General features: G+C 47.1%; 198 protein-coding genes, 4 tRNA genes, 1 other RNA gene, 1 pseudogene, 1 riboswitch and 1 other annotated feature (2 of these 206 only partly in view). Of the genes and pseudogenes, 83 read left to right on the plus strand and 121 right to left on the minus strand.

The genetic code is table 11. The features are described 5' to 3' along the window. The 4 genes in view from leuA to leuD are tightly spaced (at most 11 nt apart) and all read left to right on the plus strand, a layout consistent with a single transcriptional unit that may run on beyond the window. Positions 1-768: the final stretch of a 2-isopropylmalate synthase gene (gene leuA / locus QJR74_RS11820; protein WP_304372035.1), read on the plus strand. Its footprint begins 798 nt before the window's first position; the window shows 768 of its 1,566 coding nt (coding positions 799-1,566); its start codon lies off the left edge, out of view; the stop codon is at positions 766-768. A 2-nt stretch (positions 769-770) separates the two neighbouring features. Further along, a complete protein-coding gene (leuB, locus tag QJR74_RS11825) occupies positions 771-1,862 on the plus strand; it encodes a 3-isopropylmalate dehydrogenase (protein ID WP_304372036.1) in 1,092 nt (363 codons plus the stop codon). A 4-nt stretch (positions 1,863-1,866) separates the two neighbouring features. Continuing rightward, entirely contained in the window at positions 1,867-3,267 is a 1,401-nt protein-coding gene (gene leuC / locus QJR74_RS11830; RefSeq protein ID WP_304372037.1) for a 3-isopropylmalate dehydratase large subunit, read from the plus strand. 11 nt (positions 3,268-3,278) lie between these two features. Then, a complete protein-coding gene (leuD, locus tag QJR74_RS11835) occupies positions 3,279-3,884 on the plus strand; it encodes a 3-isopropylmalate dehydratase small subunit (protein WP_304372038.1) in 606 nt (201 codons plus the stop codon). Positions 3,885-3,947: 63 nt separating this feature from the next. On the opposite strand, the gene secF is transcribed toward leuD, so the two are convergent. From secF to tgt, 4 genes are read right to left on the minus strand one after another with little or no spacing between them, the layout of a single operon-like run. Beyond that, complete coding sequence (gene secF, locus QJR74_RS11840) at positions 3,948-4,913, minus strand: protein translocase subunit SecF (RefSeq protein WP_304372039.1); 966 nt, start codon at positions 4,911-4,913, stop codon at positions 3,948-3,950. A 10-nt stretch (positions 4,914-4,923) separates the two neighbouring features. Further along, positions 4,924-6,771 (minus strand): protein translocase subunit SecD, encoded by a 1,848-nt coding sequence (gene secD / locus QJR74_RS11845; protein ID WP_304372040.1) that lies wholly within the window; start codon positions 6,769-6,771, stop codon positions 4,924-4,926. 25 nt (positions 6,772-6,796) lie between these two features. After that, entirely contained in the window at positions 6,797-7,129 is a 333-nt protein-coding gene (gene yajC / locus QJR74_RS11850) for a preprotein translocase subunit YajC (protein WP_062811989.1), read from the minus strand. Positions 7,130-7,152: 23 nt separating this feature from the next. Further along, positions 7,153-8,277 carry a tRNA guanosine(34) transglycosylase Tgt gene (tgt, locus tag QJR74_RS11855; protein WP_214218964.1) on the minus strand — a complete coding sequence of 375 codons (1,125 nt, stop codon included), beginning with the start codon at positions 8,275-8,277 and terminating at the stop codon, positions 7,153-7,155. A 591-nt stretch (positions 8,278-8,868) separates the two neighbouring features. On the opposite strand from tgt, the gene fhuE reads away from it, so the two are divergent. Beyond that, positions 8,869-11,094, plus strand: coding sequence for a ferric-rhodotorulic acid/ferric-coprogen receptor FhuE (gene fhuE, locus QJR74_RS11860; protein ID WP_304372041.1), 2,226 nt, complete (start codon positions 8,869-8,871; stop codon positions 11,092-11,094). 71 nt (positions 11,095-11,165) lie between these two features. Then, positions 11,166-12,224 (plus strand): YncE family protein, encoded by a 1,059-nt coding sequence (locus QJR74_RS11865; RefSeq protein WP_304372042.1) that lies wholly within the window; start codon positions 11,166-11,168, stop codon positions 12,222-12,224. Between the two features lie 94 nt (positions 12,225-12,318). On the opposite strand, the gene queA is transcribed toward QJR74_RS11865, so the two are convergent. Continuing rightward, positions 12,319-13,389, minus strand: coding sequence for a tRNA preQ1(34) S-adenosylmethionine ribosyltransferase-isomerase QueA (gene queA, locus QJR74_RS11870; protein WP_304372043.1), 1,071 nt, complete (start codon positions 13,387-13,389; stop codon positions 12,319-12,321). A gap of 99 nt (positions 13,390-13,488) precedes the next feature. Here queA and QJR74_RS11875 point away from each other — a divergent pair, with 99 nt between their 5' ends. From QJR74_RS11875 to QJR74_RS11895, 5 genes are all read left to right on the plus strand, one after another. Continuing rightward, positions 13,489-14,070, plus strand: coding sequence for an ACP phosphodiesterase (locus QJR74_RS11875; RefSeq protein WP_304372044.1), 582 nt, complete (start codon positions 13,489-13,491; stop codon positions 14,068-14,070). Positions 14,071-14,185: 115 nt separating this feature from the next. Further along, complete coding sequence (locus QJR74_RS11880) at positions 14,186-14,788, plus strand: peroxiredoxin C (protein WP_304372045.1); 603 nt, start codon at positions 14,186-14,188, stop codon at positions 14,786-14,788. Positions 14,789-15,547: 759 nt separating this feature from the next. After that, entirely contained in the window at positions 15,548-16,195 is a 648-nt protein-coding gene (locus tag QJR74_RS11885) for a hypothetical protein (RefSeq protein WP_304372046.1), read from the plus strand. Continuing rightward, positions 16,182-16,532, plus strand: a complete 351-nt coding sequence (locus tag QJR74_RS11890; RefSeq protein ID WP_304372047.1) for a hypothetical protein — start codon at positions 16,182-16,184, stop codon at positions 16,530-16,532. Before QJR74_RS11885 ends, QJR74_RS11890 begins: the two co-directional genes overlap by 14 nt. A gap of 601 nt (positions 16,533-17,133) precedes the next feature. Further along, positions 17,134-18,402 (plus strand): mechanosensitive ion channel family protein, encoded by a 1,269-nt coding sequence (locus tag QJR74_RS11895; protein WP_304372048.1) that lies wholly within the window; start codon positions 17,134-17,136, stop codon positions 18,400-18,402. Between the two features lie 28 nt (positions 18,403-18,430). Here the strand turns inward: QJR74_RS11895 and QJR74_RS11900 are convergent, their stop codons facing one another. The 4 genes from QJR74_RS11900 to QJR74_RS11915 all read right to left on the minus strand — a co-directional run bounded on the left by QJR74_RS11900 (position 18,431) and on the right by QJR74_RS11915 (position 20,937). After that, positions 18,431-19,615 carry an MFS transporter gene (locus QJR74_RS11900; protein WP_304372049.1) on the minus strand — a complete coding sequence of 395 codons (1,185 nt, stop codon included), beginning with the start codon at positions 19,613-19,615 and terminating at the stop codon, positions 18,431-18,433. A gap of 484 nt (positions 19,616-20,099) precedes the next feature. Then, a complete protein-coding gene (locus QJR74_RS11905; RefSeq protein WP_304372050.1) occupies positions 20,100-20,423 on the minus strand; it encodes a type II toxin-antitoxin system RelE/ParE family toxin in 324 nt (107 codons plus the stop codon). Next, complete coding sequence (locus QJR74_RS11910) at positions 20,398-20,628, minus strand: ParD-like family protein (protein ID WP_241647023.1); 231 nt, start codon at positions 20,626-20,628, stop codon at positions 20,398-20,400. The genes QJR74_RS11905 and QJR74_RS11910 overlap by 26 nt, the downstream gene beginning before the upstream one ends. Before the next feature lie 141 nt (positions 20,629-20,769). Next, entirely contained in the window at positions 20,770-20,937 is a 168-nt protein-coding gene (locus QJR74_RS11915) for a hypothetical protein (RefSeq protein WP_304372051.1), read from the minus strand. A 95-nt stretch (positions 20,938-21,032) separates the two neighbouring features. Here QJR74_RS11915 and QJR74_RS11920 point away from each other — a divergent pair, with 95 nt between their 5' ends. Then, positions 21,033-21,368: a hypothetical protein gene (locus QJR74_RS11920; RefSeq protein ID WP_304372052.1), complete on the plus strand. Its 336-nt coding sequence runs from the start codon at positions 21,033-21,035 to the stop codon at positions 21,366-21,368. Positions 21,369-21,418: 50 nt separating this feature from the next. Here QJR74_RS11920 and qhpR read toward each other — a convergent pair whose 3' ends face one another. Together qhpR and QJR74_RS11930 are read right to left on the minus strand one after the other, a co-directional pair. Then, positions 21,419-22,486: an AraC-like transcriptional regulator QhpR gene (gene qhpR / locus QJR74_RS11925; RefSeq protein WP_304372053.1), complete on the minus strand. Its 1,068-nt coding sequence runs from the start codon at positions 22,484-22,486 to the stop codon at positions 21,419-21,421. A 124-nt stretch (positions 22,487-22,610) separates the two neighbouring features. Then, the gene (locus QJR74_RS11930) at positions 22,611-23,627 is read right to left on the minus strand and encodes a phosphotransferase enzyme family protein (RefSeq protein WP_304372054.1); all 1,017 of its coding nucleotides are present in this window, start codon (positions 23,625-23,627) and stop codon (positions 22,611-22,613) included. A gap of 251 nt (positions 23,628-23,878) precedes the next feature. Between QJR74_RS11930 and eat the strand changes: the two genes are divergently transcribed. From eat to thiQ, 5 genes are all read left to right on the plus strand, one after another. Then, positions 23,879-25,246 (plus strand): ethanolamine permease, encoded by a 1,368-nt coding sequence (eat, locus tag QJR74_RS11935; protein WP_304372055.1) that lies wholly within the window; start codon positions 23,879-23,881, stop codon positions 25,244-25,246. 70 nt (positions 25,247-25,316) lie between these two features. Continuing rightward, a complete protein-coding gene (locus QJR74_RS11940) occupies positions 25,317-26,657 on the plus strand; it encodes an aspartate aminotransferase family protein (protein WP_304372056.1) in 1,341 nt (446 codons plus the stop codon). A gap of 84 nt (positions 26,658-26,741) precedes the next feature. Then, a riboswitch (TPP riboswitch) is annotated at positions 26,742-26,836 on the plus strand. A 42-nt stretch (positions 26,837-26,878) separates the two neighbouring features. Beyond that, a complete protein-coding gene (gene thiB, locus QJR74_RS11945) occupies positions 26,879-27,877 on the plus strand; it encodes a thiamine ABC transporter substrate binding subunit (RefSeq protein WP_304372057.1) in 999 nt (332 codons plus the stop codon). Next, positions 27,853-29,475: a thiamine/thiamine pyrophosphate ABC transporter permease gene (gene thiP, locus QJR74_RS11950; protein WP_304372058.1), complete on the plus strand. Its 1,623-nt coding sequence runs from the start codon at positions 27,853-27,855 to the stop codon at positions 29,473-29,475. Before thiB ends, thiP begins: the two co-directional genes overlap by 25 nt. Next, entirely contained in the window at positions 29,447-30,157 is a 711-nt protein-coding gene (gene thiQ, locus QJR74_RS11955) for a thiamine ABC transporter ATP-binding protein ThiQ (RefSeq protein ID WP_304372059.1), read from the plus strand. The genes thiP and thiQ overlap by 29 nt, the downstream gene beginning before the upstream one ends. On the opposite strand, the gene QJR74_RS11960 is transcribed toward thiQ, so the two are convergent. Both QJR74_RS11960 and QJR74_RS11965 read right to left on the minus strand, forming a co-directional pair. Then, complete coding sequence (locus tag QJR74_RS11960; protein WP_304372060.1) at positions 30,144-30,908, minus strand: DedA family protein; 765 nt, start codon at positions 30,906-30,908, stop codon at positions 30,144-30,146. The genes thiQ and QJR74_RS11960 overlap by 14 nt on opposite strands. A 132-nt stretch (positions 30,909-31,040) precedes the next feature. Then, on the minus strand, positions 31,041-31,619 hold the full coding sequence (locus QJR74_RS11965; RefSeq protein WP_304372061.1) for a histidine phosphatase family protein: 579 nt from the start codon (positions 31,617-31,619) through the stop codon (positions 31,041-31,043). Positions 31,620-31,835: 216 nt separating this feature from the next. Here QJR74_RS11965 and QJR74_RS11970 point away from each other — a divergent pair, with 216 nt between their 5' ends. The 3 genes from QJR74_RS11970 to rluA all read left to right on the plus strand — a co-directional run bounded on the left by QJR74_RS11970 (position 31,836) and on the right by rluA (position 37,919). Then, the gene (locus tag QJR74_RS11970) at positions 31,836-34,181 is read left to right on the plus strand and encodes a DNA polymerase II (RefSeq protein ID WP_304372062.1); all 2,346 of its coding nucleotides are present in this window, start codon (positions 31,836-31,838) and stop codon (positions 34,179-34,181) included. 144 nt (positions 34,182-34,325) lie between these two features. After that, positions 34,326-37,232: an RNA polymerase-associated protein RapA gene (rapA, locus tag QJR74_RS11975; protein WP_304372063.1), complete on the plus strand. Its 2,907-nt coding sequence runs from the start codon at positions 34,326-34,328 to the stop codon at positions 37,230-37,232. Positions 37,233-37,268: 36 nt separating this feature from the next. Beyond that, positions 37,269-37,919, plus strand: coding sequence for a bifunctional tRNA pseudouridine(32) synthase/23S rRNA pseudouridine(746) synthase RluA (gene rluA, locus QJR74_RS11980; protein WP_304372064.1), 651 nt, complete (start codon positions 37,269-37,271; stop codon positions 37,917-37,919). Between the two features lie 27 nt (positions 37,920-37,946). Here rluA and djlA read toward each other — a convergent pair whose 3' ends face one another. After that, a complete protein-coding gene (djlA, locus tag QJR74_RS11985) occupies positions 37,947-38,759 on the minus strand; it encodes a co-chaperone DjlA (RefSeq protein ID WP_304372065.1) in 813 nt (270 codons plus the stop codon). A gap of 181 nt (positions 38,760-38,940) precedes the next feature. Between djlA and lptD the strand changes: the two genes are divergently transcribed. From lptD to apaH, 6 genes are read left to right on the plus strand one after another with little or no spacing between them, the layout of a single operon-like run. Then, entirely contained in the window at positions 38,941-41,298 is a 2,358-nt protein-coding gene (lptD, locus tag QJR74_RS11990; protein ID WP_304372066.1) for an LPS assembly protein LptD, read from the plus strand. 54 nt (positions 41,299-41,352) lie between these two features. Next, entirely contained in the window at positions 41,353-42,648 is a 1,296-nt protein-coding gene (gene surA / locus QJR74_RS11995; RefSeq protein WP_304372067.1) for a peptidylprolyl isomerase SurA, read from the plus strand. Next, positions 42,641-43,633, plus strand: a complete 993-nt coding sequence (pdxA, locus tag QJR74_RS12000) for a 4-hydroxythreonine-4-phosphate dehydrogenase PdxA (protein WP_304372068.1) — start codon at positions 42,641-42,643, stop codon at positions 43,631-43,633. The genes surA and pdxA overlap by 8 nt, the downstream gene beginning before the upstream one ends. Further along, entirely contained in the window at positions 43,626-44,453 is an 828-nt protein-coding gene (rsmA, locus tag QJR74_RS12005; RefSeq protein ID WP_304372069.1) for a 16S rRNA (adenine(1518)-N(6)/adenine(1519)-N(6))-dimethyltransferase RsmA, read from the plus strand. Before pdxA ends, rsmA begins: the two co-directional genes overlap by 8 nt. Further along, positions 44,453-44,830: a Co2+/Mg2+ efflux protein ApaG gene (gene apaG / locus QJR74_RS12010; protein ID WP_304372070.1), complete on the plus strand. Its 378-nt coding sequence runs from the start codon at positions 44,453-44,455 to the stop codon at positions 44,828-44,830. Before rsmA ends, apaG begins: the two co-directional genes overlap by 1 nt. A gap of 25 nt (positions 44,831-44,855) precedes the next feature. Beyond that, positions 44,856-45,683, plus strand: a complete 828-nt coding sequence (gene apaH, locus QJR74_RS12015; protein WP_304372071.1) for a bis(5'-nucleosyl)-tetraphosphatase (symmetrical) ApaH — start codon at positions 44,856-44,858, stop codon at positions 45,681-45,683. Between the two features lie 12 nt (positions 45,684-45,695). On the opposite strand, the gene folA is transcribed toward apaH, so the two are convergent. The 9 genes from folA to ribF form a co-directional block, all read right to left on the minus strand. After that, positions 45,696-46,181 carry a type 3 dihydrofolate reductase gene (gene folA, locus QJR74_RS12020; RefSeq protein ID WP_304372072.1) on the minus strand — a complete coding sequence of 162 codons (486 nt, stop codon included), beginning with the start codon at positions 46,179-46,181 and terminating at the stop codon, positions 45,696-45,698. A 121-nt stretch (positions 46,182-46,302) separates the two neighbouring features. Next, complete coding sequence (carB, locus tag QJR74_RS12025; RefSeq protein ID WP_304372073.1) at positions 46,303-49,527, minus strand: carbamoyl-phosphate synthase large subunit; 3,225 nt, start codon at positions 49,525-49,527, stop codon at positions 46,303-46,305. A 14-nt stretch (positions 49,528-49,541) separates the two neighbouring features. Continuing rightward, on the minus strand, positions 49,542-50,690 hold the full coding sequence (gene carA, locus QJR74_RS12030) for a glutamine-hydrolyzing carbamoyl-phosphate synthase small subunit (RefSeq protein ID WP_304372074.1): 1,149 nt from the start codon (positions 50,688-50,690) through the stop codon (positions 49,542-49,544). Positions 50,691-51,144: 454 nt separating this feature from the next. Beyond that, positions 51,145-51,951: a 4-hydroxy-tetrahydrodipicolinate reductase gene (dapB, locus tag QJR74_RS12035; RefSeq protein ID WP_304372075.1), complete on the minus strand. Its 807-nt coding sequence runs from the start codon at positions 51,949-51,951 to the stop codon at positions 51,145-51,147. A 145-nt stretch (positions 51,952-52,096) separates the two neighbouring features. After that, the gene (gene ispH, locus QJR74_RS12040) at positions 52,097-53,050 is read right to left on the minus strand and encodes a 4-hydroxy-3-methylbut-2-enyl diphosphate reductase (RefSeq protein WP_304372076.1); all 954 of its coding nucleotides are present in this window, start codon (positions 53,048-53,050) and stop codon (positions 52,097-52,099) included. Beyond that, on the minus strand, positions 53,031-53,504 hold the full coding sequence (fkpB, locus tag QJR74_RS12045) for an FKBP-type peptidyl-prolyl cis-trans isomerase (protein WP_304372077.1): 474 nt from the start codon (positions 53,502-53,504) through the stop codon (positions 53,031-53,033). The genes ispH and fkpB overlap by 20 nt, the downstream gene beginning before the upstream one ends. Then, on the minus strand, positions 53,501-54,010 hold the full coding sequence (lspA, locus tag QJR74_RS12050; protein WP_304372078.1) for a signal peptidase II: 510 nt from the start codon (positions 54,008-54,010) through the stop codon (positions 53,501-53,503). Before lspA ends, fkpB begins: the two co-directional genes overlap by 4 nt. Then, positions 54,010-56,826 carry an isoleucine--tRNA ligase gene (ileS, locus tag QJR74_RS12055; RefSeq protein WP_304372079.1) on the minus strand — a complete coding sequence of 939 codons (2,817 nt, stop codon included), beginning with the start codon at positions 56,824-56,826 and terminating at the stop codon, positions 54,010-54,012. The genes lspA and ileS overlap by 1 nt, the downstream gene beginning before the upstream one ends. A 25-nt stretch (positions 56,827-56,851) precedes the next feature. Continuing rightward, complete coding sequence (gene ribF / locus QJR74_RS12060; RefSeq protein WP_304374038.1) at positions 56,852-57,790, minus strand: bifunctional riboflavin kinase/FAD synthetase; 939 nt, start codon at positions 57,788-57,790, stop codon at positions 56,852-56,854. Between the two features lie 318 nt (positions 57,791-58,108). Between ribF and rpsT the strand changes: the two genes are divergently transcribed. Beyond that, positions 58,109-58,372 carry a 30S ribosomal protein S20 gene (rpsT, locus tag QJR74_RS12065; protein ID WP_048911476.1) on the plus strand — a complete coding sequence of 88 codons (264 nt, stop codon included), beginning with the start codon at positions 58,109-58,111 and terminating at the stop codon, positions 58,370-58,372. Between the two features lie 214 nt (positions 58,373-58,586). Here rpsT and dnaJ read toward each other — a convergent pair whose 3' ends face one another. The 5 genes from dnaJ to tal form a co-directional block, all read right to left on the minus strand. Beyond that, positions 58,587-59,729, minus strand: a complete 1,143-nt coding sequence (dnaJ, locus tag QJR74_RS12070) for a molecular chaperone DnaJ (protein ID WP_304372080.1) — start codon at positions 59,727-59,729, stop codon at positions 58,587-58,589. A 99-nt stretch (positions 59,730-59,828) separates the two neighbouring features. Beyond that, a complete protein-coding gene (gene dnaK / locus QJR74_RS12075; protein WP_304372081.1) occupies positions 59,829-61,736 on the minus strand; it encodes a molecular chaperone DnaK in 1,908 nt (635 codons plus the stop codon). A 166-nt stretch (positions 61,737-61,902) separates the two neighbouring features. Continuing rightward, entirely contained in the window at positions 61,903-63,195 is a 1,293-nt protein-coding gene (locus QJR74_RS12080) for an MFS transporter (RefSeq protein ID WP_304372082.1), read from the minus strand. 86 nt (positions 63,196-63,281) lie between these two features. Beyond that, complete coding sequence (gene mog, locus QJR74_RS12085) at positions 63,282-63,869, minus strand: molybdopterin adenylyltransferase (RefSeq protein WP_304372083.1); 588 nt, start codon at positions 63,867-63,869, stop codon at positions 63,282-63,284. A 54-nt stretch (positions 63,870-63,923) separates the two neighbouring features. Then, entirely contained in the window at positions 63,924-64,877 is a 954-nt protein-coding gene (tal, locus tag QJR74_RS12090) for a transaldolase (protein ID WP_304372084.1), read from the minus strand. A gap of 263 nt (positions 64,878-65,140) precedes the next feature. Here tal and yaaA point away from each other — a divergent pair, with 263 nt between their 5' ends. Beyond that, complete coding sequence (gene yaaA / locus QJR74_RS12095) at positions 65,141-65,914, plus strand: peroxide stress protein YaaA (protein WP_304372085.1); 774 nt, start codon at positions 65,141-65,143, stop codon at positions 65,912-65,914. A gap of 32 nt (positions 65,915-65,946) precedes the next feature. Here the strand turns inward: yaaA and thrC are convergent, their stop codons facing one another. From thrC to QJR74_RS12115, 4 genes are all read right to left on the minus strand, one after another. Further along, on the minus strand, positions 65,947-67,245 hold the full coding sequence (thrC, locus tag QJR74_RS12100; protein WP_304374039.1) for a threonine synthase: 1,299 nt from the start codon (positions 67,243-67,245) through the stop codon (positions 65,947-65,949). A 3-nt stretch (positions 67,246-67,248) separates the two neighbouring features. Further along, entirely contained in the window at positions 67,249-68,178 is a 930-nt protein-coding gene (gene thrB, locus QJR74_RS12105; protein ID WP_304374040.1) for a homoserine kinase, read from the minus strand. Between the two features lie 2 nt (positions 68,179-68,180). Then, entirely contained in the window at positions 68,181-70,643 is a 2,463-nt protein-coding gene (gene thrA / locus QJR74_RS12110) for a bifunctional aspartate kinase/homoserine dehydrogenase I (RefSeq protein WP_304372086.1), read from the minus strand. Positions 70,644-70,669: 26 nt separating this feature from the next. Continuing rightward, positions 70,670-70,791: a sequence feature (Thr leader region), on the minus strand. A gap of 209 nt (positions 70,792-71,000) precedes the next feature. After that, the gene (locus QJR74_RS12115) at positions 71,001-71,687 is read right to left on the minus strand and encodes a tRNA/rRNA methyltransferase (protein ID WP_304372087.1); all 687 of its coding nucleotides are present in this window, start codon (positions 71,685-71,687) and stop codon (positions 71,001-71,003) included. 555 nt (positions 71,688-72,242) lie between these two features. On the opposite strand from QJR74_RS12115, the gene arcA reads away from it, so the two are divergent. Then, on the plus strand, positions 72,243-72,959 hold the full coding sequence (gene arcA, locus QJR74_RS12120; protein ID WP_304372088.1) for a two-component system response regulator ArcA: 717 nt from the start codon (positions 72,243-72,245) through the stop codon (positions 72,957-72,959). Positions 72,960-73,002: 43 nt separating this feature from the next. Here arcA and creA read toward each other — a convergent pair whose 3' ends face one another. Further along, the gene (creA, locus tag QJR74_RS12125; protein ID WP_304372089.1) at positions 73,003-73,500 is read right to left on the minus strand and encodes a protein CreA; all 498 of its coding nucleotides are present in this window, start codon (positions 73,498-73,500) and stop codon (positions 73,003-73,005) included. Positions 73,501-73,706: 206 nt separating this feature from the next. Here creA and robA point away from each other — a divergent pair, with 206 nt between their 5' ends. Then, entirely contained in the window at positions 73,707-74,573 is an 867-nt protein-coding gene (gene robA / locus QJR74_RS12130) for an MDR efflux pump AcrAB transcriptional activator RobA (protein WP_304372090.1), read from the plus strand. A 36-nt stretch (positions 74,574-74,609) separates the two neighbouring features. Here the strand turns inward: robA and gpmB are convergent, their stop codons facing one another. Next, positions 74,610-75,257: a 2,3-diphosphoglycerate-dependent phosphoglycerate mutase GpmB gene (gene gpmB / locus QJR74_RS12135; RefSeq protein ID WP_304372091.1), complete on the minus strand. Its 648-nt coding sequence runs from the start codon at positions 75,255-75,257 to the stop codon at positions 74,610-74,612. 53 nt (positions 75,258-75,310) lie between these two features. On the opposite strand from gpmB, the gene yjjX reads away from it, so the two are divergent. After that, positions 75,311-75,838 (plus strand): inosine/xanthosine triphosphatase, encoded by a 528-nt coding sequence (gene yjjX, locus QJR74_RS12140; RefSeq protein WP_304372092.1) that lies wholly within the window; start codon positions 75,311-75,313, stop codon positions 75,836-75,838. Here yjjX and trpR read toward each other — a convergent pair. Next, complete coding sequence (gene trpR, locus QJR74_RS12145) at positions 75,804-76,121, minus strand: trp operon repressor (RefSeq protein WP_304372093.1); 318 nt, start codon at positions 76,119-76,121, stop codon at positions 75,804-75,806. The genes yjjX and trpR overlap by 35 nt on opposite strands. Before the next feature lie 46 nt (positions 76,122-76,167). Continuing rightward, positions 76,168-78,087, minus strand: coding sequence for a murein transglycosylase (gene sltY, locus QJR74_RS12150; RefSeq protein ID WP_304372094.1), 1,920 nt, complete (start codon positions 78,085-78,087; stop codon positions 76,168-76,170). Between the two features lie 189 nt (positions 78,088-78,276). On the opposite strand from sltY, the gene ettA reads away from it, so the two are divergent. Next, complete coding sequence (gene ettA / locus QJR74_RS12155) at positions 78,277-79,944, plus strand: energy-dependent translational throttle protein EttA (RefSeq protein WP_099823582.1); 1,668 nt, start codon at positions 78,277-78,279, stop codon at positions 79,942-79,944. Between the two features lie 40 nt (positions 79,945-79,984). Here ettA and QJR74_RS12160 read toward each other — a convergent pair whose 3' ends face one another. The 4 genes from QJR74_RS12160 to serB all read right to left on the minus strand — a co-directional run bounded on the left by QJR74_RS12160 (position 79,985) and on the right by serB (position 84,043). Next, the gene (locus QJR74_RS12160; protein WP_250332409.1) at positions 79,985-80,269 is read right to left on the minus strand and encodes a hypothetical protein; all 285 of its coding nucleotides are present in this window, start codon (positions 80,267-80,269) and stop codon (positions 79,985-79,987) included. A 112-nt stretch (positions 80,270-80,381) separates the two neighbouring features. Then, positions 80,382-81,623, minus strand: coding sequence for a multifunctional transcriptional regulator/nicotinamide-nucleotide adenylyltransferase/ribosylnicotinamide kinase NadR (gene nadR / locus QJR74_RS12165; RefSeq protein ID WP_304372095.1), 1,242 nt, complete (start codon positions 81,621-81,623; stop codon positions 80,382-80,384). Positions 81,624-81,666: 43 nt separating this feature from the next. Beyond that, positions 81,667-83,052 carry a DNA repair protein RadA gene (radA, locus tag QJR74_RS12170; protein WP_304372096.1) on the minus strand — a complete coding sequence of 462 codons (1,386 nt, stop codon included), beginning with the start codon at positions 83,050-83,052 and terminating at the stop codon, positions 81,667-81,669. A gap of 13 nt (positions 83,053-83,065) precedes the next feature. Next, positions 83,066-84,043, minus strand: a complete 978-nt coding sequence (gene serB, locus QJR74_RS12175) for a phosphoserine phosphatase (RefSeq protein ID WP_304372097.1) — start codon at positions 84,041-84,043, stop codon at positions 83,066-83,068. A gap of 118 nt (positions 84,044-84,161) precedes the next feature. Here serB and QJR74_RS12180 point away from each other — a divergent pair, with 118 nt between their 5' ends. Further along, positions 84,162-84,809 (plus strand): YtjB family periplasmic protein, encoded by a 648-nt coding sequence (locus QJR74_RS12180; protein WP_304372098.1) that lies wholly within the window; start codon positions 84,162-84,164, stop codon positions 84,807-84,809. A 7-nt stretch (positions 84,810-84,816) separates the two neighbouring features. On the opposite strand, the gene yjjG is transcribed toward QJR74_RS12180, so the two are convergent. The 3 genes from yjjG to QJR74_RS12195 are packed head-to-tail and all read right to left on the minus strand — an operon-like array spanning position 84,817 to position 86,338. Then, positions 84,817-85,497, minus strand: coding sequence for a pyrimidine 5'-nucleotidase (gene yjjG / locus QJR74_RS12185; RefSeq protein WP_304372099.1), 681 nt, complete (start codon positions 85,495-85,497; stop codon positions 84,817-84,819). Between the two features lie 18 nt (positions 85,498-85,515). Then, complete coding sequence (rimI, locus tag QJR74_RS12190) at positions 85,516-85,956, minus strand: ribosomal protein S18-alanine N-acetyltransferase (RefSeq protein WP_304372100.1); 441 nt, start codon at positions 85,954-85,956, stop codon at positions 85,516-85,518. Next, positions 85,940-86,338: a DNA polymerase III subunit psi gene (locus QJR74_RS12195; RefSeq protein WP_304372101.1), complete on the minus strand. Its 399-nt coding sequence runs from the start codon at positions 86,336-86,338 to the stop codon at positions 85,940-85,942. The genes rimI and QJR74_RS12195 overlap by 17 nt, the downstream gene beginning before the upstream one ends. 102 nt (positions 86,339-86,440) lie before the next feature. Here QJR74_RS12195 and rsmC point away from each other — a divergent pair, with 102 nt between their 5' ends. Both rsmC and QJR74_RS12205 read left to right on the plus strand, forming a co-directional pair. After that, entirely contained in the window at positions 86,441-87,466 is a 1,026-nt protein-coding gene (gene rsmC, locus QJR74_RS12200) for a 16S rRNA (guanine(1207)-N(2))-methyltransferase RsmC (protein ID WP_304372102.1), read from the plus strand. A 185-nt stretch (positions 87,467-87,651) separates the two neighbouring features. After that, complete coding sequence (locus QJR74_RS12205; protein WP_304372103.1) at positions 87,652-88,110, plus strand: YbaK/EbsC family protein; 459 nt, start codon at positions 87,652-87,654, stop codon at positions 88,108-88,110. Between the two features lie 2 nt (positions 88,111-88,112). On the opposite strand, the gene QJR74_RS12210 is transcribed toward QJR74_RS12205, so the two are convergent. From QJR74_RS12210 to gabT, 4 genes and pseudogenes are all read right to left on the minus strand, one after another. Beyond that, on the minus strand, positions 88,113-89,333 hold the full coding sequence (locus QJR74_RS12210) for an MFS transporter (protein WP_304372104.1): 1,221 nt from the start codon (positions 89,331-89,333) through the stop codon (positions 88,113-88,115). A 364-nt stretch (positions 89,334-89,697) separates the two neighbouring features. Continuing rightward, positions 89,698-89,919, minus strand: a pseudogene (locus QJR74_RS12215) (RcnB family protein); the annotation flags it as partial. Between the two features lie 434 nt (positions 89,920-90,353). Next, the gene (gene gabP, locus QJR74_RS12220; protein ID WP_304372105.1) at positions 90,354-91,754 is read right to left on the minus strand and encodes a GABA permease; all 1,401 of its coding nucleotides are present in this window, start codon (positions 91,752-91,754) and stop codon (positions 90,354-90,356) included. An 86-nt stretch (positions 91,755-91,840) separates the two neighbouring features. Then, complete coding sequence (gene gabT / locus QJR74_RS12225; RefSeq protein ID WP_304372106.1) at positions 91,841-93,097, minus strand: 4-aminobutyrate--2-oxoglutarate transaminase; 1,257 nt, start codon at positions 93,095-93,097, stop codon at positions 91,841-91,843. 98 nt (positions 93,098-93,195) lie between these two features. Between gabT and pdxR the strand changes: the two genes are divergently transcribed. Further along, positions 93,196-94,683: a MocR-like pyridoxine biosynthesis transcription factor PdxR gene (gene pdxR / locus QJR74_RS12230; protein WP_304372107.1), complete on the plus strand. Its 1,488-nt coding sequence runs from the start codon at positions 93,196-93,198 to the stop codon at positions 94,681-94,683. A 45-nt stretch (positions 94,684-94,728) separates the two neighbouring features. On the opposite strand, the gene QJR74_RS12235 is transcribed toward pdxR, so the two are convergent. From QJR74_RS12235 to QJR74_RS12245, 3 genes are all read right to left on the minus strand, one after another. After that, a complete protein-coding gene (locus QJR74_RS12235) occupies positions 94,729-96,102 on the minus strand; it encodes an aldehyde dehydrogenase family protein (protein WP_304372108.1) in 1,374 nt (457 codons plus the stop codon). Positions 96,103-96,222: 120 nt separating this feature from the next. Beyond that, a complete protein-coding gene (locus QJR74_RS12240; RefSeq protein ID WP_304372109.1) occupies positions 96,223-97,533 on the minus strand; it encodes an MFS transporter in 1,311 nt (436 codons plus the stop codon). A gap of 86 nt (positions 97,534-97,619) precedes the next feature. Further along, positions 97,620-99,650 (minus strand): choline transporter, encoded by a 2,031-nt coding sequence (locus tag QJR74_RS12245; RefSeq protein ID WP_250332418.1) that lies wholly within the window; start codon positions 99,648-99,650, stop codon positions 97,620-97,622. Positions 99,651-99,850: 200 nt separating this feature from the next. Between QJR74_RS12245 and betI the strand changes: the two genes are divergently transcribed. The 6 genes from betI (at position 99,851) to ddlA (ending at position 108,124) form a co-directional block, all read left to right on the plus strand. Continuing rightward, the gene (betI, locus tag QJR74_RS12250; protein ID WP_304374041.1) at positions 99,851-100,444 is read left to right on the plus strand and encodes a transcriptional regulator BetI; all 594 of its coding nucleotides are present in this window, start codon (positions 99,851-99,853) and stop codon (positions 100,442-100,444) included. Between the two features lie 15 nt (positions 100,445-100,459). Then, positions 100,460-101,932 carry a betaine-aldehyde dehydrogenase gene (betB, locus tag QJR74_RS12255; RefSeq protein WP_304372110.1) on the plus strand — a complete coding sequence of 491 codons (1,473 nt, stop codon included), beginning with the start codon at positions 100,460-100,462 and terminating at the stop codon, positions 101,930-101,932. Between the two features lie 23 nt (positions 101,933-101,955). Then, positions 101,956-103,641, plus strand: coding sequence for a choline dehydrogenase (gene betA, locus QJR74_RS12260; protein ID WP_304372111.1), 1,686 nt, complete (start codon positions 101,956-101,958; stop codon positions 103,639-103,641). A 264-nt stretch (positions 103,642-103,905) separates the two neighbouring features. Further along, a complete protein-coding gene (locus QJR74_RS12265) occupies positions 103,906-106,197 on the plus strand; it encodes a catecholate siderophore receptor Fiu (RefSeq protein ID WP_304372112.1) in 2,292 nt (763 codons plus the stop codon). Between the two features lie 58 nt (positions 106,198-106,255). Beyond that, on the plus strand, positions 106,256-106,930 hold the full coding sequence (locus tag QJR74_RS12270; RefSeq protein ID WP_304372113.1) for a Fe2+-dependent dioxygenase: 675 nt from the start codon (positions 106,256-106,258) through the stop codon (positions 106,928-106,930). A 102-nt stretch (positions 106,931-107,032) separates the two neighbouring features. Continuing rightward, entirely contained in the window at positions 107,033-108,124 is a 1,092-nt protein-coding gene (gene ddlA / locus QJR74_RS12275) for a D-alanine--D-alanine ligase (RefSeq protein ID WP_304372114.1), read from the plus strand. On the opposite strand, the gene QJR74_RS12280 is transcribed toward ddlA, so the two are convergent. The 4 genes from QJR74_RS12280 to QJR74_RS12295 form a co-directional block, all read right to left on the minus strand. Beyond that, on the minus strand, positions 108,102-109,553 hold the full coding sequence (locus QJR74_RS12280; protein ID WP_304372115.1) for a GGDEF domain-containing protein: 1,452 nt from the start codon (positions 109,551-109,553) through the stop codon (positions 108,102-108,104). The two genes, ddlA and QJR74_RS12280, sit on opposite strands and share 23 nt — an antisense overlap. A 113-nt stretch (positions 109,554-109,666) precedes the next feature. After that, on the minus strand, positions 109,667-110,455 hold the full coding sequence (locus QJR74_RS12285; protein WP_304374042.1) for a 5'-nucleotidase, lipoprotein e(P4) family: 789 nt from the start codon (positions 110,453-110,455) through the stop codon (positions 109,667-109,669). 49 nt (positions 110,456-110,504) lie between these two features. Beyond that, positions 110,505-111,620 (minus strand): 23S rRNA (guanine(1835)-N(2))-methyltransferase RlmG, encoded by a 1,116-nt coding sequence (rlmG, locus tag QJR74_RS12290; protein WP_304372116.1) that lies wholly within the window; start codon positions 111,618-111,620, stop codon positions 110,505-110,507. A 90-nt stretch (positions 111,621-111,710) separates the two neighbouring features. Next, on the minus strand, positions 111,711-113,399 hold the full coding sequence (locus tag QJR74_RS12295) for a chloride channel protein (RefSeq protein ID WP_304372117.1): 1,689 nt from the start codon (positions 113,397-113,399) through the stop codon (positions 111,711-111,713). Between the two features lie 331 nt (positions 113,400-113,730). On the opposite strand from QJR74_RS12295, the gene QJR74_RS12300 reads away from it, so the two are divergent. The 7 genes from QJR74_RS12300 to QJR74_RS12330 all read left to right on the plus strand — a co-directional run bounded on the left by QJR74_RS12300 (position 113,731) and on the right by QJR74_RS12330 (position 118,591). Next, a complete protein-coding gene (locus tag QJR74_RS12300) occupies positions 113,731-114,684 on the plus strand; it encodes a TerC family protein (RefSeq protein ID WP_304372118.1) in 954 nt (317 codons plus the stop codon). A 241-nt stretch (positions 114,685-114,925) separates the two neighbouring features. Further along, positions 114,926-116,155, plus strand: a complete 1,230-nt coding sequence (sstT, locus tag QJR74_RS12305) for a serine/threonine transporter SstT (protein WP_304374043.1) — start codon at positions 114,926-114,928, stop codon at positions 116,153-116,155. Positions 116,156-116,468: 313 nt separating this feature from the next. Next, entirely contained in the window at positions 116,469-117,140 is a 672-nt protein-coding gene (locus tag QJR74_RS12310) for a DedA family protein (RefSeq protein ID WP_304372119.1), read from the plus strand. Beyond that, entirely contained in the window at positions 117,140-117,463 is a 324-nt protein-coding gene (gene mzrA / locus QJR74_RS12315) for an EnvZ/OmpR regulon moderator MzrA (protein ID WP_304372120.1), read from the plus strand. Before QJR74_RS12310 ends, mzrA begins: the two co-directional genes overlap by 1 nt. A gap of 144 nt (positions 117,464-117,607) precedes the next feature. Next, positions 117,608-117,913: a DUF883 family protein gene (locus tag QJR74_RS12320; protein ID WP_304372121.1), complete on the plus strand. Its 306-nt coding sequence runs from the start codon at positions 117,608-117,610 to the stop codon at positions 117,911-117,913. Position 117,914: 1 nt separating this feature from the next. Beyond that, the gene (locus tag QJR74_RS12325) at positions 117,915-118,313 is read left to right on the plus strand and encodes a phage holin family protein (protein WP_304372122.1); all 399 of its coding nucleotides are present in this window, start codon (positions 117,915-117,917) and stop codon (positions 118,311-118,313) included. Then, entirely contained in the window at positions 118,310-118,591 is a 282-nt protein-coding gene (locus QJR74_RS12330) for a YqjK-like family protein (RefSeq protein ID WP_214218885.1), read from the plus strand. The genes QJR74_RS12325 and QJR74_RS12330 overlap by 4 nt, the downstream gene beginning before the upstream one ends. A gap of 20 nt (positions 118,592-118,611) precedes the next feature. Here QJR74_RS12330 and QJR74_RS12335 read toward each other — a convergent pair whose 3' ends face one another. From QJR74_RS12335 to QJR74_RS12355, 5 genes are read right to left on the minus strand one after another with little or no spacing between them, the layout of a single operon-like run. After that, on the minus strand, positions 118,612-119,520 hold the full coding sequence (locus QJR74_RS12335; protein ID WP_304372123.1) for a LysR family transcriptional regulator: 909 nt from the start codon (positions 119,518-119,520) through the stop codon (positions 118,612-118,614). A 4-nt stretch (positions 119,521-119,524) separates the two neighbouring features. Continuing rightward, positions 119,525-120,097, minus strand: a complete 573-nt coding sequence (gene dolP / locus QJR74_RS12340; RefSeq protein WP_304372124.1) for a division/outer membrane stress-associated lipid-binding lipoprotein — start codon at positions 120,095-120,097, stop codon at positions 119,525-119,527. An 11-nt stretch (positions 120,098-120,108) separates the two neighbouring features. Further along, positions 120,109-120,699: a DnaA initiator-associating protein DiaA gene (diaA, locus tag QJR74_RS12345; RefSeq protein ID WP_241623567.1), complete on the minus strand. Its 591-nt coding sequence runs from the start codon at positions 120,697-120,699 to the stop codon at positions 120,109-120,111. A 23-nt stretch (positions 120,700-120,722) separates the two neighbouring features. Further along, a complete protein-coding gene (locus QJR74_RS12350; protein WP_241623566.1) occupies positions 120,723-121,109 on the minus strand; it encodes a YraN family protein in 387 nt (128 codons plus the stop codon). After that, on the minus strand, positions 121,067-123,094 hold the full coding sequence (locus QJR74_RS12355) for a penicillin-binding protein activator (protein WP_304372125.1): 2,028 nt from the start codon (positions 123,092-123,094) through the stop codon (positions 121,067-121,069). The genes QJR74_RS12350 and QJR74_RS12355 overlap by 43 nt, the downstream gene beginning before the upstream one ends. A 61-nt stretch (positions 123,095-123,155) precedes the next feature. Between QJR74_RS12355 and rsmI the strand changes: the two genes are divergently transcribed. Continuing rightward, entirely contained in the window at positions 123,156-124,022 is an 867-nt protein-coding gene (gene rsmI, locus QJR74_RS12360; protein WP_304372126.1) for a 16S rRNA (cytidine(1402)-2'-O)-methyltransferase, read from the plus strand. Positions 124,023-124,072: 50 nt separating this feature from the next. Next, positions 124,073-124,445, plus strand: an RNA gene (rnpB, locus tag QJR74_RS12365) — RNase P RNA component class A. 39 nt (positions 124,446-124,484) lie between these two features. Here the strand turns inward: rnpB and QJR74_RS12370 are convergent. Then, entirely contained in the window at positions 124,485-125,663 is a 1,179-nt protein-coding gene (locus QJR74_RS12370) for an MFS transporter (protein ID WP_304372127.1), read from the minus strand. Positions 125,664-125,759: 96 nt separating this feature from the next. Between QJR74_RS12370 and QJR74_RS12375 the strand changes: the two genes are divergently transcribed. Further along, positions 125,760-126,545 carry an AraC family transcriptional regulator gene (locus tag QJR74_RS12375; RefSeq protein ID WP_304372128.1) on the plus strand — a complete coding sequence of 262 codons (786 nt, stop codon included), beginning with the start codon at positions 125,760-125,762 and terminating at the stop codon, positions 126,543-126,545. Between the two features lie 12 nt (positions 126,546-126,557). Here the strand turns inward: QJR74_RS12375 and QJR74_RS12380 are convergent, their stop codons facing one another. Together QJR74_RS12380 and pmbA are read right to left on the minus strand one after the other, a co-directional pair. Then, on the minus strand, positions 126,558-126,950 hold the full coding sequence (locus QJR74_RS12380; protein ID WP_304372129.1) for a cytochrome b562: 393 nt from the start codon (positions 126,948-126,950) through the stop codon (positions 126,558-126,560). Between the two features lie 12 nt (positions 126,951-126,962). Next, complete coding sequence (gene pmbA / locus QJR74_RS12385) at positions 126,963-128,303, minus strand: metalloprotease PmbA (protein ID WP_304372130.1); 1,341 nt, start codon at positions 128,301-128,303, stop codon at positions 126,963-126,965. Positions 128,304-128,417: 114 nt separating this feature from the next. On the opposite strand from pmbA, the gene yjgA reads away from it, so the two are divergent. Next, on the plus strand, positions 128,418-128,960 hold the full coding sequence (yjgA, locus tag QJR74_RS12390; protein ID WP_304372131.1) for a ribosome biogenesis factor YjgA: 543 nt from the start codon (positions 128,418-128,420) through the stop codon (positions 128,958-128,960). A gap of 43 nt (positions 128,961-129,003) precedes the next feature. On the opposite strand, the gene mpl is transcribed toward yjgA, so the two are convergent. After that, a complete protein-coding gene (mpl, locus tag QJR74_RS12395; protein ID WP_304372132.1) occupies positions 129,004-130,371 on the minus strand; it encodes a UDP-N-acetylmuramate:L-alanyl-gamma-D-glutamyl-meso-diaminopimelate ligase in 1,368 nt (455 codons plus the stop codon). Positions 130,372-130,514: 143 nt separating this feature from the next. On the opposite strand from mpl, the gene fbp reads away from it, so the two are divergent. Next, positions 130,515-131,507 carry a class 1 fructose-bisphosphatase gene (gene fbp / locus QJR74_RS12400; protein ID WP_304372133.1) on the plus strand — a complete coding sequence of 331 codons (993 nt, stop codon included), beginning with the start codon at positions 130,515-130,517 and terminating at the stop codon, positions 131,505-131,507. An 82-nt stretch (positions 131,508-131,589) separates the two neighbouring features. Continuing rightward, on the plus strand, positions 131,590-132,120 hold the full coding sequence (gene ppa / locus QJR74_RS12405; RefSeq protein ID WP_241623559.1) for an inorganic diphosphatase: 531 nt from the start codon (positions 131,590-131,592) through the stop codon (positions 132,118-132,120). A 34-nt stretch (positions 132,121-132,154) separates the two neighbouring features. Here the strand turns inward: ppa and QJR74_RS12410 are convergent, their stop codons facing one another. Genes QJR74_RS12410 through tamA form a run of 3 tightly spaced genes read right to left on the minus strand, consistent with a single transcriptional unit; the run spans position 132,155 to position 138,044 of the window. Next, a complete protein-coding gene (locus QJR74_RS12410; RefSeq protein ID WP_304372134.1) occupies positions 132,155-132,502 on the minus strand; it encodes a gamma-glutamylcyclotransferase family protein in 348 nt (115 codons plus the stop codon). A gap of 2 nt (positions 132,503-132,504) precedes the next feature. Then, positions 132,505-136,332, minus strand: a complete 3,828-nt coding sequence (tamB, locus tag QJR74_RS12415) for an autotransporter assembly complex protein TamB (protein ID WP_304372135.1) — start codon at positions 136,330-136,332, stop codon at positions 132,505-132,507. Next, the gene (tamA, locus tag QJR74_RS12420; protein WP_304374044.1) at positions 136,329-138,044 is read right to left on the minus strand and encodes an autotransporter assembly complex protein TamA; all 1,716 of its coding nucleotides are present in this window, start codon (positions 138,042-138,044) and stop codon (positions 136,329-136,331) included. Before tamA ends, tamB begins: the two co-directional genes overlap by 4 nt. Before the next feature lie 444 nt (positions 138,045-138,488). On the opposite strand from tamA, the gene QJR74_RS12425 reads away from it, so the two are divergent. Beyond that, on the plus strand, positions 138,489-139,835 hold the full coding sequence (locus tag QJR74_RS12425) for a hemolysin family protein (protein ID WP_099823506.1): 1,347 nt from the start codon (positions 138,489-138,491) through the stop codon (positions 139,833-139,835). A gap of 40 nt (positions 139,836-139,875) precedes the next feature. Here QJR74_RS12425 and QJR74_RS12430 read toward each other — a convergent pair whose 3' ends face one another. The 3 genes from QJR74_RS12430 to fklB form a co-directional block, all read right to left on the minus strand. Then, positions 139,876-140,079, minus strand: a complete 204-nt coding sequence (locus QJR74_RS12430; protein WP_304372136.1) for a DUF1107 domain-containing protein — start codon at positions 140,077-140,079, stop codon at positions 139,876-139,878. A gap of 270 nt (positions 140,080-140,349) precedes the next feature. Beyond that, complete coding sequence (gene cysQ / locus QJR74_RS12435; protein ID WP_304372137.1) at positions 140,350-141,099, minus strand: 3'(2'),5'-bisphosphate nucleotidase CysQ; 750 nt, start codon at positions 141,097-141,099, stop codon at positions 140,350-140,352. Positions 141,100-141,241: 142 nt separating this feature from the next. Then, positions 141,242-141,862 carry an FKBP-type peptidyl-prolyl cis-trans isomerase gene (fklB, locus tag QJR74_RS12440; protein ID WP_304372138.1) on the minus strand — a complete coding sequence of 207 codons (621 nt, stop codon included), beginning with the start codon at positions 141,860-141,862 and terminating at the stop codon, positions 141,242-141,244. Between the two features lie 158 nt (positions 141,863-142,020). Here fklB and QJR74_RS12445 point away from each other — a divergent pair, with 158 nt between their 5' ends. Continuing rightward, a complete protein-coding gene (locus QJR74_RS12445; protein ID WP_304372139.1) occupies positions 142,021-142,518 on the plus strand; it encodes a LysM-like peptidoglycan-binding domain-containing protein in 498 nt (165 codons plus the stop codon). Positions 142,519-142,567: 49 nt separating this feature from the next. Here the strand turns inward: QJR74_RS12445 and rplI are convergent, their stop codons facing one another. From rplI to rpsF, 4 genes are read right to left on the minus strand one after another with little or no spacing between them, the layout of a single operon-like run. After that, on the minus strand, positions 142,568-143,017 hold the full coding sequence (gene rplI, locus QJR74_RS12450) for a 50S ribosomal protein L9 (RefSeq protein WP_048912781.1): 450 nt from the start codon (positions 143,015-143,017) through the stop codon (positions 142,568-142,570). A gap of 39 nt (positions 143,018-143,056) precedes the next feature. Next, on the minus strand, positions 143,057-143,284 hold the full coding sequence (rpsR, locus tag QJR74_RS12455) for a 30S ribosomal protein S18 (RefSeq protein WP_000135199.1): 228 nt from the start codon (positions 143,282-143,284) through the stop codon (positions 143,057-143,059). Positions 143,285-143,288: 4 nt separating this feature from the next. After that, positions 143,289-143,603 carry a primosomal replication protein N gene (gene priB, locus QJR74_RS12460; protein WP_304374045.1) on the minus strand — a complete coding sequence of 105 codons (315 nt, stop codon included), beginning with the start codon at positions 143,601-143,603 and terminating at the stop codon, positions 143,289-143,291. Between the two features lie 9 nt (positions 143,604-143,612). Further along, positions 143,613-144,008 carry a 30S ribosomal protein S6 gene (gene rpsF, locus QJR74_RS12465; protein WP_048912783.1) on the minus strand — a complete coding sequence of 132 codons (396 nt, stop codon included), beginning with the start codon at positions 144,006-144,008 and terminating at the stop codon, positions 143,613-143,615. A gap of 220 nt (positions 144,009-144,228) precedes the next feature. Here rpsF and QJR74_RS12470 point away from each other — a divergent pair, with 220 nt between their 5' ends. Both QJR74_RS12470 and QJR74_RS12475 read left to right on the plus strand, forming a co-directional pair. After that, positions 144,229-144,675, plus strand: coding sequence for an Ivy family c-type lysozyme inhibitor (locus QJR74_RS12470; RefSeq protein ID WP_304372140.1), 447 nt, complete (start codon positions 144,229-144,231; stop codon positions 144,673-144,675). A gap of 232 nt (positions 144,676-144,907) precedes the next feature. After that, on the plus strand, positions 144,908-146,233 hold the full coding sequence (locus tag QJR74_RS12475) for an APC family permease (protein WP_304372141.1): 1,326 nt from the start codon (positions 144,908-144,910) through the stop codon (positions 146,231-146,233). 36 nt (positions 146,234-146,269) lie between these two features. Here QJR74_RS12475 and ygjG read toward each other — a convergent pair whose 3' ends face one another. Beyond that, positions 146,270-147,682, minus strand: coding sequence for a putrescine aminotransferase (gene ygjG, locus QJR74_RS12480; protein WP_304372142.1), 1,413 nt, complete (start codon positions 147,680-147,682; stop codon positions 146,270-146,272). 250 nt (positions 147,683-147,932) lie between these two features. On the opposite strand from ygjG, the gene QJR74_RS12485 reads away from it, so the two are divergent. After that, positions 147,933-148,418, plus strand: a complete 486-nt coding sequence (locus QJR74_RS12485) for a hypothetical protein (RefSeq protein ID WP_304372143.1) — start codon at positions 147,933-147,935, stop codon at positions 148,416-148,418. A 44-nt stretch (positions 148,419-148,462) separates the two neighbouring features. On the opposite strand, the gene rlmB is transcribed toward QJR74_RS12485, so the two are convergent. The 18 genes from rlmB to orn all read right to left on the minus strand — a co-directional run bounded on the left by rlmB (position 148,463) and on the right by orn (position 165,620). Further along, positions 148,463-149,194 carry a 23S rRNA (guanosine(2251)-2'-O)-methyltransferase RlmB gene (gene rlmB / locus QJR74_RS12490; protein ID WP_304372144.1) on the minus strand — a complete coding sequence of 244 codons (732 nt, stop codon included), beginning with the start codon at positions 149,192-149,194 and terminating at the stop codon, positions 148,463-148,465. Between the two features lie 64 nt (positions 149,195-149,258). Beyond that, positions 149,259-151,703 carry a ribonuclease R gene (gene rnr / locus QJR74_RS12495; protein ID WP_304372145.1) on the minus strand — a complete coding sequence of 815 codons (2,445 nt, stop codon included), beginning with the start codon at positions 151,701-151,703 and terminating at the stop codon, positions 149,259-149,261. A gap of 20 nt (positions 151,704-151,723) precedes the next feature. Further along, positions 151,724-152,158 (minus strand): nitric oxide-sensing transcriptional repressor NsrR, encoded by a 435-nt coding sequence (nsrR, locus tag QJR74_RS12500; RefSeq protein WP_304372146.1) that lies wholly within the window; start codon positions 152,156-152,158, stop codon positions 151,724-151,726. A 177-nt stretch (positions 152,159-152,335) separates the two neighbouring features. Continuing rightward, positions 152,336-153,634: an adenylosuccinate synthase gene (locus QJR74_RS12505; RefSeq protein ID WP_304372147.1), complete on the minus strand. Its 1,299-nt coding sequence runs from the start codon at positions 153,632-153,634 to the stop codon at positions 152,336-152,338. 145 nt (positions 153,635-153,779) lie between these two features. Continuing rightward, positions 153,780-153,968 carry a DUF2065 domain-containing protein gene (locus QJR74_RS12510; protein WP_304372148.1) on the minus strand — a complete coding sequence of 63 codons (189 nt, stop codon included), beginning with the start codon at positions 153,966-153,968 and terminating at the stop codon, positions 153,780-153,782. Between the two features lie 78 nt (positions 153,969-154,046). Further along, the gene (hflC, locus tag QJR74_RS12515) at positions 154,047-155,000 is read right to left on the minus strand and encodes a protease modulator HflC (protein WP_304372149.1); all 954 of its coding nucleotides are present in this window, start codon (positions 154,998-155,000) and stop codon (positions 154,047-154,049) included. Then, entirely contained in the window at positions 154,993-156,153 is a 1,161-nt protein-coding gene (hflK, locus tag QJR74_RS12520) for an FtsH protease activity modulator HflK (protein ID WP_304372150.1), read from the minus strand. The genes hflC and hflK overlap by 8 nt, the downstream gene beginning before the upstream one ends. Before the next feature lie 52 nt (positions 156,154-156,205). Beyond that, complete coding sequence (hflX, locus tag QJR74_RS12525; RefSeq protein WP_304372151.1) at positions 156,206-157,489, minus strand: ribosome rescue GTPase HflX; 1,284 nt, start codon at positions 157,487-157,489, stop codon at positions 156,206-156,208. A gap of 60 nt (positions 157,490-157,549) precedes the next feature. Next, on the minus strand, positions 157,550-157,846 hold the full coding sequence (gene hfq / locus QJR74_RS12530; RefSeq protein ID WP_304372152.1) for an RNA chaperone Hfq: 297 nt from the start codon (positions 157,844-157,846) through the stop codon (positions 157,550-157,552). 86 nt (positions 157,847-157,932) lie between these two features. Continuing rightward, positions 157,933-158,880: a tRNA (adenosine(37)-N6)-dimethylallyltransferase MiaA gene (gene miaA, locus QJR74_RS12535; RefSeq protein WP_304372153.1), complete on the minus strand. Its 948-nt coding sequence runs from the start codon at positions 158,878-158,880 to the stop codon at positions 157,933-157,935. Continuing rightward, positions 158,873-160,681 carry a DNA mismatch repair endonuclease MutL gene (gene mutL / locus QJR74_RS12540; protein ID WP_304372154.1) on the minus strand — a complete coding sequence of 603 codons (1,809 nt, stop codon included), beginning with the start codon at positions 160,679-160,681 and terminating at the stop codon, positions 158,873-158,875. Before mutL ends, miaA begins: the two co-directional genes overlap by 8 nt. A 29-nt stretch (positions 160,682-160,710) precedes the next feature. Then, positions 160,711-162,297 carry an N-acetylmuramoyl-L-alanine amidase AmiB gene (gene amiB / locus QJR74_RS12545; protein ID WP_304372155.1) on the minus strand — a complete coding sequence of 529 codons (1,587 nt, stop codon included), beginning with the start codon at positions 162,295-162,297 and terminating at the stop codon, positions 160,711-160,713. Continuing rightward, the gene (tsaE, locus tag QJR74_RS12550; protein WP_304372156.1) at positions 162,294-162,770 is read right to left on the minus strand and encodes a tRNA (adenosine(37)-N6)-threonylcarbamoyltransferase complex ATPase subunit type 1 TsaE; all 477 of its coding nucleotides are present in this window, start codon (positions 162,768-162,770) and stop codon (positions 162,294-162,296) included. The genes amiB and tsaE overlap by 4 nt, the downstream gene beginning before the upstream one ends. Before the next feature lies 1 nt (position 162,771). Further along, positions 162,772-164,292, minus strand: coding sequence for an NAD(P)H-hydrate dehydratase (locus tag QJR74_RS12555; protein WP_304372157.1), 1,521 nt, complete (start codon positions 164,290-164,292; stop codon positions 162,772-162,774). Between the two features lie 335 nt (positions 164,293-164,627). Further along, positions 164,628-164,703, minus strand: a tRNA-Gly gene (locus QJR74_RS12560). Between the two features lie 29 nt (positions 164,704-164,732). Continuing rightward, positions 164,733-164,808: transfer RNA gene (locus tag QJR74_RS12565), tRNA-Gly, on the minus strand. Between the two features lie 42 nt (positions 164,809-164,850). Continuing rightward, positions 164,851-164,926 (minus strand) — tRNA-Gly (locus tag QJR74_RS12570). A gap of 148 nt (positions 164,927-165,074) precedes the next feature. Beyond that, complete coding sequence (gene orn, locus QJR74_RS12575) at positions 165,075-165,620, minus strand: oligoribonuclease (RefSeq protein WP_304372158.1); 546 nt, start codon at positions 165,618-165,620, stop codon at positions 165,075-165,077. Between the two features lie 103 nt (positions 165,621-165,723). Between orn and rsgA the strand changes: the two genes are divergently transcribed. The 3 genes from rsgA to mscM all read left to right on the plus strand — a co-directional run bounded on the left by rsgA (position 165,724) and on the right by mscM (position 171,139). Next, on the plus strand, positions 165,724-166,773 hold the full coding sequence (gene rsgA / locus QJR74_RS12580; RefSeq protein ID WP_304372159.1) for a small ribosomal subunit biogenesis GTPase RsgA: 1,050 nt from the start codon (positions 165,724-165,726) through the stop codon (positions 166,771-166,773). 96 nt (positions 166,774-166,869) lie between these two features. Further along, positions 166,870-167,799, plus strand: a complete 930-nt coding sequence (gene asd / locus QJR74_RS12585) for an archaetidylserine decarboxylase (RefSeq protein WP_304372160.1) — start codon at positions 166,870-166,872, stop codon at positions 167,797-167,799. 16 nt (positions 167,800-167,815) lie between these two features. Continuing rightward, a complete protein-coding gene (gene mscM / locus QJR74_RS12590; protein WP_304372161.1) occupies positions 167,816-171,139 on the plus strand; it encodes a miniconductance mechanosensitive channel MscM in 3,324 nt (1,107 codons plus the stop codon). A gap of 35 nt (positions 171,140-171,174) precedes the next feature. Here the strand turns inward: mscM and epmA are convergent, their stop codons facing one another. The 3 genes from epmA to efp all read right to left on the minus strand — a co-directional run bounded on the left by epmA (position 171,175) and on the right by efp (position 172,990). After that, complete coding sequence (gene epmA / locus QJR74_RS12595) at positions 171,175-172,155, minus strand: elongation factor P--(R)-beta-lysine ligase (RefSeq protein WP_304372162.1); 981 nt, start codon at positions 172,153-172,155, stop codon at positions 171,175-171,177. 91 nt (positions 172,156-172,246) lie between these two features. Further along, positions 172,247-172,378 (minus strand): entericidin A/B family lipoprotein, encoded by a 132-nt coding sequence (locus QJR74_RS12600; RefSeq protein ID WP_304372163.1) that lies wholly within the window; start codon positions 172,376-172,378, stop codon positions 172,247-172,249. Positions 172,379-172,423: 45 nt separating this feature from the next. Beyond that, a complete protein-coding gene (efp, locus tag QJR74_RS12605; RefSeq protein ID WP_062811972.1) occupies positions 172,424-172,990 on the minus strand; it encodes an elongation factor P in 567 nt (188 codons plus the stop codon). Positions 172,991-173,029: 39 nt separating this feature from the next. Between efp and epmB the strand changes: the two genes are divergently transcribed. After that, entirely contained in the window at positions 173,030-174,058 is a 1,029-nt protein-coding gene (gene epmB, locus QJR74_RS12610; RefSeq protein ID WP_304372164.1) for an EF-P beta-lysylation protein EpmB, read from the plus strand. Between the two features lie 51 nt (positions 174,059-174,109). Then, positions 174,110-174,538: a DUF1090 family protein gene (locus QJR74_RS12615; protein ID WP_304372165.1), complete on the plus strand. Its 429-nt coding sequence runs from the start codon at positions 174,110-174,112 to the stop codon at positions 174,536-174,538. A gap of 51 nt (positions 174,539-174,589) precedes the next feature. Here the strand turns inward: QJR74_RS12615 and QJR74_RS12620 are convergent, their stop codons facing one another. The 4 genes from QJR74_RS12620 to QJR74_RS12635 all read right to left on the minus strand — a co-directional run bounded on the left by QJR74_RS12620 (position 174,590) and on the right by QJR74_RS12635 (position 177,957). Further along, positions 174,590-174,943, minus strand: a complete 354-nt coding sequence (locus QJR74_RS12620) for a DUF4156 domain-containing protein (protein ID WP_304372166.1) — start codon at positions 174,941-174,943, stop codon at positions 174,590-174,592. Between the two features lie 333 nt (positions 174,944-175,276). Next, positions 175,277-176,923, minus strand: coding sequence for a chaperonin GroEL (gene groL, locus QJR74_RS12625; protein WP_048911343.1), 1,647 nt, complete (start codon positions 176,921-176,923; stop codon positions 175,277-175,279). A gap of 42 nt (positions 176,924-176,965) precedes the next feature. Beyond that, complete coding sequence (locus tag QJR74_RS12630; RefSeq protein WP_048911342.1) at positions 176,966-177,259, minus strand: co-chaperone GroES; 294 nt, start codon at positions 177,257-177,259, stop codon at positions 176,966-176,968. A 221-nt stretch (positions 177,260-177,480) separates the two neighbouring features. Then, positions 177,481-177,957 (minus strand): FxsA family protein, encoded by a 477-nt coding sequence (locus QJR74_RS12635; protein ID WP_304372167.1) that lies wholly within the window; start codon positions 177,955-177,957, stop codon positions 177,481-177,483. Between the two features lie 419 nt (positions 177,958-178,376). Between QJR74_RS12635 and aspA the strand changes: the two genes are divergently transcribed. From aspA to QJR74_RS12655, 4 genes are all read left to right on the plus strand, one after another. Next, positions 178,377-179,807 carry an aspartate ammonia-lyase gene (gene aspA / locus QJR74_RS12640; protein WP_304372168.1) on the plus strand — a complete coding sequence of 477 codons (1,431 nt, stop codon included), beginning with the start codon at positions 178,377-178,379 and terminating at the stop codon, positions 179,805-179,807. Between the two features lie 109 nt (positions 179,808-179,916). Beyond that, entirely contained in the window at positions 179,917-181,614 is a 1,698-nt protein-coding gene (locus tag QJR74_RS12645) for a protein-disulfide reductase DsbD (RefSeq protein WP_304372169.1), read from the plus strand. A 252-nt stretch (positions 181,615-181,866) separates the two neighbouring features. After that, positions 181,867-183,186: a CitMHS family transporter gene (locus QJR74_RS12650; protein ID WP_304372170.1), complete on the plus strand. Its 1,320-nt coding sequence runs from the start codon at positions 181,867-181,869 to the stop codon at positions 183,184-183,186. A gap of 152 nt (positions 183,187-183,338) precedes the next feature. Further along, positions 183,339-183,414: transfer RNA gene (locus tag QJR74_RS12655), tRNA-Phe, on the plus strand. A 238-nt stretch (positions 183,415-183,652) separates the two neighbouring features. Here the strand turns inward: QJR74_RS12655 and QJR74_RS12660 are convergent. Continuing rightward, positions 183,653-184,294 (minus strand): TetR/AcrR family transcriptional regulator, encoded by a 642-nt coding sequence (locus tag QJR74_RS12660; protein WP_304372171.1) that lies wholly within the window; start codon positions 184,292-184,294, stop codon positions 183,653-183,655. 118 nt (positions 184,295-184,412) lie between these two features. Between QJR74_RS12660 and QJR74_RS12665 the strand changes: the two genes are divergently transcribed. Beyond that, the gene (locus QJR74_RS12665; RefSeq protein ID WP_304372172.1) at positions 184,413-185,066 is read left to right on the plus strand and encodes an O-methyltransferase; all 654 of its coding nucleotides are present in this window, start codon (positions 184,413-184,415) and stop codon (positions 185,064-185,066) included. Positions 185,067-185,772: 706 nt separating this feature from the next. Then, positions 185,773-186,342: a hypothetical protein gene (locus tag QJR74_RS12670; RefSeq protein ID WP_304372173.1), complete on the plus strand. Its 570-nt coding sequence runs from the start codon at positions 185,773-185,775 to the stop codon at positions 186,340-186,342. Between the two features lie 524 nt (positions 186,343-186,866). Here QJR74_RS12670 and QJR74_RS12675 read toward each other — a convergent pair. Next, positions 186,867-187,700 (minus strand): LysR family transcriptional regulator, encoded by an 834-nt coding sequence (locus QJR74_RS12675; RefSeq protein ID WP_304372174.1) that lies wholly within the window; start codon positions 187,698-187,700, stop codon positions 186,867-186,869. Between the two features lie 304 nt (positions 187,701-188,004). On the opposite strand from QJR74_RS12675, the gene QJR74_RS12680 reads away from it, so the two are divergent. After that, positions 188,005-189,144: a glycerate kinase family protein gene (locus tag QJR74_RS12680; protein WP_304372175.1), complete on the plus strand. Its 1,140-nt coding sequence runs from the start codon at positions 188,005-188,007 to the stop codon at positions 189,142-189,144. A gap of 139 nt (positions 189,145-189,283) precedes the next feature. Here the strand turns inward: QJR74_RS12680 and pcp are convergent, their stop codons facing one another. Genes pcp through pxpA form a run of 4 tightly spaced genes read right to left on the minus strand, consistent with a single transcriptional unit; the run spans position 189,284 to position 192,423 of the window. Further along, positions 189,284-189,928, minus strand: a complete 645-nt coding sequence (pcp, locus tag QJR74_RS12685) for a pyroglutamyl-peptidase I (protein WP_304372176.1) — start codon at positions 189,926-189,928, stop codon at positions 189,284-189,286. A 10-nt stretch (positions 189,929-189,938) separates the two neighbouring features. Continuing rightward, a complete protein-coding gene (locus QJR74_RS12690) occupies positions 189,939-190,934 on the minus strand; it encodes a DUF979 domain-containing protein (protein ID WP_304372177.1) in 996 nt (331 codons plus the stop codon). Further along, complete coding sequence (locus tag QJR74_RS12695; protein ID WP_304372178.1) at positions 190,931-191,653, minus strand: DUF969 domain-containing protein; 723 nt, start codon at positions 191,651-191,653, stop codon at positions 190,931-190,933. The genes QJR74_RS12690 and QJR74_RS12695 overlap by 4 nt, the downstream gene beginning before the upstream one ends. Before the next feature lie 32 nt (positions 191,654-191,685). After that, the gene (pxpA, locus tag QJR74_RS12700; RefSeq protein ID WP_304372179.1) at positions 191,686-192,423 is read right to left on the minus strand and encodes a 5-oxoprolinase subunit PxpA; all 738 of its coding nucleotides are present in this window, start codon (positions 192,421-192,423) and stop codon (positions 191,686-191,688) included. A gap of 252 nt (positions 192,424-192,675) precedes the next feature. Here pxpA and QJR74_RS12705 point away from each other — a divergent pair, with 252 nt between their 5' ends. After that, the gene (locus QJR74_RS12705; RefSeq protein ID WP_304372180.1) at positions 192,676-193,971 is read left to right on the plus strand and encodes an MFS transporter; all 1,296 of its coding nucleotides are present in this window, start codon (positions 192,676-192,678) and stop codon (positions 193,969-193,971) included. A gap of 49 nt (positions 193,972-194,020) precedes the next feature. Here the strand turns inward: QJR74_RS12705 and QJR74_RS12710 are convergent, their stop codons facing one another. Continuing rightward, entirely contained in the window at positions 194,021-197,680 is a 3,660-nt protein-coding gene (locus QJR74_RS12710) for a S6 family peptidase (protein ID WP_304372181.1), read from the minus strand. Between the two features lie 506 nt (positions 197,681-198,186). Here QJR74_RS12710 and QJR74_RS12715 point away from each other — a divergent pair. The 4 genes from QJR74_RS12715 (at position 198,187) to QJR74_RS12730 (ending at position 202,230) form a co-directional block, all read left to right on the plus strand. Next, complete coding sequence (locus QJR74_RS12715; protein ID WP_304372182.1) at positions 198,187-199,272, plus strand: glycosyltransferase family 4 protein; 1,086 nt, start codon at positions 198,187-198,189, stop codon at positions 199,270-199,272. Positions 199,273-199,279: 7 nt separating this feature from the next. Continuing rightward, the gene (locus QJR74_RS12720) at positions 199,280-200,185 is read left to right on the plus strand and encodes a glucosamine inositolphosphorylceramide transferase family protein (RefSeq protein WP_304372183.1); all 906 of its coding nucleotides are present in this window, start codon (positions 199,280-199,282) and stop codon (positions 200,183-200,185) included. 158 nt (positions 200,186-200,343) lie between these two features. Next, on the plus strand, positions 200,344-200,901 hold the full coding sequence (gene ssuE / locus QJR74_RS12725) for an NADPH-dependent FMN reductase (RefSeq protein ID WP_304372184.1): 558 nt from the start codon (positions 200,344-200,346) through the stop codon (positions 200,899-200,901). Positions 200,902-201,045: 144 nt separating this feature from the next. Further along, the gene (locus QJR74_RS12730; protein ID WP_304372185.1) at positions 201,046-202,230 is read left to right on the plus strand and encodes a multidrug effflux MFS transporter; all 1,185 of its coding nucleotides are present in this window, start codon (positions 201,046-201,048) and stop codon (positions 202,228-202,230) included. Positions 202,231-202,268: 38 nt separating this feature from the next. Here the strand turns inward: QJR74_RS12730 and QJR74_RS12735 are convergent, their stop codons facing one another. From QJR74_RS12735 to QJR74_RS12745, 3 genes are read right to left on the minus strand one after another with little or no spacing between them, the layout of a single operon-like run. Beyond that, complete coding sequence (locus tag QJR74_RS12735; RefSeq protein WP_304372186.1) at positions 202,269-205,397, minus strand: efflux RND transporter permease subunit; 3,129 nt, start codon at positions 205,395-205,397, stop codon at positions 202,269-202,271. Further along, positions 205,397-206,560 (minus strand): efflux RND transporter periplasmic adaptor subunit, encoded by a 1,164-nt coding sequence (locus tag QJR74_RS12740; protein ID WP_304372187.1) that lies wholly within the window; start codon positions 206,558-206,560, stop codon positions 205,397-205,399. Before QJR74_RS12740 ends, QJR74_RS12735 begins: the two co-directional genes overlap by 1 nt. A gap of 48 nt (positions 206,561-206,608) precedes the next feature. After that, the gene (locus QJR74_RS12745; protein WP_304372188.1) at positions 206,609-206,950 is read right to left on the minus strand and encodes a helix-turn-helix domain-containing protein; all 342 of its coding nucleotides are present in this window, start codon (positions 206,948-206,950) and stop codon (positions 206,609-206,611) included. A 197-nt stretch (positions 206,951-207,147) separates the two neighbouring features. Between QJR74_RS12745 and QJR74_RS12750 the strand changes: the two genes are divergently transcribed. Further along, entirely contained in the window at positions 207,148-208,044 is an 897-nt protein-coding gene (locus QJR74_RS12750) for a LysR family transcriptional regulator (protein ID WP_304372189.1), read from the plus strand. 10 nt (positions 208,045-208,054) lie between these two features. On the opposite strand, the gene xylB is transcribed toward QJR74_RS12750, so the two are convergent. From xylB to QJR74_RS12765, 3 genes are read right to left on the minus strand one after another with little or no spacing between them, the layout of a single operon-like run. After that, positions 208,055-209,509, minus strand: a complete 1,455-nt coding sequence (gene xylB / locus QJR74_RS12755; RefSeq protein ID WP_304372190.1) for a xylulokinase — start codon at positions 209,507-209,509, stop codon at positions 208,055-208,057. A 55-nt stretch (positions 209,510-209,564) separates the two neighbouring features. Beyond that, positions 209,565-210,494 (minus strand): FAD:protein FMN transferase, encoded by a 930-nt coding sequence (locus QJR74_RS12760; protein ID WP_304372191.1) that lies wholly within the window; start codon positions 210,492-210,494, stop codon positions 209,565-209,567. 21 nt (positions 210,495-210,515) lie between these two features. Beyond that, positions 210,516-213,302: a flavocytochrome c gene (locus QJR74_RS12765; RefSeq protein ID WP_304372192.1), complete on the minus strand. Its 2,787-nt coding sequence runs from the start codon at positions 213,300-213,302 to the stop codon at positions 210,516-210,518. A gap of 372 nt (positions 213,303-213,674) precedes the next feature. On the opposite strand from QJR74_RS12765, the gene QJR74_RS12770 reads away from it, so the two are divergent. Beyond that, positions 213,675-215,183 carry an anion permease gene (locus QJR74_RS12770; protein ID WP_304372193.1) on the plus strand — a complete coding sequence of 503 codons (1,509 nt, stop codon included), beginning with the start codon at positions 213,675-213,677 and terminating at the stop codon, positions 215,181-215,183. A 61-nt stretch (positions 215,184-215,244) separates the two neighbouring features. Here the strand turns inward: QJR74_RS12770 and QJR74_RS12775 are convergent, their stop codons facing one another. The 5 genes from QJR74_RS12775 to QJR74_RS12795 all read right to left on the minus strand — a co-directional run bounded on the left by QJR74_RS12775 (position 215,245) and on the right by QJR74_RS12795 (position 221,017). Further along, on the minus strand, positions 215,245-216,639 hold the full coding sequence (locus QJR74_RS12775) for a glycoside hydrolase family 1 protein (RefSeq protein WP_304372194.1): 1,395 nt from the start codon (positions 216,637-216,639) through the stop codon (positions 215,245-215,247). A 15-nt stretch (positions 216,640-216,654) separates the two neighbouring features. After that, a complete protein-coding gene (bglF, locus tag QJR74_RS12780; protein WP_304372195.1) occupies positions 216,655-218,583 on the minus strand; it encodes a PTS beta-glucoside transporter subunit IIABC in 1,929 nt (642 codons plus the stop codon). A gap of 120 nt (positions 218,584-218,703) precedes the next feature. Continuing rightward, positions 218,704-219,546 carry a BglG family transcription antiterminator LicT gene (licT, locus tag QJR74_RS12785; protein ID WP_304372196.1) on the minus strand — a complete coding sequence of 281 codons (843 nt, stop codon included), beginning with the start codon at positions 219,544-219,546 and terminating at the stop codon, positions 218,704-218,706. A gap of 118 nt (positions 219,547-219,664) precedes the next feature. Next, positions 219,665-220,207, minus strand: coding sequence for a GNAT family N-acetyltransferase (locus QJR74_RS12790; protein ID WP_304372197.1), 543 nt, complete (start codon positions 220,205-220,207; stop codon positions 219,665-219,667). Between the two features lie 96 nt (positions 220,208-220,303). Next, positions 220,304-221,017, minus strand: a complete 714-nt coding sequence (locus QJR74_RS12795; RefSeq protein ID WP_304372198.1) for a hypothetical protein — start codon at positions 221,015-221,017, stop codon at positions 220,304-220,306. Positions 221,018-221,397: 380 nt separating this feature from the next. Here QJR74_RS12795 and QJR74_RS12800 point away from each other — a divergent pair, with 380 nt between their 5' ends. Next, the gene (locus QJR74_RS12800; RefSeq protein WP_304372199.1) at positions 221,398-222,252 is read left to right on the plus strand and encodes a nucleoside-specific channel-forming protein Tsx; all 855 of its coding nucleotides are present in this window, start codon (positions 221,398-221,400) and stop codon (positions 222,250-222,252) included. Positions 222,253-222,423: 171 nt separating this feature from the next. Then, the gene (locus tag QJR74_RS12805) at positions 222,424-223,803 is read left to right on the plus strand and encodes an MFS transporter (RefSeq protein ID WP_304372200.1); all 1,380 of its coding nucleotides are present in this window, start codon (positions 222,424-222,426) and stop codon (positions 223,801-223,803) included. Positions 223,804-223,855: 52 nt separating this feature from the next. On the opposite strand, the gene QJR74_RS12810 is transcribed toward QJR74_RS12805, so the two are convergent. The 3 genes from QJR74_RS12810 to QJR74_RS12820 are packed head-to-tail and all read right to left on the minus strand — an operon-like array spanning position 223,856 to position 227,704. Continuing rightward, complete coding sequence (locus tag QJR74_RS12810) at positions 223,856-225,172, minus strand: c-type cytochrome (RefSeq protein WP_304372201.1); 1,317 nt, start codon at positions 225,170-225,172, stop codon at positions 223,856-223,858. Positions 225,173-225,182: 10 nt separating this feature from the next. Next, positions 225,183-226,967, minus strand: coding sequence for a GMC family oxidoreductase (locus QJR74_RS12815; protein ID WP_304372202.1), 1,785 nt, complete (start codon positions 226,965-226,967; stop codon positions 225,183-225,185). Positions 226,968-226,969: 2 nt separating this feature from the next. Beyond that, positions 226,970-227,704, minus strand: a complete 735-nt coding sequence (locus tag QJR74_RS12820; RefSeq protein ID WP_304372203.1) for a gluconate 2-dehydrogenase subunit 3 family protein — start codon at positions 227,702-227,704, stop codon at positions 226,970-226,972. Between the two features lie 275 nt (positions 227,705-227,979). On the opposite strand from QJR74_RS12820, the gene sbmA reads away from it, so the two are divergent. Next, positions 227,980-229,218 carry a peptide antibiotic transporter SbmA gene (gene sbmA, locus QJR74_RS12825; protein WP_304372204.1) on the plus strand — a complete coding sequence of 413 codons (1,239 nt, stop codon included), beginning with the start codon at positions 227,980-227,982 and terminating at the stop codon, positions 229,216-229,218. Positions 229,219-229,276: 58 nt separating this feature from the next. Beyond that, the gene (locus QJR74_RS12830) at positions 229,277-230,176 is read left to right on the plus strand and encodes a ParB/Srx family N-terminal domain-containing protein (protein WP_304372205.1); all 900 of its coding nucleotides are present in this window, start codon (positions 229,277-229,279) and stop codon (positions 230,174-230,176) included. Positions 230,177-230,212: 36 nt separating this feature from the next. Here QJR74_RS12830 and yncE read toward each other — a convergent pair whose 3' ends face one another. Further along, positions 230,213-230,686, minus strand: partial view of a 7-bladed beta-propeller protein YncE gene (gene yncE, locus QJR74_RS12835; RefSeq protein ID WP_441007613.1) — the 3' end only. 570 nt of this gene lie beyond the right edge of the window; the window shows 474 of its 1,044 coding nt (coding positions 571-1,044); its start codon lies beyond the right edge, outside the window; the stop codon is at positions 230,213-230,215.

Here is a 230,686-nt window from a genome sequence, read left to right on the forward strand (position 1 = left end):
TATCGTACAAGCCAAATTGTTAGCCAAATCTGTAATATGCCAATCCCTGCGAATAAAGCCGTGGTCGGTAGCAATGCTTTCGCTCACTCCTCAGGAATCCACCAAGATGGCGTGTTGAAAAATCGTGAAAACTACGAAATCTTAACCCCTGAATCGATCGGCTTACATCAAGTACAATTGAACCTGACCTCTCGTTCTGGACGCGCAGCGGTAAAACACCGGATGGCGGAAATGGGCTATCAAGAACAAGACTATAATTTAGATACCTTGTATGAGGCATTCTTAAAATTAGCCGACAAGAAAGGCCAAGTATTTGATTATGATCTAGAAGCTTTAGCCTTCATTAATAACCAAGCCGATGAGAGTGATCACTTTGTCCTGCATGACTTCACCGTTCAGTCAGGGGCGAGTATCACAGCAACCGCATCCGTAAAATTAGCCGTAGGGTCGGAGATTAAAGAAGAAGCCGCCACCGGTAATGGTCCAGTTGATGCCGTATATCAAGCAATCAATCGTATTTCAGGATCGGAGATCGAATTAGTTAATTATAAATTAACCGCCAAAGGCCAAGGAGAGAATGCTCTGGGCCAAGTGGACATCGTCGTGAAATATAACGATCGTAAATTCCATGGCGTTGGTCTAGCCACCGATATCGTGGAGTCTTCCGCGAAGGCGATGGTGAATGCATTAAATACGATTTGGCGCGCACGTCAGGTCGAACAAGAATTAAAGCGTAAGTCTCAGACTGAAATTAAGGAAACAGTGTAATTATGTCGACTCACTATAATGTTGCCGTTTTACCCGGTGATGGAATCGGTCCTGAAGTGATGGCCCAAGCAGAAAAAGTTCTGGCTGCGGTCAGCCAACGTTTTGGCTTTCAGATCAACACTCAGCATTTTGATGTCGGCGGCATTGCCATCGATAACCACGGCACACCGCTTCCTGCTGCGACGGTAGCAGGCTGTGAGCAAGCAGATGCCATTCTGTTTGGTTCGGTTGGTGGTCCTAAATGGGAACACTTACCGCCGAGCGACCAACCTGAGCGTGGCGCTCTGCTTCCTCTACGTAAGCACTTTAAACTGTTCAGTAACCTACGCCCAGCGGCTTTGTATAAAGGCTTAGAGGCTTATTGCCCGCTGCGTAGCGACATTGCAGCACGCGGATTCGACATTTTATGTGTGCGTGAATTAACCGGTGGTATCTACTTCGGTCAACCTAAAGGCCGTGAAGGTAGTAGCGACCAATTACGTGCTTTCGATACTGAAGTTTATCACCGTTATGAAATCGAACGTATCGCTCGCTTAGCATTCGAGTCAGCGCGTAAACGCCGTCACAAAGTAACCTCTGTCGATAAAGCAAACGTATTACAGTCATCTATTTTATGGCGTGAAACGGTCACAGAGATTGCGAAAGAGTATCCAGACGTCGAGTTATCACATATCTATATTGATAACGCTACGATGCAGCTGATTAAGGATCCTTCTCAATTCGACGTCCTATTATGTTCCAATTTATTTGGCGATATCTTGTCTGATGAATGTGCGATGATTACGGGTTCTATGGGGATGCTGCCTTCCGCGAGTCTGAATGAAGAAGGCTTCGGACTCTACGAACCCGCTGGTGGATCGGCTCCCGATATCGCCGGAAAAAATATTGCTAACCCGATTGCACAAATTTTATCACTCGCCTTATTACTGCGTTATAGCTTACAACAAGGTGACGCGGCAGAAGCGATCGAAAACGCTATCAGCAAGGCGTTAGCTGCGGGACACCGTACTCATGACTTAGCCGGTGACGGTAAAGCAGTCAATACCGATGAGATGGGTAATATCATTGCCCGGTATATTACCGAGGAAAAATAATAAAATGAGCAAAACCTTATACCAGAAGTTATTTGATGCACATGTCGTTTACGAGGCGCCACAAGAGACGCCTATCCTGTACATTGACCGTCACTTGGTTCATGAAGTGACCTCACCACAAGCCTTTGATGGTCTTCGCGCCCATGGCCGTCAATTGCGCCAGCCATCAAAAACCTTCGCGACGATGGATCATAATGTCTCGACAGAGACACGGGATATTAACGCCTCCGGTGAAATGGCTCGTATCCAGATGCAAGAACTGATCAAGAACTGCGCTGAATTTGGGGTAAGTCTGTATGACTTAAACCACCCATTCCAAGGTATCGTTCATGTAATTGGCCCAGAGCAAGGCATTACCTTACCAGGGATGACCATTGTCTGTGGTGACTCGCATACCGCTACCCACGGCGCCTTTGGTGCCTTAGCATTTGGTATCGGTACTTCCGAAGTTGAGCACGTGATGGCAACCCAAACCTTAAAACAAGGTCGGGCAAAAACGATGAAAATTGAGGTCACTGGCTCTGCCATTGGCGGCATCTCAGCAAAAGACATCGTGTTAGCCATCATCGGTAAAACCGGCAGTGCCGGCGGCACCGGATATGTCGTGGAATTTTGTGGTGCGGCAATCGAAGCGTTAAGCATGGAAGGTCGTATGACCCTGTGTAATATGGCCATTGAGTTAGGGGCTAAAGCGGGCTTGGTCGCACCGGATGACACAACCTTTGAATACTTAAAAGGCCGCCAATTTGCACCAAAAGGTGAACAGTGGGATGAGGCCGTTGCCTACTGGAAGACCTTAAAATCTGATGAGAATGCTGAGTTCGATTGTATCGTTACCTTAGATGCTGCCGAGATCGCTCCACAAGTCACTTGGGGAACGAACCCAGGGCAAGTCATCGCAGTGGACCAACCAATTCCACGCCCAGAAGAGTTCAGTGACCCGGTCGAACGCGCTTCGGCAGAGAAAGCACTGGCCTATATGGGATTAGAAGGTGGTATCCGTTTAACAGATGTTGCGATTGATAAAGTCTTTATCGGTTCTTGTACTAACTCACGGATTGAAGATTTACGTGCGGCGGCAGCAATTGCCAAAGGGCGTAAAGTGGCACCGGGAATTGTTGCCATGGTGGTGCCAGGCTCTGGCCCAGTAAAAGCACAGGCCGAAGAAGAAGGCTTAGATAAAATCTTCTTAGAAGCAGGTTTCGAATGGCGTTTACCGGGCTGTTCAATGTGTTTAGCGATGAACAACGATCGGCTAAACGCTGGCGAGCGTTGTGCATCTACCAGTAACCGTAACTTTGAAGGCCGTCAAGGACGTGGTGGACGGACTCACTTAGTTAGCCCTGCTATGGCAGCCGCAGCCGCCGTTACCGGACGCTTTACTGACATCCGTACCTTGAACTGAGGATCTGCATCATGGCAATTAAATTTACTCAACATACCGGACTGGTTGCGCCTTTGGATGCGGCCAATGTCGATACGGATGCGATCATCCCAAAACAGTTTCTACAGAAAGTCACCCGTACAGGCTTTGGTCAGCATCTATTTAACGATTGGCGCTTTATCGATGATGCGGGCAAAATCCCTAATCCAGATTTCGTCCTGAATAAGCCTCTGTATAAGGGGACCAGTATTTTACTGACCCGTGAAAACTTCGGCTGTGGCTCGTCGCGTGAGCATGCGCCGTGGGCCTTAACCGACTTCGGTTTTCGTGTGGTGATCGCGCCGTCTTTCGCTGATATTTTCTACAGTAATAGCTTTAATAACCAACTGCTCTTGGTCAAATTAAGCGAAGCACAGATTGACGAGCTGTTTCAACTGGTTGAGCAACATCCTGGTATTAATTTTACCGTTGATTTAGAAGCGATGACGATTCAGGCGGGGGAGAAAACTTATACCTTCGAACTGGATAGCTTCCGCCGTCACTGCATGTTAAATGGCTTAGACAGCATAGGTCTTACGCTGCAGCATGAAGCATCGATTGGCGCTTACGAAACGAAACAGCCCGCTTTTCTTCAGTAACCTTCTCAGTATTTAGCATAAAAAAAGGGACATTTTCATGTCCCTTTTTTATTGCCACTATTTCTACTGGATGCGTGGCTGGTCAGCCCCTTCCTTCTCGACTTTCTGCACTAACATATGTTCGCGCTTCATCCCGAGTTTCAACGCCAACGCTGACGCGACGTAGATTGAAGAGATAGTACCAATGGCGACACCGATTAACATCGTCAGTGAGAAGCCACGTAATAGCTCACCACCAAAGATAAACAGCATCAAGACCACTACTAAGGTGGTTGCCGAGGTCATCAATGTCCGGCTCAGTGTCTGAGTCAGAGAGATATTGACGATATCATAAGGCGTGCCACGACGAATCTTACGGAAGTTTTCACGGATCCGGTCAGAAACAACGATGCTGTCGTTTAACGAGTAACCGATCACCGACATCAGTGAAGCGATGATAGTTAAATCAACTTCGATGTGGAACAGTGATAACACACCCATTGTAATGACAACGTCGTGCGCCAAGGCTAATACCGCACCCAGTGCAAGACGCCATTCAAAACGAAAGCCGACGTAGATTAAGATACAGATCAAGGCTGCTAATAGCGCTAATGCACCTGCCTGCGCCAGATCGCTACCGACACTAGGTCCCACGAACTCGATACGTTTAACTACTGCCGTCTGCTGGGTCGCTTGGTTAATCTCGCTGACCACTTTGGTCCCGAGTTCTTGCCCTGCATTACCATCATGCGGAGATAAGCGCACCATAACTTCACGGCTACTACCGAAGTTCTGCACTTGAGGGTCACTAAAGCCGGCATGTTGTAATGCTGTACGCATCACATCCAATTCACCGGGTTTCTCTAATGTAATCTCAATGACCGTTCCACCGGTGAAATCCAGTCCCCAGTTAAAGCCACGCACACCCATAATGAGGGCAGAAGCAATCAACAATAATGCTGACAGGGTAAAGGCTAACTTGTCCCAGCGCATGAAATCATGCACCTTACGGCCATAGTTAAGTTGTTCAATACTATATTCTTGTGCCACAACAGGCTCCTTAAATCGACAGCTTGTTGATACGCTTACCGCCGTAAAGCAGGTTCACAATCGCTCGCGTTCCTACAATGGCCGTAAACATGGAGGTTGCCACCCCAATCGCTGTCGTAATCGCAAACCCTTTAATAGAGCCAGTACCCACAGCATAGAGAATGATAGCCGTTATAAGCGTTGTCACGTTAGCGTCGACAATACTGGAGAACGCGCCACGATAACCTTCGTGAATCGCCTGTTGTACCGTCCGCCCGTTACGTAGCTCTTCCTTAATCCGTTCATTAATCAATACGTTGGCATCAACCGCGACCGCCAGAGTTAAGACAATCCCGGCAATACCTGGCATAGTCAAAGTCGCACCTGGCAACAGAGACATGATCCCGATGATTAAGATTAAGTTTGCAATCAGCGCTGTGGTCGCAATCACACCGAATTTCTTATAGAACACCAACATAAACAGAATTGATACCGCGACACCCCACAAGCATGCATGCAAGCCTTGTTGGATATTCTGTTGTCCCATAGTTGGACCAATGGTGCGTTCTTCAACAATCTGAATCGGTGCGATCAAAGCACCCGCGCGTAATAGCAAGGAGAGCTGATGCGCTTCATTTGGATTGTTGATACCGGTAATACGGAAGCTATTAGCAAGACGAGATTGAATATTCGCCACGTTAATCACTTCTTCTTGTTTCGCTAAAATCGCACGACCGTTAGCATCTTTTTTACCGCTATCTTTATATTCAACAAACAGTGTTGCCATCGGTTTGCCGATATTATTTCGAGTGAAATCAGACATCGTATTGCCACCTGCGCTGTCTAGCGAGATGTTAACTTGAGGCTGATTGTACTCGTCCATCGTAGAGGTTGAGTCGGTAATATGATCACCGGTTAGGACCACACGCTTGTAGAGAACAACAGGTTGTCCGTCACGCATGTTCTTCACTTCAGAATCCCCAGGTACGCGTCCTGCTGCAATAGCGGCTGGATCGACCGTGGTATTCACTAAACGGAATTCCAGTGTCGCAGTGGCGCCTAAGATCTCTTTAGCCCGTGCAGTGTCTTGAATTCCCGGCAATTCGACGACAATTCGGTCTGAACCTTGACGCTGAACCAGTGGCTCAGAAACCCCTAATTGGTTGACACGGTTGCGAAGAATAGTGATGTTTTGCTGGACCGCGTATTCACGAGCTTCGCTTAAGCGCGCGTCGGTCATTGCTGCGGTAAGTTGGTTACTGCCACGACTTCTAATCACCAGATCGCGATGACGTGGGCTTAAATAGCTGACGGCTGCATCACGCGCTTGGGCATTAGGGAACTGGATCTGAATACCGTAATTATCGATTTTACCAACAGTGGTATAACCGAGTTTCGCGGTACGCAGGTCGCCCCGAAGCGTTTCAGCATTTTGCTCTTGTAACTTGCCTAAAGCAGTGTCCATGTCCACTTCCATCAAGAAGTGTACACCACCACGTAGATCTAGACCCAGTTTCATCGGTTCTGCCGAGAGTGCAGCTAACCAACGCGGAGTCGCAGGAGCAAGGTTCAACGCAACTACGTAATTGTTACCTAACGCGTTAACCAGTGCTTCACGTGCGCGCAACTGGATATCGGTATTAGCAAAACGCGCCATGATTGCGCCGTTCTCTAATGCGATAGAGCGGGTGTCGATATGTTGTTGTTTAAGTACTGTCTGGATCTGATCCAATGTCTGCTCACTGGCAGCGGCGCCCCGCTCACCAGTGATTTGAACAGCCGGATCCTCACCATAGAGGTTTGGAAGTGCATACAACAGGCCGACCAGTAATACGACGATCAGCATGATGTACTTCCATAAAGGATAACGATTTAGCACGGCAGTTCCCTAAGGAAGAGTTCAATTATAATGCTTTCATTGTGCCTTTAGGCAGAACGGCAGCGACGAAATCACGCTTAACAACGACTTCATTAGTTTCATTTAGCGCGATAGCAACATAACCGGTTTCTGAGATTTTAGTTACACGACCGACGAAACCTGAAGTGGTCATCACTTCATCCCCTTTAGCGATAGATTCCATCAATTTTTTATGCTCTTTCGCACGTTTTTGCTGTGGACGTAAAATCATAAAGAAAAAGATCAGACCGAACACGACCAACATGATAACCATCGAGAAACTACTATTTTGTGCTGGTGCGCCAGCCGCTGCCGCGGCATCAGAAATGAAAAAGCTCATAAACTATCCCTCATTAATTAAAATCAAAATGGTAAAGCTGGCACTTCTTTGCCAATCTTCGTATAAAAGTCAGCAACGAATTCTTCTAACCGATCGTCTTCAATCGCTTGGCGTAATCCTGCCATTAAACGCTGGTAATAGCGTAAGTTATGGATGGTATTGAGCCGTGCGCCTAAGATCTCATTACAACGGTCTAAATGATACAGGTAGGCACGAGTGTAATGCTTACAGGTGTAACAATCACATTCGGCGTCCAACGGTGAGGTATCACTCTTATGCTTAGCGTTACGGATTTTTACTACACCGTCGGTCACAAATAAATGTCCGTTACGCGCATTTCGTGTTGGCATTACGCAGTCGAACATATCGATACCGCGACGTACGCCTTCCACTAAATCTTCGGGTTTCCCCACCCCCATTAAATAACGAGGTTTCTCTTCAGGTAACTGCGGGCAGACATGCTCAAGAATACGATGCATATCGGCTTTAGGTTCCCCAACTGCCAGGCCGCCGACAGCGTACCCATCAAAACCAATATCTACTAGTCCTTTGACCGAGATATCGCGTAAATCTTCGTAAACGCCGCCCTGTACAATCCCGAATAGCGCATTTTTATTGCCGAGTTCATCGAAACGATCACGGCTACGTTGCGCCCAGCGTAAGGACATCTCCATCGAACGTTTCGCATAATCCCAGTCAGCTGGGTAAGGCGTACATTCGTCAAAAATCATCACGATATCTGACCCTAAATCGTGCTGAATCTCCATCGATTTCTCAGGATCAAGGAAGATAGGATCACCGTTGATGGGATTACGGAAATGAACACCTTTTTCGGTAATTTTACGAATGTCTCCCAAGCTAAAGACTTGGAATCCACCAGAGTCGGTTAAGATAGGGCCTTGCCACTGCATAAAATCATGCAAATCGCCATGCAATTTCATGATTTCTTGCCCTGGGCGTAACCAGAGGTGGAAAGTGTTACCGAGCAAGATTTGTGCGCCGGTCTCTTTCACTTCTTCGGGGGTCATTCCTTTCACGGTGCCATAAGTGCCGACTGGCATGAAGGCAGGTGTCTCAACGACTCCGCGATCAAACACTAAGCGACCGCGGCGCGCGCGACCATCGCGCTTAATATATTCAAATTTCACAAAACTTCTCCATCAGAGAAACAGTCTGATTAGATGCAACGAGTTACACACCAGAAATCGACGGGACGTTAGTCCCTTCATCCGTGTTAATCTTTGCAATGTTGTACCGGATTAGCGCTAATTTAAGACTACATTCCGACACAGTTAATTTCCGCGCTAGGATGCTACCATAAAGTTGATGATTTCCCTATCCCACGGCCCACTGCCGATCTCTCCTCTGCTTTTTATGTGTTCTAACCGGGTAAAGCAGTACAGAATCAAAAGTGGAAAAAATTTTACAGTACGACTCGAGTTTTTACTGCTACCGCCGACGATAAAATATTAATAAAATTTCTTATAACCATTACAAATCGATATTTTATTCAGCAAAAAATCTGCCATTAACACCATATATCAATGATAATCAACGGGTTAAATATCAGCGAGCCGTCTGTTACAAATTAACTAAAATAATCATTTAATCAAGTAAGACTAATGATTATGATTAGCCTTCTCATTAACACTTAATTGCCATGCATTGTTGTCTTCTCAGTCAACATATAACAATAAAGGCACACAGCATTTAAATCTTTCTGATTTATAGGGATAACTATGTCTGCTCCTTGCAGAAGAACGGCCCATTTCGTTTCACATACACCGCAAAAACATAAACTCTTCACGCTCTCACTACTGGCACTTGCTGTTAATTCGCTTCTTGAGCTGCCTTCTGCTCGGGCTGCTGACTCAACCAGTTTGCCTACCAGCACAGCGCAACAAGATGTCGTGGTCTATGGCGCACCTACTGATAACAGCGACGACCAGAGTAAACAGGACTACCAAGTCAAAACCACTCGAGCCGGCACCAAATTGCTGCTAACTCCGCGGGATGTCCCCCAGTCGTTGAGTGTGATCACCCAGCAGCGCATGCAGGATCAACAACTCCAAACGATCAACGATGTGTTAACCAATACAACCGGGATCACTAGCGAACAGGTCGATAGTGAAAGGGCCTATTACTATTCCCGCGGTTTTAAGATCAATAACTTCACCTTTGACGATATTCCGACCTCCATGGGGGATTCATGGAACTACGGAGATACCGCCTCAGATACCGCAATTTACGATCGGATCGAAGTCGTCCGCGGGGCAACGGGGCTGATGACCGGCGCGGGCAATCCCGCAGCCTCGGTGAATATGGTGCGCAAGCATGCCGACAGTAAGACGGCGACGGGGAGCCTACAAGCCAGTTATGGCAGTTGGAACAAGCAACGCTATGTCGCTGATCTTTCCACTCCTCTCAATCAATCCGGATCACTGCGCGGTCGGGTGATTGCCGGTTATCAGAATCAAGATAGCTGGCTAGATCGTTACACCAAAAATACAAAATTCCTCTATACCGCAATTGATGCTGACTTAAGCGAGCGCACGACACTTTCTCTGGCCTTTGACTACCAAGATGCCGACACCAGCAATCCAACTTGGGGGGGAAGCCCGGTCTTCTACAGTAATGGAACCCTGACGCACTATCGACGAGGCCTCAATTCAGCCGCCGACTGGACCTATTACCACACCACCGTTCGTAAACTTTATGCTGACTTAGTCCATCATTTCGATAACGGGTGGTCGACCCATATTACCGGGACCCACGCTGAAAATACTTTTAGTGATAAGCTGCTTTATCTCGGCTATCTCAGTATGCCTGATAGAGATTCTGGAGAGGGTGCGGATGGCTTTGGCAGTAAAGATCGTGGTAAACGTGAACTCACTTCGGTAGATGGTTATGCAAGTGGTCCTTTTGAATTATTAGGTCGACAACACCAACTTATGCTTGGGGTAAATTACAGTCGCCAGCATAATGCTACCGATAGCAGTAATGGAACAACCAGTGAAGATGGCAGCGAGATTACCAGCGGTGATATTGGTATCTTTGATAATCATTGGAACGGCAATATTGCCCAACCCACGTGGGGAGATTGGTATCAAAACGCTGATGATATCATTCGTCAAAAGTCTGCCTATACTGCAGCCCGTTTTTCACTTGCCGATCCTTTAGCCTTAATAGTCGGGGCGCGTTATACCCAATATCGTAGCGATGGTTCGAGCGGCGATATGGAAAAAAATAATCTGACGCCCTATGCCGGTATTATTTATGACCTCAATGATACCTGGTCAGCCTATGCCAGCTATACCTCTATCTTCCAACCACAAACCTATCGCGATAGTACCGGCCACTATTTGTCACCCATTACCGGTAAAAGCTATGAAACGGGATTGAAATCAGCCTGGGACGATGGAAGGCTCACCGCAACCTTCGCTATTTTCCGTATCGAACAAAACAATGTAGGTCAGGAACTCGATGGCGTTTATGTCAATAAAAGCAGCGAGCAAGCCTATGTTGCGACAAAAGGCGCTCGCAGTAAGGGGGCAGAGTTTGAGTTAAACGGTGCCATCACTGATAACCTACAAATGACCTTCGGTGCAACCCGCTACGTCGCAACGGACTCTACCGGGCGCTACAATAGTAATCAGCCGCAAACCGTCTTTAAACTCTTTAGCCGCTATCAGCTCCCTACCCTACCAGAGTTGACCGTGGGCGGGGGAATAACTTGGCAAAACCGAGTCTTCTGGGACGTTTCCGCACCTGATGGCAGCACTCAGCGGATTTATCAAAGCAGCTATCCTCTAGCGAGTCTATTTACGCGCTATCAGATCAACAAGCAGGTAGCGGTACAGGCAAATATCAATAATTTGTTCGATCGCACCTATTACACATATCGAAACGGGGATGTCTACGGCGAGCCTCGTAACGTCTCAGTTAATTTATCCTATCAGTTCTAGTCTCTCGCGCTAACGTCCTGCAAAGCCAGGACGTTTATTGTTTATTATTAGTAGCCAATAAAGGAGTTTTTATGAGAGGACGTTTCCCCTCTATCAAAGCATTATATTCGGCGTTCTTAATGGCTGCTCTGGCGGCTCCTACGGTTTTTGCCCAACAACCAGCATCCGCAGCCTCCTCACCTGTAGAGCGGCAGTTGGGGGATGGCTTATATGAATTGGCCCTGATTCCCGGCCAAAATAAGCTCTATGTTGCCAGCGCACAAAGTTTTAAAGACGTAAATGGTGGCGTGATCTATCGTCTTGATCCCACCACGCTCGCCATCACCGGCGAAACACATACCGACCTTAAAAACTTTGGTATGGCTATTGATGACAAGGGCCAGTTCTTCTACACCACCAACTCGCTTGATGGAGGGGTTTCTAAAGTCGACGCCCAAACCGGAAAGGTTATCGAACGCCTCTTTTTTAAAGGTAAAGATAAAGATGGCGACCCAATCGGTGCTCGGGAAATCCTCTTCCACAATAATCAACTCTATATTGGCCGTGTCACCGTCCCCGGATATATTTCGATTGTCGATGCCAGAACTATGACCTTAAAAGGGCAAATAGACAATGTCGGTAAATGGGTAACAGGAATAATCTATTCCCCATCAACTCAACGTATTTATGCGGCGAGTGGTAGTGGCGACATAGCGGTTATCAATCCTGCAAATAATAAAATTGAACATCGCTGGAAACCTGATGATGGACAGAAGTACTTGTTCCTCAACATGGCGGAAGATCCTACTACCGGACGTTTATTCGTCACCGATAACTCTGAAGGCAAGACGACTTTGGTCTTTGATGAACGTTCTGGAAAAGTGATTAAACGACTCCCGGGTGACGCCTTAGGGATAAAGTTTAATGCAAAACGCCACGAGGTTTATATTAGCCAGCGTGAATCGAAAAAGGTTATTCAACTGGATGCCACCAGCTTAACACCAAAGCATGTTTGGTCATTTAGCGGTCATCCTAACAGTCTGCTGGTTTCACCTGATGGTAACTCGCTGTATGTCACCATCAAACAGGACTTTAACGAGGATAACACCACCAAAGGTCCAGATAGTGTGGCGAAAATTTCGCTGAATTAACCAGGGCATTAAGGCTCTTTCCTATCCTGCCTTAAAACCTACCACCTAAAAAAGGGGCTTAAATTAGCCCCTTTTAAAATATAGCTGTACTCCCTTAGTCGTCCATTACCTCATTCACCGCTTGCGGGTTTTGGGTAATAAACATGGCATCACCATAACTAAAGAAACGATATTGTTGTTCAACCGCTTGCTGATAGGCATGCATAGTATTTTTATAACCCGCGAAGGCAGAGACCAGCATAATCAGCGTTGATTCAGGGAGATGGAAATTGGTGATTAACGCATCGATAACTTGATACTGATAGCCAGGATAGATAAAAATCTGCGTATCATCAAAGAAAGGGGCAATAAGGGCACTCTCCGCCGCCTTGGCCGCACTTTCTAAAGAACGTACTGAGGTCGTCCCCACTGCAATGACTTTATTTCCCCGTGCTTTGCAGGCTAAGACGGCATCCACCACCTCTTGTGGCACTTCAGCGTATTCAGCATGCATAATATGGTCTTCGATGCTCTCAACCCGGACCGGCTGAAAAGTTCCCGCCCCCACATGTAAGGTAACAAAAGCGGTTTCGATCCCTTTTTGACGCAATGCATCCAATAACGGCTGGTCGAAGTGCAGTCCCGCAGTGGGAGCGGCGACGGCACCTGGTTTCGCACTATAAACCGTTTGGTAAAGCTCGCGGTCAGCCTCTTCGTCGGGACGATCAATATAGGGCGGTAACGGCATATGACCGATATGGTTGAGGATATCTAACACCTCGCGATCATCATGAAACTCAATTTCAAACAGCGTATCGTGACGAGCGACCATGGTGGCCCGTACATCTAAAGCGTCACCGAGTAACAGTTCCGCACCCGGTTTTGGCGCCTTTGAGGCACGAACGTGGGCTAAGACCCGCTTATCATCTAGCATCCGCTCTACTAGCATCTCAAGCTTACCGCCACTGGCTTTTTGCCCATACACTCGGGCTGGGATCACCCGAGTATTATTAAAGACCAGTAAATCACCGGGTTGTAATTTATCCAACACATCAGTAAAGATGCCATGCTGTAACTCTCCCGAGGGCCCGTCTAACGAAAGCAGTCGGCAAGCACTCCGCTCAGGTTGTGGGTAATGGGCAATTAACGACTCAGGTAAAGCAAAGTTAAAATCAGCAACGCGCATGGTGACTTATTCCGATAAAAATTTAGGCGCACAGTGTAACGGAAAAGGGGACATTACAGAACCTTTGGCTTTTAGAGCAACTCAGGTAATAATGGCGCTATGAATTTTCTTGCTCATCTTCACCTTGCACAGCTTGCCAGCAGCTCCTTAACCGGTAACTTACTGGCGGATTTTGTCCGCGGCGATCCGAAAGGTCGCTGGTCGGAAACTATTGTGGCAGGGATCCAAATGCATCGTCGGCTGGACAGTCTTTCTGACCATCTGCCTGAGGTCCGTGAAGCGAAACAGCTGTTCATACCGGAAACCCGCCGCGTCGCCCCCATTGCATTGGATGTTATTTGGGATCATTTTTTAGCCCGCGACTGGTCAGCCTTCTATCCTCAGCTAAGGTTGGCCGAATTTTGTGCCGTGGCTGAACAGACCATTGCTCGTGATTTAGCTCAGACGCCTGATAATTTCCAACATCTCAATCGTCTGATCTGGCAGCAACGTTGGCTAGAACGCTATGCCGAGCCGGAAAATCTGGAGAATGTCTTTCGGCAAATGGCGCAGCGCCGACCACGCCTCATTATGCTGGCTGACTGCTATCAAGATTTCATTACCCACTATCGCGAATTAGAAGCCTTGTTTTACCGTTTTTATCCCCGATTAATGGCACAGGCGACAGAAAAACAGCTGTAAAGTCCCCCGCCACTGCGTGGGTTCTGATACACTGCCTTCGCGCCACAGACGCAGGATCGGCTCATCTTGAGCCTGTGTCCTAAAACGATTTTATTCATTAACACTTGGAGTATGTATGGTACTTGTGACTCGTTCAGCCCCTGATTTTACCGCTGCAGCAGTTTTAGGTAGCGGTGAGATTGTTGAGAATTTTAACTTCCATAAGCACATTGCTGGTAAACCTGCCGTACTCTTTTTCTGGCCGATGGACTTCACCTTCGTTTGCCCTTCAGAGCTGATTGCATTCGATAAGCGTTACGCTGAATTCAAGCAACGCGGTGTGGAAGTCGTTGGCGTTTCTTTCGACTCAGAGTTCGTGCACAACGCATGGCGTAACACGCCAATCGAAAACGGCGGTATCGGTAAAGTGCAATACGCAATGGTTGCCGATATCAAACGTGAGATCCAACAAGCTTACGGTATCGAACACCCAGAAGCTGGTGTTGCCCTACGTGGTTCGTTCTTAATCGACAAAGACGGCGTAGTTCGTCATCAAGTCGTGAACGATCTGCCACTTGGCCGTAACGTCGATGAAATGCTGCGCATGGTTGACGCGCTCCAATTCCACGAAGAGCACGGTGAAGTCTGCCCTGCACAGTGGGAAAAAGGAAAAGAAGGCATGGGCGCATCACCAGAAGGTGTTGCAAAGTACCTGTCTCAAAACGCGGCGAAATTATAATCGCCTTGCCCCCTAAGACGTTAGGGGGCATTCACTTCTGTAAGGAATCATCGCGTCGTAAATAACCTCTTTCATCGTTATTGTTAGGATGGTTATTCGACTTTCACTGTCCGTGCAAATAGCTATCCACAAACGCCGTAAACCAAATCAATACAAAACTAAACCCTAAACCATACCCTGCGAACGACTGAAACTCTCTGTGTAAATCCCGTTAGCATTGGGATCCCCTTCCCACTCATCAATGTCGATGATTTAGCGAGTAAAGCAAATGTGAAAGAAATAACTCGCCACAACGACGATAGGATATTTCTGGTCATTAAAATCACGGGTAAAAAACGGTGGCGTTTTCGTACTCTGCGATCCGCTACAAAGCGCAGGTCAGTACTAAATGATTAGCTAGGGAACCAATTATCGAGTTTCTACTGTATTCACTTTATGCGGATATAAGTAGTCCATGTGTAGTGTGATGCAAAGAGAGGGACGTCTTCTGGTTGGTTATTATCTTTCGTAATGATGTCTGTATTTTTCATCGTACTCCTCACACTAAAGATTCAGAGGCCGTCTATATTATACTTCATCGCTATATTAATCGAACTCACTCACCTTTAGGAATTTTTTATAAGGTAGAAGATTATGCCTAGAAAAAGCTCTCGAGAAGTCTCTTTTTTAAAAAAATTTCATCCCTCCGCTTTAACGTCAAGGAAATACAAAATAAAGGTCGTAATATGTTTGACTACGTATAGATAAAGGATGATCTAAATGCTAGAGCCAAAAAAAGGAAAACTGACATTTCGAGCCGAAGGGAATAATGTAAAATCAAGCAGAGATTATTCAAAAAAAATACATTGGCCTGGGAACTCTCTATCTTGCCAGAAGGATAATTCTGGTGTGACAATTGGTAGAGGATTTGACCTTGGTGATAGAAATGAAAGTAGCGCATTCATTGCTTTAAAAAAAGCGGGGGTAGAAGATAGAAAAGCTGAACTAATTTCAAAGGGAGCCAAAAAGAAAGGGTGTTCAGCCTATATTTTCGTCCTTAAAAACCGGGATTCGATTGAGGAAATCACAGATACTCAGCAATTAAGATTATTTGAAATGACTTACATTGAATTAGAGAAAGATGTTGAAAGAATATGTAAACTTCCTAAAAATATTCACGATTATCATCCCACTTCAAATACCCCACCCGATTTAGCCTGGGAAAATATTCCTGACAAAATAAAAGAGATACTTGTCGACTTAAGATACCGAGGTGACTATACACCACAAGCCAGAGGATATATTCAAAGAATGGCTTACGCTGGAGATGTAGAGGGTTTCGGGAATGTAATATCGAACAAATATTATTGGATAAAAGTACCTAATGATAGGTTCAATCGGAGAGTTGATTACTATGAAAAAAATTAAACTTCTTTTTTTAATTTTGATCTGTTCATTTAATGCTGGTGCAGCCTTCACAGAGCCAGAAATGAGCCAACTGAAAGAAATAAACCAAAAGTACATGGCGAAAGAGATTGAATCTAGAAAAAATCTACATGCAGCTATAAAAGAATCAATAGCTAACCTACCTACTGAAAAATCGAATATATTGAAATTACATGAACTATGGAGTCAAGCGACAAAAATAAAATGTAGGCTTGCTATACTCGATTCACTCAATACTGATGCGGAAATAGCAAGCAAATATGAATGTCTTGCTAATGAATACACTACTGAAGCTAATTTCTTAAATAGCACATATTAAACTTACTTAGGACGGAAGTATAAAATAGGCTAATGTATTTATATCTGGGAAGGCGTTAAGGCACTAATTGGGCTAAGTAGAGTCGGTTAACGCCTATCCTCGGGCCACTTGAATGACGAGCCGTACGACCTATTGATTGGCTTTTATGCATCAGCGATTCCGTTTACTCCTCACAAAGCCGTTCTGGCTTGTTAATCCTTTCAACATTGCTCCCGCGGTAAATGTTCGCGAATCATCGGTAAGCGAGACGTGAGAGCCTATTCTTTATTTCACTGCTTGCAGGTGGTTTTTTACCTTTATGACCATCATAATGGTTCATCACACACCAAGACTAAGATAGCATCGTTTAGATACGCTCCATTATCCAAATTTCATGACACATTTTGATGTTTAGCATCGTGAAAAATACAAGAAAAAATGTGAAGACGAGCGTTATGTGTCGGTTATTTCATAAACAAACTATTCTTAAATCTATTTTTAGATGCTTCTTCTCATGAATTGAACATATCAAGTTTGGTATAAACAGATTGATATAGGTTAGCTACACTATGAAATTTGAATTGAAGAAAAATATGATATGTAAAAAGGACTTACGAAAATAATGCAACTCCCACTACAACATTGGCTTCAGACCTTAGGTCTTACTCATTATACCGATATTATCGCAACGCTACTCATGCTTACCGCGATGATTTTCATCTCACTGATTATTCACCTCTTACTTCATAAACTGCTGTTACCGATACTGAAAAAACAGTCAGAAAAAAGCCAACACCTTTGGCCAAAATCATTATTTAAACATCGCTTATTTAATCGTGCGACCTGGCTGTTACAAGGCGTACTGTTCCAAACATTACTGCATATCCTATTCGATCCACAGAGTATGCTGTTCGTTGGGCTAACCACTCTCTGCCAACTCTGGGTGATGCTCTTTAGCTTATTGATCGGTTTCTCGTTACTCGATGTTATCCAAGCGATAACGGCCAAAAGTGAATTCGCCAAACAGATCCCGCTGCGTGGTATCTTCCAAAGCATTAAGTTAATCATGGCGATTTTAATCGTCATCTTGATGATTTCGTTATTGTTAGGCAAATCCCCCGGTACCTTGCTGACCGGTTTAGGCGCAATGACCGCCGTACTGATGCTGGTGTTTCGCGATCCCATTCTTGGCCTGGTCGCCGGAATCCAACTTTCCGCCAACGATATGCTAAAAATTGGCGATTGGCTAGATATGCCTAAATACGGTGCTGATGGTGCAGTCATCGATATCAATTTAACCACAGTCAAAGTGCATAACTGGGACAAAACAATCGTCACCATTCCTGCTTATGCCTTAATTTCTGACTCCTTTAAAAACTGGCGCGGGATGTCAGAATCGGGGGGCAGACGTATTAAGCGTAGCGTTAATATCGATACCACTAGTATCCACTTCTTGTCAGAAGCCGAAATCAATCAGCTTGGACAGGCCCATCTGCTCAGCCCTTACCTGGTAAACAAACAGCAGGAGATTACCCAATGGAACACCCAGCGAGATAATCAAAATACGTCGTTACTCAATCATCGTGCATTGACCAATATCGGCACCTTTCGTATTTGGCTGGAAAACTGGTTGAAGACGCACCCACAGATTCGTCAAGATATGACACTGATGGTGCGGCAGCTAGCGCCTACCGAGAACGGTCAACCTATTGAGATTTATGCTTTCACTAACACAGTTGTCTGGGCAGAGTATGAAGCAATCCAAAGTGATATTTTCGACTATATCTATGCGGCACTGCCTGCCTTTGGATTACGCGTCCATCAAACTCCAACCGGCACAGATATTCGGGCATTAATGCCAAGCCAGACTGCTCAGCAGAATAATCCTTAAAGCGAGGGGGCCAATTGGCCCCCTGTCGTTATGCCTGCTCTTTAACACGCATTAGCAGCAGTAGCGAGATAATCATAAGCACGGTAGCTAGAACATAAATCGCCTGATGACCCAGCAAATCACTCAATAGCCCTTGGCAGAGCCCGGCGAAAATCATCCCCGTCGAAACAGAATTAGTAAATAAGGTCGTCGCGGCGCCCGCTTTCCCTGGCATCAAATCTTGGAACCACAGCATCACCAATCCCGCCACAATCCCAATAAAGACGGCATTCAGCAATTGGATGACTAATAATCCTGTTTGTTGGTCAAATATCAGCATAGCGGGATAGAACATTAGGCCGCACACCGCCGCAACGATCACTAAGGGCCTTTTACCCATCCGTTTAGCCAAATAGCCAGCCAGTAGCATCACCGGGATCTCTAACCCTGCAGCGGTCCCCATCAACACCCCAGCAAAACTTTCAGGCATCCCTAAGCTCTTGCTGATATAGAGTGGCATATCGATGATATACATCAGATTACAGATCCACATCAACACCGAGGCAGCAAACAGAAATCGGACATCCGTGCGTTTCCAGCCACTGGCTGCACTTTTCGCTAAATCTTCTGCCGGATAGAGCCGGGGCACACTAGGAAGGGTCGTTTTGATCAAAATCAGTGACAACAGAAACAACGCCGCGGCGACAAGATAGAGGGTAATAAAGCCGTAGTTTAGAGCCAGCGCGAAGGAAATCGGCGGACCAATCACCCAAGCTAAGGACATTTGCGCCCGCATCACCGAGCTAAACATGACCACTTCGCGACCAGTACGATCGGCATATTCCCGTGCTAAAGCAAAGAGTTGCGGCATAACGACACTGGTTAAGGCGGAGAGGATCAAACCTAAAGTGATCAGTACCACATACTGGCGCACGAAAGCGAACATCAGCGCATTAGCGATGGCCATCGCACAGCAAAACATCAATAAGCGTCGACGATCCCCTTTGCGGTCTGAGCGCTTGGCTAATATAAAGCTGATGATAATACCCGTCACGGCATTGATGGTGAAAAATAACCCCACCATAAAGGGTTTGGCCGCTAACTCCTGACTCAGATAAAGGCTAAGTGTTGGGGCCTGTAATGCTCCGGCGATGCTGACGAAAAATGTCACCAGCATAAACATCATAAAAACAGGATTTCCCCCTTTCGGGGCGGGTGGGGTAAAAGATTGCATAAGTGGCCTATATATTACATAGTTATATCCGAGGATAGGATATTGTTTATATTAGTAACTTGGAAACAATTAAAGGAAAAAAAGTCCTTACTGCAGTTTCACTACTTACTTGCTCAGCCATGGCTAATGTTCAAGCCTTTACTATGCGTCTTAACTGCAATAGTTATGGAACTGTCGCAATCAGTATGATGATGGATAAGCCTACTATTCAAATCGGTAAGGCTTTCTATGTTCCAAACTGCAAGACTCGAGCGGTATAAAGAATCGGCGAAGATACAACAGTGCTGATGGCATCCGAGGATGAAAGCCAGGATAGAGGCGAAGATAGGGTTATGATTGCTTAGACAAAGAAATCACTGGAAGCGACCCCCATCCACTTCGTCATTCCTCATGTTGGCGTTGGCATATACTCAATAAAAAGCTTTAGAAATAGGGATGTGTAATCAGACAAATGGATGAAAAAAGCGCTATGTGCGCCCTTTTGCTATTCAACTAACTTTACATCCAGTTTTCTATGCTTCTTCTGATCATTATAGAAATTTTCGTGCGGCCCAAAATTTAATAAATAAAGCTCAAGCTTTCCTTCATTAAAGCTATATCCAAGTAAGCACTGACGCCCTTTCAAGTCGAACTTATAGACTCTAAGGTAAGATAAATCGCCCTTCTTTTTCTCACCTACAGTTGGATTGTCTATAACAAAATCAATGGCATCTTCTACAACAGCGCACTCGTTATCAGGTAGTTTCGATAAAGCTTTTTCAAATCGACGGCTTTGAAATACCTCAAGTGCGTTTTGTTCTCCTGACATACCGCGTTCCTAAAGAATGTTCTAACTCTTGCTTAGCAAGTAAAGTTTCCATAACAAATTCATAGGTAAGATCGGGATTTTCCTCAAGGATTTTCCCGATGCTAGCCCAGTGTTCAATCTGCTTGGGAACGCTACGCTTAGCAACGCCAGCATGGATTTTGATTGATTCTACAAAGTCATCGTCTAAACGAATACTAGTAGCCATAGAGGACCTCTCGTGTTTCGAATACTGTACTAAATAAATTGAAATTATAATAACCACTGGTGATGCTAGGACATGAGGGTAGGGACAAAATATCGCCATAAGCGACAATTTGCAACAAATTAAGCACAACGTAGCAGATCTCTAACTTCCTATGATGCCTAAGTACTTAAAAATCGCTAACATTCTCGATACCTTAACGGTCGATAAAGGACGATTAGCGACTACATCCCCTAATATTTCGCCGAGCAGCTCAAGAATCGTTACGATAAACTCTCCTAAATCACTAAAGATTGAGGCACCGCCCTTCATTCGTCTGCCTTTGCTTCACCCGACTTGCAACCGTCTGAAGATGGCTCAAACATGCATAACATTGCTCTGCCACCTTTAGATCAGCAGACCCTGTTATGCCTCCTTCATTTAGCGCTTACTCTATCGCTACTGAAAGCGTGGTAGATAAACTAGAAGTGGCTTATAAGGCCTGTATTATGCATATCCGAACCGTCATGAATCACCTAGGCCAAGAAGCCGAGGCAGATGTACTGACATTATTTTATAAGTATCCAAGCGCTATCAGTAATGGCCACCAGCCAGAAAGCAGAGCGCTTTTAGCGTGGTGCCAGGGAATGATGGATAACGCCAAGAATGGTAACGAGGCTATAAACTACTTCAACCTCAAACTGCATTGGGTTGGCATCTTCGTAAAAGTAAAAAAATTACGTCGTAGGCAGGAAAAAGACTAACGCCCTACCTGCAGTAGAGCATGGTCAACATGAGGCGTTTCTCATAGCAGTTACAGAATGATCGAGGTATCGGCAAAACGCCTTTCGGTTTGCGACTGACGCCATTGGCGAGGACTGGTGCCGAACCAACGCTTAAAGGCTCTCGAAAAGGCACTTACCTCAGAATATCCCAGTAACAATGCCATATCCGTGACTGAAATATGCGGCTGTTGCAGAAAACTCATCGCCATCTCCCCCCGTACTTTGTCCACCAACCCTGTAAAACTAATGCCCTCCTGACGTAATCGGCGCTGCAACGACCAAGGCGTCATTGCAACCTGTTCGGCAACCTGTTCAAGATCCGGCTCACCTTGCCCTATCGCAAGCTGAACTTGAACTCGAATTTGATCGATTAAGGGTTGAGTAGAGACTTGGCCGTTAAGCTGGCGAATAGCATCTTGAGTTACCGTTAACAACATCGGATCGCTATCTGGCATGCTACGAAGGCCATCGCTTTTGGGGATCACCATGCAGTTAGTCGGTTGGTCAAACCAGATCGGGGCATCGAAGACTTTACAGTGTTCATGCCACGCCGCAGGGCGCGGGTGCTCGAAATGGATTTCTCTCGGCGCCCAGTGACTGCCTAGCGCATGACGGATCAAATTTAAAAACATACATAGCGTCAATTCAGCATCTTGGCGACGCTGAAGGATCGCACCATGACGGACTTGATAGTGCAATTGCCAGCAATCTCCCTTATCGACTAATTGAATTAAGGTATCGTGTTGATGATAGGGAAAAGCGCGAACGACGTTACGTAATGCCTCTTCTAAGGTAGCAGAGCAAATCCCGATATAACCTATTAAGCCCAAGGATTGTGGTTTAAATTGTTTACCATAATAGAGGCCAAAGTTATCGACGCCTGAATGTTTGGCCGCGACCTCCATGACCCGACAATAATTGACCAAGCTCAGGCTCATCGTTGGGTTTCCTAATAACTCAGGATCAATCCCACTCATGCCAAACACTCGATCAATATCCGCACCCTGATGCGTGATAAATTGGCTCAGTCCACTGGCGGCGGCCGCTAACACGCCATGGTGAGCCGCTTGTTGAGAGGTGGTGAATAAGGATTGCATGGTGATGACCTCATGGATAATCGCAACGATACAATTAACATTGCAAACTTCATACCAATAGGAAGAATTGCGATATTACAAAGCGTTATCATCACCATGAACAGAAAATTACTTTTTCTGCGACCTAATAGTGCATCGCCTGACCGATCGGCAGCTGCTTCCCCTCCAAATAGGTGCGACATAATCCTAGCGTCTGTGCCGACCAACCTTGTGCCACACTTTTCGCCATCTCGGTCTCGCAATGCGAGCCTAACCATGCGGTTAATTGAATACGCCGTTGAATTAATAGGGCAGGTAATATCGCGAAGTCATCGTCGCTAAAATGATGGATACGCTGGTACCCCTCGATCCAGCGATCGACCCACAACGGTGCAGAAGGATGATGCTCGACGAAACTGATCGCCGCCGCCAGATCATGTAAATACCAGCCAAACCCACAATCATCGAAATCGATTACCCGCGTTTCGCCACGGTCTAATAATAAATTGGTGAGGCGTAAATCGGCGTGGATTAACCCAAACCGATCGCTATATTGGCCATAGCGTGTCAATTTCGTATCCACATCGGCAATCACTGTTTCAATAAGATTATGATCGCGAGTTGATAGATCACTAATATCACGCCAATCTCCCCAATGGCTGCTGCTCCCTACCATTGAATCATGGTCCCAACGCAGACGCTGGAAATCATCTGGGCGCTGCCACTGGCGGCTGTGTTGATGTAATCGCGCCGTGATCTCCCCCAACTGTTTGAACGCATCGGGAGACACTTCACTCGTCGGCATCTCGCCCTCAATCCAGTGAAAGAGCACTGCATGCCTCTGTTCATCGGGCGATAAGACATAAGTTTGAATACGTTCACCCTGACCATCTCGTAGTGCTTCGGGAACTTGTATCCCTTCCGTACGCAGGGCATCTAACCATAATAGCTCGCTTTCAATAGCCGCTTTCTGATGATAATTCCCCCGATGCAAACGGAGTGCATAACGTTTTCCTTGAGCCATCACCGAAAATGTTGCGTTTTCTGAACGGCATAACAATTTGATTTCCGCCTTCTGTAGCTGCGGATAGGCTTGCACCACATGGTTTGCAATATGCAGTAATACCGCTTGGTCGAGGGCATCGTATTGTTTCACACTCATCATCTTCTCCTACACAGCGTTAATACCTAATGTGAGAAGTAGCATCTACCAGAGTGACCTCAGTGAGCTTGACGATAAAACAGGGAAAGTTGACTGGAGAACACAGGCATGACTTTTTACGCAATGAGTTAACTTAAGATGACAACAAACTGTCTTTTCCGGTCAAGTTTCTCACCGTTAAGCACTGCATTATCTTTCGAAACGCAGTATCAACCTGTAAGAACGTCTCAATAATGCTAACGGGGTTAACTATGACAACATCATTAAAACCAACACTGGGGGCACTCCATTTATGGGGAATCGCTGTGGGTCTGGTGATCTCAGGTGAGTATTTCGGCTGGAGCTATGGTTGGGGAGTGGCAGGAACACTCGGCTTCCTCGTCACAACGCTGATTATCGCCGTAATGTATACCTGCTTCATCTTTAGTTTTACTGAACTCACTACCGCAATTCCACAAGCGGGTGGACCCTTTGCCTATAGCCGTGCTGCGTATGGTGACACGGGCGGGTTGATTGCTGGCCTCGCGACGCTAATCGAATTCGTTTTCGCACCACCGGCTATCGCCATGGCGATTGGTGCTTATCTCAATGTGCAATATCCTACACTCAACCCTAAATATGCCGCTTTAGGCGCTTATATCGTTTTTATGGGGCTCAATATTCTTGGGGTGAAATTAGCCGCGATGTTTGAACTGATCGTTACGCTACTGGCCGTGTTTGAGTTACTGGTTTTTATGGGCGTAGTTTCCCCAGGGTTTAGCATGAGTCATTTCGTGGCCCATGGCTGGTCAGGACAGGATCATTTCTCGATGGCTGCCCTGCCCGGCATCTTTGCGGCGATCCCTTTCGCGATCTGGTTTTTCTTGGCAATTGAGGGCGCTGCGATGGCCGCCGAAGAGGCCAAAAATCCTAAGAAGACCATCCCTATTGCCTACGTGACCGGTATTTTAACCCTAGTATTCTTAGCCATCAGTGTCATGTTGTTTGCAGGTGGCGCAGGCGACTGGCGTGCCCTATCCGGGATTAATGATCCGCTTCCTCAGGCAATGAAAATGATCGTCGGCGAACATTCTCAATGGATGCATATGCTGGTTTGGATTGGACTATTCGGCCTAATCGCCAGCTTTCACGGCATTATTCTTGGCTACTCCCGACAATTCTTTGCCCTATCTCGTGGTGGCTATTTGCCTGCCTCACTGTGTAAGCTCAGCCGTTTTCAGACCCCACATCGCGCCATCATTGCGGGAGGAATCATCGGCATGATAGTGGTTTGTAATGATGGCATGATGCTACAAGGTATGAGTTTAACGGCTGCGATGATCACTATGGCCGTATTCGGTGCCAACGTTATGTACATCATGAGTATGTTAAGTCTGTTCCGCTTACGTAAAACAGCGCCAACACTCGAACGTAGCTACCGTGCCCCTGGGTATCCCGTAATCCCCGGTATTGCATTAGTCCTCTCGATGATCTGCTTTGTCACCATGCTCTGGTTTAACCCCGTCATTGGTGGTCTATTTATCGGATTAATGATCCTCGGTTACCTCTATTTCCTCACCACTAAAGTGAGACGCCAATCGAGTCAGCAAATCAATCTTACCGTCGTAGAAAACAAATAATTCCTGATGAGATAGGGCAATGGCCCTATCCAAAACCTCTTACTGACGATAGCAGTACAAGGAGTAGATGATGACCACACGTTCCACGATTATGGATACCAACAGCTTTCGCGCTGAACATGCCGATGCATTAAGCCCTGAAATCCGTCAACTCACCGATAAACGCGATCGTATCCTTGGCGAATCTTACCGCCTGTTTTATCGTAATCCGGTTCATCTAGTAAAAGGTGAAGGACAATATTTATGGGATGCAGAAGGCCGAAAATATCTCGATGTCTATAATAATGTCGCCAGCATTGGGCACTGCCACCCCGCGGTGATCGAGGCGGTGAGTAAGCAAATGCAGCAGCTCAATACCCATACCCGTTACCTTCATGAGAATATCTTAAATTATACAGAATCGATCTTAGCAACCACCCCAACGGAAATCGATCGTGCGATGTATATGTGTACCGGATCAGAGGCGAATGATCTGGCTATTCGTGTCGCGAAATCCTTCAGTGGTGGAACAGGGATCATTGTAACTCAAGAGGCCTATCACGGTACCAGTGAGTTAACCTCAGGCGCCTCCCCCGCATTAGGAAGTGGCCAAGCGTTGGCAGCAACGACGCGCGTCGTCCCTGCCCCGGATTTTTATCGTTTAACACCCAGCGATCCAGGCCATTGGTTTGCCAATGAGATCCAAAAACAGATTGATGATATGAAACAAAACGGTATCAAGTTTGCAGGCTTTCTTGCCGATTCGATCTTCTCGTCAGATGGCGTGTTACCCAATCCTCCGGGCTTTCTTAAAGCGGCGATCGATGTCGTTCATAAGAACGGCGGTATTTTTATTGCGGACGAAGTCCAACCCGGATTTGCTCGCACAGGAGATACCTTCTGGGGCTTTGCGCGCCACGGCGTAGTGCCCGACATTATTACCACGGGTAAACCGATGGGGAATGGGATCCCGGTCTCGGCACTCTTTGCGAAAAGTGATGTGCTCGCCTCGTTCAGTGACCATATTCCTTACTTCAATACCTTTGGCGGTAACCCTGTTTCAATGGCGGCCGCACAAGCTGTATTAAAAGTCATTCAAGAAGAGAACTTGCAAGAGCATAGCCGCATGATGGGCGCTCGATTACTCGAAGAGCTTAGCCGCTTGCAACAAAAATATCGCTGTGTCGGCGATGTTCGAGGTGCAGGACTCTTTATTGGCTTTGAATTGGTGACTGATCCGGAGACTAAACAACCGAATAAGGCGTTAGCCCTAGACTTAATCGAGCGCCTGCGTGATCAAGGGATCCTCACGTCAGTCGCGGGTCCTTATGGCAACGTATTAAAACTGCGCCCGCCTCTGGCTTTCCAAGCCGCGGATATCGACTGGTTAGTGGGCGGTCTTGATCGCGCACTGGAACAACTCTGTCCTTAATCGCTCTCGTTCGCGCAGTCAGCCCTGGCTGCGCGTCCTTTCATGATCTTTGCTTTCCTCTTACTCAATAATTGCCTAGAATGCTCAGACTCAACGGGGTGCAGTCACGCACTGCTGAGAAACACCCGTAGAACCTGATCCGGTTAATACCGGCGGAGGGATTTGAGCGCACCTTTCTCAGATCCTTTGCGCCAACGAGCAACATTTTCTAGGAGCGCAAAGTGTTTCCAACTAAAAAGTTTGTTACAGGGTTATTATTGGCCCTCACCGCACTGCCCGCCTTGGCGGCTAAGCCAGTATTAACGGTCTATACCTACGACTCTTTCGCGTCAAAATGGGGACCAGGCCCGGCAATTAAAACCGCTTTCGAAAAACAATGCGGCTGTACATTACACTATGTCACCTTAGAAGATGGTATTTCACTGCTTAATCGCCTGCGAATGGAAGGCGCGCGCAGTAAAGCGGATGTCGTGCTGGGACTGGATAATAATCTATTAGAAAGCGCCACAAAAACCGGCCTCTTTGCCCCTGCTAATATTGATACGCAAAAGCTTAAGGTGCCCAATGGCTGGAGCGATAAGACTTTTATTCCTTATGATTACGGCTACTTTGCTTTCGTTTATAATAAAAAACGTTTAGCTCACCCGCCGAAAAGTCTACATGAGTTAGTCGAAAGCCCTGAAAAATGGCGTGTCATCTATGAAGATCCCCGTACCAGCACTCCAGGACTGGGGCTTTTATTGTGGATGAACCATGTATTTGGCGATAAAACCGCCCAAGCATGGCAGCAGTTGGCGAAAAAGACCGTCACCATCCCTCGCGGATGGAGTGAAGCTTATGGACTATTTTTAAAAGGTGAAGCTGACCTGGTGCTAAGCTACACCACTTCACCGGCTTATCATATTATGGAAGAGCATAATAATGACTATGCCGCTGCGAACTTCTCAGAAGGTCATTATTTACAAGTTGAAGTGGCCGGGCAGCTCGCAAAAAGCCCACAGCCGGCGCTCGCTCATCAATTTATGCAGTTTATACTGTCTGATGATTTCCAAAAAACCTTGACGACGGGCAACTGGATGTATCCGGCTACGCATCAACCGCTCCCCACCGCCATCGAGCAACTTCCGGTGCCTCAGAAAGCCTTACAATACAGTGCGTCACAAGTAGCGGCTTCTCGAGCATCCTGGGTCGAAGCATGGCAGATGGCTGTTTCGCGTTAATGAATCGTTGGCGTCTTCCCGGCAGCTTTGCGGCCTTTCTTATCCTTTTCTGTCTTATCGCAGCGCTTAGCGCGCTGCTGTTCGCCGCCCCCTTGCCTTCATTAGGGGGACTACTGGACGATGCCTACCTTCTTCATTTGATCGCGTTTTCGTTCAAACAAGCCTCACTCTCGGCCCTTATCGCCGTCGGTTTGGCGATCCCTATTGCTCGGGCCTTACAGCGTCGGCACTTTCCCGGTAAAATTTTATTGCTACGCCTTGCCAGTATGACTTTAATACTGCCAGTACTGGTGGCGGTATTCGGCTTAATGACCATTTACGGTCGTGAAGGCTGGCTGGCCATGCTGTGCCATCGGCTCGGTATCGATTATACCTTTAGCCCCTATGGGCTAAGCGGGATTCTACTGGCCCACGTCTTTTTTAATTTACCACTCGCCACGCGCCTATTGTTACAAGCCTTACAACAGATACCTACTGAGCAGCGACAACTGGCCGATCAATTAGCGATTCAGGGATGGAATCTGTTTAAATTTCTAGAATGGCCTTGGTTAAAACGGCAACTATTCCCCGCCTTCGTACTGATTTTTATGCTCTGTTTTACTAGCTTTGCCATCGTCTTAACTTTAGGCGGTGGTCCCCAAGCCACCACCTTGGAGCTCGCAATCTACCAAGCTCTAAATTTTGATTACGACCCGGGTCGCGCCGCGCTACTCGCCATCATCCAACTGTGTTGCTGCGGTGGCCTATTAGTTTGTAGCCATTGGTTAACCCCGATCCGCACTCATGAGGTGAGTTTACGCCAGACTTGGCAACCTAAAGTAGAGGGTGTAGGCGCCCTGATTATCGATGCGCTAGCGTTAGGGGCACTTATCCTATTACTGATCCCGCCACTTATCGCGGTCATCACTGCCGGTATCGGTCCGCAGACGCTTGCAGCCTTAACTGATCCAGCACTCTGGCAAGCAGTCGAGCTTTCACTCAACATTGCTGTCGTCGCGGGTGTATTCAGTGTCAGTATCATCCTAATGATATTATGGACGTCTCGGGAATACCGTCGACGACAGCAGTATGGCTGGGCCAGTTGCCTTGAAGGCAGTGCAATGCTGATTTTAGGTGTTCCTAGTATTGTTCTGGCTACAGGAGCTTTTCTAATCCTGAATCAAACCGTTGGACTCAATTATTCACCAGCCTATTTGGTCATTATCGTCAATACCTTGATGGCGTTACCTTATGCCAGTAAGTTACTCGAAAGCCCCATGCGAGATTTAGCAAATCAATATAGTCGTCTCTGCCTCTCACTCAACTTAGGTGGCTGGCAGCGGTTACGTTTTATTGAATTACCTCTATTAAGACAGCCGATGTTACAGGCCTTTGCGTTTGCATCATTGATGTCGATGGGAGACTTCGGTGTGATAGCTCTGTTCGGTAGCCAAGATTTTCAAACGCTACCTTATTACCTCTATCAGCAGATGGGCGCTTACCGGACGCAACAAGCGGCAGTGACTGCTCTACTATTACTGCTCTTGTGCTTCCTGATTTTTATTCTTATTGAAACCTTGGCGGACCGCAATGCTCACCGTAAATCAACTAAGTTGTGATTACCCACAACAGCCCCTGAGTTTTACCTTATCCGTTTCGGCAGGGGAACGGGTGGTGATATTAGGCCCTAGCGGCGCGGGCAAAAGTACACTGCTTAATTTAATCGCCGGTTTCATTCCCGCCAGCCAAGGAGAGGTATGGATAGCCAATCAGAATGCGACGACATTAGCCCCCGCCAAACGACCGCTATCGATGTTATTTCAGGAAAATAACCTTTTTACCCACCTGACCGTTAGGCAAAATCTCGCCCTCGGCTTATCCCCCACCATGCGTCTTTCTGCCGCTCAGCAGCAGAAACTCTTAGCATTAGCTGACCGTACCGGCCTGTTACCGCTGATGGATCGTTTGCCTACGCAGCTTTCCGGTGGCCAGCGACAACGCGTTGCGCTGACCCGCTGTTTACTCCGTGAGCAGCCTTTACTGTTACTGGATGAACCTTTTTCAGCCTTAGACCCAGCCCTTCGCCAGGAGATGTTGGTCCTCACACAGGCGCTATGCGAGGAGAATAAACTAACGCTTGTGATGGTCTCACACCAACTCGCGGACGCACGCTTTCTTGCCGATCGCTGCATTGTCATCGATCAAGGAGAGGTGGCATGGAGTGGGACATGGCAACAGCTGGAAAAAGGCGACATTAAAGCCGCCAGAATGTTAGGGCTAACGCCAGTTAGTGACCAATAAACACTTTCCACAACAAATGACCAAACATTGGCATCATTGGATGTTGGAGTAATAGACAGAAAGCGATAACGGTAATAACCCCGGTAATCGGCGCAAGATAGCGAAGGCGAACGGGAGTTAACCATCCCTTACCGCTCTCTTCTTTAGCCGGACGTAACCAGCGCCACGCAAGCCAAACGCTTATCCAGATCAGCACTGCCATCCCTGCTAAATACCATTTGAATAAACTATCTTGCGCACCAGCAGGTACATCGATCGCTACGCCAGCAAGGATACCGGGCAGTAAGTAAATGGGCGGCCATAAGATGCACCCCACTAAATTGGGAGGTAAGAACTTTTTCGCGGGAAGCTCTAGCATACCGGCAATTAAGGGAATAAGCGGTCGGGTTGGCCCCACGAAGCGGCCTATTAATATGGTCGCCACACTATGATTATGTAATGCGTGTTCAGTCTTATTGAGCAAGGCTTGATGCTTCTGCAAGTACTTCCAGCGATGTAGGGGCCCTTGAAATTTCCAACCGATATAGAACGATAACCAGTCCCCAGCCAAGCATCCAATAAAGCCTGCCGCCCATGCAGGATAGAGACTGACATGCCCACTGCCGATGAGTGCGCCCAGAGAGGCCATCATCACGGTTCCAGGTAGTATTAAACCCACCAAGGCTAAGGATTCTAAAAAAGTGACAATCGCAACAATGCCTATCGCCCAACCGACCGATTGCTCTAATAAATGTTGGATCCAGGCTTCCATTAACTTTCCTCGTAATTCTCGAGCTCGGATTGTTGCGGTCTGTACCGATTACGTCAAGTAAAGTTACCGATAATCAAACACTCCGAAACAAAATCGCTGACGGCTTAGCAAGCCATTATCTACTTTTACACTTTACCGCGACTCAATAGCATTAATACACTCAGTCGATAGATGGTTTAGCCCCTCTTTTTCCAGCGTAAACGATTTGAATCGATTTTGCTTATCGAGCTTAACCAGATAAATGGAATCATAATCAAAAGGCGAAATAGACGGGATCTGCGCACTTTCTCCGCCTGTGCTTGCCACCAATTCCTTTACTGCATCAACTAAGTGATCGTGTTCCCAAGCAATGTAAACGACTTGATGATTATCGCTTGCCAATAAACGACTAACCAAGGCATGCGTGTCGCGAGCATGAAATTGTAAGCCGATACTCTTTGCTAACTGAATGGCGAGAGGCATCAGTGTCGCGACGGCACGAAGTGAACTACCCTCTCTCTCTTCGATAGGGGCCGAGGCGTACAGTTCGTCCGGTTTACCATAACGAGGGACTAATACTCCGGGTAAACGCAGTGCACGGTTCAATCCTTGGCACGAGAGTTGCCCACTAAAATTCATCTGTTTTTCTGCATGACGGAAGAAAACAAAGGTCCGCTCTGCTTGGCAGTTTGCGGCCACCCCTAATAGTAAAAGAAAAAAGACGCTACGCAAGATTCAATCCTCCAGCCAGAAATGATGTTGAATGACTATAACCGATTGCTATGTCATGACAGCCACCGCTTACCGAGATGTTTAGTGTTGATTGAGGAAGTGACATCAATATCGACTCTGTTTTACGAGGGGATAGAGTCCCCCCACGAAAAGCCCTGTTGTCCTTTTCCAGCTAGCTTATACTGTCTAATAAATGCTTAAACATGAGGAAATGATATGGAGACCGTATCGGCCGGTTTTATCTTAACCCGCCATTGGCGCGATACCCCCCGCGGTGTTGAAGTCTCCTTTTGGCTGGCTACTGATCAAGGACCGCGCTTTGTCTCTGTTCCCTTGCAGCGAGCGACCGCTTTTTTCCCAACGGAATATCGTCATCAAGGTGAAGCCTTACTGACAGCTCACCAAGGCGTTACCCTGCATGACTCAGCGTTAAAAGATTTCTCACACAGAGCACAAACAACGCTTTACCTCACCCAACAGCGGTCGCTCAAAGCCATTAGCCAACAATTTCTTGAAGCTAACATTCCGCTCTACGAAGCTGATATTCGCCCCACGGACCGCTATATGATGGAGCGTTTTATTACCGCGCCCGTCTGGATAAGTCATAGTGAAACAACCGAGCCGACCCGGTTAAAACCTCATCCTGATTACCGTCCAACGTTAAAATGGGTCTCACTGGATATCGAGACGAATGAGCGCGGAGAGCTTTATTGTATTGGCTTGGAAGGCTGCGGGCAGCGGCAGGTTTATATGCTTGGCCCCCCTACTCCGAGCGAAGAGCAGCCCGATTTTACACTGAGCTACGTCTCGCATCCGCGGGAGTTAATCCATGCCCTTAATCAGTGGATGGCCCTGCATGATCCAGATGTGTTAATTGGCTGGAATGTTATTCAATTCGATCTGCGCATCTTGCATCGTGAGGCCGAACGTTTTGGGCTACCCCTAAAGTTAGGTCGTGGTGGAGGTCTTTTGGGTTGGCAAGAGCATGGTTTTAAACCTGGAGTATTCAGCGCACAGGCCGCCGGACGTTGGATAATCGATGGTATTGATGCTTTAAAATCCGCATTTTGGGATTTTCCCTCTTTTAGTCTTGAGAACGTTTCTCAGCACTTACTGGGGGAAGGTAAAGATAGCGCGACACCACACGACAGGATGGCTGAGATTAATCAGCGCTTTCGCCAAGATAAAGTGGCACTGGCCCGCTATAACCTGAAAGATTGTGAGTTAGTGACGCGTATTTTTAAAAAAACAGAACTCATGGCTTTCCTACTGGAACGCGCCAGTATCAACGGGCTGCCTGCCGATCGCCATGGCGGCTCGATCGCCGCATTCACCCATCTTTACCTTCCACGTATGCACCGCTTAGGATTTGTGGCCCCTAACCTTGGGGATATTGCACCGCAACAGAGCCCAGGCGGATTTGTGATGGATTCACAGCCCGGTCTCTACCGTTCAGTGATCGTGCTGGATTATAAAAGTCTGTATCCCTCGATCATCCGAACTTTTCTAATCGACCCAGTAGGCTTAATCGTTGGCTTGGCCGATCCTAACCATGCCGTGCCGGGTTACCTCTCCGCGCAATTTTCACGAACCGTGCATTGCTTACCGACAATCGTCGAACAGATCTGGCAGGGGCGTGAAAAAGCAAAGCGCGAGAAAAATGCTCCACTTTCCCAGGCATTGAAGATCATTATGAACGCCTTTTACGGTGTACTAGGAACGCCCTCTTGTCGATTTTTTGATCCGCGTCTTGCTTCGTCAATTACTTTGCGGGGCCACAATATCATGCAACAAACTCGACAACTGATTGAACAACAAGGCTACACCGTTATTTACGGGGATACAGATTCCACCTTTATCTCACTCGGTGAACAATGCGACTCTCAGCAAGCGGACGCGATTGGTCAGCGGCTTGTCACCCTAATCAATCAATGGTGGCAACAAAGGCTGCAGCAACAACTCGGGTTAGAGAGTGCCTTAGAAATCGAGTACGAACGCCATTTCAGTCGTTTCTTGATGCCTACCATCCGCGGTGCTGAACAAGGGAGCAAGAAACGCTATGCCGGTTTAGTGGCCGAACACGGCGAAGAACGATTGGTTTTTAAAGGCTTAGAGACCGTACGAACCGATTGGACGCCACTTGCACAACAATTTCAACAAACACTTTATGGCCTTATTTTTCGTGATCAACCTTGGGAGGAGTACGTGCAACACACTGTACAACAATTGTTGGCGGGTGAGTTAGACGATCAGCTGGTCTATAAAAAGCGCTTACGTCGCCCACTTGCCGATTACGAAAAAAATATTCCCCCTCACGTGCGCGCCGCCCGCCTTGCTGAACAAGCCGCCCTCGCACAAGGACAAAAATCGACCTTCCGACGGGGGAGCTCTATTCGCTATGTTATCACCCTCGCAGGCCCTGAGCCCCTCACTGCCATGACTGCGCCGCTCGACTATACTCATTATTTAACTAAGCAATTACAGCCTGTCGCTGAAGGGATTCTCGGTTTTGTCGGCGGCAATTTTGAAAATGTCATGACCGGTCAACTTGGGCTATTTTGATAGGTGACGAATCCCTCGCCTTCCAGTACCATAGCGCCCTTCAAAATAACCCGGCCTTTTACCACCACCAGGGTGGAAAACAGGGTTCGGCCGGTTATCCGTGATTGAATACATCCCTATAATTAAGAGAATCGAGCAAAATTTATGCCTTTTACACTTGGTCAGCGCTGGATTAGTGATACAGAAAGTGAACTTGGATTAGGAACCGTCGTGGCAATCGATGCGCGTATGGTGACCGTACTCTTCCCAGCCACCGGCGAAAACCGACTATATGCCCGTAATGATTCTCCCATCACTCGCGTAATATTCAACCCAGGCGATACGATCACCAGTCACGAGGGTTGGCAGTTGGTGGTTGACGAAGTACGCGATGAAAATGGCCTGATGGCCTACATTGGCACGCGCAGCGACACACAGGAAACCGATGTGGTGTTACGTGAAGTCATGTTAGACAGTAAATTGAGCTTCAGTAAGCCTCAAGACCGCTTGTTTGCCGGACAATTGGACCGAATGGATCGCTTCGCGCTGCGCTACCGTGCAAGAAAGTATCAAAGTGAGCAATACCGTTTAGCGACAAGTGGAATGCGTGGGATGCGCACTAACTTAATTCCCCACCAGCTTCATATTGCTCAAGACGTAGGCCGCCGTCATGCCCCGCGTGTATTGCTCGCTGACGAAGTCGGATTAGGTAAAACGATTGAAGCGGGTATGATCATCCAGCAGCAATTACTGGCTGGTCGTGCTGAACGTGTATTGATTATCGTGCCCGAGACTTTGCAACATCAGTGGCTGGTCGAGATGCTGCGCCGTTTTACGTTGCACTTTGCGTTATTCGACGATGAGCGTTATAACGAAGCGCGCTTTGACAACGCTAACCCTTTTTTCACCGAACAATTGGTGATCTGCTCACTGGATTTTGTGTGCAAAAATAAACAGCGTTTAGAGGATATGCTGGAAGCCGACTGGGACTTAATGGTCGTTGATGAAGCTCACCATTTGGCTTGGAGCGAGGGTAAGCCGGGTCGTGAATACCAAGTCATCGAAAAACTGGCTGACGTAGTGCCTGGTGTCTTGTTATTAACTGCTACCCCAGAACAGCTCGGCATGCAAAGTCACTTTGCTCGTCTACGCCTACTCGATGGCGATCGCTTCCATGATTTCGATGCCTTCGTCGAGGAACAGCGTCATTTCCAACCCGTTGCTGAAGCAGTTGCTAGCCTGTTAGCAGAAGAGCCATTAGCTGAACAACAAATCGCTGTCATTAATGAGTTGATTAAAGAGCAAGATATTCGACCACTGATCCTCCAAGCGAACAGTGACAGCGAAGAACGTCTTACCGCTCGCCAGCAGTTGGTTGAAATGTTAACTGACCGTCATGGCACCAGCCGAGTGCTTTTCCGTAATACCCGTCAAGGTGTTCAAGGCTTTCCTAAGCGTGCGTTACATGCCGTTCGTCTACCGCTACCCAGCCAATATCAAACCGCTATAAAAGTGTCTGGTATTATGTCGGCACGTAAGAGTAAAGATGAACGAGCGCGTGACTTACTCTACCCTGAGCAAATTTACCAAGAATTTGAAGGGGATAACGGAACTTGGTGGGCGTTTGATCCACGCGTTGAGTGGTTAATTAACTATTTACTGGAGCATCGTAAAGAGAAAGTACTCGTCATCTGCGCTAAAGCCGCGACCGCACTTCAGTTAGAGCAAGTACTTCGCGAGCGCGAGGGGATTCGTGCGGCCGTCTTCCATGAAGGGCTATCGATTATCGAGCGTGATAAAGCCGCAGCATTCTTTGCTTCGCAAGAAGAAGGTGCCCAAGTGCTCCTCTGCTCAGAGATTGGTTCAGAAGGTCGTAACTTCCAGTTCGCTAGCCGCATGGTGATGTTTGATCTGCCGTTCAACCCTGACCTCTTAGAACAGCGTATTGGTCGTCTGGATCGTATTGGACAACTTCATGATATCGAAATCATGGTGCCATGGCTGGAAAATACCGCACAAGCGGTACTACTACGCTGGTTCCACGAAGGGTTAGATGCGTTCGAAAGTACTTGTCCAACCGGTCGCACCATATACGATACTGTGCATCCACAATTACTCGAGTTCTTAGTCGCACCGGAAAAAGACGAAGGTTTAGAAGCATTTATTCAGCAGTGCCGCGCACAACATGACGACCTTAAATCACAGTTGGAGTCCGGTCGTGACCGCTTATTAGAACTGCATTCTCATGGCGGCGAGAAAGCGGAACGTCTTGCAGATGATATTGCCGCACAAGATAACGATACCGCGTTGGTTAACTTTGCCTTAAATCTGTTCGATATTGTTGGCATTAACCAAGAAGACCGTAGCGATAACTTAATCGTGCTAACCCCTTCTGACCATATGTTAGTCCCTGATTTCCCTGGGTTACCGGAAGATGGATGCACTATTACCTTCAACCGTAACCAAGCGTTATCCCGTGAAGACACTCAGTTCATCACTTGGGAACATCCGCTTATTCGTAACGGTCTGGATCTCATCCTATCGGGTGATACCGGGAGCTGCGCGCTCTCCTTATTGAAAAATAAAGCCTTACCGGTCGGTACCCTATTACTGGAATTGATCTACGTGGTGGAAGCACAAGCGCCGAAACAGCTCCAGTTAACTCGCTTCCTGCCGCCTACGCCATTACGCCTTTTGGTCGATACCAAAGGCAACAACTTAGCGGATAAGGTCGAGTTCGAAAGCTTTAACCGCCAATTGAATGCGGTTAATCGTCACACTGGCAGCAAGCTGGTCAATGCGGTGCAGCAAGAAGTGCACCAAATTCTGACCACCGGTGAGCAATTGGTCAGTGCTAATGCTCAGGCAGTTATTGCCGAGGCTCAGCAATCGGCAGAAAAGCAGCTCACGGCAGAGTTGGAACGTTTAGAAGCATTGAAAAAGGTTAATCCGAATATTCGTGAAGATGAAATTGATGCGCTACGCGATAATCGTCAAGAAGTTCTCGAAAGCTTATCGCAAGCAAACTGGCGTCTCGACGCATTGCGCTTGATCGTCGTAACGCATCAGTAACCGTTTTGAGGGGGGAAACCCCCTCTAGGATAGAAAATGGAAGCTTATCACCCCCCTCTCGAGCCTTGGCTGCATATCCTTTATCAGGATGAGCACATTATTGTGGTCAATAAACCCAGCGGATTATTGTCTGTCCCTGGACGTTTGCCTGAACATAGCGACAGCATCATGACACGTATCCAGCGTGATTTTCCTGGAGCAGAATCTGTCCATCGGCTCGACATGGCCACTAGCGGTGTAATGGTAGTTGCCTTGACCAAAGCCGCTGAGCGCGAATTAAAACGTCAATTTCGAGAGAGAGAGCCGTCAAAAACCTATATCGCTCAGGTTTGGGGACAATTGTTGCCGGATGAAGGATTGGTCGATTTACCGCTAATTTGCGACTGGCCTAACCGGCCTAAACAGAAAGTCTGTTTCGAAACCGGTAAAGCGGCGCAAACAGTGTGGGAAGTCCTAGAACGAGACGCGGTAAGCTGCCGTGTACAACTCAAGCCGATTACGGGCCGGTCACATCAGCTACGCGTACACATGTTAGCGATGGGGCACCCTATTTTGGGCGATAACTTTTATGCTTCACCGGAAGCAAAAGCGTTAGCACCGCGCTTGCTACTCCATGCAGAACGCCTAACCATTACCCATCCAGTGTTTGGTAACAGCATGACCTTTAAACAACCAGCAGAGTTCTAGCCTCTGCCGGTTAGTAATACTCCGCAATTAGAAACCTTTTTGGGTACGGATCAGTTCATACGCCGATTGAATTTTCTGGGCTTTCTCTTTAGCAAGCGTCATCATCTCAGGGGGCAACCCCTTTGCGACTAACTTATCTGGATGATGCTCACTCATCAATTTGCGATAAGCGCGCTTAATGGTTAACGCATCATCGTCTGGAGAGACCCCCAATACCGAGCAAGCATCCTGTAGGGTTGGACCTTGAGGCGCTTGACGAAAGCCCCCTTGATGTTGTGAGTAGCCTTGCTGTCCAAAATGGCTCCCTCCGGTCATCATACGAATAAAGAGTTCAAACTGCTGGCGAGAAATTCCTAACTCTTCCGCAATAATATATAAAACTTGCTGCTCATTCGGATGAAGTTCGCCATCAGCCAGTGCAGCTTGGATTTGAATTTCCAGAAAAATCTTAATTAAATCAACTCGCCCGATACAAGCTTGTCTAAATTCACGTAATTTCTGACGTAATGGAAATTCTGTCTCTTTACCTTCCCGAAACGCTTGCTGCGCGAGTTGACGTGATGTGCCCTGTAGCTGCATACGATCCATTATGGTCGAAGCCAGCTGAATATCTGCCTCAGTCACGCGCCCTTTGGATTTGGTCAAATGCCCCATTACTTGGAAAGTAGTGATAAAAAACAAGTTCTGCCGTGAGTGAGCTGAACCTTTAAAATTACCCACGAAGTTGGACATAAGCGTATCGACGAGATGCCCGAGGAGTACGCCGCCGACGATGCCCCAAAACCCTACCCCTGAAAAGAGTCCCAATAAAAAACCAATAACTTTGCCTCGGTAGCGCATAAACTCCTCAATTCGTCATGCTAATGTTTTCATTTTCGATTATCATACCCGTCATTCACTAAACCGCCTATCGCTAAACCAGCTTAATCACGATTATCGCTGGCGCTGATACTTTCGGTACGTTACTCTTTATCGGACTGCTGGCCCCTTGCCAGAACTAACGGAATCTTAGATACCGCGTATGAATAAAAGACTACCTACATTGCTGGCCACTATGATTGGATCAGCCCTATACAGCCAGTATTCACTTGCTGACGATCTGATGTCGCAATGTATGCTGGGCGTGCCTTCTTATAATCGTCCGCTGGTGAAAAGTGACCCAAATACGCAGCCCGTCACTATCCATTCAGATAGTGTAAAAGGTAATTATCCTGACGATGCAATTTTTGACGGCAACGTAGATATTAATCAAGGGAATGGCAGACTTCGTGCTGACCAAGTGCAACTTCATCAACGTCAACAAGCTGGACAAAATACCCCCACACGTACGGTTGATGCATTAGGCAATGTTCATTACGACGATAACCAAGTTATTTTGAAAGGCCCTAAAGCTTGGTCCAATCTGAATACTAAAGATACTAATGTTTGGAACGGCAACTACCAGATGGTTGATCGTCAAGGACGTGGTACCGCTGAGCAAATGAAGCAACGCGATAATAATCGCTATACCATTTTGGAAAATGGTAGCTTTACGACTTGTTTACCGAACTCCAATAGCTGGAGTGTGGTGGGTTCAGAAATTATTGAAGACCGCCAAGAAGAAGTAGCAGAGATTTGGAACGCGAGATTTAAAATTGGCTCAGTACCAGTATTTTATAGCCCTTATTTGCAGATGCCAATTGGTGATCGCCGCCGCTCAGGTTTCCTAATCCCTAATGCGAAATATGGTAGTAAAGATGGCTTCGAATTTATGCTGCCATACTACTGGAATATTGCCCCACAAATGGATGCAACTATTACTCCGCATTATATTAGTAAACGTGGTATGCAGTTACAGAACGAATTCCGTTATCTCTCGGTATTAGGTGCCGGGTTGATGGAATTCGACTACTTAGGTTCGGATAATCAGTACGATAGGCAGAAAGATGCTCGCGGTATCGCTGACAGTGATAACTCTAAGCGTTGGTTATTTTACTGGAATCATAGCGGTGTCTATGATCAACACTGGCGCTTAAATGCTAACTACACCAAAGTCAGTGACCGCTACTATTTTAACGATCTGGACTCGAAATATTACAGCTCTACTGATGGCTATGCCGATCAGAAATTTAGTTTCGGCTACGCGGATAAAAATTGGGATGCCACCCTGTCAACACGGGATTTCCAAACTTTCAATAAACTGAATACCAGCATTTACCGCACAGTACCGCAATTAGATGTTAATCTTTATCAAAATGATATCGGACCTTTCGACACTCACGTTTATGGTCAGTTTGCGCGCTTTACTAATACCAATTCGCGCTTACCCCGTGCTACGCGACTACACATTGAACCCACCATTGATTTACCGCTATCAAATGGCTGGGCAAGTTTAAATACCGAAGCAAAATTATTAGCGACCCATTACCAACAAGATCACTTGCAAAATGCAAGCGAACTTCCTAATGGTGGTGATTATAATCTCAAAAGCTCGGTAAACCGGACATTGCCGCAATTTAAGGTTGACGGTAAGTTAGTCTTTGACCGGGACATGGATTGGGCGCAGGGTTATACCCAAACCTTGGAACCTCGTGTTCAATACCTCTACACGCCCTATCGTAACCAAAATAATATCTATCCTTATGATTCAACCTTGTTACAAACCGATTATACCGGTTTGTTCCGAGACCAATCATATAGCGGACTTGATCGTATCGCTTCAACTAACCAAGTCGCTACTGGGGTAACTACCCGTATCTACGATGAAAATTTAGTTGAACGTTTTAATGCTTCCGTAGGTCAGATTTATGCGTTTACGCGATCACGTACGGGTGACCCGTCGGATGATAATGATACGGGAAGTATTATTTGGGCTGGTGACACCTACTGGCGCATGACTGACCAATGGGGTTTAAGAGGTGGATTGCAGTATGACACTCACTTAAATAACGTGGCGCAAGGTAATGCCGGTCTTGAGTACCGACAAGATAATGACCGTGTGATACAACTGAACTATCGCTATAGTAGCCCTGAATACATTGCTCGTGCGATGAATAACTCAATTTATACCACTAGCCCAATCTATAAGAATGGGATTTCGCAGGTTGGAGCAACCGCTAGCTGGCCAATTGCCGATGCATGGTCTGTTGTGGGAGCCTACTATTATGATACTCGTAATAGTAAGCCTGCTGAGCAATTGCTTGGCGTACAATACAGCTCTTGCTGCTATGCAATACGCTTGGGTTATGAGCGCAAGATCAATGGTTGGCAAAACAATACCAGTGAATACGATAATCAGGTTTCATTTAATATCGAGTTCAGAGGATTGGGGGCTAACTATGGCTTAGGTACCGCAGAGATGCGGACTCAGGGAATTATCCCTTATCAGCCAACGTTTTAATCTTTAGTCGATAACCGGTAATTTCCGCATAGCGGTCTTAACGATGGAAAATGTATGAAGAATTGGAAACTCCTGATGCTCGGCGCTTTAATGGCGAATGCAAGTCATGCTATTGCCGCGCCTCAAGTCATCGATAAAGTTGCAGCCGTTGTCAACAATGGTGTAGTACTAGAAAGCGATGTTGATAACATGATGTCTTCGGTGAAGAGCCAAGCTCGTCAAGCAGGCCAACAACTGCCAGACGATGCTACGCTACGCCACCAGATTTTAGAGCGTCAGATCATGGATAGCATTATCATGCAACAAGGTCAGCGCGCAGGCGTAACGATTAGCGATCAAGAAGTTGATGAAGCGATTCAGAACATCGCTGCGCAGAACCATATGACGCTCGACCAACTGCGTAGTCGACTGGCCTACGATGGGATGAACTACGCTACTTATCGCACGCAAATCCGCCATGAAATGACGATCGCTGCGGTCAGAAATAATGAAGTACGTAGTCGTATCACTATTCTGCCGCAAGAAGTCGATACGTTAGCGAAGCAAGTCGCCGCACAAAACGTGCCAGGCACCGAAATGAATCTGAGCATGATCTTGCTTCCTCTTCCTGAGAATCCAACCCAGCAGCAAGTTGATGATGAAGAAGATCTGGCTAAAAAATTGATTGGTGAGCTACGCGGTGGTGCTGACTTCGGTAAAATGGCCGTCACCTATTCTGCTTCGCCTGAAGCACTAAAAGGCGGGAATATGGGTTGGGGGAAAATTGAAGAGCTTCCTTCCTTGTTCAGCCAAGCCTTAAGTACTGCACAAAAAGGGGATATCGTCGGTCCAATCCGTTCAGGTGTCGGCTTCCATATCATCAGAGTGAATGATATGCGGGGCGAGAGCAAAAATGTATCGGTCACCGAAGTGCATGCTCGCCATATCTTAGTAAAAACGTCACCTATCATGAACGACGACCAAGCACGGGCTAAGATTGAACAGATTGCTGCTGATATCCGCAGTGGAAAGACTACCTTTGCGAATGCGGCGCGTCAAAACTCTGATGACCCAGGTTCAGCGAACCAAGGTGGTGATTTAGGTTGGGCGTCTCCAACGATTTATGATCCTGCTTTCCGTGACGCGTTGATGCACTTATCACCCAATAAGCTAAGCCAACCCGTACGTTCATCTTTCGGCTGGCACCTCATCGAACTGCTGGGGACTCGCCAAGTGGATAAGACTGATGAGGCAGAGAAAGATAGAGCTTATCGTATTCTCTTCAATCGTAAGTTTGCGGAAGAAGCCCAAAGCTGGATGCAAGAAGAACGCGCCTCCGCTTATGTTAAAATCTTAGACTCTAATGGCTAATACCCCGCGTATTGCTATCACTCCCGGCGAACCCGCCGGGATTGGCCCTGACCTGATTGTGCAAATGGCACAACAGTCTTGGCCTGTCGAACTCGTTGTCTGTGCTGACCACGCGTTACTCATGCAACGTGCTGAAATACTCGGCTTACCCCTCACTTTGCAACCTTATCAACCTCATGAGCCCGCACGGCCTCAAGCGGCTGGTAGCTTAACGCTTTGCGCGATTCCCTTACCTGCTGCGACACAGCCTGGGCAACTCAATGCGGTTAATAGTGAGTATGTTTTGAACTCACTCGCGCGTGCTTGTGACGGGAATCTACAGGGCGAATTCGATGCGTTGGTAACAGGGCCGGTACATAAAGGCGTAATCAACGATGCGGGGATACCTTTTACCGGTCACACTGAATTTTTCGCTGAACGGTCACTGACGCCACGAGTCGTGATGATGCTAGCAACAGAAGAACTGCGCGTTGCCCTCGCTACGACACACCTCCCATTGAAAGATGTCGCTGCTGCGATTACTCAGCAAAGCTTACGCGAGGTCATCACTATCTTGCACGCTGACTTGTGCCGTAAATTTGGCCTAGCTACTCCCCATATTCTAGTCAGTGGGCTAAACCCTCATGCCGGCGAAAATGGTCATATGGGACGAGAAGAGATTGAAGTGATTGAACCGGTATTAGCGGAATTACGTCAACAAGGCATGAAATTAAGCGGCCCCCTTCCAGCCGATACACTATTTCAACCGAAATATTTGCAACAGGCGGATGCGGTATTGGCTATGTATCATGATCAAGGCCTACCAGTCCTAAAGTATCAAGGATTTGGCCGCGCCGTGAATATCACTCTCGGTTTACCTTTTATCCGGACTTCAGTCGATCATGGCACCGCCCTCGACTTAGCCGGGACACATCAGGCGGATACTGGCAGCTTTATCACTGCACTTCGCCTTGCTATCACTATGATTAAGAGTAGTAATGAATAATCGCGTACATCAGGGGCACTTTGCCCGTAAACGTTTTGGACAAAACTTCCTCAATGACAGCTATGTTATTGAGAGTATTGTTGCCGCTATCCATCCGACTAAACAAGACGCCATGGTCGAGATTGGCCCTGGCTTAGGCGCCCTAACCGAGCCTGTCGGCGAGCGCCTTGATGCGCTCACTGTTGTTGAGCTAGACCGTGATCTTGCCGCCCGTCTACAAACACACCCTTTTTTAGGGCCAAAGCTAACCATCTTTCAACAAGATGCGATGACCTTTAACTTCGGTGAACTCGCCGAGCAAAAGGGACAACCTTTACGAGTATTCGGTAACTTACCCTATAACATCTCAACGCCTTTGATGTTCCATCTTTTCAGCTTTACTAAAGCAATTAAAGATATGCATTTTATGCTGCAAAAAGAGGTGGTTAACCGTTTAGTCGCTGGCCCTGATAGCAAAGCCTATGGCCGCTTAACCGTTATGGCACAATACTATTGCCAAGTCATTCCGGTACTTGAAGTGCCTCCTCATGCCTTTACGCCGCCCCCAAAAGTGGATTCTGCTGTCGTACGCTTAGTTCCTCATCAACAATCACCTTATCCTGAGGTTGATGTGCGTGTATTAGGACGTATTACCTTAGAAGCATTTGGAAAACGCCGTAAAACATTGCGCAATAGCCTAGGCCATCTATTCTCCACCGAGGTCCTCGATGAACTTGGTATTAGCGGCACACTTCGTGCAGAAAATGTCACCGTTGCACAATATTGTCAGCTAGCACAATGGTTAACTGCGCACCCTCCCCAGCAAACTCGCGAGGAATAATGTCGGAAACTACCGCCCTATCGATTAGCGTAACCACTCATTATCTTCCGGCGCACTCGGCGCCGGATGCCAATCAGTACCAATTCGCCTACACTATTACTATAGAGAACCACAGCGATCAGCCGATGCAGCTGCTTGAACGTTATTGGCTAATTACTGACGGTAATAATAAAACCACTGAGGTGGAAGGCGAAGGCGTCATAGGTAAGCAGCCAAGGTTACAGGTAGGCGAGCGATTCCAATATACTAGCGGCGCAATGCTTGAAACCCCAGTGGGTACGATGCAAGGCCATTACCTGATGCGTAATGAGGATGGTAGTGAGTTCAACGCCCCCATCCCATTATTTCTCTTAGCCGTCGAGGGCGTCCTGCACTAAGCATCATATTTCTCAAAGGGTGATTATGAGTACCTATTTAATCGGTGATATACACGGCTGCTACCAAGAATTCTGCCAATTATTGGAGCAAGTTGCTTTTGATCCGGCTCAGGATGAACTCTGGCTGACGGGTGACTTAGTTGCTCGTGGCCCAGATTCGTTGAAGGTTCTACGAAAGGTTAAATCTCTCGGTGATTCAGTACGGCTGGTACTGGGTAATCACGACCTTCATCTACTGGCAGTCTATGCTGGTGTGAGCAAAAATAAGTCTAAAGATCGCCTACAACCCCTCCTTGAAGCTAAGGATTGCGACGAGTTAATTAACTGGTTGCGCCGCCAGCCATTACTGCAAATCGATCACAAAAAGCAGCTGATCATGGCACATGCGGGAATTACGCCGCAGTGGGATTTAGACACCGCTCAGCGTTGTGCAGCGGATATTGAGGCAGTGTTAGCGAGTGATAGTTACCCACTCTTACTGGATGCCATGTATGGAGACATGCCGAATAATTGGTCTGAAAACCTCAGCGGCTTGGCACGTTTGCGTTTTAGTACTAACGCCTTAACGCGGATGCGCTACTGTTTTCCTGGCGGTCAGTTGGATATGATCTGTAAAGAGAAACCTGAAGAGGCGACCCCCCCATTAAGACCTTGGTTCGATATTCCGCGGCAATTATCCGAGGACTTTACCATTGTATTTGGGCATTGGGCGTCACTTGAAGGGAAAGGCACTCCGAGTAATGTTATTGGTCTCGATACCGGCTGTTGCTGGGGAGGCGCATTAACGATGCTACGCTGGGAGGATGGCCGCTATTTTCATCAGCCTTCTGCACAGCAGAAAGCCGATGAATAAACCTGTCAGCGGTTAAGCACGACGTTCTAAAATTTCAAAACAGAGGCCATAGTGATTGGCCTCGTCTGCATCCCGAAATTCGCTGAAAACCGACTCCCACTGGTCAGGATCATACTCAGGGAATTGAGTATCCCCTTCAATCTCAGCGTCCACATGGGTCAAGTACAGTTTTTGTGCCTGAGGCAATAGCTGCTGATAGAGATTCCCCCCACCAATAACCATAATTTCTTCTGCCTCCGCGGCACTCGCAATTGCCTCTTCGATAGAGGTTACCCAAAAAATATTTTCTTGGGCAGGTTGCGCCTGACGACTGATTACAATGTTTTTTCGGCCCGGAAGCGGCCGACCAATCGACTCAAACGTTTTGCGCCCCATAATAATAGGCTTACCCAGAGTTTGCTGTTTAAACCAAGCGAAGTCGGCGGGAAGATGCCAAGGCATTTGATTTTCATTACCGATAATACGGTCAGTTGCCATCGCGGCAATAAGGCTTAACATAGTCGCACTCTCTGCATAAAAGACGCGCAATAATACGAGAAGGCGTGAAGATAGTCGAGAGGAAGTAATAGGAAAAATCAGGTAAAAAAACGGCCTCATTACGAGGCCGTTATCATAGGGCTTAAGCTTTTAGCTCAGCATGCATTTCTTGCACTGAGATAACACGCTCCGTAGGATCAGCATTCAGTGCCATCGCCGTAGCGAATCCACCATTCATCGTGGTGTCGTAGTGCACTTTGTACTGTAATGCGCTGCGGCGAATTAAGCGTGAATCTTCGATAGCCTGACGTCCGGCGGTAGTGTTAACGATATAAGCGTACTCACCATTTTTCAGACGGTCTTGGATATGCGGACGACCTTCATGTACCTTATTCACAAGGCGAGGGTTAATACCCGCTTCACCCAAGACAACTGCGGTACCGTGTGTCGCATCCAACTCAAAGCCGAATTTCACTAATTTTGCCGCTAAATCGACAACACGTTTTTTATCCCCTTCACGTACCGAAAGTAAGGCACGACCTTGCTTTTTCATGGTGGCTTGCGCACCCAGCATGGCTTTTGAGAAGGCTTCAGCAAAGGTACGTCCAACACCCATCACTTCCCCGGTAGAGCGCATTTCTGGCCCTAGAATTGGGTCAACGCCTTGGAATTTATTGAAGGGAAGTACCACTTCTTTTACCGAGTAATAAGGAGGAATAACCTCTTCAGTCACGCCTTGTTCTGCCAGGGTTTTCCCAGCCATCACACGCGCTGCAACTTTCGCTAGCGGTACGCCTGTCGCTTTCGAGACAAAAGGAACAGTACGTGCGGCGCGCGGGTTAACCTCAATGAGATAAACTTCGTTATTTTTAACCGCGAATTGAACATTCATCAAACCTCGAACATTAAGTTCGAAGGCCAGTTGTTCAACTTGCTTACGCATAACGTCTTGGATCTCTTTGCTAAGCGTATAAGCTGGCAAAGAACATGCTGAGTCACCGGAGTGAACCCCAGCTTGCTCGATGTGCTCCATAATACCGCCAATTAGCACGCGTTCGCCGTCACAAATCGCATCAACGTCGACTTCAACCGCATCATCCAAGAAGCGGTCAAGTAAAACAGGCGCATCGTTCGACACCGATACTGCCGTTTGGAAGTAGCGCTTGAGGTCTTGCTCGTCGTAAACAATTTCCATCGCACGACCACCGAGGACGTAAGAAGGACGAACCACTAGTGGATAGCCAAGACTCGCCGCGCGCTCAACAGCTTGCTCGAGTGCAGTCACTGTCGCATTTGCTGGTTGCTTTAACGCTAGACGGTCAACCGCTTGTTGGAAACGCTCACGGTCTTCCGCTCGGTCAATGGCGTCAGGACTAGTACCAATCACCGGCACACCAGCCGCTTCTAAAGCTCGTGCCAATTTGAGTGGCGTTTGCCCACCATACTGTACGATAACCCCTTTCGGTTTTTCGATGCGGACGATTTCTAATACGTCTTCGAAAGTTACCGGTTCAAAGTAGAGACGGTCAGACGTGTCGTAATCTGTGGACACCGTTTCAGGGTTACAGTTGACCATAATCGTTTGGTAGCCGTCTTCACGTAATGCTAGCGCCGCGTGTACACAGCAGTAGTCAAACTCGATCCCTTGACCGATACGGTTCGGGCCACCACCTAAAATCATGATCTTTTCACGATCGCTGTCTGGCTGTGCTTCACACTCTTCTTCATAAGTGGAATACATATACGCCGTATCTGTCGCAAACTCAGCCGCACAGGTATCGACACGCTTATAAACAGGATAGAGATTGTATTGTTGACGTAACTTACGAATTTCCGCTTCGGCGACACCGGTTAAGGTCGCTAAGCGTGCATCAGCAAATCCTTTACGCTTAAGTTGACGTAAGAAGTCAGCGGTAAGAATTTGAACGCCGCCACGAGTAACCTGTGCTTCAAGGCGTACCAGCTCTTCAATTTGTACCAAGAACCAACGGTCAATGTTGGTTAGGTTAAACACGCCTTCAACCGACATACCGTGACGGAACGCATCGGCAACGTACCAGATACGGTCTGCACCGGCATCTTTCAGTTCGCGGCGGATTTTGGTTAAGGCTTCAACGTCATCAGCATCCACTTTCGGGTCAAAGCCAGTCGCTCCAACTTCAAGTCCACGTAATGCCTTTTGCATGGATTCTTGTAGGGTACGGCCTATCGCCATCACTTCGCCAACAGATTTCATTTGCGTTGTCAGACGGTCATTCGTTCCTGCAAATTTCTCGAAGTTGAAGCGAGGAATTTTGGTAACAACGTAGTCGATAGAGGGTTCGAAAGATGCCGGAGTTTGTCCACCGGTAATATCATTCATTAACTCATCTAAGGTGTAGCCGACCGCCAGTTTGGCCGCAATTTTTGCAATCGGGAAGCCGGTTGCTTTAGAGGCCAACGCAGAGGAGCGCGACACGCGTGGGTTCATTTCAATGATGATCAAGCGACCATTTTCAGGATTAACTGAGAATTGAACGTTGGAGCCACCCGTTTCCACACCAATCTCACGTAATACCGCCATCGAGGCGTTACGCATGATTTGATACTCTTTGTCGGTTAGCGTCTGGGCTGGCGCAACAGTGATCGAGTCACCAGTATGGATCCCCATAGCGTCGAAGTTTTCAATCGAACAGACAATGATGCAGTTATCGTTTTTATCACGTACCACTTCCATTTCATATTCTTTCCAACCAATTAGCGATTCATCAATCAGTAATTCATTGGTCGGTGAAAGATCTAAGCCACGCTCACAGATCTCTTCAAACTCTTCACGGTTATAGGCAATCCCGCCTCCCGTACCGCCCATAGTGAATGAAGGACGGATGATACAAGGAAAGCCAACCTCTTCAGCGACCGCTAAGGCCTCTTCCATGGTGTGTGCGATTCCGGAACGTGCGGTGTCTAAACCGATTTTTTTCATCGCCTTATCAAAACGCTGGCGGTCCTCGGCTTTATCGATCGCGTCTGCCGTCGCCCCAATCATGGTGACGCCAAACTCTTCAAGGACACCTTGACGTTCAAGCTCTAATGCACAGTTCAGTGCCGTCTGACCGCCCATAGTCGGTAATACGGCATCCGGACGCTCTTTTTCAATAATTTTTCTCACGACTTGCCAGTTGATCGGCTCAATGTAAGTCGCATCGGCCATCTCTGGGTCAGTCATGATGGTCGCCGGGTTGGAGTTAACCAAAATAACCCGATAACCTTCTTCACGTAACGCTTTACAAGCTTGCGCACCCGAGTAGTCGAATTCACAGGCTTGACCGATAACAATCGGGCCAGCACCTAAGATCAGGATAGATTTGAGGTCAGTACGTTTTGGCATTGCTTCTCTCCTGATTACGCTTTAGCGCCGCGGTAAGCATTGATAAGTTCAATAAAGTGGTCGAATAACGGTGCTGCATCATGCGGGCCTGGGCTCGCTTCTGGGTGACCTTGGAAGCTGAAAGCTGGCTTATCAGTACGATGAATACCTTGCACGGTATGGTCGAACAGTGAACGGTGGGTCACTCGTAAGCACTCTGGCAGTTGCTGATCGTCCACCGCAAATCCGTGGTTTTGTGCAGTTATCATAACAACGTTATTGTCGAAGTCTTTTACTGGGTGGTTACCACCGTGGTGGCCCAACTTCATTTTTACCGTTTTCGCACCACTCGCTAATGCCAGCAGTTGATGCCCTAAGCAGATACCAAACACGGGAACGTCTGTATTAAGAAACGCTTGGATGGCGCTGATCGCATAGTCACAAGGCTCTGGATCCCCTGGGCCGTTAGACAGGAAAATCCCATCGGGATTTAGGGCCAGGACTTCTTCTGCTGAGGTCTGTGCCGGTACGACGGTCAGCTTACAGCCACGGTCCACTAGCATACGTAAGATATTATGTTTCGCTCCGAAATCGTAAGCGACAACATGCCAAGGCAGCTCGGACTCATCACGCGCATCTGGGAGCTCATTTTCCAGTGTCCAACTTCCCTGCTTCCACGAGTAGCGTTCAGAAGTGGTGACCTCTTTTGCTAAATCCATCCCCTTTAGACCTGGGAACGCTTTCGCTTTTTCTAGCGCCAGGGCAACATCTGGGTTATCCCCTGCAACGATGCAGCCATTTTGTGCACCTTTTTCGCGAAGAAGACGGGTCAGCTTACGGGTATCGATATCCGCAATCGCTACAATATTGTGTTGTGTTAAGTAGGACGATAAATCGCTGGTGCTGCGATAGTTACTGGCAATCAGAGGTAGGTCACGAATAACCAAACCTTGCGCATGAACGGAAGAAGCTTCTGCATCGGCTGGGTTAGTACCGACATTACCAATATGAGGATAAGTGAGAGTGACGATTTGGCGGGAGTAGGAAGGATCAGTAAGGATTTCTTGATAACCGGTCATTGATGTATTGAAAACGACCTCTCCGACTGCCGATCCCAATGCGCCGATCGCCCGGCCGTGAAACTCGGTTCCGTCTTCCAGAACCAAAATTGCTGACTTAGTCAAAACTTCCTCCAGGGAATAAATAGTCACTGTTCATGCATATTAATTCAATCAGTACGAGTAAATCAATGCAAAAATGCCTGCCTATCTGGATTTTGGCAAATTGGCGGCATTCTAATGATCCCTAGGGCTGATGTCTATACTGAAGAGTAATTAATTTATTTTTTTTACGCCTTTCATCGCAATTCACCGCCCTTCACGATAAAAAGAGATCTTATCTAGTCTAAAAAAACGTTTGCTGAGAAAGAATTAGACGAAAAAATACGGCAATCACCTTGAAAGGTTACAAAACAACCAGAAAGGTAGAAAAAGTGGACCATTTGGTAAAATAAAAAACAGGAAAAACAGATAAATAACCGACAAAATAAAATAAATTACGATCATTTTTTAAAATCGGCATTCTTTAAAAAAAACACCGATATATCAGAGAGATGAAATTAATTATTTTTAATTTATATTAGAATCCTAACACATCTTTCATTGAGTAAAGACGTGGTTTCTTACCACTTAACCATAATGAAGCTTTTACTGCCCCTTTTGCAAAGGTCATTCGACTGGAAGCCTTGTGGGTTATCTCTATTCGCTCACCGATATCCGCAAAAATAGCCGTGTGCTCGCCAACGATATCTCCTGCTCTAATCGTTGAAAAACCAATAGTACCTGCCTTTCTTTCGCCGGTAATTCCCTCTCTCGCATAAACGGCATGCTCATCCAGCGACCAATCCATCGCCGTCGCAATCGCTTCACCCATTGCCAACGCCGTACCGGAAGGAGCGTCGACTTTGTGGCGGTGATGTGCTTCGACGATTTCAATATCGGTGTAGTCTCCCATCACCTTAGCAGCCTGATCCAATAGGTTCAGCATAAGGTTGACGCCGACGCTGAAGTTAGCAGCGAAGACGACAGGGATTGCTTGACCCGCTTCAGCGATCTGTTGCTTACCTGCCTCATCAAATCCTGTGGTGCCAATAACGATTGATTTCTGATGCTGACGGCAAAGTTTTAAGAGATCGAGGGTCAGTTCCGGGCGAGTAAAATCGATCAAAACGTCAAAATCGTCGATGACCTGATGAATATCATCAGCGACTGCGATACCCAATGAGCCGACACCGACTAACTCGCCGGCATCACATCCTTTCAGTGATGAGCCTTGGCGCACAATTACTGCACCCAGTTGAACAGAATCATCGGCGTGAACCGCTTCGATTAATTGTTTCCCCATGCGGCCAGATGCGCCGATGATAGCAATACGTGTTGCAGCCATAACAAAAACCCTATCTCTATTATTTTCTCTCCTCAGCATAACGGGCCTACTAGGCTAACTCCAGCGTAAATTAGCCATGAAAGAGATATTTAGGCCAAAAAAAACCAGCTCTGAGGGAGCTGGTTTCGATCGCGAAGGACGCGCATTAAGTCACTTCTTTTACTGGAACTCGAAGCTCTTTAGGGACTTCAAAGAATATATTCTCTTCTCTTCCCGAAAGCTCGATTGCCGGTTCACCACCATGCTCCATCAGGCGTGTAATGACCTGTTGGACCAGAATATCAGGAGCAGATGCCCCCGCCGTGACGCCCACACAGCTAATGTTCTCTAACCACTGCGGATCAATATCATCGGCGCTATCGATAAGTCGAGCGAGTCTACCTGCGCGTTGTGCTAACTCAGCCAACCGGTTAGAGTTTGAAGAATTTTTAGAACCGACAACTAATACCACGTCAGCCTCATCTGCCAACTGCCGAACGGCCTCTTGGCGATTGGTCGTGGCATAACAGATATCATCTTTGCGTGGCCCAATAATCAGAGGGAAACGTTGACGTAGGGCGTCAATCACATCCGAGGTATCATCCACCGATAAGGTCGTTTGAGTCATAAAGCAGAGGTTAGCTTCATTTTTAACCGTCAGTTTCCAAACATCGTCAGGTGACTCTACCAAATACATTCCCCCTTCCGAGTTACTGTATTGTCCCATGGTGCCTTCCACCTCAGGATGCCCAGCGTGACCAATTAAAATCGCTTCGGTCCCTTTGCGGCTAGCTCTAGCCACTTCCATATGTACCTTAGTTACCAACGGACAGGTTGCGTCAAATAGCATAGTCAGTTGGCGGGCTTTCGCTTCAGCCCGTACCGCTTGCGAAACGCCGTGCGCAGAGAAAATGAGAATGGCACCATCTGGTACCTCGCTGATCTCCTCAATAAAGATCGCACCGCGTTCACGCAACCCTTCTACGACATAACGGTTATGAACGACTTCGTGACGCACATAGATCGGAGCACCATACATTTCTAAGGCGCGTTCAACAATACTGATCGCCCTATCAACGCCAGCACAGAATCCACGTGGATTAGCCAGTAAGATTTTCATTCTGTTCCTCCATCACGGGATTGATATCAATAATCTCAATATCAAAGGTGATGTCTTGACCTGCTAACGGATGATTAAAGTCGACGGTAACCGAATCACCGGAAATCTCACGCACGATACCTGGCATCTCGCTACCATCGATCGCGCTAAAGAGCATAATGGTCCCGACTTCTGGTTCACCCGCTTCCATAAAGGATTGTCGTGAAAAGTATTGCACCAGATCAGGATTACTCTCGCCAAACGCATCTTCTGCCGCTAAGTTAAATTTATGTTGGCACCCCACTGATAACCCAAGTAATTCAGCCTCTAACTTTGGAGAAAGAGACTGATCACCTAAGGTGAGTAGAGCCGGTTTTTTGTTCGCTTTGGTCGATTCCGCTACTGACCCATCAGATAGGGTAAGCACGAGTTCCACCACTACGCGACTGTCCGCCGTAACGATACGCTCACTCATGATTTATCCTCAGCTGAATCGGCCTGCGGCTTAGGCAGGAAACCTTCTAGCACGATCAGTGCGGCCCCCACACAGATACCGCAGTCGGCGATGTTAAAGGTCGCGAAATGCCAATCGCCAATATAGAAGTCGATAAAATCGACAACAAAACCGTGCCATGCACGGTCAAAAAGGTTCCCTAGCGCTCCACCGATAATCATTGCGTAAGCAATATTAGCCAGTTTTTGTTCAGCACGGCTACGATACATCATTAGCAGTAAGGAGACAGCAATTGCGACGGCAATGGCCGCGAACATCCAACGCTGCCAACCGCCCTTATCCGCTAGAAAGCTAAATGCTGCACCATAGTTATGCGCATAAAAGAGGTTAAAGAACGGTATCAGAGCACGGGACTCATGAAGTTGCATCGAGGTCATCACCCAGTATTTACTGGATAAATCAACGACGATAACCAGTACCATCACCCATAACCAACGTAGCCCAGTCGAACATAAAGATTTTTTCATTAGGCAAACTTACGCTCTTCACCGTTTCCTGCCACATTGCTATAGCAGCGGCCACAAATTTGTGCCTGTTCAGGGTTCGCACCAATATCATTGCTGTAGTGCCAGCAGCGTGGGCATTTCTCGCCCTGCGCTTTACCAAGCAGAATACGGAGCCCTTTAACTTGTTCGCTCTGAACCGCTTCATCTGAGGCTGCTGCGAGATCAGCAACTTGTGCTTCCGAAGTTAGCAATACAAAGCGTAACTCATTACCTAAGGCGTGTAGGCGTGCAGCCAATTCAGATTCAGCAAAGAGGGTAACAGAGGCTTCTAAGGCTCCCCCCACTTTTTTATCTGAACGTGCTTGTTCGATAACCTTGTTCACTTCGCTACGGACTTTCAACAACTGATCCCAGTAGGCGTCGTTCATCGGCTCATCATTGGCTAAGCCAAATAATCCTTGGTACCACTCTTCAGTAAAGACATATTTTTCACGCTCACCTGCTAAGTGTCCCCAGATTTCGTCAGCCGTAAAGGAGAGTATAGGTGCCATCCAACGAACCAGCGCTTCAACGATATGCCATAGCGCGGTTTGGCAGCTACGACGAGCGAGACCATCAGCCTTAGCGGTATATTGACGATCTTTAATAATATCGAGATAGAACGATCCCATTTCTACTGAGCAGAAATGCATTAACCGTTGTACCACTTCATGGAAATCATATTTCTCATAAGAAGCAATGATATCTTGTTGTGCCGCTAACGCACGGCCGACTGCCCAACGATCCACGACCACCATCTCTTCCGGGGCAACCTTGTCCGTTTCTGGGTTAAAACCGGTTAAGTTAGCCAATAAGAAGCGCGCCGTATTACGAATACGACGATACGCATCCGCCGAGCGTTTTAGGATTTCGTCAGAAACCGCCATCTCACCAGAATAGTCAGTAGAGGCGACCCATAAACGCAGGATATCCGCGCCGAGTTTATCCATAACATCTTGTGGACTTACCGTGTTACCAATTGATTTAGACATCTTTCTGCCTTGCCCATCGACGGTGAAACCATGGGTCAAGACCTGACGGTAAGGCGCTTTCGATTTAATTGCGGTGGAGATCATCAGCGATGACATAAACCAGCCACGGTGCTGATCTGAACCTTCTAAATAAATGTCAGCGCTGTGCCCGTTGAATTCAGGGCGCACATCGACAACGCTACAGCTGGTCGATCCTGAATCGAACCAAACATCCAGAGTATCAGGCACTTTCTCGTAGTCGTCCGCATCGCTACCGAGTAGGTCGGCACTATCTAGATCCCACCATGCTTGAATACCGTCTTGTTCAACACGTAAGGCCACTTTTTCCATTAACGCTAAGGTGTCTGGATGGATTGCCCCCGTCTGCTTATGGATAAACAGTGACATCGGCACGCCCCACGTTCTTTGACGTGAAATACACCAGTCAGGGCGATTCTCTACCATAGATTCTATACGCGCTTGGCCCCAATCTGGGATCCACTGTACCCCTTTGATCTCTTTTAAGGATTGCGCGCGCAGTCCTTTCTGATCCATGCTGATAAACCATTGTGGCGTTGCACGGAAAATAACCGGTGTTTTATGGCGCCAGCAGTGTGGATAGCTGTGGTGAAGATTTTCCAGATGCAGTAACGCACCCTTTTCACGCAGAATATCGATCACTAATGGGTTAGCTTTAAACACATTGATGCCGTCCAGACCTGGGTAGGTACCCGGTAGATAGCAGCCGTCACCGCCAACAGGGTTAACCGTCTCAATCCCATATTTTTGACCGATCACGTAGTCTTCTGGACCGTGTCCGGGTGCGGTATGTACAGCACCGGTACCGGCATCTAGCGTAACGTGGTCACCTAATAACACTGGGACATCCAAGGTAAGGAATGGGTGTTGGAAACGCTGGTTCTCTAATACCTCACCTTGGCATTCGCCTAATACTTGCCAGCTTTCTGCCCCAATTTTAGCCATCACCGTATCAACTAAATCTTTCGCTAAAATGATACGTTGGCCATTAACCTCAAGTAGCTGATAAGTAAATTCAGCATTTAATGAGATGGCACGGTTAGAAGGTAAAGTCCAAGGTGTCGTGGTCCAGATAACGAGTGAAATCGCTTGGCCATCGGCTACTGTACCAAATTTTGCTGCAACCGCGTCCGCATCTACCGCGTTAAACATCACATCGATAGAGGGTGAAGTTTTATCGTAATACTCAACTTCGGCTTCTGCTAACGCTGAACGGCAATCTAAACACCATTGAACAGGTTTAGCCCCTTTATGAAGGTGGCCATTACCAATGATTTTCGCTAACGCGCGAATGATATTGGCTTCTGTTTTGAAATCCATCGTCAGGTAAGGGCGATCCCAGTCACCGAGAACACCTAAGCGAATAAAGTCTTTCTTTTGTCCCTCGACTTGCTCAGCAGCATAATCACGACATGCTTGACGAAATTCCGCTGCAGTCACTTTTTCGCCTGGTTTACCGATCATTTGTTCAACTTTGTGCTCGATCGGTAGACCATGACAATCCCAGCCTGGAACGTAAGGCGCATCGAAGCCCGCCATACCGCGAGATTTCACGATAATATCTTTAAGGATTTTATTAACTGAGTGACCAATATGGATATTACCATTTGCATACGGAGGGCCGTCGTGCAGAATAAATGTCTTTTTCCCTTTCTTCGCTGCGCGAATGGTCGCGTAAAGATCATCTGCGTACCAACGCTTAAGCATGTCTGGTTCTCTTTTTGCTAAATCGCCACGCATTGGAAAACCTGTTTCAGGAAGATTCAGGGTTGATTTATAGTCACTCATTAGATTTTAGTTCCAGGTTTCGGGATTACACCGTTGTTCGTTGAACGAAATAATTTCTGGCCGTTTCCACATCCTGCGCAATTTGTTGCGTCAACGCGTCTAAGGATGCAAATCGTTGCTCATCACGTATTTTATGTTTAATCACTACTTGGATTCGTTTTCCATAAAGGTCTTGCTTTGTATCAAGCAGATGGACCTCAAGTTGTTGACGAATACCTTGAATTGTAGGTCGAGTCCCGATATTAGCGACCCCAGCAATAGGTTGTTCACCGACCCCGTAAACTTCTACTGCAAAAACGCCTTTTACCGGGTTAACCCGACGTTTTAACGGTATATTCGCGGTTGGGAACCCTAAAGTTCTGCCTAATGCATCGCCATGTACCACACGCCCTGTGATGGACCAAGGACGACCGAGTAAAATTTCTGCCTGAGAAAAATCGCTGTCAGCTAACGCCTGACGCACGGCGGTACTACTAATACGTTTACCTTGCTCAATATAGGTTTCGGTACTGACGACATCGAAACCATATTGCTTTGCTGCCTGTTGTAATAACAGGAAATCACCGCGCCGACCAGCGCCAAATCTGAAATCGTCGCCAATTGCGAGTAGTTTCACATTCAGCCTCTTCACCAAGAGTTCACTGATAAAGTTCTCTGCGGTAAGTTTCGCAAAATCTTGATCGAAGTTGATGCAGACCACTTCGTCAACACCAAACTTCTCTAAATTCTCTAATTTCTCACGCAGGCGCGTTAACCTTGCAGGGGCCACTTCAGGTTGAAAGAGCTCAAGAGGTTGAGGCTCAAAAACCATTACCACAACCGGTAGGTGTCGGTGTGAACCCGCTTGCCGTAAATGGCGCAGCAAAGCTTGGTGCCCCCGATGTACGCCATCAAAGTTTCCAATCGTCAGAACGCAACCTTGTTGATGCTGAGTGAGATTATGTAGCCCACGGATAAACTTCATGGCAAACTCGATTTGCTGAAAATGCCCGATTATACCTTGTTCAGCGTTCAAAATTAACCCGTTGATGTCTGCTTTACGCACTAGTTTTAGTGTTTTTATCCTGTTAATCCTCCTTGGGTGTAAATTCCGCACAATTTTGTTGCGAAAGACTGTATTCAAGGGAGGGAAACTGTTAGAATCCTGCGCCATCAATTACGTAACCGAGCGCCGCGATGTAAGCGACGCTTATTTGCACAAATCCATTGACAAACGAAGGGACAAAAGGCATAGTCCTCGACCTTTGATTTGTCCATAAAGAACTAATTTGGGAGTTGGACCTTGGCTAATATCAAATCAGCTAAGAAGCGCGCGGTAACATCTGAAAAGCGTCGCAAACACAATGCTAGCCGTCGCTCTATGATGCGTACTTTCCTTAAGAAAGTTTACGCTGCAATCGCGACTGGCGACAAGCAAGCTGCACAAAACGCATTTAACGAAATGCAACCAATCGTGGACCGTCAAGCTGCTAAAGGCCTGATCCACAAGAACAAAGCTGCACGTCATAAAGCTAACTTGACTGCACAAATCAACAAAATGGCTTAATCGCCACTCGTTGATGTTCTTTAAAAAGCCGACCTCTGGTCGGTTTTTTTGTTTCTACTCTCCCCTTCTTTGCTTCATCAATCGCTCAACACTTCCCGGTTTTATTACGCCGATCTCATCTGACTTCATAACGCCATCTTGCTTATCCGTAAAAAACCCCATAGATCGGAAACCAACCTATGGGGTAGATAAGACGTGTGAGTCAGTAAGACGACTAACGAGTTAGATCATCAAAAAACTTTTTCACACCATCAAAGAAGCTCTTAGAGCGTGGGCTGTTGGCATCGCCTGCAGGTCCACCTAATGATTCACCTAGCTCTTGCAGTAGCTGCTTCTGCTTCTCATTAAGCTTCACAGGGGTTTCTACCACAACACGACAGAGAAGATCACCGACTGCGCCACCACGAACCGATTTAACCCCTTTACCGCGCATACGGAACAGCTTCCCAGTTTGGGTTTCTGCAGGGATTTTTAGTTTGACACGGCCATCCAGTGTTGGGACTTCAATTTCCCCACCTAGAGCTGCCATGGCAAAATTGACCGGGACTTCGCAGAAAAGGTTACTTTCCTCGCGTTCGAAGATAGCATGTTTTTTAACAGACACCTGAACGTACAGATCCCCAGCCGGAGCACCCTGCTCACCCGCTTCGCCTTCGCCACTCAAGCGAATACGGTCACCGGTGTCAACACCTGCAGGAATCTTCACGGATAGTGTTTTAGATTTCTCTACACGGCCGTGTCCATGGCAAGCATTACAAGGATCTTTAATGATCGTGCCACGTCCTTGACAGGTTGGACAAGGTTGCTGCACCGCGAAGAAGCCTTGGCGCATTTGTACTTGGCCCGCACCTTGACAGGTCGAACAGGTTTGGGGCTTAGAGCCTGCCTTCGCACCGCTACCATCACATTTTTCACACTCTTGTAACGTAGGGATACGGATCTCTTTGGTGACGCCACGGACAGCCTCTTCTAGCGTTAGCTCCATGTTGTAGCGTAAATCGGAGCCACGCGCTGCGCGCTGACGACGACCGCCACCGAAAATGTCACCGAAAACATCACCGAAGATATCACCGAAATCTGCACCGCCGCCGCCGAAGCCGCCGCCAAAGCCACCACCGCCCATTCCGCCTTGCTCAAAAGCAGCATGGCCATATTGGTCATAGGCAGCACGCTTCTGATCATCGGTGAGGATTTCATAAGCTTCTTTGACTTCTTTAAACTTCTCTTCAGCTTCTGCACTTCCCGGGTTTCTATCCGGGTGAAACTTCATTGCCAAGCGTTTGTATGCTTTTTTGATCTCACGCTCATCCGCTGATTTGGATACGCCTAAAATCTCGTAATAATCACTCTTTGCCATCGATCTTGCCCTTAACATGAGAGCACGGGCGTGGAGAAACTCCTACGCCCGTGCTGGTTAGCAATACAGTTTTACCGTATTGAGCCCGGTCATGGGCAATTATTTTTTATCTTTGACTTCTTCGAACTCAGCATCAACGGCATCGTTGTCTTGCTGAGCAGCACCTTCGGCTTGACCTGATTGAGCTTGCTGTTGTTGCTGAGCCAGTTCCATCAGTTTGCCAGAGACTTCGCCTAAGGCTTGGATCTTCGCTTCGATCTCAGCTTTATCTTCACCGCGCAGTGCTGTTTCCAGCTCAGTCAGTGCAGTCTCGATAGGCGCTTTGTCGTCTGCAGACAGCTTATCGCCTGCTTCTTCCAATTGCTTACGAGTGCTGTGAACAATCTGATCACCTTGGTTGCGAGTCTGTACCAGTTCCTCGAACTTACGGTCAGATTCAGCATTCGCTTCTGCATCACGTACCATTTTTTCGACTTCTTCATCGTTCAGACCAGAAGAGGCTTTAATGGTAATTTTTTGCTCTTTTCCACTATTCTTATCTTTAGCAGAAACGTGCAGGATACCATCCGCATCGATGTCAAAGGTTACTTCGATTTGTGGCATACCACGTGGTGCGGCTTGGATACCGTCTAGGTTGAACTGGCCAAGTGACTTGTTATCACCTGAACGCTTACGCTCACCTTGCAGCACATGAATGGTTACCGCAGATTGGTTGTCTTCTGCCGTAGAGAACACTTGGCTGTGCTTAGTTGGGATCGTGGTATTTTTGCTGATCAGTGAGGTCATCACGCCGCCCATTGTCTCGATACCTAGAGATAATGGCGTAACATCCAGCAATAATACGTCTTTAACGTCACCCGCTAAGACACCACCTTGTACTGCTGCACCGACGGCAACGGCTTCGTCTGGGTTCACGTCTTTACGTGGCTCTTTACCAAAGAAATCTTTAACTTTGCTTTGAACCAGTGGCATACGTGTTTGACCACCGACCAAGATGACGTCGTTAATATCTGAAACAGACAGGCCAGCATCTTGTAATGCAATTTTCAATGGCTCGATAGAGCGAGCAACTAAATCTTCAACTAAAGATTCTAATTTCGCACGCGTTACTTTTAGGTTTAAGTGCTTAGGACCTGTCGCATCAGCGGTGATGTATGGCAGGTTAACGTCAGTTTGTTGTGCAGAAGAAAGCTCGATTTTTGCTTTCTCAGCCGCTTCTTTCAGACGTTGCATCGCTAAAGGATCGTTATGCAGATCGATACCTTGCTCTTTCTTAAACTCGGCAACTAAGTAGTTAATCATACGGCTATCGAAATCTTCACCACCTAAGTGAGTATCACCATTGGTTGCTAATACTTCGAAAGTTTTTTCGCCGTCAACTTCGTCGATCTCGATGATTGAGATATCAAAAGTACCACCACCTAAGTCGTAAACCGCGATAGTACGGTTACCTTCACCTTTGTCTAAGCCATAGGCTAGCGCTGCTGCAGTAGGTTCGTTGATGATACGCTTAACTTCTAACCCTGCGATACGGCCAGCATCTTTAGTCGCTTGACGTTGCGCATCGTTAAAATATGCCGGTACGGTAATAACGGCTTCAGTCACTGGCTCACCTAGGTAGTCTTCCGCTGTTTTCTTCATCTTTTTCAGAACTTCAGCAGAGATTTGTGGTGGTGCCATTTTTTGGCCTTTCACGTCTAGCCATGCGTCGCCGTTATCGGCAGACACGATTTGGTAAGGCATGATTTTCAGGTCACGTTGCACTTCTTCGTCTTGGAAACGACGACCGATTAAGCGCTTAATTGCAAATAAGGTATTTTGCGGGTTGGTTACTGCTTGGCGCTTAGCAGGTTGGCCCACTAAGGTTTCACCGTCTTGCGCATAAGCAATAATTGATGGAGTGGTACGATCACCCTCTGCGTTCTCTAAAACGCGCGCTTTTGCGCCGTCCATGATGGCAACACATGAGTTGGTTGTACCAAGGTCAATACCAATAATCTTACCCATTATAAACATCTCCCACGTAAATTCTGTTTTGTTCGGTTATAAACTATAGATGCGGCCTGTTAAGTCATTTTCAAGACGTCGATCTCAGTTTTTTTTCGTTGATAACTTTCGATAGTTACCAGATGGGGGCGGTTTACCGAGCATCAAGGGATAAACTAAAAAAATTTTACTTTTTTTCAGAAAAACGCTGCCGTCCACGTTTGAAAATAAGGCAACTAACGATAACAGTCCCACAAAGGGTCAATAAATAAAGCGCCGGGAGTTGCCTGTTGTAAGGCATAAGTAGAGTAATAAACAACGGAGTCAGTCCGCCAAACAAGGCATAACCCAGGTTATAGGCTGTGGCTAATCCGGTAAATCTCACCTGTGGTGGGAAAACCACTACCATTATCGCCGGTATGATTCCCAATACCCCAAGCATCAACCCAACTATTCCATAAGCGATAAAGAATAGAGAGGGGGCAAAATTTAGGCAGTAAAAAAGTCCTAGTATTGCCATGACAAGCAGTAGACAGCCGACAATTAAGCTTTTGGTCATTCCCCACTTATCCGCCGCAATACCCCCGCCTACACAACCCAGCATTAACATACAGGTCGCGAACGTATTCGCCTGTAGGCTTTGTGCAACAGAGATAGCAAACCATTTTTGGAACAATACGGGGGCCATCAGGATCAACACAATAATGGCAGCTGCTAATAGCCACGTTAGAATGGTCGAAAAAAACAGTGCTGGGCGATAAGAGAGGAAAAGCGTTTTGATGGGTAATTGAGTCTGACGGCGCTGTTGCTGCATGGCCAAAAAAACCGGCGTCTCGTGTAACCAACGTCGCAGAAACATTCCCATTAAGCCAAATCCACCACCAATTAGAAAAGCAATACGCCATCCGATATCGGCTAAAAGCCCAGATGGCAATAGATAGGTTAGACATTGTGTAATCAGTGAACCGAGAATAATACCGAGAGTAAGGCCACTCGTAAGCAAACCACAGGCGACGCCGACCTTAGAACTTGGAACGTGCTCAGACACGAATACCCACGCTCCGGGGACCTCTCCACCAATTGCCGCACCTTGTAATACCCGTAACAACAACATCGTAATAGGGGCGACAATCCCTATTGATGCGTAATCGGGTAGCAACCCCATCACTGTCGTGGGCAATGCCATCATTAAAATACTAAGAGTGAAGGTTTTCTTACGGCCTAATTTATCGCCGTAATGAGCGAGGATAACACCGCCTAATGGCCGGGCAAGGTAGCCTGCCGCGAAGAGGGCGAAGGTTTGAAGCTGGCGTAACCAGTCAGGAAGATCTGCTGGAAAAAAGCGCTCGCCGATTACTAACGCGAAAAAGGCGAATATAACAAAATCGTAGAATTCTAGCGCCCCGCCCACGGCGGCTAACGCTAAGGTTTTGATATCATGTCGCGTTAAGGAGCGCGAGGGAATTACGGTTTGCTGCATAGACGAAGCCTCTCCATGACTAAGGGTTGCTTCGACTATATCTGGATAAACTCATTAATAGAATTAAGGATCTCGAAAGTAGTCTCTTAACCCTCAGGGGAACGTCGGGCACTTTTCGGGCGAAACGAATCAACCACTGCTTTATCCGTATCTAACCACGGACTATTCAGCAGCTGTAAACAGTAAGCCACACTGGCAAATATCCCCGTAACAAGAATTTTCCCTTGCTCATCCCTTACTCCCTCAAGCGTTTCCTTGATTGATTTTGGTTGACCGGGAAGATTGAGGATCAAAGCTTGTCCACGGATCACGCCGACTTGTCGAGAAAGTATTGCCGTTGGAACATAATGTAAGCTGATTTGACGCATCTGCTCACCGAACCCTGGCATTACTCGGTCAGCAACCGCGAGAGTCGCTTCTGGTGTCACATCGCGTAAGGCTGGCCCGGTTCCTCCCGTGGTCAACACTAAATGACATTCTTGATGATCGACCAGTTCGCATAACGTCTGTTCAATTAGCGCTTGTTCGTCAGCAATAAGACGCTGTTCAAGATGATAAGGGGTAGTGATCGCCTGTTCTAACCATTCTGCCAAGGCAGGTAAACCCTTATCGGGATAAATACCTTGCGAGGCGCGATCGGAGATGGAAACTATTCCAATACGTAGTGAGGTCATAACACTTCTTAGAGAGGAAAAAAAACCGCGGCCTATTCGCCGCGGAGAGGAAGATTACAGCAGTTCTTCGATCATTTTTTCTAATTTGCCTTGGTCAACCGCAAAGTTACGGATTCCTTCAGCAAGTTTTGCGACAGCCATTGGGTCTTGGTTGTGCTCCCAATAGAACTCAGATTCTGTCATTTTCTCTGGACGCGCTTTAGTTTCGCCGCTGTAGCTTAGTTTACGCTCTAACTCACCTTCAGACTCATGCAGCTCTTTGAGCAGCGCAGGTGAAATGGTCAGGCGATCACAGCCAGCGAGTTCGATAATTTCGCCTACGTTACGGAAGCTAGCTCCCATTACAACGGTTTCATAACCGTGTTGTTTGTAATAGTTGTAGATCTCAGTAACAGAAACGACACCTGGATCTTCATGCGCCGCGTACTCTTTCTTATCCGTATTCGCTTTGTACCAGTCTAGGATACGACCTACGAATGGAGAGATCAGATAGGCACCCGCTTCAGCACAGGCACGTGCTTGGGCAAAGGAGAACAACAGGGTCAGGTTACAGTTGATACCTTCTTTTTCTAACTGCTCAGCAGCACGAATACCCTGCCAGGTTGACGCCAGTTTGATCAGTACACGATCGTTACTGATACCTGCATCGTTATATAACTTAATCAGGCTACGGGCTTTCGCCAAGCTTGCTTCGGTATCGTAAGAAAGACGTGCATCCACTTCAGTTGAGATACGGCCTGGAACTAACTTCAGGATTTCAAGACCGATATTTACATTCAAACGGTCTGAAGTCAGAGCAATCTGCTCTTCGCGGTCGTTACTTTGTTTACGAGCCCATTCGATTGCCTCATCAATCAGGCGGCGGTACTCAGGAATTTTCGCTGCGTTCAGAATCAGTGAAGGGTTGGTCGTTGCATCTTGTGGCTTGTAAAGCTTCATTGCTTCAATATCGCCAGTATCGGCTACAACGGTTGTCAAGTTACGCAGTGATGTGAGTTTGTCGGTCATATTTTGCTTCTCTTCTGTTTGACAGTAAGTGTTAAAAGCCTGTTTCGATAATATCACGCGCGCTCAGACACGCAAGCGCAGGGAGAAAGTAAGTCTCGTTATCCGCAGGAATAAACAAGAATGCTCGTTTTCCGAAATAAAATAGTATTACTTACCCTTACCATAGCTTGTTCGTATCAGAGCCATTTGTCGATTTGTGCAACTTATTTGTTACACTTGCAGAATATTGTCAACTGACACCGATACAGACTGAGGATCTCGTTATGCTAATGCTTATTTCTCCAGCGAAAACCCTGGACTTTGAATCGCCGGTTCCGGTCTCCGATTATACTCAGCCAGCGTTACTCGACCATTCCCAGCAATTGATCGATATTGCTAAAAAGCTTTCACCCGCTGAAATCGCCTCTCTGATGAAGATCAGCGATAAACTTTCGCACTTGAATGCTGACCGCTTTAATCAATGGTCGACGCCTTTCTCTCCCGAGAATGCTCGCCAAGCCCTATTCGCCTTCAAAGGGGATGTTTATACCGGCCTGCAAGCGGATCAACTTTCGCCAGAGGCCATCCAATTTGCTCAGCAACATTTAAGAATGCTGTCAGGACTATACGGTGTATTACGCCCACTGGATTTAATGCAACCTTACCGGTTGGAAATGGGGACTAAACTTGCCAATAAAGCCGGGAAAGACCTTTACACCTTTTGGGGAGAAACCATTACTGAGCAACTCAATCAGCATATCAAAGCACAACACGAGAAATGGGTGATTAACTTAGCCTCTGATGAGTATTTTAAAGCGGTTACCCCAGAAAAATTGAAAGCGAAACTGATTAAACCGGTTTTTCTTGATGAGAAGAATGGAAAGTTTAAGGTGATCAGTTTCTACGCTAAGAAAGCGCGTGGGATGATGTGTCGATTTATTATCGAAAATAAGATCACTCAGCCAGAGAAATTAACTGAATTTGATATGGAAGGGTATTTCTTCGACGCCCAACGCAGTACTGATGATGAAATGGTTTTTTGCCGCCACGAGGCCTAGTAAAAAGGCGGACTGTCGTCCGCCTTAGCCGATTATACTTTGCTGACGCTTTCTAATAAGATGCGACGTAGTTCAGGGAAATCAGCACCAATAGTCTTGGATAATAAAGGCAAATCTGCTCGCTCTGCGAGAGGCTGTGGCAGAGGTAGAGTTTCACCTAAAATTTCTTCGACACTCTCCTTAAATTTCGCAGGATGCGCCGTGCCGAGGAATAAGCCGTACTCCCCTTCTTGAAGCTGTTCAGTCAGCACTTGCCAAGCAATGGCTGCATGGGGTTCAGAAACATAACCTTGGCTAGCGAGTGAACGTACCGCTGCACGCGTTTGCTCATCATTCAGTGCACCATAGCCAAGAGAGTTGAGCTGCCAGTTTTTACGGCGAAACAGTTCTTCAACCCGCGGCCAGTTATTCGGCTGGCTAACATCCATCGCGTTAGACAAGGTAGCCACCGTTTTATTAGGTGTCCACTGCCCCGATGCTAGGAAGCGTGGTACGGTATCATTGGCATTAGTCGCCGCGATGAAACGTTTAATAGGTAAGCCCATCGCTTTAGCGATGAGTCCCGCCGTCAAGTCACCGAAGTTGCCACTTGGCACGGAGATGACGAGTTGATTACGTTTCTCTTGAGGTAGTTGAGCAACAGCTTCGAAGTAATAACAGACTTGCGCAAGTAGGCGGCTGATGTTAATTGAGTTGGCTGAATTAAGACCAATCGCATTTTTCAGCTCTACATCATCGAATGCTTGTTTCACTAAGCTTTGACAGGCATCGAAATCGTCTGCTATCGCCAAGGTGGTAATATTGCCACCAAGCGTACAGAAAAGTTTCTCTTGCAGAGGACTGATCTTACCTTCTGGGTAGAGGATCACGACATTGATATTTTCCATACCGTAGAAAGCATGAGCTACTGCCGCACCGGTGTCACCTGAAGTCGCCGTAAGAATTGTGATTTTCTCTTCTGGCTTTTTCGATAACGCCAAAACCTGTGCCATAAAACGGCCACCAAAGTCTTTAAACGCTAAGGTAGGACCATGGAATAGTTCTAAACTGGCAACATTTTCAGAAACGGCTTGTACGGGCGCAGGAAAAGCAAACGCTGCACCGACACGCTGCAAGAGTTCTTCTTCAGAAATTTCGTCGCCAATAAGTGCCGATAAAATTTTACTGCTGCGCGTCACGAAGTCGAGTGACAACCACTCTTCGATAACGGTGGATTCAATTTCCGGTAGTTCGTGAGGAAAAAATAGCCCCTGTTGAGATCCTAATCCCTGCTTAACTGCCTGAGTGAAACTAACCTGCTCATTGTGATCTTTTAGATTGTAGAGTTTCATCATTTATCCCAGTTTACGTGCGCCGGCAGTATCCAGTCGGCAAATATGGACAAAACCTTCATCATTTTGCAGATAATGGTTAACGAGTTGTGCTTTGACTTGCTCTGCTGCCGTTAAGGTATCACAGATAGCAAAGAGTGTTGGCCCAGAGCCTGAAATACCACAAGCCAATGCCCCAGCCGCTAATGAACGTTCGCGTGCTTGGGCGAACCCAGGAAGCAATTGCGTTCTATAAGGTTCTGCAACGATATCTTGCATCATGGCAATAGCAAGCTTTGCTTGTCGAGAATGGCAAGCATGAATGAAACCACCCAGTAGGCGGCCATGGCGAACAATGTCAGCTTTTGCATACTGAGTAGGAAGAATGGCGCGAGCCTCTGCGGTTGATACCTTAATTCCCGGATAAGCCATGACCCAATACCACTCGTCGAAGGCTGGTACAGGCTGCGAGATAATCCCCTGCTCTTCTAACATCAGTTGTAACCCGCCTAAATAGCATGGGGCAACATTGTCATAATGTACGCTACCGGAGATACGTCCTTCCAATTCACCCATTAAAAATAATAATTGGTGCTCAGAGAGTGGGTTTCCTGCGAATTCGTTCATGGCAACCAGCGCCGCAACCACCGAACAAGCACTTGAGCCTAGACCAGAGCCGACTGGCATATTTTTCTCTAAGGTCATCGCTACCGGGATCGTCTTACCAATGGTTTCGCAAAATAGCTTCCAACACTGGTAAACGATATTTTGCTCAGGCTCGCTGGGAAGCTTGTTGACAAAGCGCCCTAAGGTCGTCAAAGAATAGGTTTCTGCCGACTCAACCGTCACACAATCGCCGAGCAGCGAACCATCGATCGGCGATACTGCCGCCCCGAGTACATCAAAGCCTACACTTACGTTGCCAATTGAGGCCGGTGCATAGATTTTTACCATGCTCATACTCCCAACTTCCATGATAGTGTTCTCAATAGATCAGCAAAGACCCCAGCAGCCGTGACATCGTTACCCGCACCATAGCCACGAAGGACTAAGGGGATTGGCTGATAATAGCGAGTGTAAAACGCTAAGGCATTTTCACCATTTTTTACTTTATATAACGGATCGTTGGCATCGACTTCACTTAACGCGACACGACACTTACCTGACTCATCAATTGAACCGATAAAACGTAACACTTTTCCGTTAGCCTGCGCTTGGGTATAGAGCGCCGTGAAATGCTCATCAAGTTCAGGTAACTGCTGCATAAAACTATCAGCATCAGGCAGTTCGAGAAAACGCTGTGGTAACACGGGGGCAATCTCAATATCGGATAACTCTAGCGATAGTCCCGCTTCACGAGCGAGGATTAGTAGCTTACGTGCCACATCCATGCCTGAAAGATCATCGCGTGGATCCGGCTCGGTGTAGCCCAACTCACGGGCTAGCCCTGTCGCAGCGGAAAGACTCATCCCTTCATCAAGCTTTCCAAAAATAAAGGAGAGCGAACCAGACAGAATTCCGTTGAACTCTACAAGTTCATCACCCGCATTCAAAAGATTCTGTAAATTTTCGATTACCGGTAAACCCGCACCAACGTTAGTGTCGTAAAGGAATTTACGGCGCGATTTTTCTGCAGCGGCACGTAATTCTTGATAGTAGCCCCAGCCGGAGGTATTGGCTTTCTTATTTGGGGTGACGACATGAAAACCTTGTTTTAAGAAATCCGCATAGAGGTCAGCCATCGCTTGGCTCGACGTACAGTCAATAATGACTGGATTGAGCAAATAATACTCCTTCGCTAATTCAGTGAGATACTCTAAAGAGAACTGCTGTTCTGCTTCGGGAAGATCCGCCTGCCAAGTCGTTAAATCAATACCATTCACTTTGGTTAGCATCTTACTGGAGTTAGCAATACCACAAACTCTAAGATCGATATGCTTTTTCTTTAACCAGCTCTGTTGGCGCTCTAATTGCTCCAATAATGCCGTTCCCACGCCACCGACGCCAATCACAAACACTTCGAGTACTTGGTCTGTCGCAAACAGCATTTGATGAACAGCCCGTACACCGGTAATAGCACTGTCATTACTGACCACGGCAGAAATTGAACGCTCGGAAGATCCTTGCGCAATGGCAACGATATTAATGTTGGCCCGTGCGAGCGCTGAAAAGAATTTCGCAGAGCTTCCCCTCAAGGTACGCATACCATCCCCCACGACAGAGATGATGGCTAATTTCTCTGTGACATCGATAGGATCAAGTAGCCCTTCTTTGAGCTCGAGCACAAACTCTTCTTCCAACGCACGACGTGCATGCAACATTTCAGCTTGTGGCACGCAAAAACTAATACTGTATTCAGAGGAAGATTGCGTAATCAGTACTACGGAGATAAATTTACGCGACATCACGGCAAAAACACGTGCTGCCATGCCCACCATACCTTTCATACCGGGTCCAGATACACTGAACATCGCCATGTTATTAAGGTTAGTAATACCTTTAACCGGAGTTTTATCTTCTCCACCTTGAGCCGAAATACGGGTTCCTGGTGCTTGCGGATTGGCGGTATTCTTGATGATGCAAGGAATTTGGAATTGGGCAATGGGTGAAATGGTGCGTGGGTGAAGGACCTTCGCGCCGAAATAGCTGAGTTCCATCGCTTCTTGATAAGACATCGACTTTAATAAACGGGCGTCGGGAACTTGGCGAGGGTCACAAGTATAAACACCATCCACATCCGTCCAAATTTCACAACAATCCGCGCGCAGACAAGCTGCCAGTACAGCGGCAGAGTAGTCAGAACCATTACGTCCAAGCACGACAAGTTCACCTGCTTCGTTGCCTGCGGTAAATCCAGCCATAAGAATATAATGAGCCTGAGGGATTTCACGCGCCGCAATACGGCGAGTCGATTCAGCAATATCAACGGTAGATTCTAAATAATGTCCTTGTGCAAGCAGATTTTCAACCGGATTGATAACGCTAACCTCATGACCGCGAGCAACCAATAAAGCTTGCATGATTGCAATCGAGAGTTTCTCTCCACGACAAATAATGCCAGCATTAATACTATCCGGACACTGTTGTAAAAGACTAATCCCTAGTAAAACTTGTTCAAGTTGAGCGAATTCTTGTTGCACCACAAACTGCATAGCCGCTAAATCGAAAGAGGGTTCAGCCGCTACTAGCCCGTTTAATAAGTCATCAAAAATACGGCGTGCATCCGCTAGGTTTTCAAGGGTTTCTTGACCAACGATCGTTTTTTCGATGAGGGCGACTAAATGGTTAGTAATTTTTGCCGGGGCAGATAGGACGGTAGCAACCTGTTCCTGTTGGCCATTACTTTCGATAATCTCAGCAACACGAAGAAAACGTTCAGCATTGGCAACTGAGGTTCCACCAAATTTCAGTACACGCATGGGGCTCTAGCTCCTGAATATAGTTCAAAAAAAAAGCCCGCACCTGAATAGGGTGCGGGCTTTTCTATCTTTCCTGTTATGCGTCAGCCCGCACCATTACCTGTTGTAATGGTGGTAATTGTAATAATGGTGATATTCAGGCTGGTTGTACGCATTTTTTCTCTATTTTCTGTCTGTCTTAAAATCTGTCCCTAACAGAAGTAAAGCAAACAGCGCGCCAAGTCAACGAATTTATTCCTGAAGAGACGCAGTGGGTTTAAGCAGAGATTCTTCAAAATGACAAACGGTTTACGTGATGCAGGGTAACAGGGGATGATGACGAGATCAGTCCCTGTAATATCGCCTATATGCAGGATTTTATCTTGCCAATTTTTTTTCAATATCTTGGACTAAACGGTGTAACATTGCAGTATCTCGACCTTGCGCAAAACCTAAACGTTGCTCAATCCAGCTAACCAGTTTTTGATCACCATTTACCTCTATATTCTCCAATAATTGCGAAATTCTCTGACGCAATACCTGTAGCTGCTGTGGTGATTCTTGCTGTGCGGTAGCCCGAGGCTCCAGATTTAACGCGGAAAGTTGATAACAAAAGACCATTACCGCTTGCCCAAGATTGAGAGAAGGATAATCGACTGCCATCGGGATGCCTGTGAGTAAATCAACACATTCAAGATCAGCGTTGCTCAGCCCGCTCTCTTCACAGCCAAACACTAATGCAAAACGACTCATCCATTCACGCTTCTCACGTAATTGCTCCAATACTTCGGTCGGTGTCGCGTAGTAGCGGAATTTAGCCCGACTACGGGCGGTGGTGGCGACTGAAAAATCAATGTCGGCTAAGGCATCTTGTAACGTTGTAAACGTTTCGGCGTTATCTAAGATCTCGCTGGCCCCATGCGCCGTCCAGTGAGCGGCTGGCTCACGGTGAACCTGGCTATTCACTATTCTTAATTGTGTGAAACCCATCGTTTTCATGGCGCGAGCTGCAGCGCCTACATTTTCTGCACGCGCAGGAGCCACTAAAATAATCGGAAAAAACATGCATACACCTTAGGTTCTGAGCGAGCCGCTATCATAGACTGCCTAATTTCCCTTGGCTAGCCACAAGCTATTCCAATTAAACAACAGATAAATGTTAATTTTTTTTCACAAAGATAGGTAACGAACGCAACCTATCAGGAATCGGTACCATGAGAGCAACATCAAGATATGTCAGGTTTTTTTTAAAAAGAACTGTCAGAAGTTACTGATTCTACTGGTAAAGGAAAACAAAATAGCCATTTTTCATACAACTGTTAACGTGCTACACTTAGGTTTGATATAAGTCAACGAAGCACATTTAATTGCTTCCTGAATGTTATTCACGCTGTTAGCTGAGTGTTAAAGGCGTTAGGATAGGGTAATACCCTATTGGCTGACTAAGCATAAAACTCGACAATCGAAGTTATTGGCTGATTAATGTAATCGTTCGTGCTAAAAATCAAAATATCGAACCCAGTACGTCATCGCCCAGCATTAATTGATTTAACTTACTCTACACAACATCAGCGCTGTGGCCTTGTATCAATTTCGTTGGCAAATTTTAGGTAGCAAAACATGCAGATCCCACAAATTCTTATCGTCGAAGATGAGTTAGTAACCCGCAATACTCTTAAGAGTATCTTTGAGGCAGAGGGTTATACCGTTTACGAGGCGACCGATGGCGCAGAGATGCATCACGCATTGACTGAGCACACTGTTAACTTGGTGATTATGGATATCAATCTACCAGGTAAAAATGGTCTACTTCTCGCTCGTGAACTTCGCGAACAACAAAGCGTTGCACTAATGTTTCTGACCGGACGCGATAACGAAGTCGATAAAATTCTTGGGCTAGAGATCGGTGCAGATGATTACATCACTAAACCCTTTAACCCTCGTGAACTGACTATCCGTGCACGTAACTTGTTATCTCGTACTATGAATCTTGCGCCGAGCCAAGAAGAACAAAAGCACGTTGAAAACTATCGCTTCAACGGTTGGGTGCTAGATATCAATAGCCGTTCGCTGGTCAGCCCTCAAGGTGAACAATATAAGTTACCTCGTAGTGAATTTAGAGCCATGCTTCATTTCTGTGAAAATCCGGGGAAAATTCAGCCACGTGCGGAATTACTTAAGAAAATGACTGGCCGAGATCTTAAACCTCACGACCGTACTGTAGACGTCACCATCCGCCGGATTCGTAAGCATTTTGAATCGACACCGGGAACGCCAGAAATTATCGCGACCATTCATGGTGAAGGTTACCGTTTCTGCGGCGATATTGAAGACTGATACTCTGTACTAAAAAAGCCCAGAATTTCTGGGCTTTTTTCTGCTAGTGCCAAGGCATAATGGGTACAGCACTTAGTGCATTTTTAGGTGAGCCTTCTACCACCTTATCTGAATAAGCAAGATAGACTAACGCATTTCTTTTCTGATCGTAAAAACGATTAACCTGTAATTTCTTAAAAATTAATGAGGTTCTTTGTTTAAATACCGTCTCACCCTCAGTTTTACCAGCTTTGATATTTTCTGGAACGTCAATCGGCCCGACTTGATGACAGGAAATCGCAGCATCCGCAGTATCTTCTGCTAATCCCAAACTTCCCTTAATCCCGCCAGTTTTAGCTCGGCTTAAATAACAGGTCACATTATTAATCTCAGGATCATCAAAAGCTTCAATCACTATCTTATGGTTAGCACCAAGTATTTTAAACTTTGTGTCGACTGAACCAATTTCTTCACTCTGCGCAAACCGCGGTAATACAACGGTTAATAAGATTGCCAATGCAAAAATACGTTTGAAGAATGGGGTCAAACAATAAATTTTCATAAAGAAACGACACCTCAAGACACGGAAAATTAAGTAACCTATAGTGATAATACCGCAAGGTAATTATTTATAAGTTTAAAATTTAATATGTAAATATTGATAGTAATAGCCCTAATAATCAGTGGCAATAGATTCAGAAAATTAAAATCTAGAGTATAATAGTTCGCTAAAAAGGCTTAACCAACCAATGGATGAGGAATTTAATTATGGACCAAGCTGGAATTATCAGAGATTTATTGGTGTGGTTAGAAAGTCATTTGGACCAGCCGTTATCCCTTGATAATGTTGCCCACAAAGCTGGCTACTCTAAGTGGCATTTACAGCGGATGTTCAAAAACATTACAGGCCACGCAATTGGCGCTTATATTCGTTCACGACGTCTTTCTAAAGCGGCAGTGGCATTAAGGCTAACAGCTAGACCTATTTTGGATATTGCATTGCAATATCGCTTCGACTCGCAACAGACCTTTACGCGAGCCTTTAAGAAACAGTTTAACCAAACACCAGCAAGCTATCGTAGAGCATTAGATTGGTCTTCTTTCGGATTGCGCCCACCTATTCGTATGGGAGCTTTCTCTATGCCTCAACCGACAATGGTTACTGTGCCAGAAACTACACTGTACGGTCATACCCAGAGTTATTCTTGTACACTCGAACAAATTTCAAATTTCCGTGCGGAGATGCGTAAGCATTTCTGGCAACAATTTTTACGCAACACGAAAGAGGCTATTCCTGAAAAGGTTTACGGTCTTCATCAAGTTCGTAATAGTTCAGATAAAGAAGACGAGCAAGAGATTCTTTACACTACTGCAATCGTTGATAGCCATTTCGCAAAATCGTTGGATTCCGTTGAGGAAATAACTTTCGAAGGTGGGGATTACGTACAGTTTAGCTATGAGGGATTAAAGGAAGGACTACAGGACTTTATCCTAGTACTTTACAGTACTTGTATGCCAACCTTGAATTTGACACGACGTTCTGGCCAAGATATTGAACGTTTTTACACAGAGAATGGCTTAACCTCACCGAATGTGCGTTGTGATTATCTTATCCCTATAAGAAAAACCGCCTAGTAGTTTTCTCCCGGCGAGAACGAACCGGGAGGAGCTCTACGCTTTCAGTTCATCTAAAGCTGGGTCACTAAGATGGGCAATATCTCCGGTACTCTCAACAATCCATCCCTCTGCAAGCCAAGAACTCGATTGGTAGTCGACCCGAGAAACCGAGCAGTTGCGCAGTCGTAGACGTCTTTCAGCCCAAGCGGGTAAGCCCAGTAATGTTCCAAGCAAACACCCCAGAGCAATACCATGACTAATTAAGAGCGGCTTACTACCTGTCGGCAGCGAACGCGTCGCGTCAAGCGCACCACGCATACGTTCGGCGAGCTCTTCCATACTTTCCCCTTGCGGGATTCGCCCGTTCGGATCGCCATTGAGCAAGGATTTTCGCCACTGTTCTTCATCCTGATTTAAACTAGTGAGTACTCTCCCCTCTAGCGTCCCCATATTAATTTCGCGTAGTCGTGAATCTGTCAAAACTGGGCAGCCGCAATACTCCGCAATGATGGAAGCAGTATGCTGTGTACGGCCCAAATCGCTTGCGATAATATGGGTTATGCCTGCATGTTGAAGCCGTAATCCCGTTTGCCTCGCTTGTTGTATCCCCTGCTCAGTGAGCGCGCTATCACTCTGTCCTTGAATACGTTGCTCGGTATTCCACAGCGTTTCTCCGTGACGAACTAGCAAAACTTGTTGCATAACCCTTTCCATTATATGATCGAAAACAATTCTCTTACCTTTGAGCTACCATTATGTATCATGTTGTTGTAGCAACCCGCAACCCAGCTAAAATTTTAGCCGTCACTGAAGCCTGTAAAGCCGTCTTTCATGATAAACACATTGAAGTTGAAGGCGTTGATGTTGAAAGCGGTGTTTCCGCACAACCCCTTACCGATAGAGAAACATGGCAAGGCGCTGACAATCGTTTATCCGCTGCAAAGCAAGCACATCCTAACGCGACATTTTGGATAGCCATTGAAGCTGGTATCGAAAAAAAGCAGGCATTTGCTTGGATCATTGCTGAAAGTAAGTCGAAACGTAGTGAGTCTCGCTCTGCAAGTTTTATGCTACCCGACTCCCTGGTGAAGGCGTTGCAGGAAGGTGCAGAGCTCGGGCCGCTGATGTCGACGTTAACCGGCATTGATAATATCAAGCATAAAGGAGGCGCGATTGGCGCTATTACGTCAGGCCGGCTAACCCGCTCTTCAGTTTACCAACAAGCGATTATTCTGGCGCTGAGTCCTCTCATCCATCCTTTTTATGAAGAAGCTGTTCAGTAAGCCAGTGGCGGAGTTCAGGAGAGGCTGATTTTAATCCGTTTGACCCACGGGTAATGGTGGCAATCCCAACGCCTAACTGCTCTTTAAGCTGCCGTTGGCTTAACTGGCTTCGAAGCAACTCTTCAATAATACAAAGACGTGTTGCATAAGCTTGCCGCTCATCTGACGTAAGCATCAGATTAAGAAGCTCTTCCCCCTGCCCTGAAGAGAAGGCTTTTGCCAGTAATTCGATAAAGCGAGTCCAGTCTAGCTCTGCAAGTGGGGTGTCTTGGTGAATAGTCATCAGCATGGCTTCCGTACTCATTAACGAGTACGGAAGCATAACACACTCAGTAACGTCGATTCCACTCACTGTCTGCGAAGATTTTATCAGGTGATCCCATCAAATAACGATAATAAGCATCGTATGACAGGACGTTTTTAACGTAATTTCTGGTTTCTGAGAAAGGGATCGTTTCAATAAAGGCGACTGGGTCCAGTTGTCCTTGGCTCGCTGATAACCAGCGATTAATCCTGCCTGGTCCCGCATTATAGGCACCTGCGGCTAAGATTCGGTTATTATCAAATTGACGGTAGACATAGTCTAGATACTGCATACCAATTTGGATATTCATTTCAGGATCAAGCAGCTGACTACTATTACTATAGTCGGAAATTTCGTACATCTTCACCGTATGGGTCGCAGTACCTGGCATAATTTGCATTAAACCTGTGGCCCCTACCGGTGATTGAATTTTAGGATTCCACGCACTCTCTTGTCGAGAAATCGCCATAGCAAAGGTGGTCGGAATCGCTTTACCTGAAGCATACCGTTTGAAATAAGTCTGCCAAGCAATGGGGAAGCGCTCTTTTAGGCTGTTCCACATTTTCGCTGTGATAGTCGCTTGAACGCTGAGATCCCACCAATCCTGAGAATTGGCGTAGCTTGCCAGCATCTGCTGTTGGCTCACGCTTTTACTACGAATTAAGCTTGCCCACTCGCTGCGCGCTAGGTTATCCAGATTCCAATACATCAACTCACGGATCCTCGCTATTTCAGGTCCCTCTGTCACTGAACTATCGGCTTCAGGTGCTTTATCCACTTGCAATGAATAATCTTCCCCTAAACGCTGTGCAGCGACCATGGCATAAAAGCCGCGTTGGCGCATTAGCTGATGCAGTATCTCATCGGCCTCGGATTTCCGACCTCTTTCGAGAAGTAAATCTGCCTGCCAATATTGCCATTCATCTTTCTGTTTTGCCTCCACCGGTAAGCGAGCAATCCAAGTGTTTAAACCACGGCGATCATTCTGACTTAGAGCTAAACGGATGCGTCTTTCCAGTAAGGTCTCCGATTCACTATCCATTACCACTTCATCACGCCAACTTTGCTGTTGTGACGTCGTATCGGTCGACATCAATTGCCATGCGACAGCTTCTTTCAACGCTTGTGTGTCGGTCTCATCCATCTTTTGTGCTGAGGCTAGCTGCGAAATCATTGACTGAGCTTGCTCAGCGTTATCGCGGGCCACACGGTTGAAAGCAAGAACGGTAATTTTACGACTAAAATCAGTCGGCGAGACACTCTGAGCAAAGGTCAATACTCCTTGCGAAGAACTCTGTAATGCTCTTAACGCAGTACTTAGCGTATCGTAGTCGGAGGGTAATTGCGCAATAAGCTGGTTGGTAAGACGATCATTCCCCGCTTTAAACGCTAGCAACAGGCGAGTGAGGATCTGATCGGCACTAAAATTGCCGCTATTCTGCCAAGCGGTGAAAAGACGATCACAACCGCTAGGTAATGAGCGGCCAGTCATCCAGATAGAACGCGCCCCTTGCCAAGCAAGGTTCTGATGACCTGTAGCATAGTTTGCATAGTACCAGTTACATTTGGCTTGCGCAGAGGGGGGTTCTTGAGGACTGAAGCTGAGTAAACCTTGCCAATCATCACGACGAGCTAATTCGCTGACAAATTGATTTTTCAGACTTTTAGCCGCGGGTAACGTAGGGTATTGATTGACGAAATTAGTGATACCTAGAGCTGTATCTTGGCTAAGATCTTGGGAAAGTTGACGGTATTCGAGATAGGGATAAAGGGGATAATCTTGCAGCGTGGGCATCAATTGTGCCACCACATCCATTTGCTTAGCGTCCCACGCTTGGCGTATTTGGCTATAGCGCTGGCGCTGCTCTTGTAATGAGTCAGCAAACGCTGCGCAACTCACGGTGGTAAGACATACTGCTGTTACCCAATGCTTCCAATCTGCCACGTGTTACCCCTTATCGACGCTATAGTGAAGAGTTCATTACGCTAACATGTTTCCAATACTTCGTTTAACTTTCCTGTTAGTCCCTCCGATTATAGACCTTTCCTCTGAGCTGTTACTGTGAATATGACGTGAAACCAGATACACTTCTCAGCAAATAATAGGTTTAACGATCACTAAGAGGCTTATCTCGTGGCGCAATTCGTATACAGTATGCACCGTGTGGGCAAAGTTGTTCCTCCCAAACGACATATTTTAAAAAATATTTCTCTTAGCTTCTTCCCAGGGGCAAAAATTGGCGTTCTCGGTCTTAATGGCGCGGGTAAGTCCACGCTACTACGTATTATGGCCGGTATCGATAAAGATATTGAAGGGGAAGCAAGACCTCAGCCGGGTATTAAAATTGGTTATCTGCCGCAAGAACCGCAACTGAATCCTGAACACACCGTACGTGAATCCATTGAAGAGGCACTCTCTGAGGTTGTTGGTGCATTAAAGCGTCTGGACGAAGTGTACGCGCTTTATGCTGAGCCTGAGGCCGATTTCGATAAACTGGCGGCAGAGCAAGGACGCTTGGAAGAGATTATTCAGGCGCACGATGGCCATAACCTCAATACTCAACTTGAACGCGCCGCCGATGCACTACGCTTACCAGAATGGGACGCTAAAGTAGCCAATCTTTCTGGGGGTGAGCGTCGTCGTGTCGCGTTATGTCGTCTGTTGCTTGAAAAGCCAGATATGTTGCTACTCGATGAGCCAACGAACCACCTTGATGCAGAATCCGTCGCCTGGCTTGAACGCTTCCTACACGACTTCGAAGGTACTGTGGTAGCAATTACCCACGACCGTTATTTCCTCGATAACGTTGCAGGATGGATCTTAGAGCTTGACCGTGGTGAAGGTATTCCATGGGAAGGTAACTACTCTTCTTGGTTAGAGCAGAAAGATCAACGTTTGGCACAAGAAGCTTCTGCTGAAGCCGCGCGCCGTAAATCGATCGAAAAAGAGCTGGAATGGGTACGCCAAGGCACTAAAGGCCGTCAATCAAAAGGTAAAGCACGTCTTGCCCGCTTTGACGAGTTGAACAGCGTCGAGTATCAAAAACGTAACGAAACTAGCGAACTCTTTATCCCACCTGGAGCTCGTTTAGGTGATAAAGTCGTCGAAGTAAATAATCTTACCAAGTCATACGGTGATCGCGTCCTGATCGATAATCTCTCTTTCTCAATTCCGAAAGGGGCAATTGTCGGCATTATCGGTGCTAACGGTGCAGGTAAATCAACACTATTCCGCATGCTATCTGGCCAAGAACAACCGGATTCAGGCGAAATCACCTTAGGTGAAACCGTAAAACTGGCCTCAGTCGATCAGTTCCGTGACGCCATGGATAACAGTAAAACCGTCTGGGAAGAAGTTTCTGGCGGTCAGGATATTATGCGTATCGGTAACTTCGAGATGCCAAGCCGTGCTTACGTCGGACGTTTCAACTTTAAAGGAACCGACCAAGGCAAACGCGTGGGCGAGCTCTCTGGTGGTGAACGCGGTCGTTTACACTTAGCGAAATTGCTGCAAGTTGGCGGTAACTTATTACTGCTCGATGAACCGACCAATGACTTGGATATTGAAACGTTACGCGCCTTAGAGAATGCTCTATTAGAGTTCCCTGGCTGTGCCATGGTGATCTCGCACGACCGTTGGTTCTTAGATAGAATCGCAACCCATATTCTCGATTATCAAGACGAGGGTAATGTGACTTTCTTCGAAGGTAACTTCAGTGAGTATGAAGATTATCGTAAACGGACGCTAGGCCACGAAGCGCTTGAACCGAAGCGTATGAAATACAAAAAGATGAGCAAATAATTTTATCTAAAGAGAGCCGCTAACCGGCTCTCTTTACTTTTCAACGCTGGCATTTTATCAACATTGAACGCTTAGCTCCCCCGACATAGGGAACCACTTTATTTTTATCCAACCCGGTCATCAATGACGTTTCGTTTTGAGCATTGATCACTTGATATCCCATTGGGCACTGTTTTTTTGCTAGCGTCACACAGTCCCCCATTTCGCCTAACATCTGCTCGCACTTAACTAAGTAAGTATCTTCCGACAGCGGTGTGATCTTAGCTGAGCATCCACTGAGTATGACCGCCGTGAGTATAAGCAAATTAATTCGTTGTAAATTCATTCAATATCCTCCTTGAAATCGAAATCCTATTCTAGCCCCAAAGGGTTAAATCCTATCTCAACCTAGGGTAAACGAGCTTAACTTCTATGCTATCGGCTTGAACCTGTCATCCTTAAATATGCACGGAAGATTTAAGCAACACCTGCTCGACAAGCTCAATACAATGGAGAAAACGACTGTCATAATCGTCTTCTTTAACCTGTACAAATGGGATCCCGTTCTGCTGTAACAGGTCTATCAATAATGATTGAAACTCTTTTCGATCCACTGAACTCCCCAAGCTACGCAGCCCATCAGCGACCCAGGGGACATTATTTTCTAGCAGAATCACCAGGTCAAAACGATACTCAGCAATCAATGCCTGAACAAAGGGATGAGCTTTACCTTCGTATTTCAAACAGAAGGCTTGGGTTGTCACGAAATCAGTATCGATAAAGGCAACTTTATTTGCATATTTTACTGCAAAATCAATGTACTGAGCTTGGCCTAAGGCGATTTTATCGTAATCGGAATATTGTAATGCCATCTCATCGCCACCTAATTGAGAGAAAACATAGTCACGTCCATATTCCCAAGCACTGGTCGTATTAAATATATTGGCGAGTTTGTTGACCAAGGTCGACTTACCGCTCGACTCACCTCCGAGTAAGGCGACTTTACGAACAAAGAACGGCTTAACTTCGGTCGGAATATAATCCCAGAAACGAAAAGGATCCTGTCTGATCTGATGGCCACTGATGTTAATAAACGAACGCTTTGCATCCACCACAACCGTTTCAATATTAAGATAGCGTTCGAACATTACCGCATCGTCTTGCTCACTGGTATAAACCCGCTGAGCGTTAATCTGCTTCTCCGCCATAAAGGCACTAATCTCTTGGCTCCAAACATCCCAACCATGAGGATAGGGCTCAACCCCTTCCTCATTAAAAGAGTGAATCCGGATATTTTTCTGATACTTGAAGGTTTGCAGTAGCCAACGGAGTCGATCTGCTGTCGTCGGTTGATCCGACATCGCACTTTCTTCGAACAACTGGCGGTCACGAGGCTCGTCATGGCCCATAATGATGTGTAGCTCATCGACTTGACTACATGCCCGCTGAATAAGGTAGATATGGCCAGTATGTAAGGGGTAAAACTTACCGAAAATCACCCCTACCACTTTCTGTCGATAGGGGAAATCTAGCGCCAAATAATGGTGTATTGCCTCCAATTTCGAGGCACTGGGATTTTTTATTTTCTGATTCAATAATTGACTCAAGTAACCCTTAGTCATTTCACAAGCTTCAGCAACCTGCTGCAGCGTGACACCTTGTTGCTGTATCGCGAGTTTCAAATAATCATAATTTTGCATCACGCCAGTTCCTAGAAGCTTGCTACCCTGACTCAGTTAAACGTTAGGTTAATTCATCAAATACCGCTAACGCATCCGCTAATTTCTTGACTGGATAAACCTTCATACCGCTTGGCGGTGTTTTCGGTGCATTGGCCGCAGGCACAATGGCCCTTGTGAAGCCATGTTTACTGGCCTCAGAAATACGCTCTTGGCCACTGGGTACAGGCCGTATTTCCCCTGCCAATCCCACTTCCCCAAAGATCACTAAATCTTGTGGTAACGCACGATCACGTAAACTAGATACCATCGCTAATAGCAGTGCTAAATCGGCACTGGTCTCTGTGACCTTAACCCCACCTACGACGTTTACAAATACGTCTTGATCCGCCATTTGCAAACCACCGTGACGGTGCAGCACAGCTAATAAGATTGCGAGCCGATTCTGTTCAAGGCCTACTGCTACACGACGAGGGTTGCCCATTAAAGAATGATCGACTAAGGCCTGAATTTCTACCAGCAGAGGACGAGTGCCTTCCCATACCACCATAACAGAACTTCCGGGCGTTACTTCGTCTCCTCTCGATAAGAAAATAGCCGAAGGGTTACTGACTTCCCGCATTCCCTGCTCGGTCATCGCAAACACACCGAGTTCATTTACCGCTCCAAAACGGTTTTTATGACTACGTAAGGTCCGAAAACGTGAATCGGTATCGCCATCCAATAAGACAGAACAGTCGATACAGTGTTCCAACACTTTAGGACCTGCCAAGGAACCGTCTTTAGTGACGTGACCTACCATGATAATCGCCACATTGCGCGTTTTCGCAAACCGAGTGAGATAGGCAGCCGTTTCGCGAACTTGGGCAACACTTCCTGGAGAAGATTGGACATCCGCCATATGCATGACTTGGATGGAGTCGATGACCATTAACTGCGGTGTTTCGGTTTCGGCAATTTGGCAAATCTCTTCGATGCTGGTTTCTGATAGCATATTCAGATGGGTCGTCGGTAAACCTAGGCGGTGCGCGCGCATCGCCACTTGTTGTAATGACTCTTCACCTGTCACATAGAGGGTTTTCATCTGCTCGGATAACTTACAAAGCGTCTGAAGTAGTAGTGTCGATTTACCGGCACCAGGACTACCCCCAATTAGAATGGCACTACCGGGCACAACCCCGCCGCCTAGCACACGGTCAAACTCTTTGAAGCCGGTCGAAAAACGCGGTAATGCTTCAAGGCTGATTTCAGACAGCTTTTGAACTTTGCTGCCGCCTGTGCTACCGGCATAACCAGACAGCCGCTCATTTCTCGCGACGGTAGGCGACGCCGCTAACCGGACTTCGGTAATGGTATTCCACGCATGGCAGGCACTACATTGCCCCTGCCAACGAGGATAATCTGCGCCACACTCATTACAGACAAAGGCGCGTTTTGCTGCTTTAGCCAAAATAACTCCTCAATTAACGCGACTCGTGGTTCAGGCTACCCGTCAGAATACATAAGACTCCCGTCAAGTCAGCAAAACGGATCGCAACTTCACTCTTCTCATTCACTTTCGGCTTCGCATGGTAGGCAATACCTAACCCCGCGGCTTGAATCATCACTAGATCATTAGCGCCATCGCCAATCGCCACCGTTTGAGACCGAGGGAGCTCATAGCTGGCCGCTAACTTCTCAAGGAACGTGGCTTTGTATTTCGCATCAACAATGTCACCCAAGACTTGACCCGTCAGTTTACCGTTAACAATCTCCAGCTGATTTGCCGCCACGGCACTCAATTTTAATTTTTGTTGTAAATGATCAGCGAAGAAAGTAAAACCACCCGAGGCAATAGCAACCTGCCATCCTCGTTGCTGTAAGGTGTCCACCATTAATTCAAGGCCGGGCATTAGGGGTAAGCGGTCCAAGACTTGTTGTAAAATAGTCTCATCAGCCCCGGCCAGCTGAGCCACGCGCTCCCGTAAGCTCTGTTGAAAATCAAGCTCACCACGCATCGCTTTTTCCGTGACTTCCGCCACTTGCTCACCACAACCGGCTAACGCTGCGATTTCATCAATACACTCAATCTCAATTGCCGTAGAATCCATATCCATCACCAGCAGGCCAGGCTGCTGTAATTCGGGAAGTTGGCCAAGGGCCGCAACGTCTAGCTCAAATTGATAAGCCAACTTGCGGGCTTCAGAGGTAAGTGACCCCGCTAACCTGAGTACGGTATAGTCGCCTACGCGCCATGCGCTGACTAGCACTAAAGCGCCGTCTAGCTGCTGCTGGAAATCGGTCAGACACTGTTTATCCAGAGAGCGACCAAAGAGTAACCAGCCGCTACGGCCTGCACGGTAATCGAGGGGCATGACTTCATCCCCATTCAACGAAAGCGGCAATCCTGGCCATGCTGTAACATCCGTAGGTAAATCTGACCAACTTAATCGGTTTGGCATTGGTGCTCCTGAACAAACATTAAAACCCGGCAAAAGGCTACCCCGATCGGCCCAGCCATGGCAACATAAACCCTCATCTGAGCCGATGATTTATGAAAAAAAATGAGAAGCTATTCACATGCAGAAGCCAAAAATTAAAATTCAACTTCATAGAACGGTAATTGTTTTAGCTTGCTTGGCCTTAATGGTGATATTGATGCAGGGGGCATCCTGGTTTAGTTCGAGTCGACAGAAAGTCGAAACGTCACAAGCTGCAGAGCTATCTCAGGGCTTAGCAAATCAAGTCGCCTATAGTTTGCTGCCCTATTTCACTCAAACTGAGATTGATCTCCCCGCTGTTAACGGGATACTTCACCATTTGGCGCAACAACCTCGGGTGATCGATGTCTCGCTCTATGATGTCGATGGCTCTCCGTTAGCCCACAGCGGTCAATCGATGAGTGTCCGCGATAGGTTAGGCTTAACCGGCGACCGCGCAGGCAGTTATTCTACCCGTCAAATCGTCGTACCTCTCCAAACCCGTGACGGCCCGCAAGGCTACTTAAGGTTAACGTTAGATACTCATACCTTAGCCAGCGAAGCTCGCCATGTGGATAACACCACAAACTTACTTCGCCTAATGCTCTTATTGTCACTTGCGATTGGTATTATTTTGGCAAGGACGCTATTACAGGATCAACGGACGCATTGGCAACAGTCACCCTATTTACTGACTGCACATCGCCCTATCCCCCCAAAGCGTGACGAGGAGAAAAAGCACTCGTAACCCTGCCCTACACTAGTAATGCCTGTAATGCGCTAAGGCTAGGCACTTGCCAGTCAGGCTTAATGGTTTCTGGAAGAGTTTTATCACCATGATCTAACCAGCAGGTTTTCATTCCAGCATTAATCCCCCCCGCGATATCCGACTCTGGGGTATCGCCGACCATGAGTGTGCGCGCAGGCTGGCACCCATCCAGTTGTGCTAAGGTATGCTGGAAAATTTCAGGGGCTGGCTTAGCCAGGCCAAATTGCTCTGAAATAGTCAGGACTTGGAAATAATCACCAAAACCGGTACTGGCTAAACGAGCATGCAGTAAATCTGTAAAACCATTGGTAATGATACCAATACGCACGTGGGGAGCAATGGCGTCTAATAACGCTTTAGCCCCGGGAAGAGGCTGGCAAATATCCGCCATTGAGGTTAAAAACTGCTGATTCAGCGTAGTTGCTGGAATATTCAACCGTTTTGCCCACGAATCGAAGCGACGGGTCTTAAGTTGTTCCGCATCAATTTCATGTTGTTGGTAGGCAGTCCATAACGGCTTATTCAGTGACTGATATTGCTGGTAATCTTCAGGACTGAAGGTAACACCGTGCTGCGCAAACATCTTGTTTAGCCCTTTGTAGGCATCAAATTCAAACAGTGTCTCATCAGCATCAAAAAGGATGCAGTCGAATTGTTTTATCAGCATAGTGCCTCAGAAAGTTGATTACAGGGTCAACGCCATGATCAGCGCATCCTCACGCCCGGTAGCGCTGGGATAATAGTTAGGCCGTCTTGATACTTCATTAAAGTCTAGAGACTCATACAGGCCAATAGCAGCTAGGTTTGAGGCGCGAACTTCGAGCCATAGCATCATCACATCGCGTTCCACCAGTTTATCGCTTAATGCGGTGATAAGTTGGCGTGCGATGCCGCGACGTTGGAAGGCAGGTGCAACCGCCACATTAAATAATGAGGCTTCATCGAGGACAACTTGGCAAATTGCGAAACCGGCAAGTTCGCCTTCGTAATCAGCACGTAGATTGAGGAAACGCTCACCTTGATTTGCTTGGAAGGTTGCCGCACTCCAAGGGTGTGAGTGGCATTGCGTTTCGATAGCGAAAGCAGGCTGCCAATCGTCGGGAAGAAGCTCAGAGATTATCGTCATAGTCACAAAATTGCTGCCATAAAGTGCGTTTGGCCTCAGCGGTATTAACTAAGGTAGTAAAGGACGGAGAGTGAAGTTGCTGGTCAGCATAACGACGTTGCGGTTCATGGCCCACAAACCAGAGTAAACAGGATAATGTCTGAGGAAGCAAAGAGACCTGCTCTATCCCGATAAACAGCACGTAAGCCGTTTCAATCGCGACACTACGCAATACATCATTAATAAAAGGATGGTGGATCTCATCACGCTGTAACCCGACAATCACTAATCGGGTCGTCGGTTTAATAGCCAGCGCAACCTCGCCATGTAAGACCTCGGGCCGCCGTAAACGGTACTGGTCGATCCCCATTTCTGCTAATAACCAGTCTCGTCTCTCAGTCATTTTCATCCACTCAACAAATGCTTACGCTGCTATGCTAGCAAAACCATCGAACCCACGCCAATAAACCTCTATAATCGCCCCACTTATGAAAGAGGAGTTACCATGTCTGCTTATATGCCGGCCAGCGAAGTCTTGTTGCGCCACGAGGAAGAGTTCGAACATCGCCATATTATTTTTGCGGGTGACCTGCAGGATATGTTGCCAGCACACTTAACCACGGCCTCTACCCGTGTTTTTACACAGCAATTTCACCACTGGCAAGCGCTAAGTCAGCCATTAGGTGAACGCGCGCAATATGGACTTTATGCGACGGCTGAACACGTAGCAGGCTGCGATACCCTCGTTTATTATTGGCCTAAAAACAAGCCTGAAGCCGCTTTCCAGCTTGCCAACTTACTCGCTTTATTACCCGTTGGAAGTGATCTTTTTGTAGTGGGTGAGAACCGCAGCGGTGTTCGTAGCGCAGAAAATATCATTGAGCCGTTTGGTGCGCTTGAGAAGATCGATAGCGCGCGACGTTGTGGCCTTTACCATGGCCGCCTTGACCAGCAAGCCACATTCGACCTCGATAGTTACTACGATGCTTATCAGCTCGATCAACTCACCATCAAAACGCTGCCAGGCGTCTTTAGCCGTGATGGGTTGGATAATGGTAGTGCACTGTTACTTTCAACATTGACGCCTCATACTAAAGGAAAAGTGCTCGATATGGGCTGTGGCGCGGGCGTGCTGGCAGCAAGTTTGAAGCAGCATTCACCTAAGGTGCGTTTATGGTTGACCGATGTTAATGCTGCAGCCGTTGCGGCGAGCCAAGCTACCTTAGCGGCTAACGATATCGAAGGGGAAGTCTTCGCCAGTAATGTATTCTCTGAAGTACAAGGCCGTTTTGATATGATCTTGTCTAACCCGCCATTCCATGAAGGCTTACAAACCAGTTTAGACGCGGCCCATGCGCTAATTCGTGGCGCAACAAATCACTTGAACAGTGGTGGCGAACTACGGATTGTCGCCAATGCCTTTTTACCTTACCCACAGGTCTTAGAAGAGGCTTTTGGACATTTCGAAGTATTAGCGCAAACCGGCAAGTTCCGTGTATACCGCAGCATTTGGGGAAGAAACAAACGCTAGTTTCTTTAGACTTCTCTTTGCGCAAGCGAAGAGGAGTCTCTTTTCGATAGGTGCAAGACAGACTTCTCTTCTGACATTAACCCTTCAGTCACCCGCTTTATTTCTTCGATACATTTAACGAAATTCGTTTATACTTTGTCACCTAATAATGAAGTTAGGCATCTGCATGATAAGGGAGATAACTGATGAGCCTGCAATCCGTTCGAGAGTTTTTTGCGGAGCATGCCCCCGACATTGAAGTGATTGAGATGAACGAAAGTACCGCGACCGTTGATATGGCGGCTCGTGCGCATGGTGTTGCACCAGGGCAAATCGCTAAGACCTTATCACTTAAGATAAAAAATAATATCGTATTAATCGTAATGCGTGGTGATGCTCGATTAGATAACAAAAAGTTAAAAGAGACGTTTGGCGCAAAGGCCCGCATGTTGACGGTTGACGAAGTCATCATTGCTACTGGTCATCCTGTTGGCGGTGTCTGCCCCTTTGGCTTAGAAAATCCTTTACAGATATACTGTGATCGTAGCTTAGAAGATTTCGAAGAAGTACTCCCGGCAGCTGGAGCCATACACAGTGCTGTCCGTCTTTCTCCACAACGGATGGCAGAATTAACAGACGCCAAATGGATTGACGTCTGCCAATAAGTTTACTGGCGCTTTACTTCTTCTGCGCCAGAAATTTTCATTCCTCGGGTTTCACGTCCGAATGCTGCTAAAATGAAAATAAGTACCGCAACGGTTCCGGCAACAATGGCCATCCCTACCCCATAATTCCCACCATTCACTGCTGCAATCTTCGACTGTAGTGTGGCGTTGACCGAGGCTATTAAATTACCTAACTGGTAAACAAAGCCTGGAAGTACCGCACGAGCATTAGCGGGAACCAGTTCAGTTAGCCAGCTCGGGATTACCCCCCACGCACCTTGTACCATAAATTGCATCAGAAACGCCCCGATACCAATCATGATCGAGCCACTCGCGAAGGCCCATAACGGTAAAACCGGTAAGGCAAGAAATGCGGCAATCATAATCGCTTTTTTACGGCCAATTTTTTCTGACAACACCCCGAAAAACACCCCTCCCAACATCGCGGCAATATTGTAGCAAATCGCAATAATACTCACTGTATGGGCATCGAATTGGTGCTGAACCTTTAAGAAGGTTGGATAAAGATCTTGGGTGCCGTGACTGAAGAAATTGAAGCAAGCCATGAGTAAAACTAAATAGCCACATACCCGAAGATTACTTTTGATAATCGGCAATAGTGCATGGCTCTCTTTGCGTGCTTTCGAGGCAAGCCAAACGGGCGATTCTGGAACTTTGAAATAGATAAATGGCAGTAAAAGTACGGGTAAGGCCCCAATCAAAAACATACCTCGCCAACCGACATGCTCATAAAACAGGCCGAAGATAATTGAGGCTAGTAAGTAGCCGCAAGGATATCCCGCTTGAAAGATCCCTGACATGAGTCCGCGTGAACGATCAGGAATAGTCTCCATCGCCAATGATGAGGCGACGCCCCAAATTCCACCCATTGCTACCCCATACACGACACGTAGTGCGAGGAAAATGGTGAAGGTAGGAGACCAAGCGGATAACAACTCAAACACTGAAAATAGCGCTACATTGAACATCAAGATAGGACGTCGGCCATATTTCTCTGCTAATCGACCAAAAATCAGTGCGCCAATAGGACGAACGGCTAGGGTTAACATAATAGCGACTGAAATATCAGTGACTGAGGTGTTGAAATATCCTGCTAGATCACTCAATACAAATACTAAAATAAAAAAGTCGAATGCATCGAGCATCCAACTGAGAAAACTTGCCGTCGCAACATTACGCTGCGTTGATGTCCAACCAAACATAGTTCTATCCTAGCCAGTAAAAGAAAAATACCCCCACCGCTACATGCGATACGGTGGGAAAACCTTATAATTTTGTTTTCCCTTTATAGCATCTTTTACTTGCCGAAAAAGCGCCTAGCACTTCACAAAAAACTAAATGTAACAATAAACTAGCCCCTTTCAGCACACTGGAACTTGTCACTGTCGGCATCCGTATCATTAGCATAATGACATGATAAGCGCCCCTTATATCAGCGATATCATTGGCTACTTAGTGTAGTAATCTTATATTTCAGCGAAAGAAAGCTGAAAAAAGGGGGATAGATGATGGGAGTTGGGAAGGGAAGTTAGATAAGGGACATCACCATAGATGCCCCTCGTTACCTTAGCGGTAAATAATCTCGCCTGAGAACATACGAAGGATTTTACCTTCCGCGTCGGTGATTAACACATAGCTACCGCCGAAGTAAGTCCAGTGGCTGCCAGCACTCGGCGCGGGGAGTTTGCGTAACTGCCATTTACTGATGCTGTACTGTGCAGTACGGTACATAGCTGGAACCGTGTCACCCGCTTGATATTGTTTAAAATCTCCCGTGAAGCTCGCTAATTCTAAAGGATCATTGAATTTTTTTGCTTCCGGTTCGCTCGGGGTTGCTGGAGCAGGTTGCTCTACTGCGGGTTGTTGTACTTCAGGTACGGTAGCGGGCTGATTAACGGTAGTGTCACTGTCGTCCGCATCATGATGATCAGCACAACTCACAGTTAAAAATGAAACGGTTAGCCCCACTACTAATGCCTTAGCAGTGGAAGATAATGAATTAAACATACTGACTCCTGATGACCTGAAAACCGTACAACAACGGACGTGATGGTTAAGGCTTATATCATAGCATTAGTTAAGAATTTCACGATCAGTTATTGCTGAAAGTTCGTGCTCGACGAGAGGAAACTTAAGATATCGTCGGTGACCTTGCCCCCCTTAACTTCCACATAAAAAAAAGAGCACGACCTGCGTGCTCTTATTTATCAACAGTCTCAGGACTAATTATTACGTGCAAGTACCGACGACGACATCTTACGCGTTTGACGGCGATGGACAATACAGCCCGCAGCCACCACCACCAGCGTTAAGATACCCGTTGAGATAACTTCCGATTGATGGCCTGGGATAAACAACATGCTACCGAGAATACCGATGATCACAGCAATTATGGCATAGGTCAAACCAGGGAAGAGCCACATTTTGTAGTCCAATACTTTGCCTTTTTGCTCACAGCGCTTACGCATAACTAGCTGTGAAAAAGCGATGACGAGATAGACCAATAAAGCTATCGCACCAGAACTTGCCAGTAAGAAATCGAATACCGCCGCAGGGGCAAGGTAGTTAGCAATAACAGCGAGGAAGGCTACGGCCGTTGAAAAGATAACTGCCATATAAGGGGTACCTTTAGCATTAGTTTTCGCAATCGCCGCCGGCGCATCTTTACGCTTAGCCAATGAGAACAACATCCGTGAAGAAGTATAAAGCGCCGAGTTAAGACAGCTACACACCGCCGTTAAAACGATCACATCAACAATTAAACGTGCATGAGGGATACCCATCATCTCTAGAACGGTTTGATATGACCCTTTAGCCGCTAAGTCTGGTGAGTTCCACGGTACTAGCGCGACGATGAAGAATATCGACAACAGATAGAATAATGCTATACGCCAAATCACCGAGTTTGTAGCACGAGAGATCTCTTTACCTGGGTTACGTGACTCTGCCGCGGCAATGGTGACAATTTCCGTGCCCATAAAAGAGAACATAGTAGTCAGTATCGCCGAGAGTACCGCACCAATTCCATGAGGCATAAAGCCACCACGATCATAAAGATGACTTACACCACTGACTTGACTATTCGGTAACAGACCAAAGATAGCCGCTGCGCCTAAAACAAGGAAAGCCACGATGGCACAGACTTTAATTAATGCTAACCAGAACTCGAATTCACCGTAGTTTTTAACGCTGAATAGATTGGTGACAGTAAGGATCAAAGTAATAAATAAGGTGAATTGCCAAATTGCGACGCTTGGGATCCAAGCATTAAGAATGGTGGCGGCGGCATTAGCTTCAAGAGGGATAACCAATACCCAGAACCACCAATAAAGCCAACCTATAGTAAAACCTGCCCAACGTCCTAGAGCTTGTGAAGCATAGGTTGAGAACGATCCTGAATCAGGAGTGTTCACCGCCATTTCTGCCAACATGCGCATAATAAAAACGACTAAGGCGCCAGCCACTATATAAGCGAAAAGTACGGCTGGTCCTGCCGCCGCAATGGCATGTCCAGAACCTACAAATAATCCAGCACCGATAACACCGCCGATGGATAGCATACGAATGTGACGGGACTTGAGTCCTTGAGAGAGGGTGTCGCTACTAGCTGGTAATTCATTCATACTTATTCCCCGAAACGGGATAGCCGTAAACTATCCCGTTGCATACTGTCTAATGTTCAAGGCTACCCTGTCGAGTGCCCGGTGAATTAAGTGGCATGCTGCGTTAACGCTTCGCTTAAGATCTTAACGCCTTTGCGGAATTGATCAGTTGGGATAGTCAACGGATAGAGAAAACGTATCACATTCCCTTTCTGACCACAGGTTAACAACAGTAAGCCTTGTGACATCGCGGTGTCCTGAATAGCCTTGGCTGTGTGTGCATCCTTAAGTTCTACCGCAATCATCGAGCCTAACCCTCTGACTTGCTCAATCGCCGAACAGTGCTGGGATAATTGAGTCAGAGTGTCGACCAGTTCATTGCCCAAATTGTTTGCTTTTGCGCAGAGATCTTCTTCTTCGATGATCTCAAGTACCGTAATGGCCGCAGCGATCGCTAAAGGGTTTCCTGCATAGGTTCCGCCCAATCCACCGGGATTAGGTGCATCCATGATCTCCGCGCGACCGCTCACCGCTGAAAGGGGATATCCCCCTGCTAAACTCTTCGCCATGGTGATGATGTCAGCTTTAGCGGTGAAATGTTCCATTGCAAAAAGCTTGCCAGTTCGCGCAAAACCGCTTTGCACTTCATCGGCTATCAACAAAATACCGTGTTGGTCTGCGATATCACGTAACGCTTGCATAAACGCTTGCGGCACGACGCGAAAGCCGCCCTCACCTTGGATTGGCTCGATAACCAGCGCGGCAACGTTATGAGGCGCGATGTCGCAGCTAAAAATATCGTGCAAACTTTCAAGTGCTTGCTCAGTGCTCACTTTTTTCCCGTCAGGGAAGCGTGCATGGAACACAGAGGGCACCATAGGACCAAAATCTTGTTTGTAAGGTGCAACCTTCCCAGTCATTGCCATCGTCATCATTGTCCGGCCATGGAAAGAACCTGTAAAAGTGATCACCCCATGACGCCCGGTTGCACTTCGCGCAATTTTCACTGCGTTTTCTAAGGCCTCTGCACCCGTTGAGAAGAACGCCGTTTTTGCGGGACCCTCTACAGGAACACGCTGATTGATACGTTCGGCTAAAGTGATATAACTCTCGTAAGGAACGATCTGAAACGCAGTATGCGTAAATTTCTGAAGTTGTTCCGTGACGGCCTGCGTAATTTTAGGATGTCGATGCCCAGTATTTAATACAGCGATACCGCCAGCGAAGTCGATAAACTCGCGGCCGTCGGTGCTCCAAATTGTGGCATTCTCTGCACTATCAACGTACCATTCGCACATAACTGCACTACCACGGGGCAAAGCCTGCGCTTTACGTTGATTGAGACTTTCATTAATTCCGCTCATCTGTTCCTTCCACTCGCCTTCAAATTAGTAGACTTAATTATTTATCCTTGATACAGATCGATAGCGAGAGCCATTTGCTATTAAAAAGAAGGTACCAATTGCGATCCCTATACGCCGATCACTTACTGGCAAGGTTACAAAAAATACCCAATGGAAGATTGCACCAGCGTCTTCTACAGGTGTTGCAACTAGCCATCACGGAAGGTATTTTTCCGCCGGAAACGCGGTTACCTGCCAGCCGAGATCTCGCCAAAGAGCTCAATGTCTCAAGAAATACCGTGCTTAATGCTTACGAATCACTGTTGGCTGAAGGCTATGTTACCGCCCGAACGGGCAGTGGAACCTGGGTGGCAAAAATGCTACCGGAATTCTCGCCTGAACCGGTGCAACCCGACTCATTAGAAAATCAGCGAGCGCTACCCGCTCATAGTCTTTCTACTCGCGGTTCAGAACTTCTCGGTTACGCGAATGCTTCACCCTACCAATGGGGCGCTTTCGTACCGGGTGCGCCGGACGTTACCGCCTTCCCTCACTCACTATTGCGTAAGATTGAGAACCGACTGCAAAAAGCGCCACAAATCGACCAGCTTATTTATAGTAATGGTGGAGGCTGCCCCCATCTTCGCCAAGCATTGAGTGAATATTTGCGAGTGACGCGATCGGTAAAAGCCGAAGCAGACCAGATCATCATTACTGAGGGGATTCATCAAACGGTTGATCTTATTTCTAGAGTTCTCGCGGATGTTAACGATCCAGTTTGGGTTGAAGATCCTGGCTACTGGGGTACCCGGAATATCCTAAGATGCAATGGCCTACAACTGCATGCTCTACCCGTTGATGCAGAGGGGTTGATCCCTGATACGCGTAATGCGCCCACGCCAAAAATGGTTTTTGTCACGCCCTCACACCAATATCCCCTTGGCGGGTTAATGTCATTATCGAGACGACAACAATTACTGGAGATGGCCCGTCGTCAGCGTTTTTGGATAATTGAGGATGATTACGACAGTGAATTCCGTTTCTCGAACCCACCTCACCCTGCGCTGCAAGGGCTTGAAGATAATGCACCTGTACTCTATATGGGAACCTTCAGTAAAACCCTTTACCCCGCGTTACGAATGGGCTATCTGGTGGTTCCGAAAAGTTTAAGCCACCCACTACGAACCGCCGCGGCAGAACTATACCGTGGCGGTCACTTAATTAAGCAGCGTGCCATTGCTGAATTTATTCGAGAAGGACACTTTGCCGCGCATATACGTCGTATGCGGCTACTCTATCATCAGCGCCGACAGTTTCTGCTAGGATTGATCTCTCGCTACTTAGGTGACAATTTTTTACCACGATATAGTCATGATGCCGGTCTGCATCTCGTCTTATCGTTACCTGATGGCTGTGATGACGTAGCTATCGCCAGTCGCGCATTACATAAGGGAGTAGTGGTTCGAGCGTTATCGCAATATTATCTTACGCCACAACAGGAGAGAGGGCTTTTACTTGGCTATGCCTGTGTCGATGAGCCGACACTTTTTGCAGCGTTTACTGCGCTACGCCAGTGCTTATGCCAGGAAGGGGTGATTGCGTCATAATGCGCAAAGCAGAACCGCTATTAACTTAGCGGTTCTGCTTTTAAATCAACGGCGGTCTACCCACACGGTTTGAATATTACAGAACTCATGTAAACCAAAATGGTTCAGCTCACGCCCATAGCCGCTTTTCTTCACTCCGCCAATCGTGACTCTTGGGTCCGAAGCACCATAGCCATTAACAAAGACGGCTCCAGTCTCTAATTGACGAGTAATCTTATCGGCCAGCGTATCGTCTGCCGTCCATACCGTTGCCGCTAAACCAAACTCACTATTATTCGCGAGTTCCAAGGCATGCTCTGCATCGCGCGCTACCGTTAACGTCGCTACCGGACCAAATACTTCTTCACGGAAAGCCGTCATGGTTTCAGTCACCTCCGCTAAAATAGTCGGCGCATAATAGTTACCATCGCCCTCTACTTTCTCGCCACCACAGACTAAACGAGCGCCTTCAGCTAGTGTTTTCTCGACTTGATGGTGTAACTCGTCACGCAGGTCGTAACGCGCCATTGGCCCTAAATAGGTGGCATCGAGCGTTGGATCACCCATTGATAAATCAGCAACTGCTTGAGTAAATTTTTGCTCAAATTGTTGAGCTATGCTCTCTTCAATAATAAAGCGCTTCGCCGCCATACAGACTTGCCCGGTATTTTGGTAACGACCAATCACCGCCGCTTTTACCGCTTCATCAAGATCGGCATCGGCTAACACAATAAACGGGTCAGAACCGCCTAATTCTAGGACGGTTTTCTTCAAGGCCGCACCCGCTTGCGCCGCAATCGCTGAGCCTGCACGCACGCTTCCGGTTACAGCAACCGCTGCAACGCGTGAATCGGCAATTAATGCAGAAACGCCATCATTATCCACATTTACGATATCGAAAATTCCTGCAGGGGCATCGAGTTTATCGAAAATATCCTTCATTAAATAGGCACAGCCCATGACGTTTGGGGCATGTTTCAGCAAATAAGTATTCCCAGCGAGTAACATCCCCGCTGCACCACGAAGAATCTGCCAGTACGGGAAATTCCACGGCATGACGGCAAGGATTGTCCCCAGAGGCCGGAATTCCTGCCAGGCTTTTTTATTCTCCACTTGCGTTGGCTGGGGAGCTAAAACTGCCGGGCCGTGCTCGGCATACCATTCACAGACTTGCGCGCATTTGTTCACTTCGGCACGAGATTGGGTGATAGGTTTACCCATTTCACGCGTAGCCATTGCTGCTAACTCTTCATTACGCTCCCGCAGTGCCGCAGCAAGCTGTAACAGGACCTTACGACGATCCTCTAACGAAACCTCACGCCAAGCTTTCTGTGCTTCTGCAGTACGGCGGACAATTGCCTCGCACTCATTTTGATTAATGAATGGATACTCTTTGATCAGCTGGCCAGTGGCCGGATTACGAGAATGGGGATGTGACATAGCAACCTCATAACGAATGAATGACGAATGAATTAACAATGACAACAACATTACGTGTTTTTAATGTCTAATAAAAATGAATAATTAAAACAAAGTTATTCTCTAAAAAAGAATAACTAATTACGATGGCTTGGCCGGGTTAGGATTCGACTCGACAGGTTCATCTTCGCTGGTATTCACCATCGTATTAATAATATCCGCCTCATCAATGACTGGATTTAACGCAGCAGTTAATGGCGAGCTCACCAGGCCATCGGTAAGCGGCACGTGCGCAACGGCCTCTTCTTGTAGACGCTTAGGCACGGGGAGAGTTTTCCAGCTAAGTGCGAAAATTGTTCCGCCGCAGACGACAAAAAATAGATAGAGCATATTTCCCCCAAAGGACTCCATTAACGCCCCGGTAACGAGGGGGCCAATACTGGCACCAATCCCGTAAGACATTAATAGACAAGCGGTTAACGATACACGGCGCTCTGGGGTGATTCGGTCATTGGCAATGGCCACCGCCAATGGATAAAGAGCGAACTGCACCATACTGGCGATAAAAGCGATCGACATGAGTACAATAAAAGAGATGTGTACGAGAAAAACCAGCGGTAACGATGCTAAGACATAAAGCGATGAGGTCGCTAATAACAGCCTTTGTCGTTCATAACGGTCAGAGAGCCAACTCAGCGGAAACTGGGTGACCAATCCGGCAAAAATCGTTAAGGCCATAAATAGACCGACCTGTGACGTATCAAACGATAAAGTGCTGGCATAGACTGGCGCCATCCCATAAAAAGCGCCGATGATCATCCCTGTTACTAAGGTAATCACTAATATCCGAGGAATATTTTTAAAAAAATAGCCCAGCTCCAACGGTGCGGGAGACATAGGTTGAACCTTAGTACGCGTCGTCAAAGCAATCGGGACCAAGCAGAGTGAGAAGCAAAGGCCAACAATCAATAAAGGAATGAGTTGATTACTAAAGTGTAACGTTAATATCACCTGCCCTGCAGAGAGTCCTAAATAGGTGGCAACCATATATAGACCGAAAATCACACCACGTTGCTGAGGTTCAGCTTGATCGTTTAACCAACTCTCCAACACCATGTATTGGCACATCATCGCTAAACCGATGATAAAGCGTAAGGCGATCCAAACCGGTACCCAATCGGTCATCCCATGGCCGATAACCGAGGCAGTAATAATACCGGCACAAGCAACGTATGCTCGGATATGACCGACTCTCGCTATGAGGTTATGGCCAACTTTGCCGCCAATCACTAACCCGATATAGTTAGCCGCTGTGATGGCACCAATCATCGCACCTGAAACGTGTTGCAAACTCAAGCGTAACGAGACCCAAGTGGTCAATAAGCCGGAACCCAGCAGTAAAAGAAGCGTGGCAAAATAGAGAGGCAGAAAGGTATTAACAATTTTGTGCATAGCAGTATTCCAAAGAGTGATTACGATGGTGCTGACACGGTACAGAACAATATAGGGCTGGAGAGACTCCAGCCCAAATGATAGCGTTACAAATTCGGGAAGTTAATATGATTCCCCGGTGCTTCACGATGAAGGTGGATAAAGTTAAGGTGTCTCTCATACTGATCCAGCATATCGATAATCACCTGCTCTTTACTATAGCCAATCAAATCATTACCTTGGCTACCTTCGACCAAGAAAGTTTCTAAACGATAGTAGGTTGATTTACCGCTTCGCGCACGGTAAGTGAAGCCCGGTATCGCATATTTCTGTGGCCAAATTTCGTATAAGAAGTTCTGTTCTTCTCCAAGGTTCACCATTAGTGATAGATGGCCCAAGCCACCTTCTTCTTCAGGAGGTAAACGTTGCAGTTCAACATTTGCTCCTCTCACCTCAAGCTCTTTCGCAACATCTTGCATCGCCGGATAACAGATCGTATCCATCATCTGCTCAGTATAACGACTGCCTGGATAGGTCATCAGACGGGTTAGACGTTTCTTCCAAGAGAGACGATCGTTCGCATTCGCTAGATACGGCGCGGTATCCCTACTCGCACTGGCGCGGCGGAAATCTTCAACCCGTAAGGATTTAAATAATCCGGCCATCACGAAGAATATAACGAAGCTAAAAGGTAGCCCCATGATCACCGTGGTATTCTGTAGAGCAGAAATACCATTAGCCATCAACATCCCTAAGGTTAATACACCAATGGTGACTGACCAGAAAATACGCACCCAATTAGGAGAATCTGAGTTGATATCCTTTAAGCGAGTGGTGAAGTTACCCAATACTAATGAACCTGAATCCGCAGAGGTAACATAAAACAGTAACCCGGTAATGGTCGCCACTGAGGCACTGAAAGTAAATCCTGGATAGTGCGCTAATAGGCTATAAAAACCACGCTCTGGGTGAGCAAGCACCTCTTGAGCGAAGGCATGGTCACCATGAATGATTTCATAGAGGGAGGCATTACCAAATACCGATAACCATAACAAAGTAAAGGTAAATGGAATGATTAACGTACCCAATACGAACTCACGAATTGTCCGTCCACGGCTGATACGCGCTAAGAACAGCCCCACAAACGGTGACCAAGCCACCCACCATGCCCAGAAAAACAGCGTCCAGTTATTCATCCATTGTGTCGGACGGTCGAAGGCAAAGGTATCAAGTGCCATCCCCATAAAGCGGTTAACGTAGTCACCAATATTCAGCACAATAGCGTTAAGTAGGAAACTGGTATCACCGACACACAAGACAAAAATAATCAATCCTAACGCGAGCAATACATTAAGCTCGGACAGCAATCGAATACCTTTATCCACCCCTGACGTTACAGAGATGGTTGCAATGACAACCGATAGCACGATCAATGCGGCTTTAGCGGCCAAGCTGTCAGGGATATGGAAGAGGACGCTCAAACCATAGTTTAACTGTACCACCCCAATGCCAAGCGTGGTGGCGATACCAAAAATGGTCCCGATAACCGCTGCAATATCAACGGTGTGGCCAATCGCACCATTCACCCGCTTACCAAAAATCGGATATAACGCAGAACGGATGGTGAGGGGTAAATTATAGCGATAGCTAAAGTACCCTAATGCAATCCCCATTAAGGCATACATCGACCAACCAGTAATACCATAGTGGAACAGCGTCCAGACCATTGATTGACGCGCAGCTTCAATAGTCTCCCCCGCACCTTGCGGTGGTTGCATGTATTGTGTCACAGGCTCAGCCACCGAGAAGAACATCAAGTCGATGCCGATTCCGGCTGCAAAGAGCATCGCTGCCCAACTCGAGAGACTAAATTCAGGTTTCGATTGTTCAGGACCAAGTTTAATTGACCCATAACGAGAGGCAGCGATATACACAACAAAGACCATGTAGATCACAGCCGCTAGCATGTAATACCAGCCAAAAGTGGCCGATACCCAGTTCACGGTTTTCAAAATCCAAGCCGCGGAGAGGTCACTATAGAGAATAGTGGTCAGCGCAAATAATAAAATCAGTCCGGCTGAAGTATAAAAAACAACCGGATTAATTTTATTATTTCCGGTAGCAGGTGGTGTTGTCATTCTTTACCTCAATCCTCTTTCCAAGGGTAAGTAAAATCATCAGGCCGATGCTTAACCGATTAAGTATTGCATCGATTAGTATTTTTGAAAGGCCCACTCCTTCTTTATCTCCCCCAGCATAACAATTTATTTTTTTATATTGAACAATCAATCAAAAAAAGTTTTAATAAAGGGGATTTGATAATTCAGGAGTAACGGTGATGCCTAAAGTAGGTATGCAACCCATTCGGCAGCGACAATTGATTGATGCCACCCTTGCAACCATTAACGAAGTGGGACTGCATTACGCCACCATTTCACAGATTGCTAAACGGGCGGGCGTCTCAACAGGCATCATCAGTCACTACTTCGGTGATAAAAATGGGCTACTTGAAGCCACGATGCGCGATATTACGTCTAAACTACAACTAGCCATTTTGGGAAGGTTGAAAACGCTAGCGGGCGCCTCGGCGGAAGAGCGGCTGAGCGCTATCGTCGATGCGAACTTCGATGAAACACAGGTTCATCCTGCCGTTGCGAAAGCTTGGTTAGATTTTTGGGCCAGCAGCCTGCACCAACCTGGGTTACACCGATTGCAAAAGATTAGCAGCCGCCGGTTATTTTCGACGCTCACGGCTGAGTTCCATAAAGAATTAGATAAAGCCTCCGCGCGTGTTGCGGGATATGGGTTAGCCGCACTCATTGATGGACTTTGGTTACGTGCGGCGCTCAGCGGAGACCCTTTCGATCCGCAAATGATTAAAACTATTACTCGACAATTTATTCGCCAACAATTGGCGAATACTCAATCTTAACGACGGAGAACAACGATGTCCCAATTCGCTGAACAGTTACTGTATATCGATGGTGCCTACGTCCCTGCACAGAGCGGTTCCACGTTTGAGACGGTTAACCCTGCAAATGGTCAAGTGTTAGCCAATGTCCACGCCGCAGGTAAAGCCGATGTTGATAACGCGGTAGCGGCTGCGCAGAAAGGCCAAAAAATTTGGGCTGCTATGACGGCAATGGAACGCTCTCGTATTTTACGTAAGGCTGTCGACATTTTACGTGAACGTAACGATGAACTGGCCGCGCTGGAAACCCTCGATACAGGTAAACCTTTTAGTGAGACTTCCGCAGTGGATATCGTCACAGGTGCCGATGTCTTGGAATATTACGCAGGCTTAATCCCGGCCATCGAAGGTCAACAAATTCCCCTGCGTGATACCTCCTTCGTCTATACACGTCGCGAACCGCTAGGCGTCGTTGCAGGAATTGGGGCATGGAACTATCCAATTCAAATCGCACTATGGAAATCCGCGCCGGCGCTCGCCGCAGGTAATGCGATGATTTTCAAACCCAGCGAAGTGACACCACTTACCGCGCTAAAACTGGCAGAAATCTACACTGAAGCTGGCGTGCCAAACGGTGTCTTCAACGTATTACCGGGCCTTGGTGCTGAAACCGGACAAGCCCTGACTGAACACCCAGGTATTGATAAAGTCTCCTTCACCGGTGGTGTGGTCAGCGGTCGTAAAGTCATGGCAAATGCAGCAGGATCAACGTTAAAAGACGTCACCATGGAACTAGGTGGTAAATCACCGCTGATTATCTGTGACGATGCCGACCTCGACCTGGCTGCCGATATCGCCATGATGGCCAACTTCTACAGTTCAGGCCAAGTATGTACCAACGGTACCCGTGTGTTTATTCCGGCACAGCATAAAGCTGAGTTTGAACAAAAAATCTTAGCCCGAGTGAAAAATATCCGCGCTGGCGACCTTAATGACGCAGAAACCAACTTCGGTCCTCTCGTCAGCTTTGCTCACCGCGATAACGTGATGCGTTTTATCGAATCAGGTATCAAAGGCGGAGCAACGCTTCTGGCAGGCGGTAAGCGTATGACAGGCGAAGCTTTCGATAATGGTGCCTGGGTCGAGCCGACAGTCTTTACCGATTGCCGGGATGATATGGAAATCGTGCAAGAAGAGATTTTCGGACCGGTAATGTCCATCCTAAGCTACAACGACGAAGCAGAAGTGGTTCGTCGCGCCAATGACACGAATTTCGGCCTCGCTGCAGGGGTTGTTACCCAAGAATTGAATCGTGCTCACCGCATTATTCACCAACTGGAAGCCGGGATTTGCTGGATTAATACTTGGGGTGAGTCAGCAGCAGAAATGCCTGTTGGCGGTTACAAACACTCAGGCGTTGGCCGTGAGAATGGTCTAGTGACCTTAGAACACTATACTCAAATCAAATCGGTGCAAGTTGAACTGGAACGCTTCCAGTCAGTATTTTAATCCACAGAATTGAGGAATAAATAATGGAATACGATTATATCATTATTGGTGCCGGTTCTGCCGGTAACGTACTGGCAACGCGCCTGACTGAAGATAAAGACACGACGGTTCTCCTGCTCGAAGCAGGAGGCCCCGATTACCGTTTAGATTTCCGTACCCAAATGCCTGCGGCATTAGCCTTCCCTCTGCAAGGCCGCCGTTACAACTGGGCCTATGAAACTGAACCAGAGCCTTATATGAACAACCGCCGCATGGAATGTGGTCGAGGTAAAGGCCTAGGGGGATCATCCCTCATCAATGGTATGTGCTACATCCGTGGTAATGCGATGGATCTCGATGGTTGGGCGAAACGCCCCGGTTTAGAAAACTGGAGCTATTTAGACTGCCTGCCCTACTATCGTAAAGCGGAAACTCGTGATATCGGCCCTAACGACTATCATGGTGGCGAAGGTCCGGTGAGTGTTGCAACGCCGAAAACCGGTAACAATCCACTCTTTGCTGCCATGATTGAAGCCGGTGTCCAAGCAGGCTACCCTCGAACGGATGACCTAAATGGTTACCAGCAGGAAGGCTTTGGCCCTATGGACCGTACCGTCACGCCTAATGGACGTCGTGCAAGTACAGGTCGAGGCTATCTTGACCAAGCGAAAAGCCGCAGTAACTTAACGATTGTGACTCATGCAACGACCGACAAAATTGTCTTTAACGGTAAGCGTGCAAGCGGTGTCGATTACCTTACTGGCGGCAGTAAGACGCCACAACACGCCGAGGCGCGTCGTGAAGTTTTACTCTGCGCTGGCGCTATTGCTTCTCCTCAGATCCTACAACGCTCTGGCGTAGGCTCTGCTGAATTATTGAATAAATTCAATATTCCAGTAGTACACGACCTGCCAGGGGTCGGCGAGAACCTGATGGATCACTTAGAGCTGTATTTACAGTATGAATGTAAAGAGCCAGTATCCCTGTACCCAGCACTACAAATGCATAATCAGCCTAAGATCGGTGCCCAGTGGCTGTTCCAAGGTAAAGGCATTGGTGCAAGCAACCAATTCGAAGCGGGCGGATTTATCCGTAGCCGCGAAGAGTTCGAGTGGCCAAACATTCAGTACCACTTCTTACCGGTTGCGATTAACTATAATGGCACCAACGCTGTCGACGAGCATGGCTTCCAATGCCACGTAGGCTCAATGCGTTCACCAAGCCGTGGTCATGTTCGTATCAAGTCTAATGACCCTTACGAGCATCCGGCGATACTCTTTAACTACATGTCTCATGATCAAGACTGGCAAGAGTTCCGTGACTGTATTCGACTCACGCGTGAAATTATCAACCAACCTGCGTTAGATAAGTACCGTGGTCGCGAGATCAGTCCTGGTTTAGACTGCCAAACCGATGAGCAGCTAGATGAGTTCGTGCGTAACCATGGTGAGACCGCTTACCACCCATGCGGAACCTGTAAAATGGGTACTGACCCTATGGCAGTGGTCGATAACGAAGGGCGTGTACACGGTATGCAGGGGCTTCGCGTAGTCGATGCCTCGATTATGCCTGAAATCATTACTGGTAACTTAAACGCCACTACCATCATGATTGGTGAAAAAATTGCCGACCTGATCCGTGGTAAGGGTGCGCTACCGCGCAGTACTGTAAGCTACTATGTAGCCGGTGATGCGCCTGCTCGAAAAGAGCCGATGAGAAAACCAGCATAATTATCTGACTTCTGCTTAAGGGCGATACTCAACGTATCGCCCTTTTTTTTCCTGAAATATTGTCACCTCCCCCTCCTACACATTCGGATAAATTCATAATTAGAAATATTTATTTATGAAAATCTAAAAATACCCTTAATCAATGCTTACAACTCTTTACCTTTTGTTAAAAAATATGAATAATGCGAACGCTCCTGATAACCATTCTCATTGGTATTTACAAGGTAACCTCGTGAAAAAAATAAAAATATCGCGCCTTCATTCATGGAATTAACAAAATTAGGCGTCTTTGCAGGATTATGTGTCGGATTAACTACGCCGGCCATCGCTGACACAGCAAGTAACACCTCTAAACAAATCAGTGATACGAGCGATAGTAAGAAGAGTGATAATACCCTTATCATTAAAGCGGCTCTTCCATCACTCTATGTGCCGAAATCACTTACAGATCCTAAATTTACACGCCCTCTCGCTGACACCACTCGTACCGTGACAGTGGTTCCTGAAAAAGTGATCCAAGAGCAACATGCAACCACGCTTACCGATGCAATGAAAAACGTTGCCGGCGCTGGCGCATTTTTTGCGGGGGAAAATGGCAGTTCAACTACAGGCGACGCGATTTATATGCGTGGCGTCGATACCTCAAATAGCATCTACGTAGATGGTATTCGCGATATTGCTGCGGTAAGCCGTGATACATTTAATATCAGCAGCGTCGAAGTCCTTAAAGGACCTTCAGGTTCCGACTATGGCCGTAGCGCGCCCTCTGGCTCGATCAACATGATCACTAAAAAGCCTGAGTTATCGACCAGTGTCGATGGATCATTAAGTTATGGTAGTGCATCGAATCGCCGTGCAACCGTCGACTACAATCAAATGATCAACGATAACGCTGCATTTAGAATCAATATGATGGGTGACAATGGTCACGATAATACCCGCGATAAAGTCAGCCATGAAAAATATGGTTTTGCCCCTTCGATCGCTTTTGGATTAGAGACTGACACTCGCCTTTATCTCGATTATGTTCATGTTCACCAGAACAATACGCCAGATGGCGGTATTCCGACGATAGGGTTGCCGGGTTATAGTGCACCAGCTGGCTACTCAGCACTCAACAGCGCAAGTAAAGTGAACCGTCATAACTTCTATGGCACCGACTCAGACTACGATAAATCGAGCACTGATAGCGCGACAATGCGTTTTGAGCATGATTTCTCCGACGTGACGACAATAAGAAATACTACTCGCTGGGCGCAAACTAGCCAAAAATACCTAATGACTGCCGTAATGGGTGGTGCATCAAATATTCAAACTCATGGTTCCAGTAATGTTGATGATTGGACGTGGAGCCGTTTAGCGAATACCCGTGACTCCGTGAATAAAATCTTAACTAACCAGACGAACTTAACCACTAAGTTCAGTACGGGGAGTGTTAAGCACGATGTGAGCACTGGGGTCGAATTTACTCATGAAAGCCAAACTATTCGTGGGCTAAATGCCATCTCGCCACCTGCTGTGAATATCTATCATCCCGATAGTTCTATTTCTGTGGGTGGACTGTCTCGCAATGGTGCAGATGCACATGGTACTACCGATACCTTCGGGATTTACGCGTTCGACACACTTCAACTTACCGATAAGTTCGAGATTAACGGCGGCGCTCGTCTCGATAGCTATCAAACCGATTACAAGTCTGCAACCGCTTGTGGTGGCACCGGCCGAGGAGCTGTAGCCTGTAGCGCTGGAGTGGCAAAAGGTACTCCAGTCAGAACCGTCGATACCAGTAAAAGCGGAAACTTGTTTAACTGGAAAGCGGGAGCCTTGTATCATCTGACCGAGCAAGGTAACGTTTACGCTAACTACGGGATTTCACAGCAACCGCCGGGTGGGAATAACTTCCAGCTGACCGCAAGCTCCACCACCTCTAAAAATGCGAATAGTACTGACTTTCAGCCGCAAAAAGCGGCGACAGCCGAGATCGGAACTAAGTGGAACCTTATGGATAGCCGCTTACTGCTAACAGCTGCTCTCTTCCGTACGGATATCAAAAATGAAGTTGAGCAAGATGCCAGCACGAAAGACTATTCACAAGTCGGGCGCAAACGTGTTGAAGGCTACGAGTTGACAATTAGTGGCGATATCACGGATAACTGGCATGCATTAGCGGGCTATACGTTGCAAAACGCGAAAGTGTCCGAAGGAAAAGCGGTGAATAACGATGGGTCTAAATACCTGAGTTATACACCTCGTCACGCATTCACTGCTTGGACGACCTACCAAATCACCTCTGACTGGGTCGCCGGTGCAGGAGCCCGTTATGTGGGTAGCATGCATCGTGGGACAGATGGTGCAGTCGGTACGCCGGATACTATCGATAACTATTGGGTAGCCGACGCGATGACAAGTTACCAAGTGAATCGCAACCTCGACCTCCAGTTAAATGTATATAATTTGTTTGATAAGCACTATGTGCAATCGATCAACAAAAGTGGCTATCGTTATCACCCCGGTGCAGAACGCAGCTGGATGTTAACGGCTAACGTACACTTTTAATTTTCATCCAATGCTGTGGCATAGTGCCACAGCATTCTTGTTATTGAGTCCGTAGACTATGATGCATCATATAAAAGGCGTACTGACTGACGATCAACTCGCCACCCTCACTCAGCATCTTGCCCAAGCTGAATGGATCGACGGCAGGGTGACGACTGGCCAACAAGGTGCGGCAGTTAAAAGTAATGAGCAGGTAAATACCCACTCAGAACTGTACGATCAGCTTCAGCAGTTCGTTCTCCAAGCAATTAATCAACATCCCCAATTTTTTAGTACCACACTCCCGGTCAATATCTCAGCGCCTCTATTTAACCGCTATCAAGGTGGTGGGAACTATGGCTTTCATGTTGACGGTGCAGTAAGGCGTGAAGAAAACCACTGGTTACGTACCGATATCTCCGCCACATTGTTTCTTAATGACCCTGAAAGTTATCAAGGTGGTGAACTGGTTATTCAAGATACCTTTGGACAACATAACGTTAAACTCCCCGCTGGCGATATGGTGATTTATCCATCCAGTAGCTTGCACTGCGTGACTCCCGTCGAGAGTGGTCAACGTGTTGCATCCTTTATGTGGATACAATCGATGGTACGTGACGAAAAAAAGCGCGCAATGTTGGGGCAACTCGATAGTGATATTCAACAGCTTGCCGTGATTGAGGGGAGCGATGAAACACGAATGAATTTATTAAATCTTTACCACAACTTATTGCGCGAATGGAGTGAAATCTAGGCACTAACCATTAAGCCTACTTATCACTAAAACCGATCATTGTCTCTCCCATCGCGAACTGTTATGTTGTCTTCATACAGTTAAGTTACGGATAAAGAGTTTATGAAACAGCGGGTCGGTATCATTTTTGGCGGGAAATCAGCAGAACATCAAGTTTCATTACAATCAGCGCGAAACATATTAGAAGCGATTGATAAAACGAAATTCGATGTCGTTCTGTTGGGAATAACAAAACAAGGACAATGGTGTAGCTATCATGTCGATAACTTCCTGACTAATCCGACCGATCCTAAACGCATTGAGCTCGCTAAGGCCGACGGAACGCTACAACTACAACCAGGCCAGCAACAAGCAATCAGCTCTTCATCTGCGATCGACCTTTCACAGCTTGATATTATTTTCCCTATCGTTCACGGTACCTTAGGCGAAGATGGTACGCTGCAAGGTTTATTACGTATCTTGAATTTACCTTTCGTCGGATCTGACGTGTTAGGCTCGGCAATCAGTATGGATAAAGATGTCACCAAGCGTCTATTACGAGATGCTGGATTAAATATCGCACCGTTTATCACGTTAACGCCAAGTAATAGTGAAACGATCGACCTTAAGGAGGTGGTATCGGAACTCGGCTTACCTTTATTCGTCAAACCTGCTAATCAAGGCTCATCAGTGGGTGTGAGCAAAGTTGAGACACTTGCTCAGCTAGCTCCAGCGATTCAGGAAGCCTTCCGCTTCGACCGTAAAGTGTTGGTCGAAACAGCCATTAACGGGCGCGAAGTAGAATGCGCCGTGTTGGGGAATGAACATCCGCAAGCCAGTCGCTGCGGAGAGATAGTCCTTTCTGATCAATTCTATTCTTACGAAACCAAATATATCAACGAACAAGGCGCGCAAGTGAAGGTCCCTGCTGATATCGATGAAACGACGGAGAATAAAATTAGAGACATTGCGCTCAAAGCTTACCAAGCCGTTGAGTGTTTTGGCCTAGCAAGAGTCGATGTATTCCTTACCCCGAGTGGTGAAGTGATTATTAACGAGATTAATACATTACCTGGCTTTACTAATATCAGTATGTATCCAAAGTTATGGCAGGCGAGTGGCTTAAGCTACCAAGATCTCATTACTAAATTGCTAGAATTGGCAGTCGAACGCCATCAACAACAAAACAAAATTATGTCGGCATTTGATCACTAAGTGCCGGACTACCCTCGGACCAATCGGGGGTAGTCAAATTTCGTCCTTCTGCCTTGGAAATATAGAGCCGTGAATCAGCTTTACTCACTAAGCGAGTAATCAAGTGCGACCACTCTTCACCATTCTTCGTATTCGCTACTTCAAGTCCTAAACTGACCGTGATAGAGAGTGTACGGTCTGTCAAAGAAAAATCATGGCGCGCGATCCATAGACGTAAAGCTTCAGCATGTTGGTAAAGTTGATCAGCCGAAATATCTAACCCAATTAGCGCAAATTCTTCCCCACCAAATCGTGACACATAAAACCGCTGACTATAGTCACGTTTCAGAATGTAGCCTAATTCACTGAGTACGGAATCACCCGCCTGATGACCAAAATTGTCGTTTATTGCTTTGAAATAATCGATATCGAACAAAATCATTCCGACTCTACGTCCCGGCTGAACCGGAACATCACTCAACTTTTCAAAAAGACCGGCCCGCGACAGAACCTGCGTCAGAAAATCGGTATTGGCTCGGATCTCTAAACGGCGATTCAGTGTCTTCACCGCATCAATAGTAACGGAAACCATAAAGGGTGTGAGTACCATTGCCGCGACACCTAATCTAATCGAAACGAGCGTCATTATCTCTGGCGGACTCTGTGCCGAGTGCTCACCGATTAAATTCTCGTAAACCATCATGATCTCTAAAATACCGACCAGAAAGGTTACAAGCGCAGAAACGAAAACCGGTAGCACTAGTGCGCACCAGATAAGCACGGGTAATGGGAAAGCGATACTACCTGGCCCACTAATTAGCGCGGAACCTAGAAAAAGAAGAGGTACCGAAAGTACCGCTAATACCGAGGTTCGCTGCCAGACAAACTTTTGAGAACGTTTAAAACTAAGGATGAGCGGGAGAATCATCAATCCGGTAGAAAATTGTTCACTGACCCATAATGCAATATTTAACAGAATATCGGTGAGGTTTTTTTGCTCAGCACTAAAAATCCCCCCCCATATTCCTGAAAGTGAGGCGGCAGCAAGACAGACTGGAAATAAAATGAGTACTTGTTTAGGCGTTAGCTGATCACTATGGCTATTCCAAAAGCCTCTTAAGCCTATTGCCACCACAGCAATAAAGATGATATTTGCCAGATTGAGTAAAATTGCTGAGGAGAGCCATCCCGAAAAAAGATAATCATTAAGAAACATCGCTAACCCACAAGCCAGATAATTGATCAGCCGATGGGTTGAGGGATAGCGCACAAAAATGCCAGCTATCACCGCGTTAACTATCCAGAACATCGAAAGTAGCAGGGGTAAACGTAAATGGCTGCTTACATAACAAAGAAGAAATGTCAGAAAAAACAGTGCGATAGTATCAAGAATACCGCGAAATCTATTTATAGAGGCTATCTTTTCCATATGAGTTAATGCGCAGCGCATGTCCTTTTCGAGCGGATAAGACCGGGCTACAATCATCCATTAGCCCAATAGCTAACCATTTAACCATAAATTTTATGAATGGATAATAGCAAACTGTGCCTCTCAGAATGCGCTTAAGGCGTATCCTTCCAAACACGCAGCGATTGTTTTCTCACCTCAAGCTTGTCTGTCGGCCTCATAGAAGAGTAATGCTGGCTTAACCCAGACTCCCAATCGCCATAGCTCGGATTCGGTAAAACGAAAAACTCGGTACCAAATTTCTCCCGATTTTGTGCCACAAATTCACGGCGCTGACTATTATCTTTGTGCCAAGTGGCTTGGCCGAAATCATTTAAGTTGTCCCCGACATACACGACCACCTGATAACCTTTAGCCTTGATGCTATCGAATCGTGCTTGCTTATTACTGGTGGAAGTATTGAGTAATAATGTTTCTGGGGAGACGCCTGGGAAACCGAGTGCGCGAAGATTATCAACGGTTGCTTGACGATCTTGCTCTGCGCGGTTTGAGACATAAAAGATAATCCCACCATGGCTATCGATATAGCGTGCAAACTCAACAGCGCCAGGAATCGCTAACGCTTGTTCGGCATGCGTCCACTGTGACCATGTAGCATCAGTAAAAGGAACTTCCTGTTTTGCTGCCCACGCTTGATAAGCGCTGTTATCAATCATGGTTTCATCCAGATCGACAATAACTGCCGGAGAATGTGTGCCCTTAGCGGCAGCTTGTTGAAAAGCAGACGTCGCAAATCTAAAGGTTTGTAATGCGATTGCCTGGTATTCTCCTGACTGCTGCATCCAGTTAACTGCCATGGTGGATTGGTCGGCCAAACGTTGGTCGGCTAGTTTCTGCTGTGAGGAACATGCGCAAAGTAGGCTGATCAACGTAACGCAAAACATAGATTTCATCGTAGTCGTCATGGCAATTATCCGATTATCTTAGTCAGTATTAGAGTTTTACTGAGCGTAAAACAACAAAGCGTGCATCGGAAGCAATTAATTGGCAGTTACCAAATAATTTTTTTAATTTCCGGTGATAATCAAGATGACGGTTACCTATCACACGTAACTCTCCGCCATACCCCAAGCACCGCTTTGCGTCTCTAAACATTTGCCAAGCTATGTGATCGGTAATAACACTTTGTTGGTGGAACGGAGGATTACAGAGTACCGCTTGCAAACTTCCACCGGTAAAACCGCTTAAACTGTTATTGACCGTGAACTCACAGCGAGAGCGATCATCCGGTAAGTTTTTCTCGACATTGAGCTGACTCGAAGCCACTGCCATCCATGATTCATCGACAAAATGAACTTTGGCTTCTGGGTTTTGTTCCAGTGCTAATAATCCAACCACGCCATTACCACAGCCTAAATCGACAATAGTACCTTCAAGTTGCGAAGGGAGGTGTTGTAAGAATAGGCGAGCACCAATATCGAGAGATTGACGTGCAAAAACGTTAGCATGATTATGCACGGTATATGGCGTATTCTCTAACGGCCAACTTAATATTCCATTATTTGCAGCGGGCTGTTCAGCGGTCAGTTTCGCGAAAACAAGACGCGATTTTTTCCAAGCAAGCGAAGTATGTGTCTCACCCAACCACTTTTCAAAAAGCTCAAGGGTCGACTTATGGATATCTTTTGCTTTCGCTGCAGCGATAATAATAGTCTCTACCGTGACGACTTGACGTAATGCTTGTAGTTGATGTTCAAGTAGGGCTAAAGTCTTCGGTATTTTGATGACCACCGCCGCCATGCCTTGAGGTAACTCAGCGAGGCTATCAAGAAATCTTACATTACTGGCAGGGAATTCATTGGTCGCCAGATTATGCAATGTGGCTTGTTGGCTAATGAACGAATCACTGACTTGCCACACTTGGCGAGGCTGAAGCCCACAAGTCAATGCACCGAAATTATCATTCATTACGAGAATAGGTCCTTCTGGTAATGACTGCTGGAGTAAATATTCATCTGCGGAATCCCATGCTTGTAAGTTGGGATCTGCCGCATTGGCTGGGAATCGATTGAGGGTAAGCGATTGCCCACTTACTTGCAGTTCATTCATCAAGGTTTTCTCTGTCTATTCGGATAATCATTAACGCGGCGAAGTATACGCAGTTTCTACGCTAAACCCAACCATCCTCACTGCTTCGTCCTATAAGAAGGTTTCTGCCTGTTGGATCAAGCTTGTTTTCGTTAAAGCCCCTACAAATTGACGTTGCTGAGGGTTATTTAACACCGGTAACCTTTCGAGGGTAACATGGCTGAAGGCTTCCCACCCTTGCTTTAAGGTTTGATCTTGGAAAACATGAGGAAAGTTCGTCTCCATCACCTGTGCGACAGGCGTGTTTAGCGTAATGTCTTCAGCTAATACTTTCTCAACAATCTGGTGGATAGAGACTACCCCCAAGAACCGCTGTTGTTCATCGATGATATAGACATAGCGTTCCCGCTTATGTCCACTGGCAGTGAGTGCTTGCTGCACTGAGTCTTGAGGCGAAAGACAAGCCCCTGGAATAATCACTTCGCTAATACGCGTCTGGTCGAATGTGAATTTCGCATTGGCTCGAGAAAAGTGCGTACCGATGAGAGGATAAGTCGTAGGAGAGTGACATTGATAAGTCACCATCGTCGCCACGACACAGGCAATCATTAAGGGGAATAATAAGCTGCTGTTAAGAGTCATTTCCATAACCATTAATATCGCCATCAGCGGTGCTTGTGAAATGGCCGCAAGGACTGCCGCCATCCCAATGGCTCCAAACAGCCATGGACTCGCTTGCGTAATCCCAAGATGCTGGCTAACAATACCGAAAATTCCACCTAAGGTTGCCCCAATCATTAAGGCAGGAGTGAACATTCCCCCTACAGCCCCAGAGCCGACGGAACAGCTTGTCGCAATAACTTTAAGCACCAGTAAAATTAGCAGCGTCGGCAGTAAATAGTGGCCAGCAAAGAGATTAACAATAACCTCATAGCCGTTACCTAATATTGCTGGAGAGATAATCGCCAGCCCCCCTACCGCAATCCCACCACAGGCTAAACGAACCGGGAGTAAAGGAATATGGTTGAAAAGTTGACGACTTTTCTGCGTGAGGGTAATAAAACCAAATCCAACTAATCCGCTGATCACGGCCAAAATAACGGTAATCATTAGCGGTGCGATCTGTATCGAGAAGTGTACGTCCATTAAGGGATAGAGCGGCGAACGAAAGCCTAAGCCCCACATAGTAAGGACTGCTGTGACTGCCGACAACATAATGGGGATAGTTCGTTGTAAGGCAGAAATACCAAAGGCAATCTCCGCCACAAAAATAGTCGATGCTAAAGGGGCATGGTAAACAGAGGCTAGCCCCGCCGCCGCCGCCATAGCGACTATATCAGTATTGGCTAAAGCGAATCGCTTAGGGACAAAACGAGCTAACCAGCTGCCACAAAGTGCGGCCAGCTGTACCATGGGTCCCTCTTTACCGATAGATGCCCCACTGCTAATACTCATTATTGAGGAGCACGCACGAAGCACAGAGGAGCCCGTGGGAACGGCATTGAGCCGTGCATTAATCACATCGAGGTAATCGGATTTAATCGCAGTCTGTCTTTCAAGCTTAACCGCATAATGCAGTAACCCTCCTGCAATCGCCCCGCCACACCCAACAATTAGCGGCCAGCAATACCAGGGCCATACTTGCATCGCTTGAGTAATATCATCGCTACGTCCAAAAACCGCCAGGTTGAACAGCGCAATCAGCATACGAAACAGGAGTGTCACGCAGGCACCGACAATTCCCACGGGAATGGCGATAAATAACCCCTGCCAACTTAGCACGCTATTCTGTATTTTCACCGATTCCTCCCCACATATACCGGCAGTGTAAAGGCTGTTGTGCAATACAACAATCGTTTATGCTCAAGCCCACAATTACTTTAAATAAAGTAAAGTATTTAAAAATATTACAAACAATGATTGTTTATCCACCTTAAATTACCTATTCTGAAGTCAGCAAAGGGGAGTAACTTCAACGCTGACAGATCGTCATTACGTGTGCAAACACCGGTCGTCAGGCAGTACGCAAAGTATTGTAAGTGAGACCTTGCCACTAGGTGAGGTTTGCAATGAGTCCGCTTTGACTGCCGACACCACCCTTTTTTTATTTTAGCGATTAAGGAATTGTCTTATGCAGACTGTCGGCACGCCACTCATGTGGGGTATCTTCTCCGTTATTGTCATCATCATGATAATTATCGATTTGCGGCTACAAAGTTCAGGGCGTTCCGGTAGCATGAGCGTAAAACATGCTGCCTTGTGGTCACTGGTCTGGGTAGGCGTATCGCTCGGCTTCGCCGCGGGTCTTTGGTTTTACCTGCAGCATACAATGGACAGTACTGTGGCTTCAGCACAAACCCTAAACTTCTTGACCGGCTATTTGTTAGAAAAAGCCTTAGCGGTCGATAATGTTTTCGTTTGGCTAATGCTATTCAGTGCTTTCGCTGTTCCTCCCGTACTACAGCAGCGTGTTCTGGTTTATGGCGTTTTAGGTGCCATCGTATTACGAACCCTAATGATTTTTGCCGGCAGTTGGCTAGTTAACGAATTTAGCTGGATCCTTTATATCTTTGGCGCGTTCTTAATTATCACTGGAATTAAGATGTTTTTCTCGAAGTCCGATGAAGAGCATCAGGAAGAAGGACGCATACTACGGTGGCTAAAAAAACGCATGCGGGTGACGGATCAATTAGAAGGTGAAAAATTCTTCGTTATCCGCCAAGGTGTACGTTATGCCACGCCCTTACTATTAGTACTGATCATGGTTGAGTTGAGCGATGTTATTTTCGCAGTGGATTCTATCCCTGCTATCTTTGCCGTGACCACAGACCCCTTCATCGTATTGACCTCAAACCTATTCGCGATACTCGGTCTGCGCGCGATGTACTTCTTGTTGTCAGGTGTGGCTGAAAAATTCAGCTTACTACAGTACGGATTAGCCGTAATTTTAACTTTTATCGGCGTAAAGATGTTGCTAATCGATGTGTGGCATATTCCCACTGGAATTTCGTTAAGTGTGATCGCCACAATCTTGGTGGTAACCTTAGGGTTAAATCATTGGTTAAACATTAGAAAAAAATCATAACATAATAAAACACTGCAAAGGTCCACGTAGCCTTTGCAGTGATACCAATGAATACATAATTAAGCGGATATTATTTCTAAAAACAAATCTATCACGATACTTTACTCCTATTAAAAATCACCTTTCCGACAAGATTCGCTTTAACTTAACTCTCGTTTTCTTATACTGCCGCAGCAAACACGCTTCAATACCGCGTTCTCGCGTGAAGCCCTTTTAAGAAAACAATGAATAAGAAAGAATGATGACTTCAAAATCCACAGGGTTACTAAACTGGATACGTTCGGGAAATTTAATTACTCAAATTATTTTTGCACTGATTGCAGGGATAGTCCTAGCGCTAGTCTCCAAACCGGCTGCGCAAAGTGTTTCATTACTCGGCGAACTATTTGTTCACGCACTGAAAGCCGTTGCCCCCATACTGGTTCTTCTACTGGTTACGGCGTCAATCGCTAACCATCAGCAAGGCCATAAAGTAAACATCCGTCCTATTGTAACGCTCTATTTACTGAGTACTTTCTTTGCAGCTGTCGTTGCCGTAGTCGCTAGCTATCATTTTCCACAAACTCTGATTCTCAATGATGCTCACTCAGCAAGTGAAGCCCCTAAAGGCATTTTAGCTATTGCACAAGGCATCTTACTGAGTATGGTCGTCAACCCTGTCGACGCCGTAATGCATGCTAATTATATTGGTATTTTAGTGTGGGCAATTGCATTAGGGATGGCCTTTAGACATAGCTCTGCGGCAACGCGGAACGTGTTGAATGATTTTTCCTCGGCCATCACCTGGTTAGTATCTAAAGTTATCCGCTGTGCCCCTATTGGTATTTTCGGATTGGTCGCTTCAGTATTAGGGACCAATGGTTTTAGTGCACTGGCCAGCTACCTCCACCTACTGTTACTGCTTATCGGCTGTATGCTGATCATGGCATTGGTCGTTAATCCGATACTGGTGTTTTGGAAAATAAGACGAAACCCCTACCCGCTCGTATTTCTCTGCTTGAAAGAGAGCGGTATCACCGCATTTTTTACCCGTAGTTCTGCGGCAAATATCCCGGTTAACATGGCAATTGCCGAGCGTTTAGGGCTTGATGAAGATACCTATTCTGTCTCTATCCCGTTAGGGGCGAATATCAGTATGGCCGGAGCCTCAATCACCATCACAGTGCTAACGTTAGCGGCGGTCAATACCTTAAACATCAGCATTGATTTGCCTACAGCCATCATGTTGAGCCTCGTTGCTTCACTCTGTGCCTGCGGTGCCTCAGGCGTAGCGGGGGGGTCGTTACTGCTTATCCCAGTGGCCTGTAATATGTTTGGGATCCCGAATGAAGTGGCAATGCAGGTCGTTGCTATTGGTTTTTTAATAAGCGTCCTGCAAGACTCAGCGGAAACTGCCTTAAACTCATCGACCGATTTATTATTCACTGCTGCGGTCTGCCAAACGCCACCCTCAACTAAACACCAATCTTAATCAAGCAGAAGAGCCTCCATTTGACGAGGCTCCTCTCCCCACTTTCTCGTTCCGCCCTTAATAAGCGAAAAATGTCAGCCTATGTAAAAAGGTTGGGATTCTAGGCTGACCTGCGTAAAACTCCCGCAAGTAGGATAATTAAAATGTTTATCACCCTAGAATTTTGTTACACTTAATGGCGTTATGCTAGCAGGGAAGTTGATAAGCGTTTACTTTTCATATCGTTTTCACAGCGCATAATAATAGTACTATTGGTACAAAGGTGTCATACCTTGGCACTGCTGCCAGTTACCTTATTCATTAGGAATGTTAAATGGATACTTTGCAGGCCCTGCTCACCGCACTTTGGCATCAGGATTTCAATACTCTCGCCAACCCATCTTTGGTTTGGATGCTTTACGGTATCTTATTCATCATTATCAGTCTTGAAAACGGACTTTTGCCTGCGGCCTTCCTACCGGGTGACAGCTTACTAATCCTCGTTGGTGTGTTGATTGCGAAGGGAACCATGAGCTTTCCCCTAACAATATTTATTCTTACTACGGCAGCAAGTTTAGGCTGCTGGTTTAGTTACATTCAAGGCAGGTGGCTTGGCAATACCCCTTTAGTGAAAAAGTGGTTATCGCATATTCCTCAAAAATACCACGAACGTACCCATATGTTGTTTGAGCGTCATGGCTTGGCGGCATTATTGATTGCTCGATTTATTGCATTTGTCCGGACCTTATTGCCCACTTTAGCAGGCGTTTCTGGACTGCGCAGTGCGCGCTTTCAAGTCTTTAACTGGCTCAGCGGTTTCCTATGGGTAATGATCTTGACCTGTGCGGGCTATGCCTTGGGTAAAACAGCACTCTTCCAAAAGTACGAAGATAAGTTAATGTTCTGCTTGATGCTACTGCCGGCTGTGTTACTGGTGGGGGGATTGATCGGATCACTAGTCTTACTGTGGCGCAAACGTAAATCTGTCTCAAGGCCACAACATTAATGCGTTCAGTCTTTGTAATGTACCGACGACAGTTGATAGCCGCTGCAATGTTATTTGGCATTGCTCTGTCTATCAGTATCATAGCTTCTCAGTATACTTGGCAATCGCCCGATGCAATGGTAAAGATCAACGTCACGGATCACGGTCTATCCCTGCCTGATGGTTTTTTCCTTTATCAGCATCTCAGTACAGAGGGAATTACCATTAAATCCATTACCTCTGGAAGCGATTCCCTGATCATCAGTTTCAATTCTGTTGAAGATAGCCATGCCGCTGAGAAGGTGCTTAAGAAAATTCTGGATAAAGGTTATCACGTTGAATAGATTAGTAAAATTATTGCCCCCCTCTCTTTGAACTTTCCCAAACCCCATCTATACTTAACTAAGCATTTACCTAATGATCCCTACCATAAGTAGGCGCTCATCACTTATTTAAACTGGACTTAATTCCCCCAAAAGGAGTCTCTGATGTCGAAGAATAATGCCTCTAACGATTTACGCGCAGAATTAGCTTCATTAGCGGACACTCTCGAAGAAGTGTTGAATCAAGGTAGCAGCAAATCTCGTACCGAACTTTCACGTTTGCATCAGAAAGCACAGGACGCTTTACAAAATTCTCGTGACCGCCTCGGTGATTCCGGCGAGCGTATTGCACAATCTACTCGTGACGCGGCCCTAAAAGCAGATTCTTACGTGCATGATAAACCTTGGCACGGTGTCGGTCTGGGCGCGGCGATCGGCTTAGTCGTCGGCATTCTCATTTCACGGCGTTAAGATGAGTAACTCAAGACCTGGATCAGCACCAGGAGAAGGCATTCTAGGTGTAGGTCAACGAATTTTGACCAGCCTAGTTAGCATAGCTGAAACACGCATCCGACTTGTTATCGTCGAATTAGAGGAAGAAAAAGCCAACCTGTTGCAGATGTTACTGATGGTTGGGTTGACGATGATCTTCACCGCATTTGGACTGATGAGTCTGATGATCCTTGTTATCCTTGCGGTACCACCCAGTGCAAGACTCTACGCCATCGTCATTACAACAGCCGTTTTATTCGGTTTAGCGATTATCTTTGGCGTCTGGGCACTGGTGAAATCTCGCCGCTCTACTCTGCTAAAACATACTCGCAAGGAGTTGGATACGGACCGTAAACAACTTGAGGAGAGACAGGCATGAGTCGTAGAGAACGTGAAGCACGCAAACAAGAATTATTAACGACTATTCAGACTCAACGTATGGATCTCATCTCTTGTCAGCAACAATGGCTCGTCGCCACTTCACGTTACGACCAGCTTTGGTCTGCCGCATACGCTGCACGCCGGTACTTCGCCATTGGCGGGGGAGTCTTGGCCCTATGGGTAGCGAGAAAGCCTAAAACGCTAGGCCGTCTCGTCAAGAGAGGGTTCGGATTGTGGAGCAGTTGGCGGATGATTAAGAAGATGATCCCACGCTAATCGCCTCGTTAAAATTCCCGCTAACTTAGCGGGAATTTTTTTGCGAACAGTTTGGGAATTTCGCGCAAAGCCCATGATTTTGCCTCGCCCATGCTATCTCGCCGCCAAGCCATAATCACATCGATATCTCGCTGATAGGTATCGGAAATCACTTTTAAACGCCCTTCTCGTAGATCTTCTTCAATCATCGGATAAGGTAAAGTTCCTACACCTAAGCCTGCTACGATAGCGCGATATTTATTCTCGAGGTTACTCACTGTTAACCGGCTCTGACGATCGAGTACCTGCACAGTTATTGTCGGGCGTTTACGTGCCGAATCCGCTACAGCAATACCTCGGTACTTGAGGCGCACTGACTCTGCATCAGGATCAGGCTCGTTAAGAATAGGATGATCAGCACTCGCTACATACAGACTTTTCATACTGTAAAGTTTACGGCTATTAATTTCGGTTGAGGTACGAAAATGGAGTGTTGGGGCGATTACAATATCAGCCCGACCCTCTTCCAAGCTTTCCCACGCCCCCGCTAATACCTCGGTCAGCAAATTCAGTTGAGTGTGACTCTTTTCCTCAAGCTTATTCACTAGAGGATAAAGATATTCACAGCTCACGAGCGCTTCACAAACGATAGTAAGTTGCGGCTCCCAGCCTCTGGCCAGTGCTTCAGCATCCCCTGCCAATTTATCTGCAGCATCCAGTAGAAATCGCCCTCTTTCAAGGAGCAAGCGACCTACATTAGTAAATTTCGTTCGGTGCCCTGAGCGGTCAAACAGCACGACATCAAGCTCGTCTTCCAGTTTTTGCATGGTATAGCTTAGTGCCGAGGGAACTTTGCCTAGTTCCTCGGCCGCCGCGGCAAAGCTCCCGCGGCGCTCTATCGCATCCATCACGCGTAAAGCATCTAAGGTTAATGCGCGCTCTTTAGGCATAAGATCACTTTAAGAACGTGTAGACGGTAGTGACGTGTTTAACACCATTCACGCGGCTAGCCAGATCAGCTGCGGCTTGACCTTCCGCTGTAGTGACTAAGCCCATTAGAAAGACTTCACCATTCTCTGTCGTCACTTTGATGCTTGAAGATTTCACTTGGTCACTTGCCAGCAACTGCGAACGAATTTTAGTCGTGATCCACGTATCGGAAGAAGAGGTTCCTAAGCTAACGTTATTGCCGATACGAATTTCATTATAGACCTCTACCGTGCCATCAGTTTTTGCCGCAATATCTCGGGCCGTATCCGCTAAGGCTTGTGTTGGGGCTTGACCAGTTAATAGGACTTTTCCTTGATACGCCGTCTCATTAATATGGGTCGTGGTTTTAATTTCTTTATTAGTCGCAAGGGCATTGGCTACACGTAGCTCTAAAGTTCCATCGTCGACCTGAGTACCTACGGTGCGCGCATCAGTGGCTGACTTGGTAGCAACGCCTGCTGAGCCAATGAGTACTGCAGCACAGCCTTGTAGCGCGAATGTACTGCACAGTACGACAGCCAAAAAGGGGAATCTCATTCAACTTCTCCTTAACCTTCCTGATGAGGAAATAGTGAGTTATCAATTAACTCACTTAAACAATTAACAGTTAGCATATGCATTTCTTGGATACGGGCATTGCGGTGCGACGGTATCCTAATTTCAACATCTTGAGGTCCTAGCAATCCCGCTAATACCCCACCATCAAAGCCCGTTAATGCCACGATAGTCATATCACGCGTGACCGCAGCTTCTACAGCTTTCACAATATCAGGACTATTTCCGCGCGTAGAGATAGCTAATAAGATATCTCCTGTTTGACCCAGTGCACGCACTTGCTTAGCATAAATTTCATCGTGCTGCCGCTCATTCCCAATCGCCGTCAACATAATATTGTCTGCACTTAAACAAAATGCAGGTAGGCTTGGTCGTTCATTCTCAAATTGATTGATCATCGTAGCGGTAAAGTGCTGAGCATTGGCGGCGGAAGCGCCATTACCGCAACTCAATACTTTATTGCCATTGAGTAGACACTGAACAATCACCATAGTTGCACGTGAAATAGCGTCGGGTAGCGCCTCGGCCGCGGCAATTTGTGTTTGTATACTTTCAGTAAAACACGCTTTGATTCTATCCTGCACTGCATCACCTAACTTTGTTGATCTTAGTAAAACGCGTTTTTGATCCAGTTTACGCGAGAGCCTGTCACCGCAACGACATCAAACCGGCAATTTGCGGTCGATAAACACATATTATGGTTAGCTAACCAATAAGCCGCCGCTGTCTTAATTTTCTGTTGTTTACGCCACGTTATCGTCGCGACCGCATCACCGTAAAGGTCATTTTTACGATAACGGACTTCAACAAAAACATAAGTTTGCTCGTCTAACATAATCAGATCAAGCTCGCCTTGTCGATATAAGATATTACTGGAAATCCAGCGTAATCCTGCTTGGCGTAAGTAGCGGCAGGCGAGTTTTTCCATTTGCTCGCCTCGCTGACGTCGAGTTAATTGACGGGAACAATCTCCCCGTGAGTATATTGGTTCCATGATAACGTCCTGTTAATCACGCAATTTTGTGTGGCTTTCAGCAGACCAGTATTCCCTTGAAGTTGGTAACCGGGTTGCTGACGCAACGGAGTAAAATGATTGGCCAACGTCCAAGCATCAACACCCATCGCGTAAAGACGAGTCAGGGTATAGTCCTGATTGAACTGACCAGTGACCTGCTGTTTTAAGCCAGGGTTGGCCCCCGACAGCAGCGGGATATCACTAAACTGTAGCCCTTCCATTTCAAAGCGGAAATCCGGTCCAGCACCCGCTTGAGAGCTCAGTGAATTCGCGTAAAACGCCACATGGCTCTGTGAACCAATTTTCATGGTGATAAGCGGCTTGATTAAATCTAATGACGCTTGGTTCGCTACGATATAGACAGAATCGACGCCTCCGCTATCGGCCACAGGCTGAGCGCTTGGCGCATCAAAGGTCATACCTGCGACAGTCACGGCACCGCTATCTGAACTTGGCGCAGCCGTCACCGGTGTTCCAGATAAGGAAATACCAGCATTACTATTAATTTGGCTTCTTAAGTCACTTTCAGAACCGATGGTTTGACGTAAAACGGTAGTTCCCCCTAAAGCTTGCCACTGGCGAGTAAAGGCTGTCGCGACACGATCGCCCAAAGAATTGCTTGGCAATAATAGCACTGGGGAGCGTTTTCCTTGAGCCCACATGTGTTCTGCAGCGTCGCGCGCTTCGTTCTCTGGCGACAATGCGAAGTAACAAACGTTAGGATGGTTTTGTAAATCAGTCGGTTCGTTTAAGGCCAGAATGTTCAGGGATGTTTGAGTCGTCACGGCTTTCGCAACATCCTCTTTTAATAATGGCCCGACAACTAAGGTCGCTCCCTCTTGCTGGGCTTGCTGCAAAAGTTGATCAATGGGATGTCCATTGGTGTCGTAAACTTTTATCTGTGCAGCAGTATTAGCTGACGCCGTGCCTGGAACAGCTGCCGTTTGGTTCGACGCATCAGCTGTCGTGCTAGAGGTATCCGCTGCTGGCGTGGCTACGGCTGAAGGGCTAACCGCTGCATCACTGGTCGCCGACGCTGTGGTTTGTGGCGCGCGGATCACGGTATTCGCGTCAGGGGTTGCGGGTGAGCTCGACGCTAAATGACCATTACGGGCATCTTCAAAACCTTGTTCTATCGCTTTCGAGAAGACTGCACCGGGCCCCGATAACGGCAATAGGAGCGCTATCGTATTGGTGGAGGCAACAGAAAGATTCATCACCTGTGCCAAGCCAGCAGGTAATGTTTTAGAGGCTGGATTATCGGGATAACGCGTCTGCCAGTCTTGTACTGCATGTTTCAGATTATCCTGATCACCGCGATTTTGATAATAAACCCCTAATAGATCTAACCAACCCTGCAGAATATTTTCATTCGCATTAATGGTGATATTACCCACTTGATCTTGAGGGATAGTCACCAAGGTCTGCCAGGTGGCATCGAGGTTTTTTTGCTGAGCGCTGCCAGCGAGATGAGGTTGTAAAGCGATATAGGCCCGTAGGACGTCGATAGGGGCTTCACCCTGCGCGCTATCAATCATTAGCTGATAATAACGCTGACGCTGCGTATCGTTTAACCCTGGTACTGATAAGGCACTCAGTTGCTGAGCCGCTTCACGGAATTGTTTCTGTTTTATCGCATATTGCGCGGCTAAAAAATGGCGCTCAACCTGTTGGTCCGCGGTGAGCTGGCTCGGCAGTTGTTGCAGTTGCTGCCCCGCTTGTGCCACCTTACCCTCGTCAAGTAACGCGCGTATTGCGAGTAATTGCCAGTGACTCCTGCTATCATCTTGGCTTTGCTGCATCTGTTGCAGATAATAAGCAGAACCTTGATTCGCAGTGGGTTGGAGAGTAGCCGATGGCGTCTGATTTTCTTGATTGACACCACAGGCGGCCAAAATAAATCCGGCCAACACAACAGGAACAAAACGCCCTGCGTTACGACGATTCACAAATGAAGAAAGCATAGAGTACCCATTATGTTTTTCTCAGAACGCCCTATAGTAAAGCGGCAATTCGGATGAAACAATGAAACAACACGATCAGTCAGAGATTTCTGTAGGAACATTATATATCGTTCCCACCCCTATTGGTAACTTAGCCGACATTACCCAACGCGCGCTGACCGTCTTAGAAAAGGTCGATCTGGTTGCAGCAGAAGATACACGTCATACCGGCCTACTCCTACAACATTTCGCCATCAATGCGCGCTTATTCTCATTACATGATCACAATGAACAGCAAAAAGCAGATGTTTTAATAAGTAAATTACAACAAGGGGAAAGTATAGCCTTGGTTTCCGATGCAGGAACCCCTTTAATCAATGATCCCGGCTACCACCTCGTCACCCGTTGCCGTCAAGCGGGGCTAAAAGTTGTCCCCCTTCCAGGTGCCTGTGCTGCCATTACCGCCTTAAGTGCGTCTGGACTGCCCTCTGATCGTTTTTGTTACGAAGGATTTCTTCCTGCCAAAAGTAAAGGTCGCCGCGATGCGCTAAGGGCCTTACTGGAGGAACCTCGCACCTTAATATTTTACGAATCGACCCACCGCTTGCTTGATTGCTTGACAGACATGGTCAGCGAACTTGGCGAACATCGTCATGTAGTGCTTGCCCGGGAAATTACCAAGACCTGGGAGTCTATCCACGGCGCGCCAGTCGGTGAGCTATTGGCGTGGGTGCAGGCCGATGAAAATCGTCGTAAAGGCGAAATGGTGTTGATTGTTGCAGGCTTTGAAAGGCAAGAGGAAGAACTCCCTGCAGAAGCCTTACGTACCCTAGCATTATTGCAGGCCGAATTGCCCCTCAAGAAAGCCGCAGCCTTGGCGGCTGAAATCCATGGCGTGAAGAAAAATGCGTTATATAAGCATGGATTAGCGCAGCAGCAGGCCAATTAAACGATAGAAAAACGTGACAATGGCGGTAATTTCCCCTATCATCCGCCGCCGAAGCTGACCAGACAGTCGCCGCTTCGTCGTCGTCCCGAAAGGGAGACGGGCGGAGGGGAGGAAAGTCCGGGCTCCATAGGGCAGGGTGCCAGGTAACGCCTGGGGGGCGCAAGCCTACGACCAGTGCAACAGAGAGCAAACCGCCGATGGCCCGTAAGGGATCAGGTAAGGGTGAAAGGGTGCGGTAAGAGCGCACCGCGCGGCTGGCAACAGTCCGTGGCACGGTAAACTCCACCCGGAGCAAGGCCAAATAGGGGTTCACATGGTACGGCCCGTACTGAACCCGGGTAGGCTGCTTGAGCCAGTGAGCGATTGCTGGCCTAGAGGAATGACTGTCCACGACAGAACCCGGCTTACCGGTCAGCTTCACCTTTTTAAAGAAGAGGTTACTGCATGCAGTAACCTCTTTTTTTATTCTTCCATCAGCCGATTTTTACCGGCAAGTAAGCCCATTACCATCATCACAACAGCTAATATCAAACAGAAAAGTAACGGTAAATGCCAGCTTCCGCTCTGTTGATGCAATGTCCCCATCGCAGCGGGTCCGACTGCCGCGAGTAAATAGCCCACGGCCTGTGCCATCCCCGAAAGCGCCACCGCTTGATGAGCCGAACGGCTACGAAGGCCAATCAGCGATAGGCCGAGAATCATCGCTGCACCCGAGCCTATTCCAGCAAAGCTTACCCACACTATTGCCCAGCTTGGCATCCCCCATAATCCCATAAGACTCACTCCCCACAGGCTTGCCATCGCCATGGCTAACCAACGTTGATCGCGATAACGCGCAATCACGGTACCAATAACTAAGCCAGGAAGTGCCGTCGCGAGTTGTAGCAGTCCATGTAAGCTACCCGCCTCGGTGGCCGAAAAGCCACTGTCCACCAGAAGTGCGGGTAACCAACTGACTAATACGTAATAAATTAGCGAGTTCAACCCTAGATAGAGCGTAATTTGCCAAGCTAATGAAGAGCGCCAGATCCGTGCATTACTGCTCATCGCCGGGCGCGATAATCCGGTAACCGCCCTCCCCTTAAGCTGTTGTGCCCAGGCTATCAGGGCAATCAAGGGAAAAATCAGTAAGCTTAAGGAGGCCTGCGCCCAACCAAGATGCGTGGCAAGCGGTACCACCAGCACAGAGGCTAACGCGGCGCTGATGCCCATCGTTAACGAATAAGCCCCAGTCATTTTGGGCAGGATACTGACGAAATCGCGCTTTAATAAACTTGGTAGGATCACATTGCCTACCGCTATACCCGCACCGATGATCACCGTACCAAGATACAGGAAGGTGACCGTCCCCAGCGCACGCAGCACGACCCCGAGACAAATGGCGACTAAGGCCACGGCAACACTGCGTTCTAATCCAAGGTAACGGGTCAAATAAGGCACCAGCGGCGAGAGTAAAGCAAAAGCCAGTAACGGTAAGGTAGTAAGCAGCCCTACCTGCATCGTATCTAAATCTAATGTTTGGCCAAGCGTCGCTAATAGTGGGGCGAGTCCGGTAAAAGGCGCTCTAAGCGTTGTCGCAACCAATAAAATGCCAATAATTAACGATTTTTTTGAGTGATGAGTCATTGCAGGCGACGCCATAGGAGAATCTCTTTTGTTGATAAGCCCGTAGCATACCCCCTCTTCAGCAGGGTTAAATCAAGCTATAATGACAATTTATCGCTAAAAATGGACAATATGCATATTCCCACTATTCCACAGGGCTTCGATCCGGATCGTCATCTCGATAAGGTGGGAGTTTTTCGGGTTAAAGCCAGTGAATCTTTCCATGAACTTGCCTTTCATCAGCATCGTAAAGGCCAATTAATTCTGCCCTTGCAAGGTACGATTACCTGCCAAGTTGAAGATGGCATCTGGATGGCGCCGACTGGGCAAGCTATCTGGATTCCGAGCCATGTTATCCATAGCAATAAAGTCTCACAACACGCGGAGTTTTGTTTCGTCTTTATTGAACCGCACAGTGCCGAGATGCCCAAGGAATGCTGCACGTTACGTATTTCCGCTCTCGTCAGAGAACTTATTTTTCGCTTAGCGTCTCTTCCTCTAAGCCAGTATCACTCCTCGAAGACGCAGCGTGTGATTGCGGTTCTGCTCGACCTGCTGGTTGAACAGCCAATAGGTAAGTTACAGCTACCGATGTCGAATCATCCTAAAATCCGTTTGTTGGTTGAGGCAATCCAGCAGCCCGGCCAAGCGAAGCACCCTGCAGCCTATTGGGCAAAAAAGTTGGCATTGTGTGAGAGAAGCTTAGCGCGGCTAATGATTAACGAAACAGGATTGAGCTTTCGTCCATGGCGACAACAGTTACAGCTCATTATTGCCATCAATCGATTGGTTGACGGCGAGCGCGTAGAAATTATCGCCCATGAATTAGGTTATGAGTCGGTAACAGCCTTTATTACTATGTTCAAGAAGGCGCTAGGCATAACCCCTGGCCAATATCGACAAGGAATTAATGCCTAGCATGCTGAGTATTCAGCGATATTTACGATGATTTTCGTTACGTAGCGCTGAGATTTGTTGCGCGGTCTGTTTAGCCTCAGCCAACTTACCGAGCTTAACCTGTTGTTCGGCTTGGTTAACTTTGGTGATGAGCTGATCGAACGCATTGCGCCAATCCTGCATGGCCGGGCTTTGCGGCGCGCTCCCTGCTAATGAAGGGGGAGTCGCCGTTTTAGCGTCTTTTGCTGCATCGCGCATTTGCGTTAACGCCTGTTGCATTTCACTCGGCTGATTGCTGCTCAATACGGTACTCAGGCCCGAGGATAGACTGAGCATATCTCCTTCTAAGTCTGCGGCTCGAACAGAAAAAGTTAACGAGGAACAAACTAACGCGGTACTGAGTACGGCCAAACCTATTTGTCGCATAGCGTCTTCCCTTTATTGACCAGCGATACTCATCTGTTCTAACAGAATCGAACCACATTGGATATTGCCTCGCTCATCAATATCATCGCCGACCGTTACCATCGTACGCCACATATCCTGTAGGTTACTGGCAATAGTAATCTCGCTGACAGGATATTGAATTTCACCGTTCTCTACCCAAAAACCTGCGGCTCCGCGTGAGTAGTCACCGGTCATTGCGCTAACGCCCTGCCCCATCAATTCAGTGACCACCAGCCCCGTTCCCATTCTTTTCAGTAACTGCTCGAAGCTTTGCCCCTGACCGGCTAAACGCCAGTTATGGATCCCACCTGCGTGACCGGTACTTTGTAACCCCAATTTCCGAGCAGAGTAACTGGTCATCAGCCAAGTTTGTAATACCCCTTGATCGACAATCGTACGTTGCTGGGTGCGTACGCCTTCGCTATCGAAAGGCGAGGATGCCGTCCCTTTTAGTAGATGTGGTTGTTCGGTAATCGATAACCACTCTGGGAAGATTTGTTTACCCAAGCTATCGAGTAAAAAAGTCGACTTACGATAGACACTGCTACCGCTAATAGCACCTACTAGGTGTCCAATCAGCCCACTCGCGACTTCGGGGGCAAATAAAACGGGTGCTTTTCGGGTTGAGAGTTTTTGTGGAGACAAGCGCGACAAGGTACGGCGTGCACACTCCTTCCCTACCCATTCAGCACTTTGTAGGTCGGCAAAATCACGCCCTGATGTATAAGCGTAATCTCGTTCCATCTGACCATTCTGCTCAGCAATCACCGAACTGAACATGGAGTGACGCGTTGAACAGTAACTTTTCAAAAATCCGTGGCTGTTTCCAAAGACGCGAATCCCCGCATGGCTACTAAAACTTCCGCCTTCGCTATTCACGATGCGTGAGTCACACTCCAATGCCGCTTGCTCAGCCGCCGCTGCATACTCGATGGCACGATCGGGCGTGATGGCTAAAGGGTGGTAAAGATCCAAATCTGGGGCATCCCATGCCAGTAAAGAGGCATCAGCCACATCGGAGAAAGGATCCTCTGAGGTATAGCGAGCAATATCGATTGCCGCCTGCACCGCACGTTCAATGGCTACAGGGCTTAAATCGGTAGAGGAGGCACTGCCTTTACGCTGCCCGAGATAAACGGTGATACCAAGGGCACCATCGCTATTAAATTCAACATTCTCTACTTCACCGTAGCGAGTGCTTACGCTCAGTCCAGTCGTTTTATTAACGGCGACTTCTGCGCCATCTGTGCGGCTTTTTGCGAAGGTTAAGGCATGTTCGACCGCGTGTTCAAGAACCTGTTGTTGTTCTAAAACTTGAAGAGATTCACTCATTGCTCTGCCATCTGCTGTTATCTGAAGGTAGAATGAGTTTAACAGAGTCAGAGAACAATTTCGCAGTCTGGCTGTAACCTGATAGCATAAGCCACTTTTTTTAGGAGCCCTACCATGATTAACCCGCCCGATGAGTGGCTCGACCACCAGCCTGATCCACAAGAAGAAGAAGACGAAGAGATAATTTGGGTCAGTAAAAGCGAAATTAAACGTGATGCCGAAGAGCTAAAACGTCTTGGAATGGAAATGATGGAGTTAAGCAAGAACGAACTCGATCGAATTCCGCTTGATGAAGAATTACGTCAAGCCATTGAACTTGCACAACGCATCAAGAAAGAAGGCCGTCGTCGCCAAATCCAGTTAATTGGAAAAATGCTACGCTCACGCGATGAGCAGCCTATCCGCTTAGCACTCGACAAGCTGAAAAATAGACATAACCAACAAGTCGCCTTATTCCACAAATTAGAAGTTTTGCGTGATCGTCTAATTGAACAAGGGGATAGCGCGATGGATGAAGTGATTGAGCTATACCCAATGGCAGATCGTCAACAACTTCGCAGCTTGATTCGTAATGCACAAAAAGAGAAAGCAACGAATAAGCCGCCAAAGTCATCCCGCCAGATTTTCCAATATCTGCGTGAGCTCGCCGAAGCCTAATCCTTTACTGCCGCCCAGCGTCTACACTGAGCGGCATTTTTTATTACGCTAGTGTTGAGGCCGAAAGGCTATCCAACAGCTTCTGGTGTATCCCTTCGAAACCGCCGTTACTCATCACCAAAATAACATCGCCTGGTTTCACAGACTTAGTGATCATTGCGACTAACTGCGTGATGTCAGCGCTCCATTGCACCGGCTGGACGCAAGCCTCTGCAACCTCAGCAACTTGCCAAGGGATATGGCTCGGCTGGAATAGAAACACTTCGTCGGCACGAGCCAAGGAAGGAGCAAGTTCATTCTTACTGACCCCTAACTTCATCGTATTCGAACGAGGCTCTAAAACTGCCAAAATGCGACGAGTCCCGCCAATTTTACTCCGCAGCGCAGAGAGCGTTGCTAAAATAGCCGTGGGGTGGTGAGCAAAGTCATCATAAACTTCAATGCCATTCACCGTTCCGCGGAGTTCGAGACGCCGTCTTGCATTGACGAACTCATTTAGCGCTTTCGCTGCATCCTGTGGAGTGATCCCAATATGCCTAGCCGCAGCGATTGCCATCAAGCCATTGTTCATATTATGTTCACCGACTAATCCCCACTCAACCTCTGCGACCACTTCATTGTTGAGTTTTACTGACCAGCGGGAGGCATCGGGGCAGCTTTTCTGTGCCAGCCACTGGCCGTGTGGACCCGTTGTCTCTTGCTCACTCCAGCAGCCCATCCCGATAACGTGACGCAAATTATGATCCTGCTCTGGCCAGATCACTTTTCCTTTACCTGGAACGATACGCAGTAAATGGTGGAACTGCTTTTTCACTGCATTCAAGTCATCAAAGATGTCCGCATGGTCAAATTCGAGATTATTCAACACCAGCGTACGTGGGCAGTAATGAACGAATTTTGACCGCTTATCGAAGAAGGCACTGTCATATTCATCTGCCTCGATAACGAAAAACGGACTATCGCCTAAACGTGCTGAGACATCAAAGTTACCGGGTACGCCCCCAATAACAAAACCCGGAGCCATGCCACACGACTCGAGGATCCACGCGACCATACCTGAGGTAGTGGTCTTACCATGGGTCCCGGCAACGGCGATTACCCAGCGATCACGCAAAATAAAATCGTGTAGCCACTGTGGACCCGAAACATAAGGAATATTATTTTCCAGAACGGCTTCGACGCAAGGATTTCCCCGCGACATGGCGTTACCGATAATCACTAAATCAGGTGCCGGATCCAGCTGCTGTGGATCGTAGCCTTGAGTCAAACTAATGCCTTGTTGTGCCAACAAGGTACTCATCGGTGGATAGACGTTCGCATCGGACCCTGTTACTTCATGCCCCAAGGCCCTCGCGAGAATGGCTAAACCACCCATGAATGTTCCACAGATACCAAGAATATGAATTCGCATTAAGAGATCTACCACTAAGTTTTTTGTACAGTTTACCTATATCGCATTTAGGAGCAACTCAGAGGATTGATTTGATCCGATCCGCAGTGTAGCTTGACTATACTGTTAATGAAAAGTAAACCAATTTACGATCAGGATACGCAATGAAGACCTTAGGCGAATTTATTGTTGAAAAACAAGCAGACTTTCCCCATGCCACCGGTGAGCTCACCGCCCTTCTTTCAGCAATCAAACTTGGCGCGAAAATTATTCATCGCGATATCAATAAAGCGGGCTTGTTAGATATTCTCGGCGCGAACGGTATCGAGAACGTACAAGGCGAGCAACAAATGAAGCTCGATTTATACGCGAACGAAAAACTAAAATCGGCATTAAAAGCCCGAGGTATTGTGGCTGGAATCGCCTCTGAAGAAGAAGACGAATTCGTTATTTTCGAAGGCTTCGAAGATGGTCGCTATGTGGTGTTAATGGATCCTTTAGACGGTTCATCAAATATCGATGTTAACGTTTCAGTGGGAACCATTTTCTCTATCTATCATCGTGTCACACCGGTCGGTACACCGATTACCGAAGAAGACTTTATGCAACCGGGTCACCAACAAGTGGCTGCAGGTTATGTCGTCTACGGGTCTTCAACCATGTTGGTGTATACCACCGGTAATGGTGTCAACGCCTTCACTTACGATCCATCTTTAGGGGTATTCTGCTTAAACCAAGAGCGTCTGACCTATCCACCCACTGGGAAAATGTACTCGATTAACGAAGGGTATTATGTTCACTTCCCGGTCGGCGTGAAAAAGTATCTAAAATTCTGCCAAGCAGAAGATGAGGCGACTCACCGCCCTTATACCTCACGCTACATCGGCTCATTAGTGGCTGACTTCCACCGTAATTTGCTAAAAGGTGGAATTTACCTCTATCCACAAACGGCGAGTCATCCAAAAGGAAAACTACGGTTATTATACGAGTGTAACCCAATGGCCTTCTTAGCCGAGCAAGCGGGAGGTAAAGCCAGTGATGGCGTTAACCGTATTCTCGATTTGAAACCGCAAACCATTCATGAACGTTGCCCATTTTATGTCGGAAACCAATACATGGTTGAAGATGTCGAACGTTTTATCAGTGAAAATCAATAAGCGATTAAAAAATCGGACACATACTGGTGCGTAATTCGCTATAATGCGCACCACAAATTTCATTGATAAATAGGAATCAACCATGAGCTTGAACCTCGTCGAAGCGGGTAAAGACTTACCTGAAGATATCAACGTTGTTATTGAAATCCCGGCAAACGCTGCGCCGATCAAATATGAAGTTGATAAAGAATCAGGAGCTCTGTTTGTTGACCGTTTCATGGCAACTGCAATGTTCTACCCATGTAACTACGGTTATATCAACCACACGCTTTCTTTAGATGGTGACCCGGTTGACGTTTTAGTTCCTACTCCATACCCCTTACAGCCGGGTTCAGTTATCCGTTGTCGTCCAGTCGGCGTACTGAAAATGACCGACGAGTCAGGCGAAGACGCTAAAGTCATTGCTGTACCACACAGCAAACTGTCTAAAGAGTACGATCACATCAACGATGTGAATGATCTGCCTGAGCTACTGCGCGGCCAAATTGCACACTTCTTCGAGCAATATAAAGCGCTGGAAAAAGGTAAGTGGGTGAAAGTGGAAGGTTGGGGCGACGCTGCTGCGGCGAAAGCGGAAATCGTTTCTTCTTTCGAGCGCGCTCAACAGAAGTAATTGTAAAAAAGCCGTCTTTCACGACGGCTTTTTTTTAAGGGTTCTCAATCCTATCTAGCCAATTCCCACTCGGTATTTGCTGGCGGCCTGCCACAGAGCGCTGATAAATATACATCCACGCACTGCCGTAAGGCGTCGAGACGAGTTGACGCTTATATTCGCCCCCTTTCGTTCTCAAAGCATCCAGCTCACCTAATGTCATCGCATCAATACGATATACTTCCCCCTCGATCGTCCCTTTACCGGGGATCACCCCCGGATAATGACCAAGATTATAGAGCTCGTAGCCTTCGACTTGATAGTCACCCAGCCACTGAGCATTCGTCATCCAATGACTATTTCCCTGCTTACGTCTTAAACTGCCATAGACAATGATTCGCATAGCTAAAACTCAAACTTATAAAGCACATCCAATGCCTGATCGACGCCAGACACTGCTTCCAGGTAGAGTTTAGGCATCAACCGATATCGTAGCGTAAGCGTTGCTAACGAATCGAAGAGTCCCACTCCGTATTTTACTTGTAGGCCTGGTAGTACATAGCCACTGACTTGGACTTGTTGGCTATCGCCAACGCCCGCGGTATCTAACGCTAAATTGCTGACACCAAAAGTCTCGCCGATTTTACCCATAACTTGGCCACTTTGTGCAACCCCTAAACCGACTAAAGCAGAAGTTAATGCATTACTATCATCACTGCTTCCAAGACCTTGGCCTCTTAATAAATAGGAGAGTGCCGCTTGTTGAGACATCGTCGGGTCGGAGAAGACCTCAACTTTTGGCTCATCGGCTAAACCGGTAACACGGATACCTGCGGTAACGTTGTCCTCAGTAGCATCAGGGTTACGGATAGCTTCTAAGTTCACATAAGGTTGATCAGGCGGTCCGGAGAACTGTAGTTGCCCTTTACGTACGATCAAGTCTTGTCCATAAGCATGGAAGCGACCTGAAGGGATATTGATTTGTCCATTTAAGCCCAAGCCATTTTTCCCTTGTCCTACTTTAAGATCGCCATTCAATCGCGCATTGAGACCAAATGCCGATAACCTTACATCATCGCCTACATGAATAATCAAGTTACTATTGATCGCCATGCTAGTCGTGGCCGGTTTAATTGGCTGTAAATGTTCATCGAGCATCACTTCATCCGACGATACGCCGACTGCGCTCTCTGGCACATCTTGCACCACAATTCTAGCCCAAGGGATATCGACTCGCCCATCGAGATTAAAGGCCGCAGGCGTGGCATCAAAAGTGAGGTCCGGTGAAACATCCATTCTCACCATTGGGGGCACAGTCACCCGGATTTTTTCACCCTTCGCGGCAATGTGCGCACGCCAGTTATCAAGTTGGCGCCAGTCGGCATTACCCGATAGATTCAAATTCCCATGTGCCGTTTGGATCAATCCTTCTAGCGTCGATGACATGCCATTAAAGACCATCGAAAGGTTTGCATCAGTCAGTTCAACCGGCATTGCGCTGGTTTGTGCTTTCGCATTTTTCAACGCCAGTTGACCAAACACCTGTGGGCTCTGGAGCGAACCCCCCAAGCGTAACTGGCTATTCAATACACCTTGAACACTTTCTCCTTTTGACAAGGCCGGGTTAAGTATTGCCAAGGAGAGATTATCAATCCCGACCGTTCCGCCTAATGTCCGACGGTTTTCGGGATCCGCAACCTGTACATTACCGGTGAGTTGACCATTGTTAGCCAACTTGATCAGCCACTGTAGTTGCGCTTTTCCTTTTACTAAGGCTGCTTTCAGATCTAAGCGGTCAAAGGCAATAGGTAGCATCTTGCCTTGTACATCTTGACGAACTTGAACGCCTTGGCCGTTCAAGCTGAGATTAGCGTCTGGTAGACCACCATTCGCCGTCCAGCTTACCCGCGTATCGCCACTAAAACGTCCGGATAATTGGGTCTGTGCGGGAAGAAAATCTTTTAACATCGCCAGATCAAGTTTGCGGATCTGTAGATGTGCATGTCCCGCGGGTCCGGCCACGATAGGTTCGGGTACACACAGCTCTGCGTTAGGATTCAACCAACAATGGCTACCGACCGTTATCGTCTGTTTAAGATTTTGATAGTCGAGACTCATCGCCCGGCTTAAGGTCACATTACCCACTGGCGTCGAGAATTGGCTCCGGGTTAAGCTACCTTGCCAACGTTGTTGCTGACGGTCGAAATGCCCTTTCAATGCTAACTCGCCTGCCACCGGCTTACCGGTAACTTTCAGGGTTAATTGATGAGCTTGCTCGTTACCCCCCGCATTCAACAAAATTTGCTGAATATCGACCCCTTCTTGATGTAACTGCTGCAGATTCAGGTTCAAATTACCCGATATCTGCTCTGCAGAGCTGACATTACCCTTCAAGGCTAAGGACTGTAGACGTATCTGTTGCCAACGTAGGGCACGCCCTTGCAGATCCACCTTCAACTCCGGCTGCTTAAGGGTGCCCCGTGCATTGATCATGCCTTTCAGCGTTCCACCTAGCCCAGGCAACGCATTGTCGAGCGCCGGTGCGTCAACATCTGCATCAAGCATCAATTTATCATTCAATTCGCCGTGGACATTAAGGTGATTACGCCCTAAGGCGACCAACAGCTGTGGAATTTTCCACTGCATGTAGCTATTGCCTTGCAAGCTCCCTTCAATGTTGACCGGATTCTGTTTAACGTTACCTTTGATATCGACCTTCGGCACGCTAAACTGCCAAGTGCCACCGAATACACTGCCCTTAGTTGTAATTTGCCCGTTAATTTTAGCTGGCCAATCTGGATATTGCCGTGCGGTATTGATGTTATTAAGCGTCAATTCACTGCGCCAGCTGATCGCCTTATTCCAGTCCACTAATGCATTAAGATCGATATTTCCTTGTAAAGCCGCCACGCGTAGCCGGTCTAAACTGAACTGACCCAGATCACCCTTACCGTTTAACGAGATTTGTGCAGGGGGAATACCCTGACCTGTTAAAGCAGCAGCGAGCTGAATTCGGTAGTCTGAAGCCTTACCTGAGGTATCGAGATTAAGATTATCGACTTGAACTTGAGCTGGGCCGGTGAGTGGCCAGCGTAAGCGCGGGCTATTCACTTTCAAAGAGAAAGGTAATCCCACTGTCGCCGGTTGTGCCATGGCATTTAATTGGGCTTTCACCGGACCAGAAAGGTTTATCGCCAAGTCAACTTGTTGTTTCATATTCCCTTTCAGCGCCAATTTCACTTTTTGTCCCTTAATCGGGTCAATATTTAGCGTACTGTTAAGGTTCATGTTTACCGGCCAATTATCGGCTAAATCAGCGTCGCCGCTAGCATGCAACTGCCCCTGTATCGCCTGAACTTGTAATTGTTGCAAAGCAATATGGTTGTTCTGGGCGCGCGCTTTTAGATTAAGTCGGTTAATCGTTAACTCGGTGTCCCCGGTTACCCTTAAGGTATTACCAGTAATGCCTTGAATATCGACATCTACCGGTAAGGTCACCGAAGGCAGGTCCAATAAGGGCTTAGCAAATAGCGTGCGGAGGGTATCACCCAATGGCGGTTGTTGTGCCGCGAGACGAGCCTGTTCATCTTCCGCTTTCTTCTGCTCTGCCGCCTGCTCTGGCGTTTGAGTGATCGCGGTTTTGGTTGCTTGGGCGGCGTTATCCACCGCTACTTTCGCCACCGTCGGCAAAGCCAATAAGAAATTATTGATTTGAGTAGGGGCTAAGGTAATTTGACGATTCTGCCAAGCAAGACCAGTACTGAACTCGCCCAGTGCAATACTCGTATCATCCACTTTCACATTGATATTATTTAAGCCAAGATGCTTAAGCGTGAGGGGATACGGGGTTGATATATCAGTTAACGGTTCGCTTTTTGTCTCTTCAACCGGCGCAGCGGGTGCCATCTTACTCGTATCAACAACGACACTGACATCGCGTAATGAGAGATCGTCAACACAAACCGAGGAGTGCCACAGACACGAAGTATTGACTGCCAAATGAAGCTGACCGCCACGGACTTCTACGCCTTGCATTTGATAAGTAATATCTCGCAAGTTCAGATCACGCCAGCCACCTTCTACTTGGCTAATGTGCAGGCCAGGTACCCAACGATTTGCCCCTTTAAACAACAGATGTAAACCAGACGTTGTACCAATTAATAAGGCAACAGTCGTCAGCAGCACTAAGACGATGACGAGCAGGCCGATTAATCCTTTTTTCCACCAACTCATAATTCAGGTCCTAAGCCAATATAAAACTGAACACCGTGGGTATCTTTGTCACCAATAGGCGTGGCAATATCAAATTTGATCGGTCCAACTGGCGATGCCCAACGCACCCCTACCCCGGCACCGGTCTTGATGTCGCTATCTTTGAAGTTATTGACTGCCTCGCCACTATCTAGGAACGCTGCTCCCCACCATTTTCCTGTAACGTTGTATTGATATTCGAACGATCCCGTCGCCATTTTACTGGCCCCGGTGAGGTTATTATCGCTATCACGAGGAGAGACATCTTTATATTTGTAACCACGAATGCTGCGGTCTCCCCCTGCAAAGAAACGAAGATCAGGTGGGACTTTGTCAAAGTCGTCAGTTTCAATCCAACCTAATGTTCCTCTTACCACGAAACGGTGTTTCTCTGCATAAGTACGGATCCAGACATTTGAGGCCTGTAAAATGACGAAGTCAGCACCAGAACCCCACGTCGTATCGGAAAAATCAACTGAATAGCGTTGTGAATCGCCCCAGGTTGGCATCAATCCGCCGCGCGAACGAGTTCGGTTAATACTCGCACCGGGATAAAGCAACATGGTGGTATTGGTATAGTTACCCTGAGTATAGTGGTCCAAACGCCACGTCAAGTTGAGCGCTTTTTGCCAACCACTGCTATTTTCCCAATAACGTGATCCAACGATTGTGGTTGAATCGGCTTTGGTATCATTTAGGTCCGTGCGCTTAAGCCCACCTTTAATGGTGTAATACTGTTCGATAGGATTTTTTAGTAGCGGAATTTTATAGGTAAAATCCAGCTGCTGTTCAGGTTGTGACAGATAGGTGTTAGCCGTGATGCTATGACCATATTCGTTTACCCAAGGTCGATTCCATGTCGCTTTGAGTTGCGGTCCGACGTCGGTGGAGAAACCGGCACCGACCTCTAGGCTATTTTTTACCGCCGGGGTCACCGCAGCATTGATAGGTAATACCTTGGTTTTTTGTGCACCCTTAAATTCAGGCGCAGCGACGACCGAACCAAACCACCCCATAGCGGATAAACGCCGGTTTAATTCTGCTAGCGTTTTTGAATCGTAATAGTCACCTTCATGGAAAGGTACCAATTTTTCTAAGTATTCTTCTCTGATTTGCGATCCAGTGAACGTAACTTTACCAAAGCGGTAACGTTGCCCTGTGTCGTAGTCAATATCCCAGAATGCTTGGTGTAACGGTAGCGATACGCCTAATTGGCTTTTGCGGTAAGCGCCGTCGAAATATCCCTTGCGTAACGCAATACTGGAAAACCCATTTTTAAATTTATCGTAGTCGCCATGGTTTAGAACGGTACCCACTTTAGGACGACCTTTCTCAACCCATTGTTCATACTCAGTATCGTGCTGCCCTTCACCTTCGACCACAAGGGTACTACCACCAATTTTGACTGGGACACCGGGGTCGACATGCACAGTGAGGACTTTTCCTGCTGGCAGAGCCTGTTCAGGCGATACACTATAGGTAATCACCGGCTCGTAATAGCCAAGCGCACGTAAGCTTTGTTTGATAACGGCATCAAGGCGGGCTTGAAACCGGCTGTCCGCGCTGATTTCTTCGCTAGTAATAGTTGCCAATCTAACTCTGACATTATTTTGTAGTTCGCCAGAAAGCCCTTCTAGGTTCAGCCTGACCGTCGCGGCCTGGAGTGAGGGTGCGGCTAACAAAAGTGCTGCCATACTATAATGGGTTAAACGTGTCACGAACTCTCCTGTTGAACATCCATTTGCAGCAGCAAATCGCGTAATAGCATTAAAATATACACACTGTCGCCAGCTTAGTCTTGCTCAAACCTTATAAAGTCTTAATCAAATAATAATTTTTCTTATCAATCGCGCTATTGTCCAAAAACCCTGCACAAATTACAACCAGCGATCTAAAAGCGTTCTATAATGCTGAATTTCTGCGCAGATCCCTCTAGCGACTTATTCCTTGCTACTGCTATACTCTGCCTAGGCAGTTATCACTGCCATTTCTGTTGCTGAGCACTATTCATAGTGAATATGCCCTGACAGACATTTTTGGCACGGATAACGTGTTCTTCCTCACTAACTGCCTGAATAAAGCTTTGTTGTGAAGTTGCCCAGGCCAAAAATGACAAGCTGATAAACTTCGGACTCCTTATGTTAGATAGCTTACTTGTCATCCTAGTATTAATAGTAATTAGTTTTTTCTTTGCCATGTCAGAGATCTCTCTGGCCGCCGCGCGAAAAATCAAACTTAGACTTCTTGCCAACGATGGTGATATACGTGCAGAGCATGTGCTCAAACTTCAAGAATCACCGGGTATGTTCTTTACCGTTGTGCAGATCGGGGTCAATGCTGTGGCCATTCTCGGCGGTATTGTCGGGGATTCTGCCTTTATGCCGGTATTCTCTGATTTCTTTCATCGCTTCTTATCCCCAGAGTTATCAGAAAAGCTGAGTTTCATCTGTTCATTCACCGTCGTGACGAGCCTCTTTATTCTCTTTGCTGACCTCACCCCAAAACGAATCGGTATGATTGCTCCAGAGGCTATCGCCCTGAGAATTATTGGACCGATGCGAATCTGTTTATTGATTTTCCGTCCATTGGTCTGGTTTTTTAACGGTATGGCTAACAATGTCTTCCGCCTATTTAAAATTCCTATGGATCGTAAAGACGATATCACGCCGGATGATATTTATGCGGTAGTGGAAGCGGGTGCCTTGGCAGGTGTATTACGTAAACAAGAGCATGAACTGATTGAAAACGTGTTTGAGCTAGAATCTCGTACTGTCCCCTCTTCTATGACCTCTCGGGAAAACATCGTTTGGTTTGACCTAAATGAAGAAGAAGCAGTATTAAAATCGAAAATTGCTGATCACCCACATTCTAAGTTCTTGGTCTGCAATGGCGATATCGACCATATTGTCGGTTATGTTGATTCTAAAGAGTTACTGCTACGCGTTCTGGGTAATCAGAGCATGACCTTGAGCAGCGGTGTACAAATCCGTTCAGCCTTGATCGTCCCCGATACCTTAACCCTGTCTGAAGCCTTAGAAAGTTTTAAAACAGCGGGAGAAGATTTCGCCGTAATTATGAACGAATACGCTTTAGTAGTGGGGATTATCACGCTTAATGATGTGATGACGACACTGATGGGCGATTTAGTCGGTCAAGGTTTTGAAGAGCAAATCGTGGCACGCGATGCCAATTCGTGGTTAGTCGAAGGCGGAACACCGATCGATGATGTCGTACGTGTCCTGCATATCGAAGAGTTCCCACACTCGGGTAACTATGAAACCATTGGTGGTTTTATGATGTATATGCTGCGTAAAATCCCGAAACGGACTGACTTTGTTATCTTCTCTGGCTATAAGTTTGAGGTAGTTGATATCGATAACTACCGTATTGACCAATTATTGGTCACGCGCGTCAGTGACGAACGCCCTACTCCATTAACCCCTGCGGGCCAAGTGATCGACGAGATTACAGGTAAGCAACAATAATGGTTCGGGCCACAGAAGCAGTGCTTTGGTGGCCCGATGATTAGAATTTGACGTGTAATTCATTGACCTGGCGGTTAATTTCAGACATTACACTTAAACGCTGAATATCGCCATTAACAGGTTTCAATACCCTTCCTTGGTCGAAATGAAACTCACCAACATCTTCAATATAAATCTGCCCTTTAAATAACGTTTTAACGTAACGGGCGATTTGAATCGGATTATATCGTTTATAAATTTTCACTGGGTCTTTCTCTCTTTCGCTCCTGCGTTCTGAGATAGAGTGTAGTTTGTTATCCAGAAAACACAAAAATTACAGCCTAATAATCTTTGATTAACATATCAAAAATAGTGATTTTGACTAATAAATCAGTCTTTGATGATGATATCTAAGCCTTTTATTTCTTATGCTAAAGAAATTACTCAGAATTATCGGCAGGTTTTGTGACAAGTTTATGGCAAAAGAGAATTATTTTGCCCCCTTAGATAAGGGAGCAAAAGAAAAGCAGAGGAATTAAAACAGCGACACGCGAAAACCTGGATTCAAGAAAGATTCTCGGGGGGTATAATCAAGTGTACGACCATGCCAATCGGTGACTTGCGCGCCAGCGGCCAAGGCGACTGCATGGCCAGCTCCTGTATCCCAAATGTTAGTGGGTCCAAAACGGGGATAAAGTTGCGCTTTCCCTTCTGCGACTAAACAAAACTTGAGTGAAGAGCCAATCGCTACGGTCTGATGTTCGCCAAGCTGATGCAGATAATCGCTAAGCTCTTGGTCATTATTGGCATGGGAGCGACTCACCACGACTAAAGGCGGTTGCGCGTTTGTGACAGTGATTTGATGCCGCTGCCCTGTCGCTTCTTCTTTCCACGCTTTACCCTCCGCCGCACAATACAGTTCATCCAATACCGGGGCGTACACGACACCAAGGACGGGTTTACCCTCCTCTATCAACGCGATATTAACGGTAAACTCACCATTACGCTTAATGAATTCCTTGGTACCATCCAGCGGGTCTACTAGCCAATAGCGGGTCCAAGTCTGACGCTCCGACCACGCCACGACTGACTCTTCAGATAAAATAGGAATGTCAGGGGTTAAAGCCTGTAGGCCATCAATAATCACGCTATTTGCAGCGATATCCGCGGCAGTGACGGGTGAATCGTCGGTTTTAATCTGCACATCAAGCCCCTCTTCGCGATGATAGATTTTTAGGATCTCCTCACCGGCTCGGCGCGCGATTTGATTAATTTGGTCTAACATTCTCAGCCTCCTGTCAACGACAGTTAGTAATATCAGAAATAATGATAATTGAGGTTACCATACTCCGTCATAGGCTCTGGGTAAACCTCATGACGTAGGCGAAAAAAAACCGGCACTAGGCCGGTTGATTACGAAAGGTGAATTACAAAATATCGAGTAATTCAACTTCGAAGACGAGCGTACTGAATGGCGGAATTGAAGCGCCTGCGCCACGCTCACCATACGCAAGATGTTGAGGGATAACGAGTTCCCACTTCGAGCCTACTGGCATCAAGGTCAATGCCTCGATCCATCCAGCGATCACACCACTTACTGGGAACTCTGCAGGCTCCCCACGTGCTACAGAGCTATCAAACACAGTACCGTCAGTGAGTTTACCGGTGTAATGCACACGTACGCGATCTTGGCGAGAAGGAATAGCGCCTTCACCTTGTGTCAGGACACGGAACTGTAAGCCCGATTCGGTACTGTTGACACCCTCACGTTGGCGATTTTCTTCCAGGTATTTTGCCCCTTCAGCAGCCATTTCTTTAGTGCGCTCATCACGTACCGCTTCTGCACGTTCGTGCATTTCACGTAGTGCGCGATGTAAAACATCCATAGGCACAGCCGGCGAGTTTCCTTCCAGCGCATCACGCAGACCAGCTAATAGGGCATCAGGTTCCAGACCTTGTAATCCTGATTCTAATAATTGCTGTCCGACTTGCAGGCCAATACCGTAGCTTGCTTGCGTTTCGACACTGTCAAAAGAAAGAGTCGTCATTTCTGTTCCTTTCATCTAAATAAATTGAACCGCAAGGATAGCAGCGTCCGGGCTATTCGTAAAATTGATCCGCTGAGTAATGACTTTTTCTTAAGAAAGATTAACAATGATAGCTGTAATAGCGGCTGAACCTCAGCCCAACGCTAAAGGAGGCAGCGATGAAGGAGAGGATTTCGATTTATTTTCAAGCAATCGGGCAATTTTATCGATACAAGGTTCGCCCACGCCTTGAACCACTGCTCGCCCCCTTCTCGCCTTGGCAACGACGAGCGATGGCCATTTCAGCACTACTCATTGTTATTGGCTTAATATTACCAGGTCCTCCCTCACCCCCAGATGTCACCCTACATCATATTGATCCGCCGGAGGCACTCACTGCGCAAAGCGATTCGCAGGGGTCATGGCACACTTACCATGTTGCCGCAGGAGAAACTTTAGCCCAACTCTTTCGCGATCAGGGACTGGCAACAGAAGCGCTTTATGCAATGGCTAACGTTCAGGGAAGTGATAAACCGTTGGGGACATTGAGTGCTGGACAAGCCGTGAAGATACGGATGACAGCCAATAAGACGGTAACAGGGTTAACGCTGGAGAATACGCGAGGGCAAGTATTATTTGTCCGCCAAGAAGATGGGCGCTTCCTACGGGTACAATAGTTAAAAGCAAAAATGCCGGCTTTCGCCGGCATTTTTCTCACAACTGAAATTACTCAGCAGCGATTTTGATAACCAGTTTAGCGAAAACTTCGCCGTGAACTTGGAAATCAACTTCGTGGTCACCAGTGGTGCGAAGTACACCATTTGGTAAACGCACTTCACTTTTAGCAACAGCAACACCTGCAGCGGTCACAGCATCCGCGATATCGCGAGTACCGATTGAACCGAACAGTTTACCGCCTTCACCCGCTTTAGTTGCGAGGGTGACAGTGCCCAGTGCATTGATTTTCTCAGCACGAGCATTAGCAGCAGCCAGAGTTTCCGCTAATTTAGCTTCTAACTCAGCACGGCGAGTTTCGAAAAACTCGATGTTGTTTTTAGTTGCTGGGACAGCTTTACCTTGTGGTACCAGGAAGTTACGAGCGTAGCCCGCTTTAACATTAACCTGATCACCTAGGTTGCCCAGGTTTGCTACTTTATCAAGCAGAATAACTTGCATTACCTTATCCTCTTAAAGTCGTTAATGGACAGCTACCGATTACTGATGACGATCAGTGTACGGTAACAGGGACAGGTAACGCGCGCGCTTGATAGCACGGGCCAGCTGACGCTGGTATTTTGCACGGGTACCGGTAATACGGCTTGGTACAATCTTACCGCTTTCAGTGATGTAGTTTTTCAGCGTTGCGATATCTTTATAATCGATCTCTTGAACGCCTTCCGCGGTGAAACGGCAGAACTTGCGACGACGGAAATAACGTGCCATTTGGCTAGTCTCCAGAATCTATCAATTCAATCTGCTCGGCATGCAGTACAAGTTTACTTTGGCCTGTTTTCGCCTTGTGGCTATGGACAAAACCTTCAAGTAAAAGCTGCTTGCCGACCGTTATATATTGAGTAATAAACTGATGTTCGTGTCCACTGATAATCACAGGGATACGGCATACAGCCAGCCGGTTTATCCCGGCTTCCCGCTGCATAGATTCATGCTCTAACACGAATTGGCAATGCGGGATTCCTGACGGGCTAGTTTTTCTTACAACGGCTGTACACACGTGTCCAGACAGTTGTAGACGATTAGCCACCATCAAGAATTACTCTTCAGAATCCTCAGCATCTGAGTCATCAGCGGCTTCATTAGCAAAGTCATCACGACGATCACGACGTTCTTCTTTTGCTTTAACCATTGGTGATGCTTCAGTTACCGCATGCTTAACGCGCATGACCATGCTGCGGATAACGGCGTCGTTGAAGCGGAAGTTTGTTTCCAGCTCGTCAATCACTTCTTGCGGAGCTTCAACGTTCAGAAGAACGTAGTGTGCTTTGTGCAATTTGTTGATTGGGTAAGCCAGCTGACGGCGGCCCCAGTCTTCCAGACGGTGGATCTTGCCTTCTGCACCAGTGATAGCACCAGTGTAACGCTCGATCATGCCAGGAACCTGTTCGCTCTGGTCAGGATGAACCATAAATACGATTTCGTAATGACGCATCGGTTGCTCCTTACGGATTATTCAGCCTCCTGTCAGGGTCAGCCGCGGCCCATGGAAGCAAGGAACGTTTTAAAATGCGGCTGAAAAATTTGACGCGTAATAATACTGATACTGGTAGCTAAACACAAGACAATACCTCGCTTATTTAGTAAACATCTCGATTATTACCCATCTCGGCCCACCAAGGTCTATACTGGTGACGATTATCATAGGAGGAGTTATGTTAAAACCCATTGGTATTATTGCTGCGCTGCTGGTCGCACCAGGCGCTTTTGCCGCCGAGACCACCTTTAGTGATCTGGTTAAAACGCCGGAAGGGGGGAAAGCCCTTACTGCCTTAATCAGCCACCAGCACCTCCCCAACTGGATAAAAACCGGTGGCGTAGAGTCCCCCGCACAAACTGTAACGGTTAAAGGAAATGATTATCAGGTCTACACCATCTGTAAACCACACAATTGCGGTAACCAACAATTCGCAGTCCTTTATTCCGCAAAACTCAAACAGATGAGTGGGCTTTACCTACAAACCAACGAAAAGTCGCATCGCGAGACATTGCAATGGCTGAATATCAGTGATGAGTTATCCATCGATGGCAAAACGATTCTCTACGCGGCGACCACTGGTAGTTTATCGAATCATCCAACAGCCTTTAATTATGGTGATTAGAGAGTAAAATCGTACACATGAGGGCAGTTTACGCTGTCCTCTTCCCTCCCTCTCTTCCGCTGGTGGTAGCCCTTTTATCACTGTAAAAAACTTTATTATTCTTCCCTACTTTACTCTCTCGAAAAAAAGCCTATTTTAGCAGGTTAGAACCATTTCTAGGCTGCATTCACCGGTAGTTGGGCATAGAAATTGCTTAGATAGTATTACCCGATCTTGTCCTAGGTGGTGTGGAATGACTCAAGAAGTAACATATAAGCGTAATTTAGGTTTATGGCAGGTTGTGATCGTCGGTATTGCCTATATGACACCGATGACGGTGTTTGATACCTTCGGTATTGTTTCTGGTATGACGTCAGGCCGCGTCCCTTTAGCCTATCTCTTGGCGCTTTTTGCTGTTTTATTAACAGCATTCAGCTATGGCAAAATGGTCAAGGTATTCCCCAAGGCTGGTTCCGCCTATACTTATGCCCGCAAGACTTGCGGTAATAGAGTCGGATTTTTAGTAGGTTGGGCTTCCCTACTTGATTATATGCTGTTACCGATGATCAATGCGTTGCTCGCAGGGATTTATCTACGCTCCCTCTTTCCCCAAGCCCCTTCGTGGCTGTGGATAGTACTGTTCACCGGTTTAGTCACTTGGGTAAATAGCCGAAATATTCGTTTGCTTGCCAACCTCAACTTCCTGTTTGTAGGAGCTCCAGTACTCTTGATGGCCGTCTTTGTTTGGCTCGTCATCCAAGGTGTGGGGCACCAACATGGACATGAGGCAGTTTGGACCTTAAAACCTCTTTGGAATGGCGAACAGACGTTTCTACCGCTAGTAGCAGGAGCCGCGGTACTCTGTTTCTCATTTCTCGGCTTTGATGCGGTGACAACATTATCCGATGAGTCTCATCAACCTGACCGAACGATTCCGCGAGCGGTTCTGCTGACAGCCTTGATCGGTGGGATTATTTTCTTTATCGCAGCATGGTTCACCCAGCTTTACTTCCCGACCAATATTGAATTTAAAAACCCAACGGAAGCAATGCCAGAAATTGTGTTATACGTGGGAGGTAAGTTCTTCCAATCCGTCTTCCTCGTGGCGATTTTGGTAAACACTTTTGCCTCCGGCCTGGCCTCTCATGCGAGTGCCGCACGCTTACTGCATATCATGGGACGAGATGGTATTTTTCCTATCGCTAAGTTTCGCTATATCCACCCTCGTTTAGGTAGCCCGCTCTACTGCGTGCTGTTTGTCGGGGCGTTAGCGATGACCGCTGTGTTCTTTAATCTTGATACCGCAGTCTCTTTGATTAGCTTTGGTGCATTAGTCGCCTTCACCTCAGTCAATGTATCGGTCATTGCGTATTATGCTATTCAGCAAAAACACCTAAAAACGCCTGCGCATTGGCTTGCCCATTTATTGATTCCTGTGGCCGGTATTTTATGTGTCGGGGTGATGTGGCTGAACTTAGACCAAGATGCGATGCGATTGGGCTTAGTTTGGACAGCAATCGGGATAGGGTGGATTATCTGGTATTGGTGGACAAAGAAAGAGCTCGTATTTAGCCATTAACAATAACCCCGCTTACCTAGGGTAAGCGGGGATAGATTAGTGGATAAGGGAGGGTGACGCTTGAGTCGCGGCACCTTTTCCTGAGGAAGGGGAAAGGTGCTCTAAAACTTTTTCAACTTGTTCTAACACTTCATCGCACTGTGCAAGCGTCAAGGTTAAAGGTGGCTCAATCCTGACCGTACGAGCATTATTTAACGTTCCCGCCACCAGTATGCCTCGGCGGAACATTTCACTGGCAAAGGCATAACCCGTTTCATTGTCACAGAACTCCAATGCCTGTAAAAATCCCATCCCTCGTGCTTCACTGATCACTCGAGGATAACGCTTAGCGCACGCTTTAAGTCCATTCAGTAAGTAACTTCCTTTACGCTGTGCCTCTGCAGCAAGGTTATCGCGGAGCAGTACATTGATGGTCGCCAACGCTGCCGCACAGGCCATAGGATTACCGCCGAAAGTTGTTGTATGCAGGAAAGGATTATCGAAAAGCACTGAAAAGATACGCTTGCTCGCTATGGTTGCACTAATAGGCATCACACCACCGCCTAGCGCTTTTGCAAGACAGAGAATGTCTGGCTCCACACCATAGTGCTCACAAGCAAACATTTTACCCGTTCTTCCCATTCCCGTTTGCACCTCATCGAGAATGAGTAGAGCGCCTATTTCATCGCACAAAGCACGCACTGCCGGCAAGTACTCTTCTGGCGGAAGAATAACACCGCCCTCACCTTGGATAGGTTCAAGAATCACTGCAGCAATCCCCTCCCCCCGCGCCTCACACTCTGCCACCTTCGCGCGCATCGCCTGAATATCACCAAAATCAACGTGATGAAATCCTGGGACGAGAGGTTGGAAAGGCTCTCGGAAGACAGGTTTAGCGGTCGCCGAGAGTGACCCCAATGACTTGCCATGGAAAGCGCCATTGGCGGCAATGAAGCTGAATTTCCCATGAGGGGCCTGGTATGCTTTGGCTAATTTCAGTGCTGCTTCCACAGACTCGGTACCGCTATTACCAAAGAAACAATAATTCAACTCCCCTGGGGCAAGTCCGGCCAAAGCCTGTGCCAACAGAGCGCGCAAAGGATCGAGCAGTTCCTGACTATGTAAGGGTTGCTTATGAAGTTGATGCTCCACCGCACCAACCACTGTCGGATTACAATGGCCTACGCTAAAAATACCATAGCCACCTAGACAATCTATGTACTCATTACCACGCGTGTCTGCCAAGGTATTGAGGCTTGTAGCACGCCACTCAACTGCAGCATAACCACCGCCCGACGTGACTGATTTTCGGTATTCTAGGAACCCAGGATTAACATGCTGACGAAAGCCGTCGACGGTAAGTTGATTAAGGCGTGCGAGCTGGTCTGACGAAAGGGTATCACTTTGGATAAAATCTAATGCCTGCTGAGTCGACTCTAGCGGGGTTAAAGGTTGGTTTGTACGGTTCAAAATAGGCTCCTAGAAAGTCGCACCACGGAGTGCACTTATAGTGATGCATATTTCATTCCAGAATAATTTTATACGGCTCACACAATTCATGGATTATTTTGTTGAAATCCAATATTACTCACAAGCTAAACCCTTTTATTTTTTATCCTTAAATCATCTGATAGTGAATTTTTCTTAATATTAATGGGGGGCTACTTTAGAATATGCTAAAAATATTAAACCTCTCAGTAACTTCTTAATGGAAATAGATATGGTTAGATACCGTCTCGCGATAATGACATTATTTTTATGCTTACTTGCGGCTTGTGACGATGCGTCTAAAGCGCCACAATCTCAGCTCCCCCCCAAGGAAGCCACGCAGAAGACGTCGGCAGAAAACGTAGAGAAATTTCAAAAACAAAACGTCAATGATAAATCGGCGACGCAAGCCATGATTATTGACGGCGCAAGGAAAAAATTACCTCTCTTAATCGATCAGGCAACCTTATTGACCGACGTCTCGACTAAAAGTAATACCTTTATTTACCATTATGAGGTCAAAGGAATTCCCGTCTCAGTAATAAAGACGAATGATTGGCAGGAAAATATGAAGAAGACGATACAAGTTCAATACTGTAAAGACGACGACAAAATGAAAGTTTTTAGGGAGTTCTTCCCTGGAGGCTCGGCGTATAACTATTTTGTTGATAATAAGCTCGTCTATTCACATACGATTACGCCTGCTGAGTGCCACTAAGCTAACTAAGCATCTCCTCGCGGGAGAAGATGCTTAGCGGTTATTTATTGACGCTGGCGTACCGCTTCAAATAAACAGATCCCCGTGGCGACGGAGACGTTAAGTGAAGAGACCGAGCCAGCCATCGGAATACTGATTAACTCATCACAATGTTCGCGCGTTAAGCGTCGCATACCTTCGCCTTCAGCGCCCATCACCAGTGCCATTCCACCGGTCATTTTACTCTGATATAACGTATGATCAGCTTCGCCAGCAGTCCCGACAATCCAGATATGGTACTCTTGTAACAGGCGCATCGTTCTAGCAAGGTTCGTCACACGAATAAGCGGAACGGTTTCGGCTGCCCCACAGGCCACTTTCTTAGCCGTCGCGTTCAATGCTGCAGAGCGATCTTTAGGAACGATGACTGCCGCAACCCCTGCGGCGTCGGCGCTACGTAAACATGCACCAAGATTATGAGGATCCGTGACACCATCTAATATCAGGAGTAGTGGTTTATCCAGCTTTTCCAGTAAATCAGGCAGATCGCCTTCTTGATACTGACGCCCCGGTTTCACTAAGGCCAAGATTCCCTGGTGCACGGCACCTTCTGCAGCCTCATCTAACCACTGACGGGTCGCCACTTGAATAGTGATGCCCTGAGACTCTAACGCCTGAATCAGAGGTTGTAAGCGGCGATCATCACGCCCTTTTAAAATAAAGACTTGTTGAAAGCGCTGCGGTTGGCGTTCTAATAAAGCTTCGACCGCATGGATGCCAAAAATTTTTTCACTCATAATTTTCTATCAATTGCCTTGAGAGGGCTGGCAACTTAATGCTGCCAGCAGATTCTGCTTGCGCTTATTCTGCGCGATTTTTCTTCGCCGCACGCTTTGCTTTCGTAGCTTCCGCTATTTTACGGGTTTTTTCTGAGACTTTTTTAGGTTTTTTGTTAGCCGCTTTGGCGGTACTAGAACCCGCTTTTTTCTTAGTCCCGCGAAATACACTATCCGGCTCGAAGTTAACTTTTTTACCCGCGTTACGGCGTTTCTTTACTGCGCCAGAAGCAGTTTTCTTCGCGCGCTCTTTCTCAGTCTTGCCTTCACCACGCGGCTTACGCTGACTTGAGATCAATGCAAAATCGATCTTACGTTCGTCCATATGGACAGCATCGACCCTTACTTCTACAGTGTCACCTAAACGGAATACTTGACCACTCGCTTCCCCTGTTAGGCGCTGTCCAATTTGGTCATAGCGATAGTAGTCGTTATCTAAGGTCGATACATGCACTAACCCATCAATAAATAGGTCGGCCAGTCGGACAAAGAATCCAAAGTTGGTGACACTGGAGATAACCCCCGTAAAGGTATTTCCCACCTGATCCTGCATAAAGTCGCATTTAAGCCAGTCAGCCACATCACGTGTCGCTTCATCAGCGCGACGTTCCGTCAATGAGCAGTGTTGACCTAATTGCAACATTTGCTGCATATCGTAATGGCAACCACCGCCAGGGGTTATCGTATCAACGGGTTGTCCTTGCTCTTTAGCAATTAGATACTTAAGTGAGCGGTGTAACAGTAAATCAGGATAACGGCGGATCGGCGATGTGAAGTGCGCATAGGAGGTCAAGGCTAAACCGAAATGTCCGCGGTTTTCAGGATCGTAAATCGCCTGCTTCATTGAGCGTAACAGCATGGTTTGCAGCATTTCGGCATCAGGCCTGTCTGCCACAGCGTTCAGTAACTCGGCATAATCAAGCGGAGTCGGTTTGGTGCCGCCGGTCAGCGTTAGCCCCAATTCACCCAATACTTTTCTGAAGCTTTTAATACTTTCATCGGTCGGGCGGTCATGGTCACGGAAGAGAACGGGCTCTTGATACTTTTCAGCGAATCGTGCCGAGGCAATGTTCGCCAAGATCATGCACTCTTCGATTAACTTATGCGCTGGATTACGGCGTAGACGCTCAACACGTTCAATACGACGTTCAGCATTAAAGATAAACTTCGGCTCTTCAGTCTCAAATGAGATACCACCACGTTGTGTACGCGCAGTTTCTAACACTTGATACATGGCATACAGCTCTTCAAGATCTTTTACCCGAGGAGCATATTGCTCACGCAACGCTTCATCGCCTTCAAGGATCGACCATACCTTATTGTAAGTGAGACGTGCATGAGAATTCATTACCGCTTCGTAATGTTTGTAGCCGGTTAATTTGCCGCGTGCGGAAATCGTCATTTCACAGACTAGGCAGAGACGATCCACCTGCGGATTCAACGAGCAAAGCCCGTTTGACAAGACCTCTGGAAGCATTGGTACGACTTGTGTCGGGAAGTAAACTGAGGTCCCGCGTTTTTCAGCTTCGTGGTCCAGTGCCGTGCCAGGTCGGACGTAGTAGGTCACATCGGCAATCGCTACCCACAGCCGCCAGCCACCGCCACGCTTTTTCTCGCAATACACGGCATCATCAAAGTCGCGTGCATCTTCACCGTCAATGGTCACTAACGGCAGTTGGCGTAAATCGATCCGTCCTTGTTTAGCACTCTCGGGGACTTCTTCGCTAAGATGGCTGATCTCAGTCTCAACGTCAGCGGGCCACTCATTAGGAATTTCATGGGTACGCAAGGCCATGTCCACCGCAAGGCTCGTCCCCATCTCATCACCCAAAATTTCAGTGATCTTACCGATGGCTTTCATTCTGCGTGTAGGCCGTTTCTCTAAGGTCACCACGACCACAGCCCCCATGCGTGCCGGCATAGTAGGGTCGGCTTCAATTAAAATATCAAAGCTCAGGCGGCTGTCATCCGGTACGACAAAACCCGCCCCGGCATCGGTGAAGTAGCGCCCAACAATTTGTGGATTACGCGGCTCGACCACACGCACCATTCTCGCTTCACGGCGACCTTTACGATCGGACCCCATCACTTGCGCTAAGATAATATCGCCATGTAAACAAAGCTTCATCTGTTCAGCGGAAAGATAATAATCATCTTTCTGCCCTTCAACACGCAAGAAACCATAACCATCCCGATGACCAATCACTTTGCCACGGATAAGGTCTAAGCGCTCAGGTAAGACGTAACATTGACGGCGGGTAAACACTAACTGACCATCACGTTCCATAGCTCTTAAGCGTCGACGTAACGCTTCTAGTTGCTCTTCACTGGTAATATTCAGCTCCGCGGCAATCTCATCGCGGCGAGCAGGTGTTTCACGTTTTTCTAAATGGGCGAGAATAAACTCGCGACTTGGGATCGGATTTTCATATTTTTCCGTTTCCCGTTGTAAAAAGGGATCTTGTGACACAGGGTCCTCCAATGTCTCTACTATAAGTTCTCTACGGAAATTTCAGCGTTGAAAATCCGTTTCAAATTCCCGTCATTTGCGATGTCCGCTAAAGTATATTTATCTAACTCAGCGAGAAATTCTTTCATCGCTTGCGCGAGGATCCTTTTCAAATGACAGGACGGTGTAATTAAGCAATGGTCACAATCGACCAGTTGTAGGGGTTCCAAACGACGGACAACATCCCCGATATTGATTGATTCTGCAGGCCTTGCAAGGCGTATACCTCCTTGCTTTCCTCGACTCGATTTAATCAAGGCTTCCTGACTCAACTTATGAACAATTTTAACCATGTGGTGGCGAGAAACAGCATAAAGCTCGCTGACTTCAGTAATAGTCGTCATTTTGTCAGCGGGCAGGCTCGCCATAAAGATCAATGCTCGTAACCCATAGTCAGTAAAACTAGTCAGTTGCACATCAGCCTCAAATAATGCTCAGGACAAAAAGATAAATGGCTCTACTGAATTATAAACCAATCTCGATAGTGCGGGCCTTTTGTTTGTAGGTCAATACACAGAGAACACTGCAAGGAAGATTTAGTCAGGTAGGAAAGAAAAACAATGGCCGGTATCACACCGGCCACTTTTAACATATTAGCTATCAAACGGATCTCGTAAGATCATCGTTTCGCTACGGTCTGGGCCTGTAGATATAATATCTACCGGTATACCCGTCAATTCTTCAATGCGTTGGATATAATCCAAGGCTGCTTGTGGCAGACCATCACGGGTTTTCACACCGAAGGTGTTCTCATCCCAACCTGGCAGTGTTTCATAAATGGGTGTTAAACCTTCCCAATTTTCTGCTGCCAGAGGCGTGGTATCGACCTCTTTACCGTTAGGTAAACGATATCCCACACAGATCTTAACTTCTTTCAAACCATCAAGGACGTCTAATTTTGTTAAGCAAAAACCTGATAGGGAGTTAATTTGTACTGCACGGCGTACCGCAACAATATCTAACCATCCAGTACGACGACGACGACCAGTGGTTGCACCGAATTCATTACCTTTTTTACCTAAGAACTCGCCGATATCATCAAACAGTTCTGTCGGGAATGGACCTGCGCCCACACGGGTAGAATAGGCTTTAACAATACCTAAAACGTAATCAACATAACGCGGTCCTAAACCACAACCTGTTGCCACGCCGCCAGCGGTAGTGTTCGAGGAAGTCACATAAGGATAGGTACCGTGATCGATATCAAGTAATGTACCCTGCGCACCTTCAAACATCATAAAGTCGCCACGTAAGCGCGCTTTATCAAGGAGATCAGAAACATCGACAACCATTGAGGTCAAGATATCTGCCATGGCCAGGGTATCATTTAAGATAGTGTCGTAATCAACCGCTGGCTCTTTGTAGTAGTGTACCAACTGGAAGTTATAATATTCGACAATTTCTTTCAGCTTCGCAGCGAAGGTGTCTTTGTCAAAAAGGTCACCGACACGTAAGCCACGACGAGCGACTTTATCTTCGTATGCTGGGCCAATACCGCGGCCTGTAGTACCGATAGCTTTTGCACCACGCGCTTTCTCACGCGCCACATCCATAGCAACATGGTATTGCAGGATTAGCGGACAAGCTTCAGAAATCAGTAAACGTTCACGTACTGGGACACCACGATCTTCCAGGCCTTTCATCTCTTTCATCAGAGCTTCTGGAGAGAGCACGACACCATTACCGATGATGCTGGTAACATTATCACGGAGGATACCTGAAGGGATTAAGTGAAGAACGGTTTTTTCACCGTTGATGACAAGCGTATGACCAGCATTGTGTCCACCTTGATAGCGGACGACATATTTTGCGCGCTCAGTCAGCAAATCTACAATTTTACCTTTGCCTTCGTCACCCCATTGGGTGCCAAGTACGACAACATTATTACCCATTTTCTAAAACCATTGATTGCTTAAAAATGGATTCTACCACCAGCTTTTATCGGTTTCAGCTTTTTTAATAAGCGAACACCGCTTTTTTATTTAAGCGAAATATTAAATAAAAAAATAATGATTTTTCAGTTTAATATTCTAAATATTATCGGTTCATCATATAAAATATTACTATCCCTGCAACCACAAAAGCACCACCAAAGCGTCTCAGTAACTTTTCAGGCGAACTGATTAGGGTGAGCAAGCCTCTTTTCCAGACTTTAGGCAATAACATCGGGCCCAACCCCTCCACAATTAATAATAATGAAACGGCTGTCCAAATCGCTGAATGCATGGGGGTTCCTTACAATAAAAAGGGCCGGTAAAATCACCGGCCCCTGCAGTCTACTCGTAATTGAGAAGAAATGCAGTGTTAAGGGGATTTCATAAAACGTAGAAATTCACTGCTATTGTCTAAAAAGAGTAATGAGTTATCGGATGCAAAACTTTTCTCATAAGCAGAGAGTGACCGTAAGAAAGCGAAAAACTCCGGGTCTTGCGAATAGGTACTGGCAAAGATATTAGCCGCCTCAGCATCCCCTTCCCCCCGTATGGTTAGCGCTTGTTTTTGTGCTTCAGATAATGTTTTGGTGACCCCATAATCAGCCTGCGCGCGTAACTTTTCAGCCTCTTCTTGCCCTTGGGAGCGTTGGCTTCTCGCCACAGACTCGCGCTCTGCACGCATTCGATTAAAAATAGCCTCCGAGACTTCAGTCGGTAAATTGATCTGTTTGATCCGTACATCGACCACGTCGATACCCAAGGCCGCCATACTGTTGTTGTGCAGGCTATCGGTTATTTCGATCGATTCCGGTTGTAACTTCTCAAGATCTTCAGACTCAATACCCGCACTCCCTTTATTTAAGGCATCTCGCACGTCAGTGGTTAATCGTCCGCGAGAGTCTGTCACAATGTCTTTCACATCAAGGCGGCCAATTTCTGAACGCAAGCGATCGCTGAACTTACGTTTGAGTAACAGTTCAGCTCGTGAGATTTCCCCACCTCCTGTGGCAAGATAATATCGACTAAAATCGCTGATCCGCCACTTGATATAAGAATCTACTATCAGATCTTTTTTCTCTTTAGTGACAAATCTATCTGCCTGATTATCCAGTGTTTGGATACGCGCATCTAGTACTTTTACGGTTGAAACGAGAGGCCATTTACCATACAACCCCGGTTCATAAACGACAGGAACGTTATGCTCATCGCGTAACACCTTGCCAAAGCGCACAACGATTCCACGCTGCCCCTCAGGGATAATGAACCAAGCATTGAATAAAATGATGACTAAGGTTAAACCCGTTGTGATTAACACTTTACCCATTATTACGCCCTCCTTGGCGAGAATAACGACCTAAGGCCGATTCTTTACGGTCGTTGCTCAGGTTGCCTGGAAGACTTTTCACTTCATTAGGCGCATGCCCCCGCTGTTTCAATAATTGTTCTAGTGGCAGTAAGCTCACCGTATTATTTTGTTGTCCGCTCAGGACTTTCGGCGTATGGGCAAGGATTTTTTCCATCGTCTCAAGATATAGCCGCTGTTTAGTTATTGTCGGGGCAGCACGGTACTCCGGCAAAATTTTATTGAAGCGGGCAGATTCGCCCTCAGCCTCTAAGACCGTTCGTGTTTTATAAGCTCGTGCATCTTCAAGAATCCGTTGAGCTTGGCCATTAGCTCGGGGTTGCACTTCATTCGCATAAGCTTCTGCTTCGCGCACATACTGTTCGCGATTTTCACGTGCGGCAATAGCATCATCAAAGGCTGCTTTAACTTCTTCAGGGGGACGGGCAGCCTGAAAGTTAACATCAAGGACGGCAAGCCCCATTTGATATGGTAATACCGTCTGTTCGATTTCCCGCTGGGTTTCACTCCGAACAATTGTTCGTCCCTCAGTCAGTACCCGATCCATTGTAGAACGCCCTATCACGCCGCGTAGAGCGCTATCTGTCGCTTGGCGTAAGCTATCCTCAGCATTGACGACAGAATAAAGGTAGCGCACGGGATCAACCACCCGGTACTGAACATTCATTTCAACCCGTACCACATTCTCATCCGCCGTTAACATACTTCCCGTCGCTGCGAGTTCTTTAACCGAAGCAACATTAACGGCGGTAAGCCGATCAATCAGTGCTGGGCGCCAGTTCAGTCCTGGATCGACTAAGTGACTGTATTTCCCTAACCGCGTAATCACACCACGCTCCCCCTCGCCAATGGTATAAAAACCACTGATCGCCCATAAGCCAGGCAAAATCAACGCGATGGGGAGTAGTGTCGAGAATGTGGGGGTTGAGGGTGATGGGGAAGATCCCTGTCGACGTCGTCCAGATAGCGTAAACCATTTTGCTAGGGCCTGACGAAACAGCTTTTCAAGGTCTGGGGGACCATGTTGTAAGCTTGAGTGTTGGGAATTAGCGCAACGATTTTGCGCGAATGCACTGCATCGGGTGTCCTGGCTACCCGTTTGTTTCCACATCATACTAATCTCCATTTAGTGACATTGTGGAGGCCCCACTCTAGGGGCCGAATACTTATTTTACAACGTAATCTGATAAAGCCGGATATTGCTTATTGAGACGATGCCACTCAACGATCGGTAAACGGACCTGTAAACCGATGGATCCATCGTCCTGATTCCATTCTTCTGTAATTGCATCAAGCTGATAAAAACGACTACGTAAGCGCCCTGCTTCCGGCGGAAGTGTCAGAGTATGCTGAGCAATTTCGCCCGAAAGCCGTTCTGAAAGCGCCTGCCAGAGTAAAGGTAGTCCCAGCCCGCTTTGCGCAGACAACCAGACTCGTATCGGAACACCTTCCTCATTGCGATCGATACGTGGCTCAAACCCTTCTAATTGGTCGATTTTATTCATGACATGCAACGCCGGGATTTCGTCTGCTTCGATTTCTGCCAACACTTCGTCGACCGCTTCGATATTTTCATTCACACGCAAATCGGCCGCATCAATGACATGAAGTAATAACGTCGCTTCACGGGTTTCTTGCAGTGTGGCTTTAAACGCAGCGACTAAATCATGGGGTAAATGCCGGATAAACCCTACGGTATCTGCCAATACCACTTCCCCAACGTCTGTCACCGACAAGCGCCGCAAAGTAGGATCTAGTGTCGCAAATAATTGGTCAGCCGCATAGACCTCTGCCGAGGTGATACTGTTGAACAAAGTCGATTTCCCGGCATTGGTATAGCCAACCAATGACACGGTTGGAATATCGGCTTTCGCCCTTGCCTGCCGTCCCTGCTCTCGTTGCTTTTCAACTCGCTGTAATCGAGAAAGGATAAGGGTGATACGGTTACGTAATAAACGTCTATCGGTTTCTAGCTGTGTTTCGCCAGGCCCACGTAAACCTATTCCACCTTTTTGGCGCTCCAAGTGGGTCCAACCACGCACTAATCGAGTTGCTAGATGACGTAACTGGGCTAATTCGACCTGTAATTTACCTTCGTGTGTACGCGCTCGCTGCGCGAAGATATCTAAAATAAGGCCTGTGCGATCGATCACTCGACACTCACACAGTCTTTCTAAATTCCGTTCTTGGGCAGGGCTTAACGCATGGTCGAAAATCACGACACTGGCACCGGTAGCCTTGACTGCCTCAGCAATCTCTTCAGCTTTGCCTTCACCAACGAAATATTTAGGGTGGGGGGATTTACGGCTTCCCGTAACAACTTGCAGGGCTTCAACTCCTGCGGAAGAGACAAGGGTTTCAAACTCTTGTAGATCTTCGCTTTCTTTATCTTGTGAAAACCAGATATGAACTAAGACGGCCTGTTCGCCGGCATCATAACGCTCAAACAAGCGATAACCTCACTGAAAGGATGACAACCAGAGAGCCGAAACTCTCCGGTCGATAGGGACTTACTCTGCAGACTCACCTTCGTGGTGTGAACCAGTACCAGTAGCGCCATTATTATGATAATTGCTGCTGCCTGGTGCATTGGTGTGATGAGACACAGGGCGCGATGGCACGACAGTTGAAATAGCGTGCTTGTAAACCATTTGGCTGACGGTGTTTTTCAGTAGAATGACGAATTGGTCGAAAGATTCAATTTGTCCTTGCAGTTTAATACCATTAACCAAGTAAATAGAGACGGGTACACGCTCGCGACGCAAAGCGTTTAAAAACGGGTCTTGTAATGATTGCCCTTTAGCCATTCTATCTTTTCCTTATACGTTCGTAGTGTAATTATTATAGAGTTAGAAAACCGCTATGGCATACCATGCCTGAAGATTGTAAATAATCAATCAGTTATAGCACGAATAACGTTTAAAACTTTCTCACGAGCCAACTCAGGCTGCAGGCTATCAAGCCAAACTAACGCTTTCCACCCTCGCAACCAAGTCATTTGTCGCTTAGCCAATTGGCGAGTGGCACATATGCCACGGAAAACCATTTCATTATAATCTATTTCGCCTTCAAGCCATGACCACATTTGTCGATAACCGACACAGCGTACAGAAGGCATGTCCACATGAAGGTCGCCACGCTGGTAGAGAGCCCTGACTTCATCCTCAAATCCCTCATTCAGCATCTGCTGGAAACGCATTTCAATCCGTTGATGAAGTACATCACGATCTTGCGGAGCAATAGCAAACTGATAGACGTCGTAAGGGAGCGCTTCCCCTGCCGTTTCAGTTAACTCAGTTAGAGTTTTACCTGAAATGAGAAAAACTTCCAGTGCTCGTGTCAGTCTTTGTGGATCATTAGGATGAATTCTCGCTCCAGCACTCGGATCTATCAGACAAAGTTCTTGGTGAAGAGTTTCCCAACCTTCCAATTTTGCCCGGTTTTCAATTTGCTGACGGATCTCTGGGTTAGCAGAAGGTAGAGGTGATAGCCCTTCTAATAACGCCTTAAAGTACAACATTGTCCCGCCAACCAGTATCGGAATCGCCCCACGCTCGGTAATTTCAGCCATTTTCTGTAACGCATCTCGACGAAAATCAGCAGCGGAATAATGTTGGCTCGGATCAATAAGGTCTAAAAGGTGGTGAGGCGCTGCAGACTGTTCTGCTGCTGTGGGTTTCGCCGTGCCAATATCCATACCTCGATAAACGAGAGCGGAATCGACACTAATAATCTCTACCGGTAAAGTTTTTGCGAGCTCAATAGCTAATGCCGTTTTACCGGAAGCGGTTGGCCCCATAATAAAAATAGCTTTTGGTAAAGGTGATGTCATGTCATTCATTTAAAAGTGCTTCGAAAAAAGGAGCTAAATGTAACGGCTGAATAAGCCCCGCTGCGGGAGAAGCGACTTGTTCAGGATCTAGCCGTTCTAAATCAGCTAAGAGACTAATTGCTTGCGAGTGGCTCCAAGTACGTTCAGTACTGTCAATCGTCCCCGCTAACCATAACGTAAAAGTCGATGGGTTCACCTCAGATGCTGAAGATAACCATTCAATCAATTCCGGTAATAACCTTTGTAAGTTCTGTGCGCGTAAAGGTAAAGGCACTGCGCGCAGAGTACTGTAATGGCCGTCACTGTCTAAATCTATACCAAAGCGCTGCAGCAACTCAGCGTGTTGACTGATAACTTGCTTATCAATCACACGGCTTTTCACTCGTAAAGGAATGAGTAAAGGCTGCGAGACCAACGATTGGGTCGCTGGACTAAGTTGCTTTGCCAACACCAAACTCGCTGCTTTGGCTAATGAGAGTAAAGCCAGCCCCGTTGAACGCTCCAACAATGCAAAGCGCTGCTCACAGACAGTGAGGACTCGACCAAAGCCTTGTGTATGTCCGGCAAGAGGTTCGAGATAGTCAGCCTTGAGAGGCTCGACGGCCGCCTCTTCGACGCGTGGCGTCGAACTCACTAAACGCTGGTAAACGTCGGCCTCTTTTTTACGATAAGGCTCTGGTGAATAATTATGCCGCTCAGTAACCGGTTGAGCCGGCTGTGCGAATTTATTTTTACCGGCCGATACCCGGTTCTCAGCAATGATGGGCTGAGATAATGGCGCAGGCTGACTGACCTCTAACGATAATCCCTGTTCAACCGGCGTCAACGCGCTAGTGATACCCTGATATATAAAATCATGCACTAAGCGTGATTGATGAAACCGCACTTCGTGTTTTGCTGGATGCACATTCACATCAACTTGGTGAGGATCAACCGTCAGAAAAAGCACATATGCCGGTGTTTGCTGTGGGCCGATATGCTCTTGATAGGCTTGCCTGATAGCGTGATTAATGAGTTTATCACGCATCATACGGCCGTTTACATAGCAATATTGGATTTCGCTAACCTGCTGCGCATAATCGGGAGAGACAATCCAGCCTTCAATACCTAAGCCGTCATGTTGCCAATCTATATGTACAGCTTGTGAGACAAAGTTGGCCCCACAGATTGCGGCCAACCGCTGCTGTTTCTGTTTCTCATTATTTGCCACTCGATAGTGTCGGGCAGCTTTACCGTTGTGGGTCAACATAAACTCGACATCAAAACGCGCTAACGCGATACGCCGAATAACCTCATCAATATGGGTAAACTCTGTCTTTTCGGTACGCAGAAACTTACGTCGAGCGGGCGTATTATAAAATAGATCCAAGACCTCTAAGGTCGAACCGCATGGGTGGGCCGCGGGCTTAAGACTGACATTCATCTCACGCCCTTCAGCGTAAGCCTGCCAGGCTTCTTGCTGTGACTCAGGACGCGAGGTTAGCGTCAAGCGAGAGACTGAACTGATACTGGCCAAGGCTTCACCGCGAAACCCAAGACTTATAATGGCTTCAAGATCATCTAACGATGCGATTTTACTGGTGGCATGGCGAGCGAGCGCCAGAGAAAGTTGTTCTTTATCGATTCCACAACCATTATCCCGGATCGCGATCCGCTTGGTACCACCCTTATCGATGTCAATATGGATACGCGTCGCCCCGGCATCGAGGCTATTTTCAATGAGCTCTTTCACCACAGAGGCTGGGCGCTCTACCACTTCCCCAGCCGCGATTTGGTTAGCCAGCTGCGGGGGTAATATCTGGATTGGCATAAAGGATCCTCTGCAGCGACCTCTTCCAGCTACGATTGCGGGATGACTAAGGTCTGACCTAACATCACATTAGCGGAACGAAGCTTATTCTTAGTCATAATAGTTTGGGCACTTACCCCGTATTTCAAGGCTATCGCATTGAGCGAATCCCCTCGCACGACTTTATGGCGAATAACAGATGGCGATACGTTAGCAGTAGCCTTAGCACCGCCAATTCTTAACCGCTGGCCTACCCACACTCCCGGTTTTTTCAAACTATTCTGCTTAATAATCGCCTGGCTGCTGACCCCATAACGTGCGGCAATACCCGATAAGGTTTCTCCACGTTGGACAACATGCAATAACGATTGTGAGGATGCAACACCCTGCGCTGAACTGGCGACAGCCGGACGGTTTTCACTGGCAGCAATATATTGGTAAGGATGGCTACGGAAATAAGCGCGTAATCCCCGGTAAATCGCATGCGCGATTTTGGTCTGGTAAGCCGAATTACCTAATAATTTCTCTTCTTGTGCATTACTGATAAACCCAGTCTCAACTAACAAGGAGGGGATATCCGGTGAACGAAGGACCCCCAAGCTCGCATGCTCAGGCAGCCGTTTATGTAAAGGCGTGACTTGACGAAGGTTTTGCAGCACCTTGGTTGCAACGTCGTAGCCAACACGCTGTGAGTGACCAAATTGCAGATCCAGTACCGCTTGGCTTAAGTAGGGATCAGACTGACTATTCGCTAATAAGTCTCCGGCACCACCGAGCAGTTCAGATTGCTTCTCAGTTTGCTCTAACCAGTTGGCCATTTCTGAGTTAGCGCGACGATTAGAGAGTACCCACACTGAAGCTCCACTCGCAGAATGTACGGGCGCAGAGTCAGCATGGATAGACACTAATAAGCTCGCATTCTCTTTTCGAGCCACTTCTGAACGCCCCATCACGGAAATAAAGTAGTTACCATTACGAGTTAATACCGGCTTAAACATCGGATCAGCGTCTAGAAACTTCTTAAGTTTACGGGCTATCGCGATAGTGACGTTTTTTTCTTTTAAACCATGTTGACCAATAGCACCTGGATCTTGCCCACCATGCCCCGCATCGATGGCGACAATCACTACCTGATTTCGGGTAACTTGCCCACCGGGGTAAGTGGTGGTGTTAGTGTTAGACACTGCTGTTTTTGTCGGCGTAAACGGATTTTTTTCGGTTTTGTTTGCCGCAATAGCGGTGGGAGGAGCAGCTTTACCATTAAGCGTGACCACCACTTGCCACTGGCTACCCACCTGACGAGTAGTGACCGAAGAGCCCGAAGCCTGGGTCAACTCAAAGACCAGTCGAATCGCATGTTGGTTCGGGGGCTGGCTGGTTCTAATACGCTTAACAAGATTAGTTCCACTGAAATTAAGAGGAAGCCCTTTGATGGTTCCGCTTTCATGGATATCTATCACAAACCGTTCGGGATTATGCAAACTAAACCACGATGAAGTGGGCTTATCTGCAAAACTTAACGTCACTATTGATTGCGCCTCTCGATTATCGACCTGAATATCCGAGAGCGATGCCGCCACTACCACTCGACTCACGAGGCAACATAGCACGACGAGAATCAGCCGCCGTAAGGTCATGCTTCTCCCTCGTTAGCCGAAATTTCTTGTAGTAAATGTTCACCCCACGGTGAGCTAGCGACAATCTGCGCCTCTCTTCCATCACCTTGATACGCTAAGGTAATGGTGAGATCCGGCGAGGGTAAAATACCCGCGCCCTGCTGAGGCCATTCGACTAAACAGATAGCATCACCAGTGAAATAGTCACGTACCCCCATGAATTCAAGCTCTTCAGGATCGGCAAGGCGATAAAGATCAAAATGGTAGGCTAAGCGATCGTTAATTTCATAAGGTTCCACCAATGTATAGGTCGGGCTTTTAACGTTCCCTTGGTGACCTAGCGCTTGGAGAAAACCCCGGCTGAAAGTGGTCTTACCTGCCCCTAAATCGCCGACTAAATAGATAATTGTCGCTTGCTCACTGGCCTTTGCTAAGCGGGCACCTAACGCCAAGGTATCCGCTAAGTCAGCCAGCATAAATATTTTTGTTGTCATGTTACTCTTTAAGATCCTGAAGTGGATTGACACTTATTCTTAATTTTTCAATCACATCCAGAGCAAGCATGCCGCGCATTCCGTGGTCAGCCGCCACAAGATCGGCCGCATGACCATGAGCAACAACGGCGGCACAGGCAGCTTCATAGGGTTCAAGTCCTTGACCAAGGAAGGCCGTGACAACGCCCGTCAACACATCACCCATTCCCCCACTGGCCATGCCAGGGTTACCTACGTAGGCAATTGAGGTGGTTGCTGAGCTATCGGCAATGATAGTACCGGAACCTTTTAAAACGGCAACGCCACCATAACGTTCTACCAATAGATTCGCCGCGGCTAAGCGGTCGGCTTCGACCTCTGCAACACTCATCCCCAATAATCGGGCTGCTTCTCCAGGATGTGGAGTTAGAACCCGATTTTGACGTTTATCCGGTTCGATTGCTAGGAGGTTTAACGCATCTGCATCCCATACCATGAATTTTTTACTTAATTTTACGTCTTTTAGTGCGTTTTTTGCCCAATAAGATTGGCCAAGTCCAGGCCCAATCGCCACGACATCTGCCCAATCCAGTGCATCATGTAGCGATTGAGGGGTTAATTCCGCAACCATTAACTCCGGCCGAGTGGCTAATAGTGGCACAAGATTCGAGTGATGGGTTAATACTCGAACGAGGCCTGCGCCGCTGCGTAACGCTGCTTCACCGCTTAGACGTATAGCGCCGGCGGTCCCTTCCGCACCGCCAATCACCACCACTTTACCCATATCCCCTTTGTGGGCGCTGGCCTGACGTTGAGGTAACCATCGAGGTAACTGCCGAGCAGTAAGACATTCAATGGGTGGCGAAAGCTGGGGCAGTAGATGAGAGAGCCCCAAGTCAGCCACCCACAGCTTACCGCTATAGGATCTTCCTTTGCCGGTTAACAAGCCTGGTTTCAATGTGATAAAAGTCAGTGTCTCGGTAGCCTGTATTACAGAGCCTAAAGGCTGCCCTGTTTGAGCCTCTAATCCCGATGGAATATCGACGGCTAATACCGGTGCAGAGTAGTCATTAGCTAAATCAATCAGCCTTTGGCATTCCTCACGAGGGGCCTGACGTAGGCCAATTCCTAACAATGCGTCGACAATCAGATCGACATCATTAGGCCAAGGGTCGGTTGCCGATAAGGAAGGTTGCGGTGAGATATCATCCCATAGCGCTTTAGCGCGTGCTGCCTCCTTCGGTCGGTCGTGGTGGAGCGTTGCTTCTACCACCGTGACACGAATACCGGCTTGGTGAAGAAGCGAAGCCAGTACAAATCCATCACCGCCATTATTACCGGTACCACATAACACTAAACAGTGTTGCGTCTTGGAAAATTTTTGGGCGACTAAGGTCGCTAACGCCTCACCAGCTTGCCACATCAAAGTATAAGATGAGCCATCGTGTAACCGACATAACCTTTGTTCAAGCTCTGCAATATGGTCGACAGGCCAACAACCGCTCGGAAGCTGGTCACTCACTGCTGAAATACTCTGCATCATTCCGACTCCTACTCAATTCTCGCTGACCTAGCGATAGACGAATAAATAAAAAGAATAGGTCGAAACCTGGCTAAGCGACAGAATTACAACAGGAATTCTACTGTGAATAGCTTTTTACGTTGAGGGGGGGAAACGGGGGTAACGCACTAGAAGAATAATTACCATAAAATATAAAAAACTTATAAATCATGATGATAGGAATATATTATAGATTCTAGTTATCAAAGCGCAACAGTGAATACCCTGTGGATAACTCTGTTGAAAAGCTTAATGATTACCGATGAAATCTACGCGACAGAGCAGAAGGGGTAAAATAAAAAACAGATATGAAAATTTGGAGCGGGAAACGAGATTCGAACTCGCGACCCCGACCTTGGCAAGGTCGTGCTCTACCAACTGAGCTATTCCCGCATTATGGTGGGTACTACTGCTTGACGTCCTGGAGCGGGAAACGAGATTCGAACTCGCGACCCCGACCTTGGCAAGGTCGTGCTCTACCAACTGAGCTATTCCCGCATTAGGAGGTTTTAATTAACAACTTCAACAACTTTTATAACTTGGAGCGGGAAACGAGATTCGAACTCGCGACCCCGACCTTGGCAAGGTCGTGCTCTACCAACTGAGCTATTCCCGCGCCCTGAACAGTAAAATATTTACTACCGTTACGGGGTGCGAATTATACGAGAATAATCGTCCTGCGCAACCCCCCTACACCGCTTTTTTTATTTTTTCGTATCAACTGCCGATTTACTCGGCAGTTTGCACAGTTATTATCCTAAAAATCACAATTTAAGAAAGTTTTCGCGGTAAAATGCTAACTCAGCGATGGACTCTTTAATATCATCTAACGCTTGGTGAGTTCCTTTTTTGTGGAACTGTTGCAAAATCTCTGGCTTCCAACGACGCGCGAGTTCTTTCAACGTGCTGACGTCTACCGCGCGATAATGAAAATAATTTTCAAGCTGCGGCATATAATTCACTAAGAAACGACGATCTTGCCCGATAGAGTTACCACAGATAGGTGAGCTGTTTTCCGGTACCCACTGTTTTAGGAATGCTAAGGTTAACTGCTCCGCTTCCGCTTCCGATACCGTACTCTGCTTGACTCGGGCCACTAAACCACTTTGCGTGTGAGTCTTAACGTTCCACTCATCCATCAAGGCTAGCTGTTCATCACTTTGATGCACGGCCAATACCGGCCCTTCCGCAAGTATCGTTAAGTTGGCATCAGTGACAATCGTAGCGATCTCAATAATCCGATCTCGTAAGGGGTCTAACCCCGTCATCTCTAAATCAATCCAAATTAGGTTATCTTTATGCTGCGTCATTGTCGCTCCCACTTACCCGCTAAATTCGCCATTTGTTCTCATTAAGGTGTATCATAGACCTTTTGCCCACTCAGGGCGAAATATCTGTTAGATGAGAGGTTGCGTGAGTAAAAATAAACTATCAAAGGGCCAACAACGGCGAGTTAATGCCAACCACCAACGTCGGTTACAACAGCGTGAAGGTAAAGTGGAGCCTGATGATAGCCTATTTGCCGAACCTCAAGAAGGGAGAGTCATTAGCCGCTTTGGGATGCACGCCGATATTGAAGACCCCCAGGGGCAGATTTGGCGCTGTAATCTACGCAGAACTATTCGCTCATTAGTCACTGGCGATCGGGTAGTATGGCGCGCGCCCTTAGAAGGGATGGGTAAGGGTATTGTTGAAGCCGTCCACGAGCGTAAATCGGTACTCACCCGTCCTGATTACTACGATGGCATCAAACCTATTGCTGCAAATATCGACCAAATTATTATCGTTTCTGCAATTTTACCCGAGTTGTCATTAAATATTATTGACCGCTACTTGGTTGCCTGTGAAACCCTTAATATCGCCCCACTCTTAGTCCTTAATAAGACTGATTTATTGGACGAAGACGCGATGGCATTTGTAGATGAACAAATGGCGATCTATCAGGATATTGGTTACCCAGTGTTGAAAGTGTCAAGTCATCAACGAGAGGGGCTTGAACCGCTTGAAGAAGCACTAACCGATCGCGTGAGTATTTTTGCTGGACAGTCTGGGGTGGGTAAATCAAGCTTATTGAATGCATTATTAGGCTTTGATGCCCTCGATAATAATGCCATCTTAACTAATGATGTCTCCGATAACTCAGGCTTGGGGCAACATACCACTACTGCTGCTCGGCTCTACCACTTCCCACAAGGCGGCGATGTTATCGACTCTCCGGGGGTAAGGGAGTTCGGGCTGTGGCACTTAGAACCGGAACAAATCACTCAAGGATTTGTCGAATTTAAACCCTATCTAGGACTCTGTAAGTTTAGGGACTGTAAACACCTTGATGATCCAGGTTGCGCGCTGCGTCACGCCGTTGAGTTAGGCGAGATTGATGAACAGCGTTTCGAGAATTATCATAGAATCCTTGAAAGCATGGCTTCGGTAAAAATAAGAAAAAATTTCAACAGTAAAGAGTAATCGCCAGTTAGGCGCTCTTTTACTGCACACATGTATAGGGTTGTGGCGTTGCCCACAATCACATTTAAGAACAATTAAGTACGCCAGGAGGCGCCCGTGTTAGATAAGTTGAAATTAGGTATTAACGCCCTTCTTCCTAAAAAACAACTCACAGAACTTGCTGGCTGGGGAGCAAGCCGCCAAGCGGGTTGGCTAACCAAGGCTGTTATTGATATTTTTGTTTGGTATTACAAAGTGAATATGCAAGAAGCGGCTAAACCTGATACTGCAAGTTATCGTAGTTTTAATGAGTTTTTTGTTCGTCCGCTAAAAGATGAAGCCCGTGTGATTGATCATGCTGCGAATATCCTTGTTCAGCCAGCAGACGGCGCAGTGAGCCAATGTGGACGTATCGACGAAAACCAAATTTTCCAAGCTAAAGGTCACTACTACACGCTGGAAGCTTTGTTAGCCGGAAACGAAGAGCGTGCTCAGCACTTTTACAATGGTCAATTTGTGACGACCTATTTAGCTCCGCGTGACTATCACCGCGTACATATGCCGTGTAATGGGATATTACGTGAAATGGTCTATGTACCTGGAGATTTGTACTCAGTTAACCCCCTTACTGCACAAAATATTCCCAACCTCTTCGCACGTAACGAACGCGTTATCTGCTATTTCGATACCGATATGGGACCTATGGTACAAATTCTGGTGGGTGCAACCATTGTCGGAAGCATTGAAACCGTGTGGGCCGGTACCATCACGCCACCGCGTGAAGGCGTTATTCAACGTTGGCATTACCCACAAGCCGATGAAAAGGGTGCGATTGTCTTATTGAAAGGTCAAGAAATGGGCCGTTTCAAACTTGGTTCCACCGTGATTAACTTATTCGCCCCTGATCAAGTCCGTCTAAGTGAAGCGTTAGAAGCCCAAGCGCCAACTAAAATGGGCCAGCCTTTAGCAGAAAAAATTGCTGTTCAGGCGCCAACATCAACCCCACTACAAAATGAGAGTGGCGTGGTAGAACAGACCGAAGCCTAATACAGAGGGCCTGGCAGTGCGTATATTACCCGTTATTCTACTGAGCTTAGGGCTTGGTACTACTTTCGCTAGTGATGCACTGCCTGAGCCTCCGCAGATCCGGCAAGCGCTGGAACAGGCTCAAAATAGTAAAAATCCTGCCGCGCAGACCGACATTATTCAAGCCCTAAAGAGTGCGCTGGATTATACGAATCAGCGTAATCAATCGATTGAAAATGCGCGACAATATCAGCAAGTCATCGATAATTACCCGCAACTTGCGGCAACGCTACGTCAGCAAATTACCACTCTGAACGAAACCAGCAAACGCGTTAATCCAGCCTCATCGAGTAGCGATATTGAACAAGAGATCTTACGTGTCAGCAGTCAATTGTTGGAAGAAGGCCGTTTAGCCCAGCAGGAGCAGGATCAAGCCAGGGAGATCAGTGATTCTCTCACTCAATTGCCCAGTGACCAGACAGACGCTCGACGGGCGCTTTCTGAAAGCGATCGCCGCTTACAAAATTACCAAGTCTCCTCTACACCGTTAGGCCAAGCCCGAGGTAATGCCTATGAGGCAGAAAACGCAGCGAATAAAGCTCGCGTTAATGAGCTTGAGCTGGCGCAGCTATCTGCCAATAATCGGCAAGAACTAGCCAAATTACGCGCCGAATTTCACCAAAAAACCATTGCTCAACTCGATGCCTATCTTCAAGCGCTACGCGCTCGACAAAGCGCCCTCCGCCAAGATGAAGCACAACGCGCCTTAGAGCGTACTGAACAGCTAGCAGAAAATAGTGGCGATTTACCGCCTGTTATTCATGAGCAATTCACCGTTAACCGCGAGTTATCGGCGGCACTGAACCAGCAAGCCCAACATATGGAGCTGGTCTCTTCACAGCAACGGCTCGTCGCTAACCAGACTCAACAAGTGCGCCAAGCGCTCTCAACGTTACGGGAACAGTCACAATGGCTGGGCGAATCTACGCTTCTGGGTGAAGCACTCCGTGCGCAAGTGGCGCGATTACCTGATGCGCCAAAATCCCAACAGATCGATAGTGAAATGGGGGAGCTACGCGTTCAGCGCCTGCATTATGAGGATTTACTCGCCCGTCAACATGCGCTGCGCGAAACGCGTCAAGCGAGCGGTAAGTCAATTACTAGCGAACAACGCCGTATTTTAGATGCGCAGCTTAATACGCAGGGAGAGCTGCTTAATTCATTGATTTCAGGCTGTGACGCCTTAATTTTAGAAATTACTAAATTAAAAGTCGCGAATACCCAGTTACAAGATGCCTTAGGCGATGTCACGGATGCTACCCACCGTTACCTCTTCTGGACGGCGGATATTAACCCGATCACTCTGCATTATCCGCTTCAAGTCGTGCAAGACCTGACAAGATTATTATCTTTAGATAGTTTGGGGCAGTTGGGGAAAGCCTTAGTCATGGTCGCCACCAGCCGCGAGTCTATTTTACCGGTTATCGGCGCGCTAATATTGGTGATTGTCAGCTTGAGTTCACGCCGCCACTATCATGCTTTTTTAGCACGATCGGCTAGCCGTATTGGTAAAGTGACCCAGGATCGTTTCTCCTTAACTTTACGCACGGTATTCTGGTCAATTCTTGTCGCCCTCCCCTTACCCGTTCTCTGGGCGACGCTAGGTTATGGGCTACAACGCGCTTGGCCTTATCCCATTGCGGTGGCTGTGGGGGATGGTGTAACCGCGACGCTGCCTTTACTCTGGGCTTTTATGATTAGCGCAACCTTCGCTCACCCTAATGGGTTGTTTATCGCCCATTTTCGTTGGCCGCAACAGGCAGTATCACGAGCGGTACGCTATTACTCCCTCAGTATCGGCTTTATCGTTCCCCTCACGATGGTATTGATCACTTTCGATAATATCGAAGAGCGTCCTTTTACTGCCTCGTTGGGTCGACTGAGTTTTATTCTAATTTGTATCGCACTGACTATTGTCTCTAATGCACTGCGGCGTGCTGGCCTGCCGCTCTATTTTGACCGTCAAGGCAACAGCACCAACATGGTCAACCGCTTACTCTGGGATGTGATGATCATTATTCCACCTGTTGCCATCATTGCGTCCTTGCTCGGGTATCTCGCGACAGCGCAAGCGCTCCTAGCCAGGGTAGAAAGCTCGGTAGGTATCTGGTTTGTGTTACTCATTGTTTATCACATTATTCGCCGTTGGATGCTCATTCAGCGTCGGCGTATTGAGTTTGATCGCGCACGACAACGGCGGGCAGAGATTCTCGCTAATCGGGCACGAAACCATCAAGAAGATGAGAGTGGCGCACTGAATAGTGAAAGCCAAGAGACGATCGAAGAACCCGTCATCGACTTAGATACCATCAGTGCGCAATCGCTACGCTTGGTTCGTTCTCTACTCGCGTTAGTGGCACTTTTTGCGCTAATCCTACTTTGGTCTGAACTCCACTCCGCCTTCGCTTTCCTTGAAAATATCCCGTTGTGGGGAGTGACCTCATCAATTCAAGGGGTAGAGAGCGTACAGGATGTCACGCTCGGTGCGGTACTGATTGCGATCTTAGTGTTAATTATCACGCTGCAACTGGTAAGAAATATGCCAGCTATGCTTGAACTCGCTATTTTACAGCACCTCAATCTGGCGCCTGGCACCGGTTATGCCATCACTACGCTCACCAAGTATGTACTGATGATCGTCGGCGTCATGATGGGCTTTTCGATGCTCGGTATTGACTGGTCTAAATTGCAGTGGCTAGTCGCGGCAATGGGTCTGGGATTAGGCTTTGGTTTGCAGGAGATCTTCGCAAACTTTATCTCAGGCCTGATTATTTTATTCGAAAAGCCCATTCGTATTGGTGATACCGTTACCCTGCGAGACTTAACGGGTACCATCTCGCGAATTAATACCCGTGCTACGACGATTACCGATTGGGATAGGAAAGAAATTATTGTGCCGAATAAGGCCTTTATTACCGAACAGTTTATTAACTGGTCCTTATCGGATGCGCATACTAGAGTGGTCTTGAATATTCCAGCCCCCCCGCATGTGAGTAGCGCGGTGGTAACGGATTTACTGTTGGCGGCAGCAAATCGCTGTAGTTATGTGTTGAAAACCCCTGCAGCTGAAGCGTTCTTAGTCGATATCCATCAAGGTATTCAACTCTTTGAATTGCGGATTTATGCCGCAGAGATTGGCCATCGTATGCCACTGCGTCACGACCTACATCAACAGATCTTAAATAGTTTCAGTGAGCACAATATAGAGCTGCCTTACCCGCCGGTTCAGGTAAGAATGGAACAAGTCGGTAAGTCCGCCGCTACTATGCAATCAACACAGTACCAAGCTGGCGGCCTATAAAGCATTCAGCCAGTCATCACGACTGGCTGAAATCATTAACTATTCTCGACGGTAAAGGCCATAACCTCTTTTAACGAATCTGCTTTCAGTGCAAGCATCACCAAACGGTCAATACCCAATGCTACGCCGGAGCAATCAGGCATTCCAGCCGTCAAAGCCGCTAATAGACGCTCATCGATCGGATGTTCTGGTAAACCCATCAGCTGGCGACGACGGTTGTCTGCCACAAAACGTTGACGCTGCTCCTCACTATTGGTGAGTTCACGAAAGCCATTGGCCAATTCTACACCTTTGAAATAGACCTCGAAGCGCTCGGCGACACGATGATCTTCGGTACTGATTTCGGCCAAGGCTGCCTGGGAGGCAGGAAAGTGATAGACGAACGCGGGTTTATTTTCTTGCCCTATCTGCGTTTCGACCCCGAGCATAAAGAGTAATTGCAGCACGGTATCACGATCTTCTTCTCGCTCAACCAACTCTCCGACACCTAGCTTTTCGGCGCAGGCCACTAATTGCTCTTTATCGGCGGTAAGCGGATCTACCCCTAAATAGCGTTGGAAAGCTTGTTGGTAGGAGAGCGTTTCTGCGGGTTCGCACTCAATAATCTGTTGCAGTAAATCATCCACTTCATTCATCAGCCGATACATATCGTAGTGCGGGCGATACCATTCAAGCATGGTGAATTCAGGGTTATGATGACGCCCTGCTTCCTCATTACGGAAACAACGGCTCATTTGATAGATCGGCCCACTGCCTGCGGTAAGTAAGCGTTTCATATGGTATTCAGGGCTAGTCATTAACCACAAATCGCGCCCTTGCGCCGCACCAGGCCCGACAAAGCGGGTTGTAAAAGGTACCAGATGAATATCTGTCACCGTCGCTTGGCTCATTGCAGGGGTTTCGACTTCCAACACTCCACGATCAGCAAAGAAACGCCGAATATCGGCTAGCAAATTTGCACGCTTAAGCAGATTGGCAATAGGCGCACTCGGCTGCCATAAGTCCGATTCGTTCATCAACATTGTCCTTCAAAAAAGTCGTATGGGACGGTAGGTCCGTATAGGTAGTATTCACTGGCTAAAAGGGTGAAAAGGGGGTGATAGGCTATCAGCTTGCTACGTGCGAAATGGCGTGACCTAGGCCAGAAATATCTTCGCCCATCCCACGAAATGTATTACAAGCGGTGAGCGACGCGCTAAAAAGCAATAAAATAGCCACTCTTATTATTAATGTTTTCATCGCGCATAACCTTCAAAGAAACGCGCCATTAAGGCGCGCTTAGACTTACTTAACGCGTGAAACGTATTCGCCAGAACGCGTATCAACACGGATAACTTCGCCGATTTGAACAAACAGAGGTACTTTCACTACCGCACCGGTTGTCAGTTTCGCAGGCTTACCACCGGTTCCCGCGGTATCGCCTTTTAGACCTGGGTCAGTTTCAACGATTTCAGCTTCAATGAAATTTGGTGGAAGAATGCTAATCGGGTTACCATTCCATAAAGTAACGATACATTCTGCTTGGTCTTGTAACCAGATGTCGTTCTCACCAACTGCTTTAGCGTCAGCAGCTAATTGTTCGAAAGTGTTGTTGTTCATGAAATGCCAGAACTCACCGTCGTTGTAGAGGTAAGTTAAGGTCACATCAACAACATCAGCACCTTCCGCTGAATCGGTTGATTTGAAGGTTTTTTCGATCAGTTTACCGGTTAACAGACGACGCATTTTAACACGTGCGAAAGCTTGGCCTTTACCGGGTTTTACGAACTCACTTGCTTCGATAGCATAAGGTTCGTTGTCGAACATGATTTTAAGACCGTTACGAAAATCGTTGCTAGAATATGTTGCCATGAAGGCCCTCTATAAATAATCACTGGTATGAAGCCAAAAATGGCAAACATTGTAACCCTAAATACCCCTGCTAGAGAAGATTGGTTGCAGCAACTTGCAGACGTTGTGACAGAACCTGCTGAATTACTACGACTTTTAAATCTCGAACACCTACCTGAACTGCAGGCAGGCCATGATGCACGCCGTCTATTTGCACTGCGTGTACCCCGTGCATTCATTCGCCGAATGGTGCTAGGCGATCCTAACGATCCCCTATTGCGCCAAGTTATCACGCAAGCTAGCGAATTTACCCTAACACCTGGCTATTCGACGGATCCACTTGATGAACAAACCGCGGCAGTACCTGGGTTACTCCATAAATACGTTAACCGTGCGCTGTTATTAGTCAAAGGTGGCTGCGCAGTAAACTGTCGGTACTGTTTTCGCCGCCATTTCCCGTACCAAGATAACCAAGGTAATAAGCGCAATTGGCAGGTCGCCCTTGATTATATCCGCCAACACCCAGAATTAAACGAAATTATCTTCTCTGGGGGAGATCCTTTGATGGCTAAGGACCACGAATTGGACTATTTAGTCAGTGAGCTGGAAGCCATCCCCCATATTCAACGCTTACGGATCCACTCTCGTTTACCGGTAGTCATTCCCGCGCGGATCACCGAAACATTGTGCCAGCGCCTTTCGGTCTCACGCTTACAAGTGATTATGGTCACCCACGTCAATCACGCACAAGAGATCGACGCTGAGTTCGCTCAAGCAATGTCGCGCCTTAAGGCTGCGAATGTCACCTTACTAAATCAAAGTGTTTTATTGCGCGACATCAACGACGATGCCACTGTTCTTGCTACTCTGAGTAATCGTCTGTTCGAAGTCGGAATTCTCCCGTATTACCTCCATGTTTTGGATAAAGTACAGGGGGCCGCACACTTTTACGTCTCCGATGAACAAGCTCGTATCATAATGCATGGCTTATTGAGTAAAGTGTCAGGTTATCTGGTTCCCCGTCTTGCCCGAGAAATCGGCGGCGAACCGAGTAAAACCCCCTTAGACTTACAATTACGTCAGGTGTAATGGGGCATGATAAAGGCTGCAGGCGACTAATCATTTATCAAAGGAATATTTATGAAAAAGAGTTTATCTGTATCGTTACTTTCTCTAGCAACGCTTCTGGCTGCACAGCAAGCCTTTGCCGTACAAACTTGTGCCCAGAAAGAAGCCGCGCTTAATGAGCAACTGAGTTATGCCCAGCAACATAACAATAGCCATCAAGTCGCAGGGTTAAAGAAGGCGTTGGCTGAAGTGAAAGAGAATTGTACCGCCTCAAGCGTTCGTCACGATGCAGAGCAAGATGTTGAAAAATTGCAGCGTAAGCTAAAAGAGAAACAACAAGATTTGCAGGAGAGTCAACAAGACCTTCAAAAAGCGACTGCGAAGAATAACGCGGAGAAAATGGCTAAATACCGTGGCAAAATCGCCGAGAAACAAGCCGATATTGAGAAAATCACCACTGAGTTACACCAAAAGCAACAAGGTTTACGCGCCCTCAACTAGGGCTATCGATAAGCGTATCAACCCAGTTTGATACGCTTAGTCGTTAAATCATTATGGGCACTTATAGACTTGGCCAGACATCTTCGTCGCGACAGGCACGAAGCTCGACACTAAACTAAGCCCCGGTGTACTAGCGTTATAGATTACGTTACCGCCCATTTCTGCAGCACGATTACGTAAGTTATTTGCCGCACCTCGCAGAGAATTCCCACCTTCGATTTGTTGGCCTGAGAACCAATTACTCTGCTCACCGCTCGCAGTACCGATGTAGTGGCATTCAGCGCCAGGTTGCTGGTCAACGAAACGCACATTCTGCCCCGCTGCATTTAATTGATTACCGGACGAGCTACAACCCGCCGCAAGAAGTACCGCAAATAAAACCGGGATAACTGAAAGTAAACGCATTTTATTCCTCGTTATTATACGTAGTAAGTATCACCTGGTGCCTATTTAGGCTTACAACGTTTTGGCTTACTTGAGAGGCGTTAGAATATCGGCAAATACCATTAAATTCCAGCTATGCCGTAAAAAGTCTCCATTCGGATATTAACCGATAGCGTGTCACGCTTCGGTCATAGGTTAAGCATAGCTGAGTTTTAGTTAAGTCACAGCGTAGCCCATCCGCCTTATCCGCTAAGCATAAAAAAACCCTAGCTTTCGCTAGGGTTTCGTCTGGCTAACTCGACAGTTCACACTGTCTGGTTAGAGAGGCAATGATTGCCAGTGACCAAAGTCACCTTACATCATACCGCCCATTCCACCCATGCCGCCCATACCACCTGCAGCACCTAAGTCAGCTTTATCATCTTTAGGCAGTTCAGTGATCATGCATTCAGTGGTGATCATCAGACCCGCAACAGAAGAAGCGTATTGCAGTGCAGAACGCGTCACTTTAGTTGGGTCTAGGATACCGAAGTCGATCATGTTGCCGTACTCTTCAGTTGCCGCGTTATAACCGAAGTTACCTTCGCCTTGCTTCACTTTGTCCGCAACAACAGATGGCTCTTCACCTGCGTTAGAAACGATTTGACGCAGTGGTGCTTCCATTGCACGCAGTGCAACACGGATACCCACGTTTTGGTCTTCGTTATCGCCAGTCAGACCGGTGATTTTCGCTGCAACGCGAACCAGTGCAACACCACCGCCTGCTACAACGCCTTCTTCAACGGCTGCACGCGTTGCGTGTAACGCATCTTCAACGCGCGCTTTCTTCTCTTTCATCTCAACTTCAGTGGCTGCGCCAACTTTCAGAACAGCTACGCCGCCCGCCAGTTTAGCAACACGCTCTTGAAGTTTTTCTTTGTCGTAATCAGAAGTTGCTTCTTCGATTTGTTGACGAATTTGTGTCACACGACCTTTGATATTGGCTTCTTCACCGATACCATCGATGATAGTCGTGGTGTCTTTGTTGATCACAACACGCTTCGCTTGACCCAGATCTTCTAAAGCTGTTTTTTCCAGCTCCATTCCAATCTCTTCAGAAATCACAGAACCACCGGTTAGGATTGCGATATCTTGCAGCATTGCTTTACGGCGATCACCAAAACCAGGTGCTTTTACCGCAGCCACTTTGACGATGCCGCGCATGGTGTTAACCACCAGGGTAGCCAGTGCTTCGCCTTCAACATCTTCGGCAATGATCAGCAGAGGTTTACCAGCTTTAGCCACCGCTTCCAATACAGGTAACAGTTCACGGATGTTAGAGATTTTCTTGTCTGCTAACAGGATGAAAGGTTGTTCAAGTTCAACTGCACCGGTTTCTGGCTTGTTGATGAAGTAAGGAGATAAGTATCCACGGTCAAACTGCATCCCTTCTACAACGTCTAACTCGTCTTGTAGACCAGTCCCTTCTTCAACGGTGATCACACCTTCTTTACCCACTTTTTCCATCGCTTGAGCGATTAGGGTTCCGACGCTGGTGTCAGAGTTTGCAGAGATGGTACCGACCTGAGCAACGGCTTTAGAATCAGAGCACGGAACGGATAACGTTTTCAGTTGTTCAACTGCGGCGATAACTGCTTTATCGATACCGCGCTTGAGGTCCATTGGGTTCATACCCGCTGCAACGGCTTTAAGACCTTCGTTAACGATAGATTGCGCAAGAACAGTTGCGGTAGTCGTACCGTCACCTGCCGCATCATTCGCTTTAGAGGCGACTTCTTTAACCATTTGAGCGCCCATGTTTTCGAACTTATCTTCTAATTCGATTTCGCGCGCAACAGAAACACCATCTTTAGTGATGGTAGGAGAACCAAATGATTTATCAAGAACAACATTACGGCCTTTGGGACCTAAGGTCACTTTTACCGCATCAGCAAGAATGTTTACGCCACGTAGCATTTTAACGCGTGCGTCGTTACCAAATTTTACGTCTTTAGCAGCCATTTTCTATTCCTTCAAAATTTTACAATGAAATATTTCGTGTAATTACGCAGTTACGACGGCGAGGATATCGTTCTCGGAGATGATAAGAACTTCTTCGTTATCAATCTTTTCTGTTTTAGCGCCGTAACCTTCGTTAAAGATCACTACATCACCGACTTTTACGTCCAGTGGTTTTACTTCACCATTTTCAAGAATGCGACCATTGCCCACCGCTAACACTTCAGCACGGCTTGATTTGCCCGCTGCAGAACCCGTTAATACGATGCCACCGGCTGATTTTGCTTCAACTTCTTTACGCTTAACAATTACACGGTCATGTAATGGACGAATGTTCATTTGATCGTTCTCCTATGAGATAGCTAATCACGCATTATTTTAAATTTGATGCCATTCTGGCTTCGTGACTTCAGAGGTAGGGACGACGGACTTCACTTTCAAGGGGAAGAAAGAAATTTTTTTTAAAAAAATTCCCCATAGAAACGTTTTTAGGCTAGCGGAGTAGCGGTAGGAAAAGCGATATCACGCTAGGGTCAGCTAGCGTGATATCAGAAGGGGGATTACTCTGTTTTATGCGTTGACGTGCTATTGCCCCGGTGATCGAGGCGTTTTTCTTCATGGCGCTCAAACTCTCCTTCCATGGTGTACCCCGTGTCTTGGGTAGTTTGGCCCCTGCCACCCCAAACAGTGATAAAAGGCATCAGCTTATGGGTCAGTCGTTGCTGCACAGGCGGAAGTAGCAGTAAAGCACCTAAGAAATCGGTGAAGAAGCCGGGCAATATCAATAAAAATCCCGCCAGAAACAGGGATAATCCACGTGTCATTTCCGGGGCCGGGTTCTCATTACGAACCAGTTTCTCTTGCATGAGACGGAAATTTTTAATCCCTTGATTTTTTACTAACGATAACCCGATCGCTGAAGTGGCAATCACTAACAGCAGTGTTAGTAGTACTCCAAAGAGATGAGCCACTTTGATAAAGAGTGATATCTCGATCCATGCCAAGATAAATAAAGCTATAAATGGTAACCAACGCACGGTGGGCTCCTTAAATTCGTAAAAAGGATCGCTGTTCGACCTAATTCTTAATCATGGGTATCTCTCTCGCGCAATTCAAGGTGATTGACCGCGAAAAGGGCACTAAATACGGACTTTTTTGTCAATTAATGTCATCTCACTTTGCTTAGTATGGGATTGATGCCGTAAACAATTCATTTTTACTATTGTTAAATCTCAAGTCCTATTCATACACTAAGCACAAAGATTCGGTAATCACGGTTACCGAGGGATTAAATGTAAAAAAAAAGTTACTATATAGTGATCTGTGTGGCTGAATTTTAAATAAAACAGCCTATGATCGCGTCACGGTTTGCTACGCGTCGCGCAGTACCGGTTCAATTAATACGGCAACATTACCGTCGACATGGAAAACGACGACCTATTATAAGAAGGCTCTCATGACCAAAAATATTCGTATCGAAGAAGACCTCCTCGGCATGCGTGAAGTCCCCGCTGATGCTTACTTTGGAATTCATACGTTACGTGCGATTGAAAATTTTTATATAAGCAGCAGTAAAATCAGCGATATTCCTGAATTTGTTCGCGGCATGGTAATGGTAAAAAAGGCCGCGGCATTAGCCAACCGCGACCTCAAAACACTCCCGCGCAGTATTGCCGAGGCGATCATCAAGGCCTGTGACGAAGTTCTAAATAACGGAACCTGTATCGATCAATTTCCAGTGGATGTTTATCAAGGGGGAGCAGGAACCTCGGTCAACATGAATACCAATGAGGTTCTGGCTAATATTGGGTTAGAGTTAATGGGCTATCAAAAAGGTGAATATCAACACCTTAATCCCAATGACCACGTCAATATGTGCCAATCGACCAACGATGCCTACCCGACCGGTTTTCGTATCGCCGTCTATCACTCCCTATTAAAACTGATCGACGCAATTACTCAGTTAAGCGAAGGCTTTGATCGTAAGTCAAAAGAGTTTTCCCATATCCTCAAAATGGGTCGTACTCAGCTTCAAGATGCGGTGCCGATGACCGTCGGCCAAGAGTTCAAAGCATTCAGCGTATTACTCAAAGAAGAGACAAAGAGTATTCTGCACACCGCTCAGTTGTTATTAGAGGTTAACCTCGGTGCGACAGCTATCGGTACACGCCTCAATACTCCTGAAGGCTATCAAACTCTCGCAGTTAACTACCTTGCTCAAATCACACAACTGCCGGTAGTGGCTGCTGAAGACCTGATCGAAGCGACTTCCGACTGTGGCGCCTATGTCATGGTCCACTCTTCGTTAAAACGTCTGGCGGTTAAGCTTTCAAAAATCTGTAATGACTTACGCCTACTCTCTTCGGGTCCGCGTGCCGGACTAAATGAGATCAATCTACCGCAATTGCAGGCCGGTTCATCCATCATGCCAGCCAAGGTCAACCCTGTGGTGCCTGAAGTGGTTAACCAGGTGTGCTTTAAGGTGATTGGTAATGACACCACCGTGACGATGGCGGCGGAAGCTGGGCAACTGCAATTAAATGTGATGGAACCCGTTATCGGCCAAGCGATGTTCGAGTCGATTTCCATCCTCAGCAATGCTTGTTACAACCTGCTGGAGAAATGCGTTAACGGCATCACTGTTAACCAAGCTATCTGTGAGTCCTATGTATTTAATTCAATCGGTATCGTCACCTATTTAAATCCTTATATTGGCCACCATAATGGCGATATTGTGGGTAAAATCTGTGCCGAAACCGGGAAAAGTGTCCGTGAAGTCGTACTCGAAAGAGAACTACTGACCGAGTCAGAACTCGACGATATTTTCTCTGTAGAAAACCTAATGTATCCTGCCTATAAAGCAAAATTATTTAACGAAGACGCTTAATCACTCTTCTGGCAAACAGCATTGCTGGCTTTTTCAGCAATGCTGTTTTCATGTTATGCTCATTCCCTCTTTTCACGTACTCTTTGCCTCTAAAATAGTGAATGGTTCTATGAGTTCAGGCCTCTTTATCCGCATTTTTTTACTTCTCATAACGTTGTTACCGATAGGCGCGCAAGCCGATCTTTTTGGTCAACAGAAAGGGTTTGTTCCCGTCGATCAGGCATTTGGCTTCGATTTTTCTCAGCAAGCCAATACGGTCACTCTACGCTGGCAAGTCAAACAGGGTTATTACCTTTATCGCCAGAAAATAAGTGTAGAGGCTCATAATGCTTCACTCGGCTCGTGGCAACTCCCCCAAGGTAAGCCCCACCGTGATGAGTTTTTTGGTGATAGTGAAATTTATCCGCAAAATATCGCCCTATCTCTACCCCTTACTGCTACTGAGCACAACCCTACACTGGTAGTCACCTACCAAGGCTGTGCCGCCGCCGGTTTTTGCTATCCACCGGAGACCAAAACGGTCCCGCTGAATACCGTCGTTGCCAAATCCGCTACAACACCGTCTATATCGTCACAGCTGGGCTCGTCCGATCATCTCCCCTATACGCCTCTTTGGGCGCTGTTAATCGGTATTGGTGTGGCCTTTACGCCCTGTGTGTTACCGATGTACCCGCTGATCTCAGGCATTATATTAGGTCGTAGACAGCAACTCTCCTTTTCGCGTACAGCCTTACTCGCTATTGTGTATGTGCAGGGGATGGCGATCACTTACACCTTGCTCGGCGTGGTCGTCGCTGCAGCCGGGTTGAGGTTTCAAGCCGCGCTACAAAATCCGATTTTATTAACGCTGCTATCCGGCCTTTTTATTCTGCTAGCGCTGTCGATGTTTGGCGCTTTTAGTCTACAGCTGCCTGCATCGCTACAGACGCGTTTAGCCTTGCTGAGTAACAAACAGCAAGGTGGGTCGATCGTTGGCGTACTCTGTATGGGAATTCTTGCCGGGCTAATTTGTTCACCCTGTACCACCGCCCCACTCAGCGCTATTTTATTGTATATCGCCCAAAGTGGGCAGGTAATGCAAGGTGCCGGCACACTTTACCTGTATGCCTTAGGAATGGGATTACCCCTGATTATCGTGACATTGTTTGGTAATAAATTGCTGCCACGCAGTGGGCCTTGGATGCAAACCGTGAAAGAAGGCTTTGGTTTTGTGATTCTTGCCCTGCCCGTTTTCCTACTCGAGCGGGTAATCGGCGAGGTTTGGGGCGAACGGTTATGGGCGTTACTGGCTATCTCATTCGCGAGCTGGGCGTTTATTTTATCCCTAAAAAGCCCCAAGACCTGGGGGCGTTGGCTGGCATTGGTCTGGTTAGTGCTGGCAATCCTCGCCGCGCGCCCGCTACAAGAGGCACTGTATCCCTCTACCGTCACCGCGACGGTGACGCCTTCCGCTCAACAATTTACTCCTATCGCAAATCGCCAAGCATTGGAGCAGAAGCTGAAAGAACCGCATCAATCCATCACCATGCTTGACCTCTATGCGGATTGGTGTGTGGCCTGTAAGGAATTTGAGAAATATACTTTTTCTGATCCTAGGGTACAGCAAGCGATGAGGGGTATGCAGCGCCTACAAGCCAACGTGACAAAGAATCAGCCACAAGACGTAGAGCTGTTATCGTCACTGAAGGTACTGGGTCTACCCACCTTACTGTTCTTCGATGCACAAGGTCATGAGATCCCTAACTCCCGTATCACCGGCTTCCTCCCGCCCGAGGCATTTATCAAGCAACTGCCGACTGCAGAGTAATACCATAGGGGGGCGAAACGCTCCCCTTCATCTCGCTAGCAAATAAACAGAGATCTTGCTCAAAAAAATAACAAATACCCCCTCACAAATGTTAACATATAGTTACAAGAGTCAATTCCTCCTGATACATTCGTAACAACTAATGCTTCCTGATTCAGCATGATGTTAGCGCATCCGTTACCCTAACGTGATGATAAATAACTATAAAACGTGGGAGGAACGACCTCCCACCCCTAAATGGAAGGTATTGATATGTTAACAATACTGGGATTCAGCATGGTGATTTGCTTTATGTATCTCATCATGACCAAGAGAATGTCAGCCCTAATCGCACTTATCCTTATTCCCATCCTATTTGCTCTGCTCGGCGGCTTTTATCAAGGCTTAGGCGAGATGATGCTTAAAGGCGTAAAAACTCTGGCGCCGACCGGCGTCATGCTGACCTTTTCGATTCTCTATTTTGGCATCATGATTGATGCTGGGCTTTTCGATCCTTTGGTCAAATTTATCTTACGCATTGTGAAAGGCGATCCCGTTAAAGTATTAGCGGGGACGGCAATTCTGACATTACTGGTTTCTCTGGATGGTGATAGCTCTACCACTTACATGATCGCTATTGCCGCATTCTTACCCCTGTATCGTAAGCTCGGTCTCAATATCTTGATGATGACCTGCGTGGTCAACTTGGCGAGCGGCATAATGAATCTCTCCCCATGGGGCGGTCCCACCGCTCGGGCAGCGGCGGCACTTGATATCGATGCCTTAGATATCTTCGTTCCAATGTTACCGGCTATCTTTCTAGGCTGCGTAAGTTTAGTCGCCGTCGCGACCTGGTTCGGTATTCAAGAGCGTCGCCGCTTAGGGCGACAAGAGGTGGGTGCCTTACACGATATCCAACTTAATCTCGGTGGTGGGACCTTTGAGGAATGTGAGAAAAATAAACGCCCGAAGATGTTTTGGCCCAATTTACTCCTGACTACGGTACTGTTAGTTCTGCTTGTAGTCGGCATAGTACCAATTCAAATTCTCTTTATGGTCAGCTTCGCCTTAGCGGTTATGTTGAATTACCCTAAACTGGCTGAACAGAAAGACCGTATCGCCTCACACGCCGCGAACGTCTTGGCGGTTACCTCGCTAATTTTCGCCGCGGGGATTTTCACCGGTATCCTCTCCGGTACGGGAATGGTTGATGCGATGGCGAAATCAGTTCTTTCTATCATCCCACCTGCTTTTGGTCCTTATTTACCGGTATTCACTGCCATCATCAGTATGCCGTTCACTTTCTTTATGTCGAACGATGCCTTCTATTTCGGCATTCTACCGGTGATTGCACAAACCGCTGCGGGTTATGGAATTTCAGCCGAGGAGATTGCTCGCGCCTCGATTATTGGCCAGCCGTTCCACCTTATTAGCCCCTTAGTCCCTTCGCTATACCTACTGACTGGACTGGCGAAAGTGGATGTTGGCGAACACCAGAAATTTGCTATCAAGTGGGGGATTTTTATCAGCTTGATGCTAATGGTGGGTGGCTTACTCTTCGGTGCCTTCCCGCTTTACCATAGCGGCAGTTAACCACTAAAACAGGGCTTCCGACCTAGGGAAGTCCTGTTAGTGCCGAATTATTCCGCAGGTTGTCTAAAAACAGTGCAAACAGCCAAGATATTACTAATTTTCATTAAAAGAGATTGACGCCAATGCCGGATTACGGTTTAATGCGCCCCGTTGCCCGAATAGCTCAGTCGGTAGAGCAGGGGATTGAAAATCCCCGTGTCCTTGGTTCGATTCCGAGTTCGGGCACCACTCTTTCAAAAGCCTCGCAGAAATGCGGGGCTTTGTCGTTTCTGGGGAACTCTCTCCGCAAGCTAACTTTTCCCCCGCCCTGTGCTACGGTACTGATATAGCCTTTTTGACTTTATTAATACTTAAAAACCTAATCAAGAAAAGTCGATACAATAATATTGAGAATTGATTAAGCCTTTACCATTACCGTTGATAGCTTGCAGCGTTAACACTATCAGTGCTTTGGTTTGAAGTAGCTTTATAGCCACCCCATGCCAAGCAAAATTATTTCTATTCTTTTTTTAATATGGTTCGTCACTTTATTTCGATCTTTCACCTCTAACTCTCTACGATGTGGTAATAAAGCACCAAAAACAACATCCATAAGTAAACCCGCTAATATTTCGGCGTCTTCAAGCAATAGTCCATTTACTTCAGCCGTTTCCTGTAACCACTCCATCAGTAACTCACGCGATCTCACTGCCTTTGCCTCGTAGAGATAATCCGAGATCTCTGGAAAGAGAATAGCTTCTCTTGTCATTAATCGTAGGATCGCTTCACGTTCCAGTATCTCATCGTGGCTGATATCAAGACGGAAAATACGAAATAGACTTTCCTTTAAAGCGCACGGCTCATCCGATGGCCTCGGAAGATCAACCAGCAGATGACAATTTTCACTAATCGTTGCAGCAAATAGTGTTTTTTTATCACTGAAAGTTTCATAAAGAGTACGTTTAGATATCTTGGCGCGGCGAGCAATTTCTGCAGTGCTGATCTGTGCGAAACCTAACTCAATAAATGCACGATACGCATGTCCAATAATGTCTTGACGCCGTTGCTTATCGCATATGCTTTTAGGACGGCCACAGACAGGACTGGCCGGAATATCATTCAATTTCATTTTTATTTACAAGATCCAGTCAATATCTCTTAATTATGGTACTTGTTAAGTACCATAAAATTAGCGAGGATATTTTCATCAAATATGTTCAGTATACACTCACCTCAAAGGAGTATTGATGAAATCTTCAATAACCCATTATCGCTCCAACGCTCTGCGTGATCCTGTTATTTTGTCAGTCCTCGACAAAATGAATGCCCGCCGCAAGCACCCAGATGCCTCCATGTTTCAAGGGTCAGACGCACACGACCCTGAGTTATTTGCCGATTACGGGTTTTCAATTCATCCTGAACAGGGTGACTTAATTTATACGCTATGCCGTGCGATGAGAGCGACGCATGTGGTTGATTTTGCCACTTCAGTCGGTATGTCAGCCATCTATTTCGCCGCCGCAATGCGTGATAATGGCGGCGGACAAGTTGTAGGAGCAGAGCTCGTTTCCGCTAAAGCCGATACTGCCTACCGTAATCTTACGGCAGCGGGGCTTGATACCTATGTCGATATTCGTATTGGTGATGCACGAGAAACGCTGAAAGATCTCGGTAAACCGGTAGATTTTGTCCTCATTGACGGCTGGCCTTTAGCGGAGGGTCCAACGTTAGCAAGACAGGTTATCGAAATCGTCGCTCCTCAATTACGAGTAGGTGGCTACGTGCTTAACGATAACGCTGAGCCAGATTTCCTTGAGTATATCCGCGACCCTGCCAATGGATTTATCTCTATAACCCTACCTATCAAGCGCGGTACCGAGCTGGCAGTAAAAATAGCATGATGCGCAATGTGTTTTAGCGCGAGTTAATAGTCTCCTCATTCTGTATCGAGTGAATGAGGAGACTATGGACTCGCAGAGTTTTTTCGAGCGAGTGAAGATTCAGGCATACTGGCGCTAATGGCACCTGCGATAGCGGGAGGAACTAAAAGTTTTGATTGGGTATTTCGAGTAGGAATGCCTTACAACGCTAATTTCTTCAGTACTTTTCTCGATTGATAAGTTTTAACATAACCCGCTGAATTTATGCTCGTTTGCATCGATAATAGACGCACTAAACAGTGATAAAGTCACTGAATTACTAGTGTAAATGCCTTGTGTATTAGGGTTAAAGCCAGTCATTCTTTCTCCTCCTCACCCTGTATATTTTAGTTAACCAAACATAAGCCCTAGATCCCTTAGGCCTTGAGATGAGCCTTAACCCGCTCGGCTCAACATGCCATCGATACTAGGCAACCAGGGATTACAGATGCGGGTAATTAATATTTACCTATCACCTTCAGGGGGCTCGGTGTAGATAACGCAGATTTATGAACTCGACTCACTCCTCTAAACCGCAGAATACGTTAACGTACCAGCCGATTCATAGTGTTCGCTAAAGCCCTCAATATCCCTTAGTCTCGTTAGATGAGTGTTTTTTTTAGCCTCCGCTTTTCCTTAGTCATTTCTCCCCTACTGCTATACTTCTAGGATTTCTTGGAGAAATATAATGAATAACTCTCTTATCAAAACCTGTGCTTTGGTCAGCCTTAGTTTACTATCATCAATAAGCTATGCTGCCCCTCAGGTGCATAGCGTCGAAGCTTCTGATCCTAGCCCCACTCACAGTAATGGCGAAACGCAACCTCCTATCAAGTATGCCACCTTATGGGCTGATAAAAGTGGGGCCACACATATCAAAACATGTCGTATTGAGGGCCTTCAGTTTAAAACCTATGCGCCGCCTTCTGCCCCGCAATGGATAGGTGTGTCCCCAGAGCAAATAGAGAGTATTGCCTACGCCGTCTTACCCCCTGGCTACGTCGGGACTTGGCATCATGCTCCAGGACCACAATGGGTCGTAACACTTTCTGGCAAATGGTCAGTACAAACTACCGACGGCTCAATACTGGTTCAAGGTCCTGGAGAGATGCAATTTAACGCGGACAGCAGTTCTCATGCTCGAAACAATGATCCACATGTTGGCCATATCTCCAAGACTGTGGGTAACGAGCCTAATGTCCAATTGATTATTAAGCTTAAACCCAATGTTAAACAGACTATTCACTGTGCTGACTAGCACCAACGTTAAGAAAATGAAGATAAAGTTATCGCCCGCAATTATCGGGATGCTTTTTTCTGCGGTAAGCACAAGCAGCATAGCCCACTCATCTGCCCCTTTTACCATCCAGTTATTTGCCCCCCACTTTTCGCCCCTCATTGATAGTTAGGTAACGTCAAAGGTAATTACACATCATGCCAAATGGGCTGAAGGTACGGTCTGTCGGCCCGATGGGGGCGAAGAAAAGGTGCTATTTTTGGTCAATGTGCCGCTACGAGGAATTATCAGTACTGAAGTTAGGCGCCCCGCCATACTAGCGTCTAGGCCGAATTCAGGTTACTTCTAGATGGAAACACTCGGAAATCCATTAATAACCACTCGTATGGAACGGAAATTCTCAAGCTAGGTGTTCGGAAATTATTATTGGCCTAGGCCTCTAACATTTAGGCACAATGACAGCTCCAGGAGCTAAAATTTAAAATTTTAGTCAACTAAAAATGACCCATCCATTACCATCAGCAGAGAATCGACTAAACATTACACTACCACTCATACTCTTTTTGGTATTCGGATCCTTCACCAAAACTCTCAATAAAAAAATCCAGTAAACACCTCACCTTCTCAGGCATATATTTTCTTTGGGGATAGACTGCGAATATATGATGCTCTGGTAATTTATATTCGTCGAGTATAGTCACCAATTTCCCACTAGTGAGTGCTGGAGCGACTATAAACTTCGGCATTTGGCATATTCCAAGATCAGCTAATAAAGCCTCATATAAAGCTTCGCTGTTATTCACGATAAAGTTACCTTTTGGGGTAAAACGTTCTTCCCCACTAGGGCCGTTCACTCTCCATGTCATCCCTCCACGTTGCCCGGCATACGCCATACAATTATGGTCATACAAATCAGTAAGATTTTTAGGCATTCCTTCTCGTTGAAGGTACCGAGGTGAAGCGCAAATAACACTTGAACAGGTTGATAGTTTTCGAGCAATCAGTGATGAGTCCGCCAAACGTCCAATCCTAATACCGATATCAAATCCATCACCGACCAGATCAACATCCCTATCATCCATCGTTACCTGAAGCTGAATATGGGGATTACTTCGCATGAATTGAGAGAGTATTGGGGAGACATGCAACCGGCCAAAAACCATTGGGAGTGTTATTTTTAACGTTCCATGGGCATTACTTTGCATTTGGCTTACCGCATCATGCCCACCAAATACTAGGTTTGCCGCCGTACGCATGTAGTCATAATATGTCTTTCCCGCTTCAGTCAAACTAATTTTACGTGTTGTTCGATGAAGTAATTTAACCCCCAAATCATCCTCTAACATTACTATTCTTTTACTAACCGCCGACTTAGTCATTGATAGTTTCTGGGCAGCAGTAGAAAAACTGTCTTCAAGCCAAAGTTCACATAACTTATCCGATGTACTTTAAACGTGAAGGCACTCTAAAACCTTTAGTGTAGATTAGAACTTGTGAGTCATTACCATTTAGGATACTGAGTGCTAGTTTTGAGTAGATAACCTCAACGTTGGCGTCTTTTTAGCTGAATTCAATACTGAGTAGGTATAGATCGAAACCGATACTTGAATTCCTTTGCTGTTCGATAGCCAAGTTAATGTACTGAGAGCCATGAATCGAATCCATTAAATGAAGGTAAGCATAATGAAATTTGTCCTAGCCCCCGACTCTTTTAAAGAGAGCATGACGGCCTTGCAAGTTGCAAACAGTATGGAGAAAGGGCTACGACGCGTTTTTCCCGACTGCGAGATAGTTAAGGTGCCTATGGCTGATGGGGGCGAAGGCACAGTGCAATCTTTGGTCGATGCGACGGCAGGAAAAATTATCAATGTTGAGGTGATGGGCCCTCTCCAGTCTAGCGTCCAGGCTGAATTTGGACTACTGGGTGATGGAGAAACTGCTGTGATAGAAATGGCTTCCGCCAGCGGTATAATTCATACTTCACATGAAAACCGTAACCCACTGATCACCACCACTTATGGAACGGGAGAACTGATCAAACATGCCCTCGACCTAGGCGTTCGTAAAATCATAATTGGTTTAGGAGGAAGTGCAACCAATGATGGGGGACAGGGTATGGCCAGCGCCTTAGGTGTAAAATTCAACAACGCGATGGGTGAACAAGTTGAATTAGGGGGAGGATATTTAGACAATATCGCCGATATCGACGTGCGTGGACTTGACCCTCGCATCGCGGAGACTGAATTTATCGTCGCCTGTGATGTGACCAATCCCCTTATTGGGCCTAATGGTGCTTCGTCTGTTTTTGGCCCACAGAAAGGCGCAACACCTGAGAGAGTAAAAATCCTGGATCGAAACCTTGGAATCTATGCGGAAAGAATTGAATCTTGTTTAGGGATTACCACTGCGTCAGTGGCAGGTGCCGGAGCCGCTGGCGGTTTAGGCGCAGGACTACTCGCCTTTACCTCGGCTAAGTTGCAACAAGGCATTGATATTGTTATTCAATTTACGGGATTAGCTGAGAAAATTTTAGGCGCTGATGTAGTCTTTACCGGAGAAGGTGGCATCGATTATCAAACCAAATTCGGTAAAACCCCCTACGGAGTGGCTCAAATCACCAAAAAAATCTCTCCCGATACGCCGGTAATTGCCTTATCTGGGGCCATCGGGGAAGGAATTGAAAGTCTATATGATGAGAACTTTACCGCAATATTCGGCGTACTACGCAGTGCTTGTTCCCTTGAGCAGGCCCTAAAAGAGGGTGAAAGCAATGTCGCCTTTACCACCGAAAATATTGCTCGCCTCCTCGCTTTTCAATGTTAACCTTCCACCAAAATAGCTATACATAAAAAATAGTGTTGAGTCATCCTCAACACTATTCAATGTGAAATCAGGCATGGTCATAACGTGCAAAATCGATCATTAAGGATCGACAAAAGGCGTCAAACTTCAGTTATATCCCTTAATGAGTCGTCCCGCCCGCTATAGGCTCGTCAAACTCAACAGTTAGCGCGGTATGTATCGCTATTCTAAGAGCTTTCTCAACAGTATCCGCTGCCATACTAGGACTACCAGGGTGCTTTGCGGCTTGCTGAGGAAGGTAAGGAATATGAATAAAACCTGCTTTGCTTTCTGAATTTTCGCCCAAGGCATGCAATAAGCCATACATGACGTGATTGCATACATAGGTTCCAGCAGTCTGGGAGACTGAGGCGGGGATCCCTTCTTGTTGTAAGGCGTTGACGATCGCTTTAATCGGTAACGTGCTAAACCATGCTGCCGGGCCATTCTCAACGACAGGTTTATCAATAGGTTGATATCCTTCATTATCCGGAATCCGCGCATCATCAATATTAATGGCAATACGCTCGAGTGAGATATCGGCTCTTCCTCCGGCTTGCCCCACGGCGATAACTAAATCGGGAGCATGGTAAGTAATCGCTTTCTGTAATACCTGTAGCGATTCGCCAAATACACAAGGAAGTTGCAGGCAGATAATACGCTCGCCTTCATCTGTCGTCCCCTCTAGCAGAGAGACAACTTCCCACGAAGGATTTATCGCTTCTCCACCAAAGGGTTCAAATCCGGTCAATAAGACAGTTTTCACCATGACTCCTTTATAAAAACATCAGGTAATAAAGCAGGATAATATTAATTCCCAGCAAGATCCCCCCTGTAGGGATCTGCGCTTTAATCACAGCATTCCTATCCGGTAAACCTAATAATGCGGCAGGCACAATATTGAAGTTTGCCGCCATGGGAGTCATTAAGGTTCCACAATAACCGGAGAACATCCCAATCGCTGCCATTACGGCTGGATTACCGCCTTGTTGCAACACCAAAATTGGAATACCAATCCCTGCTGTGACGATGGGGAAAGCAGCAAAAGCATTGCCCATAATCATCGTTAATAATGCCATGCCAATGACATAGGCCATTACCGCAACTAACCTGTTATCGACAGCCAGATATTGCTCCGTCAGCCAAGATAGGCTGTTTCCTACGCCTGCTGCAGTAAAGAGTAAACCAAGCATTGCCAATATTTGCGGTAATATGAAGGCACAGCCCACCGAATCGAGCAGGCGCCGCGCTTCTTGTAGTGGCTGGGAAATGCTCTCCCCGGTAATCTTCCACGCCAGCATTAAGGCAATAACGGTTCCTAAGGTCATGGAAAAGAGCGTGACTAAGGTTGCATGATTACCCACTCCAAACAGCTGCTGCTGAATCGAAGGGTTAACCGTAAAAAAAACGACCCCTATCACTGTCACTAAAGGAATAGCTAAAGCAGGAATAAAGAGACGACTCGATAAATTTTTGGCACTCGTTTCTCTTTGCTGTGGGGTACGTTGTGAGTAATGACCTAGCCTTACTCCACCAAATCCAGCTAATAAAGCCATGCCTATTACCGCGATACCTACACAGATATGCACAAGGCGGTGGTTACCTATTAATTGATAGGTCCAATCACCAATGAAAAAGAGCAGACCGTAAACGCCCCAAAATAAGCCCGTGGTAAAGCGTCGCGGATTGTGTTTATCTCGCCATGACATTACCGCAATGATGAGTAAGGTCGCTCCTGCTAGCCAATAGAGCATCTCTTGCGTAATGATCATTGTTTTTCTCCTTGATGGTCTCGTACGGTGTTGATCAACTCTCGACGTAAATGCTGATCAAGTCGCGCAAGACGCACGCTGTGGATAATGAAAGCAAAGCAGGCCGTTGGGATCCCCCATAACGCAATATGCAGAGGTTCGGTTTGGATCCCTGCAGATTCAACCATAAAGTTATGCATAAACAGAACGGCTCCGAAGGCGACAAAAATATCTTCGCCGAAGAAAAGTCCAACATTATCCGTCGCGGCAGCCATGGCTTGGATCCGATACCGTACCGCTGGGGGTAAAGGCCCATAACGCTTTTCAGCACTACCTTCCGCCATAGGGGCTAATAATGGACGGACCATTTGTGGATGCCCGCCTAAACTCGTCAATCCCAATGCGGCGGTTAGCTCACGAATAAGCAAATACACCATCAATAAACGGCCGGTTGTCGCCCTTTCTATCTTAGTAATCCATCGTTGAGCCGCTTCTTTTAAACCATGCCGCTCAAGCACTCCAATCACTGCCAGGGGGAGTAATAAAATGAAAGGTAAATTCCGGGTGTTTAGAAACCCTGCCCCCATTTTTTCTAAAATAGTGGGTAGCGGCATCTGCGCGGCGAGTCCCGTAACGATCCCGGCACAAATGACAACCAGTACCGGATTAAAGCGTAGGATAAACCCGAGTATGATGACTGCGATCCCTAATAAAGGCCATAAATTGATACTCTCTGACATGCCCAGCGGTCCTCATAATTCTATTAGTTACGTTATGCGATAACCTGAATATTACGTTGCGCAAACGCCTGACGTAATCGACGGGCAAAAGCTAGGGCATGTTGCCCATCGCCATGCAGACATAAGCTTTGTGCCACGACATCCACCTGCTCGCCGGTGATGGCTTGCACCTTACCGCACTCGATCATTAGCAAACTCTGTGCCAAGGCCTCGTCTTCGTTATCGATTATTGCCCCTATTTGCGTACGGGGAACTAGCGAGCCATCAGCTTGGTAGCCACGATCCGCAAAAACTTCTTGGCGGGTTGATAAACCATAATGCTCTGCTGCGCGAATTAGCTCACTGCCTGCCAATCCAACCAGAATTAGCGCCGGATCCAATGCATAAACCGCTTTGGCAATGGCATCGGCTAGTAAGGGATTTCGCGCTGCTTGGTTATAGAGCATGCCGTGCGGTTTGACATGATGCAGCCGTGCACCTTGTGACTGGGTAATTGCCTTTAGGGCACCTACCTGATAAAGAATTTGGGCATACACCGTTTCAGGGGGTAACGTCATTGCCGTTCGTCCGAAGTTTTCACGATCGGGAAAACTGGGATGAGCACCCAAGGCGACATTATTACGAATAGCTTCCCTAACACTCTTCATCATCATGGAGGCATCTCCGGCATGGTATCCACACGCAATGTTTGCGGAAGAGACCAATGTTAATAATTCCGCGTCATGAGGGCTTCCTTCACCTAAATCTGCATTTAAATCAATATGTAACATCTACACTCCCCTCGTAATAACGTAATAATGATTTACCCTCAAGAAGGCTGAGCCGTCTCTAGAAATATCCACGATATGCCCCAAGAGGATACGGTGAGTCGCATGAAGGACTCTGCGAATATTTAAAGGTTCTCACATATCTGGTAACACACTTTATTAACACCGAAAATAGTGATCACACCGAGGTTTTAGCCCTCCCACCACTGCTAGGTTATCACTCATTCTTCTACCATAATGCATTCTGGGGTCACCATGTCGAACACTCACCAAAAACTTAGTCAACGTCGGTGGTGGTATTTAATGCCGATTATTTTTATCACCTACAGCTTGGCTTACTTAGATCGTGCGAATTATGGCTTTGCGGCAGCCTCAGGGATTGAGCAAGACCTTAATATTTCTAAAAGCACTTCATCGCTGATTGGTGCGCTATTTTTCTTGGCCTACTTTTTCTTCCAGGTTCCAGGCTCAATTTATGCAGTAAAACGCAGTGTAAGAAAGCTTATTTTTATCTGTTTACTACTCTGGGGGCTTTGCGCCACCGCCACCGGCTTGGTCAGTAATATTCCTGCATTAATGGTGATCCGTTTTACCTTAGGCATTGTTGAGGCAGCAGTAATGCCTTCAATGCTTATCTATATCAGCACTTGGTTCACAAAAGAGGAACGTTCGCGGGCTAACACTTTTTTGGTACTCGGTAACCCTGTTACGGTGTTATGGATGTCAGTGTTATCAGGCTATTTAATTCATGCCTTTGGCTGGCGTGAAATGTTTATTATCGAAGGGATCCCCGCCGTCTTGTGGGCAGGTATATGGTGGTTTGTCGTGCGCGATAAACCTTCTGAAGTGAACTGGCTATCGCCTGACGAGAAACAAGATCTCCAACTTGCCATGGAGAAAGAACAGCAGGCGATTACCCCTGTACGTAATTATGGCGAAGCCCTGCGCTCCTCTACTGTCATACTACTTTCTTCAGCACATGCATTATGGAGTATCGGTGTATATGGCTTTATGATGTGGCTACCTTCAATTATTAAGTCGGCTTCATCGATGGATATTGTTTCCGTCGGCTGGCTATCCGCACCGCCATATTTAGCGGCAATTGTTTTGATGTTAGGCGTTTCTTGGCTTTCCGATAAAGTCCAAAACCGTAAGTTATTCATCTGGCCACTCTTAGCAATCGCTGGCTTAGCATTCACTGGATCCTTTTTTATCGGTAATAATCATTTCTGGATATCCTATGGTTTGCTCACCTTAGCCGCGGCCTGCATGTATGCGCCTTATGGACCATTTTTTGCGCTGATCCCAGAATTAATGCCGAAGAATGTATCGGGCGTGGCCATCGGTTTGATTAATAGCTTTGGGGCATTAGGCGCGTTTTTAGGCGCTTATTTCGTCGGTTTCTTAAATGGCTTAACCGGTAGTGCTAACGCCTCTTACTGCTTTATGGCGATAGCATTACTCACCTCGGTAATTTGTATTTATAAAGTCAAAACAACCGCTAGCTCGCCTTCAATCTCAACCAAGATTTTTACCCGTAAAGCCCTATAACACCTTGCCCCACGCATTATTGATACGCGTGGGGACTCTTTTTAGTGTGTTAGAAGGTAATTTTTACGCCTCCTGTTACTGCCCAATCATTGGTTCCTTCATGCTGCAAACGCTGTTGATATTGGGCCTGTGTCGTTAGGGCGATATGTTGAGTTAATCGTAAATCTGCACCACTCTTCACTAAAAGATGATCCCCACCTCTTCCACTATGGAAAGTCGTTTTAACCCCGTCCCCGCTTATCGTCGTTTGGGCATTTTTACGCGTCGTGATCCGCCACCCCAGTTCATGCGTAAACACAACTTGTGGGGTGGAGTGGGTATTCACTTGCCACTGATAACGCAGAGTAGGGCGAACATCCGGTGCGTTATGCGCGGCATAACTTACTTTTGCCCCATCGCTGTCCGTAAAATGCTTAATCGATAAGTGCTGATAGTCGACAGCAAGCAACGGCATTAAGCGCTGATTTTCCCATTGCCAAGCTTTCCCTAGTTCTACGCCTGCGTAAACCAGAGTCGCGTGAGGCGAGGCGACATTACCTCGTAAATCGGTGATTACCGCGCCTTTAATTCGGGTATAACCGAGTTGAGCGGTTAACTGCCAGCCTTGCTCATTCTGCCAGCGAGTCAGACCGGTAATTCCCTGCGTCGAGAAATAGCTTCGGCTTAAGCCGTCGACGGCTTGAGGTTTCATCGATAAGTTTCCTCGATGCGCAACGATACTCGCGGAAAAATGCTGAGGGCTGTCGGGATCCGAGAGCCAACGCCCTCCCATTAACCAACCTTGATATTTCGACGTAAAATTATAGCCATAATCACTGAATCCTCCCTTAGCATGGAAGTGATCGCCACCGTCATAACCGCTAATGAAAAACTGACTCTGACTATCGTTGACGGTATCAGCAATGAGTCCTGTTAAGGTACGGTTAAAATTAAGCATCATCGCGGGTAAGGAGAGATAAGCAGGTACCTGAGGCGTTACCGCGCGACGGACGGGTTCGGGTTGAGGGACCGGTGTCGGTTCAGGGGCCGGATCTGGAGTCGGTTCGGGTGCTGGCTCAACCGGAGTGCTTTTTCCGTTAGCATCTAACATAATGTTTTGCAGTCGATAATCCCAATACTGATTACCACTCCCGGCAACTTTCCGTTCGTCGCTCGAGGCGTGCCCAGGGGCGAACGCATAAAGGTCGTAGGCGAATGCGCCACGGGCCACATAAGTCCCTGCGAGTTTGACGCTGTCTGCCGTACTCTTGCCGCCCACTTGGACCAGAGACAGTCCCTCTCGACTATCCGCGGCACCATTCTTATTACTATCGCTATCTTGCCATATTCCCAATGGATTAACCGTAATAAGTAAGGGTTTGTCTACAGGGGTAATGAGATCGCCATTAATCACTATTTGGTCGGTTGTAGCTTGAGTGAAACCCGAGCGTAGGATAGCGTGAGCGCCATTTAGCAACTGGAGCTGTCCAATCTGTAGTTGAGAGGCTTGCTGATCTAGGTCGGAAGGAGATAACGTCGCCATATCCTTTATCGTCAATGCGTTAACGCTACCCTTCCCCGATAATACCGTCCCGCTCTCCATGACCATATCCGTCGTGAGGTGGCCATCAAGGGTTACTTCTCCACCTTTTACAATAAGCCCTTGGGTATTAGTAAGATTTCCAGATAACGTTAGTTTACCTTCGCCCCGTTTTTCAACGAGTCCTTCCCCGGAAATATCTGCTGAGATTGAGGATTCAAGCGGCCCCAATTGACTATTATGGGGTGAAATATCGGCAATTAATTGACTGCTCGACTCGGTAAGCATGACCTGGCCTGCCAACGATGCACGGTCCCACAAAGCTAACGTCGCGTCCCCTGCTATCTGAGTCGAGGCAGTAACCTTAGCATGCTCACCAATGCGCAGTGTCGACTGAGGCGCGACATTAATCTGCGTAAAGTCGTAATTTTTCTCATCCCAATCATTGGAAAAATAGACATTCCCTGCATGTAAAACCTGCTCCCCGCCTAAAATCACTCGGCCTTTATCGATATCGAGTTGATGAGCAATCGCCCCACCACGAAGCGTCCACTCCCCTTGCTGAGTATCCGGTGCATAGGCTAATGACAACTGTGACTGGGAGGTTTGTTCACCAAAAGAGCCGAGAAATTGAGTGTTATTTCCTGTTACCGTCACGACCGCAGCATGAGACATATCGCGGTTAACGATATGAGCACCGTTATCGTTGTGGTTAATCGTGGTGAAAGCGAGATCATTACCGTGCACATCTAGAGTGCCCCCCCGATAACCGAAGCGAATATTATCAGGTGCAACTTGATTAGCATTATTGAGCTGAACCGTTGGCCGACCACTCATTAGGGTCACTGTGGAAAAGGCTTGCACGGCTCCGCTGTTATCAGGCTGTTGATTGAGGGTAACCAAACCGTCCCCAACATTTAATGCTCCCTGATTAACACCGGTTCCTTGTATCTCGAGTGTCCCGCCGCCAATTTTATGTAAAGCATCATCTTTAAGACCGTTCACTTTCCATAATACGTTTTTACCTTCATCAACCTCGATGCCTCCCCCCACCCAAGTTGCCTGCTTCCCCTGCTCTGACTCGACGGTATAATCACCGGAGAACTGCAGTTTTCCCGCCCCCATATTCACCGAATCAGTTAACCTCAGGGTATTTCCCTCGCCCCGGAAAGTCAGATCTTTCGTGGCATCCAATTCCGCCAGCGAGGCCGCAGAAGGGGCTAGGTCACGGTACTTCTGGTTCAGGCCCTGCCAATCCCAACTATGGTCAGTTTGCGTTATCGCTTCTGGCCGCCAATACAGTACCCCATCACTAGCATTGTCATGAATGGGCGCAGAGCTATTCTGAGCTAATACTCTGTCCAAATAACCATCCGGAATATACTCCGCCCCACTGACCCGATTGTAAATACCACCGTTACTGATCGCAGCGTGGAGAACTCCTGCTAAACGCCATATTTTATCTACAGTATCGTAAACGAACACCGGACTACCGCTATCCCCTGGGCTGGTCGCGTTACTGAAAGGTGAGGAGTTGAGATCGGTGGGACCGACATTTTTCCAACGCAACGTACCATTTGGAAAAGATACCGTTGCATTGGCCAGAGTTCCGCCGGTTTTCCAACGGTAGGCATCGGTGAGCCAGGTTTCCTTCTTTTGATCATCGCTGATCTGAAGTTGGTAACCTGAACCCACCCTTGTATACCAAGTGTATCGATTACGATCTCCCTTACGTATTGTGCTTTTATCAACCGTTGCCACTGGCACCGCATCGGTTACGACTTTATTGAGACGAGGTAAATTAAAGTCCACGTCAGAGACGGTGCTGGCATTCCGGTTAATTAGATAATAAGAAGGAGCAAATTTCGCTTTATTTCCGAACTTTATTTCGCCATCAATAGAATAACTGTTGTGGCGCACACTGGCCATATAAGAAGATCCTACTAACGTAATATTGCCTTTATCGGCCACCATACTAAAATCAGGAATAGGAAAGTCTAAAGCGGCGTCTAATTGCCCATCTTTTCGATAAACAGGGACGTCGGTAGCGCCCACTTTATATTTCCCCAGGTTTTGACCAAAGTCTCGGTAGTCTTGTACAGCAATATCGTGACGCATAATAGATGCAGAAGAATAAGTGGCATAAAGCGCTGAACATATCAGAGCGGCTAATTGTTTTTTTCTTATCAAGTGTTTGAATCCCACTGGCAAATAGAAGAATTATTCACGTCAGCACCCTGCCGAATCTTGTTGAGTTATAAATTTTTAACGTCACATTCATTAGCCATCATAAAGAGATTAATTTATTGTTATGAAAGCTTACTAATTTATATGCCGTTATCTATTTTGAATAAATTTAGCAGGTACTCAGACTATGAGAAGAGACTATTTTGTTCGATACTGAATAACTATTTTTTGATTAATAACATTAAAATTTTAAAAACACCCACTAATTATGGAATTGAATTTTTATAAAATAAGATCCTTAATTTATAAACCTGTAAAACCCTTTTCTTTATTAAAAAATCTGAGTCATCCACTGTCGTGCTTAAACCGATAATGATGCTATGTATACACAGGGTTGAACTTTCCCCCAGTAAAATAAAGAAAATTGCAGATTATCAGTAAAAAGCTGATTCCATCACAAATCGCGCTCGCTGATCCGCTGCATCAACTCTTTAAATGGGTGTTAGCTGATGAAAATTCATTATCTTGTAACAAGTTTAGAGACAGGTGGTGCGGAGTTTGCCATCCCCGATATTGTGACGACCTTAAAAAATCTCGGACACGAAGTCTCGATCATTGCTTGTGAACCCCGTGATAGCGGTGCCGTCCCGCGTCTTGTTGCGGCAGGATTAAGCTATCGATTACTGGCATCCCGTCGCCGCTTGCTTCCGATTATCTTAGCTCGTTACCTTTCGATAGCGCATCGTGATCGGCCAGACATTATCTGGACCTCATTAAGTTTTGGTAATTTAGTCGGTCAGTATGCCGGTAAACTGTTAAACATTCCGGTAGTCAGTTTTAAACACAGTGCCAGCGTGCGCCGTTATACCTATCGTTTGCGCCATAGTTCCGCCTTATGGATTGGCGACTCGCAAACTGTCGTGGATTATCTTCAACAACAGATGGGGATTTCAGCCGATAAAGTTATGGCATGGCCGCTATTTCAATATAACCAACACGCCCCTCAAGCCGGTTACTGGGATGGCGAATCTCGATTACAGATTGGTAGTGTGGGACGTCTACATGAAGTCAAATGTTATGCGGCGCTAATCGATGCATTGGGATCCTTTTTGGCCCGCTATCCCAATTTCCGTGATCGCTTACAACTGACGATTCTAGGTGATGGTCCAGAGCGGGAACGGTTAGAGGATAAGATCATTGAATGGAATTTACAGGATATTGTCTTACTACCGGGCTTTTCCGATCAGGTAAACGCCTTTTTAGCGGGGCTGCATCTTTACGTCCAGCCCTCACGCTATGAAGGAATGTGCTTAGCCCTACATGAAGCAATGAATGTCGGTCTTCCTGTAATGGCTACACCCGTGGGTGAAATGCGTGACGCGGTACAAGCAGGTAAAACCGGTTTTGTTCTTGCAGGAGAACTGGATGCAGCCTTAGCCTCGGCACTGCAAGATATATTTGCCACACCCAGTCTATTACAGGAGTATGGCGTACAAGCTCGTCACTATGTCGCCACGAAATTTAGCCATCAGCAGTTCGTCAGGGCAGCTGAGCAGATTGTGGCGAAACTCCCAACCCATAAAACATTAGCCTAGATAGAATATGATGAGCCTATTACAGACCGAAATTTGGCGAATCGGCGTAATTAATGCGCCGATTCAAGATGTTGCTCAAGCCGCTTCACTGGAACATTTCCCCATTACCTGGATAGAGGCGGACAAGTCTCTCTGCTTCTTAGCCGACCCCTTTGGCCTATGGCGTGAAGGTAAACTGTATCTCTTTGCCGAAGCCTATGATTACCGTACCCAACGGGGTTATATCGAGGCCTTTGTCTTAGATCAAAACTTTAGGGTTTTGGAGAAGCGGACGGTCCTTAAAGAGGATTGGCATCTCTCCTACCCTTATGTTTTTGAGGCAGAGGGTGAGATATGGATGCTACCGGAAGGCTATAAGTCGGGCCGTTTGACCCTTTATAAAGCGATTGAGTTTCCATGGCGTTGGCAAGCTGAACCGCGGTTTTCCTTCCCTGAAGCGGCGATTGATGCTACCCCGTACTTCCATGATGGGCATTGGTGGATGTTTTATACCCCTCCCGCCCCCAAAGCGGCGCGGACTAACACTTTAAAACTGGCAACGGCCGATCACCTTTTTGGGCCATGGGACGCCGTACCTGTTCAAACGCTTCGCGAAGATATCCATGGCGCCAGAATGGGGGGAACTCCCTTTACCCTCGACGGCAAGATTGTTCTACCCACGCAAGACTGTAGCCGGACTTATGGCGGGGCCTTACAGCTATTAAGTTTATCGGGCTCAACCTTAGCTCATCCTTCTCTTTCGCAGGTTAAGCGTATTATCGCTCCCCATCGTCATGCCCCTTTCCATGATGGCCTGCATACCTTTTCGCAAGCGGGGTCAGTGACATTAGTTGATACCAAACGTACGATCAAAGGTTCACCCCATCGCTTGGCTATCGAGCTTATTCGCTGGGGACGACAAGACAGAAAGTAATCAAAACTTCCTCCAATTGTGCTGCTGTTTTGCCCAACCCAATTGGATGTCTGATGAATAAACCCTATTAATAGATAACTATTGCTAATTTTTTTACTTCACACTGGCCCGAAAAATCGCCACACTGGTGATCTATCTCACAGAAATAAGGCTAACTAATGCAAATTTTATTAATAGGGGGGAGCCCAGCCCAGCGGTCACGGACTCAAATTCTATTAGACCATTCGGCAGATTGGTTAAGCCATCGTGGTGCTCAAACGTTAACCTGGCGCGCGACCGATATCCCAGCTGAAGTGTTACTTCATGCTCAGTTCGCTCATCCCTCTATCGCTCAATTACGCGAGGATGTCGCACAGGCAGATGGCATTATTATCGCCTCTCCCGTCTATAAGGCTGCTTATACTGGCGTGCTGAAAGCCATGATCGATCTCTTACCAGAACGCGGGTTTGAACATAAAGTGGTTCTCCCTCTGATGACAGCAGGCAGTGCGAATCATTTATTAGCACTGGATTTTAGCTTGAAACCGCTTATCGCAGCGTTGAAAGCCGAAGAGATTATCAGTGGCGTGTACGCTAGTGATCAACAAATTCATTATCCCGATGCTAGCCACCCCGCGAAAATTGAAGAAGACGTTAAACGTCGTTTACAGGATAACCTGGAAGCCTTTTATCAGGCCCTACAACGCCGCCCCTCTCAACAGCAGGCAGTCGCTTAAGACTTATTTTCCTTCCTGAGTCAGTGCTGAGGAAGGAAAAATATTAATGAGCCCGATTCACAAGGCCTAGCATGGATTGATGAGTATTATTGCTGGGTAATCAGGTAAAGTAGCCTTCTATTCTTCACTGACAATCGGCGACTCATGACCACACCCTATCACCGTTCAGTCTCTACTCAGGGACTGCCTTTTATTCTTATCCTCAGCGCATTGATGGCCTTTACGTCGCTATCGGTGGATATTTATCTCCCCGCGATGCCAATGATGAGTGCGAGTTTGCATGGTAATACCGAGTTAACTATTACCGGTTTTTTGATTGGCTTTTGTTTAGCGCAATTAGTGTGGGGGCCGATAAGCGATCGGTATGGGCGTCGTTTACCCTTGATCATCGGGATGACACTCTTTGTGGTGGGATCCATCGGTTGTGCGCTGTCACACACCATCACGCAAATCGTTTTTTGGCGAGTTTTTCAAGCCCTCGGTGCCTGCACTGGCCCCATGCTGGCCCGTGCCATGATCCGTGATCTCTTCAGTCGTAGCCGTGCCGCACAGATGCTCTCCACGCTGATCGTGGTGATGGCGATTGCTCCCATCGCTGGGCCGATTATTGGCGGCCAGATGATCCTCTTCACTAGCTGGCATATGATCTTTTGGTTATTAGCAATGATTGGTGTAGCAATGTTAGGGGCGTTGTATTGGCTCCCTGAAACTTTGCCCACAGAGCGACGGGTCCAAGCATCCTTACTGCAGGTATTTCGTAACTACCGCGACTTACTGGGTCATCGTCAATTTATGCAATTTACCCTTGCACTGACTTTTTATTATGTCGCCGCATATACCTTCATCACCGCTTCTCCCTTTGTTTACATTAATTATTTTCATGTCTCTCCCCAACACTTTGGCTACTTTTTCGCGGTGAATATCCTTGGTGTGATGGGCATGAGTATTATTAATCGGCGCTTAGTGCATCGCTTCGCCTTAGAGCGATTATTAAAAATAGCCGTCAGTTTATCGGCCTGTGCGATGGTGCTGTTAGCGGTAACGACTTATCTGTCGGTGGGTGGCCTAGGCCTTATGATGGGTTTGATCTTTATTTTTTTCGCTATGAACGGGGTTATCGCTTCAGTGACCACTGCTGCGGCATTGGATACCGTGCCACAAGTGACCGGTGCGGCATCAGCGCTGATTGGCTCACTGCAATATGGTAGCGGTATTCTCTCATCCGCCCTGTTAGCTATTTTTAACAGTGGAACTCCACTGACGATGACTGTGATGATGGCTAGCTTTACGCTAGCCAGTTTTGTCATGAGTTATTTAGTAAAGGAATAACGCGTATGCAGGGCGGAAGGATCCGCCCTGCTTAACCACTACTCTTCATCGTCCTCTTTGGGCCGCCCCGGAAAACGTCTACGGATCACTACGAAGAAAATCGGCACAAAATAGATGGCGAGTAAGGTCGCTGCCACCATCCCTCCTATCACGCCTGTCCCTACCGCATTTTGCGCGCCAGAACCGGCACCGGTTCCGAGTGCCAAAGGTAATACGCCGAGAATAAAGGCCATGGAAGTCATTAAGATCGGTCTTAACCGCATCCGTACTGCCGAGAGCGTCGCCTCTATCAGCCCTTTACCAGCCAGTTCAATCTCGTCCTTGGCAAACTCAACAATTAGGATGGCATTTTTAGCGGAGAGGCCGATGGTCGTCAGTAAGCCCACCACAAAATACACATCGTTATTCAAGCCACGTAAGGCTGTAGCAATCAATGCCCCTAATACGCCGAGTGGAACGACCAAAATAACGGAAAAAGGTACCGACCAGCTTTCATAAAGGGCGGCTAAACACAGAAACACGACTAACAATGATATCGCATAGAGCGCAGGGGCCTGGTCACCTGCAAGACGTTCTTGATAAGACATGCCCGTCCAATCCGAACCAATTCCTGCCGGTAATTGTTTGGTCAATGACTCCATCAATGCCATGGCTTCACCGGAGCTTTTTCCTGGTGCCGGTTGACCTAATATTTCTACAGAAGAGAGGCCGTTATAGCGTTCGAGGCGCGGTGAGCCATATTGCCAGTTAGCCGTCGCGAAAGATGAGAAGGGAACCATTTTACCGTTACTCGCACGGACAAACCACTGACTCAGGTCATCCGGCATCATGCGATATGGGGCATCACTCATTACATAGACCTTCTTAACCCGCCCGTGGTCCATAAAGTCATTAACATAGGTCCCTCCCCAAGCACTACTCAAGGTCGTATTGATATCACTGAGATCCACGCCAAGCGCAGTAGCTTTCTCCTGGTCCACATTCACTTTATATTGAGGACTATCATCCATGCCGTTAGCCCGAACCGTGGTTAAGACATCAGGATGTTGTTGGGCCAATTGCAGCAATTTGTTTCTTGCAGCCATTAGCTGGGTGTGACCCACGGCATCTTGGTCGATCAACTCGAAATCAAATCCGGTCGCATTACCCAGTGCAATAATCGGCGGTAAATTAAAGGCCACCACATTGCCATCAATAATCTGACTAAAAGCTTTATTTGCTCGCGCAACAATACTGTCAACACTGCGTTCAGCTCCTTCGCGTAGCGACCAATCCTTTAGTCCTACAAAGGCAATCCCGACATTTTGCCCGCGGCCAGCAAACCCGAAGCCATTAACGGTAAGGATATTTTCAACGTTGTCCTTCTCATTATTGAGGTAAAAATTATTAATCTGATCGAGAACCTTCTGAGTACGTTCTTGCGTGGCACCTGCAGGCAGAATAGCTTGGGTGGCTAACACGCCTTGGTCTTCAGAGGGTAAGAAAGAAGAGGGAAGATGCATAAATAAATAGGCACAGCCTCCCACTAATGCCGCATAGATAATTAAATATCGTCCACCTCTCTGGACCATGCGGCTCACCACATCAGTATAATGATCGGTGCTTTGCTCAAACTTGCGGTTAAACCATCCAAATAAACCTCGCGAGCCGACATGCTGGTTAGCCTTATGAGGTTTGAGTAAGGTGACGCAAAGCGCTGGCGTCAAAATCAGCGCGACCAGTACCGATAGCCCCATCGCAGACACAATGGTGATGGAGAATTGGCGATAAATAACCCCGGTACTACCGCCAAAAAAGGCCATTGGCACGAACACTGCCGACAGGACCAACGCGATACCGACCAACGCCCCCTGGATCTGCCCCATCGATTTACGGGTCGCCGCTTTCGGCGATAATCCCTCTTCAGCCATGATACGTTCAACGTTTTCTACGACAACAATCGCATCATCCACCAGCAAGCCGATGGCAAGCACCATCCCAAACATGGTTAAGGTATTGATTGAATAGCCAAATGCGCTAAGGATCCCAAAGGTTCCCAATAGAACAACAGGAACGGCAATGGTGGGAATAAGTGTCGCCCTAAAGCTCTGTAAGAACAGGAACATGACTAAAAAGACCAGAATAACCGCTTCGAATAAGGTCTTTACCACTTCATGAATAGAGATACTAATAAAAGGCGTGGTGTCGTAGGGGTAGACCACTTTTAAACCGCGTGGGAAATGCGACTGCATACTGGCTATTTTACTTCGAATGGCGTTGGCAGTATCCAAGGCATTTGCGCCACTCGCCAGCTGAATACCTAGTGCTGAAGCGGGCTTACCATTAATTTTTACGACAAAATTATAGTTCTCACCGCCTCGCGCGATTTTCGCCACATCATGCAAACGAACTTGCGACCCATCGCTATTTACTTTTAATAGGATATTCCCAAATTGCTCTGGAGAAGAGAGCCGCGTCTGGGCAATAATTGAGGCATTAAGCTGCTGGCCTTTCACTGCTGGCGCACCGCCCAATTGCCCCGCTGCCACTTGCGCATTTTGCGCTTCAATCATACGGTTAACGTCGACCGGTGTAAGTTGATAAGCATTGAGCTTGTTCGGATCAAGCCAGATACGCATCGCATATTGCGAGCCAAATAGCGTGGTATCGCCCACCCCATTGATACGACTGATAGGGTCTTGTAGATTCGAGGCAATATAATCAGCAATATCTTCCATACTCATTTTGCCCGTTTCATCATAGAAACCCGGGACTAAAAAGAAGACATTGGAGGATTTACGTACGGTGATCCCCTGTTGCTGAACTTCTTGCGGCAATAAAGGCGTCGCTAGCTGTAACTTATTCTGTACTTGGACCTGCGCAATATCAGGATCGGTACCGTTTTGAAAAGAGAGAATAAGTTGCAGTGTGCCGGATGAGTCGCTGGTTGAGGACATATACATCAATCCATCTAAACCACTCATATTCTGCTCAATCACTTGAGTCACACTGTTCTGTAGAGTGGTAGCATCCGCACCAGGATAGGTCGCTCGGACCTGTACTGATGTTGGCGCTACGTCAGGGTACTGTTCCACCGGCATTTTTTTGATCGCAATAATACCGATCAACATGACAATAATAGCCAGTACCCATGCGAATATCGGGCGATTGATAAAGAACTTCGACATTAGTCCTGATTCTCCTGCTGGGCCGTTTCTGGACGTTCAATTGGGGTAACCAGCATGCCTGGATTCACCCGTTGCCCCCCTGAAATCACGACATGATCGCCAGCCGTTAAGCCCTGTTTGACGATCAATTGGTTATTCGCAGTAGGGGTAACCTCAACTTCGCGAATGGCCACTTTATTGTGCGCATCAACGGTCACGACCGTCGCATCCCCCCGCGCAGAGCGAACGATCGCTTGTTGCGGCACTAATAGCGCTTTGACGTCGCGGCCCTGATCCAATTTTGCCCGAACAAACATTCCCGGCAGTAATTGATGGTCAGGATTCGGCACAATTGCGCGTAAAGTGATAGTGCCAGTGGTTTTGTCTACCGTGACATCAGAAAAGGCGACACTACCTTGATGCGAGTACATGGTTCCATCGCTAAGCATAATTTGGAGGGGGACTTTACCCTCGACCTGTTGTAACTGGCCGGAAGAGAGTTGTTGCTGAAGATGTAAAAAGTCATCGGCAGATTGCGTAATATCCACATAAAGCGGGTCCAATTGTTGCACCGTAGCCAGCGAATCCGTTTGTTCGCTTTGGACTAACGCGCCTTCGGTTACCGTAGAAAGTCCAATACGTCCCGTTAACGGCGAGACCACACGCGTACGCGCCAGATCAATCTGCGCACTTTTTAACGCTGCGCGGGCAGAATCGGTCGTGGCTTTAGCTTGTGCGGCAGTGGCAACAGCTTGGTCATAATCTTGTCGGCTAACATACTGAGGTCCCATTAGTGAACGATAGCGATCGAGCGTCACTTGGGCCATACGTGCATCAGCAACCGCTTGGTCGACTTGGGCCGCAGCGCGATCGACACTAGCCTTAAAGGGAGCAGGATCAATTTGATAAAGACTTTGCCCTGCTACCACATCGCTACCTTCGGTAAAATGACGTTTGAGGATCACACCTGAGACTTGCGGGCGAATATCAGCAACCCGATACGCTAAGGTGCGTCCAGGTAGTTCGGTGTAGAGCGAAACCGTTTGGGGATTCACTGTGATATAAGTAACTTTCGGCGTCTGTTGGGCCGACGCCGAGTCTTGATGATCGTCACAACCAGTGATTGAGAAACTCATCAATGCAGAAAGAAAGAGCAGTGGCTTGGCTGCCTGAATAGTGGGCATAGTTAATAAACTCCGAAGACGCGGTTGCCGTACAGAATGGGTAATGAGTTAATTTAATTTTTCGAGATAAAGACGTCGGTAAGTCGCGGGGGGAACCTGGTATTTTCGACAAAATGAACGCGTAAAGGATTGCTGCGATTCATAACCATATTTCAAGGAAATATCCATCACCGTCAGTGTGGTGGTACAGAGTTCAGACGCTGCCGATACCAACTTTTTTTCACGTATATAGTGACCTAATCGCTCATTCATCACGTCGTAAAACATCCGTTGCAGATGCCAGCGAGAATATCCTGCTCGTTGAGCGATATCCTCTATCTTCATCGGCTGGGTTATGTTTTGATCTATCCATGTAATGAGTTCATGAATAATCATTTGTCGCCTAGTCATGGGTCTCCTGAGCAAAGAACAGCACTAACCCTCTGAAAATAGATGGATAAATAGTTAATGTTATTTTTTAAGGTATAACCAACGATGAACCTATAGCCTAACAGTTTGTTTTATTATTGATTAGTCAGTAAATATTGATAGAGTTTATGAAATAGTCTCATTAATTTACTACTGAGCGTTCCAGTAAGGGATAACAGATGCTGAGAGAAAACTTTAACGATCTCACCTATTTTATTGTGGTCGCACGTGAGCAGAGTTTTACTCGTGCCGCCGCGCGACTCGGGGTTTCGCAATCGGCACTGAGCCACGCCATTCGTAGCCTTGAAGAGCGGCTCAATATGCGGTTATTGACGCGTACTACCCGTAGCGTATCCACCACCGAAGCTGGCGAGCAATTAATAAAGAACATTACCCCGTTAATTGATGATTTAGAGTCTGTACTGCAATCGCTTAATGACGAGCAAGGACGTATTGTCGGCAATCTACGGATCACCTTAGGCGAGCATGCTTTACGATCTACGGTGTTACCCAAAGTGTTACCTTTTATTGCCGATTATCCTGAGGTCAATATTGAATTTGTGACGGACAATAGTCTGACTAATATCGTTAGTGAAAGGTTTGACGCGGGGGTTAGGCTCGGAGACCAAATTGAAAAAGATATGGTCGCTATTCGTATTGGGCCTGACTGGAGGATGGTCGCGGTAGCGGCACCAAGCTATTTCGCTAAGTGGGGCAAGCCTGATACGCCTTATGCCTTGACGCAGCATAACTGTATCAACATGCGCCTGCCTACTCTAGGTGGACTCTATCATTGGGAATTTCTTGATCAAGGTAAAGATATAAGGGTGCGAGTTGAAGGGCAATTGACCTTTAATAACCTTTCCTCACGAATCGATGCGGCACTTGCTGGACTTGGGGTTATTTATGTACCGGAAGATAGTGTGGCAACGTTAGTGGCTGAAGGTAAGCTCGAGATAGTTCTAGATGAATGGAGCGCCTATTTCACGGGGTATCATCTCTACTACCCGAGTCGTAAACAGCATACGGCAGCCTTTTCAAAATTTATCGATGCCGTACGCTATTATCCCACTTAAGCGATGGGCATTAGGTGTCTTGAGCCAGTTGACGGTACCGTTGCTGGAATAAATCTAATCGCTGTTGAAAAAATTGATGGCGCTCAGATTGGGGGTGGTAAGTGGCTACTAATGACGAGAGGGGGAAGTGTTCCGTTAAGCTCAACGCTGGACTACACGCCATTTTGGCAAGGCGTGCAGCGCCGAGGGCTGGCCCAACGTCACCATCCTGCCGAAAATCGAGAGATTGCCCAGTTACATCGGCCAATAGTTGACGCCAAAATTCACTTTTCGCCCCGCCACCAATTAAGGTTATCGAGCTAGGCTTAACGCCGCTTTGATGCAAGGCAGCCATCCCCTCCGCCAGTCCCAGACTCACCCCTTCAACCACCGCAAACGCCAGTTCAGCAGGATCATGCTGGGAGGTTAAGCCGGTGAAACTCCCAGTCGCGTAAGGATCATTATGTGGTGTACGTTCGCCAGCTAAATAAGGTAAGAAAATCGGAGATTGCGCTTCAACCTTCGCTTGTTGGGCCAGTTGCAGAAAATCACTCACCGAGGCTTGCCCAGTGATTTTAGCCCCCCAATCGAGGCAGGATGCCGCGCTAAGCATTACCGACATAAGATGCCAGGTTTCAGGTAATGCATGGCAAAAGCTATGGACGGCTTGGCGACTATTGGCATGGAAACCGTCGCTGACTGCGAAATAAACGCCTGAGGTTCCCAATGAGAGCATCGCTTGGCCTGACTGCCATACCCCGACACCCAATGCCCCTGCCGCATTATCGCCTCCGCCTGCCACGATAGGCACAGCTGTAGAGAAGCCCCATCGTTGCTGGTGTTCTTCTAGTAAGTGTCCACTTACTTCAGGACCCTCTAGCAGAGGGGGAACTTGCTGCAGAGTTAACTCACAAGCCTCTAGTAAAGTCTCATCCCACTGGCGCGTCGCAACATTTAGCCAAAGGGTTCCGGAGGCATCAGACATGTCAGTGGCATAACAGCCGGAAAGTTTCCAACGTAAGTAATCTTTCGGTAATAAAACTTGGGCGATCTGACTAAAAATATCCGGTTCGTGTTCGGCTACCCAAATGAGTTTCGGCGCCGTCATCCCAGTCATCACCTGATTTCCGGTGATACGCTCAATAGTAGGGGCTCGCTGATTGAGGGTTGTACATTCTGATGCACAGCGCCCATCATTCCAAAGTATGGCTGGCCGTAAAGGCTTCCCATCGTTATCGACTAATACTGCCCCATGCATTTGCCCTGCCACCCCAATCGCCTTGACGCTCTGCAGAGAGGTTTGTTCAGAGAGTTGGTCGAGCGCTTGTTCGGTAACTTGCCACCACTGTTCAGGTGCTTGTTCCGACCAGAGAGGATGGGGATGATCACAGGTTAATGAAACTGATTGACTGGCCTGGACCTTAAACTGTTCATCCATTAATACGACTTTAACGCCAGAGGTTCCTAAATCGATACCAAGATACATGGGCGGTTTTCCTGAATAAGGCAGCTTTCACCCTAATCATTATTGATAAATAATTCTACTGGTTTGAATCGAGAACGTGACATTGGAAGTGATGTTGAGAAGAACAGATAAGCTGGTTGTCACGCGTGATTATCACCGCCTCAAGTTCTGGATGGTGAGCAAGCCATGCAAGGCTCTGTCTAACTCCCATGCCGTACAATAACGTGCTGTAGATGTCGCCAATCAACGATGACTCACTGATTACCGTGACGCTCATTATGTCGTTATCCAAGGGGTATCCCGTCCGACTATCCAGAATATGGTGATAGCAGCGCTGTTGATAGAGGAAGTACCGCTCGTAAATTCCTGAAGTCACCACCGATCGTCCACTTATTGCTAGGCGGGCACTCAATGTTTGTGGATCGCCGAAAGGCTTACGTAAGCCAATCTGCCAAGGATGATCTTCGGGCCGTGAAAGGGTATGTATGTTCCCACCTAAATTGATTAACGCATAAGGCTCTTGCTGAGCCTGTAAATATTGGCAAACTTTATCGGCAATATAGCCTTTAGCAATGGCCCCAAGATCAATCTCCATTCCGGGTTTACGCAGAAAAAGGGTTCGGCTATCAGGATCCAGCTCAATATCTTGTGGGTCGATCAAGGCTAACGCCTTATCGATCTGATCACTAGGTGGCGGACATCGCCCACTAAAGCCAATGCGCCAGGTTTTAACCAATGGGCCGATCGCCACATTAAACAAGCTGCCCGGTAAGAGGCTGACTTCGCGCGCGAGGGAAACCAGCTGGAAAAGCGCATTGGGCACCACAACGGGATGCAGACCAGCGGCACGGTTTACCTTCATTAATAACGAGTCCGGGCGATTAACCGTTAGCAGAGCCTCTTGCTGAGCAATCAACTGAAACACTTCACGGGCGCGCTGTGGATTGTCTTGGGAGAGCGATAAGTTAATCGGCGACCCCATCATTATCGCCTGATAATCTGCCATACCGCCTCCCGTACTACGACGTTAAACCGTTTTAACCCAATTAGCCGCTTGCTCCCCGGCTAAGAGTCCAAAGATAATGATATCCGCCACCGCATTACCGCCGATACGATTAGCGCCATGAATGCCACCGACGACTTCTCCTGCCGCCCAGATACCCGCCAACGGGTGATTATGGGTATCCAGCACCTGTGCCTGAGTCGAGATGGCAATACCGCCCATGGTATGGTGAACACCGGGGGCTATCTTAATCGCGTAAAACGGCCCCTTATCCAACGGATGTCGTAATGCCGTGGTCCGACCAAACAGCGGATCTTGCTGCTGACGCACGCCTTGATTAAAGGTCTCTAGCGTCTGTGTCAGCACACTAGGATCCATACCGATCTGTGTCGCAAGATCGTCGACACTATCGCCTTGGATCACAAAACCTTTCGCGAGATATTCCTCTGCCGCTTTATTTTGGGATCTCACTTGCTCATCGAAGATGATCCACGCACTCTTCTCTGCCAAGCCAATGATCTGTGCAGATACCTTGTCACGGGTTTCCATTTCATTACAGAAACGAGCGCCCGCTTGTGAGACTAATATCGCCCCACCGCCACGAATCGATTCAGAGATAAGATAGGCACTTTTCTGCTCAACGGTAGGGTGAATTTGAATTTCCGCCATATCGACAGTCGCCGCACCAAGGTTTTGTAATAAGGTAATTCCGCTGCCTGTCGCGCCTTTATGGTTGGTGGTAACAAATCCTGTTAATTCAGGGCGGTAATGCTCAACCATCTTAGTGTTGGCACTAAAACCGCCGGTGGCGACGATAACCGCCTTGGTCTGCAAGATACGGCTTTCACCATACTCATCAACAACTCTCACCCCAGAGACCTTCCCTTGATGAAACTCAATATTATCGGCTTTAGTATCCAGTAGGACTTCGATGTGCCGCTGAGTAAGGTTTTTTACTAAACCGCTAATTAAAAATCCCCCCACTGCAGAGCGATCAGCCGGACGATGGGTACGGTCGATACTCATTCCACCAGTAATCGTGATATCGCTTAACACAATCTCCTGTTTAGCTAACCAATCAATGGCGTCTGGGGCCCTTTCCACAAATTGCTGCAGTAAATCGGGATTATTTTTAAATTTTCCCCCCTTCAAGGTCTCTTCATAGAAGCATGCTTTGGTATCTTGAATTCCTTTATCACGTTGATAACGGGTTTGCGCCGCATTCATCCCAACGGAGGCTTTTAGCGTATTGCCCCCAATTGTCGGCATACGTTCAACCACCACCACTTTTGCTCCTAAATCGTGGGCATTAATGGCAGCCGCTAATCCCGCTCCACCGCTACCGATTACGATGACGTCGTAATGTTCTAAACTGGCTGGATCAACCCCACTATCTTCTGCCCAGTGTTTCGTGGAGGTAGAGAGCGCGCGCGAGACTGCTTTTTTGAGGGCTTCGCTCTGCGTCGTTGCCCCAGCAATCGCATCGACATAAGGACTGTTCGCCACTAACATCCGGCTACGTAGTTGTTCAAAAGTCTGCGTAAAGTCGACATCCAGACTACTGTCCGGCTGTAAGCGAATATCAGTGATCCGATCGGTATCGAGTTGAACATCAATGATCAGTTTAAGTGCTTCCGCTTCCACTTTTTCATGATAGATCCCGGCTTTAAACTTCTTCCCTACATTTTGGACATCGCGGATCATGGCATCGACCAAGGAGAAGTGCCACAGTGGTTCAGGTATAAAGAGCGCCTCGCGTTGCGTACTCTCCATCTCCAGCGTTAAGGTCTCACCGGAATGCAGACGCTGCCACCAATCCGGATACACAATACAGGCCTTACCCACCGCTAACAGATCGTAGCCAGCAGCCAGGGCCTGATCGACATCCGATCGATTAACAATTCCCCCCACACCGATTACCGGAACTTTTGCTAAGCTTGAGGTGACTGATATCGCTTGCCGATACCGGGTGATGAGCGGCGTCTGATCCGTCAGATCAATAATCGATGATCGCGACCAATGTCCTACCGAGAAATGAACATAATCTAGCCCGCGTTGTGCGAGTTTTTCGAGCAGATAGAGGCTATCTTCAAAGGTAATCCCTGGTTTTTCCATCTCTTCAGGTGAAAAGCGATAACCGATAATAAAATCGTTAGCTTCGGCGCGATCGGCCATCTGATGGGCAATATCCAGCACGGCTAACGGAAAACGACTGCGTTTTTCCCGATCCCCTCCCCACTGATCTTGCCGCCGATTAGAATGTGGGGAAAAGAATTGCTGAATCAAATAAGTGTTTGCCCCGTGAATTTCTACCCCATCGAACCCCGCTTTGATCGCCCTATTTACGGCGTCACCAAATTTAGTAATCAGTACATCGATCTCTTGGCTGCTTAGTTCACGAGGGATCGTTGCACCTTCACGCGCTGCTGCGACAGCACTCGGCGCAACCGGTGTTTTACCCCCGATCAACTCCGGCTCAACCATCCGCCCACCGTGGTAGATCTGTAAGATCGCGAGCGCACCTTGTTGTCTAATCGCCCTAGCAATACGTGCCAGTCCTGGGATCTTTTTATCGCTATCAATCCCTAAAGCACCAGGAAACGCTGGCCCCAGTGGCTCGATAAAACAGCACTCGACGATGACTGCACCCAGTCCTTGTGCGCGCTTACCGTAGTACTCGACTAAATCTTGCGGCACGCTCCCGTCGAAAAAACCACTGCAGGTTGTCATAGGGGCCATAAAAAGTCTGTTTTTGACGGTTTGACCTTTTGGGAAACACAATGCGGTATTCAAAACGTTATTAAGATCCATTCGCGCTCCAGAGGCTATCGTTGCATGGCTAGAGAGTTATTTCCCCCACTATAAGTCGATGTGATTTCACTCCCCCTTCGTCTAGATCAAAGAACCGCTATAAATTGATAAATGAATACGTATCGGAAATAAGTTGAATACAAATTTAAACACGCCTTAACAAATAATTAACTAATTGATTTTTAAATCAATTCTATAAATTGATACCAAATTTGTTTAGGATCAAAAAATTAATAAACTTAATGCGAGCTTGAAAGGCACCCTTTTATCTTTTGATAGAAATCAACACCTCACTGAGTAAAAAATCGATGATGGTGAAGATAAATTCGACTGCATTCTCTCCTCCATCGATAGATTACTGAGTGATTATTCATGATTAAGGACAGTGAACAAAACGTATCTCCTGCTCCGCCCCCCGCGACAGGGCGAGCAAAAAAAACCATTATTTTTCTCCTTCCCGCGTTGATAGCGTTACTTTTATTAGTCACTCCTGTGCCAGAAGGCCTATCTCCCCATGCTTGGCACTTTTTTGCTATCTTCGCAGCGGTTATCGTTGGCTTGATCTTTGAGCCTTTGCCCGGCGCAGTGATCGGCCTAACGGGGATTGTTGTAGTGGCTATCTTCAACCAATGGTTATTGTTTAGCCCTGAACAACTGGCGGATCCGCAATTTAAAACGGCTAATCAAGCCTTTAAATGGGCAGTAAGCGGCTTTAGTAACTCAACAGTTTGGTTAATTTTTGGCGCATTTATGTTTGCCGCAGGCTATGACAAAACGAATTTAGGTCGACGCCTCGCCTTGATTTTAGTGAAATTTCTCGGCCGCCGCAGTCTGACCTTAGGCTATGCAACTACCTTCGCCGACTTATTGTTAGCCCCCTTTACGCCTTCTAATACAGCTCGCAGTGGTGGGACTATCTATCCGATTATTGCGAATCTCCCGCCCCTTTATGGCTCAAAACCCAATGACCCAAGCGCCCGTAAAATAGGCTCTTATTTGATGTGGGTCGCCATCACGGCAGCCTGTATTACTAGCTCGATGTTTTTATCTGCGCTGGCCCCCAATCTGCTTGCTTTAGCGCTGGTTAAAAGTGTGGTGGGCATTGATATTACGTGGGGAAAGTGGTTTTTAGCCTTCCTTCCTGTCGGAATTTTACTGATTGTCACCATGCCGCTTTTGGCTTACTGGCTCTATCCTCCCGAAGTGAAAGTTAATGAGGAAGTGCCGAAATGGGCAGCCAGTGAGCTCAAGAAGCTCGGCAGGATGTCACGTAATGAGATTTTACTGCTCTGCTTTGTCTGCTGTGCGTTACTGATGTGGATCTTCGCTGCGGCGTGGATCGAACCCGCAATGGCGGCGTTACTGGTTGTAGTATTAATGCTATGGACTGGTGTTCTGTCTTGGAACGATATCACCAGTAATAAACCGGCCTGGAATACCTTTGCTTGGTTCGCTACCCTAGTCGCCCTAGCGGATGGCTTGGCCAGAGTAGGCTTTATTCGCTGGTTAGGACAAGAGGCAGGACTGCTGTTAACAGGCATCAGTCCAACAGTTGCTACGGTTATGCTCTTTTTAGCTTTCTATTTACTCCACTACCTCTTCGCTAGCTCAACCGCGCATACCACTGCATTGCTCCCCGCAATTTTGACTATTGGTGCAGCAATTCCAGGTATCGATATGCCGATTTTCTGTCTATTACTAGTCACTTCTCTAGGCATTATGGGGATCATCACGCCTTACGGTACTGGGCCGAGTCCTATTTATTATGGCAGCGGCTATCTACCCACCAAGGACTACTGGAGACTAGGATCTATTTTTGGCGCTATTTTCTTACTCGCCTTACTGTTTATTGGGTATCCATGGATGAAGCTGATTTTCTAAATCCTAGCTATCACCTCACATCCCCATAAAAAAAAGGCATCCTAAGATGCCTCTTTTTTATTTACGCTTTCAAACTCGCTCCATGAGTACGAATCACGTCTTGATACCAGTAAAAACTTTTCTTCCGTGTTCTTGCTAAAGTGCCAGACCCATCGTCTTGACGGTCCACATAGATAAATCCATAGCGTTTACCGATCTCCGCTTTAGAGGCACTGATGAGATCAATCGGCCCCCATGAGGTATAGCCCAATACCTCGACGCCATCTTCTATTGCTTCGCGGACTTGGACTAGATGGTCATTCATGTAACTAATCCGGTAATCATCTTGGATTTGTCCCTGCTCATCAGGTTGATCTTTAGCACCAAACCCATTTTCGACAATAAAGAGGGGTTTTTGATAACGATCCCACAGTTCATTGAGTAAGGTACGCAGACCGACTGGGTCGATCTGCCACCCCCATTCGGATGCTTTCAGATGTGGGTTCGGCACCATATTGAGAATATTGCCACGTATTTTCTTATTCAACGCTTTATCGGCAGTTACGCAGCCGGTCATGTAATAACTAAATGAGATAAAGTCGACAGTTTGTTTGAGGATATGTTTATCTTCTTCCGTAATGATCACATCAATGCCTTTATCTCGGAAGTAGCGCAACATGTAGCCCGGGTACGCACCCCGGCATTGCACATCGCCGAAGAAGAGCCATTTACGATTTTCTTGAAGGGTTGCAAAGACATCATCGGGCTGGCAGCTCAGTGGATAGACTAAACCACCCAATAGCATATTACCGATTTTTGCGTCAGGAATGAGCAGGTGGCAGGCGCGAACAACTAGCGCACTGGCCACTAACTGATGATGGATAGCTTGGTAAACGTTACTTTCACTACAGCCTGCTTGTAGTCCCACACCGGTTAGTGGCGCATGGAGGGACATATTGATTTCGTTGAAGGTCAACCACCACTTCACTTTATCAGCATAACGCTTAAACACTACCTTAGCGTAGCGTTCAAAAAACGTAATCACTTCTCGATTTGCCCACCCACCGTATTCCGTGACCAAATGCCATGGCATCTCATAATGGGAAAGGGTAACCATTGCTTTGATTCCGTATTTCGCCAACTCATCAAATAATTTATCGTAATAAGCTAGACCCGCTTCACAAGGGGTTAACTCATCACCTTTAGGGAAAATTCGTGTCCAAGCAATTGAAACCCGAAGTATGCCAAACCCCATTTCGCTAAATAGTGCAATATCTTCAGGGTAACGGTGATAAAAATCGATAGCGATATCCTTAAGACTAAAATCTTGCCCCTTACGGTCTCGCACTTCACCGAAGATACCCTCAGGCTGCACATCCGAGGTCGAGAGCCCTTTTCCTCCTTCTTGCCAAGCTCCTTCTACTTGATTCGCCGCCACGGCTCCGCCCCACAAAAAATCGGTTGGAAACTGTTTCATTGTCATCTCCTTAACTTAGGCTGTAATAATTAATAAAGGCTGTTGCTCGGTCACTTCGCTGTCTGCTACACACTCCACGGTACTGAAATCGTCACTGTTGGTGACCAAAATCGGGGTCACTAATGAGAGTCCAGCATCAGTAATGGCTTGGCAGTTGAAGGTTAGAAGTAAATCTCCCGCGGTAATCTGATCGCCCTCTGCCACATGCAGGGTAAACGGCTCACCTGCCAGCTTGACGGTATCAATACCGACATGTATCAACACCTCGACCCCCTGCTCACTACGTAAGCCTAAGGCGTGTTTTGTGACGAAAAGGGATTCAACCGTGCCAGAAAAGGGGGCATGGACTTCGCCCTTATTAGGCAAGATAGCAATACCTTGGCCAAGCAATCCTCCGGCAAAAGTTGGATCGGGGATATCGGCCATGGCGATAACTTGACCAGTCATAGGGCTTAATAATGTGATGGTTTTTTCTGAAGCCGTAATGTGTGTGGGTAGTGATGACTCAGTCGTCGAGACCGCATTAGAGATCGCGATGTCGACCACTGGAGCAAGTTCGGTAAGCTGAGTACGACGTCCCCAAAAATAGGTGCCAAGACAGCCAACAAGTACCGCAACGGCGTTGCCGATAAAGGCTCCCCATACCGTGCTATCAATACCAGAAGGTGGAATAATTTGAATAAGCGTAAAAATATTGGCCAACCCGAAGGAGTAGGTATGGGTACCGACGAATCCGACGATAGCCCCGCCTAATGAACCCGCTATGCACCCAATAATAAAAGGTCGACGAAGTGGCAGGGTTAATCCATAGATTGCGGGTTCAGTCACCCCGAAAATCCCAGCAGAAAAAGAGGATCCTGCCAAAGCTTTTTGCCGAGGATCCTTCGTGTAGAAAAAGATCCCCAATACTGCACCAATCTGTCCCATTACAGCGGGTAAGATCATTGGTAGCATGGAATCTTGCCCAAAGACGACAAGGTTATTAAAGATTAGCGGTACAAGTCCCCAGTGCAGCCCAAATATGACACAGATCTGCCACGCTGCCCCCAATGCAGCGCCAGCTAACCAAGGCGCAAAGCGATAGATCACCTCATAGCCCTCAGCCAATAAATGGCTAAGCCAAGTCGCGAGAGGACCAATTCCTAAGAAGGTCAATGGCACAACAGTCGCCAGACAGATAACCGGCGTAAAAAAGCTACGTACTGCCAGAGGTAGTAAGGGTCTGATACGTTTTTCAATCGCACAACTTACCCACGAAGCTAAAATGATGGGGATAACTGAAGAACTATAATTGATAAAAACGACTGGTATACCGAGAAAATGTTCCGCAATTTCCCCTGTTTGGCTCGCTTCAAATGCCTTGATCATTAAAGGGTGAGTCAGTGCACCGCCAATTACCATTGTAATAAAAGGCGTTCCACCAAATTTTTGTCCTGCGGTATAACCGATAAACAGAGGGAAGAAGAAAAACAGTGCATCACTGGCCGCATACCAGATTTGATAGGTCCCGCTTTCAGTGTTCAATAGGTGGCAAGCCACCGCTAACGCGAGTAGCCCTTTCATGATACCCGAAGCGGCCATAACGCCAATAAAAGGGGTAAATATACCCGAGACGATGTCGATTAATCGCGCTAAAAGCGTCGATTTTTTCTCAGCGATTTCGGGTTTTATCTCGTTCGCCTCATCGGCCTCTAACCCAATGTTTGAAAACGACATTATTGCCTGATAGACATCGCCCACCTGATTACCAATCACGACTTGGAACTGTCCACCACTATCGACTACAGCGATGACCTCATCCAATGTTTTAAGACGCTCAGTCTCGGCAAGTTCAGGGTTCACTAATTTAAATCGTAGCCGCGTGGCACAGTGAACAAGACTGATAATATTCTTTTTACCGCCCACGCTTTCTATAATTTCTTTCGCGAGTGATTGATAATCCATTTATCCTCCAGTAATCGATGTCGACATTTAATTCCCTGTAAAAAAACAAAAAACCCGGGCCCCACCCTATTAAGGCGAGTCCCAGGTTTTGCCTACCGAAGTAGTAACAACCCTGTTAATTTACGATATTTTCTGTGCTTCTTTACGCAATTTCTCTATGTGTAGCGTTAGGAACAATAACTCTTCTGGTTGAATGTGATGTTGATAATGCTGTGATAAATGCTTACCCACCAACTCAGCGGCAGACCACGCTAATTGATACTGTTTATGAATGGTTTCAGTAAGTTCACTCTCTTCGCCTGTCACTCTTGTTCGCGCTAAACAGCGTTGCGCAAAAAATTTTAAGTGTGTGACAAACCGATGGTAGCTCAAACTTTTATCATCGTAATCAATGCTTAAGTGGTATTTAACCAGATTTAACATTTCTTGCATCAAGCGTGTGACTTGGGTGACTTCTTGCATGTCGCCTTTTAACTGAGCAGTGACAAAATGCAGTGTAATAAAACCAGCCTCATCCAACGGCAACACAACCCCTAGCCTTTGCTCGATAATTTTTAACGCCATCACAGCAACTTGATATTCTTCGGGGTAGAGATGTTGGGTCTCCCACAACAAGCGATTATGGATAACAGTACCGTTTCGTTTTCGCTCTAACGCGCCGAAGCAGTGATCAGCCAGTGAGATAAAGAGGCTCTCTTGTAAAGGTCCAAGCTGCTGGCGGGCATAGGTAACGATCCGGTCGCAAGCAAGTAATACATTTAGTGGGATTTGCTGAATCAGCTCGACAAAATGGTCAAATAAGGGATTATTTTGCCGAGCGAAGACTTTCTCAATTTTGCTGCGATCGATACTGTCGCCACAACGTTTATTGAAGGCGATACCTCGACCCATCATAATCTGCTCATCCTTTGAGCCTTGTTGAACAATCACAACATTATTGTTCAATATTTTGACAATCTTCATCTCGCTCCTTTACCCCACTTGAGGCAATCTGTCAGAGTCGACAGTGTGCCTCAAGATGATTATCGGTAAAACGTGAGATAGATCGCCAGAATCGCCTCTTTTAATTAAATACCTTGTCTTAGGGCAATAAAAAATCTGATCGCTGTAGCGCGTATAGGAGATGTTCAGCTAAAGGATGCTCCGCCGGAATATGAGGATGCTTGAAAGTGCGCTGTCGAGTCATATTCAATCGCTGCATTAAGCGCTCAGAGCGATGGTTATGCACAGAGGTAAATGCTACCACTTGCTGTAAGCTTAAGTTTTCAAAAGCGAATTGTAGCACTCGTTCGGCCGCTTCTGTCGCTAATCCCTGAGACCAGCACGACGAAGAGAATCGCCAACCGATTTCGACACAAGGAGAAAAAGAGAATTTATTAGGTTGCTCATGAAGACCACAAAAGCCGATAAATTGGGCCGTCGATTTCAACTCAACGGCCCAGAATCCCCAGCCTTTACGCTGAATGATGAGTCGAAATTTTTTCGCCAGTTCATCACTTTGTGCAGCGCTCAATGGATTCATAAAAAAACGCATCACTTCCGGATCTTGATTCATTTCTTGAAAAGGGATCAAATCGGAGGTCTGCCACTGCCGTAATAGTAAACGTTCTGTTTCAAGCTGCATTAACACCCCCTTAATGTCGATCGTCTTCTAAGTTTAGAAAATGAATGATTTATGGGTTATTAATACCTCAAAATTCAGAAATTTCATACTAGTAGCTTAGCGTTTACGGTTGAAGTTCACCTCGAAGGTATACGCAATTTTGTTGAAAGTCCTTTGGGTGATCAATGATAGATTCAAAAAGCGCATTGAAATACGATGACTAAATTCTGGATGCTCTGCTAAAGGCTCTTCGACAGGGTTGATGGAGATCACTTCAACATTGACCTTATACTCCCCATACTCACCAAGATTTAAGTCGGCTTTTTTAAAGACAGCCCCTTCTTTAAACGCTGAATTCGGCAGTCCGCGGCTATAAATGCCTATGCCACCTGTGGAAAAATTATCGACAAAAAAGCGGTGCAGTTCCACGTGGCCAGGCAGATGGATAGCAATCGAAAAGGCTTCTTTTAACGGTACCGGTACGCGTAAGTTAAGGCGACGCTGAATATAAGAAAACGTGGGTACCAGCTCAGCTAACCACTGCTGCTGACCCTGCTGCTCGACTTCCATCACATTAGTGATGCTAAAAATAATTTTCGCTTCACTCCCTTCCGCCACCAGCGTTATGGGCGACGGCGCACAGGAATTTGTAGAGTGCGGCAGTAGTCGGATACGACTCCCTTCCATCCTAACTAAGGTGAAGTTTTGCTTGTCATCATCCAAAGCGGCTAAAACTAAAGCCTGTTGCTGCTTTTGAAATGTTCGCAATATTGATGCAAGTTCAAATCGGTCTTCACGTAATGAAGACGATTCAGATTCAGCATTTGTCATAAATGGCATCCTTTAAGGCAAACATGCGATCTAATGAGATGTAATCAAGCACTACTCTCAGAAAGAGGTTAGCGATCAACCGATTAATTGTTCATTTTTTTAAATATTAGCATGGCTTAACCTCACAATCGACGAGTATCCCTTATCGTCAAAATACTCTTGTCTATTTATTCACCGCGTAGTAAAAAATTGATAATTAGTTCAATACCATAGATAAAAATTGTGATCTTAATCACGTTATAATTTTTTTATAGTGCCGCAAAGGCCCCTTTTTAAGGGTAAAATCCTTGCCGACAAACAGGGTATTAATTTTTTACTGACTGTTACGATCTTGTGGGACTCAATTTTTCGCGTTTTACATCCTCGATGAGCAAATAATAATGAAATATAAATCACTGATAGCCGCCACAGCATTAGCCACGACCGTAGCAACCTCCGCTTGGGCAGATGATTCTTCTGAATACCTTTCAGATTGGTGGCACCAAAGTGTCAACGTTGTGGGAAGCTACCACACGAGGTTTGGCCCTCATCCTAATAACGATATCTACCTAGAATATGAGGCCTTTGCTCATAAAGATTGGTTCGACTTTTATGGTTATATCGATGTTCCTAAATTTTTTGGCGTCGGGAACGCAAACGATGTCGGTATCTGGGATAAAGGCAAAGGTTCGCCACTCTTCATGGAAATCGAACCTCGCTTCTCCATTGATAAGTTAACTGATACTGATCTCAGTATCGGCCCGATCAAACAGTGGTATTTCGCCAACAACTATATCTATGATATGGGGCCTAACGATAAAAATCGCCAAAACACTTGGTACATGGGGTTAGGAACTGATATCGACACCGGCACGAAGCTCTCACTTTCGTTAAACGTCTATGCTAAGTACCAATGGGAAAACTATGGTGCGGATAATGAAGATAGCTGGGACGGCTATCGTTTTAAAGTGAAGTATATGTACCCGATCACAACGCTTTGGGGCGGTAATTTAGCCTATATTGGTTTTACCAACTTCGATTGGGGCTCTGATCTCGGTAATAACAGCACCGTACGGACCAAAAACTCTATCGCTTCTAGCCATATCTTAGCCCTGAGCTATGCGCATTGGCATTACTCTTTCGTCGCCCGTTACTTCCATAACGGCGGCCAATGGGAAGGCAGTGCTGATCTGGGCGGCTCGCGCACCAACAATACTGGCTGGGGTTATTACCTTGTCGCGGGTTATAGTTTCTAATTGCTAACCCCTTTCTTGAAAACCACCCTTCACGGGTGGTTTTTTTATCATCATTCTACAGAAATTACTGATCCTGCTGGTCAACTTACTTTATGCTGGATAAACATGGGAACTCATCCTAATTAAAAAAATAATTTTTACTGCAAACAGACTGTGAATGGAAACCTGCTAATGACTGTTGATTATGCTGTACCTCCGCCCTCCACCATCGCCGCCCGTATTGATGCATTACCTGCTTCGCGTCCGCTCTGGATCTTTATTAGCCTTTTAGCTCTCGGCGGTTTTTTTGAACTCTTTGACCTATTTGAAACCGGTTACATCAGTAGCGGGTTAGTCGCAGATCATATTTTTCATGTGGGCCAAGAGGGGCTTTTGGGGATCTCCGATCAGGCCGCTTTCGCCTCCGTGACCTTTCTGGGCTTATTCGTTGGCGCAAGTCTCCTCGCACCGTTCGCTGACCGATATGGCCGACGATTAACCTTTATGTTCGCACTCGGTTGGTATGGCTTTTTCTCGCTACTTATGGCATTTCAGCAAAGTAGCGAAGGAATATTATTATGTCGTTTTTTAGTCGGGATTGGACTTGGCGTTGAGTTAGTGACCATCGACACTTATCTCGCGGAGTGGACCCCTGCTCGCCTAAGGAGTAAAGCCTTTGCTTTTGCTTTCTTTGTGCAATTTCTCTCAGTACCTGCCGTTGCACTCCTTTCATGGTGGCTAATTCCTCAACAATGGTTGGGTATGGCAGGATGGCGATGGGTAATTATTATTGGCGCATTGTGCTCACTCATTGTTTGGCTGGTCAGACGACAACTTCCTGAATCACCCCGTTGGTTGATGGAAAAAAATCAAGTTCAAGCGGCTCATCGCATTATGATGGAGATGGAGAAACGCTGTGGTGCGCTAATTAATACTGAGCTACCGCTTCCCTCTTCTCAAAGTAAACCCAAAGGAAAGTTTCGCGATATTTGGTCAGCGAAATGGCGCAAACGCACATTTATGTTGATGGTGATGAATTTCTTTCAAGCTATTGGCTTTTTTGGCTTTGGTAACTGGCTACCGACTCTGCTATCCGGAAAAGGAGCGTCCCTATCACACAGCTTGGGCTACTCTTTTTTGATTACGCTAGCCTATCCCTTAGGGTCACTGCTTTGTTCACTTTATGCCGATAAATTTGAAAATAAGTGGCAGATTGTTGCGGCATCATTGATGACGGTAATTTGTGGAACAGGCTTCGCCTTAACCCACCAGTCTTGGCTGATGATCGTTTGTGGTTTTCTGATCACCTATTCTAATGCTTGGTTAACCTACAGCTACCATGCGTATCAAACAGAGATCTTTCCAACAGCCATCCGCGCTCGCGCGGTCGGTTTTTGCTACTCCTTCAGCCGCCTTTCCACCGCCCTCAGTAGCCTACTAATTGGAGTTATTTTGACCTCAGCTGGTAGTAGCGCCGTGGTATTATTTATCGTCTTTAGTATGTTAATGGTCGTACTATCAGTTTCAATTTACGGCCCAACCACCCGCGGGAAAGACTTGGAAGATATTTAAAAAAAAACGCGGTAACCCTCAGGATTACCGCGTTTTTATGATTGAAAAACGATTATTGGCGTTTTTCTAGGATTTCAATGCTATGACTTCCCTGCTGACCCTTTACATCATCTTGTTTACGGATCTTCGCTACATCACTGGCGGATACTGTTGATGATTGCGTATTCCCCCAACTAGTGCGTACAAAGTTAACTAAGTCAGCAACCTGCTGATCGTTCATCCGCCAACCAAAAGCAGGCATAGTGATCGTGGAAGGTGCCCCTGCAACTGCCGGTAAGCGTGCACCCGTTAAGATGATATGAATCAGCGAAGTAGGGTCGTCAGCTAAGATAACTGGATTACCCTTCAGTTGTGGGAAGAAGCGTTTGTAGCCAGTCCCATCAGTCTTATGGCAAGCCGCACAGCTATCAACATATTCACTGGCTCCCGGTTGCTGATCATTACCTTTCCACAGCGCCTTCGCGACAGTATCGTCTGCAGTAAAGGGTTTTTGATTAGGATTTTGCGGAGCCAAGGTTTTCAAATAGCGCGCAATAGCCGTGATATCCGCATCAGTCAGATATTGAAGACTATGCTCGACAACATCGGTCATCCCCCCAAAGACAGCAGTTTGGTCATTACGACCATAACGGAGGAATTGCTCAAGATCTTGCTGACTCCAGCGCCCCAGCCCGTCACGATTATCACCACGCAAGTTACTAGCTGTCCATCCATCAATCGGTGAGCTGCTACCAGCAAGATACGTAGTGTTATCTTGTCCATTAAGCACTTTCTCTTGCATGGTGATGCTACGTGGTGTGTGGCAAGCACCGCAGTGCGCTAAGCCTTCAACCAAATAACGACCACGATTAATACTTGCGTCATCCTGAGAGGTTGGCTCAAAAGCTTTCACTTCCGGTGCAAACATCTTGCGCCAAATCGCAAGCGGCCAACGCATCGACAGCGGCCACGGGATATCGGTCGCTTTATTCGCTTGATCGACGGCCGGAACGCCCTGCATGAAGTAAGCATACAGCGCATGCATATCTTCATCGCTCACCACTGCATAGGAAGGATAAGGCATAGCCGGATAAAGTGTATCACCGGTTTTAGCTATCCCTTGACGGACAGCCTTCTGGAAGTCGTCATAGCTGTAATCACCAATCCCCGTCTGCTTGTCTGGCGTGATATTCGTACTGTAAATCGTACCAATCGGCGTTGCCATCGCCAGTCCACCGGCAAAAGGTTTCCCCCCTTTCGCAGTATGACAAGCAACACAGTCACCGGCTCGCGCTAAGTACTCACCTCGTTTCACCAGCTCAGCCGAGCTTTCGGCTAACGCACTAAAAGAAACGAACGCTAACACTAGTGTTAAAAAAGTCTTTTTCATTCGCCTCTCCTTATGCCTGAACCAGTGGGCCTGGGTTCTTGAGATAGACCTCACGAATGGTTTTCGCGGACCAATAGGTCAGGGCGGCAACCAATCCAGTTGGGTTATAACCAAGTCCTTGTGGGAACGCTGAGGCGCCCGGGACGAAGACGTTATGCACGTCCCAGCTTTGCAGGTAACGGTTAATGGCACTGGTCGAGGGATTTTCACCCATGATAGCGCCACCATTCATATGGGTTGTCTGATAGGAGGTGGTATCGAAATGCGCACCCTCTTTTTTCGCTGCCCCTAAGATCGCTTTCGGGTTCATGGCTTCGGCAATTTTATGCATCTTTGACACCATAAACTGGGCCATTTTGATATCGTTCTCTTGCCAATCAAATGTCATGCGAAGCAGCGGCTGCCCATGGATATCTTTGTAGTTAGGGTCGAGGTCTAAATAGTTATTGCGGTATGACTGGTGGGCTCCATGGGCATCCATTGAGACATGGTGAGTGTAAGTATCCGCGACAGCGGCTTTCCACTCGCTTCCCCATGCTGGTGTACCCGCTGGCACGGGAAGCCCAGAAATCGGTTTCACGCCAGCTTGGTTTACCCAGAAAGGCGATCCACCAACAAAGCCGTGCGGCCCATGGTCGAAGTTATCAGCATTGAAGTCATCAATAGCGACCCCTGCACCACCAGCTCCGATGAACGGATTGGTCGTTGTGTTCTTATCGAACAAGGCTTTAAGGGTCGACATGTTTTGATAAGCAAAGTTACGACCAACCACCCCTTCATTAGTGATCGGGTTGTAGGGCTTACCAATACCGGACAATAACATCAAGTGAACGTTGTGGAATTGGAATGCAGAAAGAATCACTAAATCAGCAGGTTGGATCTGTTCACGACCTTGTGCATCGACATAAGTGACACCTGTTGCGCGCTTTTTATCGTCGGTCAGGTTAACTTTCAGGACATAGGAGTCGTTACGCAGCTCAAATTTAGGCTCTTGGCGAAGCGCAGGTAAAATATTGACGTTAGGCGAAGCTTTAGAGTACATGTAACAGGCATAACCACTGCAATAACCGCAGAAGTTACAAGGTCCCATTTGCGCACCGTAAGTATTGGTGTAAGGCCCAGAAGTGTTTGCTGAAGGCATGTCATACGGATGATAACCAACCGCTTCGGCAGCTTTATAAAATAGCTGTGCCGAATAAGTTCTTTTCTGGGCGGGCAATGGGAAATCTTGCGAGCGATCCCCCGCAAAAGGGTTGCCCCCTTTATCTTTCCCCACAACGTTACCTTTAATCGACCAAGCGGTACCTGAAGTGCCAAATACTTTTTCTGATTGATCAAAGAAGGGTTCTAGTTCGTCGTAAGTCACACCAAAATCTTGGATCGTCATCCCTTCAGGGATAAAGTTTTTACCATAGCGTTCTTCGTAATGGCTACGCAGGCGTAATTCCGCTGGATCGACCCGAAAATGAACGCCCGACCAGTGCAATCCTGCGCCACCCGTTCCCGTACCGGGTAAGAACGCGGCTAGCTGACGATAAGGCACAGCAGTTTGCGAAGGATTGTGACGAATAGTGACGGTGCTTTTCGATAGGTCTTGGAAAAGTTTTTTACGAACGTTATAAGTCAATTCGTCTATCGATTGTGGGTAAGCGCCATCGGGATAGGTATCACGATGTGGACCACGCTCCAGTGCGACCACGTTTAGGCCCGCTTCGGTTAATTCTTTAGCCATAATCGCTCCCGCCCAACCGAAGCCGACGATTACCGCATCTACTTTTTTCTGTTCATTAGCCATAATTAACTTCTCTCACCCCGAATCGATACTGGTGGTAATGGATAGCGTTCACCGCGCTCCACCCAATCCATAAAGTCTGCACGCGCGCCTGGGAAATTAATTAATTTCCATCCCACCAATCCTTGGTTTCCACCATGAATAGGGTCGCTAAAGAAGCCTTCGCGGGTATTTTGCAGTAGGAATGAGAAGAAGGTTTTTGACGGCAGCTGTTGAAAGTTCACGTTGCCGCTTTCTAAGGCTTTAAGAAATTCAATTTGTTGCGCTGCGCTGAGATCCGCAAAAATCTTACCGTATTGCTGCTGGCTTTGATGATTCGCCTCGGCAATCCCCAGTCGATAAATTTGCTGCGGGACTAAAGGCAGCTGATAGCCAAACTCTTTATCCACATCGGGAGTGAAGGGCCCCTGCATGTACCAGTTTGAGCCAGTAGCATAGGGGGTATTCATTTGGCGATCGATATACTCGGGAACACCGGCTTCCAAAGCACCTGGGCCACGCTCATCTTTCGGGATCAGTTGCGTTACCGCAGCCGTAATAAATGCGAACTCTTCAGCTGTAAACCAAGAGGGCTGGTAATCCCTTGCCTGTGAGTGGGCTGAGCCAGTGTTATCTGCGGCTAAGACACTTCGACTTTCTAGTGCCCCTATTCCTGCTGTTCCGACAGCCATGGCTGGCGCGATAGCGATAGTTCTCAGCAGAAAATCACGGCGAGACTGGCCGTTTTTTTGTTCTGACATGACATTGCCTTAATACTGCAAATAATGCAGCATGAAAAATTGGAAGATAGCGTGACGGTCTTGTTCGGTAACACTGTCAAATTTTTATAAGGTGGTTACCGGTAACAATTAAATTGTAACACAGTTAAGTAACATCAAAAATCATATCTACTTATTTTTTGTGACTAGATTTAACATCTTGTCATCAGAATATGTTTTTAAATCGCCAGTAAGTTCTTTCTCCAGTCGGTTAAACTAGTATAGTCGTCGTAGGAGTAAATTTTCAGGGAGTTATCATGTTTAAGTGTTATTTCCCACGTCCACTGCTCTTTTTCATTAGTGCAGCCATTTGGAGTTTGGTCGTGGTCCTATTTTGGTTCGGTGTCGCCGCACAGCTGCCAACCCATTTCCCGTCACTCGCCAAGGGATTTCTTTCACCATTGCCGACAACTGTCGCGCGGTTCTGGCAACTCAGTTACCTCTGGTTCTATCTCTATTTCTGGGCAGCTGTCGCCCTTTTTGCCGTGGTATGGCGTTTGATTGATAACCATCCTTGGCAACGTTGGTCCGTTTGGGGATTGGCTCTCATCATTTTTTCAACGTGGTTTAGTGTGCAAGTTGGGGTGGCGATCAATGCCTGGTATGCTCCCTTTGGCGACCTTATCCAAAAAGCCCTTGGTAAAGCTGGGTCGGTAAAAATTGAAGATTTTTATCAGCAAATCTATGCGTTTCTTGGTATTGCTTTAGTCGCCGTAGTAGTCGGTGTATTGAATAACTTCTTTGTCAGCCATTGGGTGTTTCGTTGGCGTACCGCGATGAATAACTTCTTTATGGCGAATTGGGGTAAATTGCGGCATGTTGAAGGTGCCTCCCAGCGGGTGCAAGAAGATACGATGCGTTTTGCTGATACCTTAGAGAGCTGGGGCGTGAGCTTATTGCAAGCAATTATGACGTTGATCGCATTTCTACCCATCTTGGCACAACTCTCCGTACACGTTAAATCGGTGCCGATTATCGGCGATATTCCCTATGCTCTGGTTATTATTGCCATTGTGTGGTCGCTGTTTGGGACAGCTTTGCTAGCGGTAGTTGGCATAAAACTTCCGGGACTCTCCTTCAAAAATCAACGAGTAGAAGCGGCCTATCGTAAAGAGTTAGTGTATGGTGAAGATGACGCAAGTCGGGCAACGCCACCGACGGTGAAAGCGCTTTATAATCAGGTGCGCTATAACTACTTTCGTCTCTACTTCCATTATCTCTATTTCAATATTACCCGTATTCTCTATCTGCAAGTCGATAATATTTTTGGCTTATTCGTTCTCTTCCCCGCGATTGTTGCCGGGACGATCACCTTAGGATTAATGAATCAAATCTCTAACGTGTTTGATCAAGTGCGATCATCGTTCCAATATTTGATCAATTCGTGGTCCACGTTAGTTGAATTGATGTCAATCTATAAGCGTCTTCATAGTTTTGAGATGATCCTCAAGGATAAGTCTCATCGTGACATCATCACTGATGCCTCAGACTCGTGAATGATAAAGGAAAGGTGAGATACCTCACCTTTTTTATCCCCTAATGAGGAAGAAGATAATGAAACGCGTTACTTCGGTTCTTGTGGCTTCGTTAATCACAGTAGGCTTTTCGTGCAGCGCCTTCTCTTTTGCCCAGACGATAAAAACCCTTAACATCAGTCAGATTCGCCCCACACAACCCGCGATTGGTGACGACGAAGTAAATTATAAAGTCGCCAAATTACAAAGTGATCATCAGGAGTTATTCGACGAATACTGTGAAGATATAGGAGCGAAAGGTGTTAAAACTTTCGATAACCAATCATCTCTCGCACAACCCTCTAGCTTTAGCTGCCTTGTGGCTCCCGGTACTGACGCGGAGGATGTAAAAAGCGCCGTTATTGCACCAGACCATCATGTTTACCTTACCGACGGCCACCACACGGTATCGACCTTTCGAGCGCTAGCTAATAATCAGGATTTTCCGTTCGTGGTCCGCATAACTGACGACTTTAGTCATCTAGCGTCGATGGACCTCTTCTGGAAAACGATGCAACAACAGCATTTGACCTGGCTTGAAGATCCACAAGGGCAACCAGTCACTCCTGCTCAGTTACCTCATCAGGTCAGTTTACAAGCCATGCAGAACGATCCTTACCGGTCAGTGGTCTATTTCTTACGTGGCATCGCCTATGATAAACCTGATCAAGCACCACCGTTCTTAGAGTTCTACCTAGGTAGCTGGCTTCGCTCTCAGCAGCCTGTGGATACTCAGCAGCTATCGACAAAAGCTGGCTATATGACTTATCTACAACAAGCCGCCACACGCTTAGTTGCCGCGCAAGGGAGTCAACATTCTACCGATAAAGCAGACTCTCCAACTTTATCGCAGTTAGGACAACGTAAAACCGTTAACGAGAAGAAGCTGGCTAAATTAGCCGAACCGGGCGGGAAGTTATCACTCTTGTTCAAAGAGTGATAACGGAAGAAAGGCCTCTTTATGAGGCCTTTTTCATTACAATGCGATACGTAAAACAGTATCTGGTTGCGTCGCCTCTTTTTCACGAGAAGAGGGTTGCTTAACACTGACATACAGGACATCTCCCTTATCGGAGAGTGCTAAGCTATTTGGCATGCCGTCCGTTTTAACGGTGCGTTTTACCTGATAGGTTTTCGTGTCGACAATACTGACGGTACCAGCTTTACGGTGCGTCACATAAAGCTCTTGGCGCTGCGCATTGAATAGAACACCCAAAGATTCAGGAACCTTAATGCTGGTTAAGACTTTATTTGTTTGGGTATCAATGACGATAACCTGCGGCTGTTTGAAATCCGCAATGAAGGCACGATGACCAGCGGTATCCAAGCTAACATTTAACAGCATATGTTCACCGGGTAAATCCAGCTTAGAGCGTTTTACAATGCTGTTATGTTGCGTATCGATTTGAATCCATTCTGCATCGGCATTGGAAAGGTACAGCGCATGTTG

Source organism: Tatumella ptyseos (genome assembly GCF_030552895.1).
Lineage (GTDB): Bacteria > Pseudomonadota > Gammaproteobacteria > Enterobacterales > Enterobacteriaceae > Rosenbergiella > Rosenbergiella ptyseos_A.

What these genes read in the sequence shown, in the direction of transcription:
- QJR74_RS11900 (WP_304372049.1), bottom strand. Translation starts at nt 19,615, where the DNA reads ATGCAATCTTTTACCCCACCCGCCCCGAAAGGGGGAAATCCTGTTTTT.
- rpsF (WP_048912783.1), bottom strand. Translation starts at nt 144,008, where the DNA reads ATGCGTCATTACGAAATCGTATTTATGGTTCATCCTGACCAGAGCGAA.
- QJR74_RS11885 (WP_304372046.1), top strand. Translation starts at nt 15,548, where the DNA reads ATGCTAGAGCCAAAAAAAGGAAAACTGACATTTCGAGCCGAAGGGAAT.
- lspA (WP_304372078.1), bottom strand. Translation starts at nt 54,010, where the DNA reads ATGAAAAAATCTTTATGTTCGACTGGGCTACGTTGGTTATGGGTGATG.
- QJR74_RS12745 (WP_304372188.1), bottom strand. Translation starts at nt 206,950, where the DNA reads ATGACTAGGCGACAAATGATTATTCATGAACTCATTACATGGATAGAT.
- nadR (WP_304372095.1), bottom strand. Translation starts at nt 81,623, where the DNA reads ATGCAAAATTATGATTATTTGAAACTCGCGATACAGCAACAAGGTGTC.
- rlmG (WP_304372116.1), bottom strand. Translation starts at nt 111,620, where the DNA reads ATGAATGAACTGCAAGTAAGTGGGCAATCGCTTACCCTCAATCGATTC.
- ribF (WP_304374038.1), bottom strand. Translation starts at nt 57,790, where the DNA reads ATGAAGTTTATCCGTGGGCTACATAATCTCACTCAGCATCAACAAGGT.
- QJR74_RS12335 (WP_304372123.1), bottom strand. Translation starts at nt 119,520, where the DNA reads ATGCCTAAAGAGCGCGCATTAACCTTAGATGCTTTACGCGTGATGGAT.
- aspA (WP_304372168.1), top strand. Translation starts at nt 178,377, where the DNA reads ATGACCAAAAATATTCGTATCGAAGAAGACCTCCTCGGCATGCGTGAA.
- rsmI (WP_304372126.1), top strand. Translation starts at nt 123,156, where the DNA reads ATGAAACAACACGATCAGTCAGAGATTTCTGTAGGAACATTATATATC.
- QJR74_RS12675 (WP_304372174.1), bottom strand. Translation starts at nt 187,700, where the DNA reads ATGACTAAGTCGGCGGTTAGTAAAAGAATAGTAATGTTAGAGGATGAT.
- thrB (WP_304374040.1), bottom strand. Translation starts at nt 68,178, where the DNA reads ATGGTAAAAATCTATGCACCGGCCTCAATTGGCAACGTAAGTGTAGGC.
- yjjX (WP_304372092.1), top strand. Translation starts at nt 75,311, where the DNA reads ATGTATCATGTTGTTGTAGCAACCCGCAACCCAGCTAAAATTTTAGCC.
- QJR74_RS12615 (WP_304372165.1), top strand. Translation starts at nt 174,110, where the DNA reads ATGAAAAAGAGTTTATCTGTATCGTTACTTTCTCTAGCAACGCTTCTG.
- QJR74_RS12410 (WP_304372134.1), bottom strand. Translation starts at nt 132,502, where the DNA reads ATGCGAATCATTGTCTATGGCAGTTTAAGACGTAAGCAGGGAAATAGT.
- epmA (WP_304372162.1), bottom strand. Translation starts at nt 172,155, where the DNA reads ATGAACGAATCGGACTTATGGCAGCCGAGTGCGCCTATTGCCAATCTG.
- tamB (WP_304372135.1), bottom strand. Translation starts at nt 136,332, where the DNA reads ATGAGTTGGTGGAAAAAAGGATTAATCGGCCTGCTCGTCATCGTCTTA.
- QJR74_RS12695 (WP_304372178.1), bottom strand. Translation starts at nt 191,653, where the DNA reads ATGTCAGAGAGTATCAATTTATGGCCTTTATTAGGGATCGCAGTCATC.
- surA (WP_304372067.1), top strand. Translation starts at nt 41,353, where the DNA reads ATGAAGAATTGGAAACTCCTGATGCTCGGCGCTTTAATGGCGAATGCA.
- QJR74_RS12510 (WP_304372148.1), bottom strand. Translation starts at nt 153,968, where the DNA reads ATGCATTCAGCGATTTGGACAGCCGTTTCATTATTATTAATTGTGGAG.
- yjjG (WP_304372099.1), bottom strand. Translation starts at nt 85,497, where the DNA reads ATGCTGATAAAACAATTCGACTGCATCCTTTTTGATGCTGATGAGACA.
- groL (WP_048911343.1), bottom strand. Translation starts at nt 176,923, where the DNA reads ATGGCTGCTAAAGACGTAAAATTTGGTAACGACGCACGCGTTAAAATG.
- QJR74_RS12670 (WP_304372173.1), top strand. Translation starts at nt 185,773, where the DNA reads ATGAATAACTCTCTTATCAAAACCTGTGCTTTGGTCAGCCTTAGTTTA.
- tamA (WP_304374044.1), bottom strand. Translation starts at nt 138,044, where the DNA reads ATGGCAGCACTTTTGTTAGCCGCACCCTCACTCCAGGCCGCGACGGTC.
- mutL (WP_304372154.1), bottom strand. Translation starts at nt 160,681, where the DNA reads ATGCCAATCCAGATATTACCCCCGCAGCTGGCTAACCAAATCGCGGCT.
- QJR74_RS11895 (WP_304372048.1), top strand. Translation starts at nt 17,134, where the DNA reads ATGCAACTCCCACTACAACATTGGCTTCAGACCTTAGGTCTTACTCAT.
- eat (WP_304372055.1), top strand. Translation starts at nt 23,879, where the DNA reads ATGACAACATCATTAAAACCAACACTGGGGGCACTCCATTTATGGGGA.
- miaA (WP_304372153.1), bottom strand. Translation starts at nt 158,880, where the DNA reads ATGAATGACATGACATCACCTTTACCAAAAGCTATTTTTATTATGGGG.
- QJR74_RS12475 (WP_304372141.1), top strand. Translation starts at nt 144,908, where the DNA reads ATGACTCAAGAAGTAACATATAAGCGTAATTTAGGTTTATGGCAGGTT.
- QJR74_RS12795 (WP_304372198.1), bottom strand. Translation starts at nt 221,017, where the DNA reads ATGACAAATGCTGAATCTGAATCGTCTTCATTACGTGAAGACCGATTT.
- QJR74_RS12730 (WP_304372185.1), top strand. Translation starts at nt 201,046, where the DNA reads ATGACCACACCCTATCACCGTTCAGTCTCTACTCAGGGACTGCCTTTT.
- QJR74_RS12270 (WP_304372113.1), top strand. Translation starts at nt 106,256, where the DNA reads ATGATGCATCATATAAAAGGCGTACTGACTGACGATCAACTCGCCACC.
- QJR74_RS12470 (WP_304372140.1), top strand. Translation starts at nt 144,229, where the DNA reads ATGTTAAAACCCATTGGTATTATTGCTGCGCTGCTGGTCGCACCAGGC.
- cysQ (WP_304372137.1), bottom strand. Translation starts at nt 141,099, where the DNA reads ATGTTAGACCAAATTAATCAAATCGCGCGCCGAGCCGGTGAGGAGATC.
- QJR74_RS12485 (WP_304372143.1), top strand. Translation starts at nt 147,933, where the DNA reads ATGGTTAGATACCGTCTCGCGATAATGACATTATTTTTATGCTTACTT.
- QJR74_RS12265 (WP_304372112.1), top strand. Translation starts at nt 103,906, where the DNA reads ATGGAATTAACAAAATTAGGCGTCTTTGCAGGATTATGTGTCGGATTA.
- QJR74_RS11865 (WP_304372042.1), top strand. Translation starts at nt 11,166, where the DNA reads ATGAGAGGACGTTTCCCCTCTATCAAAGCATTATATTCGGCGTTCTTA.
- thrC (WP_304374039.1), bottom strand. Translation starts at nt 67,245, where the DNA reads ATGAAACTCTACAATCTAAAAGATCACAATGAGCAGGTTAGTTTCACT.
- yaaA (WP_304372085.1), top strand. Translation starts at nt 65,141, where the DNA reads ATGCTAATGCTTATTTCTCCAGCGAAAACCCTGGACTTTGAATCGCCG.
- QJR74_RS12240 (WP_304372109.1), bottom strand. Translation starts at nt 97,533, where the DNA reads ATGCACAAAATTGTTAATACCTTTCTGCCTCTCTATTTTGCCACGCTT.
- QJR74_RS11940 (WP_304372056.1), top strand. Translation starts at nt 25,317, where the DNA reads ATGACCACACGTTCCACGATTATGGATACCAACAGCTTTCGCGCTGAA.
- tal (WP_304372084.1), bottom strand. Translation starts at nt 64,877, where the DNA reads ATGACCGACAAACTCACATCACTGCGTAACTTGACAACCGTTGTAGCC.
- fklB (WP_304372138.1), bottom strand. Translation starts at nt 141,862, where the DNA reads ATGACGACTCTTTCTTTTGACAGTGTCGAAACGCAAGCAAGCTACGGT.
- rsmA (WP_304372069.1), top strand. Translation starts at nt 43,626, where the DNA reads ATGAATAATCGCGTACATCAGGGGCACTTTGCCCGTAAACGTTTTGGA.
- fkpB (WP_304372077.1), bottom strand. Translation starts at nt 53,504, where the DNA reads ATGAGTGAGCGTATCGTTACGGCGGACAGTCGCGTAGTGGTGGAACTC.
- QJR74_RS12705 (WP_304372180.1), top strand. Translation starts at nt 192,676, where the DNA reads ATGTCGAACACTCACCAAAAACTTAGTCAACGTCGGTGGTGGTATTTA.
- arcA (WP_304372088.1), top strand. Translation starts at nt 72,243, where the DNA reads ATGCAGATCCCACAAATTCTTATCGTCGAAGATGAGTTAGTAACCCGC.
- leuD (WP_304372038.1), top strand. Translation starts at nt 3,279, where the DNA reads ATGGCAATTAAATTTACTCAACATACCGGACTGGTTGCGCCTTTGGAT.
- QJR74_RS12310 (WP_304372119.1), top strand. Translation starts at nt 116,469, where the DNA reads ATGGATACTTTGCAGGCCCTGCTCACCGCACTTTGGCATCAGGATTTC.
- QJR74_RS11880 (WP_304372045.1), top strand. Translation starts at nt 14,186, where the DNA reads ATGGTACTTGTGACTCGTTCAGCCCCTGATTTTACCGCTGCAGCAGTT.
- pdxA (WP_304372068.1), top strand. Translation starts at nt 42,641, where the DNA reads ATGGCTAATACCCCGCGTATTGCTATCACTCCCGGCGAACCCGCCGGG.
- QJR74_RS12650 (WP_304372170.1), top strand. Translation starts at nt 181,867, where the DNA reads ATGTTAACAATACTGGGATTCAGCATGGTGATTTGCTTTATGTATCTC.
- rpsR (WP_000135199.1), bottom strand. Translation starts at nt 143,284, where the DNA reads ATGGCACGTTATTTCCGTCGTCGCAAGTTCTGCCGTTTCACCGCGGAA.
- dapB (WP_304372075.1), bottom strand. Translation starts at nt 51,951, where the DNA reads ATGGCTGCAACACGTATTGCTATCATCGGCGCATCTGGCCGCATGGGG.
- QJR74_RS12800 (WP_304372199.1), top strand. Translation starts at nt 221,398, where the DNA reads ATGAAATATAAATCACTGATAGCCGCCACAGCATTAGCCACGACCGTA.
- mpl (WP_304372132.1), bottom strand. Translation starts at nt 130,371, where the DNA reads ATGCGAATTCATATTCTTGGTATCTGTGGAACATTCATGGGTGGTTTA.
- serB (WP_304372097.1), bottom strand. Translation starts at nt 84,043, where the DNA reads ATGCCAAACCGATTAAGTTGGTCAGATTTACCTACGGATGTTACAGCA.
- carB (WP_304372073.1), bottom strand. Translation starts at nt 49,527, where the DNA reads ATGCCAAAACGTACTGACCTCAAATCTATCCTGATCTTAGGTGCTGGC.
- djlA (WP_304372065.1), bottom strand. Translation starts at nt 38,759, where the DNA reads ATGCGCTACCGAGGCAAAGTTATTGGTTTTTTATTGGGACTCTTTTCA.
- QJR74_RS12830 (WP_304372205.1), top strand. Translation starts at nt 229,277, where the DNA reads ATGAAACGCGTTACTTCGGTTCTTGTGGCTTCGTTAATCACAGTAGGC.
- QJR74_RS12115 (WP_304372087.1), bottom strand. Translation starts at nt 71,687, where the DNA reads ATGTTTTTTCCGATTATTTTAGTGGCTCCTGCGCGTGCAGAAAATGTA.
- betB (WP_304372110.1), top strand. Translation starts at nt 100,460, where the DNA reads ATGTCCCAATTCGCTGAACAGTTACTGTATATCGATGGTGCCTACGTC.
- QJR74_RS12750 (WP_304372189.1), top strand. Translation starts at nt 207,148, where the DNA reads ATGCTGAGAGAAAACTTTAACGATCTCACCTATTTTATTGTGGTCGCA.
- amiB (WP_304372155.1), bottom strand. Translation starts at nt 162,297, where the DNA reads ATGACCTTACGGCGGCTGATTCTCGTCGTGCTATGTTGCCTCGTGAGT.
- QJR74_RS12720 (WP_304372183.1), top strand. Translation starts at nt 199,280, where the DNA reads ATGATGAGCCTATTACAGACCGAAATTTGGCGAATCGGCGTAATTAAT.
- rimI (WP_304372100.1), bottom strand. Translation starts at nt 85,956, where the DNA reads ATGACGATAATCTCTGAGCTTCTTCCCGACGATTGGCAGCCTGCTTTC.
- bglF (WP_304372195.1), bottom strand. Translation starts at nt 218,583, where the DNA reads ATGGATTATCAATCACTCGCGAAAGAAATTATAGAAAGCGTGGGCGGT.
- licT (WP_304372196.1), bottom strand. Translation starts at nt 219,546, where the DNA reads ATGAAGATTGTCAAAATATTGAACAATAATGTTGTGATTGTTCAACAA.
- QJR74_RS11910 (WP_241647023.1), bottom strand. Translation starts at nt 20,628, where the DNA reads ATGGCTACTAGTATTCGTTTAGACGATGACTTTGTAGAATCAATCAAA.
- QJR74_RS12325 (WP_304372122.1), top strand. Translation starts at nt 117,915, where the DNA reads ATGAGTAACTCAAGACCTGGATCAGCACCAGGAGAAGGCATTCTAGGT.
- ssuE (WP_304372184.1), top strand. Translation starts at nt 200,344, where the DNA reads ATGCAAATTTTATTAATAGGGGGGAGCCCAGCCCAGCGGTCACGGACT.
- apaG (WP_304372070.1), top strand. Translation starts at nt 44,453, where the DNA reads ATGTCGGAAACTACCGCCCTATCGATTAGCGTAACCACTCATTATCTT.
- QJR74_RS12790 (WP_304372197.1), bottom strand. Translation starts at nt 220,207, where the DNA reads ATGCAGCTTGAAACAGAACGTTTACTATTACGGCAGTGGCAGACCTCC.
- rluA (WP_304372064.1), top strand. Translation starts at nt 37,269, where the DNA reads ATGGAAGCTTATCACCCCCCTCTCGAGCCTTGGCTGCATATCCTTTAT.
- QJR74_RS12180 (WP_304372098.1), top strand. Translation starts at nt 84,162, where the DNA reads ATGCAGAAGCCAAAAATTAAAATTCAACTTCATAGAACGGTAATTGTT.
- QJR74_RS12160 (WP_250332409.1), bottom strand. Translation starts at nt 80,269, where the DNA reads ATGAATTTACAACGAATTAATTTGCTTATACTCACGGCGGTCATACTC.
- QJR74_RS12715 (WP_304372182.1), top strand. Translation starts at nt 198,187, where the DNA reads ATGAAAATTCATTATCTTGTAACAAGTTTAGAGACAGGTGGTGCGGAG.
- epmB (WP_304372164.1), top strand. Translation starts at nt 173,030, where the DNA reads ATGGCAAACATTGTAACCCTAAATACCCCTGCTAGAGAAGATTGGTTG.
- QJR74_RS12555 (WP_304372157.1), bottom strand. Translation starts at nt 164,292, where the DNA reads ATGATGCAGAGTATTTCAGCAGTGAGTGACCAGCTTCCGAGCGGTTGT.
- QJR74_RS12245 (WP_250332418.1), bottom strand. Translation starts at nt 99,650, where the DNA reads ATGACAACACCACCTGCTACCGGAAATAATAAAATTAATCCGGTTGTT.
- hfq (WP_304372152.1), bottom strand. Translation starts at nt 157,846, where the DNA reads ATGGCTAAAGGGCAATCATTACAAGACCCGTTTTTAAACGCTTTGCGT.
- QJR74_RS12770 (WP_304372193.1), top strand. Translation starts at nt 213,675, where the DNA reads ATGATTAAGGACAGTGAACAAAACGTATCTCCTGCTCCGCCCCCCGCG.
- QJR74_RS12740 (WP_304372187.1), bottom strand. Translation starts at nt 206,560, where the DNA reads ATGCCCACTATTCAGGCAGCCAAGCCACTGCTCTTTCTTTCTGCATTG.
- rapA (WP_304372063.1), top strand. Translation starts at nt 34,326, where the DNA reads ATGCCTTTTACACTTGGTCAGCGCTGGATTAGTGATACAGAAAGTGAA.
- QJR74_RS12645 (WP_304372169.1), top strand. Translation starts at nt 179,917, where the DNA reads ATGAGTTCAGGCCTCTTTATCCGCATTTTTTTACTTCTCATAACGTTG.
- QJR74_RS12205 (WP_304372103.1), top strand. Translation starts at nt 87,652, where the DNA reads ATGAGCCTGCAATCCGTTCGAGAGTTTTTTGCGGAGCATGCCCCCGAC.
- queA (WP_304372043.1), bottom strand. Translation starts at nt 13,389, where the DNA reads ATGCGCGTTGCTGATTTTAACTTTGCTTTACCTGAGTCGTTAATTGCC.
- QJR74_RS12445 (WP_304372139.1), top strand. Translation starts at nt 142,021, where the DNA reads ATGAAGGAGAGGATTTCGATTTATTTTCAAGCAATCGGGCAATTTTAT.
- leuB (WP_304372036.1), top strand. Translation starts at nt 771, where the DNA reads ATGTCGACTCACTATAATGTTGCCGTTTTACCCGGTGATGGAATCGGT.
- xylB (WP_304372190.1), bottom strand. Translation starts at nt 209,509, where the DNA reads ATGTATCTTGGTATCGATTTAGGAACCTCTGGCGTTAAAGTCGTATTA.
- dnaK (WP_304372081.1), bottom strand. Translation starts at nt 61,736, where the DNA reads ATGGGTAAGATTATTGGTATTGACCTTGGTACAACCAACTCATGTGTT.
- betI (WP_304374041.1), top strand. Translation starts at nt 99,851, where the DNA reads ATGCCTAAAGTAGGTATGCAACCCATTCGGCAGCGACAATTGATTGAT.
- QJR74_RS11905 (WP_304372050.1), bottom strand. Translation starts at nt 20,423, where the DNA reads ATGTCAGGAGAACAAAACGCACTTGAGGTATTTCAAAGCCGTCGATTT.
- QJR74_RS12370 (WP_304372127.1), bottom strand. Translation starts at nt 125,663, where the DNA reads ATGGCGTCGCCTGCAATGACTCATCACTCAAAAAAATCGTTAATTATT.
- ppa (WP_241623559.1), top strand. Translation starts at nt 131,590, where the DNA reads ATGAGCTTGAACCTCGTCGAAGCGGGTAAAGACTTACCTGAAGATATC.
- gabP (WP_304372105.1), bottom strand. Translation starts at nt 91,754, where the DNA reads ATGAATGAATTACCAGCTAGTAGCGACACCCTCTCTCAAGGACTCAAG.
- leuC (WP_304372037.1), top strand. Translation starts at nt 1,867, where the DNA reads ATGAGCAAAACCTTATACCAGAAGTTATTTGATGCACATGTCGTTTAC.
- pxpA (WP_304372179.1), bottom strand. Translation starts at nt 192,423, where the DNA reads ATGTTACATATTGATTTAAATGCAGATTTAGGTGAAGGAAGCCCTCAT.
- QJR74_RS12320 (WP_304372121.1), top strand. Translation starts at nt 117,608, where the DNA reads ATGTCGAAGAATAATGCCTCTAACGATTTACGCGCAGAATTAGCTTCA.
- QJR74_RS12195 (WP_304372101.1), bottom strand. Translation starts at nt 86,338, where the DNA reads ATGACTGAGAGACGAGACTGGTTATTAGCAGAAATGGGGATCGACCAG.
- sstT (WP_304374043.1), top strand. Translation starts at nt 114,926, where the DNA reads ATGACTTCAAAATCCACAGGGTTACTAAACTGGATACGTTCGGGAAAT.
- QJR74_RS12630 (WP_048911342.1), bottom strand. Translation starts at nt 177,259, where the DNA reads ATGAACATTCGTCCATTACATGACCGTGTAATTGTTAAGCGTAAAGAA.
- QJR74_RS12735 (WP_304372186.1), bottom strand. Translation starts at nt 205,397, where the DNA reads ATGTCGAAGTTCTTTATCAATCGCCCGATATTCGCATGGGTACTGGCT.
- QJR74_RS12080 (WP_304372082.1), bottom strand. Translation starts at nt 63,195, where the DNA reads ATGCAGCAAACCGTAATTCCCTCGCGCTCCTTAACGCGACATGATATC.
- apaH (WP_304372071.1), top strand. Translation starts at nt 44,856, where the DNA reads ATGAGTACCTATTTAATCGGTGATATACACGGCTGCTACCAAGAATTC.
- robA (WP_304372090.1), top strand. Translation starts at nt 73,707, where the DNA reads ATGGACCAAGCTGGAATTATCAGAGATTTATTGGTGTGGTTAGAAAGT.
- QJR74_RS11970 (WP_304372062.1), top strand. Translation starts at nt 31,836, where the DNA reads ATGGAGACCGTATCGGCCGGTTTTATCTTAACCCGCCATTGGCGCGAT.
- gpmB (WP_304372091.1), bottom strand. Translation starts at nt 75,257, where the DNA reads ATGCAACAAGTTTTGCTAGTTCGTCACGGAGAAACGCTGTGGAATACC.
- QJR74_RS12600 (WP_304372163.1), bottom strand. Translation starts at nt 172,378, where the DNA reads ATGAAAACATTAATAATAAGAGTGGCTATTTTATTGCTTTTTAGCGCG.
- QJR74_RS12760 (WP_304372191.1), bottom strand. Translation starts at nt 210,494, where the DNA reads ATGGCAGATTATCAGGCGATAATGATGGGGTCGCCGATTAACTTATCG.
- QJR74_RS12380 (WP_304372129.1), bottom strand. Translation starts at nt 126,950, where the DNA reads ATGCGACAAATAGGTTTGGCCGTACTCAGTACCGCGTTAGTTTGTTCC.
- folA (WP_304372072.1), bottom strand. Translation starts at nt 46,181, where the DNA reads ATGTTAAGCCTTATTGCCGCGATGGCAACTGACCGTATTATCGGTAAT.
- tsaE (WP_304372156.1), bottom strand. Translation starts at nt 162,770, where the DNA reads ATGACAACAAAAATATTTATGCTGGCTGACTTAGCGGATACCTTGGCG.
- QJR74_RS12820 (WP_304372203.1), bottom strand. Translation starts at nt 227,704, where the DNA reads ATGTCAGAACAAAAAAACGGCCAGTCTCGCCGTGATTTTCTGCTGAGA.
- rlmB (WP_304372144.1), bottom strand. Translation starts at nt 149,194, where the DNA reads ATGAGTGAAAAAATTTTTGGCATCCATGCGGTCGAAGCTTTATTAGAA.
- mzrA (WP_304372120.1), top strand. Translation starts at nt 117,140, where the DNA reads ATGCGTTCAGTCTTTGTAATGTACCGACGACAGTTGATAGCCGCTGCA.
- QJR74_RS12235 (WP_304372108.1), bottom strand. Translation starts at nt 96,102, where the DNA reads ATGTCACATCCCCATTCTCGTAATCCGGCCACTGGCCAGCTGATCAAA.
- rplI (WP_048912781.1), bottom strand. Translation starts at nt 143,017, where the DNA reads ATGCAAGTTATTCTGCTTGATAAAGTAGCAAACCTGGGCAACCTAGGT.
- betA (WP_304372111.1), top strand. Translation starts at nt 101,956, where the DNA reads ATGGAATACGATTATATCATTATTGGTGCCGGTTCTGCCGGTAACGTA.
- QJR74_RS11960 (WP_304372060.1), bottom strand. Translation starts at nt 30,908, where the DNA reads ATGGAAGCCTGGATCCAACATTTATTAGAGCAATCGGTCGGTTGGGCG.
- creA (WP_304372089.1), bottom strand. Translation starts at nt 73,500, where the DNA reads ATGAAAATTTATTGTTTGACCCCATTCTTCAAACGTATTTTTGCATTG.
- thiP (WP_304372058.1), top strand. Translation starts at nt 27,853, where the DNA reads ATGGCAGATGGCTGTTTCGCGTTAATGAATCGTTGGCGTCTTCCCGGC.
- QJR74_RS12285 (WP_304374042.1), bottom strand. Translation starts at nt 110,455, where the DNA reads ATGTTTTGCGTTACGTTGATCAGCCTACTTTGCGCATGTTCCTCACAG.
- lptD (WP_304372066.1), top strand. Translation starts at nt 38,941, where the DNA reads ATGAATAAAAGACTACCTACATTGCTGGCCACTATGATTGGATCAGCC.
- QJR74_RS12690 (WP_304372177.1), bottom strand. Translation starts at nt 190,934, where the DNA reads ATGATCATTACGCAAGAGATGCTCTATTGGCTAGCAGGAGCGACCTTA.
- QJR74_RS11915 (WP_304372051.1), bottom strand. Translation starts at nt 20,937, where the DNA reads ATGAAGGGCGGTGCCTCAATCTTTAGTGATTTAGGAGAGTTTATCGTA.
- QJR74_RS12775 (WP_304372194.1), bottom strand. Translation starts at nt 216,639, where the DNA reads ATGAAACAGTTTCCAACCGATTTTTTGTGGGGCGGAGCCGTGGCGGCG.
- QJR74_RS12765 (WP_304372192.1), bottom strand. Translation starts at nt 213,302, where the DNA reads ATGGATCTTAATAACGTTTTGAATACCGCATTGTGTTTCCCAAAAGGT.
- hflC (WP_304372149.1), bottom strand. Translation starts at nt 155,000, where the DNA reads ATGGGTAAAGTGTTAATCACAACGGGTTTAACCTTAGTCATCATTTTA.
- QJR74_RS12375 (WP_304372128.1), top strand. Translation starts at nt 125,760, where the DNA reads ATGCATATTCCCACTATTCCACAGGGCTTCGATCCGGATCGTCATCTC.
- QJR74_RS12355 (WP_304372125.1), bottom strand. Translation starts at nt 123,094, where the DNA reads ATGCTTTCTTCATTTGTGAATCGTCGTAACGCAGGGCGTTTTGTTCCT.
- QJR74_RS11890 (WP_304372047.1), top strand. Translation starts at nt 16,182, where the DNA reads ATGAAAAAAATTAAACTTCTTTTTTTAATTTTGATCTGTTCATTTAAT.
- QJR74_RS12810 (WP_304372201.1), bottom strand. Translation starts at nt 225,172, where the DNA reads ATGAAAAAGACTTTTTTAACACTAGTGTTAGCGTTCGTTTCTTTTAGT.
- fhuE (WP_304372041.1), top strand. Translation starts at nt 8,869, where the DNA reads ATGTCTGCTCCTTGCAGAAGAACGGCCCATTTCGTTTCACATACACCG.
- QJR74_RS11930 (WP_304372054.1), bottom strand. Translation starts at nt 23,627, where the DNA reads ATGAGTGTGAAACAATACGATGCCCTCGACCAAGCGGTATTACTGCAT.
- efp (WP_062811972.1), bottom strand. Translation starts at nt 172,990, where the DNA reads ATGGCAACATATTCTAGCAACGATTTTCGTAACGGTCTTAAAATCATG.
- orn (WP_304372158.1), bottom strand. Translation starts at nt 165,620, where the DNA reads ATGACGCAGCATAAAGATAACCTAATTTGGATTGATTTAGAGATGACG.
- mog (WP_304372083.1), bottom strand. Translation starts at nt 63,869, where the DNA reads ATGACCTCACTACGTATTGGAATAGTTTCCATCTCCGATCGCGCCTCG.
- QJR74_RS12815 (WP_304372202.1), bottom strand. Translation starts at nt 226,967, where the DNA reads ATGGCTAATGAACAGAAAAAAGTAGATGCGGTAATCGTCGGCTTCGGT.
- QJR74_RS12280 (WP_304372115.1), bottom strand. Translation starts at nt 109,553, where the DNA reads ATGCGCTGCGCATTAACTCATATGGAAAAGATAGCCTCTATAAATAGA.
- hflK (WP_304372150.1), bottom strand. Translation starts at nt 156,153, where the DNA reads ATGATGTGGAAACAAACGGGTAGCCAGGACACCCGATGCAGTGCATTC.
- QJR74_RS12620 (WP_304372166.1), bottom strand. Translation starts at nt 174,943, where the DNA reads ATGCGTTTACTTTCAGTTATCCCGGTTTTATTTGCGGTACTTCTTGCG.
- QJR74_RS11920 (WP_304372052.1), top strand. Translation starts at nt 21,033, where the DNA reads ATGCCTCCTTCATTTAGCGCTTACTCTATCGCTACTGAAAGCGTGGTA.
- QJR74_RS12330 (WP_214218885.1), top strand. Translation starts at nt 118,310, where the DNA reads ATGAGTCGTAGAGAACGTGAAGCACGCAAACAAGAATTATTAACGACT.
- QJR74_RS12425 (WP_099823506.1), top strand. Translation starts at nt 138,489, where the DNA reads ATGTTAGATAGCTTACTTGTCATCCTAGTATTAATAGTAATTAGTTTT.
- sbmA (WP_304372204.1), top strand. Translation starts at nt 227,980, where the DNA reads ATGTTTAAGTGTTATTTCCCACGTCCACTGCTCTTTTTCATTAGTGCA.
- thiQ (WP_304372059.1), top strand. Translation starts at nt 29,447, where the DNA reads ATGCTCACCGTAAATCAACTAAGTTGTGATTACCCACAACAGCCCCTG.
- qhpR (WP_304372053.1), bottom strand. Translation starts at nt 22,486, where the DNA reads ATGCAATCCTTATTCACCACCTCTCAACAAGCGGCTCACCATGGCGTG.
- dnaJ (WP_304372080.1), bottom strand. Translation starts at nt 59,729, where the DNA reads ATGGCAAAGAGTGATTATTACGAGATTTTAGGCGTATCCAAATCAGCG.
- QJR74_RS12210 (WP_304372104.1), bottom strand. Translation starts at nt 89,333, where the DNA reads ATGTTTGGTTGGACATCAACGCAGCGTAATGTTGCGACGGCAAGTTTT.
- gabT (WP_304372106.1), bottom strand. Translation starts at nt 93,097, where the DNA reads ATGAGCGGAATTAATGAAAGTCTCAATCAACGTAAAGCGCAGGCTTTG.
- trpR (WP_304372093.1), bottom strand. Translation starts at nt 76,121, where the DNA reads ATGACTATTCACCAAGACACCCCACTTGCAGAGCTAGACTGGACTCGC.
- ispH (WP_304372076.1), bottom strand. Translation starts at nt 53,050, where the DNA reads ATGAAAATCTTACTGGCTAATCCACGTGGATTCTGTGCTGGCGTTGAT.
- QJR74_RS12505 (WP_304372147.1), bottom strand. Translation starts at nt 153,634, where the DNA reads ATGGGTAATAATGTTGTCGTACTTGGCACCCAATGGGGTGACGAAGGC.
- dolP (WP_304372124.1), bottom strand. Translation starts at nt 120,097, where the DNA reads ATGAGATTCCCCTTTTTGGCTGTCGTACTGTGCAGTACATTCGCGCTA.
- QJR74_RS12665 (WP_304372172.1), top strand. Translation starts at nt 184,413, where the DNA reads ATGAAATCTTCAATAACCCATTATCGCTCCAACGCTCTGCGTGATCCT.
- QJR74_RS11875 (WP_304372044.1), top strand. Translation starts at nt 13,489, where the DNA reads ATGAATTTTCTTGCTCATCTTCACCTTGCACAGCTTGCCAGCAGCTCC.
- QJR74_RS12660 (WP_304372171.1), bottom strand. Translation starts at nt 184,294, where the DNA reads ATGAAATTGAATGATATTCCGGCCAGTCCTGTCTGTGGCCGTCCTAAA.
- rsmC (WP_304372102.1), top strand. Translation starts at nt 86,441, where the DNA reads ATGTCTGCTTATATGCCGGCCAGCGAAGTCTTGTTGCGCCACGAGGAA.
- ileS (WP_304372079.1), bottom strand. Translation starts at nt 56,826, where the DNA reads ATGAGTGACTATAAATCAACCCTGAATCTTCCTGAAACAGGTTTTCCA.
- yjgA (WP_304372131.1), top strand. Translation starts at nt 128,418, where the DNA reads ATGATTAACCCGCCCGATGAGTGGCTCGACCACCAGCCTGATCCACAA.
- QJR74_RS12805 (WP_304372200.1), top strand. Translation starts at nt 222,424, where the DNA reads ATGACTGTTGATTATGCTGTACCTCCGCCCTCCACCATCGCCGCCCGT.
- pmbA (WP_304372130.1), bottom strand. Translation starts at nt 128,303, where the DNA reads ATGAGTGAATCTCTTCAAGTTTTAGAACAACAACAGGTTCTTGAACAC.
- ddlA (WP_304372114.1), top strand. Translation starts at nt 107,033, where the DNA reads ATGAAACAGCGGGTCGGTATCATTTTTGGCGGGAAATCAGCAGAACAT.
- yajC (WP_062811989.1), bottom strand. Translation starts at nt 7,129, where the DNA reads ATGAGCTTTTTCATTTCTGATGCCGCGGCAGCGGCTGGCGCACCAGCA.
- QJR74_RS12300 (WP_304372118.1), top strand. Translation starts at nt 113,731, where the DNA reads ATGCAGACTGTCGGCACGCCACTCATGTGGGGTATCTTCTCCGTTATT.
- thrA (WP_304372086.1), bottom strand. Translation starts at nt 70,643, where the DNA reads ATGCGTGTACTGAAATTTGGTGGAACCTCAGTTGCCAATGCTGAACGT.
- QJR74_RS12350 (WP_241623566.1), bottom strand. Translation starts at nt 121,109, where the DNA reads ATGGAACCAATATACTCACGGGGAGATTGTTCCCGTCAATTAACTCGA.
- QJR74_RS12680 (WP_304372175.1), top strand. Translation starts at nt 188,005, where the DNA reads ATGAAATTTGTCCTAGCCCCCGACTCTTTTAAAGAGAGCATGACGGCC.
- fbp (WP_304372133.1), top strand. Translation starts at nt 130,515, where the DNA reads ATGAAGACCTTAGGCGAATTTATTGTTGAAAAACAAGCAGACTTTCCC.